Source organism: Paenibacillus apiarius, assembly GCF_017052585.1.
GTDB lineage: Bacteria > Bacillota > Bacilli > Paenibacillales > Paenibacillaceae > Paenibacillus_B > Paenibacillus_B apiarius.
On record NZ_JAFFHZ010000001.1, the window covers coordinates 4952742 to 5183427 of the forward strand.

Genomic DNA, 230686 nt, shown 5'->3' on the forward strand with positions numbered 1-230686 from the left:
CCAAGCTATCAGCATCATCATAAGATGCGATGTCTGGGCGGTAACGAATTCTCCAGCTCTATGCAAGCAACCGCCGTTGTCCATAGTTTAGACTTTGCATAGAGCATCCGGTAAACCTTCCTCGATAATTCATGAGTTCCTCCTTCTTCCAGGTCATATGATTACTTCGATCTATATTTCTTCGTCTGCGCCTCTCATTTTCCTTCTTTCTCTCATAAAGGCGCCTTAACTCTCTTGAACTCTAACACCGTATTCACGCTGCGGGGCTTTCGCCCCTTGGCAATCAGATGTATAATCATGGAAGAGGACTCAGACAACACACGACCCGGCCTAAGATAGGAGCTATCTAAGGCCGGGTCGTGTCGTCAATACAAGAAATGTTATAGGGAAACAGGTTGTCAAAGGATATGTTGAAAGCGATAGATTCAAAATATCCTATAACACCGCACTCACGCATCGGGCTGACGGCTCTCTGTCCTCAGAAGCTATTGGCGAGGATGCGGTTGCTCCGGACAACCATGCACCGACGAAGGTAAGAGGTATTGAAGCCGGTAAGGGGGCTTGAATGAAAGGACGTTATATGAAAGTCCCGAACACAATATATATAATGGGGATACATTGGATGAAATCAGTACAAAGAATAGTATGAGAATGGAGGGCAGTGATGCTCGAAATACAACCAATTTCGTATAAGGATAAGCCAGTCCTGCAGAATTTAATACAACTTTATCGATACGACTCGAGTGAGTTTGATGGTCATGCTCTTTCTCAACACGGTCTATATCAATATAAATATTTGGATCATCAGTGGGCAGATGAATACCGACATCCTTTTTTGATTAAGATCGACGAAGAAATAGCAGGTTTCATCTTGGTAATAACAGGTGTCCCCAAAGAATTTGTTAAATTGAGTACAGCCAATGAGACAAATGTCATTAGTGATTTCTTTATTATGCGGAAGTTCAGAAGAAGGAATTATGGGAAGCAGGCGGCGTTCCGCCTTTTTGACAGATTTTCCTGGTGCATGGGAGATTAGACAAACAGAAACAAATATACAAGCCCATCAGTTTTGGAAAAGAGTAATTGATGAATATACGAAAGGAAATTACATAGAAATGCAACAAGATGACCGATGGCGGGGACCCGTTCAATGTTTTCAGAATGATAGTCATACGTGATGATGAGGAGGGACGGCGTGAACATAAGAACGTTATCGAAAATATCCGCAAAAAAATAAAAGAAAGGGAGTTGTCCATGGATCTTAAAGAAATCAATCAAAAATTAAAAGAAACAAGAGACGAATTACTTGAAATTGTTAATGCATTGAATGGAGATCAATTAAGCAAGCGTAAAGAACCAAACAGTTGGACTATAAGTCAGGTATGTCAACACTTAACAGAAGAATTATATGTCATGGCAATAAAGAAAGGATTAAAGAGTAAAGAAGATTCAGTTATAAAGAATAATCCACAATGGGGATTTTTAGTTGATAGAAGTAATAAGATAGAAGCTCCTGACATTGCTAAACCAGATGATGAATCTTTAGAAGGTAAAGAAATAATTGAGAAACTAAATCATTCAAGAGAGAAGTTAAACGAAGTATTAAACACGGTAGAAGACCCATCACTGCTAAGCAGAAGACATTTTGTACACCCGGTTTTTAAAGAGATGTTCTTAATTGAATGGGTTAGATCGCTGTACTTGCATGAACAAAGACATATTAAACAAATTATTGAAATTAAAGATGGAATTTAAGTAAGGCATTGCATATTCGAAGAAGGCGGATACATCCGATAACACCGTATCTATGCTGCGGGCTTCGCCCTTGGTTCGCAAGATGAGAGTGGTGAAGAAGATGAATCCGCTCACAACCCTACGAGTGGCTAAGTCCGTCGGGTCCAGTAGACTATCCATTCCGGCCTGGACGCGGAGGAAGCATGGCGGCTGCAGGTTCATCGCAGGTATCTGTATGACGACGGCCTCATGCAAGTGATGGAGGGCATAGTTCCGTTTGACGACCCGGACGGGGATCGGGAGGCCGCGCTTCAAACGCTCCGGAATACTGGAACGGGGCCCCTTAGCGCTTCCTCCGGAAACACCTAATGGCAGACCATTTGGGACGACGCTGAAATTCCATATTGATCTATTTGTCGATGGAATCGAGGACACGTTAGAGCCGACATTTGAGGTCATTCGTCATCTGAATCAATCGATAAAGCTAGCAAAAGAGCTGTACAAGATTCCGGTTAAATGAACATCTCCTGTGCCATATTGCATAAACAAAGCTTGAAGGAAAGCGGGAAATGATATGGGGATAGCATGTAAATTGAAATGCGGACATTGCACGTACCGCAGTAATGTGTTTTTAGGTAACGGGTTTAGTTATTGTTATATAAGTTCGCTCTTGCCGGTAATGAAGAAGGAAGAGGATCGACAGCGGGCCGCCTCATTTATCCATGAAGACAGTGCGGTACATACCGCTTGCGATGTGATCTATGTGTGCGAGCAGTGCGGCTATCTTCATAATGACTTGTACTTGAGGATTCGCTCGGATACCGATCAGTTTGAACTGCGTCATGTCTGCCCACGGTGCGCGGAGCCGCTGACGTCTGATCCGTTGAAAGAACTGTACCCGGAAGCAACAGTGCTGGCATGTCCGGAGTGCCGGAAAGAGAAGCTGGAGATTGAGCCTTACATGGATTGGGATTAGTGAAGTTGATGCGCTTGACACAGATTCATATGTTAGGAGCGGGTCGGGATGAAGTTAAGAACGGAATACACCTGTCCATTAGAACTGACGCATGATGTGACGAAGGGAAAATGGAAGCCCATTATTTTATGGCAACTCGGCAAAAATCCGATGTCGCTCTCCCAATTGGAAAAGGACATCCAAGGAATTACGCAGAAGATGCTGCTTGAGCATATTAACGTGGGCTCACCATATCAAGACGTCGAATTGGCCGTATCATGAAAGAGCAAGGCCTAGTTTCGACCTACACCGTGGCTCAATTCAAACCACAAAGAACTCCGTGTAACGAATCAAAACAGGCAAATGAACTGAATCGTCAGTTTCAACAAACAGAAGACAAACGTGTAGTTGTAAGCGACTTAACGTATGTAAAAGTGAAAAGCAGATGGCATTACATCTGTGTATTTGCCGAGCTCTTCAACCGAGAGATCATTGGCTCAAGTGCAGGGCCTAAATATCTTTACAGATAGTGAGAATTAGACTTTCATTTAAGCGGCCCCTGAAATCAAAACCGCGGCAAAATATAACCTTGTATTCAAGTTCCCGGATTCTATGCGTGAGCTTTACCGCTCATTGGAGATATCGCTTGATAGGGGGATTATTTGGCTTAGCTAATAGAAAAACACGCCGCTGTGACTGTGGCGTGTTTCTTGTATCGCTTACGGCAAAATGGCAAATGACCGTACCGGAAATCCAGACGCTTTGTCTGGTTTGGGCACAATGTTAAAAATGATGGCGCCTGTTGCAGGCACTTTATCCAAATTCTTTAATAGCTCGACTTGGTAGGCGTCTTGCTCGAGAACGTAATACTCGGCTAGTAGGGCGCCGTTTTTTTGATAGTCGATGCTTGCGTCCGTATCGAACGTTTCATGGCCGACTGCTTTGATTTTTCTTTCCTGAAATAAGAATTGAAGTGCTGAGAGCGACCAGCCGGGTGCATGGTTATTGCCGTCCGCATCTTTGTTATTAAAAGCTTCTTTATCCGGCCAGCGCTTGCTCCAATCGGTTCGCAGAGCGACGAAGGAACCTTCCTCGATTGTGCCGTGCTCCGCTTCAAATTGCAAAATGTCTTCTACGCTGAGCGAATAGTCATTGTTTTCTTCCGCTTCTTTGGATTTGTCGATAACAACAAGAGGCAGGACCAATTCCTTCAAATCGAGCTCATCCAAATAACGTTTGTTCCGAACAAAATGAATGGGAGCATCCAAATGAGTTCCGTACTGCCCGGCGAACGTAAAGCTTTGCGCAAAAAAACCGTCATCATGGTTGAACAATGTAGTAAACTGGGCATCGGCAAAAGCGGAAAAATGAGGAGAGTCCGGACCGAAAGCATGCGTCAGATCAACCCATTCCTTTTCTTTTAATAGTTGAAACGCTCTGATTAATTCGTTTGCCATCTGACCACCTCATCTTATTTACTTTGTTTACAGATCATTTATATAGAAATGCTTCCTTTGCTGAGTACAGTTATTTTACATGATTTTATATCCGAGTATCAAGATGTGATTTATGAATTTTAGGGTAGGAGGCTCACGCAAAAGAAGCCATCCCCCTAGGGATGGCTTCGGAGCGAAATAAGCAATTACGCTTGGAAAATCTGATCAATCCGCTCGATCTCCTTCGGAGTAAGCCGGACGGACAAGGTCTTCAGGTTGTTCAGCACCTGCTCCGGCCGCTTGGCGCCCGGAATGAGCGCGTCGATAGCGTCCCGGGTCAAATACCAGGCCAGCACGACATGCGCCACTTCGGCCTGCTTCTCCTCCGCAATCTGCCGGACTTGCTCCACCTTCTCCAGATTCGCGGCGAACGCCTCGCCCTGGAACATCGGGCTGCGGGCGCGTCCGTCCGAGAACTGCGAATCCTTCGTATACTTGCCGCCCAGCAAACCTGATGCCAGAGGGAAGTAAGGGATAAACGAAATGCCGTTCTCCACCGCATAAGGAAGAAGATCACGCTCTTTGTCGCGCTTGATCAGGTTGTATTCGTCCTGGATGACGTCGACGTAGCCGTCCTTGTTCGCTTCCCGCAATTGCTCGATGGTGAAGTTGGATACGCCGATCGCCCGAATTTTCCCTTCGTCCTTCAGCTTCTTCAGCGCGCCCACGGCCTCGTCCTTCGGGGTCCGTTCATCTGGAAAGTGAATGTAGAACAAGTCGATGTAGTCAGACTGAAGACGCCGCAGGCTGCTCTCGACGGCGGCCGTCAGGAAGGCGGGAGAGTTATCGAGCTCCACTTTGCCGTCCACGAACTTGTGCGCCCCTTTGGTGGCGATCACGATGTCCGATCGGTTGCTCCTCTCCTTGATCACTTCGCCGATAAGCTGCTCGGAGTGCTCCGGCCCGTAGATGAACGCCGTGTCCAGAAAGTCGATGCCCTGATCGAAGGCCGTACGGACGACCTCCTTGCCTGTCTCATCGTTCAAGTTGGGGTGAATGTTATGTCCCCCGACCGCGTTGGCGCCAAGCCCAATCGGATTAACCCATAAGTCCGTCTTGCCGATGCGCGTCTTCTGCGTCATTCCCCTTCACTCCTTTGTTCGATATGCCTTCAGTATAGCAGTTGCGGATCGCCACTGGCAAACGAAGGAAAAACATATCCATGCATCATTTTGCCAAGTTCGCCATACTTGCGCCCTGTCGTGTGGTATTAAAGATGCGAAGATAGTAACCAAGAGGCCGAGCGGGCAGCAGCTCGAACGGCGCTCCCATCTTCCGGCTATTGCTAACCTTCCTTCTCCTTCCTTTACCATGGTTTAGGGTAGCAGCTTTCCGGAAGATGGCAGACTGGAGTCGCCAGGCTATCGTCTTTCTTCCTTCTACAACAACTTGGGTGATTAGAGGGGCGGCTTTCCTGGCGATGCAGTTCAATGGAAAGGGGTATGCCATTATGCAGAACGACATTTATTTGCGCAGAAGCCGGAAAATAATCGTGGTCCCGGAACAATCAAAGCTTCCGGACGCGCAGTTGGCGACGGCAATGAAAAATATAGCGGCACTCGGCTTCACCTGCTCTCCCGCACTGCTTGCGGCTCTCCGCACACTATCGGAGGTTTCGTTTATCAGGTGGTACAAAGCATTGATCCATAGCTTGCAAAAGTTCGTTGGGGCACATGTTCCATATCGGCCGATGTATCCGAATTTCCCGGAGCAATTCATGGAAGCAAGCGATGCCGAGTTATATTTAAATGCATGGTATCACTATGTGACGAATGAAGTGCCTGAGATGGAGTCGATCAATCAGGAGATATTGCAGGCTAAGGTGAAGCTGGACATGATCGAGCTCGGCAGCGAGGAGGACTTCCGCCAGTTAATGCGTCAGCTGATGAAAGCCAATACTTCCATCTCGGACACGGACAAACAGGAGCTGGAGGGAATGGATAAACCGAAGCAGCCGGATTATGTGGGCCACTGGGCAGAGGCATCGATCCGGAGAGTCATGGACGCGGGAATTATGAGTGGCCGTAACACTGGATTCGCGCCGAATGAACCGAGGTGGCCGTGGTGTTGAAACCTTGAAAGGCACGAAGCCAATCAAGGTCATTTAGACTAAGCATGAATTGATGCCCAATTTTTAAATATCTCCAGTATCTCTCTAAGATTGTTTGGTCCACCGTATCCCTTAAAAGTATTTTCTTCTACAAAACAATGAATCCAATCGTTATTGCTACGTTCTACAATTGTTTTTGTATATTCCTTTTCCTCTAGATTGGTTTCATTTAAACTAATTTCTACAGACCAACCGGGGTTATCCAATGTGGCAATTCTTAGACCATAACTATGCTCCCAGTCGTTATCGCAGTTTTGTAAAAACCAATTCTCCAACCAAATTATTATATCCATTCTTAAATCACCACTTCATAGGGGTTTCTTTCCCGGATTTTCTAGGTTCTCTAACTCCTCCCGGAGTCTTTGGGTCATGGACGTGTGGTTCTCTAACCTTTTGACCAGTTACTTTGTTAAAATGACCATCGCCTTTACCAACACCGTCATATCGTTTTACTTGTTCCCACTTATTTGGGTTATTTGGATTCGTTTGTGGTTTATACGTTGAGTAGTTTGTTACATTTCCATTAGAGTCTCGTTTAAATGTAGTGTGTGCTCCAGCTGCGGAGTTATCAGGTTTTAGATTGTTTGTTCCTCTTCCAACATTACTAATTCCCCCTTTAGACGCCCAGCTAGAGCCTCCACCTCCCCCTGTAGGTGCCGTCATTATCGGTCTTGTGCCGGGCCCTCCGCAATTATGTGTCCATATTTTCAACTCTGTGACGAAATAATTATGTACTCCTTCGACCCGGAAGTTATAAACGGTCGTCCTATCATTCTTGATTTCAATACGGTCAATCGGATACGGATTGCCTTCTGGATTCTGAAGCGGGTCTCCTGTCTTTAGAAACCTTGCCTCTATCCAACCATGGCCGGGCACCCAAAATGGATGCTCCCCGGTTGTCGTTATTGTAATTCCTTTGACAGTAATGTGATACGTCTCATACGCCTGTCTCTGAAATAACTCAACAACTGCATTATATCCTGTTTTTCCTGTAAGTTCATCCTTCGTTAGAACAAAATCACCGATGCGGATTTGTTCTATAGGCTTGAATCCTGTCTTCGTTTGTACAGGCGTGCCGGCAGAGAAGCAATGCAAATTACAATTAGCGATGGATTGCGCAGAAGCAAGAGGAATACTTGTGAATGAAAGGATAAAAAATAACATCAAGGCAATAAATTTTTTCATGTTCTTCTCCTTCTCGTAAAAATAATCAATAGGATACTGCATTCATGATTGGTTACGGAATGTTGTAGTCCATGCACTTCATGTCCATGCTCGGGTTGAGATCAAGCAAACAGACAATAATCATTTCTTTCCCCCCTTATCTCGCGTCACACAGCAAGAATCGTCTATCTACGGTGCTGGATGACAGATGGAAAATATATTGTTAAAAAATGATGTTTTTGAGTATAACAAAAATGGTGATTTATGTATTTAAAGTTTTGTAATAATTACCTAATTGATGGATTTGTATTGTGGAAGTGCTAGAGGATCGAAATTTGAAGCAGATAGAGAAATAGCTTATATTGTAGATCTATCGGTTCACTGATGCAAACAAGAGCCGTAGGGAAAGCATTCTACGGCCTCTTTTATAAATCCCCATTGTAAGCCGGAAGTCGCAATTACGAAGGGGGCGCTGGCGTGAGGGTTTGCTTCGCTGGCTGGATGATGCGTCAGCATCCGAATTCGGGGGAAGTGTTCGATCCTGCAACCGTAGTAGATCGCATTGACAAGACCGCCAACACGCAGATAGCCATTCCAGCAATACTGGATTTGGCGGATCACACCGTGATTTGGTGCGATCTTGCTTTGACCCGTAATCCGAATTTCTATAATAATGTGGAAGGACATCAGACTGGAGTTGTCGCCATGGGCAAAGCGATGACTATGACAGCCAAGCCCAATCTGTATGATTTATTCCGTCTGCATGCGCTGGCGCGCGGACAGCTTGTAGAGCGGGAAGAGGAGGCGCAGATGGTATTTGCCCTTCAGCGCGGGATCACTCCGTTCGATATGGAGGAGATTATGGCGTCGTTCCTGGCTTCGTTCCTGGCTTCGTAGGGGGCAGCAGCGGTTTGTGTGTAACATCTTCGTGGAACGCAGGAAACGGTCGGAGAGATTAGGGGCCGTCCCATTTCTGTCCTTTCTATCATTTACTCCTATTTGTATTTGTGAAAGTCAGCTTCCTGATTTGGATTTTTGTGAGGCCAGATAACTTGAAAATATTTGCTTGTGATATACTGAGAAAGACATGAGACGCGGCTTGGTGCAAACTAGGGAGTATCAAGATATAAAAATGAAATAAAAATGCTGAAAACGGCCAGGTGCGAATGTGAAGCTCACATGAAATCCCGGGGGGATTCGCACTAATTTTCTTGACATATTATCCAATAAAGTTGATGGAAGCTGATTTGTTGAAGTTTATTTCAATCTAATTTGCTCATTTCCTATGAATTTTTAGTAAGAAACTGATTGCTTTGTTATATCTTATGCTATTTTTCGCTGTCGCATCCTATGCGGATGCGTGGATTGAAATACATGAGCCAGACGGCCCAAGAAGTAATGATTGAGGAGTCGCATCCTATGCGGATGCGTGGATTGAAATTCTGATATCTCCCGTAGCACCCCATAGACCAGCACCGTCGCATCCTATGCGGATGCGTGGATTGAAATCGCGTTCAAGCCAGTATGTCGGCGCACCATGCTTGTGTCGCATCCCATGCGGATGGCGTGGATTGAAATTAAATCACAAAGAAATCAAAAAGAGCGTTTTAGCCCATGGACAGGCTTGAAACGCTCTTTTTGTTGTCTAGCAAATTGATGTGCAGTGAGTTCTGTCACAGGCGGCATCATATCAACCAAGCTATGATTCATCTTAGAGAGGTGTTCAAAAAGCCCGCTTTTGATCACGAAGAGATGCGGGAAGGAACTCGGCATCGAATCTTGCATTCACTCTTGAAGCCCGCTGCTCATGTAGTCTTGCCTACATTCCGCTGCTCCTTCTTCGAGTTCTTGCAACTTTCTCGGTGCTGAAAACCGGTTTTTTGAACACGCAATTAAAGTGCAAAAAATTCAACCTGATAAAAATTGAAAGAAAACTGAGCGGAGATCAGGGAAAGAGGTGCGATTCCTCTACAGGCCCTAGCTACTGTGAAGCGGACGAAATCCCATTGATGTCACTGGAACCAATTTCCGGGAAGGCGGGAAAGTAGAATGATGCCAAGTCAGGAGACCTCCTCTGTTCAGCCTTGCAACAACTTCTAAGGGAACAGTTGTCTATTGCAGAGAACCCAGGCACAAGTGTGTTCATTTCATAACACACCTGGATACTGCCTTTTCTTCGTATGGACACGAGACCTTTAGGTTTCGTGTTTTTTTGTTCCCTTTTTAGAGGTTGTAAGTTAACTCGGGAAAGGAGAGGGAAAAATGGATTACATCAAAAATCCCAAGCGGATTGAAGAAAAAAGCTTTGAAATCATACAGGAAATCATTACGGAAACAAGACCTGAATATGCCTTCCGCAATCGGGAAGAGGAGCTGGTCATGAAACGGGCGATTCATACGACGGCGGATTTTGACTATTTGGATAATCTCGTTTTTACGCATGATGCCTTGACGAAAATACGCGAAACGATCCGGCAGGGCGGCATCATTTTTACGGATACGAATATGGCCCTGAGCGGCATGAATAAAAAGCTGCTGGAGCAATACGGCTGCCGCTACCGCTGCTACGTCAATGAGCCGGAAACGGCAGAGGTTGCCCAACAGCAAGGCATCACCCGCTCCATGGCCGGGATTCAGCTTGCCGCCAGAGAGGCAGGGCGGAAATTGTTTGTCATCGGCAATGCGCCTACCGCCGTCTATCAAATTTTAGAGATGGCGGCTGCCGGCGAATTGGATGTAGAAGCCGTCGTCGGTGTGCCGGTTGGATTTGTCGGGGCGGCCGAATCGAAAGAAGCGCTCTATGAAAGCGACATTCCGGCGGTCGTTGCCCGCGGGCGGAAGGGCGGAAGCAATCTGGCGGCGGCCATCATGAACGCCGTGCTGTACGCGATGTAAGAAGAGGTGGCCCGATGGCAGACTATGTGTATTATGAGGGGAAAAAATTGCGCAAAGGCTATACGACAGGCACTTGCGCAGCTGCGGCGGCCAAAGCGGCTGCGGCCATGATCATCAAGCAGGAGAAGATAACCGGAGTTACGATAATCACGCCGAACGGAACATGCTTGCAGCTTCCGGTGGACAAGCAGCAATTTGCTCGGCATACGGCAACGGCCGCCGTTCAAAAAGACGGCGGCGATGATATCGATGCGACGCATGGAATGTGGATTTTTGCGCAGGTCACCTTGAATGCGAACGGGGACATCAGAATCGACGGCGGGCAAGGCGTCGGGCGCGTGACGCAAAAGGGCATTGCGGTCCCGGTCGGGGAAGCGGCCATCAATCCGGTACCGCGCCGAATGATTACTGCGGCCGTACGGGAAGAGATCGGCCCCGATCGAGGGGCGGATATCATCATTTTCGCGCCGGAAGGCGAAGAGCGTGCGGAGCGCACCATGAACAGCCGCCTGGGGATTATCGGCGGGATTTCCATTTTGGGAACGACCGGAATCGTAACTCCGATGTCCGAGGAGGGGTGGAAGCAGTCGCTGTCCATCGAACTCGAAATGAAAAAAGCGCAGGGTTTCCGGAAAGTGATTCTGGTTCCCGGGAATTACGGGGAGCGCTTTGTGGAAGAGCTGCTTGGCATTGACGGTAAATATGTGGTCTCCATGAGCAATTTCGTCGGCTACATGCTCAAAGAAACACAGCGCCTCGCGTTTGAACACGTGCTGATGGTAGGCCATTTCGGCAAATTGATTAAAGTGTCCGCCGGTATTTTCACAACGCACAGCAAAGATGCCGATGCGCGGGCAGAAATTATGGTGGCGAATCTGGCGCTTGCCGGAGCGCCCCTTCCCTTGCTCCAGCGAATTGCGGCCTGCACGACGACGGAAGCCGCCGGAGAAATGATGGTCGCGGAAGGGTATAGCGAGGTTTTTCAGACCATTACGGACAAAGTGAAGAAACGGGCAGAGGAGTTTTTGAAATACAGCAAACCGTTTGTGGGTATCGACGTCATCACGTTTTCAACCGAACGGGGAATGCTGGCTTCCACTTGCGACATCTCAACCATCAGGGAGGCATGGCGATGATTCATATTGTCGGAATTGGCCCGGGAAGCCCGGAGCTGATGACAGGTGCGGGCGCTTTACTCATACAGAAGGCAGACGTGATTGTCGGCTCGAAGCGGCAGCTGGGCGAAATCCCGCAGGACAACCCGGCCGAACGCAAGCTTCTGCCCACGCAGCTCCCGGAGCTGGAAGCATTTTTGCTAGAGAGGATCGGTAAGGACATCGTGCTGCTCGCTTCCGGAGACCCGTTAATATATGGCATCGGAAATTGGGCGCTGCAGAAGTTCCCGCCGGAACAGCTTCAGATTGTACCCGGGATCAGCTCCATCCAATATTTGTGCAGCCGCTGCGGCATTGCCATGAACGACCTGTACATGACGAGCAGTCACGGAAAACAGCCTGATTTCGACTTTCTGCTCGCGCACCCGAAAGTGGCGATGGTCACGGACAGTAAGCTTGGACCGGCGGAAATCGCCCAGGAAATTCTGCGGCGGAAGCTCCACAAAACGCTCGTTATCGGAGAAAATCTCAGCTATCCCGATGAACGGTTGCACCGATTGAAGCCGGAGCAAGTTGCGGCTCGATATGACATGAATGTGGTGGTGATTTTGGATGAGGGATGAAGCCTTTATTCGCGGCAAGACGCCCATGACCAAGGCGGAGGTCCGCGCCGTATCCATTGACAAATTAGCGCTGGATGACACGAGCCGCCGATTTCTCGACGTTGGCGCCGGTACGGGAAGCGTAGCCCTTCAGGTTGCGAAGATGTTTCCCCATGTGTCGGTAACCGCGATCGAACGGAACGAAGAGGCGTTGTCCTTAATCGAACAGAACCGGCGGCAGCTGGCGCTTGACAATGTGGAGATTATGGCGGCAAAGGCTCCCGTCCCGCTGGACAATACCGTGTTAGACGCTATTTTTGTCGGCGGCAGCGGGGGGAAATTAACGGAGATCATCGATTGGAGCCATGCCTTGTTACAGCCGGGCGGCCAGCTTGTGCTCAATTTCATCTTGATGGAAAATGCCCTCGAAGCGGCAGCCTATCTCGAAAAAGGGCCCTGGCATGAAGTCGAGGTGATCCAGATGCAGGTATCGAAGTGGCATGAACTTGGACAAGGGCATTATTTTAAGCCCCAAAATCCGACCTTTATTATCGCTTGCCAAAAAGAGAGGAGCGGGACAGCATGACGAAAGTGCATTTTGTCGGGGCGGGGCCCGGAGATAAAGAACTCATTACATTGCGAGGGTACAACCTCCTGAAAGAGGCGGATGTCGTCATTTATGCCGGTTCGCTGGTGAACCCGGATTTGCTGGAGTACTGCAAAGAAGGCTGCGAAATCTACAACAGCGCCATCATGGATTTGATGGAGATTATCGATTGCATGGAACAGGGAGTGCAGGCCGGGAAGCAAGTCGTCCGCCTCCAGACAGGTGACTTTTCGATCTACGGTTCGATTCGGGAACAAACCGAGGAATTGAAAAAGCGGGATATAGAGTTCACCTGCACGCCTGGGGTAAGTTCATTCCTCGGGGCCGCCTCGCAGCTCGGTGTCGAGTATACCGTGCCGGAAGTGAGCCAAAGCGTGATTATTACGCGCATGGAAGGCAGAACGCCGGTTCCGGAGAGGGAATCGCTGCGATCCTTTGCCGCGCACCGCACCTCGATGGTTATCTTCCTGTCGGTGCAAGCGGTCGAGAACGTGGTGGCAGAGCTTGTGGCAGGCGGTTATTCGGAGGATACGCCGGCGTCCGTCATCTATAAAGCGACCTGGGCGGATGAAAAAAAAGTAACGGGAACCCTGCGGGATATTGCCGCCAAAGTAAGAGAGCAGGGCATCACGAAAACGGCGCTTATTATGGTAGGGGATTTTCTGGGCGAGACATTTTATTATTCCAAGCTGTACGACAAGGATTTCTCGCATGAGTACAGATAAGAATACCGCCATCATTGCGGTCACGGAACACGGCAAAGCGCTTGCAGCCACGATCAAGGCGGCGCTGGCGGCAGATTGCTTTGTTCCAGAAAAGCTGCAATCCGAAGGATTTGCTGCGCTTCAGCCGGATTTTGCAGCCGGGATGCGTCTCCTTTTCCAGCAATATGATGCTCTTGTCTGCATTATGGCTGCGGGAATTGCCGTCAGGACGTTGGCTCCCGCCATCTCGGACAAGCTGTATGATCCGGCGGTGGTCGTGATGGATGAAAAAGGACATCATGCCATCAGTCTATTGTCGGGTCATGTGGGCGGAGCCAATGAATTGAGCCGGAAGCTGGCGGATCTTACGGGGGCAGCAGCCGTTATTACAACGGCAACGGACGTTCAGAAGGTGGCGGCGCTCGATATGATCGTGCCGTCCGTGCCTGCATGGATACCGGACTTTCGCGAGAACTCCAAGCGAATCAACGGGCTGCTGGCCGCCGGGAAAACCGTGTGCCTGTACGAAGAAGTGCCGGTACAGATCGACCGGCGGGGCTTCACACCGGTCACGAATCCGCATGAGCTTCCGGAACAGACAGAAGCATTGGTGTGGGTCACGTATCGGTATCACCTGCCGGAATTGAACGTACACACGGTGAAGATGGTTCCGCAGACACGCGTGCTTGGAGTCGGATGCCGTAAACAAACAGAGCCTGAACAGATGATGCAGGCGTTTACTGAATTTTGCATCCAGCATGATACCGATCCGCATTCCTTTTCCGCCATTGCCAGTATCGATATCAAAAAGAATGAACCGGCGATCAAGCAATTAGCGGAAAAATTGAATTGTCCCTTCATCACGTATACGGCAGTTCAGTTGCGTGAAGTCGCGGACAAATATCCGGTATCCGAGTTCGTCAGACAGACCGTGCAGGTTGGCAACGTAGCGTTATCCGCGGCCGATCTGGCCAGCGGGGGCCGGGTATTGACACCAAGGTTCGCTGCATGCGGGATCACAATGTCCATGGGAGAGAGAACGAAAATGAGCAATGGGGTGATGGCATGATTTATGTTGTAGGAATTGGGCCAGGCGAGAGAGACATGATGACCGGAGAGGCGCTCGCAGCCATTCAAAAAGCGGATGTGATCGTGGGATACATTACGTATATCCGGCTGATTGAAGAACTTATCCAGGATAAAGAAGTGGTCAAAACGGGGATGCGGAAGGAAATCGACCGCTGTCAGGAAGCCGTCGATATTGCGAAAACAGGTAAAACCGTGGCGGTCGTATCCAGCGGAGATGCCGGGATTTACGGCATGGCCGGCCTGATTCTCGAGATTCTGGATAAAGAAAAAGAATCGATCGAAGTCGAGATCGTGGCTGGCGTCACGGCGAGCATCGGCGCGGCGGCAAGACTGGGAGCGCCCCTGATGCATGATTTTTGCCATATCAGCTTAAGTGATTTGATGACGCCTTGGGAGGTCATCGAGAAGCGGGTGAAGCTGGCGGCGGAAGCCGATTTTGTCGTCTGCTTCTATAATCCGAGAAGCAAGGGCCGGTCGAACCATCTGCAGCATGCTTTGGAATTGATGATGGCCTATAAATCGCCTTCCACTCCGGTCGGGATCGTGAAGGACGTCGGCCGCAAAGAAGAACGAAAAATACTGACGACGATGGCGGACATCGACTATGAAGAGGTGGATATGACGACGATGGTTATCGTCGGCAACAAGGAAACCTATGTTTCCAGCGGGCGAATGATCACGCCACGGGGTTATACGCTATGATCCTGATTTTCGGCGGGACCTCGGATAGTCTCGAGATTTGCGATTGGCTGCATGCCCGCGGGCATGATTATATCGTGTCCGTGGCTACGGATTATGGCGAACAGCTGGCGAAGCAGCATGCCGAACATGTCATCTGCCAGCGGCTGGATGAAGCGGGCATGTGCCGGGTGATGCGCGAGAAGGCGGTCTCCCTGGTCATCGATGCGACCCATCCGTTCGCTGTGGAAGTATCCGGGAATGCAATGAACGCCGCCGGCAGCATGAATATTCCTTATGTTCGCTATGAAAGGTCATCCGGAGAGGCAGACCATCTTCATCTTGTCCGTGACATTGATGAAGCATGCCGCGCCGCATCGGCGTTGGGCGATCGGATTTTTCTGACGACCGGAAGCAAAAACTTGCCGGAGTATGTGGCAAAGCTCCCCGAAAAGCATGTGATCGCGAGAGTGCTGCCTGTGGCGGAAGTGATTGCTGCCTGTGAACAGCTCGGTTTGCTGGCCGACCAGATTATCGCGATGAAAGGACCGTTTTCCCAAGCATTGAATCAAGAGCTTTTTCGACAAACCGGCGCGGAAGTGATGATTACGAAGGAAAGCGGGGCCAGGGGCGGCTTTGCCGAGAAAATAGCCGCTTGCCAAGAGCTCGGAATTCCTTGCGTCGTCATTCGGCGGCCGGCGCTGCCTTATCCGAATGTCATTACAGACATCGATGAACTTGAGAAATATGTGTGAAAGAAAGGGGGAAAACCGATGAGCGGCAAGGTTGTTCTTGTCGGAGCCGGACCCGGCGAAGCCGGTCTGTTAACCGTGAAAGCCCTGGAGTTCTTACGACAGGCGGATGTTATCGTCTATGACCGCCTGGTGGATCCAGTGCTTCTGCAGGAACGCAAACAAGACTGCGAACTGATTTACGTGGGCAAAGAGCCTTCTCACCATCCGATTCCGCAGTCGGAAATCGAGCAAATTCTCGTGAAGCAGGCCAAACGGAACAAGTTAGTCATTCGCTTAAAAAGCGGCGACCCTTATGTGTTCGGGCGCGGAGGGGAGGAAGGCGAAGCCCTGCATGCCGCAGGCATTCCCTTTGAAGTCGTCCCCGGCGTCACCTCGGCGATCGGAGGGTTGGCCTATGCCGGCATCCCGGTGACGCATCGGGATTTTGCCTCCAGCTTCCATGTCATAACCGGACATTTGAAGGAAGGCAGCGATCCGCTCGATTGGACAAGTTTAGCCCGGCTGGAGGGCACGCTGATCTTTCTGATGGGGATGACCCAGCTTCCCGCGATCTGTGCGAACTTAATCCAGCATGGACGCCGCCCCGACACGGCCGCAGCCGTTGTCGAATGGGCATCCCGATCCCGCCAGCGGACCGTTACCGGAGACTTAACGACGATTTGCGGCAAGGTGGCGGAAGAAAAAATCGGGGCGCCAGGGTTGATCGTCGTCGGCGATGTGGTCAAGCTGCGGGACAAATTGAACTTTTTCGAGAGAGCACCGCTGTTCCGGAAGCACATTCTCCTTCCGCGCGCGCGTGCCGGGCGAAGCGATCTGGCCGCCAAAATTACGGCGCTAGGCGGAGAGGTTACCCTTTATCCCGGTATTCGGATGGAAAAACTTCATGAGCCGGCTCAAATGAACGCGATCATGGCATCATTGCCAGAGTATGAAGAAATACTGTTTACTTCTGCGGAGGCCGTATCCTTATTCATCGAGGCCTTGCTGGAGTCCGGGAAGGATAACCGCGCGCTGAGCGGGAGCCGGCTGACGGCGATTGGGAAGCAGACGAAGGAGAAGCTGCGTGAATATGGGCTTGCCGCTGACATCCTCGTGACGAGACGTTCGGCGGACATCATCCGTCAAGCCTGCGCCGGGAATTGGCGGCAAGGGACGAAGGTGCTGCTGGCCGGAAGCGAGAAGCATACGGCGCAGTTGGCCGATGAACTGGGCGGAGCTGCCGAGTTCGCCGCTTTGCCGTTGTATCGGGAAGTGTTGGAGGCGGAGCTGCCTTTTGACTTGAGCAAGTTTGATGCCGTCTGCTTTTCCAGTTCCGCTTCGGTAGAGCATCTGCTCTCCGTATTGAGCGCGGAAGAACAAGCCTTGCTCCGCTCGATGAAATTGCTGTCCATCGGCCCTTTGACCAGTCGGACGATACGCGAGCAGGGGCTCAAGGTATATCGCGAGGCGAAAGCGGCGCAGCCGGATTCGCTGATTGCGCTGCTGATTGAAGAAGCCGGGGAGGTTATGCCGACATGAAACAAGCGATACTGGTCGTCAGCTTCGGAACAAGCTATCCGGAGACGCGTGCCAAAACCATCGAAGCTTGTGAAAATAAGATTAGGGAAACGTTTGCAGATTACGATGTATTCCGAGCGTTTACATCCAACAAAATTAGAAAAAAACTGGCGGAGCGCGATGGCCTTCATATTGATACGCCTGCGCAGGCGCTCGAAAAATTGAAAGCGGCCGGATACGCCAAGGTCATTATCCAATCCCTGCATCTCATTAATGGCGAGGAGTTCAAAAAAATCGTATCTCAGGCTCTGCCATACCGTGAGCAATTCGCTCAATTGCTTATCAGCAAGCCTTTGCTGGACAGATATGAAGATTACGGCAAAGCGATACAAGCCGTCAAAGCGCAATCGCCGTTCCTGGCCGAGGATGAAGCGTTGGTTCTGATGGGACATGGCTCGGAGCATCATGCATTCAGCGCATACGCCTGTCTCGACCATATGCTTGCCGACGAGCCTATTTATATGGGCACCGTGGAAGGCTATCCCCCGCTGGAACGTGTCATCGAACAACTCAAGGCAGCGAATGTCCGGAAGGTCCATTTGATGCCGTTCATGCTTGTGGCCGGGGACCATGCGATCCATGATATGGCATCGGACGAAGCGGACTCATGGAAATCGCAATTGATGCAGCAAGGATTCGAAGCAGACGCTTATTTGCAGGGACTTGGCGAGAACCCGCTCATTCAGTCCCAGTTTATCGAGCATATTCGAACGGCGATAGAGAAGGAGATGGTAGCGCATGGCTAAGTTTTATGGCATCGGGACAGGTCCGGGAGATAGCGAGCTATTGACGATGAAAGCCGTTCATACTCTGGAAAAGCTGGATGTGCTCTATACGCCTGAAGCGAAAAAAGGCGGAGCCAGCCTCGCGCTGAAGATCGTTTCTCCTTATTTGCCGGAGAGTCTGACGGTGCAGCAGCGCCATTTTCCAATGACCTACAATCAGGAGGAAAAGGAGCAGGCCTGGGAACGTATCGCGGCGGAGATTAAAGCGGATGTTTTGTCGGGCAAGAATGCCGGATTTATTACGCTGGGAGATCCGATGGTATATAGCACATACAGCTACTTGCTGGAGCTGCTGCGGGCGGAGATAGAGACGGAGACGATTGCGGGGATTTCCTCTTTCTCCTATATGGCCTCGCGTGTCGGCTGGCCGCTTGTCATGGATGAGGAGTCGTTGGCGGTCATTCCGGTCACTTCCGGAGAGGAGGCGGTTAACCAGGCGCTGACCTGCTTTGATACGATTGTATTGATGAAGGCAGCGAGTAATATGCCGCTGGTGCTCCGGCTTCTGGAGCAGCACCAATTGCTGGAGAAGGCGGTGCTTGTCAGTGATGCATCCATGGCTTCCGAAAAGATTACGTACGGGTTGAACCAGCTTCATGGCGATGAAAAGCTTTCCTATTTCTCCACGATTATTGTGAAAACTGATAAACTTCGTTAAGCGTAATGAAATTTCGGCAAAAAAATGAGTAGAGTCGCCATCTCTCTAAATCGTAATAATTACACATAAATAACGCTGAAGGTTGTGAAATGATGAAAGTACCGGCAGACTTCCGCCGCCGCTCCTTCTTTTTTACGGCCATTCTATTGGCGCTGACGGCGGGGCTCGTCTTATCGATTACAGTCGCGGTGATGCTGGGGCCTGTGCCGATAGCGCCTGCAACGGTCTGGAAAATTGCCTTCTCCCATATGCCGGGATTCAATGGATGGATCGAGGAGACATGGGACACGGGACAGGGGCACATCATCTGGGATATTCGTTTTCCGCGCGTGCTGCTTGGCGTCGTCGTCGGAGCGGGGCTGTCCGTTGCCGGTGCCGCCATGCAAGCGCTTATGCGCAATTCCTTGGCTGACCCGTATATACTCGGCGTGTCGTCAGGGGCGTCTGCGGCGGCCACGCTTGTTATTCTGTTCGGCGCGTTCCGCTTCTTCGGCCAATATGCGCTTTCCTTATCCGCCTTTCTCGGTTCGCTTGCCGTGATGGCCATCGTTATGGTTCTGGCTCGCGTGGGGGGCAGGATGGCAACGAGCCGGCTTTTATTGTCGGGAATCGCGGTTTCCATGATGATGTCGGCCATCACCAATTTGATCGTGACGATGGCGCCTCGCGAAGAAGGTATTCGCTCGGCGATGTATTGGATGATGGGAAGCCTGACGGGGGCCAAGTGGGAGTATTTGACGCTCCCGGCCTTGATCGTGATTGCCGGAACGATCTTTTTGCTTGTTCAGTACCGGGCGCTGAACGCCTTGCTGATGGGGGAGGAGGCGGCGCTTACCCTTGGCGTCAATCTCCATGCCTTCCGCAAATGGCTGGTCGTTGTGGTCGCCCTGTTGACGGGAACGATTGTGTCCGTGAGCGGCGCGATCGGCTTTGTCGGCTTGATGATCCCCCATATCGTGCGGCTCATGGTCGGTTCGGATCATCGCCGTGTTCTCCCGGTCAGCCTATTGCTGGGGGCCATCTTCATCGTATGGGCCGATGTGTTGGCGCGGCTTGTGCTGGCGCCCGAGGAATTGCCGATCGGCATTGTCACCGCTTTATGCGGAGGTCCTTTCTTTATATGGCTGTTGCGGCGGAACTCATATTCTTTTGGAGGCGGAAAATGAACGTCGAAGTGAAAGATCTGTCGTTCCGTATTCAGGATAAACGATTGATTGAATCGATATGCTTGGATGTGCGGAAAGGCGAGATGGTCGGCTTGATCGGTCCGAACGGCAGCGGGAAATCGACGCTGCTTAAAAATATATACCGTGTGCTGGAGCCCGATTCGGGCGAGATACTGCTGAACGGACAACGTGTCTCTCGGTTGCCGCAAAAGGAATTGGCCAGACAGTTGGCGGTGGTCGGCCAGGAATCGTCCGCCGCGTTTGATTTTACGGTCCGCGACATCGTGATGATGGGACGCAGTCCGCATAAGAGAATGTTTGAAGCGGATTCGATGGAGGATTACGAGATTGTGGAGCAGGCGCTGACGCGCGTCGGCTTGCTGCATGCCGCGGGCAGCAGCTTCTCCGACTTGTCCGGCGGAGAAAAGCAGCGCGTGCTGATTGCGAGGGCGCTGGCGCAGCAAGCCCGCGTTCTGATCTTGGACGAACCGACCAACCATCTGGATATCCGGTATCAGCTGCAGATGATGGATCTGATAAAGGCGTTGAAGCTGACCTGTCTCGCCGCGCTGCATGATTTGAACATCGCAGCTTGCTACTGCGATCGCATCTATGTGCTGCAAGAAGGCCGGATGGCGGCTTCCGGAAGCCCTGAGCAAGTGATGCGGCCGGATCTGCTGTACGACGTGTTCGGGGTTAGGACGGAGATTGCAATCCATCCGTTGACGGGGAAACCGTCGATTACGTTTTTGCCGGACATGTTCGCCAGCTTATGACAAAGGAAGGGAGGCGAGGCCGATGGCGATGACCCGATGCAGCTACTGCCAATTCATGTATGACGAGTGGTATGGCGATACGCGCAACGGCGTCCCTGCAGGCATCCCGCTCGAGGACTTGGCCGGTACGCTATGCTCCCGCTGCGGTATGCAGGGCATGCGGCATGAATGGCAGCCGAGTCCGAAGTACGAGGGGCAGGAGGCGGAATATTATGACCAGTTTGCCGGAAAAGCGGGGATTGCGTTCTACAGACATTGGCTGGAGCAAGCGGCAGAACTGCCGAGCGTGCTGGAGCTTGGCGTCGGCACCGGACGCCTGGCGGTCGAGCTGGCCAGCCGGGCTGCCTGCTACTGCGGCATCGATTGGAGTCCCCTGATGATTAAGGCTGCGGATTCAAAGCGCAAGCGCATGTTCAAAGAGGAAGCGGAGCAGCGGCTGCAACTGGTGGAAGAGGACGTTCTTACGTTCTGCGCTGCCGGCACCTATACCCATGTACTGTGCCCGGACGGGTTATTGCAGCATTTTACGCAGATGGAGGAGCATATTGCTCTGCTGCGCAATATTCATCGTTGGTTGCAGGCAGGAGGCTGGTTCGCCGTAGATCTGCTCCTGCCTCCAGGAGGCGCCGCTTGGCAGACGCTGGAGCGCAAGCGCGTGCAGCCGCATAAGCTCGTTTATCGCCGGATCGACGGGGCAACCTCATTGTCCCGGCAGATCTTTCATAGCGCGATCGCTTACGAGACTTATATCGACGGTGCCATGGAATCCCGGTACTTGGTTGAACGCGAATATGCGCTGATGACGCCCAAAGAAGCCGTGCTGCTGCTCGCTTCGGAAGGATTTGAAGTGACCCGGATCATCCAGAATTACGGCTTGTCCACGCCGTGGCGAACAGCGCTTCCACCGGGAGTCAACGATAGAGGGATCGATCCGGATGCCGGAGAGACGATAGAGGAGGCGAGCGCGGCAGGGAAGTGTGTGCATCCGCATCGTAAGAATGCGTGGGTGGACGGCGGATATCCGCTGGGCGGCGTGATGCCGGATCTATCGCCCGATGCCTCGGCAACGATGACGTTGATTGCCCGGAAGAAATGACAGATGACGAACGAATAGACGGAGGAAGGATTGTATGAATCGGAGAATGTTCACCAATAGGTTTCTACTGCTAGGGATGACCATGATGCTCGTACTGATGTCGGCATGCGGCAGTCCGGAACAGCCAGATGCGAAGCGCCAGGCGCAAGCTCAGCAGCCGGCAACGCAAGTGTCCGAGAGCAGACCGGTCGAGCTTGAAAATATGGGGGAGAAGCTGAGCTTCCCGGACGCGCCGAAGCGGGTAGTCACGCTGAACCAGCATGCGACCGAAGTGATGCTGGCGCTTGGTCTGGAAGAATCGATGGCAGGAACGGCTTATCTCGACGACAGCATCCTGCCCGAATTCAAGGAGAAATACGACAAGATTCCGGTTCTCGCGGACAAATATCCATCGAAAGAAGTGTTCTTGTCGGTATCTCCCGATTTCGCCTATGCGGGATGGAAGAGCGCATTTGGAGAGAAAGCGCTTGGCTTGCGGGCGGATCTTGCCGATCAGGGCGTGCTGACTTATGTGCAGGAATCATCTAACAAGGCAGCGCCGACGCTGGAGGATGTGTATCAGGACATCTTGAATATCGGGCGAATCTTCCGGGTGGAAGACAAAGCCGAAGCGGTCGTGAACGACATGCGCAAGAAGCTGGAAGACATCCAGGCGCAAATCGGCAGCGTGAGCGAGCCGCTTAACGTATTCGTTTTCGATAGCGGGGAAGACAAGGCGTTTACGGCAGCCAATACGTATTTGACTAGCTTGATTGCCAAGGTTGGCGGTAAAAACATTTTCGACGATATCGATAAAGGATGGGCCGAGGTCAGTTGGGAGGAAGTGGTGAACCGCGACCCGGATGTCATTGTCATTGTCGATTATGGCGACACGACAGCCGAACAGAAGCAAGAGCTGCTCTTGAACAAAGCGCCGCTTGCCGATGTGAAGGCGATTAAAAACAAGCGATTTATCGTGCTGCCTCTCTCGGCGGCTGCGGAGGGCATTCGCGCGCCGATAGCTTTACAGACGCTCGCTGCCGGCTTGTATCCGGATAAAGTGCAGCCATAAAAAGCAACAGGGGGAAGGAGAAAATTCATGGCAACATGGAATTTGGAGGAGACCCGCCATCATCTGCTGATATGCAACGGCGGCAGCTGCATGAAGCAGCAGGCCGATGAAGTGACGCAAGCGATCCGGGATGAAATCGCGGCGCTTGGAGCGAAACAACAGATTCATACGACACGCACCCGCTGCAATGGCCGCTGTACGGACGCCTGTGTCGTCATCGCCTATCCGGAAGGGGTCTGGTATAAGGAGATGACTCCGGAGCGGGGAAGGGAACTGGTGCGCAAGCAGCTCGCAGGCGAGCGGCTGGAGGAGCATATGGTCTATTCGTATGATCGCCGCTTCATCGCTACCGGCCTCTCTGTGGCTGGAAAAGAAAAAGCACCAAGCTAGCCATTGCAATGGCCGAGTCGGATCCATCTTAGGCTATGTTCAGGACGTTGCCGTCTTTATGGGGGATCATGACACGTGACTGTCATAGTCCGCCTCCACAAGCCCAGGAGCAGCTCCTGGGCTGCCGTTTTATATATGGAAATCACATGCGGCCACCGGCATCGCTCTGCTCAAGATCTTTTAATGCAAATCCGATTTTTTGTAAATGTTTAAACTCATACATAAGGGGTTGAATAACATTGTAAGTATTAATGAATCCCTTACAATTTCATCGCATTAAAAAGCCGACTGGTTTTAAAAAAACCAATCGGCAAAACAAGAAATTTTTCTATGTTTTGACACACACTTCTACGTGTTACGAATTTACACTCTCAGCTTTACTCGCCTGTCTTGCGTGTAATTTTTTCATTGCAAATCTTGCTATAGGCTGTGCAATCAACAATTCAATCCAAAATGCTACACCAAAGTTTCTAGGCCAAATATGAAGGAAATTTTCAAAGGGTTCTAAGCTTATTTGTTTCGTACCAACCCAAGTTCCTATAATTGATAGCCAAAGAGATAACACCGTTACATTTAATATAGTATTTAATAATACTCTGGCAATAAATCCATCTGTCTGTCCCACGAATTTTGGCATCAGCTTACCAACGAGCGGTCCCGCAATCAACCTTACTGATAAAATTGCGATTACCCACATAAACGGAATCATTTTTAAACTATCTAAGTAAACTTCTTTACTGAAGCCGAGTTCCAATCCCATAATAATAGGCGCGATAGTGTTTACTGAAATGATTGAAATAATCAATAAAAATATTATCCCTTCTTTTTAACACCATGTTATTATAGCGATATTTGGAAATCTCTTCATAAGTGAACATTTTTATATATGGTTCGATTCATATTTGTAGCGTTTTATCTTTTTAATCAATCCTGCAAGTCAAGTTAACAGGCCTACCATCCATCATGCAACACCATATTCACGCTTCGGGCCGCTCAGCTCTCGGTCCGGCCTGGAGCTGAAGATGATGTTACAACTAACCCTTCAATAACTGTGAATAAAAAAATGCGCCTGGGAATATTTATATTAAGATTGGAGCAAGTTTTTTGTTAACTAAGAGGGGGGAACTGATGAGAAAAGAATTTGTAAAAAGAGAGATTGAAAAAAAACTGGGGGGAAAAGTAGCTTCTGATCTAAAACTTCATAATGTTTATTTGTTAATACATTCTGAGAAGCTGGATATACACTGGCCTATGGCTGCAGGGAAAACAGATGGGGTACTTGCCAATCCGATGCAGCCCTATCATACGGCCAGCGTGGGTAAGACCTTTACTTCTGTAATGCTGGCTATATTAGTGGAAAAAGGGCTCGTCAAGTTTGATGACCCTATTTCTAATTATTTACCTGAAGATATTGTTAAAGATCTTCACATATACAAAGGAAAAGAGTACACGTACGACATTCAGATCAAACATTTATTAAGCAATACGTCGGGGCTGCCCGATTATTTTGAGGATAAACCTAAACGGGGTAAAGGGTTGATGGAAGAGATACTTGAGAATCCCTCGCGTTTTTGGTCACCGCAAGAAACCATACACTGGTCCAAAGCTCACTTACAACCACGCTTTCCTCCTGGGAAAGGTGTTCACTATACTGACACAGGATATAATCTCTTAGGGCTCATTATTGAAACTATTACATCAAAGCCCTACCATGAAGTGCTTCATGACTATATATTTAACCCTCTGCATATGAATTACTCTTATTTATCGCAGTATTCGGAGCCTGCCATTAAAAGCGAACATCCAGTAGCTCATGTATATATGGATGAGTTAAAAATAAACGTAGAAAACTATCGCAGCTTTAGCAGCTTTTATTCTGGCGGGCAAACCGTATGTACATTAGAAGATCTGCTGCTCTTCATGAAAGCTCTGGTACAAAATCAGATTATTCAAAAAGAAACCTTAGACATGATGAAGCAGTGGAACAAAATGTGGATAGGAATGGATTATGGTTATGGACTGATGAGGATGCGATTTCAGCCTTTCAGTCAGAGATATCTTGGATGGGGGCATCTTGGCGCGAGCGGCTCTTCCATGCTTTACTTTCCCAATATGGATGTATATATTATAGGGAGTTTCAATCAGACCGCTTATCGATCAAAAGGCATGAACTTTATATTTTTTAACGTTCTGCGCAAATTAGCAAAGTGTGCAGATTGAATTTGGAGTGCAGGGATAAAGTATCTCTGCACCCTTTTGGTTTGAACGAACGATAAATCGGCACATGTTCTAGCAGCTTCGTTCGCAGGACTCATCTAAAACAACGCTAAAATTGGTATTATAAAATACATATCGGCATCACCCGTTGAAACTCTGCTCTGACCAAGAGACTTCCTTAAGAAAGGCGGTTCGAACATGTATATTGTATCTCAACGGCTGACTCCCGTTCCGTCCGGTTTGATCCGTCAAGTCGAACAAGACATGCGGGTTGCTTTTCCCGATGGCTATAGCTGCTTTCTCCAAGAATACGGCGAAGGCACGTACAGAGGCTGGTTCAATATACAAGCGCCCGACCCTGAAGTATTGCGGCCGTTTGCCGAATATGGTCTGTGGGAGCATGACGAGACAAGCCCGATAACACAAGAACAGATTCGCCAATGCGTGGTCATCGGGACAACGATTGACGGCGATTTTCTCGCTGTGCATCCGCAGGTTGAGGGGATGATGTGGATGCCGAGACATTCTGAGACAATTGGGGTCATACCGTCCAGGGCTGCTTCCTATACGGACACGTTGGACCGAATCTATCAAGAGACGTTCGACGATGACGAGTCTGTGCCGGCTTATTTTGAACCATGGAATGATACGAAAAAACATGCCTTTTTTCTGTTCACTCCCGAGAACGACAGCAGCCTGACCTTGCGTGAACTGGGCACACGCTGCCGGGACTTTTTCACACCGGATCTGCTGATCGAAAATGAAAACATAGGTAAGATCTTCATACGGGAACTGGGTGGCTACATCCGATTGAATTATGCCTACGGCCGGGAAATTGCGGTCTTCTATGAAGAGGAAGCGGCCGCGCGGTTCCGGGAGACAGCCCATTTTCTGCTGCAAAATCATTGCCGAACAGCTCAATGTTGAGCTTACGAGGCCTCAAGGGGGGAAGCGCTTATCTATGATGCATACTGAACTGGAAATCACGAATATGATCTTCCGCACGCTCCGGCACACGTCCATTTACGATGACTCCTATGAGAAAATGGTAACTCAGCCTTTTCAGCGTGACTATTATGGCGATCTTAGCCCTTGCGTGCGGATTGGAGAACACGCGTACGAGCTTGTTATGTATGAAAGAGGCGTGCAGATGTTAAGCAAAACCACGAAACATGTGGATGATGTGATCTATTGGATTTTGGAAGATACCCTGAACACGATCGCCCATGTGAAGCTGCTGCGCAAATATAAGGCGGACAATGTGAATACCCGCTTAACATACACCAAGGATATTGTTAATGAACTGACAACCATGGTCAATCAGGCATTTCATGACATTGGCGGTATCTACGAGGAGTGGCACAAGGCCGGGAGACGGAGTCAGTTGGAATCGAACCGTCCATTGTGAGCGCGGAAAAACACAAGGTATGCTGAATTCCGAAGTGAGGGGGATTGGGACGATCAGTTAGACAGACGCGACGCAGGTGAGCTCGATGAGAACTGGACCATGAACAATGAATTATTAAAAACAGTCGACGTCAAAAATCCGGACGATATGCGCAGAAATCGTAGAAGAGTAGGGGCACTTTTCATTTCATGCAGATGAACGGTCGATGTTGATGTACGATCTGCAATTTTGGCTGTATACGAAGGCGTATCCGCAGACTACCCGGGAGCAATACTTGGCCATATATAAGAAGATGATTGCTTTTGGCGGAGCATTTGGAACGGGAGGCTATGCGCCGGCTTTTATTACCGATTGGTTGGATGCTCGATTGCAGCAAGGCCAGATTGCGGACAGCGACGGCATACTGAACTTTACAGCATCAGCAGCGCAACAATTGATCGGCCGACTGAATGCCGTTGTTGTGACCTGCTGTACATTTGGTGATGATCATGAGCGTAAATATTTGGTATTTTATATAAGTCAGCATGTATGGAGATAGGAGCTGGAAGCCATGAGCAAAGATAGAGAAGAATGGTCAGATTTGGATGATGAGAAAATTGAGGACCCTGCACATTTCCTGCTGCACCGCGGGATGAGAGGGATTTTTGAGGCGGAGGAGGTAGTAGAGGGAGATCGTATCGTTATTCCGGAATGGGAACTCACGATTCGTCCCCATGTGGCAAGATGGACAGATCAGTCCGTTATGCTTCAGTTTCAATTGAGTTCTCCGAAATGGGATCGCGATATATTTGAAACCTCGGCAGGCATTGGCAGCAGCTTAAAAAATGCTCTTGGCATGGCAATCGGCGGCTTTGCCTTTTCGTTAATGGAGGGTATCGCATCAATGGAGCAAGACAGGGAACCTGACCAGCTCCACACGACATACGGGGACACTGTACATCATTGGAAGGTTTATAAAAGTAATATCGTTGGTCTGGGCGAGTCATCAGACGAGATGCGTGAAACCCCATATTGGGAAGCGCTCAAGGATGAGATTGCGAAACGGGTTGGCAACCAGAAGCTTTGTTATATTAAAATCTATGGCGCGAAAAATGGTGACGATATTACCGGCGAATGCCGCATTAATGATATTCCAAGCCCTGAGCTAGGCAATATTGTAGCAGAAATGGTAAGCAAGTGGCAGGTAGATGGCTTTGCGTCACAAAAGCAATTTATTTTCCTGCAGCAGTCTGAGGAGACGTACACACCGTATCCATATGAAGCCGGGCACATTGCCGCTGCTACTCGGACAGCTGTTCACATGTTCATGGAGTGTGACACGCAGGAGCGGTATGACGAATTTCCGGAGCGATTAGCTGAGCGCTTGCAGGATACTAACTTAGCGCAGGAGCTGTATTCTTTTTTGCCTGAAATTTGTGCAGAGCATGCCTTCGAGAAGCTTACGTATACCGAGGAAATGTCGATGCTTAAGGGCGAGGAGTCCTTTCGTATTTACCGGACTCAGCTTGCCAGCTATTATATGATTTATGATGCTTTGTTTGAGGGCTTTCGTACGGAGCAATTTGAGGATGAGGTGTATAAGCAATACATCGGTGTCAGTTCAATATACAGTGTTATTTGCAATGCTAAAGAGCAGGGCGCGGATTTGGTGGAAAATGGCGGTGTGCTGACACTTTCCTTTGCGATGTCAGACCATTATCAGTTTAGATGAACAAGGGATGCGCGCGAATCCATCATGATAGAAACTTCTGTCTTCGGTAATGGCAGGAGTTTTTTTCATGGAAATAAAGGTCGAAGCGGGTATAAAGTTGAGCACGGATAAAGCCGATAAAATCGTAGCATCTCGACGAAGAAGCAAGCATACCGCGGACAAAGGGGGTCAAACGGACAATAGCCCGCTAACCCCCTTTTGTCATATAAACTTATGAAATTAATCCAGCATGCCGCAGCCCTTGGCGGATTCCGCCTTCATCTACGGAAGAGGTGATGTAATCAGCATAAGGCAACAGTTGTGGATGAGAGTTGCCCATCGCGATCCCAAGACCTACTTGCTGGAGCATCTCCATGTCATTGAGTCCGTCGCCAAATGCTACGGCATTCTCTGGAGTCAGGCTCAAGCGCCGCAACATGGCTTCTATTCCGATGGCTTTGGAGCCGCCTTTTATCGTTACGTCCATCGCTTTTGGATGCCAGCGTATCAATCGAAGGTCGTCGAACACATGGTCATACAAATGCTCATCTTGCGCTTCGCAATGGAGGAACGCTTGATAGATATCTGACTTACTCCAGAACTCAGGATCATATCCAGGCTGCTCTACACGAAGGGAATCTATAGATTCCACTACAAATGGATGAGCTTCGGAATTCGCGTAAAACTGCTCATTACCTTCAAACACAAGGGGATGATGGTTGCGGCTTGCATATTCAACAAGCTTCTCTACACTGCCTCGCGGAAGAGGGCGTTGATATAGAGGTTCCCCCTTATAAACTACATAGGCTCCATTTAGGCTAACAAAAGATTCAATATGAAGCAGCTCGGCAAGCGGCTTAAAGAAGTATGGGGCACGTCCCGTTGCGATCACAGGTTCAATCCCGTTTTCTTTAAGCTCAGCGTCGCCTCGATTGTGTCTTGCGGCACTCGTTTCTCATCATTGACAAGTGTGCCGTCGATGTCAAAAAATACAATGTTATAACTCATGTCAGGTCTCTGCTCCAATCTCTGTCTATGTCGGTGCTGTCATGCTTCCAGTGTAACATTGAATTGGGTCTGCAATAAATAGCGTAGTGTGAACAATGTATACCAAAGCCTTTAACGGCTTTATTTAGTATCTATACAGCTATATTCAAAATCAGTACTAACAAATGGATATTTTTATGATATGATAATATTAATCCTCAAATGGAATGACCGCACCCCAGATTTATCAGCAAATAGAGGAGATTCAATCGTTTTTTGAATCTATAGTTTAAAAAAGGGTCTAAAATTGAGCTAGATATTCCTTTCCCCTGAGAACATTTGATTCCTGTTCTCAGGTAGATTTTTTGCTGTTAAGATTGCTGTTTTCAAGTCGTTGGTGAGAAAAGCTTATTGGGGATGATTGCTAATCCAAAACTGGTGGTACCACGTTGTTGTTACGTAGAGCATTTTTCATGTCCAAAAAAAGCAGTACAGCGCAACTAAGGAACTCGAAGGGCGGCTATTCACTGGAAACGGCAAACCAAAGCCACAACCCTTGCAAGTCGTTGGGTTAAGGCCTTGGTTTTTGTGTATGCCCAGGGTTTGGTGGACGATTTCTATAAATAATAGTGAGAGCCCGAGCAGGTAGGAGCGCCTATATCTTTTCTTCAAATACATTAGCATGTAAGGACGGTAAAAATGAGAGACAGACAAACCAAAACAGACGTTATCTTAATTGGTGCCGGAATCATGAGTGCGACTTTGGGGACATTGCTGAAAGAATTAGCACCGGACTGGGAAATTACAGTGTTTGAGAAGCTCGCAAATGCAGGAGAGGAAAGCTCTAACGAATGGAATAATGCGGGAACGGGGCATGCTGCACTGTGCGAGCTTAACTACACCGTCGAAAAACCGGACGGATCCATAGATATTAGCAAAGCTATAAAAATTAATGAACAGTTTCAGGTTTCAAAGCAGTTTTGGGCTTATCTGGCAAGCAGCAATCTGATCCGTAATCCGCAGGATTTTATTATGCCATTGCCTCATATGAGTTTCGTGCAAGGGGAAAAAAATGTAGCGTTTTTGAACAAACGTTTTGAAGCGCTATCAAACAATCCTCTGTTTCAGGGGATGGAATTTTCTGATGACCCGGCAAAGCTGATGGAATGGATTCCGCTTATTATGGAAGGCCGGACATCGAATGAACCTATAGCAGCAACAAAAATCGACTCTGGAACGGATGTCAACTTTGGCGCTTTAACGCGACTATTGCTTGATCACCTAAAGAGTAAAAACGTCGATATCCAATACAAACATAGTGTTGATAACATCAAACGTACTAGCGATGGTTCGTGGGGATTGAAAGTGCGGAATATCGATAGCGGTACCGTCGAGCGCCATACGGCAAAGTTCGTCTTTATCGGAGGCGGGGGAGGAAGCCTTCACTTGCTGCAAAAATCCGGTATTCCAGAAGGAAAAGGTATCGGAGGCTTTCCGGTAAGCGGACTATTTATGGTGTGTAACAATCCGGATATTGTAGAGCAGCATCATGCAAAAGTATATGGGAAAGCTCCGGTCGGTGCTCCTCCAATGTCTGTTCCGCATCTTGATACAAGATATATCGACAACCAAAAATCGTTGCTTTTTGGACCGTTCGCCGGCTTTTCACCAAAGTTTTTAAAAACAGGTTCCCTGTTTGATTTGGTAACTTCCGTAAAACCGCATAATCTCGTAACGATGTTGGCGGCAGGCGCAAAAAACGTTCCATTGACAAGATATCTAATCCAGCAAGTGATGTTATCGAAAGAAAAGCGCATGAAAGATTTACGGGAGTTTGTCCCGAACGCCAAGAGCGAGGATTGGGATTTGGTGGTGGCGGGCCAACGTGTGCAAGTTATCAAAGATACGACTCACGGCGGCAAAGGAACGCTTCAATTCGGTACGGAAGTTATTAGTGCCGCTGACGGCTCGATCGCTGCATTGCTCGGCGCTTCTCCGGGTGCGTCTACCGCCGTTCATGTCATGCTGGAGGTAATCAAACAATGCTTCCCGCAGCATCTAAAAGCGTGGGAACCGAAAATAAAAGAAATGATTCCTTCTTATGGCATGGCGCTAGCGGAAAACCCAGAGCTTATCCACGAAATTCATTCTTTAACAGCGCGGATGCTTGGTCTAAACAGTGAACTGCAACCCGTCATGTAGACAGCACAAAAAATAAAAATGAGTTAAGCGGCCTTCGTCCTGAATTCCATAGGACTGAGGCCGTTTAGCTTTGCCTGCAACCTTTCGTAACTGGGTTAAAGGGCAATTTTCGTAATTAACCATTTTTACGTAGTCATTTAGCTCTAGATTAAGATGTATCAGCATGAAGGGCTGTCCGTATGAGAATGCTGTTGCGGAAGCGACGTTCAAAATTATAAAAACCGAGTTTGAGAATCAAATGACCTTTGACAATCCAGTAGGTATCTATTCAGACGTCTCCTCAAGTGGGAGATCCACGTTTTATAAATTGAACTAAAATCTTGTAATGTATATTATAAATTTAAATAGAATTGATAGTAGGTGATTCATCAGTGAATAATAATTTGCTTCTGATAAAAGAGTTTAGCAAGTTAACTGGCTTATCACGAAAAGCTTTGTATATTTATGATGAACATAATATTTTGAACCCTGTATTTATTCATCCAGATAATGATTATCGATATTATGATAAGAATCAGTTACTAACTGCTAATCGAATAAATTTGTTGAAACAAGCAGGATTCACCTTAAATGAAATCAGTAAAATCATTCATAGAAAGTTATCAGATGATGAAATAAATAACTTGATAGAAGAAAAGCTTCAACTGGAAATGAATAAGATAAAAGAGGCAAATCAAGCAATAAATAAATTGAAAGAGCTGAATCATCCGATTGCGATTTTAAATAATGAAGTCAGTGAAGAGTATCTAGAATCATTGATCGTATATGAGTATGAATTATTACCAAATGAAAATATATGTGTAGCGCTGAATAATTCAGAGGAATTGATTAATGAACTTAATGTTAAAAAAAATGAAAAAATCATCAAATATAAAATGACAGATAATAAAATTCACCCTGTTAGTATCGCCCTTCCATTAGAAAACCAGGAATTGAATCAATCAGGAGTGACAAGATATTTTGGTTTTCAAACGCAAAAGTTTTTCTGTGAAATTGATCCTTATCAAGAAGAGTCGGTATTAAGGATAAATGAAATAATGAAAAATAACGAATTAGAATTATCCGAACCATATATTTATGAACGTATATTAACCCCGGATGATTATCTATATTCCTCCAAGCGCCTTTCGGAATTTATTTTTCCTTCTAAGTGTTAAGTAATTGACCTTACCCTTAGGTTAACCTTTAGACTCTCTTTAAAGGAGGGGTTAACACATGAAGAACAATAATTACGCATTGGTAACAGGAGCTTCTAGAGGAATAGGAAAGGCAATCGCAATTCAACTTGCAAATGATGGGTTCAATTTATTATTACATTATAATCAAAATATTGAAAAAGCCAATCAGGTCAAAGAGGAAATTGAATCAATTGGCAGACAAGCACAGTTCATTCAGGGTGACTTCAATTCCAGTGAAGGAATTAAACAATTTATTGAGAAAACTAAAAAATTGATAATCCAAGATAATAATGTATCACTGCATACAATCGTTCATAATGCTGGACATGCTACATCAAATGGATTTGGAGAAGTGGACTATGATGAGTTCGATCGGCTATTCAATGCAAATGTTAAAGCACCATATTTTATTACACAATCTCTAATCGGACTTTTAGAATCCAATGGCAGGATAATAAACCTATCATCAGGTGTGACACGTATCGCATTTCCTCATATGATGGTATACAGTATGACAAAAGGCGCAATTAATACAATGACATTTACACTGGCAAAGGAATTGGGTGAAAAAGGAATTACAATCAATTCCGTAATGCCTGGAATCATTGATACGGATTCAACTGCTAACTGGCTGCATACAGAAGAAGGTCAAGAAAATGCAAAGAATATGAGTGCTTTAAAACGAGAGGGTCAACCAAAAGAAATTGCAAATGTTGTTTCGTTTCTAGCGAGTGAAAAAGCGAGTTTTATTACTGGTCATAATATGGACGTAACTGGTGGAAGTCATCTGTAATGAGTTTAATATCTCTCATGATGACGTTTTTAAACGGTCCCAATTGATTTTATGTCGAGATCCCTATAAACAATCAGTTCCATTCACAACCCACCTTTAATTGAACCTCAGGCGACTGGCCGTGGCATTAACACTCCTTCTGTAGTTTTCAGATTATTATCTTCTTACATATTGCCAACGCGATTGTTTATGCTATAATAATGTCGAATGGACGCCCATTCACGTCATGCACAATAGAAAAAGTTATAGGCAATGGAAGTTTGGTGCAAATCCAACGCGGTCCCGCCACTGTGATAGGCCGAAGCTCGGTCTTAAGTCAGGTCGTTTGCCTAGTAACTTTGTCTGACCAGTCATTTCGAGGCGAAAGTGGCTGGTTTACAAGTCTAGTGACGTATACCGCCTCACTAGGCTTTTTTTACGTTGCAAGAAGGCAGCCGACACTGCTGTCGGCAAGGCCGGGTGGTCGCCGCCGAACCTATACAATGAAGTAGGGCTAAGCAAACGGGAGGTTCTTCAATGCCGAAGAACAGGTGCACATTGGCGTGCATGTCCCTTTTTTTTTACTTTCTGCCGCTCCCGTGCCGATAACGGCACCCAAGATCGGGTTGACGAGTATCCGGTTACGGTGTACAGTGGTGGTAGACAATTGAATGATTGCGAGTTGCACAATGGCGTGCACCATATCTCATAAGCAAAGAGGCTTTTAAAGGAATCCGTTCTTTTAAAGGCCTCTTTTTTTGTTGCCAACTACTCCTTGGAGGTGCCTTACATGGACAAAATTTCAATGAAAACCGACATTTATCTGGGACAAGGCGCGCTGGATCGCCTGTCGGAATGGCGGAATAAACGGATCTTCATCGTCACGGACCCGTTCATGGTCAAGTCAGGGATGATTAACATGTTGTTCGAACGGCTGCATGAAAGCAACGAACAATACATTTTCAGCAACATCGTGCCCGATCCTCCGGTCGAAATTGTGACAGAGGGCGTGGAAGCGCTTGGATCGTTCCAAGCCGATCTGATGATTGCGATTGGCGGCGGTTCCGCGATCGATGCGGCCAAGGCGATGAAGATTTTCGCCCAGAAAATTTTGGACGAGCGCGATATGCCGTTCGTGGCGATTCCGACAACAAGCGGCACGGGCTCGGAAGTTACTTCGTTCTCCGTCATCAGCGACAAGAAGAAGAACATTAAGTACCCGCTCGTATCCGATGACATGCTGCCGCAAGAAGCCATTTTGGACCCGGAATTGGTCAAGAGCGTGCCGGACTTCATCACCGCCGACACGGGAATGGACGTGCTGACCCACGCGATTGAAGCGTATGTGTCCACCAAAGCGAACGATATTTCCGACGCACTGGCGGAGAAGGCGATCAAGCTGGTCTTTGCCTATTTGCCAAGAGCGTACAAGGATGGGAACGACCTGGAGGCGCGCGAGAAAATGCATAATGCCTCCTGCCTGGCGGGCATGGCGTTCAATATTGCGTCGCTCGGGCTGAACCATGGCATCGCCCATGTGGCCGGAGCCAAGTTCAAGATTGCGCACGGGCGCATGAATTCGCTGCTGCTGCCGCATGTGATTGAATTCAATGCCGATTACAAGCCGGGTTACGGCAAAGAGGAGAGTAATAGGGCGGCGGCCAGATACGCCGAAATCTCCAAGAGCTTGGGGCTGCCGGCTTCCTATGCGAAGAGCGGCGTTCGCAGTCTGGTGCAGGCGATCAAGCAGCTGCAGAAGCAATTGCGCATGCCGCAGACGCTGCAGGACTGCAACGTGGATCAAGCCACGCTGGAAGAGATGGGCGCGGCGATTGCCGAGGGGGCGCTGCATGACGGCTGCACGGCCACGAATCCGCGCGTTCCCGCCGCATCCGATGTCGTTGGAATTTTGAACAAAATGTTTCAATCCTGAGTATCAATTAAATTCCAGCCGTAATGATATTGACAACGTTTGCAGCATCAAATATAGTAAAAGTAACACAAAGGCGTGTTGCATACAAATAAAAGCGAAGAGGCTTCTTAAAAATTCCGTGTGAACTTTTTAAGGGGTCTTTATGTTTTTTTACGGCTATTTCACGGTTTTAGACATGAGATGGGATGAGGGTATGGACCAACAACACAACGAAAAACAACGTGTCATTCAAGAGTACGTGCCTGGTAAACAGGTTACGTTGGCTCATATTATCGCGAATCCCAACCCGGATATTTACAAGAAGCTGGGATTGGGAACCGAGGCGCAGGATGCCATCGGCATTATGACCATTACGCCAAGCGAAGCCTCCATTATTGGGGCGGACATCGCGACCAAGGCGGCCGGCGTGCAGATCGGCTTCGTCGATCGCTTCAGCGGATCGCTCGTGATAACGGGCGATGTATCATCCGTTGAATCGGCCGTGAGTGAAGTGCTGCTTGGCTTGCAGAACATTCTCGGCTTCTCGGCTGCGAAGATTACGAGAACGTAGGGGAAGCGGACATGAAGACAATCATATTCGCCGGAAGCACCGGCTCGGGCAAGACTACGCTGTGCCAATGGCTGCACGGCCAGGAGATTGCCTACAAGAAGACACAGGCCGTGGAGACTTTCGAGCAAGCGATCGATACGCCAGGGGAGTGCATCGAGAACCGTTATTTGTACAAGATGCTGCTTGTCTCCAGCGTCGATGCAGATGTCATCGGGCTTGTGCAAGATTGCACGAGGGAAGAAAGCTATTTTCCGCCGGCCTTTGCGACGGTATTCGCCAAGCCGGTCATTGGAATTGTGACCAAGGTGGAGCTGGCCCGGACGGATGAGGATATCGCGCAAGCGAGATCCTATTTGCAAGCGGCGGGCGCAGAGCGTATTTTCGAGGTCTCGACCATGGAGAACGTGGGAGTGGAAGCGCTTCGGGCTTATTTGGAAGCGTAGGCGACTTTATCATTCGATAGAGGATTCGCAAGATACAAGCAAATATCGACAATGAGGTGCATGACACATGAATGGAAAAATTGTAATAGTCGACGACGAACCTATTACAAGAATGGATATTCGTGAGATGCTGGAAGAGGCGGACTACAACGTAGTAGGCGAAGCTTCTGATGGCTTTGAAGCCATCGAATTATGCAAGAAGCATCTGCCCGACCTGGTCATCCTGGATGTTCAAATGCCCATTCTGGATGGGCTCAAGGCGGGTAAACGAATCATTTCAGAGCAGCTGGCAAGCGGGGTTATTCTCTTGACCGCATTCAGCGATAAACAGACGATTGAAAAAGCATCCTCTATCGGTGCGCTTGGTTATCTGGTGAAGCCGCTCGATGAAAAGTCGTTCATTCCCATGGTGGAAGTGACCATTGCCAAAGGCAAGGAAATACGCAAGCTGGAGCAAAATCTATCCAAGCTGTCGCAGAAGATGGAAGAGCGGAAAGCGGTCGAAAAGGCGAAAGGGATTTTGATGAAGGAAAACGGCTGCACCGAAGAGGAAGCCTATCAAACCCTGCGCAAACTTAGCATGGATCGACGGTGTCCAATGATAGAAATCGCAACAACCATCGTCATTTCCTATGATTGATTTCAAAGAAACGATTGTGCGGCTGTGCAAGCGGCATACGGGACTGGCGGATGCGGATATCGCGCGGCTGACCGAGATAGCCGAGTCATTCGAAATGTCCGAGGTGCCGGATGATGTGTTCATCGACGTTTTGTCCAGCGTGGCGAATGAGGCGATTGTGGTGTACCACCGCCGTCCGGGTGACGGCAAATCGCTGTACCGGCGTCCGGTTGCGGGCGAGAAGGCGCTGCGCGAGAACGAACCCGGCGTCCTGAGAACGTTGGAAACCGGAATCATGTCACAGGGACTCGTCGCCAATACGCAGGAAAATCATCTGGTCAGGCAGACGGTATATCCGATTAAAAATCAAGATGGCGTCATTGCGGTCATCATCTATGAAAAAGATGTGAGCGACAATATTCAAGCCCACTTCAACGTGACGGGGACGCAATACGAGGATGGCGAGATGTCTTCGATGTTGACCGCCATGCTGCGGTTCAAGGATTCGATCATCAATCAACTGGAGGATGCCGTTCTCGTATTCGACAAGCACGGATTTTTGAAGCTGAAAAATAAGAAGGCAGACGCGTACTATCGGAAGCTCGGTTATTTAGAGGATATTCAGGGCTTGCACTATGACAATCTGTCGTTGGATCAGACAATCTTCTCCGATGCGATGAAGGAGTACTCCACGTCTCCTTCCTGTCCATTGACGAGAGATGTGAAGGTGGCCGGCTGCTATTATCAGGTCAAACGGCTGTTTATTGCAGAGCGGGATCTATGCATAGGCGTCATCTTGCATGATGTGACGGAAATCAAGGACAAGGAAGCCGAGATTGTCTCCAAATCGGTGGCCATTCGCGAGATTCACCACCGGGTGAAAAACAATTTGCAGACCGTGGCGTCGCTGCTCCGCATTCAGGCGCGGCAATGTGAAAGCCCGGAAGCCAAAAAATGCTTGAACGACAGTGTCAGCCGGGTGCTCGCCATCGCGGCGACCCACGAGCTGTTATCGACGGAGATCGAGGCGCAGGTGGATTTGCTTGACGTCATTCGGCTCATCGCTGCGAATATCGAACGGTGCTTCGTCGATTGCAAAAATGTCAAAATCGAGATAGCGGCTCCGCAGAGCATTTGCTTGGACAGCGATCGCACCGTCGCGATCGCGCTCATTGTGAGCGAGCTGCTGCATAATAGCTATGAGCATGCGTTCGGTGATTGCTCGAACGGCACGATTACGGTGAACGCGCAGCTGGAAGGCGGGTTGGTCACCGTGGAAGTGGCGGATAACGGCGTCGGCTTTTCCGTGAAGGACTGCTCCCACAAAAGCTTGGGCTTGTCCATTGTCCGCAGCTATGTGAAGGACAAGCTGAAGGGCAAGCTTGCCATTGCGTCCAATGAGGACGGCACGACCGTTACGTTTGTCTTCAAAAAATAAATAATCGGGCTACAAGGATGTAGTTCTGTAAGCAATGAGGCTTAAGGTTAACAATTCCCGCCAATCGGGGGGGGGATATAACTTTAAGCCTTTTTGCGTGCATATATGTGGTATCAAGCGATGGGGGTGAAAGAAGTGAACGAGCAATTGCTAAGCGTTGGCATTGATATGGGAACCTCGACGACCCAACTCGTCCTGTCGAAGCTGCATATTCAGAACCTGGCATCGTCCTTTTCGGTGCCCCGCTTGGTCATTACGGATAAAGAAGTGGTCTACAAGAGCGATATCTGCTTTACGCCCGTTATGGCGGACAATCGGATCGATATGCAGCAGATCCAGTCGTTCGTGCAGGAGCAGTACGAGAAAGCCGGCATCCGTAAGGATGAGATTCAGACAGGCGCGGTCATTATTACGGGCGAAACGGCTCGCAAGGACAATGCAAATGAAGCGGTGCTGTCGTTAAGCGGCTTCGCCGGAGACTTCGTGGTCGCAACTGCTGGCCCGGATCTGGAAAGCATCATTGCCGCTAAAGGCGCGGGCGCCCATACGTATTCCAAGGAGCATTCCACTTCCATTGTCAACATTGACATTGGCGGCGGTACTAGTAATCTGGCGCTGTTCGCTGACGGTGAACTGCTGGATACGGGATGTCTGGATATCGGGGGCCGTCTTATCAAGGTGGACCATAGCACGCATGAAATTACGTATATCGCGCCGAAAATTAAGCAGCTTGCGGAGCAAAGGGGATTGAAGCTGGCCTTGGGACAGACGGTAACACCTTCTGATCTGGAGCCGATTATCGGGGAGATGGTCAAGCTGCTCGAAGAAAGCGTCGGCATCAGGCAGCCTGGCGATTTCTACGACACTATCGTCACGAACAAAGGGCTGAAGCTGGATCGGATAATTCCTTGCATTTCCTTCTCCGGAGGGGTAGCTGACTACATTTATCAAGAAGCTACGGGCGACGTGTTCCAATATGGAGACATCGGCATTTTGCTCGGAAGAGCGATTGCCGCTTCTCCGCTGACGCAGCAAATGATAGTGGCGCGTTCGGCCGAGACCATCCGGGCTACCGTTGTTGGAGCCGGCTCCCATACGACCGAGATCAGCGGGAGCACGATCACTTATACGGAAGAGAGCTTCCCGATCAAGAATATTCCGATTCTGAAGCTTGCCGTAGCGGATGAGTCGGGAAGCAGCGATGTGCTGGCGCAAGCCATTGCCGACAAGCTGAATTGGTTCAAGCTGAACAATGATCTGCAGCGGGTCGCGATCGCATTGGAAGGGAAGAAGAGTCCTAGCTTCCAAGAGGTACAGAAATATGCCCAAGGGTTGTACAAAGGGATGTCGGAGCTGCTGGAGCGCGAGTATCCGCTCATCGTGATTGTCCATCACGATATGGCGAAGGTGCTGGGACAGACGCTATATGCCTTGCTTGGCTACAAGAAGGATGTCGTCTGCATCGACAGTGTATTGGTCGACAACGGCGACTATATCGACATCGGCAAGCCGATTGCGGAAGGCAAGGTATTGCCTGTCGTCATTAAAACGCTCGTATTTCACTAATTGAGTTGCATTTGGAAGGAGGAGCTTTTGTGATTTTAAAAACCAAGCTGTTTGGCCGAGTTTATCAATTCAGCAGCCTAATGGAAGTCATGGCAAAAGCAAACGAGGAAAAATCAGGGGATATGCTGGCCGGACTGGGGGCTACTTCGTCGGAAGAACGCGTGGCGGCCAAAGTGGTACTGTCCCAAATCAAAATGTCAGACTTGCGCAACAATCCGGCGGTTCCTTATGAGGTGGATGAGGTTACCCGCATTATTCAGGATGGGGTAAATGAGCGCATCTACAGTGAGATTCAGAACTGGACGGTTGAGGAGCTGCGGGAGTGGATCTTGAACGAGAACACAACCGAAGCCGACATCAAGCGCGTGTCCCGCGGTCTGACAGCCGAAATGATTGCTGCGGTTGCCAAGATCATGTCCAACCTTGACCTGATGTACGGGGCGAAGAAGATTCGCATTACGGCTACTGCCAACACGACGATCGGCCGTCCGGGCACTTTGTCCGCACGTTTGCAGCCTAATCATCCAACCGATGATCCAGATGGCATTATGGCTTCCCTTATGGAAGGCTTGACCTTCGGTATCGGGGACGCCGTGCTTGGTCTCAATCCGGTTGATGATTCCGTAGAAAGCGTAACGCGCGTTCTGAAGCGGTTCGAGGAGTTCCGCCAAAAGTGGGAAATTCCAACGCAAACTTGCGTACTGGCCCATGTTACGACTCAAATGGAAGCCGTAAAACGCGGCGCTCCGACAGGACTCATCTTCCAATCGATCGCAGGCTCGCAGAAAGGTAATGAAGCATTCGGCTTCAATGCGGCCACGATTGAGGAAGCTCAGCAACTTGTACTGCACCACGGTCAAGTAGCTGGACCAGATGTCATGTATTTCGAAACAGGCCAAGGCTCGGAGTTGTCTTCCGAAGCCCATCACGGGATCGACCAAGTGACGATGGAAGCGCGCTGCTACGGCTTTGCGAAGAAATACAACCCGTTCCTCGTCAATACCGTTGTTGGATTCATTGGTCCAGAGTATTTGTACGATGCGAAGCAAGTGGTTCGCGCCGGCCTGGAAGATCACTTCATGGGCAAGCTTACGGGCATCTCCATGGGATGCGACGCCTGCTACACGAACCATATGAAGGCGGATCAGAACGACTTGGAAAATCTGGCGGTTCTGCTGTCAACGGCGGGCTGCAACTTCTTCATGGGTATCCCGCATGGCGACGATGTCATGCTCAATTATCAAACAACCGGCTACCATGAAACCGCGACGCTGCGTGAGCTGCTCGGCTTGCGTCCGATCCGTGAGTTTGAACAATGGATGGAGAAGATGGGCTTCATTGAAAATGGCAAGCTGACTAAAAAAGCCGGAGACGCGTCAGTGTTTCTCAAGTAGGGGAAGGAGGAAACTCTCATGAACGAAAAAGATCTGAAATCGATGATTGAATCGATTTTGAACGAGATGGTAGGAAACTTGCCGGAGGAAGCAGCCAAGCCTGCCCGCGCCGAGGCGCCTGCCCAGCAGGCGGCGGAGCCGGAGCCGGTTCCGGCAGCGCCTGTGCAGATGGAAATGCCTGCGGAAGAGCAGGAGGACAGCGGCGAATGTCTGGATGATATTACGGAGATCGACCTTCGCAAGCTGCTGCTCGTTCCCGATCCGGAGGATCGGGAAGGGTATATGAAAATGAAGGAAAAGACGCCGGCCCGCCTTGGCGTGTGGCGTGCAGGTCCGCGCTACAAGACGATTACATCGCTGCGATTCCGCGCTGACCATGCTGCTGCCCAGGATGCCGTGTTCTCCTACGTGTCCGAGGAGTTCGTGAAGGAAATGAACCTTGTACCGATTGCAACGATGTGCCGGGACAAGGACGAATACATTACGCGCCCGGACTTGGGACGTCAATTTTCCAAGGAGACAATCGAGTACATCAAGCAGCATACGACCAAGCAGGCCAAAGTGCAGATTATGGTTGGGGACGGCTTAAGCTCGGCTGCGATTGAAGCGAATCTGCGCGATATCGTTCCAGCCATTGCGCAAGGTCTCAAGATGTACGGCTTTGAAGTAGGCAATATATTGTTCGTCAAGCATTGCCGCGTTCCATCGATGGACGTGATTGGCGATGTGACAGAGGCAGATGTAGTTTGTCTTTTGGTCGGCGAGCGTCCAGGACTTGTAACGGCAGAATCCATGAGTGCCTACATCGCTTATAAACCGACTGTAGGTATGCCTGAGGCGAGACGTACCGTTATCTCCAACATTCACTCAGGCGGTACGCCTGCCGTAGAAGCAGGCGCGCATATTGCTGAGCTGATCAAGACGATGATTGATCGCAAAGCATCTGGGATTGATTTGAAACTATAGAGGTAAACCCGAATTTTTGAACACGCAATTACAGAAATCGCAAGGAGGCACGTATGAGAAACGAACCGATTCATGCAACAGTGCTCGGCATGAAGCTCATTTCCAACGTAAGCCTGGATATGGCTAGCAAGCTGGAGCTGATGCCGCACCATAAAAGCTTGGGGATCATTACTGCTGACATTGACGATGTAACTTATGCAGCATTGGACGAAGCGACGAAAGCAGCTGCCGTGGATGTCGTATATGCAAGAAGCATGTATGCCGGATCGGCCAATGCTTCGACGAAGCTGGCAGGCGAGGTCATCGGGATTCTGGCTGGGCCAAGTCCGGAGGAAGTGCGGAGCGGCTTGAACGCCGTCGTTGATTTCATCGCAAGCGGCGCTCATTTCGTTAGCGCCAATGAGGATAACAGCATTACTTATTTCGCCCACTGTGTATCCCGCACAGGCACGTACTTGTCCCAGACTGCGGGCATCAAGGAAGGGGAAGCGCTGGCTTATCTAATCGCTCCTCCGCTCGAAGCGATGTATGCACTTGATGCAGCGCTGAAGGCCGCGGATGTCACGATTGCCGCTTTCTTCGGCCCACCTTCCGAGACCAACTTCGGTGGTGCATTGCTGACGGGAAGTCAATCGGCCTGCAAAGCAGCATGCGATGCGTTTGCGGACGCTGTCCAATTCGTCGCAGATAATCCGACGAGTTATTAAGGTAGCAGCCCATGAGACATAGCGCGTTAGGGTTGGTGGAAGTTAGAGGGTATTTGGGCGCAGTCGCCGCGGCGGATGCCGCATTGAAGGCGGCGAGCGTTACCTGCATCGGCGTAGAGATCATCAAGGGCGGATTGGTTACAGTCAAGCTGGATGGTGATGTCGGGGCCGTGCAAGCTGCCGTTGAAGCGGGAGCGGAAATGGCTACGCAATTGGATGTATTGGTAACTCGCCATGTGATTGCAAGAATGCATGAAGAGACGGCAGCCTTGGTGGCAAGTCCAGTTGATACAGACGGAAGTCAGGGGCAGCTGGAGGAGAGCGAAACCAGAAGTCAGGAGCAGCAGAAAGACACTGCGAAAGTCTCTGAAAAAGCTTCTGATAAAGTCTCTGTCGAGGATACCGCAGAGCGCGCGGTCGGCATTGAAGCGGTCGCAGCGTCCGTTGTTACGGAATCGGCAGCATCTGACGCAAGCGCGAAAGCTGATGTGAAAAAAGCAGCTGAGGCTACTACGACAGAGGCTCTTAGGGCCAAGGAATCGTACGCTGCTGAGACGAAGGAACCTGCCGCTGCGGCAACCAAGGAAGTCGACGAAGTCAAGCCGGCCTCCGGCCAGACGGGTACCGTCCCTGCCGCAGTCAAAGCGGCAGCAACAGCTGAGAAGACGACCAGTGTACAGAAAAACCAGGGCAATGGCGACAATTCGCGTGTGAAGCCAGTGCCTGCACCGGCAGCGAAGCGAAGCAAGAAGACGAAAAAAGCAAGCTCGTAAAAAACGTTGTAGAGAGAAGGAATATTGATGGAAACATTGGATAAAGACCTAAGATCCATTCAAGAAGTCCGTGATCTGATTAAAAAAGCCAAGGAAGCGCAAGCCAAGCTTGCCGTCATGACGCAGGAGCAAATCGACGCAATCGTCAAAGCGGTCGCGGATGCCGGCTTTAAGCATCGCGAGAAGCTTGCGAAGATGGCCAATGAGGAAACAGGCTTTGGCCGTTGGCAGGACAAGATCGTCAAGAATGCATTTGCTTCAAAGCAAGTGTATGAGTCGATCAAGGATATGAAGACGGTCGGCGTTCTGAACGAGGACAAAGTGCACAAAGTGATGGAAGTCGCAGTGCCTGTCGGCGTCATTGCGGGCCTGATTCCTTCCACGAACCCAACATCGACGGTTATCTATAAAGCGCTCATTGCACTTAAGGCTGGGAACAGTATTGTATTCTCCCCGCATCCAAATGCGCTGAAGAGCATTTTGGAAACGGTGAAGGTCATTAGCGAAGCAGCTGTGCAAGCAGGATGTCCGGAGGGTGCCATTGGCGTCATGACGGTTCCGACGATTCAAGGAACGGATCAATTGATGAAGCACAACGATGTTGCCTTGATTCTCGCTACCGGCGGAACGGCGATGGTCAAAGCCGCTTATTCATCCGGTACGCCAGCGATCGGCGTTGGTCCGGGCAATGGCCCTGCCTTCATCGAGAAGAGCGCGAATATTCCGCTTGCAGTCAAACGCATTATGGATTCCAAGACGTTCGACAACGGCACGATTTGCGCATCAGAACAGTCCGTCGTGGTTGAAGCGTGCAGCAAGGATGCGGTTGTGGCTGAATTCAAGAAGCAGGGAGCGTATTTCCTCTCCGCAGAGGAGTCTGCACAGCTTGGCAAATTCATTATGCGGGCCAATGGCACGATGAACCCGCAAATCGTTGGCCGCAGCGTGGATCATATCGCGAAGCTTGCTAACCTGGATATTCCAGCGGGTACACGCGTGCTGATTGCGGAAGAAACTCGCGTTGGACGCAATGTTCCGTATTCACGCGAGAAGCTGGCTCCGATTCTGGCTTTCTATACAGAAGACAGCTGGGAAGCGGCATGCGAGCGCTGCATCGAGATTCTGAATGGAGAGGGTGCCGGCCATACCATGGTCATTCACTCCGAAAATGAAGAGATCGTCCGCCAGTTCGCTTTGAAAAAACCTGTATCCCGCTTGTTGGTCAATACGCCGGGCACACTTGGCGGCATCGGCGCAACGACAGCAATCGCACCGGCGCTCACGCTGGGATGCGGCGCTGTTGGCGGAAGCTCGACATCCGACAACATCAGCCCACTCAATTTGCTCAATATTCGCAGAGTCGCATATGGACTAAGAGAAATGGAAGACTTGGTGGAGCAGGAGCAGCCAGCAGCGCAAGATAAATTGGCAAGCATCGATCTTGGAGACAAAGAACAGTTGATCGGCATGATCGTAGCTCGTATTCTCGAGAAAATGTAAGCTCGTCGTTTCATAGTCTTACAACCAACGTTTATTCAAACATTTATCATAAACAAATTAACTAATTACTAGGAGGAATTTTATCATGGCAAACGCAAACGCATTGGGAATGGTGGAAACAAAAGGTTTGGTAGGTGCAATCGAAGCAGCAGACGCAATGGTGAAAGCAGCTAACGTTACCTTGATCGGCAAAGAGCAAATCGGTGCAGGCCTCGTAACCGTTATGGTTCGCGGCGACGTTGGCGCTGTTAAAGCAGCTACAGATGCTGGCGCAGCAGCAGCAGAGCGAGTTGGCGAATTGTTGTCCGTACATGTGATTCCAAGACCACATTCGGAAGTAGACGCAATCTTGCCTAAGACAAAAACAGTAGAATAATTACGGATTCCGGACAAGCCTAACGATTAGGACGGAAGAAGGGTGCGGGCTTTGGCCCGCATTCCACTTCCCGACTATCGCGATTTACCTTGGCTGTAACGGGCAGGATGATCGCGCAATGAGAAGTAGTTTAACACGCATTCGCACTAGAAGGATGTGAGAACATGGCTGTGATTACGGAAAGCGAACTGCGCAAGCATTTTCGAAATCAGAATTTGAAGGATGTTGCCGTTTATGAGACGGCAGCAGGGACGATTCTGACGCCATCGGCCAAGAGCTTTTTGACCGATCATCAGATTGAGCTTCGATATGTGAAAACTCCTGAACCTGGGGCAGATGCAGATACGGTGGATTCGCCGGTGCCCAAGCAGGAAGTCAAGCTTCAAATCACCAAAAACCTGGATGTTGAACCCGCATCTGAAGGAAAGAAACGGTTTCGTACGCTATATGGCGGATTTTTGGAAACGAAGCCGGAGCATATGACGCATTTGTATGGAAATATGCTTGTATTTAAAGATCATCCCCGGATATTATTCCGCGGCAAGCTGGATTCATTGGAAACGAAATTACTGGAAGCACAAATCAGCTGCTTCAAGCTGAACATGACCAAGCTGGTCGATGATTTGGAAGAAATATTGCAATTCGTGCGGCGAATCGTACGGTGTGAAGTGCTGAATGAAAGCATTGAAGAGTTTCATTTGCTTGGGATGACGGCTAAGGAGCTGCGGGAGCAGTCCCATTTTCCCAAGAAATACTTTGGATTGGAACATTTTCAACCCAGCTATGATATGGGCGAAGCGGTTGTTGTCATAAATGCGTTGCGCACATTGACGAGGGAGACGGAGCTGTTGGCTTACCAAGCCTTCAAAAAAGAACACGGAGAAGCGGAGCGCGAAGATATCATTCGGACGCTGAACCGGCTGTCCTCCTTGTTCTGGATTATCATGTTCCGCATCCGTGTTGGACAGTACAACTGATGAGGTGAGCATAGTGGATAACGAATTGGTAGAAAGCATTATCAATGAAGTGGTCAAGCGAGTGCAGGATGAAGCCTGCATCGAGATTGAAGCATCCGGCAAGCATGTGCATTTGAACCGCGAGGCGATTGATGCATTGTTTGGCGAAGGCTATCAATTGACGAAAGCAAAGGATCTTTCCCAGCCGGGACAATATGCATGCAAAGAGCGCGTTACGCTGATCGGGCCTAAAGGCGCTCTGCATAATGTCGTCGTGCTTGGTCCTGAACGCAAGGAATCGCAGGTAGAGGTGTCGCATACGGATGCAGTCGTGTTGGGAGTACCTGTTCCCGTGAAAGAAAGCGGCAAGCTGGAAGGAACTCCGGGCATCGTGATTGCTTCGGGCAGCAATATGATTCGGTTGGAGCGAGGATTAATCGCAGCTCAGCGGCATATTCACGTGAAGGCGGAAGACGCAGAGAAATACAACGTGAAGAACGGCGAAATCGTACAGGTCAAAGTATACGGCAAGCGACCTCTCATTTTCGACGATGTGCTGGTTCGAGTCAGCTCCAACTATGAAACATATATGCATATCGACTATGACGAGGCTAACGCATGCGGCTTTGCTAAAGGGACGAAGGGGAAAATTTTGAAGAAGAGCATCTAGGTTTAGGAGCGTGAAAAAATGAACATAGAAGCTCTGGATCGGGCTGCGATCATTGAAGCCGTTACGACTGAAGTGATCAAACGGTTGGGGCAGGGACAGACGGACGAACCGGCCGTGCCCAAGAAGCAAGCGGTCCTTTTGACTGTGTCACCGGTACCGGAACTGGAGAGCATGCTGGATCAGCAATATGAGGTGCGTTATTACGACGAATCGCTTAGAGATTGCGATGTGTTGATCATTCCGAAGCTGTGTCTTCAACTGTTGTCCAACCTCGCTAACGGTATAAGCGCAGGCCCGCGTGAACGGTTCGTGCTGACGATGCTGTTGAAGGGGCGGAAGGTTGTTGCCATCGAGGAAGGACTGCTTTATCGCAAATATAAGTCGACAGCACCTGTCCTATTGTACAAGCTGTACGACGAATTTGCGGACAGGCTGAACAGCTACGGCATCCGGGTGGTCAAAGAACAGGAATTGCTTGCGACTTGTATGGAGGATAGCCGGGCTCCGGCGGTTGCTCAGGTTGATAGAAGTATCGAATCTGTTGATGCGCCGCTCCACCCGGAAGTGTTGAATCGTAAAGTCATTACCGAAGCGGAACTGAAAAAATACCGTCTCCAAAACGGGAAAGAGATTGTCATTGATCGGCACAGCATTATAACGCCGCTCGCTCAGGATTATTTGCGCATGCAGCAGATGCAAGTGCACAGAAGATAACGGCGGGGTGAAGCTATGATCGTGGGACAAGTTACGGGAAGCCTATGGGCTACCCGCAAAGACAACAAGCTGAATGGTCTGACCTTCCTGGTGGTCAAGCCGTTATCGTATAACGATGAACCTGTTCAACGCGACTACTTCGTCGCTGCGGATAACGCGGGAGCCGGCATTGGAGATACCGTGCTCGTGACGACTGGAAGCGCTGCCCGAGCATCGTTTGCCAATTCGGATGTGCCTGTTGACGCAGTCATTGTCGGCATCGTCGATTCCATCGAGGTGGCCCATGACTAGTGCGATTGGTGTTGTTGAGCTGCGCAGCATAAGCAAAGGATATGAGACAGCAGACCGCATGCTGAAGACTTCTCCAGTCAACGTGCATCATATGAAGCCGATTTGCCCGGGCAAGTTCCTCATCATGATGAGCGGCGACACCGCAGACGTACAGGCTGCGATGGATGCAGCAAGGGAGGACGCGGGCGAATTCCGAATCAGCGATTTTGAATTGCACGGCGTGCATCCTGACATCGTAGAGGGGTTGAAGCGACCTAATTCTTCTCAGCCTGTCGACGCGCTTGGAATCGTGGAGACATCTACGGTGTCTTCCGGTATTTTTGCATTGAATGAGGCTTTGAAGCAGTGCGATATTCATGTGAAAAAAATGAACCTCGGCATGGCGATTGGCGGCAAGTTCCTCGCCGTGTTCACCGGAAGTGTCAGCGATGTCGAGCAGGGGATGAAGGTGTTCGTATCCTCCATGGATCAAAAGCGGATTGTGCATCATACCGTGATACCTTCCCCGACCGAGGAAATCAAACAACACTTCCGATAGGAAGTTTAAAAAGCCCGCTTTTGATCACGAAGTGACACTGGAAGCAACTCGGCATCGAATCTTGCGTTCACTCTCGAAGTCCGCTGCTCATGTAGTCTCGCCTACACTGCGCTGCTCCTTCTTCGAGTTCACGCAACCTTCTCGGTGCTGAAAACCGGTCTTTTTAAACATGCTGGAAGGAAGTTGAAACAAGCTGGAAGAAAAGCTCGCTTTTGATCACATAATGAAAGAATGGAGGAGCACGTTCGTGGAGATTAATGAAATCATCATATACGGCATGGTTATATTCATGATTCTCGGTGCCATCGACAAGTGCATCGGGTACAAGTTCGGGTTGGGCCACCAATTCGATGAGGGGATTATGGCCATGGGTTCGCTCACGCTGGCCATGGTGGGGATCATCTCCCTATCGCCGGTACTGGCCAAGGTGCTAAGCCCGATTGTCGTTCCATTGTACAGCGCGCTGGGAGCTGACCCTGCCATGTTTGCGACTACGCTGCTAGCAAATGATATGGGCGGATTCTCGCTGGCACAGGAGTTGGCGCAAAATCCGGAAGCGGGCTTGTTCGCGGGTACGATTCTAGGGGCTATGCTTGGACCTACTATTGTATTCATCATTCCGGTTGCGCTTGGCATTATCAAGAAGGAAGATCAGAAGTATTTGGCTACAGGCGTATTGGCTGGTATCGTCACGATTCCACTCGGTTGCTTGATCGGGGGATTGGTGGCTGGCTATTCGCTCTCGATGATTTTGTCTAACTTGGTGCCCATTATTTTATTCGCAGTACTTATCGTACTGGGCTTGTGGAAATTCCCGCAGGGCATGATCAAGGGGTTCACGATCTTTGGACAGTTTATTGTTATCGTAGCGACGCTAGGACTCGCGGTTGGCATTACGCAGCAGCTGACGGATATCACAATCATTCCGGGGCTTGCGCCTATTGAAGAAGGAATTAAAATTGTTGGCGATATTTCCATAGTGTTGGCAGGAGCCTTTGCAATGGTATTCGTCATTACGAAGGTGTTCAACAAGCCGCTCATGAAGCTGGGCAAGATGCTTGGCATGAACGAAGTCGCGGCGGCGGGCTTGGTGGCTACGCTTGCCAACGTCATTCCGATGTTCGGCATGATGAAAGACATGGATGCGCGGGGTAAGGTTATCAACGTGGCCTTTGCCGTGTCCGCTGCATTCGTGTTCGGCGATCACCTCGGCTTTACGGCTGGGGTAGCGAAAGAAATGATTTTCCCGATGATTGTCGGGAAGCTCGTTGGCGGGATTACGGCGATTTTCGTAGCTGTATTTTTGGCGAAGAAAATGGCTCCTGAACCGAAGGAAGGGCAGCAGGAGGCCGCATAAGGCCAGATTGCTATGCAAGCCGCTGCTCTGTAGTCTAATGGCTTTCTCTCCAATATAGGACTCTCTCATAATTGGTGCCTCGCATGCCGAGCAATCGGCTGCGGGGCATATTTTTTTGTGCTTGCTTTTTGCAGCGGCGAATCTCGGCGCGGGCAAGCCTTTGAATTGCGAACACATCTTCCTTAATGTAATCGAACATGAGGCCAACCAATTCAGAAGCGCATTTTTTCGACGGTGACATGGCGGAGCGGAGCTTCCGAACTGCATATGTTCAGTTGTGTGGGTCAAATACCGCCCTTTTCGGCGTTTGAACTGCAAATATGCAGCTTAAAGCGAGGGAATGTTGCTTTTTAATCGAATATGAGAAAATATACTGCACATTTGCATTCTAGCGTGACAAATGACGAGAATAAGGTAATTTCAACTGTACAATTGCAGTTGAAGACGCTGTCCCGCTCCAGAAGCTTTCAGTTCTTCATACGAAGAGTCCGTACAAACTCCAATAAATGAAGGCATCCTTTTTTAAGTGAAAATATAATAGGAATCAGAGATTCTGAGGCGGGCACTTCAAGAGTTGCATTGGAATAATATAGATTCAGAATTAGAATGACGGTAGGTGGCGGTTAGAGCTGAGCGGGATTCCTGCACACTGCGGACTTGGCAGCTTTCTATCGAAGAAAACAATCATTGAGTAAAATCGATAAATAGAACTTGTTCCAGAAGCGTGGTGAAAACGTGAGCCGCACGAGTGAAGCTTGGGCTAGGGCATGGAGGGCAGGCCCGGGGCGGCTTGCTGCTCCCCGAGTGATTGCCCGCCAAAGTCTAACTATAATTATAAGTTCTCTTTAGAATAAATGCGTATAGATATTGTCATAGATAGTAGGCCTATTGCCAGCGCCAGTAAACATGGAAATAAATCTTGAACGATCTTCGGAAAAGGAAGCGTCGTTTGGAAGTTAATATTATTGGTTTGCATTACCTTTATTATGAAGGGAGACACAAACGGTGTTATAAAAATAAAAAACATGAATATATATTTAGATTTTTCATAACCGAAGTAGTATTGAATCGGTATAATTGCCCCAAATATAATAGATAAGATGAATAAGGAAAATCCAAATTCCGAAATGCTCAGCATCTCTATCTTTCCCGAAATAAGCAAGGCAGTAATTGTGTATACGATATAACAGCACACAAAAATGGTCAATAAAAATAAATATTTTGATTTTACTAATGCTTTGCGTGTATAAGGAGTTGCGCATAGGAGCGCAGCACCTTTGTATTTATATTCGAACATCGATACTGAATTGAACAGCAGATACTGAATATAAAGAGTGCTTAGAAAAAATGGAAAAAAACCTCCGCTTATAAAATCAACTTTAAAGGTCATAAAAATGGGAATCGCAAATGAAGCGATAAGCATCACTTTCAGATATCTTTTTGAGAGCAGGAAATCCTTTTTCACTAGATGAAACAACATTTCGATTACCTCCTTACATAGCCCAGCATAATATCTTCAATAGTCGGCTTTTCGATTAGCACATGGTTCATTTGCTGCTTAACGGCATGTTTGTTGTTTGTCAATCCCTCAAAGCCATAATTGGTTTCGCGCAACGTTAAAAATAATTCTCTTGTTTGGTCATTAAGCGCCATTTTTTCTCCTTTTACTAAGCCATGCGAGTCAAGCAATACATCCTTTTCCTCACTCAATATGATTCTGCCCTTATCAATTAAAATCAGGACATCAGCTACTTTCTCAAGGTCAGAGGTAATATGGGAAGAAAAGAACACGCCTTTTCCGCCATTCCCCATAAACTCCAATAATATTTCCATCAATTCACTTCGTACCAGCGGATCAAGTCCGCTTGTTGGTTCATCCATAATCAATATGTCGGCATGATGGGAAAGCGCCAATGCTATGGCGTACTTCATGCGCATGCCTTTGGACAATGTAGAGATTTTCTGATTAAGTGGCAGCCCAAAGCGTTCCATGTACTTATGAAAAACCGATTCTTCCCAATTTGAATAGGCAGGCGCAATAATGCTTTTCATTTCTGCCAATGTCAATTCTTCATAGAAATATCCCTCATCAAATACGATCCCGATATGATTCTTTAGTTCCCGTTCATTCATGTTCATGTCTTTGCCGAAAAATTCAATGCTTCCCGAATCCTTCAGCACCAGCCCAAGGATTGTTTTTATAGTTGTGGTTTTACCGGCCCCATTTACACCAATGAATCCAGTAATGCAACCCTCTAACAAAGAAAAGCTGACATCCTGCAAGCTAAAGGCACCCAAATCTTTTTTTAGTCCCTTAACCTCTAAAATGTTATTCATGTTCGCCCTCCTCAAACAGTAAGCCCATCATTGAAATCAATTCTTCTTTGCTAATCCCGAGCGAACGGGCCGTATTCCAAGCCTCAGTGAGCTTTACTTCGACCATATGCCGCCTTGATTCCAACAGAAGTTCCAGGTTTTCTTTGGCTACAAAGGAGCCTTTGCCTGCTTTGGTTGTAATAAAACCCTCTGACTCGAGCTCGTCGTATACTCTTCGGGTTGTAAGAACGCTCACTCTCAGATCATTGGCTAGTGCCCTGATAGATGGAAGCAGTTCGCCCTCTTTCAATTCCCCATAAAGTATCGCATCCTTTATTTGTTCTTTTATCTGCTGATATATGGGTGAATCGGATGTATTGGAAATAATAATTTTCATTTAACCTCCATCAAAATCACAACTGTGTATTTCCTACATACACATCATATACAGATGCCGCGCCGCTGTCAACAACACAATGATATGAGCTTATATTCCGGCAGACGTACATCTTAGAGGTTTAAACAAGTAATGGAAAGGTCATATTAAAAAAGTAAATGTTGGAATACACCCAGATCTGCAAACGTCTCTTTATATACCATAACCTTGAGCAGGAGTGAACAACAAAAGTGAACACAGTGGTTCCCAAGATCCAGCTTCCTCTGCAAACCGCAAGCTTAATCGCTTCGTTTATGGTGTGGGTATTGATTTCGTCTTTGTTGTCGTACATCAAAACAGATATCCCTCTCACGGCAGGGCAATCGGCCTGGGCATCGGCTGTCCCCGTTATCTTGGGATCCGTTCTGCGTATTCCGGCGGGCTTTCTGGCAAACCGGTTCGGAGCCCGCCTGTTGTTTGCGGTGAGTTTTGCGGCCATGCTCCTTCCCATTGCCTATCTGTCGATAGCCCAGACGTTTCTGGATTTGATCCTCAGCGGCTTTTTTCTCGGAATCGGGGGGGCAACCTTCTCCATCGGGGTAACCTCTTTACCGAAGTACTATCCCAAGGAAAAGCACGGGACGGTCAACGGCATTTACGGCATAGGGAATATGGGGACTGCGATTACGACCTTTGGCGCTCCCCTGCTGGCGAATGCGTTTGGATGGAGAGGGGCGGTCCAGTCGTATTTGGTGCTGGTGTCCGGTGTTGCCCTATTGAACGTGTTCTTGGGAGATCGGCATGAACCGAAGGTCCGTAATTCATGGCGCGAACAGTTCAGACAGGTCTATAAGAACGAAAAGCTGTGGTTTCTAAGCTTGTTCTATTTCATCACATTCGGATCCTTCGTCGCGTTCACGATCTATCTGCCTAACTTCTTCGTTTCTCATTTTCATTTAGAAAAAGTTGACGCAGGCCTGCGCACGGCCGGTTTTATCGTGCTGGCCACTCTGACAAGGCCGGTAGGCGGATTTCTTTCCGATAAACTCAATCCGTTTCTCGTGCTAAAGCTCGTATTTTTAGGGTTGACCGTATCCGGGATCTTGCTTTCCTTTGTCTTAAATATGCCGTTGTTTACCTTGGGATGCTTGACGGTTGCCCTCTGTGCAGGAGTAGGAAGCGGGGCGGTATTCAAGCTGGTTCCTCTTCACTTTTCCAAGCAGGGGGGAATTGTCAACGGCATCGTATCAGCCGCCGGCGGACTCGGTGGATTTTTCCCTCCATTGATTCTAACCCTTCTGTACAGTTGGACCGGCCATTATTCCATCGGCTTTATGGCGCTTTCCGAGTCGGCATTGGCCAGCTTGATCCTCGTCTTTTGGATGTCGTTTCAAGCCAGAATACAAAATTACACACTTACCGAAGCTGATATCCAGCCTCGGCATCCCCCACATACGGAATCCCAACACCGGGATTCACACGGTAAAGGAGGCGAACAGCCATGAAAAAAGGTATGACAGGCACAGGCCCTGCCCTAAGGCACGTAGACAGCCATTCTGCCATTCATGAGGCAGCATTGGAGGAAGCGAAGGAACTGACGGAACTTCTCGAAAGCTGTATAAAAGCCGGCCAACCGGACAAGGCACTCGAGCTCGCCTATCTCATGATAGAGCATTGGGAATCCCGTACCTTGCAGCACGCGCAAAGCGAGGAGGAGGGGCTATACAAAGAAGCTATTGAAATGAAGCCTCACTTGAGGGACGCCGTCCTCGTTCTGACGAGGGATCACAACCTGATGCGGTATCTGGTTAGGGACATTAAGGATCTGCTGGCGAATGCAGGAGCTACCCAAGAAGTGTGCCACCGCTTCCATGCGCTGATTCACATCGACATGCTGCATAACCGGGACGAAGAGACAATGATTGAACAGGAAATAGAAGTATCGGTGAGTGAATATGGAAAGACAAGCTGAACCCGCCTTTTGCCCGGAAATGCTCTTGATCGCTGGCCATGCGAGGCTTTACCGACTGCTGATCTCGGTGTTGCAGGAGCAGCACCTTCATCCCTACGACGTAAAAGCGGGGATGGTTCGCGCACCGGAAGGCGCCACCGTCACTCTGCGGTTCGGCGAGAATTTGGCTCGAATGGCCGACTGTTTCTTCACCTGGGAAGAGATAGAGGCGGAGAGTCCGGGGATCACCGAATTTTTCCGCACTTCGGGAGAAGCCATCCAGAAGTCTCTCATTGATGACTATTTCAAACGGATGAAACCCTAAAAGGCCGGCTTTGATCACGAAGTTATACAAGATGTTAATTCGGCATCGAATCTTGCATTCACTCTCGAAGAGCATATGCTTCGAGTTCTTGCAACCTTCTCGGTGCTGAAAACCGACCTGAACACGGACTAGATAAGCGAAAGGAGAGACGTTATGGAGGTCAACCAGGAAGAGGCTTTTCTCAAGCAGGATCGGGAAGATTTGCTTGCGCTCTTGGCTATCCGTTTTGGAACGGTTCCGGCCGAAACCACGAAAACGATTGAACAAATCCAGGATTTCAACCGGCTGCAGCGCCTGATCCTAGCCGCTTGCAACGTGCCGGAATGGAAAGTGTTTCAGGAGGAACTGCAGGAAGACGAAGGTAGTTACCGGTTGTTGGGCGAGCGCTTTAACCCCTTAGGGAATGACTTTTAAGGAAGGGTGAAGAACGTTGGGCAGCAAGGAAAACAAACTGCTTCAATCCCTTAAGCATCTAAAGCGGGGAGGGCGCATCAATCAAGATTGGACGGAAGAAAGCCCTAGGCCCCGGGATTGGGAAGACCTGTATCGCGGCCGATGGCAGCACGATAAGGTCGTCCGTTCCACTCACGGCGTCAACTGCACGGGTTCCTGCAGCTGGAAGATCTATGTGAAGGACGGAATCATCACCTGGGAAACCCAGCAGACGGACTACCCGACCACGGGCTCGAATTTTCCCGAATACGAACCACGGGGGTGTCCCCGCGGAGCCAGCTTCTCTTGGTATACCTACAGCCCGATCCGGGTGAAGTATCCCTATATACGAAGCGATCTTCTGGAAATGTGGAAAGCAGAACTCAGCCTTGGACACAATCCAGTTGCGGCTTGGGCAAACATTGTCAGCGATCCGCAAAAGCGCAAGCGCTACGTAGACGGAAGAGGCAAGGGCGGATTCGTCCGGGCGGACTGGGACGATGCTACTCGAATGATCGCGGCCGCAGCCATCCATACCATTAAAACCTATGGTCCTGACCGGATCGTAGGTTTCAGCCCGATTCCTGCCATGTCCATGGTAAGCTATGCGGCTGGCACCCGGTTTTTGTCCCTGATCGGGGGAACCATTCTCAGCTTTTATGACTGGTACGCCGACTTGCCTCCAGCATCCCCGCAAATCTGGGGGGAGCAGACGGACGTGCCGGAAAGCGGGGATTGGTACAACACCAAATATTTCATCATTTGGGGAACCAATCTGCCGCAGACGCGGACGCCGGACGCCCACTTTATGGTCGAAGCCCGCTATAACGGAACAAAAGTGGTGGGTGTCAGCCCCGATTACGCGGAATATGAGAAATTTGCGGATATTTGGCTTCCTGCCCGCGTCGGCACGGACGGTGCGCTTGCTATGGCCATGACCCACGTCATTTTGAAGGAATTCTACGTCGACCGGGAAATCCCGTATTTCCAGCAGTACGTCAAAACGTTCACTGATCTTCCGTTCCTCGTCCTTATTAAGGAGGACGGCAGTCTCATTCGCTCTGACCGTTTTCTGCGCGCGTCCGACTTGGGGTATGCAGAAGAATTGGCGGAGTGGAAAACCGTTATATGGGATGCTGCCGAGGCAACACCCTATATCCCGAACGGAAGCCAGGGGTTTCGTTGGGATCGGGGAAACAGGTGGAATTTGGACCTGGAGCGGGAAGAGGGCACAGCCGTTGAACCGCAGTTGACATTTCTTCATGAAGCGGATGAAACGCTGCTGGTCGATTTTCCTTATTTTGCGGAAAAAGAAGGAGAAGTCGTTCGCCGCGGCGTTCCGGTGAAACACCTGAACGGACCGGGCGGTGAAGAACTCAAGGTGGCGACGGTGTTCGATCTCATGATGGCGCATGTCGGCGTCGGCCGGAACCTTCCCGGCGATTACCCGGCGGATTACGACGACCCGAAGCCGTACACGCCGGCCTGGCAGGAAGCAATCACCGGGGTGAAAAAATCTCACGTCATCCAAGTGGCGCGTGAATTTGCGGACAACGCGGCGAGAACCGGAGGCAAGTCCATGATCGCCATGGGCGGGGGGACCAACCACTGGTACCATAGCGACCAGATTTACCGCTGCATTCTGAACTTGGTGCTGCTGACCGGCTCCCAAGGCGTTAACGGCGGAGGCTGGGCTCATTACGTCGGCCAGGAGAAGGTTCGGCCGCTGGAAGGCTGGCAGCAAGTTGCCTTCGCAAACGACTGGACCAAACCGTCCAGGCTAATGAACGGCACGTCCTTCTTTTACTTTGCGACGGAGCAGTTCCGTTACGAAGCTCATGTCAACGAGGAACAGGCAACGCCATGGGGCGGACGCTACAGCAAGATGCATCCGGCCGATGTCAATGCGCTGGCTGCCCGGCTCGGCTGGCTTCCATCGTTTCCCCAGTTCTCCCAAAACTCCATTGATTTGGTGCGGGAAGCCCGGGAGAAGGGCGCGGCCACGGATCAGGAGGCAGCTGCATACATCGCCAAACAGGCGGCGACCGGGGAGATCCAATGGTCCATAGAACATCCCGAAGATCCGCGCAACTTCCCGCGGGTGTTCTTCAATTGGCGTTCCAATCTGCTTGGCGACAGCGGAAAAGGCCACGAATATTTTGCCAAGCACCTGATGGGATCGGAGAATCAAGTGCTGACCGACACCCGGAATTCCTGGCGACCCAAAGATGTCCATACGTACGATGTGCCTCCAGAAGGTAAAACGGACTTGTTCGTCAGCATTGATTTCCGGATGACAAGCTCGGGGCTCTTCTCCGATATCGTGCTGCCTGCCGCGACATGGTATGAGAAGTTTGATTTGAGCAGCACGGACATGCATCCGTACGTGCACCCGTTCAATCCTGCGATTACGCCGCCCTGGCAGGCCAAAAGCGATTGGGACGCTTTCCGGGAAATTGCAAAAGTATTCTCGGAGCTGGCGGAAGAGCACCTGCCTGTCTGCGAGGATGTCGTCATGACCCCCCTGGCCCACGATACGCCACATGAAATCGCTCAGGTTCACGGCAAAATCCGGGATTGGCGCAAAGGCGAGGCGGAAGCGGTACCCGGTAAAACGATGCCCATCTTTCAAATCGTCGAGCGTGATTATCCCAATGTCTACCGGAAAATGACGACTATCGGCCCGAACATCAAGAATGGCTACGGCTCCAAGGGTGTCAAGATACCGGGGGAGCATGTATACGAAGAACTGATAGAGCGGCTCGGTATTTCCCGCAGGGAAGGAGTGGGTCAGGGATATCCCGATTTGTACTCGGACAAGCAGGCGATAGAAGCGATACTGCTCATGTCCGGGGCAACCAACGGCAAGCGGGCCGTCGAAGGGTGGCGTTCCCTGGAGGCCAAGACCGGAAAGAAGCTCGCTGAGATCGCGGAGCCAAGGGAGGAGGACGCCTTCACCCTTGCAGACATCACCGCGCAGCCGCGCACAGCCATTTCGGCTCCTGTCTGGAGCGGATTGGAGAAAGACAACAGGCGGTATTCTCCCTTTACCCTTAATACGGAATACCGCATTCCGTGGAGGACCTTGACCGGCCGGCAAAGCTTTTATCTGGACCACGAGATGATGCTGGACTTCGGGGAGGGGCTGCCGCTCTATCTGCCGCCACTCGCTCATATCCCTTTCCTGAATGGAGAAAAGGAAGTGCCGAATGACGGGAAGTCAATCACCATCCGCTATTTGACCCCTCACCAGAAGTGGGGGATCCATACGATGTTCACCGAAAGCACGCAGATGGTGACGCTTTTCCGAGGCTGGCAGGTCGTGTGGCTCAATGAAAAGGATGCGGCGTCCATCGGCGTCAAAGATAACGACTGGATTGAAATATACAACCGGAACGGTGCCGTCGTCGCCAGGGCTGTCACCACCTACCGCATCCCGCAGGGTATCGTGTACATGTACCATGCCCAAGACCGCACCATGGGCGTGCCGGGGACGGCGATCAATAAGCAGCGGGGCGGCACCCATAACAGTGTCACCCGTGTTTCGGTAAAGCCGACCCATATGATCGGCGGGTACTCGCAGTTGAGCTATGGGTTCAATTACTACGGGCCGACAGGCAACCAGAGAGACACGATTACCATTATCAGACCGCTCAAGGAGGTTGACTGGCTTGAGGATTAAAGCGCAAGTTGCCATGGTGATGCATTTGGACAAATGCATCGGCTGCCACACCTGCTCGGTCACCTGCAAAAATACGTGGACCAATCGGCCCGGTATGGAATATGTCTGGTACAACAATGTGGAAACCCGGCCGGGTCCCGGTTACCCCACGGAGTGGGAAAACACCAACCGCTATAAAGGCGGCTGGGTGCTGAAGAACGGCAGGCTGGCCCTCCGCGCGGGCGGCCCGATCACCAAACTGGCGAGCATTTTCTACAACCCGGACATGGCCACGCTTGACGATTACTATGAGCCGTGGACCTACGATTACGATAACCTGATTCATAGTCCCAAACGAAACCATGTACCGGTCGCCCGGCCGAAATCCATGATTACCGGCGAGTTCATGGACAAGCCGGAGTGGGGACCGAACTGGAACGACGATTTAGCGGGCGGCAGCGAGATTGTTCCAATGGATCCCAACGTGCGGAAGCTTCAGGAGCACATCGCCATGGAGTACGAGAAAACGTTCATGATGTACCTCCCGCGGATTTGCGAGCACTGTCTGAATCCGTCATGCGTTGCGTCGTGCCCGTCCGGGGCTTTATACAAGCGCGAAGAGGACGGCATTGTGCTGGTGGACCAGGAGGCCTGCCGCGGCTGGCGGTTCTGCATGAACGGGTGTCCTTACCATAAAGTCCATTACAACTGGAATTCTCATAAAGCCGAGAAATGCAATTTTTGCTATCCGCGGACGGAGGCCGGTCTGCCTACCATCTGCTCCGAGACGTGTGTCGGCAGACTGCGGTATATCGGCGTCGTGTTCTATGACGCGGACAAAGTGAAATCAGCTGCCTCGGTGGAAAACCCGCAGGATCTGTACGAGTCCCAGCTCTCCGTATTCCTTGATCCCTTCGATCCTGAAGTGATAAAGGAAGCGCACCGGGCCGGCATCAATGATGCTTGGATTGAGGCCGCGCAGCAGTCTCCGGTCTACAAGATGGCCGTAAAGTGGAAGGTTGCGCTGCCGCTGCATCCGGAGTACCGGACGCTGCCGATGGTCTGGTATGTCCCTCCGCTGAGCCCCATCATGAATCACATTGAGGAGGAAGACCTGCAGACGGACCACTATATCCCGGCGGTGGACCAAATGCGCATTCCAATGGTATATCTGGCTTCCCTGCTGTCGGCAGGCGATACGGACGTCATCCGCCGAGTGTTGCTCAAGATGACTGCGATGCGCGTGCATATGCGTAACAGGGCAGTGGGTGGCATGGACGAATTGAAGCTAAGCCGGCTAATCGAAGAAGCGGGACTGTCCGCCCAGGAGATCGAAGATATGGCGCGCCTGTTTGCAGTAGCCAAATACAGCGAGCGGTTCGTCATCCCCACCGGACGGCGGGAGATGGAAGATGATCTCTATTACAAGCAGGGAGCATGCAGCTTGGAAGGCATTGCACCGCAGGAGGGCGTCGTGACACGCCCATTCCGGAAGGAAGTGTAAATCGTGGAAGAACAGCAGCGTTTCATTCTCTTGGCGGTATCGCGAGTCTTGGGATATCCCCATGATGATTTCCCCAATGAACGGGAAGAACTGGCCGCCGCCATTCGCTTGGAAGCGGAGTTGGACGGGATCCGCGAGCGGCTCCTGACGGCAATGGCTCCCCTTTACGAACTAACGTTGAGGGAGCTGCAGGAACAGTATGTGCAGACCTTTGACTGGAAGGAAAATACCGGGCTGTATTTGACAGCTCACGAATGGGGGGACAGCCGGGAGCGAGGGGCCGCGCTCGTTCTGCTTCAGAACATCCTGAATGATGCAGGGTTCGAGCCGGTGGAAGGAGAACTGGCGGACTACCTTCCCGCATTGTACGAACTTCTTGCGGCGGCTCCGGACAACGTGCATCTGAAAGCCTTGAAGCGCCGCCTCGCCGTGGCCACGAAACGGGTGTCGGATCAACTGCCAACCGGCCATCCCTATACGGAGTTGTTCGACCTTCTGGTGCAGAACGTATTTGGGGTTCCTTCCACCGAAGACATTTCGCTCCTTGAGCAGAAGAGGGAAGAGGCAGATTTGGATGAACTTCCCTTTCCTATCCTCTACGGAATGGACGGAACGGCAAGACAAGGCTGCTCCCTGCCAGACTTGAAGATCTGCAAATGAATGGAGGTTCATCAATGGCCGATATTTTCTGGTGGGTTGTTGTCCCATACATTTCGCTGACCGTGATGATCGTGGGGCTGTTGTTCCGCTTCGCGTACCGTCAAGTCAGCTGGACAGCCCCATCTACCGAGCTGTTTGAAAAAAAATGGCTGCGAATCGGTTCGCCGTTGTTTCACTATGGGATCGTGTTTGCTTTCATCGGGCACATCATGGGAGTTCTGATTCCGCGGGGCGTATACGAAGCCATGGGTGTGACGGACGAACTGTACCATTTCTTTGCCATTGCCGGCGGCGGCGTGGCCGGGCTCATGATTGTTGCCGGATTGGGTATCCTGCTGATACGAAAGCTGACGAACCGCCGGTTACGAGCTCAATCTTCCTTTGCCGATTATTTTACAGTCATTCTCGTTCTCGTCGTGTCTGTCCTGGGAACGTACATGACTATCGTTTATAATACGACCGTTGTTGCTTATGAATACCGCACCACCATCGGACCTTGGTTTCGCAGCTTGCTGGCGTTTCAACCTGATTACCAATTGATGCGGGACGTTCCGCCGCTGTTTCAAATCCATGTGATCGCCGCGTTTTTGCTCTTTGCTGCGATCCCTTTTACCATGCTGGTGCACATGTTTTCCTTTCCCGCCCGGTATCCTTTTCGTGCCCCTCAGCAGTACCGGTCGAGGAACCACTATAAACGCAGAACATAAGCATGGTGCTGAAACGGCAGCTAGCACAGGAAAACTACGGATTTTTTCCGGGTAGACTATTTCCGCCTGCGAAAGAGGGAACTCCCTGATTGATTCGGATTCACGGGGGAGCTAAAATGGGAGCTGTGCATTTAATTCAACCTCATGGAGGAATGGAAGCATGGACAGTTCGTACTCGGATATTACGGTGTTACGGTCCAATATTCGATTGAAGCGTATTTATGAACCGCCCGTACCCGAAGACGGATACCGCATTCTGATAGACAGAATATGGCCGCGCGGGGTGTCCAAACAGCAAGCCGCCATCGACGAGTGGATGAAAGAAATCGCCCCAAGCCCCGAGCTGCGCAAGTGGTTCGGCCACCAGCCGGCAAGGTTCGAGGCATTTAGCGAAAGTTATATTCGAGAAATAGAGGAAGACTTCAACCGGAGCACGCTTGCCAATCGGATATGTGAAATATCGCTTGACAGGTCGGTTACGCTGGTCTATGCCGCCAAAGACTCTGTACATAACCATGCTAACGTGCTGCATCGGTGGTTGATTTCCCGATAACGAACATGGGCTGCCCCGTTAACCTTGCCAAGGTTAGGGGCAGCCCGTGTTTGTGCTAGCATTGAATAGCAGCTTCTGATCAACTGCCGTCATCAATTATTGAATATTCAGGGGAGCCATGCAACTAGAGCTCTCCCTCGAGAATCTTTGCCGGGCACACTTCAGGATGCGCAAGGAACTCCCCAAAGCTGCACAGATTCGCATAGTCCCCGTGCTCCTCATCATAATAGCCCACACAGTCAGTTGGATAGAATGTGCTACTAATGAGAATCATTATCACTTATAATGGAAACAGCGGCTGCGGCGGTGATATTGGTCGTGCGCAGCATGAGGGATATTGAGGAAAGGGATTGACACGGTGAGATGAATGTAAAAGATCATATCCTATTGTGGAATCATGCGGTAATTAACGTCATGGATGTTCGTCATATGGCGATGGAGTGCAGGGAGCAAGTGCACGCTTATCGCTTGCCTGCCAGCGCCTTCTTGTTTGCGGCACGCGGCAGCGCGCAAATTTGGCTGAATGGCAATGTGAACATGGTTCGGCGGTTTCACGTATTGCACGGCGGCAAAGGCGCCTGCCTGGACATTGAGGCAAGGGATGGGTTCGAATGTTATCTGATTCTATATAAAGCGGCGTTGCCGCCAAGCAGACATGAGCTGCAGCTTATGCTTGAACATGAAAATCCGTTTCAACAGCAATATGCGTTCACTCCGCAATATCCGGTTATCTTGTTGGACAAGGCAAGGCAGATGCATGACGCATGGAGACGATCGGAGGCATTGGAAAAGCTGCAGGCGAAATCGCTGTTCTATCAATTCGTCTATGAATTGTTATGGCAGATACAGCGGCAGGGCATGGAAACGAGTACCCTGGATTTGTCGGGGCAAGTTGTTCGTTACCTAACGGAGCACTACCGCGAGACGATCACCCTTGAAGCCATGGCGCGGCAGTTGAATTACAGCCCGCAGTATTTATCCAAAAAGTTCAAGGATCAGACGGGGTGCAGCCCGATCCATTTTCTGATTCAACTTAGAATGGAGAGGGCGCAGGAATTACTGCTGACGACGGACGCCACTCTGCAGGAGGTTGCCGCCAGCGTTGGCTATCCCGACCTGTTTTATTTCAACCGGATGTTCAAAAAGCATGCAGGAATGGCTCCCGGACAGTACAAAAATCACAAGTATGCCAACGGCAAGGTACAACATCCTGCAAAAAAATCATTAAAATTCCCCATTGTGAATCGGGTCGCCCAGCGCTATATTTCTAATGATGATGAAAATCATTATCAATATAACGGAGAGGGAGATTTTACGGTGTACAAAAGGTCAAAAGCGTCTATGGCAACTGCCGTGTTGCTTTGCCTCACGCTGCTGCTCAGTGCTTGCGGCACAGGAGGGGCGAATACGAATGAAGCAAACGGGGGGAACAATACGACGAAAGCGCAACAGACAGAAGCAGGACAGCAAGGGGGGGAGAATCAGGCTGAATCGACCCGCCACGGCGCAACCAAAACGGTGTCTACTCCATTTGGAGATGTCGATATACCGGTTAAGCCGCAGCGTATCGTGGCTATAGATTATCTTGGCAGTGTGATTGCTCTGGGGGCGACTCCTGTCGGATCGTCGGAATGGCTGATGGAAAACCCTTATATAAAGGATAAGATAGCTGGAGTCGAGAATGTTGGCGAATCCATAGAAAAAGTAATGGAGTTGGAGCCTGACCTTATTATCACTTTAACAACGAAACAGGAGCAATATGAGAAGTATAGCAAGATCGCGCCTACCGTGAGCGTTCCTTATGATACATTCAACAACGTTCACGAGGAAGTGGCGTATTTCGGAGAACTGCTTGGCTTGCAGGAAGAAGCATCAGCCTGGCTGGAGGAATATGACGCTCGTATAGCCGCTGCCAAAGCGAAGGTGGTTCAAGCAATTCCGCAAGAGTCAACCTTTAGCGTATTAGAAGATCAGGAAAAAACCGTCTACATACTCGGCGGTATTTCAGGCCGGGGAGGACGGGCCATTTACGAGGCGCTTGGCCGCAAGCCGCCGGCGGGAGTCACCGACGAAATCATGCAGAAGAAATATCACCCGTTATCCATGGAAGTGTTGGCTGATTACGCCGGTGACTATATTGTGCTGACGACCGGCACCAAGACGCTGGAAGAATACAAGGCTGATCCGATATGGGGGAAATTAGATGCTGTCCGACAGGGGCGCGTATATGTCTGGGATGAGGCTCGCTCTTGGTTCAGCGATCCGATCGCGTTGTTGTCGCAGACCGAGGAACTGGCGGACTGGCTGACAGCGCAGTCGAAGTATTGACAGCCCGATTACAATCCATCAGTATGCTCAAAGAGCCGCCCAATTAGGGTGGCTCAGCTTATTTCACAGAGGGTTGCCGTTGCACATCGATATGCCGCTTATAATCCAAGTGTAAAAGTAAAGGTTGCGCCGTTATTCTCCTCGCTGACGGCATAAATTGTGCCGCCGAGCCTGTCGATAATAGCTTTGGCTATAGGCAGTCCCAACCCATAACCGCCATTTTCCTGTGTTCTTGCAGGGTCAGCCCTGTAAAAACGGTCAAACACCTTTGACAGATGTTGTTTTGCTATGCCTTTGCCGCTGTTTTTTATTGAAAAGGCGAGCTGATGCCTTGTTTTTTTCAACGTAATATGAATACGGCCTTTTTCCTCCGTATACTTGATAGCGTTATCCACCAGGATCGTAATGACCTGCTTCACTTTTTCGCAGTCGCTTTTTATGATTAGGTTCGGTTCCACTTCTTGCAGCAGCGTAATGTCCTTTTCAAACGCCACCGCTTCCATCGATAAGATCACATCGTTTACCATTTCGCTGATATCAAAAGGTATAATATTCAGTGTGAGATTGGTGTCCTCTGTCTTCGCGAGATATAAAAGATCGTTCACAAGCTTGCCCATTCTATCGGTTTGGTTCTTGATATAATCAAGCCATTTTCTCTGGCTTTGAATCGTGTCTCCCTCATTGGCAAGCAGGGCATCGGAATTGGCATTGATAATGGCAAGCGGCGTCTTCAATTCATGAGAGACATCGGCAATGAATTGTTTTTGCTTCTCCCAGGCTTCGGCAATCGGCGCGATCGACCGGTTGGCGAAGAAAAGACTAATGGCAAATATGACAAAGAGCATAATGAGACCTACCAAAAATAATGTCGTACAAAGCTCCATCAAGGTGTTATAGGACTCCGTTACATCTAAAAATGTAATCTGATAATGTTCTCCGTTCGCATTGATCATGAGCCTCTTTCCGTTTTCATGAGACACAAGCGTGCCGTTCATAGGAGAGATTTGATATTGCCACCGTTTTTCATCGAGAGAGATCATGCTGATCCCCTTTTTCCCACTCCGGACAAGCTCGGCTGCTTTAAAATAAGTTTCCTCCGGCATATCAATATGTGAGATGACTTTCACGATATCTCCATTTGAATTGATAATCATATTGAAAGAAAGGGAAGATTCGGAAGGAGCGATACCGATGACTATCTTCTCTCTTGTGGTGGCGTCCAACAAGTTAAGATAAGCCGCGTTTGGTTTGGAAGATAACAATTCCAATTTATTTTGGTTTTCGGTGTGTATGTTGTTAGACGTCGTCAAATAAATGACGGCAAAGGCGCCAATCATCACAATAGAAATAATGGACATATTCAGCAATAGAAGCCGGTTACGCAGTTGATTAAACATAGATTTTCCCATCTTCTGACGTTTTTAATAGATAGCCTGCACTTCTCACGGTTTGAATCCGAACCTCAGATTTTAAATGGCTTAATTTTTTGCGCAAAAAAGAGATATAGACTTCCACATGGTTATCCTCCGCATCGGTTTGGTAACCCCACAGCTTCTCGATGATGGAATCCTTGGATACAATAATTCCTTGTCGGCTGATCAAAAGCTCTAGCAATTGACTTTCTTTTAAGGTTAGCTTGAAGTTCTTGTTCCCGCAGCCGAGGTGTAAAGAGAATGGATCGAGTTCAATGTCTCCATATTGTAAAATGCTATCGTTGATCGGCACATTTTTTCGGCGTCCCAAGGCACGCAATCGGGCCAGCAGTTCCTCCGACTGAAAAGGCTTTGCCAAATAATCATCCGCTCCGCTGTCAAGACCTTCAACCTTATCTTCGGTTTCGCCCTTGGCGGACAGCAGTATCACCGGAGTTTGGATGCCGTTTTCCCGCAATTCTTTCAGAACTTGGATGCCGTCCATTTTAGGAAGCATAATATCGAGAATGATAATATCATAAATATCGGAAAGGCCGCAGTCTAAGCCGTACTCGCCGTCAAACGCCAAATCAATACTGTAATTTCTTTTTTTCAGGACTTGTTCAATGGCTTCGGCCATATACTTTTCATCTTCAACCATTAATATTCGCACGTGCATCCCCCATTGTGATGTCATAAGCGCCGAACGAATCGGCAATCTGCGGCTTGGAGCGAGCCGCTTGTTGCTGCGACAATATCCGCAACCATAGGGCTTTCTCCCCATCGGTTGCGGATATGTTTTCTGTGCGCTGCTTTAATCGATGTTATTTTATTACAGTCATGCCTTCAGGGGCTTGTTCACTCCAAGTCTGTCCATCGTCCGTAGAGAACAGCTTCTTGCCGTTCTCCACCTTAACCATTACCTTGGTTTTGATTCCATCTTCCAAGTCGCCTTTCATTTTGAACTTGATGTTTCCTTGTTCACCCATGTTGAATGCCGGCATCCCTTCAGGCGCTGTCTCGCTCCAGGTCTGGCCGTCATCCGTAGAGTACAGCTTCTTGCCGTTTTCCGACTTGACCATCACCTTGGTTTTGATTCCATCTTCCAAGTCGCCTTTCATTTTGAACTTGATGTTTCCTTGTTCACCCATGTTGAATGCCGGCATCCCTTCAGGCGCTGTCTCGCTCCAGGTCTGGCCATCATCCGTAGAGAACAGCTTCACGCCGTTTTCCAACTTGACCATAACCTTGCTCTTTATTCCTTCTTCGGAAGCGAATTTATTTTTGATTTTGATGTTCCGGTTGCCCATGTTGAATGCTGGCATATTTGCAGGAGCATTCTCGCTCCAAGTCTGTCCTCCGTCCGTAGAGAAGGTTCTGACTCCATTTTCATGTTTTACTAGCAGAGAATCGGTGGCTCCTTCGGCTGCAAAGGTGGTTGTTCCTGTTCCTAATGTAAGTGCAAGTGCGCCGCACAGGATGGCTGCGCCCGCTTTCTTTTTTGCTGTGTTCATTACGTTAATCATATGATACCTCCATGTTTGATTTTTTGTAGGCAGCTACCTTACGAATTGAATTATAAACACCATACCTTTAACGAACCTTAAACAAAAAGGAATTCTCAAAAAACTTTCCCAAGAATCAATGATCGCAAGAACGCTGTTCTTCCAAATCAAGACGTCCAAGCCCTTGCAAACCGGCCTCCATGTGTTTAAGCCCCTCATCTCAATCCCCTGTCTCCATCAAGGCTCAACCTATTCATGCCCGGCGATAGCTCCATTTTCGATGAAATGCAAGATTATGTGGATTCCAATGTGCAGCCGACATGCGGGATGTTAAGCGAAAAATCGATTATCGGCGAAATGGACGAGCCGAGGTCGTTTTTTGAACCGGAACGTATCGATGCCCAACTGATTTGGTTTAAAAAAGGATATTTGGAATACCGGTTTCCGAATCGAGCGCCGCGAGGCACGACGATTCAACGATTGGAATTGACGATGGAAGTCTGTTCGGAAGCGCCGCTCCATAACTTGGATTGGCCTTCAGATATAACTCTATGGATCAACGGAAAGGAGTTGGGGACCTGGACAAGTCCCGGCGATTTCGGCGGAGAACGCGGGCTGCTTACTCCATATTGGTGGGGCAGCGAAAATACGCAGTACGGACTTCTCAAAACCTGGCGTACGAACGGAGACGGATCGTTTATCGACGGCAGGAAAATTTCGGAGGTTCGCATAAATGATCTGGAAGCGGACGACACGCCTTATATTACCGTTCGTATCGGCGTAAAGCCAGATGCCCAGAACGACGGCGGGAACGCACCTTTTCAATTCGATATTACCAATGAATTAACCTGGGAATCGGAACAAGTTACGGTCCGGGTCGAAGATCCATCCACCGACGAAACGATACCCCGCGGCAAACAATACTGGTTGGAGCAACCGGATTCGATTTGGTATACGCGTACCACCGGAATTTGGCAGACCGTATGGATTGAAGCGGTCCATTCGACGCGGATCGAGACAGTAAAGTACCATCCGAACGTCGATCGGGGAGATGTCACGCTCGAATTTGAAGTGGCAGGCGATTTTAAGGGGAAAATACTAGATATCCATATATCTTTTAAAGGCGAGCTGATCGCTGCGGATCGCATCCAGCTGCAATCTGCATATACGAAGAGAGCGATTGATATATTCAATCATCATATTTTTAGAACGCCCTATCATCATAGCGGCTGGACATGGACGCCGGAAACGCCGAACTTGTTCGACGTTACCTTCGAATTGATACAGGGCGAGGATGTTCTGGATCACGTGCAGTCTTACTTTGGAATGAGAAAAGTTCATACCGAAAACGGCATGGTCTATTTAAACAATAAGCCTTATTACCAAAGGCTGGTCCTCGATCAAGGTTATTGGCCGCAGGGATTATTAACGGCACCGAGCGACGAAGATTTGAAGAGAGATATCGAATTGGCCAAACGAATGGGCTTTAACGGCTGCCGCAAGCATCAAAAGGTGGAGGACCCGCGCTTCTTGTATTGGGCGGACGTATTAGGGTTTATCGTATGGGGAGAATGTGCGGCAGCGCCATCCTTCAACGAACATGCCGTGGCCAGATTGACTAGAGAATGGATTGAAATTGTGGAAAGGGACTATAACCATCCTTCCATAATTGCGTGGGTGCCGCTAAATGAAAGCTGGGGAATTCCGATGGTCCGGAGTTCCGGACAACAGCAGCAGCACAGCTTGGCCATGTATCATTTGCTCCATTCTTTGGATACGACACGGCTCGTCATTTCGAATGACGGTTGGGAGCTGACGAAATCCGATATTTGCGCGATTCATAATTATTCGCATGGGGGGCAGGAGGAAACAGAGAAATACGAGTACTATAAACAATCCCTTGCGTCCAAAGAACAGATTTTGCATTCCCAGTCGGCCAAGCCCCGAATCTATGCCAACGGCTTTGCCCATCAAGGAGAACCGATCCTATTGACGGAGTTCGGGGGAATTGCCTACAACATTGGCGCCGACGAGGGTTGGGGCTATACGTCAGTGAACAATGAACAGGACTTTGTGCGAGAATACCGCAGAGTGGTGGAGGCCGTCTACGCTTCCCGCGTCATCCATGGATTTTGCTATACGCAGCTTACGGACGTGGAGCAGGAGATCAACGGTTTATTAACCTATGATCGGAAGCCGAAGTGCGATCTGAACGAAATCAAGAAAATTCATGACATGTGGAATCAAGAGATTGTCGAACAATAACAGCCGGACGAGAAGGAGCTGCTCAAGACCATGCAAAAGGGATTTCGAACGATAAAAACAGTGACGGCAGACCAAATTCACGTGCGCGATCCATTTGTATTTCCTTGCGAGAAAGAGCGTAAATATTATTTGTTCGGCACCACGTTTGCCGATGGATGCGGAAATGTCGATCCTGTTTTTGAAGTCTATGAAAGCGGCGATTTGCTGCAGTGGACAGGTCCTTATGTTGCGTTTCAACCGCCGAAAGGATTCTGGGGAGTGCGGCATTACTAGGCTCCTGAAGTATTCGCGGTGGATGGGAAATATTATATGTTCGCGACATGTAAAGGCGGTATCGGCGAGCATCGGGGAACCGGCATACTCGTGGCCGATCATCCTGCCGGACCGTATCAACCGCACAGTGACGGCCCTGTTACGCCAAGTGATTGGGAATGCCTGGACGGAACTTACTATGAGGACGGCGAGGGACAGCGCTGGATTGTATTTTGCCACGAATGGACAGAACTCCATGAAGGTAAAATTAAGGCTATTCGCCTCTCGAAAGACTTAAAGTCTTCTTATGGAGAGGCGGTGACGATCCTGAACGCGGCCGATATGGAATGGATTCGTTTGTTCGGAGATCCGCGCATTGAGAAGCAAGGTTATTTGACGGATGCGCCATTTATGTATAACGCCCGCAATGGCGACTTAATTATGCTGTGGTCAAGCTACTCGGTTGCGGATTATGGGGATGAAGGCTTCGGCGGATATACGGTCGCGATTGCGCGTTCCGCTACCGGAATGGTGGAAGGTCCGTGGACCCATGACAAGCAGCTGTTGATGGATCGCAATGCAGGCCACTCCAGTCTGTTCCGCGATTTTACGAACCAGCTATGGATCTGCACGCACTACCCGGATACGCCGCACGGCAACGAAAGAGCATTGTTCGTGAAGGTCACGGAGCTCGAGAACGGATTGAAGCTAGTAAAATAAAAAAATGGTAACCGATCCACCTTCCTTAAGGCAAAGCGTGGTGGATCGGTCTGACTAATTTTGCAAGAAGCATTCTTCGTCAATCATTATTGCGATGGATCGGCTAGTGTTGGATTGAGCTAGGATCTGCTTTTGCTGCAGATCTGCGGGAAGTTAGGAGCACAATCAACATATACAGCAGCGTAACGCATCCCAAAGAGAGGTATGAAAGCTTCAGTCCGATCGAATCCGTTAAGATACTGCTTGAAATCGGCCCCAACATCATACCGATGGAATAGGCTGTATTGTAGATGGCAAAGGTGATGCCGTAGGAAGCAAGCCCGCTTTTTTCTGAGATGTCGGCAAGCTCGGGAAGGCAAGGCGCAAGCACCATTCCCATGCTGACTCCGAGCAGGGCCAGGGAAGCCCCTTGCATCCACATGGAGTCCGGCAGAGCCGCCAGCGGCAGGCTAATGGAGACCATGACAAGTCCTGCCAGCAGGGCTTTCTTATACCCAATATTGCTGGATAGCTTTCCTATCATAGGGGTCGCCAGACCATAGGCTAACGTAGGAATGGCAAAGAGTAATCCAATGTAACCCGGCTCAGCGTTGAATTTCTCTTGCAGATGCAAGGGAAGAGTAGGCTCCAAGACGCTAGGTATGGCCGCGCCGATAATGACGACGCCACTGATCAGCAGAATGCTCCGATTACGAAGCAAACCAAATGGCGATAGGAAATTGCTAGACCTGTTCTCCGGCAGATCGCGCAGCAACACGAGACGAAGGATCCCATCGATAATGGCAAGGGCTGCTGCACACAAGAAAGGAAGCATATAGCCTCCGAGTTGGTATAACCACCCGCCTACCGATGGTCCGAGAAGGATTCCAGCCGCCTGCCCCGATAATGCCAGACCCATAGCTTTTCCCCGCTCTTGAGAAGGGTATAAATCGGCAAGAAGCGCCAACCCAGAAGTCCATGTTACGGCTGCTGCCAGTCCCTGCAAGCCTCTGGCTGTTACGAGCATCCAGAAATCTTCGGCAAAGGCGAACATAAGCGTGGCTGCTGCCAAGCCCAGCAATCCCCAAAGCATGGGGCCGCGTCGTCCGATTCGGTCTGACAGAGCGCCGAAAATAGGGGTGGCGATAAATAAAACAACCGCATAACTTCCGAAAAGTAATCCGATTTCTGTCTGGGAGGCGCCAAGAGAAGTTGCATATTTAGGAAGAATGGGCACCACGAGACCATAAATCAGCATATCAAGAAAAATGGCTAACCAGACAACGAGAAGAGCGGATTTTTGTTTTGATTTAATAATCGTGTTCATACGAGCCTCCTTTATTTCACTTATGATCACTTCTTGCGTGAGTCTGAACCATAAAGGTTAACCCTGTATCCTTTTTCCGATATTCCCTCCTTGCTGGTCAAATTTTTTTCATGCTCGATATTGCAGAAGCGCTCATCACACATGATAGATGTTACATACTAAACGATGTATACTAAACATTTAGTATTGATTGTGTTTGAATTATAACAACAAGGTCAGCCTGTGTAAAGGGGAAATAAAACAAATTAAGACGAAAACAATATATAAGCCCGTACTGGAAATTGACTTTACATACGACGATTTCAGATATACTATTATAGGAGTGCTATAATTTAAAAACTATTTATTTTAATACTGGGCGGAGCGAAGATAATGACGATTGTTATGGTGCTTGGGCTTTTATTAAAATATGGGCCGATGTCTGGCTATGAGATTCAACAAAAGATGCAATCGGCCAAGACAGATAAATGGGCTTATGTGCAACCGGGATCGATCTACCATGCTTTGAGGAAGCTTGATAAAGAGGAATTGGTCAGATTACAAACATTAGAGAAGACGGGAAATCGCTCGAAAGCCATTTATACGATTACTTCAAAAGGAAAGTTAGAGTTTGATAGGATGCTGATTAGTTCCTTTAAGAAGGCTTCCGTTGTCTTTCCTACCGCTTTATATACGGTGCTTACTTTCATGGATGAAGCCCCTAAAGAAGATATCATTAACGCCTTGAGCGTTCAGCAGCAGGAAATTCAAAATATATACGATGAAATGAAGGCAGGACAAAAAGTAAAAGAGGAATATTCCGAAATACCGAAGAATGTGCTCTTCATTTTCAAGAATATTTACGATCAGTGTGAATTGCAATTGAAATTTTTGGAGGAATTAAAACAGGATTTGCGTAGCTGAATAGAAAAAAAACCTTGGCTCCAAGCTGGCACCTGCATTCGACAGGCGCCAGCTTGTTTGACTTTTGGGGACGAATATGAATTTTCAAATGGGTGGGGCATGGATCAGAACGTGGGCTGGTATCCTTGGTCGCTGTGAGCGATCATAATTCCGGTTTCACGTTCTTTGCTGTTTAACGAATCGCAGATCATTAAGTTCATAATCTTGACGAAAGAATATTGACAGAAAAACAACAAATGGTAATATTAACTAGTATATATAGTAAACATAAAATACTAAACATTTTTTATTCAAAATTTAAAAAGGAGGGGTGACAAATTTCTATGTCTAAGCAATATATAACCTAGTTCGGAAGTGAGGGGCATAATTCATAGGGAGGCTAAAAAAGAAGCGCCAAGGAGCTGAGATTGATGCAACAACAAGCAATCAAGCGTTTTGAGAAAACATTCCATGACGAATTGTATTTTTGGTCGCCTTCCGTTGGCTGGGAAATGAAAGAAGGACAGATTCGGATCGAGAGGCTGACTTATTCTGATACCGTCACGGACCTCTTCCCTGCTTTTTATTTTATAACGCAACAAGGAGTTAAGATAACGGATGTAATCAATCGCTTTCCAGATGTGAATCCGGACAAGTTAACTGCATTCATTAAAGACCTGATCAAAAACAAAATTTTGGTTGACAAACTGCTCACGCCGCAGGAGTTGTATTATTCCCAAAGCAAAATATTGCCTAATCCCTATGATGAAGAGACCTTTATTCATCCCGAGAAATACGAAGCATTCAAAAAGAAGCAATTGTCCAGAAGCTATCAGAACGTTGCCGATTATTCGTTGGAACTAATTGACGGTGAACTTCCGGAGGAGATTAGCAGGCGGAAATCCTACAGGAAGTTCGATGAGAACACGAAAATACCGTTCGAAGCATTCTCGCTATTGCTTTCTGCTTTTAAGCAAAACACGAAAAACAACTGTATTAGCTATCATTATGCGACGGCCGGAGGCCTCTACCCGATCGATTTATTCGTATACGTCAAGGATCACCGGGTTGAGAAGGTAAGGGCAGGCTTGTATTACTACAATCCGATCAGCAATGCATTGCAATTGGTGAGCAATACATGCGTCATTACGGATGAAGCGCACTATTTTGCGAATAAAGAGATTTTTAAGTCGTCAGCGATGTCTGTCTTCATGATTTACGATGCGAGTGTAACTATGCCTAAATATGGGGGGATGGGATATTATTTTGCGGGTATTGATGCAGGTATTATGGTTCAACTCCTGACTCAGGTCGCAGAACTGAACCATCTGGGCCTGTGCTCGATTGGGGAGATGAATTTCAGAAAGATTGAAAAATACTTCAAGTTAACCCCGGCGCACGTGCTGATTCATTCGGTTGAGGTCGGCTTAAAGCCAGAAATGAAGGAAAGGGGAAAAACCGAAGGGAAGGTGCATTTTGAATAATCAAGGATATTCCATAACAAAGGAGATGTTAGAAGGACTTGCGATCCATCACTGTTTTGAACAGCAAGTGAACCGGTGTCCGGATCAAATCGCGGTTGTATGTAATGACAAGCATCTGACCTATCGTCAATTAAATGAGAGGGCCAACCAGTTGGCCTCAGTACTTGCGGCAAAAAAGGCTTCTGCCAATACGATTGTTGCGATTATGCTCGAAAGATCCTTGGAAATGATAGTCAGTATACTGGCTGTGCTCAAAGCCGGAGGCTGTTTTCTAACCATAGATATCGAATACCCAACCAATAGAATTCACTATATGTTATCCGATAGCCAAGCAAAGACGATAATCACCACGAAGGAAATCGGGCGGAATATCCGGTTCCAAGGGGAGCACCTCCTGCTGGATGAAGCTAACATCTGGAACCTTCCTAAAGTAAATCCGTGCATCAAGGTTCAAGGAACAGATCTGGCTTACCTCATTTATACATCCGGGACTACCGGTCAACCCAAGGGAGTTTTGCTTGAGCACAAGGGAATAGCAAACCTGAAAGTATTTTGGGAAGAAGCTTTTGGAATTACGCCACAGGACAGAATGGGTCTTTTTGCCAGCATTTCATTCGATGCTTCGGTTTGGGAAATGTTCATGGCATTGCTCAATGGTGCTGCGTTATATGTGTTATCCAAGGAGCTTCTTTCCAATTTGCGAGACTTTCAAGACTATCTCGCGGCACACTCGATTACAGTCATGACTCTGCCTCCTTCCTACGCTATACATTTGGATCCCGCTACGCTCCCCGATCTAAGGTTGTTGATTACGGCAGGTTCCTCACCACCAAGGGATTTTGTGAACAATTGGAACAAGACGGTTGCTTACGTAAATGCTTATGGACCTACGGAAGCAAGCATATGTGCCACCGCCTGGATGGCGCCCCCGCAATGGTGCAGCGGGAATCACATCTCTATTGGCAAGCCCATTCGCAACACACAGGTGTATATTTTGGACGAAAACAAACAGCCAGCGGCATCAGGCGAATTAGGAGAACTATGTATTGGCGGCATTGGATTAGCAAGAGGATATTTGAACCGGCCTGAGCTGACCGCTGAAAAGTTTATTGATAATCCCTTTGTTCCCGGCGAAAAGATGTATTGCACTGGGGATTATGCGAAGTGGTTGCCTGACGGGAATGTGGAGTACCACGGCAGAATGGACCAACAAGTCAAAATAAGAGGCCACCGCATAGAGCTGGGTGAGATTGAAGCGGTTCTCCAAAAATTCAATCCGATCACAGAGGCTGCAGTAATTGTGCAAAAGGATAGGCACGGTGATCCCTCTTTGTCCGCTTATTACGTTGCCAATAAGGAAATCTCTATCTCTTCGCTGCGGTTCTATCTCGAAAAAGACTTGCCCCGTTATATGGTCCCTAATCAATTTTATTGTATAGAGAAAATGCCGTTAACGATAAATGGGAAAGTAGATCATGAACAACTGCTCTTGCCCGAATATAATCAAACCGCCGCACCCGAGTATACAGCCCCCCGCAATCAATTGGAGATGATGCTAGTTGAAATCTGGCAAGAGGTTTTAGGGATAGACGCGATAGGAATTCACGATAATTTTTACCTGCTGGGCGGAGATTCTATAAAGGCTATTCAGATGGCTGCGAAACTATACGAGCGCAAATTAAAGATGGACATCCAAGTTCTGATGATGAATCCGACAATCAGTGCCGTCGCGCCTGTTGTAGAGCCTATCGCAAAAGAATGCTGCCAAGGCATCGTACAAGGCGAAGTGCTTTTGTCCCCCATTCAACATTGGTTCTTTGAGCAACGATTCTCGTCTATGCATCATTGGAACCAGTCCATCCTGTTGTACAATCCCGAGGGATACAACAAAGACATTATACAGATGATTCTTGCGAAATTGATAGAACACCATGATGCGTTACGGATGGTGTATAAATTTGATTATGCTTTACCGATGCAAATAAACCGGGGCATGGAAGAGGGCGTATTAGGTTTTACTGTGTTCGAGGTTCCCCGCCAAGTTGAAGCGGGGACATATATTCATCAAGAGGCCGGGCGATTGCAAAGCCGAATCCGTTTATCCCAAGGACCGCTAGTGCAAGCGGGCCTGTTTCAAACGACGGAAGGCGACCATCTATTTCTGGCGATACATCATCTGGTTGCAGATGGCGTTTCATTCCGTATTTTGTTGGAAGATCTGTCCCGAGCGTACGATCAGGCTATCCGCGGGGAAGCGGTGGTTCTCCCCAACAAAACGGACTCTTATCAGACTTGGACAGCCAGCCTTATCGAATATTCGGCTTCCCGCGAATTCCTAAAGGAGATTCCATACTGGAAGGAAATCGAGCGTAAAACGCTATTGACTCGCTTGCCCAAAGACAAACCAGCTAACGCGCATACACAGAAAAACAAACGTATTGCAAAAGTGGAATTAACCAAAAAACAAACACAGAAGCTGCTTAAGGATGTTCACTGGGCTTACCGCACGGATATGAACGACATTCTTCTGACTGCGCTCGGTCTGTCCATTCACAATTGGACAGGGCAACATCAGGTGTTATTGAATTTAGAGTCTCATGGCCGCCACGATATGATCAAAGGACTTCACATTTCCAGAACGGTCGGGTGGTTCACCTCGCAATATCCTGTACTGTTAGACATGTCCCATACGGACGATGTATCTCATCAAATCAAAGTGATTAAAGAAGATCTTCGAAAAATTCCGAATAAGGGGATCGGATACGAAATGTTGAAGTACTTAACCCCTCCAGAGCATCTTTCAGACCTCTCTTTTTCGCTGGATCCGGAGATTTGCTTTAATTATCTGGGGCAGTTGGACGATGAGATGAGTTCCAGGGGATTCGCCCCGTCACCGTACAGCAATGGCGCCTCGTTAGGAGCTGACGGCGAGGGAAATATCGGGCAAGAGAATGAAATTTATTTTCCCCTCATCTTTACGGGCTATATACAAAATGGCCAGCTTTATTTCACCATCTCTTATAACGAACATCAGTACTCTCGGGAAAGTATGGACCATTTAGCCAGCCAGTACAGGCAGCAGCTGCTGAATATAATTGAACATTGCGAGCAAAAAAAGATGTCAGAGCGAACTCCCAGCGACTTCAGCTGCACGCACTTGGATATGAAGGAAATCGATAAGGTGTATGCACTGTTAGAGCAGTCATTCAACAAGTTAAAAATCAAATAAAGGGTGAAGATGATGACGTTTCAAAAGGAACTTGTAGAAGATATGTATATTCTTTCCCCAACGCAGGAAGGGATGCTATTTCATTCACTCGAAGACGGAAATTCAAGCGCTTACTTTGTACAGATCGTGACCCCCGTTTATGGAGAACTGGATGCTGCATTGATGATTGAAAGCTTTGAAAGGCTTGTTCAGCGGCATGACGTGTTTAGAACCACTTTTTTGTATGACAACTTAAAGCAACCGCTTCAAATTGTGCTAATTGAAAGGCCTGCCAGCATTGTCATCGAAAAATTGGACGATTCAAACGATGAAATGAAGCATGAACGTATAGGCCAATTTCTTCAGAAGGACAGGGAGGCGGGATTTCATCTGACAACAGATCCCCTTATTCGGCTGGCTCTGCTGCAGACTGCCGGCAGTGAATGGGTCATTGTGCTTAGTTTTCATCACATCCTGATGGATGGGTGGTGTTCGGATCTGGTATTCAACGAGTTATTCCATATGTATGCTTCTTTAAAGGAGAGGATTGCTGTTGAATTGCCTCCCCCCGCACCGTATAGCCAATATATCAAATGGCTGGAGAATCAGGACAAAGAAGCGGCGGGCCGCTATTGGAAAACCTGCCTGGATCGTTGCGAACAATCAGCCAGATTGCCATGGTTGAAAAAGAAGGAAACATCCTTACCCTATACACCCATGGAGTACAGCTTTTCATTCGGCAGAGAGGCGACCGGACAGCTGGCATGGATAGCCAAACAAAATCAGGTTACATTGAACGCGATATTTCAAGCGATATGGGGATTGATTTTACAGAAATATAACGATCAGACCGATGTTGTATTTGGTTCCGTTGTAACAGCAAGACCCGCTGCGATACGGGGAATGGAGCAAATGATAGGTTTATTTATCAATACTCTGCCTGTCCGGGTGCAGACTCAAGCGAACCAGTCCTTCCAGTCACTTATGCGTCAAATGCACGAACAGACGGTGAAATCTTATGAATTCGCTTACTTTCCTTTATCCCGTATTCAAAGAGAAGCAGTTGGAGGATCGCAAATATTCGATCATATCCTTGTATTTGACCATCATCCGGTTGAGCAGCAGTGGGAACAGATCTCAACTGGACTAGGATTACAGGTTGGGGAACAGAAGGTGATTGAGCATACGAACTATGATGTCAGTATTACGGCTGCTCTGAAAAATGATGAGTTGACAGTAACATTCATATACAATTCCAACGTTATCCACGAAAAAGAAATCAAACGAATATCAACTCATATTGTCAATGTTGCCAATTGCGTCAGAGACGATATATCCATACCGGTTCGTAAGATTTCCTTGACATCCTCTGCGGAAATACAAGGCCTGTTACGATCAAATATGACGAAAACAAACCACACTAAAGATCAAACGATTGCCGATTTGTTTGAAAAACAAGTCTGTGAGACCCCGAAACATACGGCACTGATTTTTGCAGGCCAGACCCTAACATATGAAAAATTGAATAGGAAGGCGAACCAGCTTGCCCATCTTCTTCAGGGAAAGGGAGCAGAGCCGGATTGCCTTGTAGGCTTAATGGCGGAAAGATCTATGGAGATGGTGATCGGCATTATAGGGATACTGAAATCCAATGGCGCTTATGTCCCCATGGATCCTGACAATCCCGTTCATCGGCTTCGCATGATACTGGATGACTCCAAAGTTCCTATAGTTTTGGTCCAACGTTCCGCTTTGCCGAAGTTGAAGGAAGTATTGCAGCACACCGAAGGCAAGGAAGAAATCGAATATTGCGTGATTGAAGATGCGTTGCGGGAGACGAAGCCGGATATGCTCGTAAATCCAGTGCGCACATGCGCCCCCCATCATTTGGGTTATGTGATGTATACCTCCGGTTCAACGGGAAGGCCAAAGGGAATTTTAACGCAACAGAATAATATTATCAGGGTTGTCAAAGATACCAATTATATTACAATCAATCCGGAAGATACGCTCTTGCAATTATCCAGCTTTTCTTTTGACGGATCTGCTTTTGATATATTCGGTCCCCTGCTGAACGGGGCTGCACTGGTGCTGGTTCGCCAGGAAGCGCTTCTTGAGATGAATATGCTGCTTCAGATCATAGCGGATGAAGAAGTATCCGTGTTCTTCACTACGACAGCCCTTTTTAATACACTCGTTGATGTGGATATGAAGAGCCTTGCGAAGGTTCGCAAGGTGCTTTTCGGCGGAGAACGCGTTTCCCTGCTGCATGTAAAAAAAGCGTTCGAGTATATGGGGAAGGGCAAAATCTTGCATATGTACGGGCCCACCGAAAGTACCGTATATGCAGCCTATCATGAAGTCAATGCAATAGACGAATCCTTAGGGACGGTTCCCATTGGCGTGCCTCTTTCCAATACCGAAATTTTAATCTTAAGCAAAGAGAACCATTTGCAGCCTGTCGGAGTGATTGGCGAATTATGCATAGCGGGGGACGGATTAGCAAGAGGCTACTTAAATAATGAAGTTCTTACGCAAGAGAAGTTTGCTGCGCATCCATTTAATCCGGAAGAGCGAATGTATAGAACCGGTGACCTGGCCAGATGGCTAGAGGATGGAACCATTGAATTTGTGGGCAGGGCGGATCATCAAGTGAAGCTGAGGGGATTCCGGATTGAACTGGGGGAGATCGAGTACAGGCTGCTAAGTCATGAGGCTGTTAAAGAAGCGGTTGTAGTAGATTGCCAGGATCCAAGCGGCGGGAAAACATTGTGCGCCTATTACGTGGCTCATCGAAACATAAGCAGTGCAGAGCTCAGGGAGAGATTATCTGAAAGTTTACCGTACTACATGATTCCATCTTATTTTGTGCGGATGGAAGCCTGGCCTTTAAACTCGAACGGCAAGGTGGAGAAAAAGCGGCTCCCATTACCGGATTGGAACGCGGATCACGGCAATGGGTTCGAACCCCCACATGGCGAACTGGAAGAGCAACTGGCGGAAGTGTGGCAGGACGTACTCGGCATCGGAAATATTGGGATATTTGATAATTACTATGAACTTGGAGGAGACTCCATCAAAGCCATTCAGATTTGCGCCCGGCTCCGAGATCATCAACTGAACTTGAGCGTGACCGATTTACTGAAAAACCCCACGATCAAAGAGTTGAAACGGCGCATTCGCTTGTTGAACCCAAATAAGGAAAATGAGCTGAGTGATTCGGATTATTCAGGGATATCCATCGATGAGCTTTCAGACTTGGAGGAGGATCTAAGAGCTTCCATAGATCAGGGGTAGATACACTATTCAGGAACAAATCGGAGGGTGAAGATACACATGAGCACGAAACCATTCATTAAAAAAGTATATCCGTTAACACCAATGCAAGAAGGCATGTTGTACCATTCGTTGGCTGAGAATAATAATAACACGTTCTTTATCCAGCTCTCTTTTAAGGCCGAGGGGATACTGGAGAGCCATTTGCTAAGTCAAAGCTTGCGGCAATTGATTCAAAGACATGAAGTGTTTCGTACGGTTTTTAACTACGACAAAGCGAAACAGCCTATTCAAGTTGTTCTGGAAGAGAGAAATAATGAAATCTATTATAGAGACATTGCCCATTATCGCAAAGAAGAGCAAACAGAACTATTGAATGCGTTTACAGAACAGGATAGGAATAAAGGCTTTGACCTGACCAAGGAGTCTCTGCTGCGTTTGGCTGTATTTAGGCTGGGGGAGAGGGCGTATGAATTTATTTTTAGCTTTCATCATATCATTATTGACGGCTGGTGTTTGAGCACCGTGGTGAAGCAATTCTTTACAATCTATCAAGGATTGGAAAGAAACCGGCCTCTCGTATTGGATGAGGTTCCGCCATTCAGCGCGTACATCAAATGGTTGGAAGCTAAAGACAAAGAACAAGCGGGACTCTATTGGAGAAAGTATATCGAAGGAATCGAGCAGCAAACAAATTTGCCGTGGACAAGACATTCTGTTCAGCAAGGTTATGTGTTGGACAAAGTGCAGTTTATGATTCCTAAAGCCGATACGGAAAGATTAACGCACATTGCAAGGGATAACAGAGTTACCTTGAGTACGCTGGTTCACGCCATCTGGGGCATTGTGCTCCAGCGTTATAATTATTCCGACGACGTTGTATTCGGCACGGTTGTGTCGGGCCGAAATGCGGATGTTGCGGGAATTGAAAAGATGGTTGGCCTCTTTATTAATACCAATCCTGTGCGGGTAACCTTGCGTCATGGAATGAAGTTCGATGAACTTGTCAAGGAATTGCACTGTTCTATGCTGGAGTCCGAGGAGCACAGCCATTATCCGCTATCGGCCATCCAAGCGGATTCCCAATGGGGCAGGCAGTTCATCAATCATATCGTTGGGTTCGAGAACGTTCCTTTAGATATTGATTTACTTGGGGAAGAAGACCTTTCAGGTATTCGAATTTATGATTTTGAACTTTCCGATCAAACCAACTTTGACTTCAATTTAGTTGTCATTCCATCCGATGAACTCTCGGTGTCTATAAAGTTCAATGCTCTGGCCTACAAGAGAAATGACATGGAGACCGTTGCCGGTCACATTCAGCAATTGGTGCGAGCTGTTATTGACAACCCGACTGCTGAAATTGATCGGCTGGAGCTCATTGCTCCGGAAGAGAAGAATCAATTGCTGCATGCATGCAATGAAAGGCTCGCCAGGAACCATCCTTTCCAACCCGTTCATGAGCTGATTGCCGAACAAGTCAGGAAAACCCCTAACCAGACAGCGGTTGTATATCAAGATAAAAAGGTTACTTATCAAGAACTGGATCATGTAGCGGAAAAGATCTCGGAGAGGCTCATACAATGGGGTGTAAAGCGCGGTGAGATTGTCGCCCTGTCCCTGAGCCCGTCGATTGGCATGATAGCCGCAATATTGGGTGTGTGTAAGTCAGGAGCAGCTTTTTTGCCTATCGATATGAATTACCCTGATCAAAGGATCGAGTATCTGCTCAAAGACAGTGGAGCCTCCATATTCATCTGTCAAAAAGAAATGTCCGATCGAATTGATTTTGGTGGCATCGTCATGGACATCCTTGATATCCAGCCGGTTTCCATGGAGGGGATGAAAGCAGGGAGCGGAGAACGCATTAGGAATCACCCGGACAATCTGGCGTATGTGGTCTATACTTCAGGTTCGACCGGACAGCCCAAAGGGGTCATGATCGAACACAAGGCTTTGTTGAATTTATGCAGGTGGCACATCGACAGATTCGAAGTCACGGCCTCCGATCGGGCAACGAAATATGCGGGATTTGGTTTTGACGCTTCTGTGTGGGAGGTATTCCCTTATCTCGCGTGCGGGGCTTCCCTCTATATTATAGATGAAGAGCTTAAATATGATGTGGAGAAGGTCAATCATTTTTTTGAAGACAAAGGAATTACAATCAGCTTTTTGCCCACTCCATTTTGCGAGCAATTCATCAAACTTGAGAATCATTCCTTGCGATTGCTGCTAACAGGAGGAGACAAGCTGAAGCAGTTCACGAAGCAAACTTATGAGATTATCAATAACTACGGTCCCTCGGAAAATACGGTAGTAACCACATGCTATACGGTTATGGAGGAAAGCGTTAACATTCCGATTGGCAAACCCATAAGCAATACGCAGGTTTATATTTTGAAGCATAATCAGCTTCAACCCATAGGCGTCGCCGGAGAATTATGCATAAGCGGAGAAAGCTTGTCCAAAGGATATCTCAACCATGAAGAACTTACGAGGGAGAAGTTTGTAAAAAACCCGTTTGTTCCTGGAGAAAGAATGTACAGAACGGGAGATTTGGCAAGATGGCTTCCGGACGGCAATATGGAGTTCATTGGAAGAATAGACCAGCAGGTAATGATCAGAGGGTTCCGGATTGAGCTTGGCGAGATAGAGAACCAATTGTTGAAGAAGGCTGGCGTAAAAGAAGCAGTTGTCATCGATAGAGCAGACGAATCGGGCGCCAAATATTTATGCGCCTACGTAGTTACCGAGGAACCGCTCGCCATACAGGCAATGAAGGAGCATTTATCAAAAGAGCTGCCTGATTATATGATACCGGCATTCTTCATTCCAATCGAGAAAATGCCTGTAACGCCTAACGGCAAGGTGGATAGGAAAGCACTGCCTGAGCCGGATAGAACAACTCTCGAAGCAATCGTATACGAAGCGCCGCGGAATGAGATTGAGGCCAACATGGCGTTCGTATGGCAGAACATCTTGGGAGTTCAACATATAGGAATCAACGATAATTTCTTTCAACTAGGCGGGGACTCCATCAAGGCCATTCAAGTGTCATCACACCTTAAAAAGCATAGCATTCATATCGAGATTAAAGATCTGTTTAACCATCCTTCCATTAAACGATTATCCAATTGTGCCAAGAACGTTTTCAATACGAAAGCATTTCAGGGGCTCGTAGAAGGTGAAACTCCGCTTACTCCAATACAACGATGGTTTTTTGAGCATCAATTGACAGATATCCATCACTGGAATCAGTCTGTGATGTTGGTTAATAAGAAGAGATTTGATGTTCAGGCGCTTAGACAAGCAATCGACAAAATGCTGGAACATCATGACGCGCTCCGAATGGTGTACTCGATTCAGAACGGCCGAGTCATTCAAACGAACAGAGGCTGGATACCCGATCTGTTTGAACTTGATGTATTTGATTTCATCAATGATACAAATATTGAGGCTAAAATTGAAGCGGCCGCGCAAACCATTCAGACAGGAATGGATTTGGCTTCCGGACCGTTAGTAAAGGCAGGTTTGTTTCAAACGCGGGGTGGGGACCATGTGCTGCTCGCCATCCATCATTTGGTGATTGATGGTGTGTCATGGCGCATCTTGCTTGAAGATCTGGCAATGGCCTATGAGCAGGTTGTTTCTGGTGAAATGGTCAAGCTGCCAAGGAAAACCTCTTCCTACAAGAAATGGGCAGAATGCTTGAAGGAATATGCGAACAGCGAAGACCTGCTCCAAGAGCACGAATATTGGAGCAAGCTTGGTGAGAGCCAGTGGCGCAGGCTTCCCAAGGAGAAGGCCGCTGCTTCCAACCGAGTGAAAGATGCTCAGAATGTTAAGTTGAAACTTCCGGCATGCGCGACGGAAAGACTGTTGCGCCAAACCAATCGGGCTTATAACACTGAAATCAATGACATTCTATTGACGGCGCTTGGAACGGCATTAACGCAGTGGCTTGGTAGCGGGCGGATTCTGATTGGTGTGGAAGGCCACGGGCGCGAGGGGATCTTCAAGGATCTGGACGTAAACCGAACCGTAGGCTGGTTTACATCGCTATATCCGGTCATGCTTAGCCTGCCTCTAACAGACGATATGGGGCGACAGATTATGGCGGTCAAAAAGACATTGCGAGCCATTCCGAACAAGGGTATCGGGTATGGGGTCATTCAATATTTGACTGCGCAGAACAACAAAGAGTGTCTGAAGAGCGAGTTGAATCCAGAGATTACTTTTAACTATTTGGGTCAATTTGATCCGGTTCATGACCTATTCTCCTTCTCAAACCTGTCAAGCGGTCAAATGTTGAGCCCGGAGGCCGAGAGGGCGCATGCAATAGATATTACAGGCGTCGTGATCAATGGCGAACTGCAGCTCTCGTTCCTATATAACGGCCTTGAATTGCATGAAGAAACCATAGTTAAGCTGTCACGGGATTTCAAACGGAATTTATTGCGCATCATTGAGCATTGTGTCCGAGAGATCCCGGCAGGGGAGGCGTCAATTGATAAGGAGCAACAGCAAGAAATACCCCAATCGGTGTATCCGCCTGCGCTCTCCGATCCGGAACGTAGAAATGAACCTTTCCCCCTTACGGATATTCAAATGGCATATTGGTTAGGAAGAAATAAAGAGTTTGACATCGGCGGTGTATCCACACACGCTTATACCGAAGTGGAAACGGCCATAGACATGCGCCGCTTTAATGATAGTTTGAATAAAGTCATTCGTCGCCATCCCATGTTGCGGGCTATCTTTCTGCCTAACGGAGAACAGCATGTTCTTGACGATGTGCCGGATTATACAATCGAAATTACGGATATCCGCCATTTAGGAGAAAAATTGCGGGAGGAATGCATTGAAGCCGGGCGCAGACGAATGTCTCACCATGTTTTCCAGACGAATCAATGGCCGTTGTTTGAATTTACCGCTTATCAGACGGAAGATGACCAATATCTCCTTTGTATAAGCCGTGACTTGCTTATTGCTGATGCCGCCAGCATGGACATTATGGGGCAGGATTTAATGAAATATTATGAAAATCCTGATGCAGAGTTGCCTGAACTGGAGTTTACATTCCGGGATTATGTTCTGGCGTACAAGCAGCTTAAGACCTCGAATACCTATGAGGCTGACAAAGAGTACTGGCAACAGCAGCTGGAACACTTTCCTTCAGCACCTCAGCTTCCGGTTAAAAAGCTGGCGGCGGAAGTGGCTCAACCCCAATTCAAACGTGTAGAAAAAACGTATTCGATGGAAGACTGGAAGCAACTTAAAAGCATTTCCTTCCAACATGGGGTAACGCCAGCCACTTTGTTTTTAACCATTTATGCGCGAATCTTGTCCCTTTGGAGCAACCAGCCGGAATTAGCCATCAACTTAACCGTGTATAATCGTTACCCGTTTCATAAAGACACGGATAAGATCATTGGTGATTTTACATCGAACCTGCTGTTGGGTGTCAGCTTGCATGCAAGCCACTCATTCTGGGATCAGGCCAAGGAGGTGCAAAGAGGGCTGCTGGACGCATTGGAGCACAGACATTATGAAGGAGTTGAATTCATCAGGGATATTGCCAGGCACAAGGGGGTGGATTACGGCAAAGCCATCATGCCTATTGTATTTACCGCCGTGCTTAACGATAATCCTGCGAATGCCGAACCCGGCTTTGAGCAATTAGGCAATTTAAAAACAGGAATCTCCCAAACTTCTCAGGTATATATCGATTTTCAAGCGACTATTTTGTCCGATGAGCTGTGGCTGTTCTGGGACTATGTCGATCAATTGTTCGATGCTGAAGTTGTGCAGGAGATGTTTGCGCAGTTTACTGTCGTTGTAGACGCCATCCTAACTGCAGGGAAACCGATTGACCCGCAAATTGCAGAGTCAGATGAAGCGTTGATCGAAGCCTTCAATCAGACGGACGAGGAGATTGCGTATACGACCCTGCACGGCATGTTCGCCAAGCAAGTGAAGCGGGTGCCGGACGGAATCGCGGTCATTTGCGGCGATGCCAGCATGACCTATCGCGAATTGAACGAGCGTTCCAATCAGATCGCTCATTACCTACAGGAACAAGGCGTAGGCAGAAATGACTTTGTCGGAGTGCGGGCAGAGCGCCAAGTCGGGACTATCGTCAACATCCTCGGGATATTAAAAGCGGGAGCGGCCTATGTGCCGATTGATCCGGAGTACCCCGAAGACCGGATAAGCTACATGGCAGAGAACAGCAGCTGCAAGATGGTCATGGATCCGGGTTGGTATGAATCCTGGCATACCGCAAGCTGTCCGACAGCAGATCCGGAGGATATTCATCAGCCGCAGGACGTGGCGTATGTGGTCTATACTTCGGGCAGTACAGGAAGGCCGAAGGGGGTCGTCATTTCCCATGGAGCGGCCGCGAATACGATTCAGGACATCAACAACAAGCACGCCGTGGACGAAACGGATCGAATCATCGGCTTATCCTCCATGTGCTTTGATTTGTCGGTGTATGATATTTTCGGCGCCCTCGGAGCCGGGGCTGCCTTGGTGATGGTGCAGGATCAGCGGGAAGTAGCCGGCCTGTGGGCGACCGTTGAGAAAGAAGGAATAACGATATGGAACTCCGTACCGGCCATCATGGAAATGCTGGCGGATAACATCGGGAAGGATTCGATCCACTGCAAGATGAAGGCGGTATTGCTGAGCGGCGATTGGATTCCGTTGCATCTGGCCGGCAAAGTCAGACGTCACTTCCCCCATGCGCAAATCATCAGCTTGGGCGGGGCAACGGAAGCGTCCATCTGGTCCATCTACTATCCAATCGGGGAGTTGGCGGAAGGGATGTCCTCGATACCGTATGGGATGCCGCTGGCAAATCAACAGATCTATGTGTTGAACTATGAATTGAAGCATTGTCCGGTGGGCGTGCAGGGAGAGCTGTACATTGGCGGCATCGGTCTGGCCGAAGGGTATTTGAATGACGGGGAGAAGACGCGGAGCGCCTTCATTATGCACCCGGAACTGGGCAGAATTTACCGGACCGGTGATTATGGCATATTGCACCGGGCGGGCTACATTGAATTCCTTGGGCGCAAGGACCAGCAGGTCAAGATACGCGGCTACAGGGTCGAGCTGGGCGAGATTGAACGAAGACTGGTTGAACATGACTTTGTGGGCAGCGCCGTCGTTGTGGACTGCCGTGACCCAAGGGGAAAAACCGCCCTGTGCGCCTATTATGTAAGCGGCGATGAAGAATTGACGGCAGAGGAGCTGCGCATCTACTTGCTGCGTGAGCTGCCGGAATACATGGTGCCTGCTTATTTTATCGAGCTGCCGGAGCTGCCGCTGACCGCAAATGGAAAGGTGGACCGGAAATCACTTCCTGAACCAGATGCGGAGGCTGGCGGCCGCTCCTTGTATGAAGCGCCGCGCAACGAGACGGAAACCAAGCTTGCGGGAATCTGGGAGGAGGCGCTGGGAGTTGAGAGAGTCGGCATACACGATAATTTCTTTGAATTGGGAGGCAACTCGATTCAGATGGTGCAGATCCGCACGCGGATCGGCAAGGAGCTGGGGAGCGATGTTAGTCTGCGGGATTTCCTGCAAAATAACACGATCGCTAGACTGGGAGAACGGATAGCGGCAGGCAGCCAAGCGCAAACGGTCAAATATCCGGAGCTAGTGCCGGATCCTGCCCGCATGTATGAACCGTTCCCTCTCACGGATGTCCAGATGGCCTATCTGATAGGAAGAGAGGACCATTTTGAGCTGGGCGGCGTTTCCACCCATGCTTATCTGGAGCTAGAGACGCATTTGGACATGGGCCGGTTTAATGAGGCTTTGCTGAAAGTAATTGACCGCCATTCCATGCTCCGGACGATCGTGCTGCCAACCGGGCAACAAAGAGTTCTGGAGCATGTTCCGAACTATAGGATTGAGATTGCAGATATTTCTCACTTGGACGCGATGGCACAAGAACAATGCATTGCCAGAGAGCGGGAACGAATGTCGCATTATGTATTCCCGTCGGATCAATGGCCATTGTTTGAATATAAGGCATATAAGCTGTCTGAAGGACTGCATTATTTATTCATCGGTTATGACATGCTGATAACAGACGGAGCCAGCTTTCAGCTTATTCATAAAGAAGTGATGAGCTATTATAATCAACCTGATCGGCTGCTGCCGGAACTCCCTGTCACATTTCGCGACTATATGATGTCATACACCGATTTTCAGAATTCGGAGAGTTATGCCAAGGATAAGCAGTATTGGTTGAACAAACTGGAAGATTTTCCGGAAGCTCCGGCTCTTCTTTATGCAACGAAGCCTGAGAATATAATAAAGCCCCATTTTTACAGAAAAACGAATCATCTGAACGAGGACGTATATAAGAAGCTGAAAAAGAAAGCAAGAGAATATAATGTCACTCCTTCGGCGGTGCTATGCACCGCATTTGCCAAGGTCTTATCTTATTGGAGCAATCAGGAGCGAATCGCGCTCAACTGCACCGTTTTCAACCGGTTTCCGTTCCATGAGGATGTATATAGCCTGATTGGCGATTTCACATCGGTTATGCTGCTTGATATTCAGATATCGCCGGAGGCATCGTTCTGGGGGAATGCGGAAACGGTTCAGGATGTGATGATGGAAGCTCTTGAGCATAGACACTATGACGGAGTTAAGTTCATACGGGACATTGCCCGCTATAACAATTTGAGCGGCAACAAGGCGATTATGCCGATCGTATTTACCAGTATGCTGCTGGATGCGAATGCGGATTCGCAGGAAGAACAGCACCAGATGGGGGAAGTCAAGATGGCTCTTTCCCAGACCTCTCAAGTAATTATAGATTATCAAGTGCTAGAGGCAGACGGGGGCTTAACCATCACTTGGGACTATGTTAAGGAATTATTTGATCCTGGCGTAATCGAAGTAATGTTCACCGAATACTTCACCATGCTTGATCAGGTGTTAGGCACTGAGTCTGCCTATGTGATGAGCGGCAGAGATGAAGACAGGGCGCTGGCCGGAGAGTACAATGACACAGATGAGGATATCCGGGTTACGACACTCCATACACTGTTTGCAGAACAAGCTAAGCGTATGTCGAATGAAATAGCCGTAATAAGTGAGGAAGGTCAAATAACCTATGGTGAGCTGAATAAACGCTCTAATCAAATTGCGCATTTCTTGAACGAACAGGGAATAGGCCGACATGATTGTGTTGGCGTGCTGGCTTACAGGCACATTGAAACCATCGTTAATATCATGGGAATATTAAAAGCCGGAGCGGCTTATGTGCCGATAGATCCGGAATACCCGGAAGATAGAAGAGCCTACATGCTCGACAACAGCAACAGCAAGCTTCTGGCTGACACTGATCTGTATGTGAAGGAAAAAGTGGAATTCTGCTCAACTGAAAATAGTAACACGGATGATCATCCGGAGGACGTAGCATATGTCATCTATACCTCTGGGAGCACAGGCAGACCTAAGGGTGTTGTGATTACCCACGGAGCCGCTGCCAATACGATCCGGGACATGAATAATAAATTCGCAGTGGGCAAGGGAGACCGGATTCTGAATTTATCATCTATGTGCTTTGATTTATCGGTGTATGATATTTTCGGTGCCCTTAGTTCCGGCGCGGCGCTCGTGATGATTAAGGATCAGCGGGATCTTGCCGCTATCGGCAAGATCGTGGAGGACAAAGGAATCACCATTTGGAACTCGGTGCCTGCGATTATGGATTTGCTGCTGGACCATATTCTTGGCGAGCATGTTGAAGAAGAACATCTGTATTATTGGTCCGCTGCGCATATGCAGACGAATGACACGACGATTAGAGTGAAGAACAGTACTCTGCGGCTGGTATTGCTAAGCGGAGACTGGATACCGTTGAAACTGCCGAATAGAATAAGCAACTATTTCATGAACGCGAATGTTATCAGTTTGGGCGGTGCAACGGAAGCATCTATTTGGTCTGTCTACTATCCGATTCATGAACAGGAACTGGAACGCGAGATGGCATCTGTACCGTACGGAATGCCGTTGGCTAATCAGAAGTTGTATGTATTGAATTATGAGCTCAAGCTTTGCCCAATTGGCGTAGAAGGAGAATTGTATATTGGAGGCGCAGGTCTTGCCAAGGAGTATCTCAATGATAAGGCAAAGACTCAGAAGGCATTTATCGTGCATCCCGAATACGGCAGGCTATACCGAACGGGAGACTGTGGTGTTCTGCATAGTGGGGGTTACATTGAATTCACGGGACGGAAAGATCAGCAAGTGAAGATTAGCGGATACCGGGTGGAGCTTGGAGAAATTGAGCACCAGTTGCTTCATCAGGAAGGGATTAAGGAAGCAGTCGTTGTCGACAAAAAGGACAGTAAAAATAAGAAGTTCCTTTGTGCTTATCTGGCAACCGATCAGCCGATTAACACGGAAAGCCTCAAAAAGGAGCTCGCTAAGGTTTTGCCAAGCTATATGATCCCCTCCTATTATATGCGAATTGATAAAGTGCCTCTGACACCTAACGGCAAGGTAAACCGAAAAGCTCTGCCTGATCCGGATGAAAGTGTCATCCCATTCACAGAGTACGCGGCTCCTAATCCTGGGTTAGAGCAGATGTTTGTTGATGTTTGGCATGAAATTCTGGACGTCGAAAAAATTGGTGTCACCGATAATCTGTTTGATCTTGGGGTTGACTCAACAAGCATCATTAAATTTGTTGCCAAAACCACAGAGCACAACGTGAAAATTTCTATCCAGCAAATATTTCTGACCCCAACCATTAGACAAACGGTTCAAGCCATTTCGGACAAGGATAGCGCAACGGCTGATTTCTCTAATGAGAGAATACGGTTAAGCCCTATCCATCATTCGGACAAAAACATCTTCTGCTTCCCGCCAATTGTAGCATTAGGTGTGGTGTACCAGCGTCTATCGGAGATTATAGACAACTATGCATTCTATAGCTTCAATTTTATTGAATCTGACAACAGAATTCAGGCGTACATCCAGTTGATCAAAGAGATTCAACCGCGGGGACCATACACATTTCTGGGGATCTCAGCCGGGGGCAACCTCGCGTTCGAGTTGACGAAGGAGCTGGAGAAACAAGGCGACAGGGTTGCGGATCTGATTCTGATGGACTCCTTCTTTATCCAAGAAGCCGGCCAGGAACGGTCTAATGAAGAGGAAAGCCGCCGATATGCGTATGAAACGGTAGATTATATGCTGGAACAATATCCTCAGCTGCAAAGTGAAGGCGAGTATTTCCGGAATCATATCGGACATAAAATTCAAAGCTACTATGTGTATTTGGATGAGTTGATTAATTCTGGCCGAATTGCAGCCAACATCAGCGTGATTAAGTCGCCTTCGAGCAAAAGCAAGCATGTGCACGGGGATATTCATAGGTGGAAACATTGTACTACGGCCAGGTTTGCATCCTACGCCGGCTATGGCGATCACGAAAAGATGCTGGACCATGGTTTTGTTGAAGAAAATGCCGTTCTTATTCAAAAGATACTGAACGACAATGCTTTACTCCTGTAGCTGGATGAAAACAAAGAGAAACCCTCGTCTTGAAAAAAACAAGGGTTCTCGACAAGCTGAGGAGCGAACTTCAAGTTCGCTCCTTTGACTTATAACTCGCATTTCAAACTTATTCTGAATTCAGGATAATCTTGTCTTTTAGAAGATATATAGATATAATCATTGGGGTTTGTTGTTATACATAGATTCTATTGAGAGGGGAATATTGGTGAAAGCTAGCAGATGGAATATGCTTAAGCGCAGCGTGGCCAGCGGGTTAGTTGCCTTGATCGCTATGCTCGGATTCGTCATACCGGCACAAGCGAATGAAGTGCCTGCCGCCGTTCCGCAGATTAGTCCGTGGTCGATGAAAGTTCTGAATGAAGGGGAGAAGTACGGCATTTTCCCGCTTGCGTGGTACTATGACGGAACTTTTCAGCAGCCGATTACACAAGACAAGTTTGAAGCTTTAATTGAAGCTACTTCAGCCAAATTGGATGCGCTCGAATTAAAGAAAAAAAGGAATGCCGTTGTACCGACGGGAACAAAGGAAATTACGAGAGAAACGGTAGTGAATGCTGTGTACGGCGTGTTGGCCCAGTATGAATTGCCTGAATCGCTAGAAATGGATAAGTACGAGCCAATCGCGTTCTTGCAGAAGAAAGGCATTGTCAACGGAACGGACAAAGGGCTTGAGCTTGATAAGCCGAGCACCGTGGAGCAAGCGGCTGTAATCGCAAGTCGTCTTGTTGAATACACATATGACGCTGTTGGAGGCGGAGCAAAGGGGCTTTTCTGGAAAGCAACGAAAGGGCAAAATACGCTCTACTTGTTAGGTGCGATTCACTTGGGTATTCCTGATATGTATCCAATGCAAAAAAATGTAAGAGACGCATTTCAACAGTCCGATGCATTGTGGGTAGAAGTGAATTTGCAAGGCAACAAAGATATGGTGTATTTTCTTGAGTCGATGGCGTACAGCGACGGCACGGCATTGAAAGATCATGTTTCTACAGAAACATACGAAAAGCTGCATAAGGTTCTGGAGCAACTGAAATTGCCTTTGGATACCTTTGACGCTTTCAAGCCTTGGGCAATCTCGAACAATCTCGTGCTGTCCAATATGACAGGCTCTTCTGAAGAAATGGCTCAGGCAGCAGCATTAGGCGTCGATATGTACTTTACGAGTTCGGCATTGTTAACTGGAAAGCCGATTCATGAGTTAGAAGGACTCAAGTTCCAAGCTGACCTCTTCAACAATGTGCCGATTACAGTTCAAGAAAAAGAATTAAACGATGCGTTGGATCAGATCCTGACGCCGACAGGAAAGCCTGATGATGCGCTTGAGCAGTTTAAGCAATGGCAGCAGCTATGGACCAAAGCTGAACTGGACCAATTCACTCAATCCTTCACGGGTTCGGAGGAAATGGTGAAGAGCGATTCAGCCCAAAGATTGTTCGGGGAACGGGACAAAAATATGACGAAGAAGCTGATGGAACTATTGGATAAAGAAGGTTCTTCCACCCACTTTGTTGTCGTCGGAGCAGGGCACTTCGTTATCAAAGATATGATTATCGATCAGTTAAAAGCGAAAGGCTACGACGTTGAGTTCGTAAAATAAAAGAATACGGCCATGAGAGGGCTAATCCGCACGTTATGAACAATGACGCAGGGTTAGCCTTTTTGCTTCGCACAACGCACAGAAAGGAACGAATGCCGCATGCCAAGCAAGATCGTGAGTGAGACGCTCGGTTGTTCGCCCATACGTATCATGATGAAGTTGCTGGATTGGTGCTGATCGATGCCTGGCCCGAAGATGATGAGCGGGAGATAGCGCCGATACTTGTTGATAATGATAACTATTATCAACTATAATAAAAATGGTTGCCCATTGATGTACTGGCGGATCAAGACTGCCGAGGAGTTGATTGAACATAATGCGGTTACGCGAACAACTTGTACTGTGGAATCAGGCATCCATTAAGGTGATGGATATTCGTCATATCACAATGAGAGCAAACGAGGAACTTCGCTCATATCCATTGCCAGCCAGCAGTTTCTTTTATACCGTGAACGGCAGCGCGAACATACAGTTGGATGACGTGATGCACCAGGCCAACCCATTTTATATCGTACATGGCGGAAAAGGCTGCTGCGTAGACATTTTTCCGACGGAAGAGGCTTTCGAATACTATCTTCTATACTATAAAGCGTCAATTTCTCCTCATGTCCACCAGAGATTCGGCAAGATGCTGGAGCGAAGCAATCCGTTTCTTATCCAGTATGGATTTGCGCCGGGTCATCCTATTTCATTGCTGCGCAGTGTACAGCTCATGCATAAGGAGTGGGAGGAGAACGGGGAGCTGGAACAGTTCCACGTGAAGGCGCTGTTCCATCAATTTGTATACGAGCTGCTATGGCAAATTCACAGCCAGCATATACCGACACGAAAGGCTGATGTGGTGGCACAAGCAATCCAATATGTGCATAGGCATTATGCTGACCTCATTACGATGGAGAAGCTTGCAGCAATGCTGGACAGCAGTCCGCGCCATCTATCCAGGTTGTTCAAGCAGCATACTGGCAGCAGCCCCGTGGATTACGTCATTCAGATTCGCATGGACAAGGCGAGGGAATTGCTCCTTTCAACAGGAGCGAACTTGCAGGAGATCGCAGAAAGCGTCGGGTATTCAGACAGCTATTATTTTGCGAAAATGTTCAAAAAACACGTGGGAGTCGCGCCAATCCGTTATCGCACGGAGAACAGAGGAAAGTCATGTCCGAATGTGCCATCGGCTGTGGCTCGATATAACATTGTGCAGCAGACAAGCCGCTATTATAGTGAATATGAGAATCATTATCACTATAAATCAGGGGGAAACCTATCTATGCATGACAGTCGAACATCTTCTGTGGCGGTCACTCTATTGCTCTGCCTTACTCTATTGCTTAGCGCTTGCTCGACAGGAACGACAGGGAGCACATCCTTGAACGGAAGCGCACAGTCCAAACAAGCAGCATCGAATCACACTTCGGATACACCAGTTGCCGGCAACGCAGATAACAAGCAATCAACAGGGACAGCAGAACAGCCCAAAACCAAAATTGTGTCCACCGTCAAAGGCGATGTAGAAGTGCCGGTTAATCCGAAGCGGGTTGTCGTCTTATATTTGCTTGGTGATGTGCTTGCTTTTGGCGTGGATCCTGTGGGTATCTCAGACGTGTATAAAGGGGCAGCATTTGAAAGTGAATTGGCAGGCATTCAATCATTGGGTGAATGGTTCCAGCCAAGTCCCGAGGCAGTGCTTGCGCTTAACCCAGACTTAATTATCGTTCCTTCCGAAGAAACCTATGCAATGCTCAATCAGATTGCACCTACGGTTTATTTGCCCTATGAGCAAATGTCTTTAGAAGAACGCTTGAAGAAGCTCGGAGAAGCCTTGGGCAAGGAAGGCGGGCAGTCACAGGCTTTGCTGGACAACTTCTACGCAAAGGTGGTACAGAGTAAGCAGAAGCTGAAGGAAGCCGGCATATTGGACAAGACGGTATCCATTATGGAAGGCGGCGCGGGCAACATGGGTGTCATCTCCAGCAAGCAATATGGTCGTGGGTCACAGATAATATATGAATACTTGGGGATGAAGGCTCCGGCAATTGTTCAGAAGGAAATAGACAAGAACGGTGAGAAACCAGCGACTCTGCTTCCTGCCTCTATGGAAGTATTGCATGGATTTTCCGGAGATTACATATTCCGCTCCGCGTATGAAGGAATGGAGGATCTTTCCGACAATAAAATTTGGAACAGCATGCTGGCTGTGAAGGAAGGCCGACTTATCGACATAAGCTTCGGACTGTCCTACTATAATGACATTTATTCACTAGATAAGCAGCTAGATTACATTGTGAACAGTTTGCTGGAAACTGCTAAGGCTAAATAACAATCGGATATCGAGAGTAGGGCATCTGTCTTGTGCAGGTGCCCTTCACGCATTTCTGGCATATCGCAGGAGAAGAATGCATGGGGAATTGAAATTCGGAGGCGAGAGAGGAGATGATGCGTTGAACGTCAATGAACATATCTGGCTATGGAACCACGCGTCGATTCATGTGCTTGACGTCCGCCATGTCATGATGGAGCTTGGGGAGCAGCTGCATGTTCGTGCGTTATTCCTCCAATTTGTATACGAGCTGCTATGGCAAATGGATAGGCAAGGCATTACAACCGTGAAGCCGGATCTGATTACACAAGCTATACGTTATATACATGATAAGTTCCCTGAATCGTTATCATTGGATTCGATTGCTCAAGCGTTGAACTACAACGTTCATTATTTTTCCAGAAAATTCAAACGGCAAATGGGACAAAGCCCAATTGCTTACTTGATTCAGGTTAGGATGGAACATGCGCAGAATTTGCTGCTGAATACGAATGCGACGCTGCAGGAAATTGCGGAACGAGTAGGATACACAGACTTGTATTACTTCATCCGGATTTTCAAGAAGCATGCGGGGCTATCCCCAGGGAAATATAGGGATTCTATGTTGAATATGAAAAAGGCTCCGGATCGTCCATTCAGCAGGTTCAGAACCTCCATTGTGAAGCGAAGTCCTCAGCGATATAGTATGGATGTGTGTGAGAATCATTATCAATACTATAAAGAAGGAGATCTACCAATGCATAGACGGACCAAATTAACAATGGCGGCGACGGCATTCCTGTGCTTGGCTTTATTGCTGAGCGCCTGCTCCAGTGGGGCGACACCAACACAAGGAAGTGCTGTGAGTGGGGGAGAGACATTGCCGGCGCCAACTGCAAGCAGCTCCCAATCGGCAGACGATCAGACAAGCTCTTTAACTGCAACGAGATTATACAAGGATAGTGGAGGGCATGAGATAGACATCCCGAAGAATCCGCAGCGCATCGTATTGCAAGGCAATCCGATCGGCGATTTGCTGGCACTTGGCATACAACCGGTCGGGATTGATCGTCGGTTTATTGAAGGTTCGGTATACAAGGATAAGGAGCATACACCAGCAGAGGATATCGGCTATCCAACGAATATGGAAACCGTTCTTTCCCTGGATCCAGACTTGACCATGCTATCCTATATTTTAGACAAGGAATATGAGGAAGCGTCCAAGATTTCTCCGGTCGTCGTGTTCGACGGGGCTTTGCCTATGAAGGAGCGCTTTCCCGTCATTGCGGATATAGTGGGGAAGAAAACGGAAGCAGAACAACTGCTAGCGAACTACAATCACAAGGCTGAAGCGATGTGGAACAATTTGCGGGACAGCGGTAAGATAGCCGATGGTGAGACGGCCGTTATACTTCAGTATTTTTGGAATCGCTCGATGTATGTGATGAAGACAGGTGGACTTGCTGAACTGCTTTATCAGCCTGCCGGGTTCGCGATGGATGCGAAGGTGAAGACGTTAGAGCCCAATAGCGGTCCCTATATTGAGGTGGCTGAGGAAGCCATGCACGAAACACTGATCGGAGATCATCTTTTTGTACTGTACACGGGCGATAAAGGGGCTAAGAAGTCATTTGACGAATTAGTGAAGTCTCCATTGTGGAAATCACTCCCTGCAGTAAAGAACGGCAACGTTCATTTTATGGAGGACAAATGGAATTATAATGACATGATGACGAGCGGCATGCTGCTGGATGAATTCCCTAAGGTGATATCTCCGTAAGTCAAGAAGCGACCAAATCTCTGAGATGTTCAAGAGATAGTCAAACCTATTATCCGCTCCGGGATATTACCAAGGCTTTTGGCTTGCAGATGAAATTTCGCAATTCACGAGCCAATGATGCCACTTACGGATTTCCGGAAATCGAAATCTACTAGCCTTCAGCTAATGGAGGTTGAGAGAGGCTCCGCAAAAGGTCAGAAGGACAGCTGTAAGCCGTCTTTCTGAGCTTCTTGCAGAGATTATTGGTCAGCGGCAGCAGGGGAGCTACAGCGAAATCAGATCCCGGGACAGCTTGTTCAGCCGCTCGCAGCCATTGTCCGTGATTAACACCATATCCTCGATCATGATCGAGCCGATACCGTAGCCGTAGTACGGTGTTTCCAGGCAGATGACCATGCCCGGGAGAAAGACGGTATCCTCCGATGGACTCAGGAACGGAGCTTCCTCGGCCGCGAGACTCAGTCCTGCGCTGTGCCCCAGATGGCCCCGATTGTAATTCGGGAGTCCCGAGCGGCGGATCAAAGCCATCACTTCATCGAACGCGCGCTTCATCGGCAGGCCTGGTTCGATTAGCTCCAGCAGCCGATCGTGTCCGGCCCGCAGCGCGCCGTATATGCGCTTCACCGTGTCCGAAGGAGAGCCGAGCACGAAGGTGCGGGCAATGTCCGAACCGTAACCGGCCACATCGACGCCGACATCGAATTTGATCAAGTCGCCCGGCTGTCCCGGACGCGTATCGAAAATATGCGCAGGGGCGAAATGCGCGCCGACGGAAATCATGTGGAAGCGGGATGACGATCCGTCCGCATGGGTCAGCAAAGCGCGCCGGAAATGGTCGGCAATCTCGGCGGCCGAGCTGCCAGTCCGGATTCCCTTTATCGTTTCGGTGATGCCAATTTCGGCGTAAGCGCAGCTCTTGCGCAACTGCTCGATTTCCCAAGGCGTCTTGCGTGCGCGCAGCTCGGTCAGTAACGCGCTCGCTTCCGTCAGCTCAAGACCCGGTATAGCTTCGCGCAACGCATTCACGGCCGGATATCGCATCGAGCTCAGCTCCACAGCCGCCTTGCCGCTGCTAATTCCGTGTTCAGCCAGCACCTGCCGGAGGAGCCCGAACATCCCCTGCACTTGATGGTTTACAGGCCGCCGCCCCTCGTACTTGGCGCCGCGCAGCCCAAGCGGATCGTCTACGTCGACCCAGGTCGGATACGTTCGCAGCTCGCATTGAGGCAAATCTTCCTGTACGCCCGCGGCCTCAAACTCATTCATAATGATGACTGTGCGGCGGGTCGGGTCGCGAAACATAACAGCCAGCGCAACTTCGCTCATGCGCAATGTATACATGAACGTGCTGGGGTGGCCGGACAAGTAGTAGAAATTTTCGCAGCTCGATGCCACAAGAACTTCTACATTTTCCTTCTCCATGATCGCTCGCGCCCGCTCCGCGACATTCTTCAAATGCTCTGCTTTGCCGTGAACCACACTGTCAACTCCTTCGAATCTTTCTCGTTATTCCGTTTCCGGTTCGCTCGCGAGCTGCCGCAAAAACTTGCGGGCCCGCTCCGTCTGCGGCTGAACGAAAAATCGGTCAGGCGAACCTTCTTCCTGAATTTTTCCGTCGCTCATAAAAATAACCCGATTCGCCACTTCCCGCGCAAACTTCATCTCGTGGGTGACGACGATCATCGTCATACCTTCCGTGGCAAGCTGCTTCATGACCGACAGCACTTCTCCCGTCAATTCGGGGTCCAGTGCGGATGTTGGCTCGTCGAACAGCATCATTTGCGGCTGCATGGCGAGAGCCCGGGCAATGGCTACCCGCTGCTGCTGGCCGCCGGACAGCCGGGAAGGATATTCATTCTTTTTGTTTAACAGCCCCACTTTTGCGAGCAGAGACTCTCCGGTTTCGACCGCCTGCGCTTTGCTCATCTTTTTTACAATCGTGGGAGCCATAATGACGTTCTCCAAGGCGGTCATATGCGGAAACAGATTAAAAGACTGGAACACCATGCCGGTTAACGTCCGGATGTGCCGTACCGCCTCCTTCTTAGCTGGTGCGCCCATCGAGGCGTTCCATGTTGCATCGCCCACCCGGATCGACCCTTCGTCAGGCGCCTCCAGACCGTTCAAGCAGCGCAGCAGCGTGCTTTTGCCGGAACCGCTCGGTCCGACCAAGACCACGATTTCTCCGGAACGAATATGCAGATCGATATCGCGGAACACGACCAGATCGCCGAAGCTCTTGCCAAGTTTGTTTACCTCAATCATGTCATTCACACGCCCTTAATATGCTTTTGACAACCGCGTTTCGATACGGTTCAGAATCGAAGAGAAGAACACGCTCATAATCCAATACATGAGCGCAATGGCCACATAAAAAGGCATGGCGATATAATACTGCGCAATTAGCAGTTGCGCGGAGCGCAGCAGCTCGGTAACGGTAACGACGGACACGAGCGACGTCTCCTTCAGCATCCCGATAAACGTATTGCCGAGCGGCGGAATCGCCACGCGGGCCGCCTGCGGCAGCACGACCCGCCGCATCGTCTGCCACGGCGTCAATCCTAGGGATAGAGCGGCTTCCGTCTGCCCATTGGATACGGATAATATCGCGCCGCGGAAGGTTTCGGACAAGTATGCGCTGATGTTGACGCTAAGTGAAATAAAGGCCGCAGTGAGCGGCCCAAGCGTAATCCCGAAATCGGGCAGTCCGTAATAAATAATGAAGATTTGCACCAGGATTGGTGTTCCCCGAACGATGGAAACGTAACCTTTGGCCAAATTACGGACGAACCAATTTCCTTTCAAGCGGGCAATGGCGACGATCATCCCGATGAGGAGTCCGAAGAACATGGAAACGATGGTGATCAAGAGTGTGTAATACGCGCCCGTCAATAGAAATTGTAAGTTTTGTGTAACGAGTTCCATTTCCTGTACCCTCCCGGTTCGTATGGATTAAAAGTTCGGATCCACGCCAAACCATTTTTGGAAAATCTCTTTAAATGTGCCGTCGGATTTCATCTCGGCGAGCGCTTTATTGATTGCATCGAGCAGCTCCGGATTGTTTTGGCGGATCGCGATTCCGGCGAAATCCTCTTTAATCGGATCTCCGACCGCCTTGACGGCGAAGTGATTTTTCTCGATTAGAGGCTTGATGGCGAATACGTTATTAATGGTCGCATCGATGCGGCCGACGTTCAAATCTTGCAGGGACGTGATGACATCGTTATACGTGGCGATTTCGAACGTGCCGACTTCCGGCATCGCGACGTCACGCAAATATTTCTCATCGTTCGTGCCGAGCCCGACGCCAATCTTTTTGTCTTTGAAATCTTCAAGTTTCTCGATCGTCGTATTGTCGCTTTTGACGAGGACATTCACGGCGTTTTTCACGTAAGGCGTCGAGAAATCCATCTTTTGCTTGCGATCCTCCGTAATCGTTACTTGGCTTACAAGCGCATCGTATTTATCCTTCTGCAGCCCTTCGATCAGCCCGGAGAATTCGCCGGTGATGAATTCCACTTCCACACCCAAACGCTTCGCCACTGCTTTAGCGACATCCGCATCGAAGCCGTCGACTTCGCGCTTGTCGTTCAGGAAGTTGTATGGGGCATAGGTGCCCATTAGCCCGACTCTGATTTTTCCGGCTTTCTTGATTTGCTCAAGCGAGTTGGCGGCGTTCGCATCCGGTGCTGGCTTGCTTCCGCATCCAACGAGCGCAATGGCTAAAACAGTTAGCAGTGAAGCAGCTTTCATGAATTTTTTGAATTTGACTGACATGTTGGTTTCCTCCTAAGGGATCTATTTTAGTGGATTATCCGAGTAACCCCCGGAATTCGAACTTGGCGGTTTCTTCAGCTATTTCCGATGGCGAATAGACTGACTTATAATCAACCTCGTGCATCGGTCCGAACAACCATTTGGACAGCACGCCGGTAATTAAACAGACAAGAATGTTGGCACGAAGCGCCAGATCGTTCGTACGGGGCAGCATCTCCAGCTCCATAGCCCGCTGAATATTGCTTTTGAACGCTTCTTCGAACGCAATCCAGGTTTGCGAGACGGCTTCCCGAACCGGCGGGTCGGCGCCTTGGCCTTTAATGAGCAGCAGAGCCATCAGACTTCGGTTCCGGTCGGCGAATAGGAACAAATCTGTGAGCAGTCGAGCGGACGAGCTTACCATATCGTCAATCGTGCCTGTGTGTTTGCGGTAGCCTTGCGCAATCACCTTAATCAGCTTCTCCTTGCCGTCTTCGATTAACTTCAGCACAAGCTGCTCTTTGCTTTGGAAATACCAGTAGAACGTTCCTTGCGATACTCCTGCGGCTTTGACCACATCGGAAATTTTGGTGCTGTGATATCCTTTGCAGGCAATTATATTTAGCGCGGCGTCCATCAGTTGCTGACGACGATCCTGATCTTGTTTTGGTATGGCAGGCAGCTCCCATCGCCCCTCTCCACTTAACTGACGAGTCAGTTAATATTAATTCCGATGGGAATACTATATTTAAAAGTTAACCTCGTGTCAAGCAAAATCATTATGGCGTTGGACAATCTGCAGCAGCCATTATCTTAAATGAACGCAATGAAATCTTATTGATCAAAGGGCCATCGCAGAGGCTGGGAGATGCCGGGCGGTCAACTGACAACAACAGAGGAAGCGCTGGAAGTTGGATATTATTCGATAGAGGATGCTAAATCTTAATGTTGATTTTTGACCAAAAGAAAACCGCCCTGATGAAAAGGCGGTAAATTGAAAACTATGATTACTATCCGCCTTCCTGGTGCATCATTGATGAGATGATCGAGGGAGCAGGCGGAGAGTATATGCAATTGTCCGAGGACGGATACGTTGAGCTGTCAATGGAGGCAATCATTGCCGCCAATCCGGAAAAAATCATTCTCACGCAATTTCAGGAACCCGATAACGAAGTCATAAAGGACAAGCTGCTTGCGAACGAAAAGTTGAAAAATGTCGATGCCATAAAAACAGGGAATGTTATGATGGCCGACTATACAAATGCAATTCGAGGCAGTCTTCAACTCGCCGATCTTTATGAAAAGGTAGCGGCGTTTATTCATCCGGAATTATTCCCGGGAAAGTAAATAGGTTGCCACAAAAATAACATGGTGCCGTAAAAGGCCTGCGATAACGACCGCTTCTTGCATTTCCCTTGCCCTCCAAGATTTTTCGCCGTTCCCGCGCTCTTGGTTGTCATTGAGAATTATTATCATCTATAATGGTTATTGAAACAGCTGGAATTGAAGCGGAGAGGGTTGACTGGACACGATGATCGAGAATGACCATATATTGCTGTGGAATCATGCTTCCATCAAGGTGATGGATGTGCGCCATACGCTGATGAGAACGGGTGAAGCCCTGCATTCTTACCGGCTGCCGGCCAGTATGTTCCTGCTCGCGACGCGCGGCGGCGCACATGTGCAGCTCGACGGCACGGAATATATCATAGAGCGATGTCAAGTGATGCATAGCGGCAAGGGGGCTCATCTGGACATTTTCCTGATCGAAGAAGAATTTGAATACTATATGATTTTTTATAAAGCATCGATTCCGCTTCCAAGTCGTCAGGAAGTGATGAACGTATTGGAGAGAAGCAGTCCGTTTCATATGCAATACCGTTTTTCGCCGCACCAACCGATTTCACTTTTTTACAAAGTGAAGGCAATGGATCGAGAGTGGAGAAAGTCAGGCTCCCTGGAGCGATTCCAGGTGAAATCGTTGTTTTATCAATTCGTCCATACTATTTTGCAGCAGCTTTATGGACAAGGGATTGAGATGAAAGAGCCGGATCTTGCTGCTCAAGCGATCTTGTACATTCAGGAGCATTATTCGGAAACGATCACGTTGGAGTCGCTTGCAGAAAGCCTCAACTACAGTGTGCCGCATTTATCGGCTTTGTTCAAAAAAAGAACGGGATACAGCCCGATCGATTATTTGATTCAGATACGGATCGACAGGGCGGCAAGCTTGCTGGTGGAAACGGATGCGACCTTGCGTGAAATTGCTGAAGGCGTGGGGTATAGGGATCCTTATTATTTTAGCCGTCTATTCAAAAAGTACAGGGGAGTATCGCCTGACCGCTTTAGAATCAGGGAATCGAGGCGGCGCACAGGAGAAGATAGTCCCTCCAACTCTATTGGATCCTCCATTGCTGGCCGAAGGTTTCAGCGTTATATTGATGATGATAATCGTTATCAATATAAGAGGGTGGGAGATATACCGATGTACAGACAATCCAAATCAACCGCTGCAGCAACATTATTTCTTTGTTTGGCTTTGCTGCTCAGCGCATGCTCTGGCGGCGCTTCAAGCACGGGCGCGGCTGCTGGAGGGAACCAAGGGCCGGCAGGTTCAGTGTCGGCGCCACTGAGTCCGGCCCAAGCGAATAACGGCCAAAATTCCGATAACCTGCAAACCAAAGTGGTATCGACGATGAACGGTGATGTAAAAATCCCGGTTCATCCCCAGCGCATTGTTGCGGATCAGTATTTAGGCAGCTTGATTGCGCTCGGCATTACTCCGATCGGAACGCCCGGATTGCACCGGAAAAACCCGTATTTCGCCGAAGCCCTTCAAAATGTGGCGGATATTGGCGATGAGAATGGCAATTTGGAGAAGGTGCTCGATTTGCAGCCGGATCTGATCGTGACCGGGGTGACACCCGATAAGAGCAGATATGAGCAATTATCCCAAATCGCTCCTACTGTTTCTATTCCCTATGGCGAATTGAAGAACGCGCATGAAGAGTTGACCTACTTCGGCAAGCTGCTGGGTAAAGAAAAGGAAGCGGAAGCCTGGCTGGCCGAATACGACCGCCGTATTGCCGCCGCACGGGAAAGCGCGCGCACAGCAGTACCGTCCGACGCGACGTTTTCGATCTTTGAGCTGACGAGCAAGGCAACCTATGTGTACGGCGACAATTTCGGACGGGGGGGACAGGCTGTATACCAGGCGCTGGGCTTCAAACCGCCTGCCCATATTGCGGCGGAAATTTTGGAAAAGCAGTGGGCCGAGTTGTCCAATGAGTTATTGCCGCAATATGCCGGCGACTATATCATCCTGACGTCTAACGACCGCACCTTGGAAGATATTAAAGCCGACCCGATCTGGGCTACGCTTGATGCGGTCAAAAACAATCGTGTGTACGTATGGAAAGAGGAGCGTTCCTGGTACTTTGATCCGATTGCCGTGCTGTCGCAAACGGAGGAAATCGCGGCTTGGCTGGCGGGGCAGCATTAAAGGCGGCCATACTTGAAGCTGCGTTAGCAAGGACGAGCACACATATACTCGTACGGCAACATTTGCGGGCTTCAGCCTGGCAGACAGCTTCTCCTCACTCCGGTTGAAAGGGGAAAAAACCGAAAAATCAGTGTTCCTGGGCATTCACATAAACACCTTCCTCTAGTCGATAATACAATGTCTCAAAACCAAGAGGAGGTTTATCATGGCGAATGTTAAAGTAAGCCAGCGATTCCAAAGATTATGCAACCAATTTGCCGCGATTTTAGGTGGGGAACATCAAGTTGTTCCAGGACCCGTTTGTTTTGTCAACCGGGCCAGAAGAGTGAATGCGACCATTTTAGGAAGACGCACAACTTCACCTTTGGTTGGTCATCAACTTTTCTCATTCGAATCCCTTGATACGCAGGGACGCGCGCTCTGCTTAGGTGAAACCGCGGTATTTCAAAACCAGGCTAACCGATTAATTCGCAATTTGCAAAGAAATGGTATCACGGTAACGGCCCTTCACAATCACTGGCTGAATGAGAGACCTCGATTAATGTACATTCACTGGGAGTCCATTGACAACCCAATCGCATTTGCCAGGAAAACGAAAGCGTCCATTGCCTTCTTGGGCTAACCATAACCCTAAACGAAGGGGTGCTTGGTAGGAAAAACGGTTTTGCGAAAGCTTAACCATGTTGAGGCATTCCCCACGAAGTAAAGCAAGCTTTTGCAGCTTATTCCAATTACTTTGTGGGGACCCCTGCATCTACCAATGCTTTGAACCAGGATGTCAATTACATAAAGGGAATAGATGGAAGTTAGACGTCCCAACATGCCTGCTCCGCAACCGAATCATTCTTCTTCCGATTCCATGCTTCGCAAGCGAGGGGCTTTTTTTCGTAATTGCCTGGCAATCGTATAACCAATGAGGAACGCAGCGGCTGAAGTGTTGCCGTCTACCGTAAATGGAATGATCGGAGCATCGGCAACGATTAAATCTTTCACCCCGTGTACCTTTCCTAAGCGATCGACGACTCCGCCTTTATTTAATGGGGCCATCCGGAGAAAGCTTTGTTGGTGATGATTATGATCGAAATTGTCCTGAATAAACTTCTCTAGCTTTAAGTCGTCATCGATAACATCAAGCGTTGAAACAGAATCCCTAATCGGTTCATCTTTATCGTTATTTATCACCCGCCTCCAGAACAAGCACAGACGTATTTTTATTATCCGTAAGAGTCTTTGCGATGACGGCACCTGCCGGACCTGTGCCAATAACAATGTAATCAAAGGTTAATTCCCTTTTCATCCAAGCTCTCCTTTTTAAAATAGACTACTGTAGGATATTACTTTGATCTGTCCGGTGTGCCTATTTCATCGTCCTTTTCGATTCGCTCTAAAAGGACAATGCGCCGTTTCGGGAAAGGTTTTCACGAATGATGGTTAGGAACTCTTTCACAAAGGGTTCGGGTTTTTCGTGTTTACGCGTACATAATGCAATCGTGTTGATGGGGACCAGCTCATCGACATAAACTTTGGCAAGCTCTCCTCGCTCAACAAATTCACAGGCTGCCAAAGATGAGATGAAGCTTGCTCCGTAACCGGAAGCTACCGCATGAATCGTCTCGGTTAGTCCGCTAAATTGAAGGGCTACTTGAGGGGGTTCAACCATGTTAGTCTTACACAGTGCGAATAACCTTTCTCTAGTCGCGCTTCCTTCCTCCCTCATAATAAAAGGCTCCGTCATCATTTGATTAAAGGTGATATGCTGATTCGCATACTTGTGGCCAGGGGCCACCACAAACCAAACTTCGTCTTTGCTGAGCTCCTCCCATTCGACTTCTTCCGGATAAAATGCTGGTTCACCTCCACATATGGCGATATCTGCAGCATAATTCACCAGTTGATCAAGAACGTCCTTTGAATTAGCTGTTGTAATCGTTACCTCGATTTCTGCATGATTCGTTTTGAATTTGGCGGCCCATCTGGGAATAAGAATGCTCGTTGCCAAATACGTTCCAACCACACGTAATTTACCATTTTTATGATTTCGATAATCCTCAATGATAGACTCGATTTGATTTTCCACAGTAAATAATCTTTTCGCCGGATTTATTAGTTTTTGTCCAACAGAAGTAAGGGCTACTCCCCTTCCTTTGGGCTCGAACAAGACAACATTTAATTCTTTCTCGAATTTCTTGATCTGGGCAGTAATGGCCGGTTGGCTTATGTTAAGTTTGCTCGCTGCTTGGGTAACGCTTCCCGTCACTGCAACCGTGTAAAATATTTTGAGAGCATGTAAATTCATAAAGGGGCACTCCCTTTTATATAATTTTTAATTATAGATTCCGTTTAAAATATATTATTATTATATATTTTTCAATAGTATACTTTAGACAATAACTTGTGTAAATATGGAGGGCAACACGATGACTGAGACTATTTTATATTTGACCAGACATGGACAGACGGAGTGGAATGTAGAGCAGAGAATGCAGGGACATAAGGATTCGCCGCTTACAAGCTTAGGAGTTCTTCAAGCAGAATGGTTGCAACAGAGATTAAAGCCAATCCATTTCGATGCCGTATATTCAAGCTCCAGCCTGCGGGCATTGAGAACAGCTCAGATTGCAGCAGGGAGTAACCATGTAACGATCAAGCCCATCGATGAGTTAAAGGAAATAAATATGGGACTGTGGGAGGGACAGTGTATCGACTTCATACAGAAGCATTACGCTCAAGAGTACTTTGATTTTTTCAATCAGCCTCATTTGTACAAGCCAACAGGTTCAGGAGAAACATATACAGAGTTGATAAACAGAGTAATACCCGCCATAGACAGCATCTTATCAGAACATAAGGGACAAAAGGTGCTGATTGTTACTCACAGATTAACCTTAAAGACAATCATGGGCTATTATGGAAATAAAGAATTAAATGAACTTTCAACCTTACCGGATATTGAATCGACTAGTCTTAGCAGAATTTCAGTGAAGGAGAATGTTCCATCGATTGAAATGTACGGGGATACGTCTCATTATCAGATGGCGGAGGTAAGAGCATGGTCGGGCAAGTGATCGATTCTGAATGAGGGGGGCTTGGGATGGATTCGGACGCCTTCTTCGGTACGGATTTGCATGGCAATCAGTTAGTGATGGGCTTTTTGAACGCAACGCTCGGCAGTGATGGTTCGGAGTTCAGTGCCATCGGTATTTGGGGCCATTATATTTATGTGAATCAGAAAGAAGGTGTCGTCATCGTCAAGACAAGCACCGATCCAGACTTTCTGGCTAATGAGCACGAAACGATGATTGCCTTCCGAGCCATTGCTGATGCGGTGAAGTAATTCAAACGGCAGTTTTATTTAAGCTTAGCTATGGCGGATCGAGTTGCTCCGACAAGCGAATCAGCTTCTTCATCCCGGCGCTTAGCTGGTGTTCATTGATGTAGGAGTAGCTTAAGCGAATCCATGATTTTGCCTCTTTGGACGGGTCGCAGATGGAGCCGGGGACAAACGAGATCGATTGCTCGATGCTCTTGGCAAGAAGCATATCCATGGAAATGGAAGCCGGCAATTTGACCCAGAGGTTAAGTCCCCCGGCGGGGCTGTCCCATGTCCAGTTGGTGCCAGAGAGCTCCTCTTCCATAATCGATTTGCGAACGTTTAACGCGATCCGGAGCTTTTTAATATGCTGCTGCAGGCGCTTGGACATGAAGTAATGCAGGAAAATCTTCTGGTTGAGCAACGGGGTGCCATTATCCGCCAGCGACTTGACTGTAAAGAGATGTTTCATCAACGAAGGCTGAGAGCAGACAGCTGCGATCCGCAATCCGGGCGCAACGTATTTGCTGAAGCTGCGGATATATACGACATAGCCTTCCGTACCATACGCAAACAGAGGCGGAGGAGGCTCCCGGTCAAAATAGATATCACGGAACGGGTCATCCTCCAAGAGAAAACAGCGATACCGCTCGGCAAGCTCCACCAGTTGTTTCCGCTGTTCTGCCGGAACGGTGTACCCCGTTGGATTGTGGAAGGTTGGATTGAGATAAAAGAAACGCGGCTTGAATTGCTTCATATACGATTCAACCTGTTCCAAATCATAGCCGTATGGGTGTATGTCGACAGGAATAATCTGTGCGCCCTGCTGCCTGAAAATATCAATCGCGGCGCTATAGGTCGGCCGCTCCAGTAACACGGCATCCATTGGCTGCACAAGCATGCGCGCGAGTATATCGATGGCTTGTTGGGAGCCCGATGTAATCAAGATGTCATCCGCAGATAGATGAAACTGGAGCTTATTCGTGAAAAAACGGGAAAGCGTCTCCCGCAGCTCCTCATCTCCTTGAATGGTCGAATAGGTGCTGAGCACCTTGGGATACCGATCGAATATCTCTTTGGCGTATTCGGAGAAGTAGCGATTCGGCAAAAGATTGGGGTCTATCAGCGAATAGGAAAACTGATAGGCAGCCGGCACCCGATGAATCTCCGACAGGTGACTCTTCTGCACGTAGGACGACACGATTGGATAATCCAGATCATCGAATGGCATCGTCATGCCGGGATGAACATAATAACCGGATTTATCTTTTACATACACTTTCTTCTCGTCCTTAAGTTGTTGATAGGCTTTAAATACGGTCAAACGGTGGACATTAAGCTCCTCTGCGAGCATGCGCACGGAGGGGAGCTTATCATGCTCTTGCCATTCTCCGCGCTGGACGCGATTCCAGATGTATTCGTATACTTGTTTACACTTATCCATAGCCGGATGCCCCTTTCCTATAACTGGCCAAAACTGTTCTGTTCCAACCCAACTGTTCTATTATCGCCTTATTATAATGATGACAAGGAGGCGTTACAATGGTCATCGTGAATTATGTGATAATGTGCATGGTATTTGGAACAACTTTTTTGGCGATTAAGATAGGGGTTGACGCGGGGGCCCCTCCCTTTTTCTCGGCCGGCGTCCGATTCGTTCTGGCAGGTCTGCTGCTCTTTATTTGGATGGTCTGGAAAAAGAGAGCGAGCGTATCTTTGCTATTGCATAAGGAGATGTGGCTCACAGGCATTGGCCTCACCTTTGGAACGTTTGCGATGCTGTATTGGGCGGAGCAATACGTAAATTCAGGGACGGCAGCGATACTTTCGGCGACGGGGCCGATTATGATTCTGCTGCTGCAGGCGGCCGTCCTCCGCGAACGGGTAGCGGGCAAAGCGATGTTTGGGTGCTTGATCGGTTTTGCGGGAGTGATTCTATTGGTCTTGCCTCAGGTATCGATTAAGGCGGGCATGTTTTGGTTGCTGGGGTGTATGGCGATTTTGATCGGGCAATTATTTTATTCCGCCGGGGCCTTGTATTCAAAAAAAGTCATCCAACGCTTTGCAGATACTTCGCCCGTTGCTTTAAATGCGGCTCAAATGATGTATGGGGGTGCCATGCTGATTGTCCTATCCATGTTTACGGAACGTGTTCATATGGATTCGATGCTTACTCCCGAAGCAATCGGTTCCCTTTTGTATTTAATCGTGATGGGTTCCATGGTGGGCCATACCATTTTTTATTGGCTCGTAGCCAAAACGAACCCGCTCTTTCCCTCGACTTGGCTCTATATCTCACCGGTAATTGCGATGGTGATGGGAAAGATCCTGTATAACGAAGCCGTATCCTCGTTCACGGCAGCAGGCGCAGTTGCGACGATTCTGGGCATTGTGTTCGTAAATACGAAATCACGGAGGCCTGCAGTGAAAAAGGCATATATCGAGGGCATTCAGGAATGACGGAGATAACGAGGCATCAATAAGGCAACAAGGGAATCGCACCGGTGTGCCGCGCTGATTGGATCGCGCTCTTGCCAAGTTAGAGCGAAATACAGCGCGGCTCCAGCCTTATTCTTATATACGGAATTTCCTAGTCCTCCGGTGTGCGGTCGAGGAATAGGCGAGTCACTTCCGTATACTCGCCTTGTTCGATATCTTTCCCGGTTGCCTTTTCTTCGAGCGGATCGTGCCCATTCATACTAGGCGCAATCGTTGGTTCTTCCTTGTGTTTCTGCTTTTTGCTATCCATTCTCATCCACGCTCCTTACTGTTAGATTTCCGAAAGGCCGGGAAATTATACCGGACATCTCGGCGAATCCGTGCACTGGCGTGAAATAAGCAAGGAAAAACTTCATCCCCCATCATCTGCAATTTATAAATTTCACGCTTGACATTGTAGTGTACTACAGGCTTTATCCTCTATGTATCATAACTAACCGTCCTTCAATTAGAGGACTGGGCTCAAGAGGAGGACCTGCAACATGAGAACGTTAGAGATTATTGTGATTCTGATGAGCTTGGCTGCCGCAGGAGTCATGATCTTTGGAAAAAGAGAAAGGCGTCTAGATGCAGCTTTGTTAACGTTGCTGGCATTCGTCGTACTTCTGCACGGATTGATTGATCATTTCCGCATTCAGATGGTGCCGGCATACGTGGTGACGTTGTCGCTCTTTATCGTTTTAGTCCGAAGACTGGTCAAGCCTCAGAGTCAAGCTCGTATCCAATCGCGATTCAAAAAAGGGGTTTTATCCATATTGGTGTTGGCCGTCGCTTTTGCATCAATCTATATGACTCATTTGCTCCCTGCATTTTCAATGCCTGAGCCGACAGGCAAATATGCGATTGGCACGATATCCCGGCAATTGACGGATGAGACTCGGGAAGAAACACTGACTGCCCAGCAAGGGGACAAGCGGGAGTTAATGGTTAATGTCTGGTATCCTGTCGATCCCGGCATGGCCAAGCAGAAGCCTAGAGAGCATTACCCGTCGGAGCTGGGGGAAGCCATTAGCCTCGTGTTCGGCATACCTAAGCAATTGTTCAGTCATGTAACCACGATTCCAACGCATGCGGTCCAAGGAGCAGAGCTGTCAGCGGCTGAAGCAAGCTATCCAGTGCTGCTGTTCTCTCCCGGGGTCCGGTCCACTCGTTTCCAGAGCATGACCGCTATAGAGGAATTGGTTAGTCATGGTTATATTGTAGCGGGCATCGATCATCCTTACACGTCCGCGAAGGTCTCCTTTCCTGATGGCCGGACTGCTGTCTATCAGGCGGGTCCGGAAGTGCCGACGTCGACGCCGGCGGAGGTGTATGAGAGCAACATTGTCGGGGTCGGCATTCGCGCGGCGGATGCCAGGTTCGTGTTGGACACGCTCACGGAGTGGAATAAACAGGACCCGAACCGCTTGTTCGAAGGCAAATTGGATCTGGAGCGGGTCGGAATATTCGGCCATTCCTACGGCGGCGCAACGACGGCTGAGACTTTGGCCACGGACGTGCGTTTCAAAGCTGGCGTCAGTCTAGAGGGCGGATTCTGGGGGAATGTCGCTCATGCCGCTTTGCAGCAACCGTTTATGTATATCATGTCCGGCATCACAGCCGAGAGCTTGAATCCGGCAGCGACCAAAAAGGATAAAGTGTTCTATGAGGAATTTGCCGGAGATCTGGACTCCGTCATGAAGAAGAGCCAAAGCGATACGTACTATTTGACGGTTGATAAATTTTTTCACCAAAGCTTTACGGATATAGCGCTTATGTCACCGTCTATTTTTGCTGAAAATATGGACCCTGTGCATAATGTCGATATTACGAGGACATATGTAAGAGCATTTTTCGATCGATATTTAAAAGGGGAACAGCAGCCGCTTCTGGATGGGGCCTCGCCTGAATTCCCGGAGGTAACGTTCGATAAGGTGTATACGAAGAAGCGATTGTAAGCAACATACCGAGCCCGGACTGATTCAGCAAATGGAATCGGTCCGGGTTCATTTTCAATACGGCCGAACTATCAGTGCTATATCTCGCCAAGCTTTGCAACACTCCGCATTTTTCTCGTTTTTATTTAGAATAAACAGGATTGCCTATTGTAATTTATAAATAGCTGCATTAGAGTGTGGTGATTGGAAAATTGTTCAAAGATTATCTGACAGGTTAGTACAGCTATGAGAAGAGAGCGTGTGAGCTGCAAATGTGCAGTTATTTTTGCGAAATCCCGGCTATTTCGTCCTTTGAACTGCAAATGTACAGTTGAAATCGATTCATTTACCATTATTTGTTAGATTGTGCCAGGGTGAAATGCACTTTTGCAGTCCAGCACCCTAAATAGAGAGTGATAGGTCAAAACAAATGTACATTTGCATTTGGAGCGGGTGTCCATGCATGCAAAGCGCTGATTGCATCGTAAAAACAGGAAGTTTATATTCAAGAAAGGGGGGGTTAGGTGGAAGTAAACTATGGAAAATCGTTGAAGGAATATACCTCGAATTATCCGGTTACGTTCTACTTAATTGCGATAAACACATGTGTCCTTGTAATATCCATATTATTAGATTTCATATATGAAAGTAGAGTGTTAAAAAGTCTACTCGGCATCAATACGAATGAATTTGAGCCTTGGAGGTTTGTTTCGTACGCATTTGTACATAATGGACTACAGCATTATCTCTCCAACCATTTTTTCTTTCTGATTATGGGGCCGCCTTTAGAAATAGCATTAGGAAAAATAAGATATGTGCTGTTTATCATTACTTCTATTTTATCAACCTCAGTTATTGTTTATATATTTGATTCTGCTGAGGGGGTTGTGGGTGCATCAGGGATTGGTTTTGGAATGATGGCCATATTTATCTATCTTTTCGTGTTCGTCAAGCATGTCATGAGCAAGCGTTTGAAAATAGTAGTTCTTGCATGGACGATTATCGCTTGGATAACGACATTTACGATAGCAGGAACAAGCATAAGCGGACACGTTGGCGGTTTTGTGGGGGGAGCTTTATTCAGCCTGATTGCGTTAAACAAAGAAAAGATTGTAGGAAATTGGAACCGGAAACGATAAAAATGCGGGCATATCCATTTCGTCGCTTACGGGGCGGTCTCCATTGCCAAGCTCGCGATTTTTTCGTTTTTATAAACGAGCCGCTCGTCTCACTATAAAGAAACAGAGCGGCAGCAGTTACGGCTTGTCCCATTTTATAACCCCAACGAGAAGTTGATGTTATCCGCGCATTCCGGGAAATCAATCAGCGGGTTGCGGTTACCTTGCGCTTCATAGATGGCTTGGTTGCGGTGTTTCTCATGCAGCGTTACGGGATGAGCATGATGCCAAGTCAACAGCAGCTCCCAGTTTACCTTGCTCACCATGTCGTTCTTGATTTTTCCCGGATAACGAAGCAGGAAATACAAGACGGCTCTTGCCGCTTCTCCTTTACTGCTTTCAGGTTCAAATTTACTACTTCCGCCTCTTTTTCCGCACTTGGTTCGTATCGTTTCCGTATACGCTTCCGGATTGTAATCGGCAAAGTCATAGTAGGGGATGTTCCCGCGAAAGCTGTTGCATTCCGATTCGCAGACGAACAAATGGTGCAAGTCTCCGACCATGGGGCTTAGCCTGTTGAACCAGGATTGAGGAACAACATGCTCGATGTTAAACTGGAATCTTTCTTCAAGCATGTGCAGCAGCTCTTCTTCGTCCACGAATTCGGAGCGGGACAAGGATGTAAATAATTTTGTCTTCTGCTGTTCGAATCGATGGTCCTCCCGAATTAATCGCTCCGCATCCAGATCTTTGCCTGAATAAAGGCTTCGGAGCGCTCCGTTTTCCCGCAAATCGATCCATGAATACAGCTCTGATCGACTTCGGCGATACGATAATATCGTGGTATGCGTATTAAGCAGTAAACGGTGGAGAGTTTGATAGAGCTCCGAACCATTACTTGCTTGAAGATTGACGGAGCGATAATAATCAACCATCGCCACCCTGTCTTTGTCTTCATTATAGTAGGGCCGTTCAAGCTCCAAATTGCCGCGATTCAACTGCAGTCTGAGCAAAGTACGTTCCAGCGTGCTTTCATCCAAGTATTGAACCGGGAAATTGATACGTTCCGTTTCTTCTTCATTGCCATCTTTATAAATGACCCGCAGGACAAGTGGCGCATGATCGGAAATGTTTCTCACGAAATGTTGCAAGCTCCGATCAAGCCTGACGATGGCCGCATCATCGTCTTCGATCGCGCCCACATGAACTTTCATGTCTTTGCTGACGACGATATGATCGATCAAGGAATGCCACGGTTCTTTCAAATACGAAATATGGCCGGCAGCTGCATCATCCCGGGTTAGCGTGACAAGGGACCGAGAATTCATAAGATGTGACAGTGAGTCGCTGTCTGCATCGTCATTCAGATCTCCGCCCAGGACAATGGGAAGATTTTTGAAGACCCGATCTTGTTTCAAATCCTCAATAATAACCGACAGAACTTGGGCTGCAAGCTTTCGTTGTTTTTGGCTGCGCTCATCGCGCATAGCTTTAAGGTGACAAACAATCATCAAAAACTGTACGTTTTGTCCTTCCTCTTTGATGGTGCACATGGCAAAAAGCGGTTCCCTTTGATTGGGAAAAGCGGGCCGATTCTCAATCGTCGAACGAAGCAGGCTGCTATATTTTTGGTTTATGTCGCTCCGAAGCTCCACTTTCGTCGTAGAGGTATCGAAGACAACCGCCAAATCTTGCGCGCCTTGCGTTTCCAAATAAACATAATCCATCTTCGCGCCATGCTCTTCTTCAAGAGCAACCATTAGCCGCTGCAAAGCGCCTTTCTCAACTTCGACCAAGCCCAATGCGTCCATGGATAAATCGTAGATTACTTTGGCGACATCATTGATTCTCTGCTCGTTCACGGCATTGTTAAAGTGCTCTATATTCCAAAAGCCAATGTCGGCAAAGCGCTTATCGCCTTTGAAGGTCGGAACCTCGATTTCAGCAGCGTCTCTTGGTGTGTCAACAAGACCTTTTACATCGTAAAAGCCCAAGTATGGAGATGTATCCTCCAGCGTTCGTACCACTCGGGCAGCACCTTCATCTCCGGCGACAGCCAACGATATCAATTTACTTACAATCGCGGAGATACGGATTCCTTCGTTCACGGTTGAGCCTTCTTTGGCGAATCCGGCATGGTGCAGCGCCACTAATTGCCAATCGTTGTTGAATACGGCGGAACCGGACGATCCTCTTTCGGTATCTGTCGAGTAATGAATCACTTTGTCGTATACATAGATTACCGTGTTATCCTGCAGGGCGACTTCTTTTTTTCTGCCTCTTGGATGTTGAATAATATTAACATATTCGCCGCGAGTGATGGTCGTAGGGTTTCGTAACAGTTTGATCGGCGTTACCTGCTCGATTCCGGTCGTCTCGCATGCTACAATCGTAAAGTCCAATTCCTCAAATGGAGAAGTTATAAACAACTCGGCTGGTTTTAATTTCACCTCGATGGCTTGTTTATTTTCTTCATAATCGAATTCGACGAAGCTATTCTCAGCCGTATCGGCATCTTCCAGAACGTGATGGTTCGTCATCACCATTCCCTTGCCAATCATAAAACCGGTGCCGACTCCGGATGGCGTTACAAACCGGCATACGGCTTTCGCCATTTCCAACCCTTTACTCAGAAATTCAATCGGGAGCAAATTATTCTCCCTAATGATTTTTTCGAGAATCAAATTTTCCGTTTCTCTTCTCAATTCTTCATTGTTTTCCCATTCATGTTCATTAGGCGATATATGCAAGATGGAAGCCGCTCTGCGTTTCACTAAATCGCGGAAATCGTCAGGCGCCAGCGGAGACACGTTGGGCAACGCATATTGATCGCCAATGAGAGAGATTGGTTTGTCCGGTAAAATCAACTGTGCTCTCCTCCTTGATGCTCTGGCTGAGCAGCCCGCAGCATGCACACTATTGCTTCATCTTGGTTCATGGGTTAACACCTTCCTAATGTGATTTCTTTCTCCAGTTTATTGATTCCAATTTCCATAATTTTATATGCAAAATAAAATAATAATCCCTTCCGCTGGAACCGGGAGTCTTCAAGTTGAATTCTGCACATCTCCACCATGAGTGCTGGATACTTACACCGACATGTCCTATATTGATTATATTCGCTGCAGTTTCAATAACAGACAGATAACTATAATCCGGGGTGATTCGAAAAATGAGTATTAGCACTAAGAACGCTGGCTGCTATGTGTAGACTTCAACAGTGATGAATTCCGTGACGGGATTATCGTAACCTCTGCGCATATGGCGAAAGGTTTGGAGTTTGACCAAGTCATTGTGCCGTTTGCCGATGCATCAGCCTATCAGACGGAGTTAGACCAAAGCTTGCTGTATTGCGTGCACCCGAGCCATGCACAAATTGAATGTAACATATTCTGGCAAGATAACTCGTTTTTTGCACCATGAAGTGAACTCGAAGTAAACTTCTTTATATTTCAAAATAACCTAGGGGAGCGATTTACATGAATTCAAATGAAATCGTTGACAGCTTTCTCCACTTCCTAGACGTGCCAAAACGCGAAAATGATATTGGCTTTTTGAATGATCTGATTCAAAGTCATCAAGTAAAGGTTAGATGGGAAAACCTGACGAAAATATTGGACTATGAGCGCGGTTACGCAACTGGCGATTTTATGCCGCCGATTGAAACCTATTTTGACCGCATCATGAATTACGGGTATGGCGGCACTTGCTGGACGATATCGAGAGGCTGTTATTGGCTGCTGAAGCAGTTGGGCTTTGATGTTCATTATTTGTATATGGACCCTGGCCATTTGTGTTTGCGCGTAGATTTAGATAGGCCTTATTATGTCGATCTTGGTTTTGGCGCTCCGTTGTATCAAGCCTATCCGCTGTATGAATCGTTCGTCGCCATCGACAACAGGGAAACGTTCGAATATATCGTCTCAACAGATAGCATCAAGATCATCCGAAATCCAGGTCCGAGCAAAACCCTGAATACGAACCCAGTCCTTATGGAAGAGATGCTGCCCATCATAAAGAGTTCTAACCAATGGAATTCTTCTTTTGCGCTTAAAGAGATCATGATTTTCGGACATGTCGAGAATATCCCTACTTCATTAACCAACTATACTTTAAAACAATACTTTCCTGCCCATAAAAGTGAACAAGAACTGAGTTCAGAAGAGTTGGAATATTGGATAACCGAGCGGTTCCATATGGATTATGGGTTGTTTAAGGAAGCTCTTGACATATTCCAGAAGTATAGGAAGCACTGAGGAAGGCTGCGTAACGGGAAAGATTGAAAGATTAGGCATGATTGAAGTATAAATCATTCTCTGTACCATTTGAATTAAAAACAGCCTTCATCCAAAGTCGGGATAAAGGCTGTTTGAACCCTATATATATGAGGTGCATTGTATCTAAGAATTATCTATATTTGGTCGTCTAACCTTTTTTTGTGTCATTCTCCATACGTCAAAATTATGATTTCACAAGCAGCAGCTTAACACCTGCGGCAGCAGGGAAAGATTTCGTCATGAACAAGCCATGGTAGATGGTTACGTTCATGCCGGGTTTCAGTTCATCCATGGTTAGGCGTTTTCCTTGTTCCGTCATTATGACGACATGATCGTTCAAGAGGTACATGATGTCGTCTATGGCAGTTGTGCTGTTGTCATGACTGATTTTCATCGACATGCTGCCGTTGCTCGCTTCCGATCCTTTGAGCAACTCCGCAATCGTGCCGTCGGTATGACTGTACTTGGCTTTTACAACGATACGATCAGCGGTAACCGTGCCTGGGAATGTGACCATCATGCGCGGTCCATGATCGATCGTCAACTCGGCGCCTTCCTTGATGGAATCAAGTGCCACAGCTTGTCCATTCGCATTCACGATAGCGGTCTGATCGGTCACCTTCACTGCCATGTAACGCTCTCCGCGCATATATATCGCATTGTCGTTCACTTTCTCCACAATTCCGTTCAGCGTAAGATGATGTGCAGGATCGTCCGCAGTTACGGCAATGAATTTGGCTTTCCCGCTATTTAGTATTCGAGCCTCGGTTAGAAGCGGGGCATACTCGGCTGTAATTTTTAATCCTTTACCTATCAAGATAGAGCTTCCGAGGGCTGTACGCTTGGTTGCGGCATCCCTGATGCGCGTGTCTTTGTCGATGATTAAGCTCGTCTTCGCGCCGGAATCGGATGTCACTGTCACGACGCGGCCGTTCGGATCGTCTTTCATTTCGGTAATGATTCCGGTAACAGAGCGTACGTCTAGCCGTTGCGCAGCCGAATTGGGGACGGCAGCATTCTCCTGAACAAGCTGAGCTTGAGCCGGCATGGATAGTTGGGCGCCCAATGCGGATGCGAGTATGACGAGGGCGATGCTCTTAGCTGCAATTTTTGAATTCATGATGTGTACCTCCCGTTTTATCTATGTAGATAAGCTTATCTTGTAATCATAAACGATCGGTAACTCCAAGATGTTGCATAGTCATGCAAAAAATAATTGGAGCAGTCTCGGATAGTGATATTCTGCACCGGTCTGGGGACAGATAAAATAACAAAAAGCGGGACGGAACAGAAAATAGCGCCTGTTTAGTCCCGTTTTCATCCTTTTCACTTTAAGTCGCTTGTTCCCTTAAGATTCGTTTCATCACTTTGCCTAAGCTATTTTTCGGCAGAGCATCAGTGAACCTAATTTGCGGGACCTTATAGCTGGCAAACCTTTGCTTGCAGTAATGATGCACCTCATCCTCTGAAAGCATACTCCCCGTTTCTTTCACAATATAGGCGCGCGGGATTTCTCCTAAAACGTCATCTGGAACAGCAACTACGGCTGCTTCCAGTACGTGCGGAATTTGCATAATAACGTCTTCTACTTGATCGGGATATATATTTCTTCCACCAGATATAATGACATCTTTGTATCGTCCCAGCACATATAAGAAACCATCCTCATCTAATTTGCCGCTATCGCCGGTATGCAGCCATCCTTCTCTCAGCACCTTGCTCGTGGCTTCGGGATTCTTCCAATAGCCTTTGAAGACGTAGGGGCTTTTTACAACGATTTCGCCGATCTCTCCTGCCGGCAGATCTTCTCCTTTTTCAGGATGGACGATTTTACATTCCACATTCGGCATTGGCATTCCAGCCGAGTCGGCTCTATCGATCCCCATTTCGGGAGAATAGTGGCTAATTCCGAGCCCTTCTGTGCAGCCATATCCGGCTGACATGGTAATTCCCAGCTCGTGATACTGCAGGATTAGAGTCGAAGGCACTTTGGTGCCGCCTACGCTGGCTATTTTCAGTGACGTCGTTTTTCGCCGGCTGCTTTTAAACTCTTGCAACATATAGGTATACATATGCGGAAAAGCAAACATTCTCGTGATTTTTTCCTTCTCTATCATTCCCCAAATGGTTGCTGGATCGGATTCGGTTAAAAAGACGAGTGTAGTCCCAGAGATAATGCTGTATATCATGTTAAAAACAGAACTTAAATGATAGAGATGATGTACGGCAAGGAACCTTTCATTACTATTGGCAGAGGGATAAGAAAAAACTTCTTTAAAGGATTCTGAAAAGCCGCGATGGATAAGCTCGCAAGCTTTTGGATTTCCAGTGGTTCCAGAAGTAAACATGAAAAATGCCGTATCGCTCTCGCTGACGGTAACAGAGGGTTCCGTAACAGGATAGCGGCCCATAAAGATTTCATCAAAAGGAGTTGAAGTCGCCATACCTTCTCCAGCCAGTATGAGAAAGGGGAGAGGCTGCTTATTGGGAAGGGCTGCTTCGAATTCTTTGTCATAGAAGAGAACTTTGGGCTGGCAGTGCTTTGTGATTCCTTCTAACTCATGGGAGGTATATAGATGATTCAACGGAACAACGATCGCTCCTATGGTCAAGGCTGCCATCATGATAGTTGGGTAAGGATGATTGTTTTTGCACAAAATCGCAACCCGATCGCCTTTTTCTACGCCCAATTCCAGTAAATAGTGTGACAATTGATTTACTCTTTCTAAATAGGCGCGGAACGAATAGCGAGTATGGCCACCTACCAGAGCTTCCGCATCAGGGGTCTGCTCAGCGCGAATTTTGAGTGCTTCTTGTAATGCATGCATAAGAATAACCTCATTTCCTCTTAATTTCACTTTTATCAATTGGAATGTAGGGTTCAAAATGTTGGTATTTCTATATTTTACCATTTGGAAGATAGAATGTAAACGATAGGATGGTTTATGCATTTGCATGTAATATAACAAAAGGTATATAGGAACGTATGATCCTTTTCTGGAGGGTCATTTTTTATGGTCGAAACAAGAACAAATGTTCTATGTTTGAGGTTGTTTTCAGACCTCTTAGAGGCACTTTAATACTATGAGAAAACGAGAAAGTAGGGGTGATTACATGCTTTCAGAAAAACAAAGATGGCGATTTCAAGATTATTGCAATATTAATAAGTCTGTGTTTTCAAATCGGGTTGTAAAAGACTTTTTTCGAAAAGATGACCACATCCTGCTGCTATTATTTGCACTTGATGGCGACCACGCAAGTCAGAGTAAATTAAATGAAAAGTTTCGCAAACATTTCTTCCGGATTAGATTCATTACGTTCATTGTTTCAACTATTAAATATTGCACCCTTGATCAGTTGCGGTTGTATCAAAAAAACGATATGCGATATCAACTTATTTTCGATCGTCCTGCTTCGGAGGAAGGGGACGCCACACCGCTTGGAGAACTGCTGCTAGGCAGTCAATGCACCAATCCAAGCGAGCCACCCACCTCAGATCCTGCGGAATTTCAATCATCCCTTATTAATGAGTGTCTGGCAAATGCATTTTCGAAGTTGTCTCCAAAACAACAAGTAATCACTACGCTAGGCTATTCAATGTGTTATAAAGATAATGAAATCGCACAAATACTTGGTGTTTCACAACAAGCAGTATGTAAAACCCGAAATCTTGCCTTGCAGAAGCTGCGGGTCGCCCTGCCAGAGAGGAGGTAATCTTATTGGACTCTCAACCGCTTGCCATGGAAGATGAATTATTCGATCTGGTAGTAAAAGCACAAAGTGGTGACGATGAGGCCGTATACCAGATTATCGCAGCCTTTTTACCCGTTATCCGCTCCGCTCGTAGTAGAATTAAAGCAGACCGACGAGATGATTTAGAGCAGAGCATTGTAGAAACACTTATTAGAAAGATAATATCCTACGATTTAACCCATGCACCGGACTTTTCTGCGTTTTGTCGTCAGCTACATGAATCCCAAGACACCGGCAATTACAAACAATTCTAATCGGGAATGGAGAGAAACGTGAAGCAGATTGGGCACCGATTGCTTCTTTCTCTCCTTATTTGCATAAGCACTTTTCTAAGTGTTTGATCGAATGGCTCCTATTCTCGATCGAGTACTTGGAAAAGTGCTTTCTTGCTTAGGTGATCTCAAATGAAGCGATGGTTTACTTCCATGGCGGTGAATGGTAGCCTTATACTGGAATTGGGGAATCGTACTAATTTATGCGATTTCAAACTATACTGATCTAGGTCAGATAGCAAGAAGTAAATAAGGTGAGGGAGTGTGATGATTTGAATCCCCCTAACATGCGGTCAGTTGCGATTGGAGCCTTTTTGGCAGCCGTTATCTTGTTTATGATTGATGGTTGGTTTGTCCGGTATGATCAATGGTATGACGGAATTGGCTTGTTATCGACTTTCATCTTTCCGCCAATAGGCATTATAGCTGCAAGTATTGCATTAAAAAAAACAGGTTCCATGAAAGACAAAATTCTCATACTGCTTAATGCTATTGGCTTTTTTCTCTTTTTTATATGGATGTTTTTTGGGACGTTATTTTTCGGTCCTTAATTGTGAATGGATATAAAAATGACCCAGCGACGAACTGGGTCATTTTTTATATTATGATTGCCGTACATTACGTGATATGATCAACGGTTAAGCACAAAAACCTGCTACCTGTGCCGCAATGAAGTAAGCTCTAACCATAAACGCTTTCCAACCCGGAATGCCATTTGTACATTCGATAACGTCTATATCACACTGGCAGTTGAAGTAGCCTTCTCTTTCATAACACTTGTCATGAACCATGCAGCAAGCATCCAGATCATCGATTGGATCGCTAGGACCGCTACATCCAGGGCCACACCAGTTGCCATGCACAAAGCAATTATCTTGAGTGATAAATCTATCGTCATCATGATTAGCTTCAAGCACTATCGTTTCATTAATTAACTTTACTTCACCATTATCGACCTCAAATTGCTGCTCCTTATTGTCTTTTACGACAACTCCAGTTACTTTCTCAATAGCATTTGGAATCTTTAGATGATTAAAATGACTATACCAGATAAAAACATCATTACCAAGAGAGACTTCAGATACGGTTCCTGATTCCGTTTCCGTTTGCAATTGAATTGATTTTGTTACATCGAAGCTGTCTCTTTGTATAAAACCCCGTTCAGAAAAGTACTCAATGATCAATTGGGCCTCTTCGTTCGCGATTAGCTTGTTAGCTACATATTTTTTTTCTGCCTCACTTAATTCTCTTTGATAAAATGGACTGTTCATAAACACCCATCCTCCTTGAATAAAAAAAGTATGCGGATTAAACCCTGCAGTAATTTAATCCTGAAGAATGTCAGCATGCAGGCAACATCCTTATCATATAAAGAGTATGGCAGACTCGATTTTACAACCTATCTCAGCGATAAAATGAGCTTCAGCAGGCAGAACCAAAATAAAAAGAAAAAGGGTTGTATGAACAAGCCTTTCGTTCACTATTATTATGTATCGTGCAATTTGAGGAGGGGTATTATGGAAGAATTGCGTAATTGGAGAGACAGGCATCGCACCATTAAAATAGAGCTATTACATGTAAGCAAACGAATTGAAGGCGCCGATCCTGAGGATAGGCTGTTTTACCAAGAAATTTGTGAAAAGTACGGATACCATTTAAAAAGAATAGAGGCCGACTGCTATAAAAAAACGGGCGTCCAAATGCGAGGGGAGTGATAAGCTGGTGGGCTATGTAGCGGTGGATATCGGCGCTTCAAGCGGCCGATTGATACTGGGAGAAATCATCAACGATAAGTTGGAAATCAGAGAAATACATCGATTTTCCAACGGCTTTACGCTTCAAGACGGGATTTGCCATTGGGATATGGACTATTTATTGCATGAAATGTTAACAGGCTTAGAAATGGTTAAATCAAGCGGATGCATCAGCTGTACCGTCGGTATCGATACATGGGCGGTTGACTATGTGTTAGTAGATCAGGATGGAAAACGTTTGCAAGAAGCTGTTTCCTACCGCGATGCAAGAACGGAGCATACGCTAGAGAAACTGACCCAACATATTTCCAAAGAACACCTGTATCAAAAAACAGGGATTCAGTTTCTGCCATTTAATACGCTCTGCCAGTTGTATGAAGAAGATAAGCAGAAGCTGGAACAAGCCAAATCCATTTTAATGATCCCCGATTATTTAGGTTACTGTCTGACCGGAGTCGCCGTTGCGGAAATAACGAATGCTTCGACAACGCAGCTGCTCAATTTCCAAAGCCGAACTTTTGACGAAGAACTGCTCGATTTGCTTTCCATAGGGAGAGAGAAATGGGGAGAGCTGACGGAGCCGGGACAAGAGCTTGGAATGCTGAGAAAAGATTGGTTCGCCTCATACGATCTTCCGGATTGCAAAATGATGATAGTGGCGACGCATGATACGGCTTCAGCGGTAATCGGCACGCCCGGTATAGGAGATAATTGGGCTTATTTAAGCAGCGGAACGTGGTCGTTGTTAGGGATAGAAAGTGATGCGCCGATTGTGAATGAGAGGGCCCTCCGCAACAATTACTCGAATGAGTGGGGGGCTTTCCACACTACGCGGTTCCTGAAAAATATGATTGGGATGTGGCTCATTCAAGAACTGAGGAACCAATTAGAGGGGGATTATTCTTACACGCGGCTCGTGGAAGAAGCCCAGAAGGTCAAAGCCTTTGCGCAATATGTTAATTTCAACGATGAACGTTTCCTGAACCCGGACAACATGATGGAAGAAATTCAGAACTATTGCAGGGAGACCAATCAGCAAGTACCTGTAACGGCGGGCGAATTCGCCAATTGCATTTACAATAATCTCGCCATCTTGTATGCGATTGCGCTTGAGGAATTGGAGGAGATTACGGGCAGAAGAATAGACCGGCTGCATATCGTCGGCGGAGGAGCTCGCAATGAATGGCTCAATCAATTAACCGCTGACGTAAGCGGAACAGCGGTATACGCGGGCCCGGCGGAAGCGGCGGCGATTGGAAACTTGATCATGCAGATGATTGCAACGAAGGAAGTCGCGGACTTGGCCGAAGCGCGTCAGCTTGTAAGGAACTCATTTGATATTAAGGAGTATCTGCCGGGTAAAATGGATCGGGCGTCCATCATTCATAACTATAAGGAGGCGGTACCGCAATGAACGCACAACTGGAAAGAGATTATGAAGCGGCCAAAGCATTATATGCGAAGCACGGAGTGGATCCGGACAAAGCGCTGGATAAGCTCAAGGACATCAAGATTTCAATGCACTGCTGGCAGGGCGATGACGTACAGGGCTTTATGAACAAAGATCGGAAATTAACAGGAGGAATTTCGGTTACAGGCAATTATCCGGGCGCGGCAAGAACTCCTGAAGAGCTGCGGCAAGATGTGGAGAAGGCGTATTCCTTGATACCGGGTAGACATAAATTGAACCTGCACGCGATATATGCGGATACGGATGAGAAAATTGATTACGATGACATCGAGCCCCGTCATTATGCGAAATGGATCGAGTGGGCGAAAGAACAGGGATTAGGGCTTGATTTTAACCCGACTTGCTTCTCGCACCCCAAATCGGACGATGGATTTACGTTAAGTCATCCCGATAAAGAAATTCGTGATTTTTGGATCAATCACTGTAAGCGCGCCCGTAAAATAGGAGAAGCCTTCGGCAGAGAAACGGGGCAACCGTGCGTGACAAATATATGGATACCGGACGGATATAAAGATGCGCCGGTGGATCGCCTCGCTCCGAGAAAGCGCTTGGAACAATCTTTAGATGCCATTTTTCAAGAAGATATAGATCCGAAATATAACCTGGACGCGGTTGAAAGCAAGCTGTTTGGCATCGGTTCCGAAAGTTACGTTGTTGGCTCCCATGAATTTTACATGGGTTACGGGCTCACGCGCAACAAACTGATTTGCCTGGACGCCGGTCATTTCCATCCGACGGAAACGGTCTCGAACAAACTATCCGCCCTATCTTTGTTCAGCGAAGGCATGCTGCTGCATGTCAGCCGCCCCGTGCGCTGGGACAGCGACCATGTTGTTGTGCTGGATGATGAATTGCTGGAGATTGCGCGCGAATTGGTAATGAACGATTTGCTGGGCAAAACCCATATCGGACTTGATTTCTTCGATGCCAGCATCAACCGCGTCGCCGCTTGGGTGATCGGCACGCGCAATATGCTGAAAGCATTGCTGCGCGCATTGTTGGAACCGGCGGATCAACTGAAGCAAATTGAATTGGCAGGCGACTTTACGACACGATTGGCTCTAAGAGAAGAGTTGAAATGTTACCCCTTCGGCGCCGTATGGGATTATTATTGCGCCTCTCAAGGCGTGCCTGTTCGCGAAGAATGGCTGCAAGACGTGAAAGATTATGAGCGGGAGGTACAACTACAGAGAGGTTAGCGCCAATGTTCTGTGAACGAATCATAGTTCAAATTTAAGCCTATTCAGAAATCTCTTTGCGAGCTGTGAAGCGTGCTTCTCTTCCGGCAGCACCCATCCATAATATATGGGCGCGGTATTGGGCGACTCCAGCTCTAAAGGGATAATATGCGATCCATCGCCTTTAAACGAATAATCCAGTCCGATGGTAAGCGCCAGTCCTTCTTTGACCGCATTTTGGATAGCCTCTGTATTGTTGCTGACAAAAAGAATATCGACGTCCCCATATGTTGAAATAAACTGTGTCATGAATTCGCGAATGTGCTCATCATCATACAAAACCAACGTTTGCCCAACTAATTTTTCCGGTGTTATCTTTTTCTCAAGCAAAAGAGGCGACTGTTTATTTACTCCCACAACGATTTTTCCTTCCAACAGCCGTTCAAAGGATAGAGTTTGATGTTTCTCTATTAGATTTTTGGACAAAGCGATTAACCCGATATCAATTTTGTCGTGCTTCATTAGATCTAATATTTCCTGCGGCCCTTTTTCGAATATTTCGATTTTGACATTGGGAAAATCTCGTTTGAAATGTGATACAACGCCCACCAGCAAATGCATGGGTCCGGGTATGGTGGCGATTCTTAATTGTCCGCTTAACGCATTGCTATAGGACTGGGCTTCTTCTCTTAGTTCATTGATCTTCATTAATACTTCACTGGCTCTGCTGATGATGGCCTTGCCCTCCGGCGTCGGGACTGCTCCCAAGCCGCGCGAGCGGTTGAATAAACTTAATCCTAATTCCGATTCGATTAAGGATATCGATTGGCTAATAGCCGAGAGGGTCACATGGGAATTTTGCGCAGCCTTCGTCAGCGACCCGGTTTTTGCCACTTCAACGATGTATTCCAATTGTTCAAGATTCATCTGTTTACACCTCATATTAAGTATTTCTTAACTATAATTTAATATATATAAATTTAAGTAAATAGTAAGCGGTGCTACAATAAGAACATAAAACAATATTCAATGTCAATGATTATGCTCACTGCGGAACAAAAAACGAGGAATCAGGTAAAGGAGGAACAAGAAATGGCGAATAAAAGAGTGGCCGTCATTACGGGTGGGGCCAGCGGGATCGGAAGACATACGGCGATTAAATTTGCGGGTAAAGGCGATCAAGTCGTTGTCGCCGATTTCAACGAAGAAGCGGGAAAAGAAACGGTCGAGTTGATTAAAGCCGCGGGCGGGGAAGCGATCTTCGTCAAGACGGATGTATCCAAGCTTGAAGATGTGGAAGCTTTAGTGGACAAAGCGGTCGAAACCTTTGGCAGAATCGACGTCATGTTCAATAATGCCGGCATTGGACGAGTAACGCCAGTTCTGGACCAAAACTTGAATGATTATCACAGCGTAATTAATGTGAATCAGCACGGAGTGGCCTATGGAATTATTGCAGCCGGGCGCAAAATGAGAGAGTTGGGCATTAAAGGCGTCATTATCAACACAGCGTCCGTGTTTGGATTTTTGGCGTCACCCGGAACTTTTGCCTACCATGCAACCAAAGGGGCCGTTATTATGATGACCAAATCAGCGGCGCTGGAGTTAATTGCCTATGGTATTCGCGTCGTGGCAGTCGCGCCAGGAGCGGTAGATACGCCAATTATTCAAGGATACAAGGATAATGGCCTAGTAGATGCGATGAAAGCCAAGGTTATGGGCAACAAACTGACTCTGCCTGAACAAGTGGCGGATACCGTTTATTTGGTCTCACTGGATGAAGCTAGCGCAATCAATGGCAGCGTTGTGATGGCTGATGAAGGATATGCCTCTTTCAAGTAATGAATACTTATGATCTACAGTTGCATCATCAAAATGACATGCTGACGGGAAACCGCACGGCATGTCATTTTTGCCTATTGAGAAAAACAGGAACAGGATTTATAATGTTTTTAATGACTATTAATAGAATTATTGGTCAATAAAAAAGGGGCGGGATGAATGCCTAAGATCGTCAGTGAACGCGAAAAAGAGATGGTGAGAGCAGCCATGCATGTAAAAGGAATTGAGCTTATTCGCAAAAAAGGTATGAAGCGGGTCACGGTTGAGGAAATCACAATTGCGGCTAATATCGGTAAAGGCTCCTTTTACTCTTACTATAACTCCAAAGAAGAACTGCTCTATACGATCATAAAAAAGTGTGAGAACAATATGTTCGAAAGAGTGGAAGCCATTTTGTCCGAAAAAGCAGAAGTAAAGGAAAAATTAATAAAGGCATTAAAGGAAATCTATCTGGCGGAGGATAGCATTGTTTTTTACGTTTCTCCATCGGATATTGAGTATCTGCTTCGCAAGCTTCCTGCTGCAGCTGCGGACTGGGAAGCAAGGAAATCAAACGACTATTTCAGCAGGACTTTATCGCTTTGCGGCATTGATGAATCTGATTGCGATTTGGAGGTGCTTGCCTATTTAATGAATGCGCTCCATTTTGTTGGGGCGGCCGATACTCCTTCTGGGGAGGAAGGAAAAAAGAAGGCCTTGGATATTCTCGTCCATTCCATTGCCGGTTACATGGCGGGAGGAGTACAACAATGAGAGGATGTGGAAGCGATCATTGCGTTGATGATTGTGGGCGGAATATTTATGTTAATCGCTGGTCTGGCTCTGCTGGTTCAGTTCAAGAAGCAGAAGACTGCGAGCCGTATTCGGATGGCTCTCGGGCATAATGGTATGGATTGCAGAGAATATGTAACCATTGGCGGCATTTCACAATATCTGCATCATCGTGGCACGGACGTTGACCATCCAGTGCTGCTGTTTTTACACGGCGGCCCCGGTTCGCCTATGCTGCCGTTTGCCCAAGAGTTCCAGATTCCGTGGGAGAAGCGCGTGACGGTCGTTCATTGGGATCAAAGAAGCAGCGGTAAAACCTACTTCAATAATTGTCCGAAACAAGTTGGTCCGACAACGACCGTTGAGCAGGCGATTCAGGATACCTATGAAGTCGTGGAATATTTAAAATGTAAATATAACAAACAGAAGATTATCATTATGGGACATTCATGGGGCTCGGTGCTGGGCAGCCTGTTTGTCAAACAATATCCGGAGCTCGTGCAGGCCTATATTGGCGTTGGACAGGTAATAAATATGATTGACAATGAACGTATTGGCTATGAAAAAGCACTGGAATCGGCGAAAGCAGCAGGCAACGAAAAAGATTATCAGGCCCTGCTCCGTTTGGAAACTTACCCGCCGCTCGAATTCAGTAATGACATGCTCAAAAAGCTTGCAAGGGTTCGAAGATATCAAAGCAAATATAATTTAGCGGCTGGAGCTACATTCGATTTAGTGGTAAGCGGGCTCTGTTCACCGTTCTATACACTCAAAGATGTGAGCTCCCTTTTCCGCACTGGAGCTGGCAGTGACGGACAGCGTCATATCATGAAATATTTGATGGAATCGTTCGATCTGCCATCACTCGGCACAGAATATGAAATACCTGTATTTTATATCCAGGGTGAACGAGACTGGCAAACGCCCTATCCATTAGCAAAAGAATTTTTTCCGAAAATAACAGCGCCGCTCAAGCTATTTTATTCTATTCCAGATGCGGGACACATTCCGATGATAGACCAGAAGGAGAAGTTCAATGAGGCGTTATTTGATATTTTGGAACGAATAGAATACTTGGCTTGATTCCAAGCGATAGTCGTGCGGTTTAGACGCCTATAAGGGTAGAATTTCGCAAAAACAACTGCACAAACGCAGTTCATCGGTTCTATTCTTCCTTATCCAAATCGAAAAGCAATTCATTCTGTAATGAGTGGAGGGATTCGTGGTGGAAACGAATAGATGCAGACTAAGTAAACTACAAGAATGTGATTATGACGATGTTAAAAAACTTTATATGAATGAAGAGGTGCGGAAATTCCTCGGAGGAACGATTGCCGATGAAAAAACATTCAAAGCAAAATTTTTCGATGTGTTAGAAAACTCCAATAGGGGCTCATTGGATTGGGTTATTAGAGCGAAAAGCAATGATGAATTTATCGGATTGATAACGTTAGATAGGCATCATGATGGCATGAACACCGAAGTTTCTTACCAGCTGTTGCCCAACTGGTGGGGGGATGGATATGCCACCGAAGTGATTAGTCAAATCATCCGTTACGCATTTCAGGAAATGGGATTACCAAAAGTAATAGCGGAGACTCAAACAGCAAACAAATCTTCCTGTAAGCTTCTAGAGAGAGTAGGGATGAAACTAGAGCAAACGGTACAAAGGTATGGTGCTGAACAAGCGATATATGGTATTGAGCTGTCCGATGTCAGAGTTAGGTGACGAGCTTCCCGCTGGTTCTTTTCAAGCACTGGGGATAACGGGGTGTGTTATGTCTCGTCATCCCGCAATGCAAGACGGTTGCCGTGGATGTATAACCAGACGGGACCTAATCCAGATACATATGATTACCTGCAGGACATCTAAACGTTAGGGAATATTGGCTTATAAGTTGCCCGAGAAGTTAAACCTTAAAGGTGGGGATGTTATGCTGTCAAGAAAAGAAGAACAGAGCCTAAGCAAGTTGATGAGCAAAATACTTCGTCACACCCCTCACGAATTCGGCTTATCCTTAGATCATCACGGATATTGCAGGATTGAAGATTTACTTCATGCTATCCGAAGTGAAAAAAGATGGATCAGTGTGGAACAAGAGGATATTCAATTAGTCGTGAACAATTGCGATAAACAACGTTACGAGATTATGGGCGAACATATTCGCGCTAAATACGGTCATAGCTCTGAGCGTTTGAACTATAAAGCTTTGAAGCCTCCCGAAGTCTTATATCATGGGACGAACAGTAAAGCGGCGGACCGTATATTTGCCGAAGGGATCAAACCTATGGGCAGAAAGTATGTTCATTTATCAGAAAAGCTGGACTTCGCTATCATTGCCGGTAAAAGAAGAGGCGAGTTAGTGATCATTCAGGTTGATACGAGCAAGGCGTTGCTGGATGGAGTCGAATTTTATTTTGCTGAAAACGGGGTGTGGTTAGCCGATTATGTGTCGCCCAAATATTTGGCGTTATATGAGTAGTTTGTTACTGTTATTCAACTATTGATCCCCGTTAGTTCAATTATCAATACCAATTCAGGTTCATTTCGTACTTTTCCAATCGGAATTATTCTCAGTTGATGAAAAAAAGAAGGAGCAGTATCCGCTCCTTCTTTAGCTAAAATAGGTTACCATATAAATGCAAAGGTACGTGACTGACTTATTTGTGATTTACAAATCGGGCTCCTGCTTTGAAAGCTCTTGAAGCCTCCCGCTTATCTGTTCTACCATTGGCGCCGGCGCTTTCTTAGTTGAACCCGTATCGAACGGAGGCTGAAGATCATATTCCAAAATCAACTGGACTCCTTTGCTCATATCTTCCCCCAATTCCCATGCTACTATTTGGAGTGCCATTTCGATACCGGAGGAGACACCGGCTGCTGTTACGATTTTGCCATGGCGAACCACTCTTTCATCTGTTGGAAGGGCTCCAAGAGAATGGAGCAGGTCGAAGGAGCTCCAATGACTGGTAGCCTTGGCTCCATTCAACAAGCCTGCGGCGCTCAAGATCAGAGAGCCGGTACAAACCGAAGTAGTCCATTTCGTGGTCTTATGTAATTGGCGAATCCAATTCAGAGTTTCTTCGTCATTCATCGGAGTTATATAATTAGGCGGACTGCAGCCAGGAACGACAAGAATATCAGCTGAAGTAACTTCAGAAAAGCTGTAATCAGCATGCAAACAACCCATTTTTGAATCCAGTTTAATTAACCCTTTTTTCTTGGCAACAAATTTCACGTTACATTTCATTGTAGCAGCAAATACTTCATATGGACCAATTGTATCTAATGCCGTGATTCCATCATAAAGCATGATTGCGATATCCATAATCATCGCTCCCTTAAGGGGAACATTACTTATTTGTTTTTTGGAGGATATTTTTTGGATAATATTATAATTGCACTAAAACCTATAAGTAATAAGCCACCTATAAGTGTATAGTTAGTAATTGACCAAATATAGCTTGGAACAAGAATTAATAAAGTATCCATATTTCTTCCAGCCTTCTCGGCAAAGTTCAAATAGATGATAATTTTCTCTACTCCGCTTAATGCCATAAGAAAGATACCAAATAAAATAATTGCTAATGGCAACTTCCATCCACTCCTTTTGAATGAAATGAATATAGGATCGAGCATTTGCTCAATCCTATATTATCAAATTAGTTTATATTGCAAACTCTCCATCAGCATGACCCTCTGAACATACTACTGCTGGAGAGCCTGCCCATACATCTTTTTTAGTGCCCATAGTTTGACATCCTGTCACCGGATAACACCCCATATAAGTAATATCCCCTTTAGTAAAATTATATCTAGGGGCAAAAGTTAAATATCCTGTTCTATTTACTTTTACATAAAGAATATAAGTAAGACTTGATGAAGATGACTCTGACCATGAAAAAGAAGTATTTGCTTTAATGTATGATTTATCTCCTGCTGTTAATCCTGCGCTCCAAGTTACAGTAGATGTGATCGTTTCCCCCTTTGAAATCGGGCAAGGCTGAGCGGAACCAGTGCAATTTAAATTTGCACTAGCTCTGCGAGGAGTCATAATTCAGACCATTTTTGCTTTTCGGAGTAACTTGACATGTCCACAACATTTAATGGGGTGATAATTTCTTTGTCATCGTTGTTATTGTAAAGGCTACTTTCAGAGAATATCTGTGCGGCTAAAATGCGGGCTTTCTTCAAATTGTCCATATACTTTTCCAGTGGTACTGGTGTGCCATCAGCCTTAAATGCTTCATAGTATTTTACATTATCTTTTTCATCAACCAGAGGATGCCCTATTCTGGGCATCCTTTCCATTTGTACGCTTGTCCGTCCTTTAGTGGACCACTGTCAATAGATTGGACACATAGAATCGAGAGAATTACGAAGCGGGGCGGTACATACGTTCGTACTTATTGGGTGTAAAATACTCGATGGGAGAATGGATTCGTTTTCCTCTTCCAGATCACGAATCCGCTTCTGAAGATCACGCATGGCCTTGTCCGGTTTTACTTGCCCACTACCGGGAAACGCTTGAGTGCCGTCCTCCAATATTGAGTTTAGCACCACCACCATTCGAGTTCTCAGAACGGTAGTACGCAGTTGATTTTCAAGTTCAGTTAATAGGCCGTCAACGAACCGTCAGCCCTTCGCTAGGCTCAATTGCCATGTCACCCCGAATTTGTCTGCAACCCAGCCAAACTTCTCACTGAATGGATAAGCGCCCAAAGGCATCAATACAGAGCCATCTTGAGACAGCTTCGCAAATACCCGGTCAATCTCTTCTTCCGTATCGCATGTTACATACAATGACATTGCCGGAGTAAATGTGAAGTCATGCTTGATGTTGCTATCGATGCACATGAACACTTGTCCATGCAATGAAAATGCGGCATGCAGCACGCTCCCCTCGGCACCTGCTTCGTTTGCGCCATAACGCTGAATGCTGATGATCTCCGATTGGTCGAATAATGAGATGTAAAAATTCATTGCCTCCTCAGCCTGTCCATCGAACATCAAAAACGTAGTAATTTTTTGATTCCTATTACTCACTTCATACCAGCTCCTTTTATTAGCATGCAGACGGGATTAACGACGAAACATATGTTCTTGTTCGAATTATCTGTGAACGGAAACGGATTGTCAACGGTTATTATTTTATCTTTGCACACAAAAATATTCCATTTGATGCAAAGGGTTTTGCGATTGGGGCGCCTCAATTGGGGGAAGGCCTATTATATGTCGGCACTACTATTGTGTTATCAATGGGGCTTACATATACTTTTGTTAGCACACCTCATATTGCCGTTCCGAAGGAGGGAGATACGGCATGGAACGTTTCGAAGATGAACCGGGATACAAATACGCATTCGGCGCCGTTCTTTACCGCGGAGAACAGGTTGCCGTGAAGTGCGCAAGGTGCGGCGGGCTGGCCTATATTTTTCAGGGGGAGCATGGGAATGAGGTAAAGTGCACTGCTTGCTTTTACCACGAGAAGGAGCCTGAATCATACCGGTATTCGGCCAGCGGAGTGTGCGAAGCCTGCGAGAGATGGTTTAACGAGGACATGACGGACAAGAAGCAGCTTACGCAGAAGGTCATCCATATCCATTGTCCCCATTGCTCTGCCATGAATCAGGTTCCGCTGCGCAAAACTCGAAGAAATAGGGGCTATTATTACGAAATTCGCCGTGAACGCGACCCTGTATTTAAGCTGGAGCTATACTACCTTGATTACTTCCGCGGCAAACCGGTATGGGCTGTGAACCGGGCCCATCTGAATTATCTCATCGCCTACATATCGGCGGATCTGCGCGAGAAGCCGGGCAACGGCATGAAGCGGACGGCTTCGCATACGCTGCCGAAATATATGAAAGAAGCGAAAAACAGAGGAGCGATGATCAAGACGCTGCGCAGACTGCAGCATAAGAATGAATGACTGCAAAAGGAGGAATATGATGAAAAATGGCTTTAGAGCAGGGTTCATTATATTTATCATAAGCGTGCTGCTCATTCCTGCCTATTTTATTAGCCGGACGTTCGGCGTATTTCAAGATGAGGTCGTGTTAACCAAATACGCGCTCGCTTTTGAGGCAGACGGCCAAAAATATGCGGTCTGGCCTCTCATTAACAGCTTTGCCGCCATGGACAAGCGGGGGGATGACCGGCAGCATCTATGGATAAAGCGTATGTGAAAGAGATAATAGCCGCAGGCATGACCCGTTCAAGCGCGGGGGGCGGCCGCGGTGACGTAATTGATCGTTACCTGAACATTACGAAGCTATTCAAGGATAAGTTAGGCATCAGCGTGAAGCTGGATGTGGACCAGCAAGCCAAAATCGTTGCGATTTCCATGGAAAGATGAAAGGGAGTGCACATATGACGGATCATAATCAACTTAGACAGGGACCTGCTTACCTAGAAGGGGTAGCCCTGCTGGAGAAGCCGGAAGCATGGGCGGAACAGGAATGGACGGGCAAGCTGCAGACCGGGGAAGGCCATGCGCGATTTTATTTGTTTTATTACGGGGAATTGATGGACGATCTGATTGCGGCGACCGAATTCGCGCCTCAACTGATTGTTGCGGAGGATGCCGTCACCGGCAAGCGGTACGTGCTGTTCGACGGCTGCAAGCACGGGTACGATGCCATGCTGTGCGACACTTATTAGACGAGCAGCGGAACAAGCGGGCGCCGTTGCTGCCGTATGTCGATGCCGACGGTGAAGATACGTTCGAGATTCGCATAACCGTGTATTACAATGTCGATTGGGATGAGGAATTCTCTGCCGATGTTGACGAGCATGGGAAGATTGAACTGATAAACGGGGAACGCTGCGACTTTACGGAGGCAAAGCGAAACGGATTTGATGCGCTGAGCATTGCCGTTGTGAACACACGTGGACTGGAAACGGAAATTGCCCAGGAAGAGCTGGCTTGACGGAGATGCGGCGGAACACGAACAATTGGACGAGAAATGAGATTGACACAGCCGTCAAAGCACTCGGCAGCTTGCGGGAGGGACAGAGTGAGAGCATGATTTACGCGATTGATCCGTACATAGGAGCGAATGGGTACCGGTTTGGCATGACGCAGGCGAAAGTAAAGAAGGCGGGCGGTGTGCCGTCACAAACAAGCGAGGACCTGATCATGAAGCAAGTGGCGATACATGTGGTAGTCCATGGGAAATCCTGTGGCAAAATCTGGGTTGATGATCGCGCTAACGATGGCGGCATTTACCCGGACGAATACTTCGGGAATACGAATCGTCTGCATTTTCTGGACTGGTATGAATTATGGCTCGACTTGACGTTGGAGGAACTAGCCGAGTCCTCACCGGCGGGATGGGGACCCTGGCTTTGATAATCCGGATCGGGCACAATTAACTCCGGATTGGGTATGGGAATGCCCGATCAATCCCATTAAACCTATCAACTGGTGATAATAATTCTCACTGGTTGATTTTTTTTATTTTATGGGAAAGAGGTCATCTTCGATGAAACACACTTCATTGCGCTCCATGCTCTTCATATTGCTTGTCGCTATGTTCACCCTGAATGGATGCGGCAGCGCTCAATCAAGCTCTAACCAGAGCGCATCTTCCGGTTCGGGGCAAGGAGCGGAAACACTGGCGGACAAAGGCTCTTCATCCGGCAGCACCGCTCCGGATAGCGAATATCCGAAAACGGTAGTCCATGCCAAGGGGAGGACCGTCATCCCGAAGAAGCCGGTCAAAATGGTCACAACTTCGTTTGTTGGCGCCGATCATATGTTTGAGTTGGGGCTTGCGCCATATGCAACCGGAGCCTTGGAGCATATGAAAGGCCAAAAAGACATTTCTTGCTTTGGCGGATGCGATCGGAGAAACAGATGCTGCCCAAAAATATGTGGAGCACTTTGAACATCGTTTGGCAGAGGTGCGTTCGTTGCTGAAGGAGAAGGGATATGCCGGGAAAACGGCAACATTCGTTTCAACCACGCAGAAAGGATATTTTGTATACAGCGATAAGTCGGTAAGCACGTATTACGACGATTTGGGCTTCACGACAAACACGCAAGTGAATCTCGATCAGGAGGTGAGTCTGGAGGGATTGAGCAAGATTGACGCTGATGATTTTCGAACTCGGCCACGCCCGTTTTGTATCCGCTTGCATAAACCTCCATGAGGATAATATGTATAAATATACTAATAAACATGATTCCGATCCATTTTAAGGAGGGTTATGATGAGTGCGACAGGGACGAACCCGGCCATAGATCCGGTGTCAAAGAAGAAAAGAAGCGGATGGCGCGTCGTGTGGATAACGGCGCTTATTCTCGCGCTATTGCTCGGCAGCGTAAGCGGTATCGCCTATTGGATTGCGCGGAGCAGTCTTCCGGTCATTGAAGGAAAGCTGGAGTTGGAGGGGCTGCAGCAGCCGGTGTCGGTCTGGCGTGATGGGAACGGCGTGCCGCACATTGAGGCCCGGAGCGAGCGAGATTTGTTTGTGGCGCAAGGGTATGTGACAGCCCAAGACCGGCTGTTTCAAATGGATATGACGAGACGCTTAGGTTCGGGACAGCTTAGTGAGATCATGGGGGAAAAAACCTTGGAGCGCGACAAGCTTTTCCGGGCATTCGGTCTGCGGCGTGCGGCGGAAGCTTCGCTGGCGATTTATTCCGCCGAAGCAAAGAATGTGCTGGAATGGTATGCCCAAGGCGTCAACCAGTACATTCATCAAGCGCAATCTTCGGGAGCGCTTCCAGTCGAGTTTCGCCTGCTGGGCTACAATCCGTCCGAATGGGAGCCGGTTGATTCGCTGGTGATTGGCAAATATATGGCCTATGATCTGGGAGGACATTGGACAGGGCAGGCATTCCGTTATCAGCTTGCACAGCGGGTGTCGCCGGAGATGGCGTTGGAGTTGTTCCCCTCGTACCCCGATGGGGGAGCGCTCATCATTGAGGCGTTGAAGGATCATCCTATTGACCTGAAAGCGATGCTTGCGGCAGCCGTAATCCCCGATCCGCTCAACGGCAGCAATAACTGGGTCGTTTCCGGGGAGAAATCAGCCTCCGGAAAGCCCATGCTCGCAAACGATCCGCATCTGAAACTGGGCACGCCGTCCATTTGGTATGAAACGCATCTTCAAGCGGCGGATCTCAATGTAAGCGGCGTTGTTTTCGCAGGCATTCCAGGCATTATTCTGGGGCATAATCAGCATTTGGCATGGGGCGTCACGAATTTGAACCCGGATGTGCAGGATCTGTACATCGAGAAGCGCAACCCGGACAATCCGAATGAGTTTGAATATATGGGCAAGTGGGAGCAGGCGAAGCTCTATCATGAAGAAATAAAGGTGAAGGGCAAGCCAGCGGTTTCTTATCAGGTAACCGTTACAAGGCATGGTCCGATCATTTCCGAATTTGCTCAGGACAACCAGCAAGATCTGGCGCTTGCGCTGCGATGGACCGCATTGGAGCCTACCAAGGAGCTCGAAGCGTTTCAGCGGTTTGGCAAAACACGCAATTGGGAGGCGTTTAAAGAAGCGCTCACTTATTTTGAGGCCCCTGCGCAAAACTTTGTCTTTGCCTCCAATGACGGGACCATAGCTTACCGGGCCAACGGCAAAATCCCTATCCGCAAGAATGGGGACAGCCAAGTCCCCGTTCCGGGGTGGACTGACGAATATGAGTGGACCGGATACATTCCGTGGGACGAACTGCCGACCACCGTTAATCCGCCCACAGGATATATTGCAACCGCCAATAACAAGGTCATCGATGACAGCTACCCTTATTACATTACGAACACCTGGACGGAGCCGTACCGGGAAGCCCGTATTCGGCAAGTGCTGGAAAGCAAGGACCTCTTGCAGGTGGAAGATCTGCAGAAGCTCCAATTCGACCGCCACAATCTGCTGGCGGAGGAATTCTTGGAGGGGCTGTTGGCGGCGCTTCGTGACAATGATTCCCTCCGTTCGGTCGACCAAGCGGCCGCAGAGCTGCTTCAGGCTTGGAACAAGGATGATGATGCGGAGCAGGGAGCGCCGCTCGTTTTTGCTTTTTGGATGAGACAGCTGGAAGAAGTCATATTTAAGCCTGAAGTGACCGATGATTTGATGAAATTATTTGAAAACAGGGAGAGTGTACGGAACGATCTGCTTCGCAAAGCGTTTGCCGGAAAACCGACGCCGTGGATTGACGGAAAAGGCGGGATCGAAAAAATAGCGCTGCGCTCTTTCCAGCTTGCCGTGGATCAAGCGGTTTCCCTGCAAGGGAACGCCCCGGCCAAGTGGCAGTGGGGCCGCTTCCACCAAGTTGCATTCGCCCATCCGCTCGGCGCCGTTAAGCCGCTTGACTTGTTGTTCAATGCCAAGGCTGTCGGCATGGGCGGCAGCAAGGTTACGGTCGGCATGGCGGGCTGGGATGCGAACACGGGGGAAGTGAATCTGGGAGGCGCTTGGCGCACCGTGATCGATCTCGCCGATCCGCTTAAGTCGTTCAATGTCGTGGCGCCCGGACAATCGGGGCAGCTATTGAGCCCTTGGTATAACGACCAAGTCGGCGCTTGGACAACAGGCAAATATCACGAGACCAGCATGGACCCGGCCGCTTACCGGGCCGCGGGGCATCACTTGGAACTGGTTCCGGCTGCGGGCAGCCATTGAATATGCAAGATGAGCATCGCCTTCTTCCGTAGTACGGTTGAAATGATTAGAGAGACCCAGTACAATGACATCAAGTGATAATCATTCTCGCTGCATCAGGAAGAAGGTGAGAGTTTGGCTAGAGATGTATTAATTACGGATATCCACGATTATTTTGAGCGGTTCACCGAATTGGTCAATGGGCAAGTCCATCACCATCATGGCGCTTGGGAACAACAGCTCGCCATTCCTGAGCATATCGGCAAGGGGAGCGTTGGCCGGGTGCGGATTCGTCCGGGTATGGAAATTATCATTTCGGATATTACGTTCGAGCAAGATATGAAGCTTCGCATTCAGGAAGCCTGCCGGCTATTCGAACTGAGCTATTGCGTAAGCGGAGAAATTTATTGTGAATGGGACGGCAAGGAAAGCCATACGGATAAACGGACAGGCAACGTGCTTTTTTTGGAAGATGTTCAGGTGTATGAGGAGAAGAAGGCAGGTCTGCGAACTCAATTGCTGGAAATCCGCTTATCTCCGGGCGAGTTGTTCCGTTATGCCGCAGATGCAGCGGAAAAGCATAAAATGGAAACGTGGCTGCAGCGCCATAAAGGGAGCATCGACCGTTATCCGGATTCCCCGGCCATCCAAAGATGCGTCTCCGAACTGATGCATTGCACTTATAAGGGGCCGATGAAGCGATTATATATGGAGAGCAAAGCAATGGAATTTATCGCGTTGTTTGGCGAAATAGAAGGCCTCGATGTTGTGGGCGGCAATTGCTTTTTGCGCCGTGATGATATTGAACAGCTGAACATGGCCAGACAATTGGTCCTGAACCATTTTGAGAAGCCGTTGTCCATCCGGGAGTTGTCCAGGCTGGCCGGGCTTAATGAATTCAAGCTGAAGAAAGGATTCCGCGAGCTGTTCGGAATGACGATTTTCGAGCTGGTGCGCAAAAAAAGGATGGAACAAGCGTTGTGGCATATGGAAGCGGAGCGGATGAACGTGGGGGAAACCGCCGTTGCTGTCGGCTACAGCAACGTGAGCAATTTTACGGCAACCTTTCGAAAGCATTACGGCTGCAACCCCAGTGAATATGTCAAACGGATTGGCCAGCTGGATATGAAGCGAAATATGGCGCAAGACGATAGTCAATGATGCGGAAACCCTTCAAACATGTCAAATGTTTGAAGGGTTTTTTATTGCTCTCCTTCCATAGGGAAAAAAACTTCCTCTGCAGGTAGCACGAAATTCTGATGTGAATGATAATCATTATTATTCAGATCCGCAGCCTGACTTCGAATCGGGCTAGTCGGAATTAACCCGATGTGAGGAGCTTATTCATGAATTGCGCAGCAGCCCGAATTTTTAATTTTAGATGAGCCAACCAATCACTTGGATATTAAATATCAGCTGCAAATTTTGTCCATTGTCAAAGCTTTAAAAGTGGGCACTTTGGCTGCGCTGCACGATCTATCCCTTGCCGCCATGTATTGCGATATTTTATATGTCGTCAAAGACGGAACGGTAGTGGCAAGCGGAATTCCCGATGAAGTGTTGACGAAAGAGCTTGTCAAGCGAGTCTATGAGATTGATTGCGAGATATATGCAAATCCTGTAACCGGCGGAATGGCAATCGCCTATATCCCGACGGAATATAGCAGAGCGGCAGCCAGCCTGTAATTGAGCGTTTCACAAATGTACTATGCAAGGAGGAAATGCAATGTCCAATCATCTATCCGCTGCACTATCAACCGGCGGGAAGGCGGAACAACAGGTAGATCCGCGCCGTTGGTATGCGCTTGCGGTTATTCTGCTCCCGACATTACTTATTTCATTGAACACCTATATGATTCAGGTTGCACTTCCGTCTATGCAGAACAGCTTGCACGCCAGCTTCTCCGAAGCGCAGCTTATTGTCACCGGCTTTTCACTCGGTCTGGCTGTGGCGCTGATTGTGAGCGGGAAGCTTGGGGATATGTACGGAAGAAAACGGATGCTGCTTATCGGGGTGAGCGGGTTTACGGTCATGGCAGCGCTCGGCGGCTTGACCTCGGATCCGGCGCTCCTCATTGCCATTCGCATCGTGCAAGGTCTGGCCGCGGCGCTTATCCAACCTCAGGTGCTGTCCACGATGCAGGTCACCTTTCCGCCGCGGGAGAAGGCGTTCGCTTTCGGCATTTACGGCGCGATGATCGGGTTTGGATTCGCTTTTGGCCTCATCCTCGGGGGAATTCTCGTCAATTGGAATCTGTTCGATCTCGGTTGGCGGACGATCTTCTTTTTCAATGTGCCGTTCGGCATTCTTGTGCTGCTGTTATTGCCGATTATACCCGAGTCGCGCGGGACGCGGGCGCAAAGTATCGATTGGGCGGGGACAGTCTTACTGATGAGCGGATTGTTTCTGCTTGTTTATCCGCTATCGGAGGGGCAAAAGCAGGGCTGGCCGATTTGGACCTGGCTCTGTCTAATATCGGCCCTCCCGGTTCTGCTAGCTTTTATCGCGGTAGAAATTCGAAAACGGAAGCGGGATGCTTTCCCGCTGGTCGACCTGTCTATTTTCACACATCGTTCTTTTAGCGTAGGCATGGCGACAGTTATTGTGATCTATCTCAGCATGTTCTCCTTCTTCTTTATTTTGAGTTATTATTTGCAATTCGGTTTGCATTATAAGGTTCAATATACAAGTCTCATCTTCCTCCCTCTGGGTGCAGGTTTCTTCCTGACTTCCTTGGTATCGTCTCGTATCGTCGGGAGATGGGGGATGGTTGTGCTGAAAATAGGCGCTCTTGCGGTGGGGGGCTGCAGTATATTACTGATTGGGTCGCTCTATATCGATGCGACGGATCTGCTGCATGTCCGAAATATATTGATATTGCTGCTATATGGTGTCGGTCTGGGCATGGTCACTACGCCGCTTGTCAACGTCGTTCTCAGTACAGTGCCTATGAAGGATGCCGGGACGGGTTCGGGCTTGTTCACTACCTTTATGTATTTGGCAAATTCGTTAGGGGTAGCGATCATCGGTATTTTGTTCTCCGCCTCGCTGGGGCAATCTCTTATCGAAGCGGAGCTGTCGGATTATGCAAGGGCCTTTTCCGTTTCTTTGGCGGCAAGCGGGGGAATGGCTTTCGCAGCATTCGTGTGTCTTTGTTTCTTGCCCGACCGCAACAGGCGAAGGGGTGAAGAATGAGGTCCCGGACGAATATAAAGCGCTGGTTCAAGTTCTAGATGAACAGAGCGGGACCGCAAGCAACGCAGAGTGAAAGCAGCAAAAGCTAATAGCCTTTGCCGGCAGGTGTTCACCCAAATTGAACGGGCAGGGCAGTGAATCCCCGCATGATGAAAGTGGGCTGCCATTTCAGCCGATCGGGCGCGACCGCCAGCTTCATGTTAGACAATCGTCTGAGCAGCGTGTCAATGGCAATCCGCCCTTCCATGCGGGCGAGGGGCGCTCCCAAGCAATGATGGATTCCCGTTCCGAACGCAATATGGTGGTTGTTGCCGCGAGTGATGTCCAAACGCTCCGGGTGCAAGAAATATTCGGGATCGCGATTGGCTGACGCAAGCGCGATCAGCACGACATCGCCTTTGGCAATTGTCTTGCCGCCCCATTCAAAGTCTTCTCCAACCCAGCGGTTGGTCGCGAATTCGACAGGGCCCATGAAGCGGAGCAATTCTTCGATTGCCGAATGAATCAAGGCAGGGTTGCCTCGAAGCGCTTCCAGCTGGTCCCGGTGCTGCAATAGCGCGAACGTGCCATTGCCAATCAAGTTTACGGTCGTTTCATGCCCGGCTACGATTAACAGAAATATCATCGATACAAGTTCGTGTTCAGAAAGCTTGCTGCCTTCGGATTCCGCTTGCGTGAGCAAAGATAACAAATCTTCCTGCGGATCCAAGCGGCATCTCTGGATTAATACCTTGATATAAGAAGTGAATTCATCTATTTCAGATGTAATTTGTTTATATTTCTCCGGATAATTGAAGGCTGAGACCATGGCGTGGGACCATGTGCGGAACTGATCCCGTTCTTCGTTAGGCAGTCCCAGCATGTCGCATATAACGATGAGAGGGAGAGGATACGCGTAATCTCGTATTAGCTCCATGGACCCTTGAGTTTCTACCTGGTCAATGAGCCAATCTGAGATTTCTTGAACGCGTCCGCGCATGTTTTCAATCATTCGGGGAGTGAATGCCTTTTGCACCAAGGAGCGCAAGCGGGTATGATCCGGCGGGTCGGAGTTGAGCATGTGACGGAACAGCAGGTCCATTCTGCTCGCAGGCACGCCCGTTTCTTCAGGACCTACGAACTGAAACAGATTTTTTTTCAAACGCTCGTTTTTGAGAGCGGATGCGGCGTCTTCGTAGCGCGACACGATCCAGGCCGTGTTGCCGTTCGGCATGACCGTTTTGTGTACCGGATCTTGCATCCGAAGCTGTTCATACAAAGAATAGGCCTTATCTTTAAAATCGGATGAAAAAGGGTTGACAGGCAAAAACGTTGAATTTTTCGTCATCTGTGTGTGCCTCCTATTAAGCATGATAACAGAGCGTGTCATTTTAGACCTTATATGTAATGATTATTATAGTATGAGAAAACATAGAACCTTCTGTTCCACATCATGAGGAGGGGATAATTGATAACTCCTCTCGACAAACAAGCTGATCGATGCTGTGCTCAGGACATTCATTTCAGCCGAAGGAAAATCTGCTGCGGGCGGTGGGAATAAACGAAAAAAACATTAAATTTTGTAATCCGCATACGTTATTTGTATATAGGAAGAAGAGCTGTTTCCTTTACAAAGGAAAAGGGCATCCACGAAACATGATAACTCCCTGTCTTCTTTGTAAAGAACAAGGCAGCTTTTAAAAAGGAGGGATCGATAGGAGAGAGGAAGCAAGTGAAGCTGGAAATCTGCAATGATATGTATATTCGTTAAGGTGGTGTAAACACAGTGAAAAAGCGAGTTTCTGTGAAGAAAAATGCTTTAATAGCCTCGGTTGCCGCTTTGCCTATCGCTGCAATGGTATTCTCTTCAGTCGTCTCGGCAGCTTATTTCAACGGCGGTAGATCCTCGGGGTCGTTTTCTGCCTATTATCATTCGTCCGTCTCTTCTTATGGATATGGCAATCATTACGACACGGCGCGCACCAACTGGAATGGAATTTCCTCGAAGGCAAAGGTGTCCAAAACGACCTCAACCAGCGGCGATCCTGATAGATACTATGTTGGAACTACGGGAAGCAGCACGTTGCTCGGTCAGATCGTTCCTTATAAAATCTCCGGAGGCACTTATGTAGAGGCATCGCCTAACGACCAATGGGCTTATTCCACGGCTACCATCTATGATAATACGATGAAAAGCTTTAATATGACGAGCAGCCAGATCGTGTCCAATGCAACCCATGAAATTGGCCATACGGTAAGCTTGGCTCATACGAGTCCAAGTTCATCCAGCCCTTCGGTCATGAAACAAGGCATTCAAGACATCGGCCCTCAAACCTACGACAAAAACGAATTAAAATCAAAATGGGGCAACTAAAACGATATTCTTTTAGATGAAGGGAGACTGGCGGAATAATGCGACGAAAAATAAACGCAGGTTTGCTTGTTGCCGCAGCCGCGCTGCTTCTGATGACGGGATGGAGCGATATGAGCGGTTCACATTCACAACCATTCAAAACCATCTCGATTCATGCCAACTTTGTCAGCTTTGAGAACGCCGATCAGTTGGATTCCTTTGCGGACTTGATTGTAATTGGCACGGCGGTGCAGCGTTTCGAAGATCGCAGCCCTGTGTCTACTCACTTTGATGACGGCACATTGCAGGATTTCTACACATTAACGGATATTAGCATCGATAGAGTGCTCAAAGGTCCGGGACAAATCATGCAAGAAGATGCGCCATTAACCATTATCGAACCACTGGCCTATTTGGATATCGAAAATGAGAAGACGAAACTGACACGCGAGAATTACATTGAATTGCACGAAGGGGACAGGAGCGTTATTTTTCTGAAAAAGAACACATTTGGGCAGTATGCTATCATTAATCAAAACTTAGGGAAGTTCAGTCTGAACGAAACCCCCGAATTTCAAGTGACGGCCGACAGTGAAGAGGCAGCGGAGTATGCTGTTTTGCGGGAAGACGTCTTTGAAAAATACGGATTGAATTAAAGAATGATGCGATTCGCCCCTTGAGTTGTTAAAGAGCTAAAAAGCATATTCAGATATTACACGCCCTGACCTATGATAAAAGCTATCTAAGGTCGGGTTTTTTCCGTATACGAATGCCAGCGCGGCATTCCAAACGATTGTTGTCTTGCTGTCCAACATTTTTATGATAAAGTGGTTGACTTTTGACTTTGTTGTAACTACAATAGTTACATCAAGGCAGGATGCAATTCTCTATAGCAGAGAGTGCTTATTTTTTATCATTGTTGTAACTGATGTTATTACAACAAGAAGATGAACAAATAAAACGTATATTGGAGGAACCTAATATGTCCACAACTACAACCAATCTTAAAGATGCCATCATCAATCGCCGTTCTATCCGCAAGGTGAAAAAAAGTGAATCCATTACTAGAGAGAGAATGAATGAAGTGTTAAAAACCGCATTGCATGCGCCATCCTCTTTCAATATGCAAAGCGCAAGAATGGTCGTCTTAATGGATGCGGAGCATGAGAAGTTTTGGGATATCGTAAAAGAAACGCTTCGCGCCCGTGTTCCGGCTGAAAATTTTGCGGCAACTGCCGAAAGATTGCAAGGATTCCGTGATGGAGCGGGGACGATTTTATTCTTCGAGAATCAAGATACCGTCCAACAAATGCAAGAGAAGGCTCCTATGTACAAAGATCAATTTCCATTTTGGTCTCATCAGGGAAGCGCAATGCTGCAGTATGCGGTATGGATGTCTTTAACGGCAGAAGGAATTGGGGCGTCCTTGCAGCATTACAATCCGATCGTGGACGAAGAAGTGAAGAGCGTTTGGAATATTCCGCAAGGATGGAGCTTGGTGGCGCAAATGCCATATGGTGAGCCTAACGAGCAACCGGGCGAGAGAACATTTTTGCCATTTGAGGATGTAGTGAAGTTTTATTAATATCGATATGGAAGCATGGAGTGGAAAAATGAATCAACGAACGAATCTGGACATTGTACGCAGCACGTATGAAGGACCGTCTTCTGACAACGCGCGTCATTTGCTCGAAGCTTTGTCGGAACAGGTCGTATGGACCGAGGCCGCAGGTTTTCCATATGGGGGGACCTATATCGGTCCGGAAGCGATTATGGCGCATGTATTCAGCCGCTTGGCTTCCGAATGGATTAATTACAAAGCAAGCGTGCGATCCTATCATGAAGTAAAAGACAAAGGCATCATTATTGCTGAAGGTGTCTATTCGGGAACGTACAAAAAGACGGGCAAAGCATTTGAGGCAGATTTTGTGCACGTATGGGAACTTGATAATGGAAAAATCATAAAATTCAAACAATATGTAGATAGTCATGTTGTTCAAAATGCAATGGCAATCTAAGAAGCTATCTACTGAAGAAGCAGAGCATTTCCGCCAGTCAATGGCCGGGAAGGCTCTGTTTGTTTTTGGCATTGCGAAGAGGTGGAGAGTGAGAGAGGTTTATAACAAAGAGCCGCTCGTTCCCATAAAGGATTAGAGCGGTCTCTATTCATGCAGTCGGAACTTAGTTGTTATCCTCATCGTCCTCATCGTCGTCGTCGTCGTTGTCTTCTTCTTCATCCACTTCATCGTTGGAAGAAGACTCGTCGCCCCCGTCTTCTTCTTCATCCTCGTCTCCATCTTCTTGTTCTTCAAGGCTGATCTGATATTTCTGACCGTTAATCAGTTCCAATTTCAGTTCTTCAACTTCGTCCCAATTTACAGTGGAAATCCATTCATTGTAGGAAGATTCATTTTCGACCTCTTCACCGCTCTCGAGCAAATCCGCGTAGTTGTACTTGGAAGTGGTGCCGTTTTCGTATTCGACATCGATCTCGTCAATCTCATCTAATCCGTACTTGGATAGCTCAGCCTTGAATTTATCTAATTTTGACAACGCCATCAGTTCCTCTCTGTTAGAAAATAGAAACCATTCAAGTTTCATTCTATATTATGTTTACAGCATTCACATGATTGGACGAATGAATGACACTAATCGTGGATGTTGCTGCCGCGCGGACTGCAGAGGATGAAGTACAGAAGTATATTTCCCCTATTGTCCCACAATCGCCCTTACTAATAGTTAACAAGAATCATATTTTAATGCAACTCGACGAAAAGCAAGGAGCGAACCTATATGAAGGGATTGATTCTTTGTGCAGGCAAAGGCACCAGGCTCCAACCTTTTTCGAATACAACATCCAAAGTTCTGCTTCCAGTAGCCAATAAACCGCTTTTATTCTATAGCATTGAGAAGCTGCTAGACCTGGGCATCAAGGAGATTGGCATCGTTATCCAAAGGGCGCATGATACCCTGTTCCGTAAAAGTATAGGGAATGGAGAGAAATGGGGGGTATCCATAACCTACCTCTATCAGGCAAAGGCGCTTGGAATAGCAGATGCGGTCAAGCAAGCAGAAGCGTTCATTGGTTCTGACAGCTTTATTCTCTTGCTTGGCGACAACTTGATTAGCCAGACGTTGGAAGACTTGCGGGATTCGATTCTGCTAGAACAACATGATGGAGCGTTGTTGTTAGGAAAGGTTCAGAAGCCGCAGGATTACGGAGTTGCGGAGATCAAGGAACATCGCATCATTGGGTTAGAGGAGAAGCCAGCCCAGCCGAAATCCAATCTCGCCATTATGGGAGCATATGCATTTACTTCTAAAATCTTTGAAGCTGTACACGCTATCACTCCATCGAAAAGGGGAGAGTACGAGATAACGGACGCTATTCAATGGCTAATTAAAGCGAATTACGATATATCCTATCATATTACCTATCAATCTCATACAGATGTCGGCACGATAGATCGATGGCTTGAAGCTAATCGGTGGATGCTTCAGCAATTAGCCGATAAAGGCGCCCTCGCAATGGAGGCGGCAAGCAATATCAACAAGTTAAGTTCTCCGGTTCTAATAGATAACGCAAGCCAGTTGGTTAAATGTGAGATCGGACTTTATACCACGATAGGTCCCCGCGTGAGCTTAGAAAACTGCCGGATTGAAGATTCGATTCTTCTTGAAGGCGTAACCCTCAAGAATATGAGTTTGAAAGGCGCGATCGTCAGTCGCGATTATATCGTACAACCCGTTCGGGAGGCGAATTTATGAACACGTTAGTTGCGGGTGTTGGTTATGTAGGGACGACTACTGCGCTGTTATTAGCCGAATTAGGATGGAAGGTAATTGGTTTTGACACAGATAACACCAAGATTACGGCCCTCTCGAATGGGACCTTGCCATTTTATGAGCCTGGCTTGGACACGCTGCTTCATACCCATTTAAATCATGGACATATTCGTTTTCTGGATGAGCCGGTGCAGGCGATTCGTGAATCGCAGGTCATTTTCATCTGTGTAGGCACCCCGTCTCTAGGAGACGGAAGTGCGGATATGCAATATATCCGCAGTATAGCCGAGACGATCGGAAATCATATGCAGGAATATAAGCTGATCGTGTTGAAAAGCACCGTTCCGGTCGGGACGCAGAAGCAGGTTGTGCAATGGATCTCAAAAGCTCAGGTGAGTCCTATTCCGTTTGATGTCGTATCTAACCCGGAATTTTTTAGGGAAGGAAGCGCGGTATATGATGCGTTTCATCCTGACCGTATCGTGATTGGCAGCGACTCTGATGCAGCCGCACAGCAAGTGAAAATGATGTATCGGGATATCGATAGTCCTTATGTGGTGACGAAGCCTACGACCGCTGAGATGATTAAGTATGCGGCAAACGCTTTCCTGGCAGCCAAAATATCGTATATGAACGAGTTAGCCAGATTATGCGATCAGATCGGCGTATCTATTTCCGACATTGCAGTAGGCATAGGATATGATCCGCGTATCGGCGAGTCATTCCTCCAAGCAGGCATCGGATACGGAGGCTCCTGCTTCCCTAAGGATGTGAAGTCCCTCCTGCGTATCGGCAAGGATTATGGAACGAGCTTAAGTCTGCTGGAGCAAGTCGTGCGCATCAATGATACTCAGTATCAATATTTTATCGAACAGATGTTGCGTCATCTTGGAATGCCTGACGGCAAAATAATCGCGGTGCTTGGATTAGCATTTAAGCCGGGAACGGACGATCTTAGAGAGGCTCCTTCGCTGAAGATAATCTCACACCTGCTGCAGTTAGGGGCCGTAATCCATGTTCATGATCCAGTGGCCACACTGCCGGAACAGCTGTCACTTAAGGATGTCGTACAGTTCGAATCAATTAAGGACACTGTGAGTCAGGCGGATGCGGTTGTCATCTGTACAGAATGGCCGGAGTACGTTACCGCGAATTGGTCTGAGTTGAATCAATGGATGAGCAATGCGGCGGTGTTTGATGGCAGAAATGTGCTTGACGGCGAGCGGATGAAGGCGTGGGGCTATGATTATTATGGAATCGGGAACGGGTGAAGAGTATGGCTAAAATCATAGTTACCGGAGCAGCCGGTTTCATCGGTTCCCATTTGTGCGAGGAACTAAGGCAACCACGCTGCCGCTATCACCATACGGTGTCACCAAATTGACATGTGAACATCTCTGCCGCGTTTATAGCGAGAACGACGAAATTCCTGTTGTCATCTTGCGCTTCTTCACCGTATATGGACCGAGGCAGAGGCCGGATATGGCATTCCATCGTTTTATTAAACAAATGCTCGATCGAGAAGCGATTACGTTATAAGGTGACGGTACGCAAAGCAGAGACTTCACATATATTGACGACTGTGTGCGTGCTGTTGCTGCCGCAGGTTCCGCTGCAGGAATTATAGGGGAAACGATTAATATCGGCGGCAAAGAGCGAGCCTCGCTCAACGAATGCATCGCTCTGCTTGAACGATTATTCCGTCGCAAGGCCAAGGTGAAGGTTATCGGAGACACCTGCGGAGAACCTAGGAGCACATGGGCGGACATCACAAAGGCCGAGCAGTTGCTTGGCTATGCGCCTGTTGTGGATTTAAAGACAGGTCTTGCGCGAGAAATGCAGGATGTTAAGAATTTATACCGGTAATGTATGACGCAAGATGCCCGGATGCAGCCTCGGCAATGCTTGTTACTGCCGAATTGTATAGAGAAAAGAATAAGCCCTTAGGAGGTTCCCAATTGGAGCGATAAGGGCTCATCTTGCTGTTTTAGCTCGAACCCCACACGGACAAAATCTCCTGAGCTACCCGATCCCAGTTGAAGCGTTGCTCGGTTAACCGTCTGCCGCGCAGGCCCATTTGCCGGGCATTATCCGTATTCGACAGCAATTGGTTCAGCTTCTCCGCATACTCTAGAGGGTTGTCAGGGTCAGTGATCAGCAGACCGTTATCGTTCATGATAACTTCCGGATTGCCTCCCCGGGCCGTTGTAATGAAAGGAAGCCCTGCGGCCATCGCTTCGTAATGCACCCGCGCAAGCGGTTCATCCCATATCGAGGTGCATACGAATACGTCTGCGGCGCAGAACCAACGGTGCACATCATGGGCTTCAACGAATCCGGTAGTGACAACCGGCAAGGGGGCCCTTTCAGCTAGAGCCCGCACGTAAGCTATATAGTCGCTGACTCGATTATCGCTGTACCAAGCGCCTCCGACTACGACCAGCACAGCATCGGAATGCTTCAAGTGAGACATGGCTCGGACCAAGACGTGAGGTCCTTTGTTCCGAGACAGGCGGCCTACAAACAAGATCACTTTTTTGGATTCCAACTGATGCTGCGCGCGCAAGGTCTGCCGCTCTTGGAGAGCCGATTGCGATTCCATCCATGGGGCGAAGCGATTGAGGTCAACGCCGGAATAGATCGTTCTGAGCTTTGGTTCGGCTTGCGGATAATAGCGCAGAATCTCACGGCCGATGAAGTTGCTAATCGTAACAATTCGTTCAACGTTCGCTATGACCGTTTCCGCTTCCTCTTGATGAATCTTAGCTGGGTGAAACATATCATTGTGCATGCTCAGCACGATTCGGGAGTGCGGGGATAAGCTGCGGACGAGAAGAACCATGCGTGGCCGATTAAAGATATGAATCAGGTCGTAATGTTCCGTTCTCTGATTCAAAAATTGAACGACGCCTTCGGCGTATTTATCGAACAGTCCATCCGAGGACACCCTGACGTATCGAATGCCGTTCACATTCTCGTCTGCCGGCAGGTCAGGATCGGATCGACCGAGTATCGTCAAGCGGTGATGGCCGCTGACCTGCTGCGCGACGCCGCCTATATAAGTCTGGATTGCACCGCCTCTTATATTGGGAACCGGGAGCTTCTCGGTGCATATCATGAGTACGTTCATACTTGCAGTCTCCTCCTCTCGTTAAGCGGTCTTCCTTGAGACCCGTCTTGTCTTCTGCTTCGGAGCCAATTGGTGAGAGGTAGGGCGTTTGGAGAGGATACGCTTGCTTGGCTTGTAAGCTCTGGTTGTTCTGCTCTTGGCAGAGGTTCGTTTCTTGTTAACGCCCACCTTTGTCCTTCTTTTAGATGCGCCGCTCTTCTTCGATGACCTAAAACGGCGGGATGCGGTGATGGTACGGCTGGCTGTTCTGCGTCGTTTCCTCTTCGCATTAGAACCTGAGCTGGAAGGATGGAGAGATACAGGCTGCTTAGGGGCTAATGTGATTGCATGAACAGGAAGTGCTGCCCTCCCCTGAGAAGCTACTGGTTTTGCTGGAGCGGAAGGAGGGGCAACAGGGACAGCAGGAGCAGCAGGAGCAACAGGAGCAACAGGAGCAAAAGGAGCAACAGGAGCAACAGGAGCAACAGGAGCAGCAGAAGCAACAGGAGCAGCAAGGGCAGCAGTGGCAGCAGAGACAGCAGGGGCAGGATCCATAGATAGAGACTGAGCTGCTGCTGGCTCGTTATAAGGAATCAACTCAGCAGACAATGGGTCCGATGCGTCAGATTGAGAAGAGAATGCAGGAACAGGAGGAGCTATAGCTGTATAATCGAAGAATGGAGATGGATCGGTGCGAACAAAGCTTCTGTCGCTGTCCAGTTCTGGAGTCGCAAGATTCCATTGCTCGGGAACATATTGCGGTTCGTAAGTGCCGACAGGGTATTTCTCCTTGTCTGCGTATAGCTCTTGGAGAACTTGCCACTTTGTAGCTTCTGTCGCTAGCACACGCTGTAGGATTGGCGTTATTTCAAGGTTAAGAAAGTTGACAGGCTCGAATACCATTTCTTTGACATGCTTATAAAATTCATTCGGAAATGCCATGTCGATCCACAGGACTTCGAACATTTGTTGGTCAATTGGGTTGCCGCGATTATAAGCCTCGATCATGCCGCGAATCCAAGTAATGTCCCAAGCGCCCATGTCATCCATCGTGCTCGTCATAATCTTGCGAAGATCGCGGAACGGCAGATCATAGGCGACGCCGTCCAAATCGATAACCCATATCCCTCCGGGTCCCATCTGACCGTTAGACCAGCCATAATCTTGGTGGGCAAGTCCCCAATGCGGTTCTCCCATAGCGACCATGCTCGCATACTCCGAAGCCTGCAAGCGGTCTAACGCTTCTCGTGCTTGACGTTCAAATTCGTCTACCACCTGCAGCAGGAGCTGGCTGCCGGCTGTTTCCTTGTAAGCTTCTCCTATATCCCGGAACCAACCGATCTTGGCGATTATCTTCTGATAGTATTTCACCCAACCATGCAGCCGCGAGGATTTGGCCGCGCCTTCAGGCGGACGATACCCTTTGGTCCACAGGTGGAACTCCCCTAGTCCTTGGCAAAGTTGAGAGGCGCCCTCAAGATCGATCTTGGATACGGGCGCAAGCGTATCGATCCACTCGGTTACAATCCAGCTCTTCCCGCCGGCCTCCACATACAAGCGATTATCAATGGTTGGAATAAGAGCGGGGACTCTGGCTCCCTGCTGCACCAAATATTGTTGAGCGCCTATACTGAATAAGCTCCTCTGAGGATGACGGTGGAGCACCTTGATGCTTCGCGGCCCCTTGTCCGTGTCGATTCTCCAGATCGCGCCGCCTTTGTCCGGCTTGGATGTGATAAGAACCATATTGGACACCTTCATGTCATACAGTTCCAATACTTGCCGTCCCAATGCTTCAAGCTCGGGAGGAACGTACTGCTCTAGCACCGTGCCTGGTGAAACGGTATTGATCAGGTGATCCCAAGGACCGATTTGATACTGTTCCAAATCATTACCTCCTATCCTGCGTTTCTAACCGCAATAAGCATCTTACTGTTTCGCGTTGATAGCTTTATGTTAGACTTCCATCAACTTGCCGGCTGTATAGCCGCCTCCTGTGATAATGACATATAGACGCAGTACGAAGCGGCAAGAATGGAGTTAGGGGGGCTCTGGTGGAAGAGGCGTGACTCGCAGGTGAGGAGCGAGAAGATGCATGTTTGGTTGTGAGCGTTGCCGGCCGATTCTGTTGCTGCACGAGTTCACATCCTTTCCACAGACGTAAATCTTTATTTATATACATATGTCATAAGAAAATGGATGAAATGTACAATCGTGGATATCACTAAAAATGATGTAATTCCATGTTTATCTTCTGGCGTTCTATCATTGTTGTAACTATAAAGGTTATTTCGAGGCGATAAAATTGATGAAGGCATAAGTAGAAGGAGTGGAGCCGGCGAACTGCATTTGTGCAGTTGTTGGGCGATATACCGCCCGTTCTGGCGTTCGAACTGCAAATGTGCAGTTCAAAGCGAGGGGGTTACCATTATTTATGCAATTATGCGAAAATGAACTGCACGATTCAGATTGTTTCCATTATACTTATCATAACTAGGTTCGTTAGACGTCAACTCAATCCTATTGCATTATCAATTTAGAGGAGGGTTTACTCTGTCCAGTGATAGGTTATGTGGAAGTCATTTATTGCGATTCAGGAGAACGAACGGGGATGATATGGAATTCGTGCTGCATACCGAGCGGGATCCGGATAATCGGAAATTCATTATGTTATGGACCGTGGAGCAGCACCTAGAGGCAATAGGATGCAAGGATAAATTGCATATGATCATAGAGACTCGTGATGGCATAACAGTAGGTTACATGATACTCGCAGGCTTGGAAAATGAACATCAATGCATGGAATTGCTGCGCATTACCATCGCCGACAAAGGGAAGGGATATGGCAAAGAATCGATACGCTTGGCGCAACAGCTAGTATTTGAAAAGCTGCATGCACATAGACTGTGGCTTGATGTGATGGAGCACAATTATAGGGCAAAAGTTGTGTACGAGCAGGCGGGATTTGTCGTTGAGGGGAAGCTGCGGGAATGTATAAAGCGCGATGATGGCTATGAATCCCTAATTATAATGGGGATGCTTGCACAAGATTATGTTACTGTAAAATATGATTGATTGAACCGGTCATCATGAGTAAGTGAAAGATTCACTCCCATGGAAAGGAATTGGTTTTATGATAATTGAAAAGGCGACGAGTCTCGATCTAGAAAGCATCTGTCAAATCGATAGTAGCGTTATCGGGAATGACAGCAGGAAAGAGTATCTATCGGAATCCATTGAAAAAGAAACGTGCATTATCGCGAGAATGGATGGTAATCCAGTTGGCTTTGCCGTGTTTAATACTTCGTTCTATGATAATTGCTTCATCTGGTTAGTAATCGTACATCCTCAGTTCAGAAGGAAAGGCATTGCAAGCGGGCTTATACAGTATGTCGAAAAAAACTGCCCAACATCTAAATTATTCACATCAACGAATGAATCCAACGTAACGATGCAAAAGGTCTGCGAGGCACTTGGGTTTGCCAGAAGCGGCGTCATCGAGAATCTTGATGATGGTGACCCAGAAATAGTGTTCTACAAATCAATAGGTTAAGTTGTGAATCAATCATTCACCCTGGCTGTCAGGGCTTTTTTATGGAGGCATAATGAGTAATATACTATCAATGAATTACATCATTGCGGCAGAGTTAATTAAGGAGAAAATGAAATAAACACCTGCATAAAGCTTGAGAACTATCGCCAGATTCTGCTTCACCTCTTGGTCTTCTGACCGGATTGGTCCTCATTTGTTATCTCAAGGTATCTACTTTCGTTTATTCCCGGCTCTTTTTGCGTTGTGAAATGAGTATTGAATCTCCGGTTATAGGAGGTTTTATACTTATTTTCAGTTCCAAGAGTCAGGGAACGAGAAGGCATCAAGAAAAGTGAACAGGGAGGCTTTTTCAGATGAGGACTCTTGAAATGTTAGTAATCATCGTCAATGTTCTATTGCTCGGCTGGTTGATGTTCTCTCGCAACAAGTCGTTGCGGGGGCTGCTAGATGAGTGCCGATGACACGGTGAAAGGCGCAGCGAAGACGAGCGACGCGGACATTGCTGCCCTGGGTACGAATAGAGAAGAAATCACAAAGTTTTATGATGAAATGTTTGCACGATATGAGCCAGTAACAGCAGGCGGAAATTACTGGATGACGCTTAAACACAATAAACATATGAGCTTTTCCGATATGTATCTGATTTCACCTGTGTTTGTAAGGATGGAAGGGGTGGATGTACGAAGTGTACATCGGCTTATTAACGAATACTCGCTTGATTTCTTTAATCACTATTTAAAGCAAAAGCCATTTGAGAAAATCGAACAGAATATCGGTGAGCATCCAGAATTCACTCTGGAGAGAGGTTGAAATCAATTGAAGCAATACTAATGAAAAAAAGAGGGCACTCCTTTGATGGGAGTACCCTTGAATTTCGTTGAAACGCTCCCCTTTGATGGCGACCAAAATCATTTATCCCCATAAAACACTTTGGATTGAAGCACATCCAGCGCCCGATTAATATCCTTCAGATCTTCTACGGAAGCATCCTTGATCCGTTCGAGGAAGCGTTCACCTATCCGTTGAAAAGCCTCGTTCATCATGGCTTGTCCTAATTCAGACAGCCGAATCAGCTGCTTGCGTCGGTCATCTGCAACCTCGAATTTTTCGCATAGATTTTTTTCGGTTAATTTCTTGAGCTCACGGCTCGTGTTCGGCATGGAAATATGCTTACAGTCGCTAATTTGGCTCAAGGTAACGGGTTGGCTAACCGCAATATACTCCAAAATACTATATTGAACGGGTGTAATATCCTCCGGTTTGATATCTTTGGTTAATTCGTGCGTCACTTCATGTACGGACGTCGTAAAGGTCACAAATTTTTGAAAAAACGCTTCTTTATTCACAGGGCTCACCTCTTATTGAAAATAATAACAAACTAATTATCAATATACAATTATCATTTGACAACTAAAAAGGAGTGTGATACTTTTTTATTATCAAATGATAAGTAATGGGGGCGGAGAAATGAAGGTCTTGGCTATATATACGCATCCGAATCATAAGAGTCTAAGCTACGCATTTTTGCAAAAAGTTATCCAAGGGAGCCGCGAGAACAGGCATATCACAAAGATGCAGGTGCTTGATTTATATGAGGAGGGATTTGATCCGGTTCTGGTGTTTAATGAGAATAAACGGAGAAGGGATATGCACATCGATCCAAAGCTGGAGAAGTATCGTGAACAAATTCGTGAGGCTGATAAAATCGTGTTTGTGTATCCCATTTGGTGGGGGCGGCCGCCCGCGATGCTCTTGGGTTATATCGATCAAATTTTTGCTTCTAATTTTGCATACATGGACAAGGGAGGCATGTTGCCAGAAGGGCTGTTAAAAGGGAAGTCGGTGGTTTGTGTATCTACCATGCAGGGGCCTGCGCTCTATCCATTATTTTGGTTGGGTAATGCCCATAAAATACTTATGAGGAAAGCTTTGTTTCAATATGTAGGCATCAGAAAGGTGAAGTTTTTTGAATTTGGGAGCATGGAAAGTCCAAAGGGCAAGCATGACAAGAAATTAAATCAGGTCTATCAATATTTTAAATCCGTAGCCCGTTAACACGCGGATCTGTATACGAATAGTTGAGGGCGACTAGCCCTCGCTATTCTGTATTGTCATCTACATATGTTCGAGCTTCCACTGGATTCCTTGTAGCAGTAAAGTGTTTCCTTTAGAAAATAAGCGGAATTTGGGGCTTAAGATGGAACATAGCGTATTGAAACGTTCGATTCGTTCCGTTCTGGAATGTTGTGCATATTCGGCAAAGTAGCGAAAAAACTCTTCTTTGTTGATAGACTGCTCTGAGTATTGAGTTCGTTTTTCGGGATTTATTACCCGTGTCTTTACCAAATCATAGATATAACGCAACGAATCCCCTTCGTGTTCCTTCGCTTGACGCAAAATCGATATCATATTCATAAGCGTACTAGCCTGTGCCTCCAAGGATTCAATCTGCCAGTCGAGTGCTTTATCGACTGGTATGTCTCCGGATATGATCGGGCTTATTTCATCAATTCCACAATCCAGATAACGCAGGGTTGTAATAAGCTCTAAGCGCCATATATCTTCCGGCGTGTATAACCGATGCCCTCCCTCGGTATAGCTTGTTGGCTTAAGTAAACCGATCTCGTCATAGTAGCGGACGGTTTTTACGGTGGATCCGATCAGCGCAGCGGCTTCCCCAATCGAGTATGTTCTGTCTTGTGTTGTGGAATCAGACACATGCTCTATCTTGTTTGTCAATCTTGCTCTTTGAATGCAAACCATTACACCTCCTGTAGCTGGAGAATCAATAACACTGTTTCAATCAAGGCAGCGTATTGTTTTATTTTTCTTCTGTTGCGGGGGGAGCGTATGTTCGTTATAATAGATGAAAATGGAAATGTTAAGGAGCATACATAGGAATGTGAATACGGGCGGGCATTTCGCAGCGCTTGAAGATTCTCGGCTTGTGGCCAGCAAGATTTATGACTTTTTTGCAGAGCTATAATTACCGGATAGCAATGAGAGAAGGGGAGAGGAAATGACCATACATGATGATGCCGTGAACGCTGCGCTAGACTATGAAATTGAACAGCAAGACGAGGAGCAGGATGAATCTGGATTTGCAGATGTGTACGTCATCCAATTGCTGTACAAGGACAAGCCGCAGGTGTCCCGGGAGGCGTTGTACGAAAAAATGCAGCAATACACCGGAGAGGTCCAATTGGCGAAGGAAGATACGGCAGCAGAGGAGCCGCAACAATCTCTGGCGGTGTGGGAGGCCAATGGGGACAATCCGGAGGAAACAGGCGATGTCATGCTCTTTTTCCATATGAATCTTATGGTGTCGTATCAAGATGGAGAGATGCCGGCCCAGACCTGCATCATGACGTCGGATACAACGGTGGAAGCCGAGTCATTCGAGACGGCGCTGCAGCAGGCGTGGCATTGGCCGGAGGCGAGAGCAGCCGTTGCGGGCTGCGGCCATTCCCTGCTGTTGACGGATTTCTGCGCGCGCGGCTTGGATTACAAAGAGCGGCTGCAGATGATTAGCGGTGCGCTGCGCGCCTTGGTGGAGACGGCGCCCTGTGAAGCCATTTATTTTCAGGCCAGCGACAATATCGTTCACCCGCAAGCTTATGTGGAGGCGCTTAACGCGGGGCAGCGTTTGTACGGGGCGATGAATGTCCGCTTTTACAACGTGGCGGGAAGAGATGAAATGCTTATGGACACATGCGGTCTGGCCGCTCTCGGCTTGCCGGATGTGCAGTGTCATTTTCGTAATATGGAGCCGAATGCAGTGGCTTCCTGGATCGGAGATATCGCTTATTACCTGTTCGAGCAGGGTGACATCATTCAAGACGGAGAAACCGTCGGCTCGGACGAGCTGCGCTGGCTCTGCGAGCATCAGTATGCATTGGCGGCCCCGAGACGATACGTGCTCGATCTGAATCCGGGGCCGGAGCATTATGCAGGCGTTCAGCACCACGGGCAGGACGAACGTTCCGAATGATATGAAAGGATAAAGAAGCTGCAAATGAGACGCGATGCTCTCATTTGCAGCTTCTGCTGTACATGCCGTCTAACCGCTTCATACCCATTTACTACTGCATATATTCCAATGGACTGTCTGTCGCAAGCCACAAATCTAGGCTTGGCGGTTGCGTTGCCGAATCTTATATACGCACTTTCTATCCCCTTGCGACAAACACTCCGGGCGGGAAATATCCGCGTCCAACAAAGACTCAAACAGCTGCAGCTCGCAAGTGCAGGCATGGTTATACGGGGTGGCGATGTGCGAGATCGGACAATTATGCTCCGTAAAAACAAACTCGTCCTCGCTGTTTTTTTCCCATTCGACCATGTAGCCATTTTCGTTTTGAATGCCGGCAAGCAAAGAAACCCTCTCATGCAAGCTCTTTTCTGCCATCGCTCCCGCATACTTTTTGTATAATTTTTCTTGGCGGCGTTCGAACAATCGCTCTACCATCATTTCTCCTGATTCCTGCGCCAATTCATCAAGGAGATCGAGGGCAAGGGCGTGATAGTTATGCGGAAACAGGATGCCGGCACGCTCTGTCAGACGGAATAGGGCAGAGGGTCTGCCCATCGGCTGCCGTACCGTTCTCGACTCAATAAAACCATCGCGTTCCAGAGCGTCGAGATGGCGGCGGACTGCCATGGAAGTAATGTTGAGCTGCTCCGTCAGTTGTTTGGCGCTAAGCTCGTCATTCGTTTTCAACAAAAATAATATCGTCTCGCGGGTCGACATCTCTTCTTGGTGCAATGCAGTTCACCGCCTTGTTAGTAACGTCAGTTAGCGGCCGCCCGTTAAAGAGAGGCACATTGCTCAGAGCAATAACCATGATGCATGCTGTCGCATTCCTCGCAACAAATATGCTGCCGGTGACAAGCATCATTGGCGCAATTCATGTAACGATCGGAAGGTTTGCCGCAATGATGGCAACGTCCGACGATGATAGCTTCATCCGTATGGTTAATCGGCACGGATATCCGTTCATCGAATACGTAGCATTTGCCATCGAACAGTCTTCCTTTTGTGTCGGGATCTTTGCCGTAAGTTACGATACCGCCATCCAGCTGGTATACTTCCTGAAAACCCTCCTTCAGCAAAAAGCCGCTTAACTTCTCACAGCGGATTCCTCCCGTGCAATAAGTGAGAATTGGCTTGTCTTTATGTTCGCTCATAGATTCCCGTATCCATTGCGGGAATTCCCGAAAGCTCTCCACATCCGGCCGAATCGAATTGCGGAAATGGCCGAGATCATATTCATAACCGGTCCGGCCATCCAGCACGATGACATCGTCGCGCTGCAGCTGCTCATAAAATTGCTTGGGATTCAGCTTTTTGCCGCTTAGGGTATTGGGATCAAGATCCTTATCGTCAACACGGAAGGTAACCAGCTCTTTTTTGTAGCGCACGAACATTTTTTTGAAGGCGTGTCCATCCGCTTCGTCTATTTTAAACACGATGTCGGCAAAGAGAGGGTTCTGGCGTAAATCATGCATATATTGCTCTGTCTGTTCAACGGTGCCGGACAGCGTTCCGTTGATTCCTTCATCGGCGATCAATATTCGGCCTTTAATTCCGAGGTTCTTGCAATAATCCAAATGCTCCTGCGCAAATTGCTGGGCATCGGGAATGTTGACGTATTTATAAAAAAGCAGAATGGAGTAAGCAGATTGTTTGTTCATATCATTCACCCGGTTCATCATAGATTAGATTTAATAACTTATAGAATGCATCAGACTTAATAAACTTTTATTTATAAAAAGTATTGTAACATAACATGAAGTTCGTTTACACCTCTTCAACTATTTCCTGCTAAACGCTGACCAGATAGGGAACGGACGCGGACGTGGAAGAGAGTACAGCGCGTCTTGACGGAACGGCTCCTCTTTCATCCTTGATGCTTTTATCGCCGATCATTACTTGATATACTATAAGAAAGATATTTTTAAAGGAGACAACTTCGTGATTCATTCGTCTTTCTTTGCCTTATATGATGAGTAAAGGACGGTCTTGAGCATGAATTGCCGCTCCTTTTTTTTGTACAACCGAATGTTGGCCAATGAAAAGGCGGCGGCGTAATGGCGTAATTAAGGGGGGAGACATATGTCGGGTTTATATGAAACGGATGGGAACGACGTGCTCTTGCTTCCGCTCGGAGATCGTGCGATCATCGTTGATTGGGGCGGCAGCATCCACCCGTACACCCATGCCATGATCCGCGCTTTATGTTCGCAATTGGAGCGCAACCCGGTTCCGGGCATCGTGGAGGCTGTGCCGGCGTATACGACGGTTACTATTTTCTACGAGCCGATGGCATTGCGGGATCCGGTCACGGGTGAGCAATGGTCTCGCCGTGGCGGCAAGGGGATGCGCTCCCCTTTTGAGATCATCAAGGGGATCGTCAGCCGGATGGTGAAGAGTCTGGAAGCGGCGGAAGCGGGCCGATCGAGAATCGTGGAAATACCAGTGTGCTATGGCGGGGAATTTGGGCCTGATTTGCACGATGTTGCAGCGCACACCGGGTTGAGCACAGAGGAAGTCATTGAGATTCACTCGAGTCAGGATTACTTGGTATATATGATCGGATTCGCCCCGGGCTTTCCTTATCTCGGCGGCATGCCGGAGCGGATCGCCGTTCCCAGACGCAGCTCTCCAAGGCAAATCATTGACCCGGGTTCGGTCGGCATAGGCGGCAAGCAGACGGGAGTCTATCCGATTGCCACGCCCGGGGGATGGCAGTTGATCGGAAGAACCCCATTGAAGCTGTTCCGTCCCGATTATGCTGCGCCGAGCTTGCTCCAAATGGGCGACATCGTCCGCTTCCGGCCGATCGGCTCCGAACAATATGCCGCGTGGGAAGAGGATGTCATATGAGTCTATATATCTTAAAGCCGGGTCTTCTAACTACGATTCAAGATCAAGGAAGGTACGGGTATCAGCAGCAGGGGGTCATTGCCAGCGGAGCCATGGACTCTTTCGCCCTTCGCGCAGCGAATGTGCTGGCAGGCAATGAGCAGGGAGCAGCCGCATTGGAAATCACGCTGCGAGGACCATCCATCCGTTTCGAGGCTGATGCGCTTATCGCCATATGCGGAGGCAATCTAGCGCCATGTATAGGGGCACAGAAGGTTCCGTTATGGAGATCGGTCCTCGTTAGAGCGGGAGAGGCGCTCGAATTCGGTCCCTGCCTATCGGGCGCGCGCACTTATTTAGCCGTAGCGGGAGGAATCGATGTTCCTCTGGTGCTGGGGAGCCGCAGCACTTATTTGCGTGCGGGGTTAGGAGGATTCCAAGGCAGAGCGCTGCAGGCCGGGGATGTGCTCCGCTGCGGTGCTGCTTCCGGCCGTGCGGCGGCATACATGAGGAATCATCTGGGGGCGCTGGAGTCAGAGCCCTTTGCGGCTGCGTCTTGGTTTATCGGTTTTTCATCCCGTCCCTTATATGCGCAAGATCCGGTAATCCGCTTTGTGGAAGGCCGTGACTTCAGACATTTTACCGAAGAGAGCAAGAGGGCTTTTGTCAGCCGGCCATTCCGTGTCACACCACAATCAGACCGGATGGGCTTCCGCTTGGAGGGAGCGGATCTCCGATTGAAAGCGCCTTGTGAACCGATCTCCGCAGCGGTGTCGTTCGGTACGGTGCAAGTCCCTCCGGAAGGGAACCCGATCGTATTAATGGCGGATCGGCAGACGATAGGAGGTTATCCGAAGATAGCGCAGGTGGCAAGTGTCGATCTTCCCATGCTGGCCCAAGTGAAGCCGGGGGAACGCATACAGTTTGCCGAAATATCGTTGGAGCGCGCGGAGGAACTGTATGTGGAAGCGGAGCTGTCATTTGCTCAGATGGAAAAAGCGATCGGACTTTATCTCATGAAAGAGAGGGGCGTTTAAATGTATACGGTCGATCTGAACTGTGATATGGGGGAAAGCTTTGGCGCCTATACGTTGGGGAACGATGAGGCCATTCTCGATATGGTCACGTCTATTAACATTGCTTGTGGTTTTCATGCCGGAGATCCGCGCACCATGAGAAGCACGGTAAATATGGCTTTGGAGAAGCAAGTGGCTGTCGGCGCGCATCCCGGACTGCCGGATCTGGCAGGCTTTGGGCGCCGTAACATGGATATTACGCCACAAGAAGCATACGACATGACGGTATATCAAATCGGCGCCTTGGACGGGTTCATTCGGGCCGAAGGCTGCAGCATGCAGCATGTCAAGCCGCATGGCGCGCTATATAACATGGCCGCGCAGAACGGCAAGCTAGCCCAAGCGATTGCCGAAGCCGTATATAAGGTGAATCCCGAGCTGGTTCTGTTCGGTCTCTCGGGCAGTGAATTGATTCGTGCCGGAATCCGGGCAGGGCTGAAGACGGCCAGCGAAGTGTTCGCCGACCGGACCTACTGCCGCGATGGAAGCCTTACCCCGAGAAGCGAACGGGATGCATTGATTACCGACCCGGCGCAGGCAGTGGCGCAGATTATCCAGATGGTGAAAGAGGGAACCGTACGTTCGCGAGAGAATATGGAGATTAAGCTTAAGGCAGAGACCATATGCATACATGGAGATGGAGCGCATGCGCTGCACTTTGCCGCGCGCATCCGTGACATGCTTCTATCTGAGGGAGTCCAGCTTAAAGCTGTGCGCGATCGTAAACCTGATTGAAATTCCAATGATATCATTATTTAGATATATACAGATCGGAGAGACTGCCATGGAGTGGGAAACAGTCTACAAGAACTATCTGACATCGCTTACAGCGGTTGCGTACCGCATGCTTGGTTCCTTGGCCGACGCGGAAGATATCGTGCAGGATGTGTTCATCGAGGTGAAGCAGCGCGACATGGAAGAGGTCCGCAATATGAAAGCCTACTTGACCAAAGCGGTAACCAATCGTTGCATCAGCTTCATGACATCGGCCCGTAAAAGGAGGGAAGTGTATGTTGGTCCGTGGCTGCCCGAGCCTCTGATCAATCTGACAGAACAGGATCCGATGGAGGTGGCGGTGAAGCATGAATCCATTTCGTACGCGGTTCTCGTCCTGCTTGAACAATTGAACGCCGTCGAAAGGGCCGTGTTCATTTTAAGGGAAACGCTTGCTTATAGTTACAGTGAGATCGCTCGGATATTAGATAAGTCAGAAGAGAATTGCCGTAAAGTTTACAGCCGCGTCAACAAGAAGCTGCGTCAAGAACTGCCTGCGGCTTCTCCCCATACGGAAAAAGAAGAAGCGCTCATCCAAGCCTTCATACTTGCATCCAAAACAGGCGATTTCGCTGACGTAATTCGCATGGTTACCGATGACGCCCTGCTCATTATGGATGGCGGCGGCAAAGTTCGCTGCGCTTTACGTCCGATTATAGGCAGGCAGCGCATCATGGCGCTATTGAATGGAATTGTGCCGAGAGGGTATTTCGAAGGGGGGCTTCTCCCTGTCGAAGTTAACGGCCAGAGAGGAATGGTGCTTGTCAGAAATGGCAGTCCGGTTCTCGCGATATGCTTTGGCTGGGGCGCGAAGCCGGGAGAGCAGGAGCGTCTCGTACGCATGTTTTTCATATCGAATCCTGACAAGCTCGAACGCATTGAGCCTCTTAAAGTTTGGTAAGAATTTCAGGCCCATTGTCGGTAATGGCAACGGTATGCTCATATTGGACACAAATCGAGCGGTCGACCGTTCGCGCCGTCCAGCCGTCACTCTCCACATAAGCTCGCCAGTCGCCAAGCGTGAACATCGGTTCGATCGCGAGCACCAGGCCATTTTTTAATTGGGGCCCCATCCCTTGTCTGCCATAGTGGGGAACAGCCGGCTCCTCCCACAGATCCTTGCCGATCCCATGGCCCGTAAATTGTCTGACATTGCCGTATCCGTGGCGTTCCGCATACGAATCAATTGCATACCCGATATCTCCGACGCGGTTGCCGGCAACAGCCTGTTCAATTCCAAGAAGCATGCTTTGATGACAGTCCTTCATCAGCTGCGCGATGTCCGCGGACACGGTACCGACGGCATACGTCCAGCCAGAATCGCCATGGTAACCGTTGTAGAACGCTCCGAGATCAAGGGTGACGACATCTCCATCCTGCAACGGCACATCATCCGGAAACCCATGGCAAATGACATCGTTTTTTGCCACGCAGATAGAGGCAGTGAACCCATGATGTCCTTTGAAGCTGGGGACTGCTCCTCTTGCGCGAATATGTTTTTCCACCATTTGATCGATGGCAACCGTCGTTATGCCGGGCTTAATCATGTCTGCTATTAACGCATGACACTCAGCCACGATTCGGCCTGCCTCCCTCATGATTCCAATTTCCTGATCGGATTTCAAGATCATCATCGTATTTCCTCCAGCTTCATTGCATTCTTTTTTTGCACATAGTTATAGCGGTTGCGGCATTTCGCACTGCAGAACTTGTTTACTTTGGCCCGCTGATAAGGAATAAACCAGCCGTGACATTGGATGCAGCGCTGCAGCTCCAACTGCTCCGTCTCCATAGCCTCAAGCAAACTCAGGATGGCTTCCATATAAATTCGTCTCCATTGATGCGGCGGATCTACGAACTCGGTATGAAGCAGAAAGGGAGGGGCGCCGCCGCCCTTGTCGGGATGACCGCTTGAAGCACGGGCAGACAAAGTTGCAGGCGGGGTAATGCTTAATTTAAGACGAACTGCATGATAATGTTGAAAGGCGTCATTGATTCGTTGCACGGTATCGGCAGTTAATGCCTGTTTGGCTTGAACGGATTGTGCAAGCAGCAGCAATAGACTTTGCAGCTCTTGTTCCAGACTGCTTGTTCCTATCTGCTTGTCATGCTCTGGCATCTGATTGAGTACGCTTAGAAAAAAATTCGGACGAGACAGGACGGGACTCAATACTGGCATCTCCTCACGGTTTCATCTTTTTCAATGGATTGATGTGGTTAATCCATTTATAACAGAACGTGATCATGAAGTCAAATTTCGATAAAGGTAAGCCGGTTTCGTCTCTTGCCTCATTCTCCCCTTTATTCAGAATGGCAGATTTTCTTTGTCATACGAACCAATTTCGCGAGCATAAGGCGTATGCCGTTACGCAAATCATGGCATGACGCGGCTGATTACAATGCAGTTAACCAGCATCGTCTTGGACACGCTCACTCCTGAAGGAAGGGGAGAATGGAGCAAAGGGGCTAATGAAGCGAATTATCGTCAATCCGATCGCGCTATTGCACAATACATGATTTTGTTGATCGAGTTTGATGTCACAAATTCAGCACTCATTTTGTCAAATAGGTGAAAGGTAAGCGATGAGAAGTCATCTCTTGCTTTATCAATGCCAATACCCGAGGAGGAATTGTACATGGACACGAGATTTAAAATGGAAGAGGTAAACCCTAAAGGCTATGCGGGGATGATCGAACTAGAGAAGGCCCAAATGTCTGCCGGCATCGATAAGCGAATGAAGGAACTAATCAAAATCCGTGCCTCCCAAATCAATGGCTGTGCATTTTGCATCGACATGCATACGAAGGACGCGCGCAAGCTAGGCGAAACGGAGCAGCGCATTTACGCGCTTAACGCATGGCGTGAAACGCCCTTCTTCACTCCGGAAGAGCGGGCCGTGCTGGCTTTAACGGAAGCAGTCACCTTAATAACCGAAGGTCATGTGCCTGATGAGGTATACAAGGAGGCGCGCCGTTATTTCGATGAAAAGGCAACCGCAGAAATCATTATGGCTATCGCTACCATCAATGCATGGAACCGAATTGCCATCTCGTCAAGAAAAATGCCTGCCTGTAAATAGAATAACGGTAAGGCAAGAATCGCCGCTTTGCATGAAGGGTAACTTAACTTTTTTATAACCCTTTATGTTTCATGGTAAGTTAAGATGAAAAACACAAAGAGCCAGGACAAACGCAGCCATAAGCTGCAAGCTCTCTCTTTATAGGGGGGGCTTTTTGTGTTTACATTCATCGATCAGTCGGAGGTTTCATGAGAAAAAAATATGTGAAAATCAGTCTAGCGGTTTTGTTGTCATTTGCGATTATTGCAATAGGCTATACGATTTACATTTATCGTGCTATGGAAAAAACGGCGGAAGTCATGCAGATTACGTTTGATGAGGCGGGAAAGATAAAATGGATAAAATCAATCATGCTTATGCATATGGCGGAGCTGAAATGATGAAAAAAACGGTCGAACGCTTTTTGAATCATTCGATCGATTACGTCATTCAGACAAACATGGAGGGGTTAACTCAGCTTGTTGATGTTTTCGGAGGAATCGAAGTGGTTAATGGCTTTGCCTTTGACCAAATGGATCAATACGGAAGAAAGAAACATCATTACGACAAAGGGCAGATTCAATTGGACGGGGAGAGGGCGCTGCACTATACCAGAATGAGGAAATCGGACCCTAAAGGAGATTTGGGGCGAAATGAACGCCAGCGGCAGGTTCTAACCATTTTACTGCAAAAAACGGCATCGTTATCTTCTGTATTTAAGGTCGAAGAAATATTGAACATCATGGGAGAAAATGTTAAAACAAATCTCTCTTTTGATGAAATGAAATCCTTTTTCCTGCAGTTCAAAAAAGACTGGAACGACTATCAGATTGGATCGCTGGAGATAACAGGCTCCAACCAAATGATTCATGGCATTTATTATTATCACGTATCTGAGGAAGAGCGCGAGCGTGTTTCCGCCCAATTGAAGGAACATGAGTCTACGCAAGCAAGAGACGGTGTTTAGGAAATCGTTGCGAAGCGGATGATTGATCGAACTCATGCCGGCCCGTAATTACTTCTAGAGGAAAGCAGTATCTGAATTCCTTACAATCATCGCTGTCGATCAGCGCGGGTTGCTGCGCTCCCCATAGAGTTGAAAAAAGGGTATTGTTACTAATAACAAGGCCGGAGCCATCTGAAGCTGTCCTCATATAATATTGAAACCTATCTTATTTCTGCTCCCTTTTGCTAGAATGATAAGTTTTAATAAACCATTTTGAGAAGGAGGACAGGCCGATGAACGCATTACCCGGCAATTATGTTATCGCCATCGAACGAGCGATAAGAAGAGTCAGCTTTGTCGATACAGATACGTTAACAGTAGCTCAACAAATCAGTATCGATGGCGACATTATGGATGTAGCGATTACGAGCGATTTTAATAAAGCGGTTATAAGCGCCTTTTTGACTCAGCAGCTGTTTGAGGTCGATTTGCGAACGGATCCTCCATCCGTCGTCCATACTTTCCAATCGCCCACCGCGCTGGAAGACGTGGCTCTCAGTGCCGATAACCGCTTTGCCGTAAGCGTGGACGGAACTTCCGTCGGGCAGCTGAATATGGTGTCATACCGTCTTGGGCACGGAGACGGCAGCTGGATCCCTGCGGATGCGCAAGCGGTGGCGATCTCCCCCGACTTGAGCGGGCGAATCTTGACTGCCCGCTATGATGCAGGCAGGGTGCGGCTGTATTTCATCGACAACGCGGGCATGCTTACGGATACGGGGAGCGAAGTGATGGCAGGCGACACGCCGCTCAACCTTGCCTACACGCCCGACGGCCGATTTTGCTTTGTGGCCAACTTCTTCGCCGATGAAATTGTCGTGCTGTATACCGGAAACCCCGCTTATTTCGGAGAAACGAGCCGAGCGCCAGTCATCGGGCACCCGCAGACTATCGTTGTATCCAAAAATGGACAGCGAGTTTACGTTCTGACCACGCAGGAGGTCGCTAGCTTCGAGTTCGATCCGGTGGCCCAGAGATTGCTCCTGACGGGGCGTTTCAATCATAACCTGAATATTGTCAGCTATTTCGGCGTAGAACGTATGACGCTGGATGCCACGGAGACGAAGCTAATCATCTCTGGTCAAAACCAGCTTGCCGCCTTCGACCTCACAGGCACTCTCTTGGGGATCGTGCCGGGCGTGCAGTCCGATGGAGGAGTGGCTGCCGGACAAACAAGCAACCGCCTGCCTCTCGACACTTGATTAGCGGTTTCTCTTTCTGGTAAACTTCGGTCGATACCCCGCTCCCCCTGTGCAGTCTCGATATTACGCCGGATAGCCGATGAACTCGGACGAGACCCTGCTGTATATTTTGACTTTTGTGCCCCGGTACTCGAGAAGACTGGTAGCTTTTACGACAACCGGAGAACAACTATATGGTCCAACCGGAGACTTTGCCCCCGGAGTCGCCATCTGTAAACCCATGTAACGGTGAGTTCCCGAGCGACTGAGGTTTATCCAATTACATTTCCATTAAAATGAACGTGCCCTTGACGCTTCCCGCCGGAAGGTTAAGGGCTTTTCCGGTCAATCCATATCATAAGATTAAATAAACAAGCCTACTTCCAAGATAGAGCACACTTTATGTATGATATAAAAAAACCCCCAAATGATTGAGGGCGCGTGAACTTAAAAGATCCGCCGCCGTCTCCGCGGCGTCTCCAACAATACAATGGCCAAAAGATCGAAGAGCACCAGAGGCAATATAAATGGAACGAATGAAGTATGCACCTTTTTGGCGTGCTTCACCGAATTAACTTTTAAATATACTTTTTTCTGATCTACTTTCACAATCGTGCCCGTATATACATTTCCGTTCTTGGCTGTTACTCGAACGAATTTGTTCAAGTACTTCACGCTTTTCTTGTAATGGGATACAGAAGGCATGGAACGATCCTCCTTTACGCTTTTTATTGGTTATGTTATGTGTGTCATCAGCGAAGAGTGCGGGCTTCAAAAATTAAGATTTATGGAGGAGAATGAACATGAATATGCGATATGCAGAAGAGCCGCCCATTCCTAACCATATTTACTGCCTGTATGAGGTATTTGCTATGGCGATATTTCACAATATGAAACGGTCCGGAAAGCGGTTGCAGGGAATGGAATGAGATCAGTGACGACAAGCTGCATTTTGTGGTCATGCTCTCGATGTATGAAGGCAAATACATATTAATCAGACACCAAGACAGAGCATTATGGGAATACCAGGCGGCCGGAGAGAGCCTGGGGAAGAGATTCTCCATACAGCAGGCAGGGAACTGTATGAAGAGACGGGGGGGACAAGCCAGTGAATGATGCAGAACAGCTCAAGCAATTTTTTCATTCGCAAGCAGACCTGTTGGAGGAATTGAAGCTAGTGGAAAGCTTGAACTTGCCTGAATGCTATATTGCGGCAGGATATGTTCGCAACCGGATTTGGGATATGCTGCACGGATACGAGATGTCCGAGCTGAATGACATCGATGTCGTCTATTACAATGTGGAGGATATTACAGAAGCAACGGACATCCTTTTCGAGAACCAATTGATCGAGGTGACGGGAAATGAAAAATGGTCAGTTAAAAATCAGGCGCGGATGCATCTGAGAAATAATAACGCGCCTTATAAGTCTACCGATGATGCTTTACGCTACTGGCCCGAGACCGCGACGGCTGTAGGAGTGAGATGGCGTGCTAATGAGATTGAGATTTGCAGGCCTTATGGCTTGGAGGATTTATTTCAGATGCATGTCAGAAGGTGTCCGTTATTTGAAGACGTACATTTTTTCAGAGAACGTGTTCATGCAAAGAGATGGCTGGAAAGATGGCCGTTATTGAAATTAATAGAATCCTAAAATTATAGGCTCAGCTTCGAACACTACGAAATAAGTGACAAAGCATGGAATTATTATTAGAAAAACACTTAAAAAAGGCACTCACACATATTAGTCATATCTAAAATGTAAGTGCCTTTTACCATTAGCCGGCAGGATGATTTTTGATTGACGCAGCTCATCTAATGCTGAACGACTCAAATGAGTCGTATTTCCATTTCCTGATACTGTGGCCGGTTAAAATCTTTCCCACTTTGCTTATCAATGAAGATATACCGCTCATCAATTTCAAGTTTGCGAAATTTCTTAATCTGCCGGTCTGGGTTTTGATCTTTAGCCGAAACGCGCGCATACTCCAGTCGTGTCATAAAGTATGTATGCTTTCTGACAGTAGCCAGAGATTGTAAAGATTTGTACATAAACTAATGGAAGGGTATTTTACAATCCTTTTTGATAATATTGGGTCATCACTTCTTCAGGAACCATGCTTCCACCCGTCCCCCAAATAATATGTGTACCCTTACTCATTTTTTTCGTTAAATTATGCTTCAGTAAATAATCGATTCCCTCTTTACATAATTTAATTGGTCCTATCATGCCTGCTAGTGCGGAAGGTTCTAAATGAATCCCCTCTGTATCGACTAGTTCCTTTAGCAACTTATACAACTGTTCATCGCTAACCGTATAATTACCGCTTAAAAAAGGTTCTATAGTTTTACCCACAAATCCAGATGCCTTTCCTACCGCAAGTCCATCCGCGTCTGTTACATTGTCAATACCAACATCTTGTACAGAAATTTTATCATGAAGTCCAGTCATTAAACCAAGTAACATACATGGAGAGTGGGTAGGTTCTGCAAAGAAACAGTGAACATAGTCTTGATACAATAACTTCAAACCAAAAGCTATGCCTCCAGGACCACCACCTACCCCACATGGAAGGTAAACAAACAAAGGATGATTTTCATCTATTGTTATCTCTAATCCTTCTAATTGTTTTTTCAATCGAGACGCTGCCACTGCGTATCCTAAAAATAGGTCGTGAGAATTTTCATCATCCACAAAATAACATGTAGGGTCCCCATCTGCTTGGATTCGACCTTCTTCTACTGCTTTACTATAATCAGCTTCATATTCAATAACTTTAACATTTTTGTTTCGAAGCAAATTTTTTTTCCAGTGTTTTGCATCAGCTGACATATGAACAGTCACATTAAAACCTAACTTTGCACTCATGATGCCTATACTAAGTCCTAAATTTCCAGTCGAGCCTACTGCGATTGAATATTGTGAGAAGAATGTTCGAAACCTATCACTATCTAAAATCGAATAGTCATCTTGAATTGTTAACAATTGATGTTGAAAAGCTAACTCTTCTGCATGTTTGAGAACTTCATAAATCCCTCCTCTTGCTTTTATAGATCCTGATATAGGAAGGTGACTATCACACTTTAGCAATAATTCGCCTAATATAGGTTGTTGATAATCCTGTTCTAAGGATTGTTTCATGGAAGGTATTCCTACTAAGGGAGATTCTATGATACCATTCATCTTTTTGGTTTCTGGGAAAACCTTGGCGATATATGGAGCAAAACGTTTCAGCCTTTCCTCTGCATCCTTTACATCCTCTTGAGTAAGGGGGGATTTTTTAATTCCTGTTTGGAATTTTTCGATAGCAGGATTGATCCAAAATACTTCCTCCATCGAAATGATCTTGTTTAGTAAAGGGTATTGGTCTTTGCACATTCGTATATCTTTGCTCTCAATCTCCTTCATTTGTCTGATCCTCCTCATTTTCTTGTATCAAGTTGTGCAATGAATTATAATTAAATGAATTTAAATACAGTTTAACACACAATGACCTTTGTGTTAATTTGAATTTACTTTATTTAAATTAAATTTAACATTCCATTAAGGAGTATTCGATTATGGGAAATATAGACATTGGTAAGAAAGTTGAAAAATATAGAAAAGCTAAAGGATTGAGTAGTAGAGAGTTAGCAAAATTAGCTGAAATTACACCTTCAATGTTAAGCCAAATTGAACGAGGTTTGGCGAATCCTTCTATTCAAACCCTAAAGGTCTTGGCTAAAACCCTTGATGTTCCAACTTTTAGTTTTTTACTTGAAGAAACAAATACGGATGATTTAATTGTACGATCCAGCAAACGTAAGAAAATGATCATTGATAATTTGTCTTATGAGTTATTGTCACCTGATTTTACGGGTAATCTGGCAACGGCGATAATGAATGTTCCTCCGAATACTTCTTCATCAGAGAAACTTCTAGAACATAGAGGAGAGGAAGTAGCATTTATTTTAGAAGGAAAAATTAGGGTGTACTTGGATGAAGAAGAATATCTATTAGAAGCTGGTGATAGTGTGAAAATACCAGCAAATTTAAAACATAAATGGGAAAACAATTTTAGTCAAAATGCAGTTGTATTATTTTCAGTTACCCCACCCGCGTTTTAATGTAGATAAATGTAAAATATTATTCCACAATCGGGCGCGATTGTGGAATAATTAAATCCCAATTTCTCATTTATATGACTGGAAATTGGGGTTTTTTCGATCTTCTTGAAATTGAGATAGTGAGCAGAATTACTCTTGTTATAGTGAATCCCATATTTATCATGCAGTATCCTTATATCCCAACGATCTTGTTTTCATCTTCAATGTTCACAGACTTTTCACTTATGAGGAGGTTTCCACTAACTCTATAATAACAAGGGTAAAAGAAAGGATGATGGAAATTGCCAACAACTAAGAGAGAAGATTTTTATTTTGGGTTGATGATGTGCTTTGGAATGGTCGTAATCATGACGCTTTATAATTTAATTAGAAATGGCTTGATTGGCACGGTATCTCTGAAAGGTATACTTTTTCAATTTATTCTAGGCTTTATTATTGCTTTCTTATTGGAATTATTTATTGTGGGTCCGGTTGCTAAGAAAATTGCTTTATCATTACCATATGACAAATCTAGGAAGGTATTTGTAATTCTATCTATTTCATTTTTTTATGTGATTGGAATGGTTCTCTTTATGTCTCTTTATGGATTGGGGGCTGCTTACTTTTCTAACAGCTTGATTGGAGAATCATTACTTGAAAGTTACTTTTCGATAGTTTTTAAAAATTTTATTTTTGCTTTCCCTCTACAACTTATAATTATGGGACCGCTTGTGCGGTATTTATTTATTAAATTCGTTAAAGATAACAGAATTACGGCATCTTTAAGCTAAAATATATTCAACTAAAGGAGATCGATAGTTACACAAACCGAAGCCAGTCTAATGTAGTGTAGTGCTTTAGAAAAGGTAAATGAGCCCATCACCGTTGTTCGGAAGCAACTTAATTTCCAATTCCAAAGAGGATGGGCCATAATGGTACTGATAAAGACCGTGTAGGATTAACATTTATGTTCCTATCATCGGCGAGTTCTTCTGCTTGGTGTTCGTAAAGCTATAGTGTCCCGTTAATTAAATAGAACACAGTGCAATCCTCTCATAGTAAGTGTATCTAAAATAAAGTAAATCGTCTTATGAGATAAGATTACTTTGAACATTCCATGGCGGTCGGCTTACGAAACTTTCATGGATGAGGTGTCGCATTTAGCTTGACAATCCGTCATTTTGCGAACGAATCCACCATCCACTTTGAGAATTTTTCTTTTTCTTCAAATTGCGGATAATGAGCGGATTGGCCGTACGTTATAAATTCCTTTTTATTTGCATCGATCTGATCAAAGTATATTTTGGCTGATTTCATGGAAGTCATGTAGTCGTATTGTCCCATTATAAAATACACCGGTAAATCTAGTTCTGTGATGATCGTAGGCAGAGGTTTTTTGAATGCTTGCCCTATTAAAATTTCTTGTACATAGGATACGCCACGGCTATAACGGATGCGATCTAATAAGTTATACTCCGGTCCGAACAATAAACCATTATCCATGTCCGCATTAGCATCGATCAGTCTTGCGGCACCGCCATATTTTCGAACATAATGGCGTGGAGTTAACATATCGCCGCTTTGAACTTTTTCAGTTAACCCTTGCAAATACTCGACGTCGGTTGTATTACCGCTCAATTTTGCTTGATCAATCGTGAAATTCAAACCATCCAATTCGCTTTCTAAGGTATTGGACATCTGTCCAATGCCGATATAGGCTTCATATTTTTCAGGAGCTTGTTGCGCAGCCTGCATGCCAATATATGTTCCAAAGGAATGGCCGACTAGTATGACCTTCTTTTGGTTGAAACGAGTGGATATGTAATCCGTCACAGCCAATAAATCTTTCACTAACAGATCTGTCGAAAGGTTGGAATAATCTTCTCCGAAGTGATAAGATTTCCCGCTAGCTCTTTGGTCGTAACGGACAATCGTGAAATTCTTCTCCAATAGGTCTTGGTATTTGGTTACATAGGGTATTTCCGAAACACCTGGACCCCCGTGTACAAAAATTACAATAGGATTGTTCTTATCCTGACCTCGTATCATCAATTCATGACCGGTGCCATTCATTTCGACTTGCTCGAGTACGCTTATGCTGTTTACGCCGTCTATTTTGGGAGTCCATGTGGGGAAAATCAATGCTACCCCAACAAGTAAAATAATAGTTGCTCCCAAATAAAGCAGAACTTTTCTTACCTTTTTGATAGTCTCATCTCCCTAGTCTTGTATGAATGAATATGGAATAACATCGTCCTGCATTGAAATCTATGACGCAAAAGATCATTTGATCAGTTTGAGCCGCGCTCTCGTATATATAAAATAATTGTAATCGAGGAAAGATTTTTGGGGAGACGTACAAACGTCGGGATTTTTACTAGACCCGGGACGGGGAAGGAGAGTCAAAATCAATTCCAGCGGTACACCCACCTATTAGTAACTTTATATTCCTCATTTGGCGTCTATTTTGCTGACCCGTATTCTCCTTGGCAACGAGGCAGAAGCCGGCTGAGACGATTTGAATGGAGCATACGGTTCATTATTTTTCAAGCATGAGTATAATACTTGGGCGATCTTCCCACAAACATGACCAATGGCTTTTCTCTTTGCCATTTTCCGCTCAACTAAGCATTGGCAGTAGTCGAGGAAACGCCTCAATAACTACGCAAAAAAACCTGCCATTTCGACAGGTTGAATAATCGATAAGTATGCAGTGCCCAAAACATGGAGCGCCTCATTTCTGTTAAAGAAGTCCAAGAGGTCGTTTCCTTCTGGCTCCAAACCTATTCTGGGCGGTTGTTCCCTTAGAGGTCACTGCACAATGTATATATACGCCTATTAGCGGCGAGCTGTGTTTAATCTATAATATTCGAATTTGATCATTAATTCTTCCCTTGCTTAGTCCTCCGTGATAACATATTACGGATTCAATGTTAAGATCCAGATATTTTTTCAACGAGAGTCGAGCTTCCTCTATATCGAGTGTTGTTGGCTCATGAATTCCTCCAAGTATTCCGTTTACACTATACATCGAATCCCCAGCAATGAGAGTTTTACTTCTTCTCAAATATAGGCTGATATGACCGGGAGTGTGCCCAGGAGTGTGGATGATTCGAATTCCGCCGCAAAACGCAAGTTCCTGGCCATCGATTAAGGTATTGTCCACCCTACCCTTGGGGGGATTTTTTATTTGTCCGTCTTTTAGAAGAGGTAGTTCTCCTTGAATATAAGGTTTATCCAGTTCGTGTGCGTAGACCTGAACTTTACTGCCACACTCCCGCAAAATCTCAGGTAGACTTCCTATATGATCTATATCCTGATGTGTCAAAATCACAATTTTTACCTTGTCGAGTGACACTCCGACCTTCTTCATAGCCATTCTTAAATCTTCTATTTGTCCTGGGAATCCGGTGTCTATTAACACGGCCATTTCTTGATCCCACAAAAGGGTTGGGTTGATTGTATTCCCGTGAAAGTCCAGCTCAAGCATGTGAACTCCATTCGAAATTTCCACGTTTTTCAGCTCCTTTATATGCATAGCTATTAAACATCACGGTATAAGTTTTATGAAATGCAAACTTATTTTTATACGTAAAAATATATTATTACGAAACCTATTTATATGTCAATAAATTACATTCACCCAACCGCAATCCAAACAAACCAAACAAAATTGCAAAATGTTTATCCTGCCCCGTGCTCATGCTGGCACACGACCATGGATTTGATCATGTGGTGCCCGCAGACGGGTATCCTGAGTACACCTTATATCGCATTATGGAATGTCCGGATATAACGGTCTGGATTGAAACGGTTCCCGTTCAACATATAGCGAGCTGTCATACATAAGCAAAGAAGCTGTTCAACGATGATTGAACGGCTTCTTATTTTCATATAATATTATTATAATGATAATCATTATCAATAAAATGGAGGGGGATATGACATCCCAAAAGCGACGGAACGGAGTGAGATTTATTGAACACGACAGACTTTCATTATAACTTCAATACCTTTTTCGATGAACTGGCATTGCAGCGGCAGCATGCGGGACGCACCGAGCATCTGCCATTCCATTCGCGAATCGGCGAAGGGATGATCCGCCGCTTTGTGCCTCGCTTCGATATGGAAGTGGTCATATCCGATTATCGGCTGCATCGGGACCGCGCAATCAGCCTTCCTTCCGGTACGGCCATGGTGGAATTGAGCTATTGCTTGCAAGGCACGAGACGGGCCCATCTGGCAGGGACTTGGCACGAAACCGCCTCTGACAGCTGCACGCTGCAATTTATGGATGATGTGGATGCGCGCTTCGAAATGAATGGAGACGAAGCGTATGTCATGCTCGGCATCGGCATCCCCGTACCGACCTTTCATCACTTCATGGAGGAAGGGAACGGCGCGCGCTCGATCAGCTTTGATCACATTCTCGGCGGAGAGTCTTTCCGCATGTTCCGGGAGACGATCGAGCCGTCTGCCTCGGTTATCGTCAAACAAATCATACAATCCGCCAATACGGCGAATACCCGGAATCTGGAGCTGGAGTGCAAGGTGCTGGAACTATTGTCTTTGGCGTTCCGCTCATTCCTGTTCGAAGGAAAGGCGGAATCGTCGAGGCTGTCGCGCACCGATGTGGAGAGAATTAAGCAGGCCCGGGATATTATGCTGGCGAATATGTCGGAGCCGCCCTCTCTCCTCGAGCTGTCCCGGATGATCGGCATGAACGACTATAAATTGAAGGTTGGCTTTAAAGAAATGTACGGAACGACCGTATTCGGTTATTTGCGCGGCAAACGGTTGGAGAAGGCTTGCCTCTTGCTGCAGCAAGGGGAAGTCAATGTGAATGAAGCCAGCTGCGCTGTCGGGTACTCGAATCCGAGCTACTTCGCGGAAGCATTCCGAGATAAGTATGGCATTAATCCTGGCGAGCTCGTCCGGCGTTGACCGGCGGGATTCGCCGTACTTACATGTCCGGATGCAGACTGAACCGGGAGTGCAATTGCCAGATAAGTTCCCTGCGGCTTGTAACGCCTGTTTTGCTAAATATCGATTTCAAATGGTCCTGTACCGTATAGGCAGAAATATGAAGCGATCGGGCAATCTCGGCAGTGGACAAGCCTCTTGCGACCAGCATGACAATTTCTTTCTCGCGCACCGTCAATCCATATGCTTCCGCAATGAGCGGCAGGATGTCGGATGCGGTGGCGGGTTCGAACCAGACGGCCAGTTGGATGGAGGCATCCGAGCCCTGCAGCTTGCTGGCGCGAATCGTGACGAATGGCCCGTCGGGCATCCGAATGCACACCTTTGCCAATGAGGAGGTGCGCCCGGGGACGGCTGCCGACTCCGAAAGCGCGCGGGAACAGACCGCCCGCACCGGCCGCGGCAGGGTCAGGTGCTCGATTCGTTCCCACTGCCGCAGCAGGGAGAGCCAATGCTCGGCCGTTGCATTGGAAGAGATAGGGCGCAGCTGCTCGGTGAGAATTAATATCCCCGGTTCCGCTGCCTTCCATTTTTCTTCTTCGTCCGGCACCGTCAAGCTTGCCTTACGCATAAATCTGGCCATGGACGGGACGAGGGAAGAGAGGAATGCACGCTCTGTCTTATCGAATAACGGATGCTCATGATCACGGTATAACGTTAAATAACCCCAGCAAGCCCCTTCGCATACTAATGCGGCCCTCAGTTCATCCATGAAGCCGGCGGGGAGCAAAATATCCCGGTACCGCGCGCTTCGCTCCAACCGGCCTTCCGTCGCTTCGCTTAATGTTGCGACGGGGTCGGACGCCTGTGCCAATGTATGATAAGCATTAAAATCTTCGGCCTTGCGCATATATTCGTACTCGAACAGTCTGTGGTGAATCGTTTCTACTCCTTCTTCGGTGACGGCCCCTGTCGACAGCAAGGTGTGCGGGTCCACAGCGGTGCAGCAGGCTGCCGTGAAGGGCACCGCCTCGCGCAAATGCCGCAGCAACTCTATTCTATAATGATGTGAAGCAGGAGAACTCTCTGCAAGAGCTAACAGCTTCTGCTTGATTGCATTCATTTTCGCATTCATCTTCGCATCCATGTCGTATACGTATCTCCTCGGTTGCATTCTCTCGTTCATCGCTTCACAATCCCAGCTTTGTGGGATGGTGCTTCTGCCCTATATCGGTATAATTGAGAATAATTCTTACTGTCAGTGTACAGCATGCGTGGGCAGTTGGAAAGATAAAACGACAGGAGCGATGATGATGAATAACCCGCAATCTCCGATGAGCTGGGATGATCCAAACGCATATCGGTATGCCACCTGCATGCTTGTGCTTCATTTCGTTCAGGGCTTGCCGCAGAAGCGGGAGCTGCTCCGCCGTATCGCCGGGCATCTTAGCCCGGGAGCGCCGCTATTTCTGGCCTCGCTGAACGGCAATCCGCATACGCAGGAATTCGCCGTACAGATGAGGGCATGGAAAAGCCACATGCTTGAGCATGGCATCCCCCTTCAGGAATGGGAGCAATTCGCAGCCTCGATCGGTCAGGGCAGCGATCCGGTTCCCGCATCCGCGGTGGCGGAACTGCTGGCGGAAGCGGGCTTCACGCAAGCGACGCATTATTTTGGCTCCTATTTAATCGACGGATGGTTTGCCGTAAAAGCATAATAAAGGATGGGACAGCGATGAAGGACAACATTGTAGTAGTAGGCGGGTATGGACATGTGGGGAAGATGATCTGCAAGGAATTGGGCGATCTGCATCCTGGCAAGGTGTATGCGGCAGGCCGCAATTTCGAACGCGCAGAGCAGTTCTGCCAGTCAACCTCCGGTAAAGTCAAGCCTTTGCAGTTGAACGCCCAAGGGGCAGCCGATCCGAACTTGCTGGCACGTGCCAAGCTCGTAATGATGTGCCTGGATCAGACGGACACCGCTTTCGTCAGCTCCTGCTTCCACAGCGGCACGCATTATATAGATGTGTCAGCGAACCGTTCCTTTCTCGAGCAGGTGGAACACAGGCGCAAAGAAGCCGCGGCGAACGGCGCCACGGCCATACTGAGCGTTGGCCTTGCGCCAGGCTTGACCAATCTGATGGCGCTGCAAGCGCAGCGGTTGATGGATGAGACGAAGTCAATCGATATATCCATCATGCTTGGCATGGGGGATCAGCATGGCCAAGCCGCCATCGAATGGACGGTAGATAACCTGAATACGAGCTTCGAAGTCATCGAGGATGGCTGCCCAATAACGGTCGCCGGCTTCACGGACGGGAAGCAGATAGACTTTGGAGCCGAGTGGGGACGCAGAACCGCTTACCGGTTTAATTTTTCGGATCAACAGACGCTTCCCCGTACGCTAGGCGTGCCGACCGTATCGACGCGACTCTGCTTCGACTCTGCCGCAGTGACCGCTTTGCTCGCCGGGGCAAGGGCGGCGAACATGTTCCGCTTACTGAAAACAGGATGGATTCGCCGCGCGGTCGTCCGCTGTTTCGGCATGATGCGCATCGGCGAGGAGGCTTTTGCCGTCAAAGTGGATGCCCGGGGCAGCAAATCAGGGGAGGAGGCATGGGCCGAGTGCTTCCTGCACGGAAAAAATGAAGCCCAAATGACAGCCAAAGTGGCTGTATTTGCAGCCAATGCCGTATTGACTTCCCAGCTCCCGCATGGCGTATACCACATCGAACAGCTATTTGGACCGGAGAGTCTTCAGGCTGTGACGCAAGGAATGGCTGCTTTTGAGATGCGACTGAATTCCGGCACAGTATAGTCGCTGATTCCACGTGAATTTTGGCACTATGAGGGAGAGTCCGGCTGTCCCTTATTCCTACCGTGTTTACGACGCGCACAGAATGGTGGTCAAATTTTTTTGATAAATAAAGAATCAGGGTGACGTCAGTACCATTCGCTCCATTGCGGCAAAAAATGCGCGTTTGCCAAACAGAGCTCCTCCGAGAAACGATATTCGAAGGAGCTCCGGCTGTTGTCTGCCGTCTTTATTCACTAGTGTTCAATTCTTTCTTGAGCTGGCTAATCCGGCTCGCGCTGACGCCCAGCAATCGGGCCAGCTCCTTCTGGTTGGCATCAGGATAATCCTGCACCGCTTGCTGCAGCCGGCGCTTCATTTCCGGCGCTTTTGTATTTTTGCGTGTTGATTGCGGCATTTCTTGAGGGGGCGGGGTGACTTCCTTATGCGAATTGGAAGCGGGCTTCAAATCTGTGAGACAGGACTGGCAGACGAATTGATCCTTGTAGTAAATCACGCTGTCAAGTCCGCGGCAGAAGGTGCATTCCGTAGACTTGTATTTTCGTATTACAATTACATTGTCCTCACCGATGAAAAACTCTACGGGGTCGCCGATTTCAATATTGCGCGTCATCCGGATTTCAGCCGGAATGACGATCCTGCCAAGCATATCCAACGCTCGAATCATGCCAGTATTTTTTTTCATCTTCGTTTCCCCACATTCACCATAGATTTAACCTTATTATACCAATTCTTCCGCAAGAATGAAAACTAGAAAATAGATTCTCCCGGTAACCAGCGACGGACTCCGCCAACAGGTAGATGAGCGATCGGATGAATAGTAAGATGGGTTCCTAAGAATGCATGTCGCCTGTTGAGAAGGAGAGAAAGGAATGAAGTACAAGTTTGCCATTATGTTTATGATTGTCTTATGCGGCATGATCTCAATTGCGACCTTTAATCCCATCATCGGCCCGCTGTCCCGCACGTTGGGGCTGAGCGAGATTCAATCGGGAGTGTTGGTGTCGGTGTCGGGCATTTGTTGGCTCTTGGGAGGTTTTTATTGGGAGAAGAAGATATTTATGAGCCGTAAAAAAATGCTCGTGTCAATTATGCTTATTTATGTGGTTACGCTGGCCGGCTTTGGTCTGCCGCAGCTCGACATCTGCGCTCTCGCCCAACGACGAGCGAATTCGTCTGTACTTCTTGATTGGCTTGGCGCTGTCCTTCGCCCTCAACATCGTTCAGGTGACGATCGGCTTCTATGTGCAGGATCGGATGAATTATGATCCACAGCGCGCGACACAGCTTATCGGGGCGGGACTGGCCATTTCCGGCGTGATGGTGGTCGCATCGCAAATCGTGATCAGCAAATACTTGAGATGGCAGCCGAAACGACTGGTGACTGCCGGTTTAACGTGCGTTGGTTTAGGGCTTCTCGGCTTGTTGACGCTTATTCAATATTCTTTTGTTGGCTTTACGGTCCTGGGAATCGGAATCGGCTTTACGATGCTCGGTTATAGCGCAGGGGCTTCGTTGGCGGTGCGCGATCATGAGCAGCGAAGCGTCGCATCGTACATCGCATCGGTTCAAGGGGGCGGAGCGTTCCTCGGGCCGCTTGCCGGAACGATGCTATATACGGCCCACGTGATGTTTCCATACATGTTCTGCGTGATTATGTTGAGCATGCTGATTGTATGGGTGCTAAGAAAAAGCAAAAACCTTTAGAATCCATGTGACGATGGAGCTCAAGCTGTTCAATAATGATTGAACAGCTTCTTGTTTTCATATAGAATGTACAAGTGAGAATCATTATCAACTCAAGGTGGTAAGCATGCGCGAACAACACATACAGCCGATTATCCGGCGTTCTACATTTTATACGATGACGGATATCCGTTACCATGTTCAGCCTCCGGACTCTGAATCAGGCACGCAAGTGGCTGACGACTATTCGATTGTGGCCATTACAGCGGGAGAAGGGCGTTTGACTATTGATGGCGATTGTTACCGCGTGGAACGCGGGAAAGGGTTCATCCTCGCCCCAGGAATGAGATTGTCCATCATGCAAGATAGCGAGGCTGCGCTTGAATACTATCGTGTGGCCTTTGAGATTCTGCGAACCTTCGGGGCGGAAGGCGGCGAATTGCATAGCGTGAGCAATAAGGAAGCTCCGGCATTTCCGTGCGCGGGAGAGGTGGAACTTTATCCTTTCTCTTGGTATATCGATCTTCTAGAGTCTATCTATCGTTTCCGGTATGAGAGTGATGAGCGGGGCTCCTTGCAAAACTTTGTCCGGTTTCAGGAGTTGGTCGCGCATATAGTAGGAAATAATGTGGGGGCCGCGGATCGGACGGATACGCGCTCGGCGGTTGCGCTATCGATCGAGCGGTTGCGCCACCGTTTCCGGGAACAGATGACCGTAAATCAGATGGCTGCAGAAGCGAAGGTGGGCCGTTGGCAATATACGCGCCTGTTCAAAGAACTAACCGGTTCGATTCCGCTCGATTATCTCAATGAGCTCCGGATGAATCGAGCCAAAGAGCTGCTGTTGAGCACGGAAGAACGGCTGCATGACATTGCGATCAGCGTGGGCTTCAGCAACGAGTATTATTTTAACCGCCGCTTTACGCGGACAGTTGGCATTACGCCCACCAGGTACAGACGCATGCATGGCGGCGATATCCGGGTCGTCTCCCCGTATTTGGAGGACTTTGTGTTGGCGCTCGGCATTACGCCTGTCGTTCAATGCTGTCATGCCATATGGGGCAAGCAGGATTATCTCGGTCTGGACGAAACTCCCGTGTTTGATGTCTCCGCTGGGCGCTATGAGTTGCTGTCACAGTACGAACCAGACATTATCATGATCGATGGGGGAGCGGATCGCGCGAACTTCGAGCCGTATGCGCCGACCTATCAGTTGGCGGGCGTTAGCGAGGATTGGCGCTCTTCGTTCAGAACGATGGCTGATTGGTTCGGGAAGGCTGATAGAGCGGAGGATGTAATCGCCCAGTATGAGTGTGAGGCCGCGGCGGCGAGGAAGATCTTGAACCGGACTGCCAAAGGGCAATCGGTTGCGGTTCTGCGGATTAATGCGAAAGGCTTCACACTATATGGCGGAGCCGAGATGGGGTTTACAGGTCCCGTGCTGTACGGTTCGTTGGGACTGACGCCGCACCCGCTCGTGCGGCAGCTGACCCAGGGAATGAGAAGGGCTGAACTGCCGCTCGAATGGCTGCATCGGTTGGATGCCGATCATCTGTTCATAACGTTCGAGAAGCAGGAATCATCCATAGACGGAGAGGAAAGAAAGCTGTTGGACCACCCATTATGGCGGATGCTGCCTGCGGTACGGAATCGGTGCGTGTACGAGGTTGACTTTTTGACGTGGATGAATTATGGTGTCATTTCGCATCGTAAAAAAATCGGTGATGTGCTGCGGGCGCTCGCATGACGCTCCGGCTTGGGTTTGTGCAAGAAAAGAATGAAGATTGTCCATTGTCGTTATGGGAGGTTATAGACTACAATTTCATAGGAAAATGAGAATTGGTATCATGTGCAATGAAATGTGTGCTCCTGACGGTTAAAGACTCTGCTCATTTTACATGATGAAATATAGAAAAGAGGGATTGTTTTTGTTAAGGCGCTTTTTCGCTTATTACCGTCCATATAGAAGCTTGTTCATTCTCGACTTCTCTTGCGCGGTCATTGCCGCGCTGCTGGAGCTCGGCTTCCCGCTAGCTGTCAACAAGGTGGTTGACAAGCTGCTGCCGACGGGGAATTGGAAGTGGATTGTATGGGCATGTCTCGGTTTGCTGGCTATTTATCTTATCAATATGTTACTGCACTTTGTCGTTACGTACTGGGGTCATATGCTTGGCATCAACATAGAAACCGACATGCGCAAAAAAATGTTCGACCATCTGCAAAAACTGTCGTTCCGTTTCTTCGACAATACAAAGACCGGGCAGCTTATGTCCCGAATTTCCAACGATTTGCTGGAAATCGGCGAGGTGGCGCATCATGGGCCCGAAGATTTGTTCATTGCCGTCATGACGCTGCTCGGCGCATTCGGACTGATGCTCGGCATCAATTGGAAGCTGGCCGTGCTGACGTTTATCGTCGTTCCGTTCCTGCTCTGGCTGGCGCTGTACTTCAACCGGAAGATGATGGGCGCCTTCCGGCGGATGATGTCCGATCTGGCCGACGTCAACGCCAGGGTCGAAGACAGCATTGGCGGCATCCGCGTCGTGCAAGCATTTGCCAACGAAGAATATGAGAAGAATTTGTTCGCGAAAAACAACGGACGCTTCCGGATGACGAAGCTGCTCTCCTATAAAATCATGGCATGGAGCACCTCGATCAGCTACATCTTAATGCGGATCGTGACGGTGTTCGTGCTGTTATGCGGGACATGGTTCGTCATTGAGGGCGAATTGAGCTATGGCGAGTTTCTTGCCTTCATCCTGCTGACGAACGTGTTCCTCGGCCCGATTCAGAAGATTAACACGGTCATCGAGAGTTATCCGAAAGGCATCGCCGGCTTTAAGCGCTATATCGAAATTCTCGACACGGATCCGGATGTGGCCGAAGCGCCTGATGCAATAGCGGTAGATCATTTGCGCGGCGACATTCAGCTCCAGGATGTGTCGTTCGGCTATGAACAGGGGAAGCCTGTCTTGAATAATATCCGCTTGAACATTCGAGCAGGGGAGACGGTGGCGTTTGTCGGACCGTCAGGAGCGGGGAAGACGACCTTGTGCAGTCTGCTGCCGCGCTTCTACGACGTGAATGAAGGCAGCATTTCGGTCGACGGCATCGATGTTCGCGAGTTCAAGCTGGCCTCGCTGCGCAAGCAGATCGGCATCGTGCAGCAGGATGTGTTCCTGTTCTCCGGCACGATTCGGGAAAATATCGCGTACGGAAAGCTGGACGCTAGCGATGATGAGATATGGGAAGCGGCAAGGCGGGCGCGGCTCGCCGAGTTCATCCAGTCGCAGCCGGATGGCCTGAAGACGATTATCGGCGATCGGGGCGTAAAGCTGTCGGGCGGACAGAAGCAGCGGCTTGCCATCGCGCGGATGTTCTTGAAAAACCCGCCAATCCTCATTCTCGACGAAGCGACATCGGCGCTCGATACCGAGACGGAAGCGGCGATTCAGCAATCGCTGGCTGAGTTGTCCGAAGGGCGCACGACTCTCGTCATCGCGCACCGGCTGGCAACAATTCGCAATGCGGACCGTATCGTCGTCGTGACGGAGCAGGGCATTGCCGAGCAGGGGGCGCATGAGGAGTTGTTGGCCGTTGGCGGCATGTACAGCCGGTTGCACCGGGCGCAGTTCGGCGCTTAGACTGTCAGCAGCCCTAGTAGTAATACAACGAAAAAGAGAAAAATTGTTAGGTATAGAGTTAAAACAGCGCTGAAAGGGCGCTGTTTTTTTATTATCAAACCAAAAACGTTAACAAAATCTTAAAAATTGGAATTTATTATAAATCATACCAATGCCCTATATACATCAATCCATTGCTAGAATATAATTCGTTTGGTAATATATTGCTTTTTTGAGGAGGGTGTCCCGCTTCCGCGCCATGCGTCAATATTCAATAGGATAAAATTGACTCAATATCCTTATTGTGATAGTTTATATCATTATAGTTTACCTTCTGCGAAGTCGTTTGTCGTTTGCTTCCCGCAAGAGTAATAGGTTGAAATCTTTCTCGTTCATAACTTCGGATATAAGGAGAGAGTTTTATGACTACAGTGAATTGCATGTGTGAAGACCTGCACTATCCATTGGGTGCCTTTAGTCGTTTCGTGGTAAATGATCTTCCTCCCCTGAATAAGACGGGCTCCCCGGCTGACCTCTTAAGGCTCGGCATTTCTCTTCTTCCAGATGATAATCAGCAGCTCATCGATTTCGTATATCACCGTCCTTACAATGAAAAGGTACTGGCAATGGGAGATTTGGGGATCTTCCTCGTTTCGTGTTTGAAGCGAGGGATTCTTGCTTCTGAACTACGCAAAGTGTACTCCATTTTAGATCTTTTTTCCTTGGCTACCGGTTTAATTCCACGGGATACCTATGCTTCGTATATTGCATACAACCCTGCCGATTCTCTGCGAACGTTTACTGGGGATGCCAGTGAAGTCGCTTTTATCACCCGGCACCAGCAATCGGAACTAGCGCTTAAGCCAGCGGTTGAGGAATTGCTGAAGCTTCAGTTTGAGCCATATATGCCGGAACGCTTGGACATTCTTAGTGCCGTAAGAGCGGCGATGAGGCAGGTGCGCAAGGAAAATGCCGAGGTACACAAAGGGGTGGAGCCGGTCTTTTTTATTACCTTTTTCAGAGATTATTTCTTTCCCATTGAAGTGAATGGGACGAGCTACAATGCGCCTAGCGGCGTGCACATTGCGGGTGTGATCCTAACCGATCTCATTACGGGTACTGCAGATGATGCCTATATTGAAACGACTCATGATCTTTTGCCATATTTGGAGCCATGTGAGCAATTCCGCATCAAAAATGCGATGGCTGCCCCTTCCTTAAAGCAAATCTATTCCGCCGATTTGAAATCTGGGAGAGATAGTTCTTCCGAACTCAACCTTCTTGTCGATATTTACGACGAAATCATCAAATTTCGTAATGTTCATCAGGGACTAGTCAGCAGATATATCCGCAATCAAGATGCTTCCGTTGCCCGAGGTACGGGAGGATTTGCGTTTGATACCTTTTTACAGGAGAGAATTGACGTCGTCGCTCAAGCCAAGCGCACCGTTTCGGATGAGATAGAACCTCGGAGGTGATTCCGCCAGCATGGAACCAACTGTGAAGGTCCGATCTGAATCATGAAAGAAGTAATGGGTTATACGTCCCTTACCATGCCGAACTGCTATTGACATCCCCAGCACCCCGACCAGGTTGTGCAGAGTCTTTCCAAGGGCGCCCTTACACACTTAATTTAAATAGGGAGAAGGATTAACATGTCAAATAACAGAAAAGAATCACAATTAACCATGAAAAATACTTGGACATTGACAGAAGCGCAGCGAAGAGTATGGTATATGGAACTGCTCAATCCCAATACGACCGTTGCCACTTTGAACAGTTTGCTCACCTTGCAGGGAACGATTATCGAAGAGAAGATCATAGAGGGCATACAGATGCTGGCTTCCCGGCACGATTCCCTTCGGGCGCGCTTAAAACAGATGGATGGTCAGGAGCCGCAAATTTATGTTGTTCCTTTCGAACCGTTCCATGTTGATGCGATTGATGTGAGAGAGGAAGGATCCGAAGCATGGCAAGAGATCGTCGATTTGCGTTCGCGCCAGCCCTTCACTCTATTTGATTCGCCATTGTTTGAATTTACGTTGTTCCGGACTGGAGAGCTGGAGGCCCAATTGTTTTTGAAAATTCACCACGTGATTGCTGACGGTTATTCCTTGAACCTGCTAGGCAACGAAATCATTCAAACTTATATGTCCTTGTTACGCAATGAGGAGCTTCCGATGGAACCAGCGCCCTCTTTTACAGAACTGCTTGCTAGTGAGGACAGCTATCTTGCATCTTCCCGCTTCCTCAAAGATAAGGCATACTGGGACAAAGAATTCAGTTCACTGCCGCCAATCACAAGTTTGGTTTTTTCCGAACGCGCAGCCCAGACTGTCACCAGCGCAGCCGCTTACAGCCAATACCAGCTTCCCTCATCCGCATGCAAAGACATTCACCAATTCTGCGAAAAACATCAAGTCTCTGCCTTCAATTTGTTTGTAACGGCTCTATGCCTGTATCTCGCGCGAATTTGCGGAGAAGAAGAAGTTGTGCTGGGAACCATGTATGCCAACAGAACGTCCGTTGAGCAGAAATCGATGGTGGGCATGCTCGTCAGCACAACGCCTTTTCGCTTGCGCGTGGATGCTTCTTTGTCTTTCGCCGATCTCTTAAAGCAGGTGAAAATGAAGCAGGGCGAACTGATTCGGCATCAGAAATATCCTTACAATCGAATCATTCCGGAGCTCCGCGAGCAATTTGGTTTTACGGGATCCTTGCTGCCCATTTTTTTTAATTATCATCCGTTGGCATGGGACACTTTTCCGGAAGATGCTCCCATACAATATGAAACGCTGCCTCTCGGAAATGGTCATCAGGATAATGAATTAACGGTACATATCCGTGAAAATGTAAAAACCGGTGAGATGGCCATTCAAATCGATTATTTGACCGATTTGTTCGCAGCGGAAGACATGGACCGCCTGTTTGCCAGATTGATGCATGTTCTTCGGGAAGGAATGGCCGCGCCTATGCAGGCGGCAGAACAATTGAATGTTGTGCCGCCGGAAGAACGCCGCGAGATCCTTCAAGCCTTTAGCATGGGACAAAATATCGAGCAGCAGCCTGACGGTCTGCTGCACGAGCTGTTCGAGGAACAGGCTGCGAAGACGCCGGAACGGATGGCTGTTCTATCGGGACTGGACGGATCGTCACTGACCTACGGCCAATTGAATGAACGCGCGAACAAGCTGGCCCGTACCCTGAGCAATCTGGGGATTGGGATGGGCCAACCCGTGGCGATTCTCGGGGAACGGTCGCCGAGAATCGTAACGGCCGTTCTTGCTGTCCTTAAGGCGGGAGGGGCCTTCGTACCCTTGGATCACTCTTTGCCTTCCGACCGGCTGGCTTATATGTTGGCGGATAGCGGAGCCAGCATTTTGTTGACGGTTGATTCTATTGGCTTTGCTCTGCCTGATGGATGCACGGTCATAGACTTGAGGCAGGAGGAATGCTATGCCGATGATGCCTCGAATTTACACCTTCACTGCCGCCCGGATCAGCTTGCTTATCTCATTTATACGTCAGGGACAACGGGAACACCGAAAGGAGTTATGGTGGAACACCATAGCTGGATGCAGACGGCTTGGGCATGGCGTCAAGAGTACAAGCTGGAAGAGATGGAGGTCCGGCTTCTGCAACTGGCCAGCTTCTCATTTGACGTATTTGCCGGCGATCTGGCCAGAACACTGCTGAATGGGGGAGTGATGGTCTTCTGCCCGGATGAGGTCCGGCTCCAACTGCCCCGGCTTCATCAGATGATTGTCGAATACGGCATTACGCTGTTGGAGTCGACGCCTGCTCTGCTGGTGCCGCTCATGGACTACATTTACGAACACCGCGTGAGCACCGGACGGCTGGAACTGCTCATCCTGGGCTCGGACCGTCTTGCGGCTGAAGACTTCCGGCGGCTGTACCGGCGGTTTGGCTCCGGCATGCGTATCCTCAATAGCTACGGGGTGACGGAGGCATGCATCGATGCGTCTTACTATGAAGTGGAACAGGGGAGTCAGCCGCCTAAGGAAGGGAATGTGCCGATTGGCAGGCCGCTTCCCCATGTCAAGCTGTATGTGCTGGGCCGGGGCGGAACCCTGCAGCCGGTAGGCGTGCCCGGAGAACTGTGTATCGGAGGAGAAGGAGTAGCCAGGGGCTACCTGAATAGGCCGGAGATGTCGAGCGAGCGCTTTGCCGAAGATCCTTATGCGGCTGGCGGACGGATCTACCGCACGGGAGACCAAGCCTGCTGGCTGCCGGATGGAAATTTGCAATTTCTCGGCCGGATGGACGATCAACTCAGTATCCGCGGATACCGGGTCGAGCCGGGAGAGATTGAAGCGCAATTGTTGCAGTTCGTGGGCATCCGTGAGGCAGTGGTTGCCGTAATGCCCGATGTGCAGGGAGATTCTGTGCTTTGTGCATATTACACGGGCGAGGCCGCATTGGAGATCGCGGAAATGCGGGCATCCCTGTCTTCGATGCTGCCAGACTACATGATGCCATCCGTATATATGAAGCTGGAGCGGCTTCCCTTGACGCCGAATGGCAAAGTGGACCGTAAAGCTTTGCCGAAACCCGATACGCTTGCATCCCGCAAAGAATACATTCGTCCAACCACAGACGCCGAGCAGAAAATGGCGTTACTGTGGCAAGAGGTCCTGAATAAGGACTCCGTGGGACTCCATGACAATTTCTTTGAGCTCGGGGGCCATTCGCTTAAAGCGATGACGCTGCTGACGCGCATACATCAGGAGTTCCAGTCCGAGATCGGCTTGCGCGACATCTTTCAGACAACGAACCTGAAGACACTGACCCAAGCAGTCACTTCGGCAGCCGGACGCGCCTATGAGGCTCTCCTTCCGGCATCGGAGCAGGCTTATTATCCGCTGTCGTCGGCGCAAAAGCGGTTGTATCTGCTGCAGCAGCTGGATGAGGCAGGTCTTAGTTACAATATGCCGGCCGTGTTCCAACTGGAAGGACCATTGGATAAGGCGCGTCTCGAAGCGGCATTGCAGGCGCTGATTACCCGTCATGAAGCGCTGCGCACCTCGTTTACGGTCGCGGGCGGCGAGCCGATGCAGCAGGTCCACCGCCAGGTCTCTTTTTCCGTCTCCCGCGAGGAAGCGGAAGAAGGGCAAGCGGATAAGCAGATCCGGGCATTCATCCGCCCGTTTGATCTCGGCGTGGCTCCGCTGCTGCGCACGAAGGTGATTCAACTCGGGGATGAACGCCATCTGCTCTTGTTCGATATGCATCATATTATCTCGGACGGAATTTCCGTTCAAATCCTAACGGAAGAAATGGCCGCCTTGTATGCCGGAGAAGAACTGAACCCGCTGCGGCTGCAATATAAAGACTATGCGGTATGGCAGCAGGAATACAGGCAGTCGCAGGCCTATGCGAAGCAGGAAGCGTATTGGCTTAAGGAACTGGCCGGCGATCTGCCGGTGCTGAATCTGCCGGCTGATTACCCGCGCCCTGCGATGCGCAGCATCGAGGGTGGCCGGGCGGACTTCGAACTGGAAGGCGAGTTGGCGGAGCGTGTCCGCAAGTTGGCACAGGAGAGCGGCAGTACGGTGTACATGGTGCTGCTGGCCGTATATAGCACGCTGCTGTCGCGCCTTAGCGGGCAGGAGGAGCTCATCATCGGAACGCCGGTGGCGGGCCGGCCGCACGCCGATCTGGAAGGTATGCTCGGGATGTTCGTGAATACATTGGCGCTGCGCATGCATCCGGCAAGAAAGAAAAGCTTTGCAGCCTACTTGCAGGAAGTGAAGCAGACGGCGCTCGGAGCATTCGAGCACGGGGACTATCCGTTCGAGGAGCTGGTGGAACAGGTCGTGCGCCAGCGCGATACGAGCCGCAATCCGCTTTTCGACGCGATGCTCGTGCTGCAAAATACCGAACAGGCGGCGTTAGAGTTTCCGGGTCTAAGTCTTTCTTCCTATCCATTTGACTATATTGCGTCTAAGTTCGATTTGACGCTCACCGTTATGGAGCAGGCCGAGGGCTTTTCCTTTAGTTGGGAATATGCCGCAGCCTTGTTCAGTCGCGACACGATAGAGCGGTGGACCGGCTGCTTCCTGGAGCTCCTGCGCCAAGCCGTAGAATCTCCGGACTCTCGATTGGGTGAGTATATCTTGGTAACCGGTCAGGAAAGAAAATTATTGCTTGAACAATTGGCCGGAACGAAGGCAGATTATCGCCCTGAGGCAACGGTGCTCACTCTGTTCGAGGAGCAGGTTGCCCGCACTCCTGATCTGCCGGCGGTTATTTTTGGAGACGAGGAGCTAAGTTACCGTGAACTGAACGAGCGGGCGGAGCAGCTGGGAGCTGTGCTTCGCGCGCAAGGAGTAGGGGGAGAGAAGATTGCCGCCGTCATGATCCACCGATCTTGCGAAATGGCGGTGGGCATCCTGGCCGTCTTGAAGGCAGGAGGAGCCTACCTCCCGATTGATCCGGCATTCCCGATGGAACGGATTCGTTATATGCTGAGCGACAGTCATCCCCAAGTTCTGCTGACTTCGATCAAGCATCGGCCTCTGGCGGCGGAGGTAGCCAATCACATTCCCGTCCTTTACTTCGAAGGCATCGCGCGCCAAGAAATGGCGGCTGAGAGCCTGAAAAGAACCGCCGCGCCCGCGGATTTGGCATACGTTATTTATACATCAGGCACTACGGGGGCCTCGAAGGGCGTTATGATCGAACATGGGAGCCTTGCCAATACCATTCAATGGAAAGCGAACCGCTACCGGTTTAGCGACGGTGACAAGGCGTTGATGTTGAATCCTTTTATTTTCGACTCATTCGTGACTCACTTTTTTGGACCTCTCGTGTCGGGAGCAGCGGTTGTCTTGTTGAACGATCAAGACAGCAAAGATCCGTCGGCTATTCGCGAGGCTATAGTGAAGCGCCGAATTACCCATATGCAGAGTCCGCCGAGCTTCTATTCGGCCTTGCTGGAGAGCATGAATCCCGATGATTGGCAGACGGTGCGCAGCGCGGTACTGGCTGGCGAAGCCGTTGGAATGGCGCTAATCCGCCGTTTGAAGACGATGAATCCCGACATGGAACTGATGAATGAGTACGGCCCGACCGAAAATACCGTGGTGACGACGGCGATTGAGCTCGTTGAAGAGGAAGCTGTTACAATCGGACGGCCGATCCCCAATACACGGGTATATATTCTTACCTCTCAAGGGCTGCTCACTCCGCTCGGCGTACCGGGCGAGCTGTGCATTGCCGGTTCCGGTGTGGCGCGCGGTTATATCAACCGGCCGCAGTTAACGGCAGACAAGTTCACCTCCGATCCGTTCGTGCCGGGCGAACGAATGTATCGAACCGGAGACTGGGCCCGCTGGTTGCCGAATGGAACTTTGGAATATTTGGGAAGAATCGATCATCAGGTCAAAATTCGCGGCAACCGGATCGAGCTAGGAGAGATTGAGGCCCATCTATTGACGCTTCCCGGCATTAGAGAGGCAGCCGTTACGGTTGTGGAAGAAGCGGACAGCCTCAGTCTGTGCGCTTACTTTGTAGCAGACCGGGATAATCCGGTAAAAGAGCTGCGGACGGCGCTTGGCAAAACGCTGCCGTCTTATATGATTCCCGCTTATTTTATTCCGATGGAGCAGATGCCTCTAACAGCCAACGGCAAATTGAACCGACGGGCACTGCCTTTGCCGGACGGACATTTAGAGAAAGAGAGCAGCTACATCGCCCCGCGGAATCTTGCCGAACAGGAGATGGCAGAGGTGTGGCAGGAGGTGCTTGGCGTCCGTCCGTTAGGCGTGCGGGATGATTTTTTTGAACGAGGCGGACATTCGTTGAAAGGGGCCGTCTTGGTTTCGCGCATCCAAAAGCGATTGCAGGCCGACATCACGCTTCGGGATCTCTTCCGGTATCCGACCGTGGAGACATTGACCGAAGTGATAGCTTCTCGGAAGAATAAAGCATTTCGGGAGCTTGAACCGGCTGATTCCCGGGAACATTATCCGCTTACCTCTGCACAGAAGCGAATGTATGTGCTCCAGCAGCTTGAGGGAGCGGAGCTCAGTTACAACATGCCTGCCGTTCTTCGAATGGAAGGCATGCTGAACCGGATGCTTTTGGAAGCGTCCCTGCAGCGGCTGGTCGATCGTCATGAATCGCTGCGCACTTCCTTTACCATGGCAGACGGAGAGCCGGTGCAGAGAATAGATGATAAAGTAAAGCTTGCAATTGACTACTGTGAAGCGGAAGAAGAGCAGCTTCATTCGATGATCGCAGAATTCATACATCCATTCGATCTCAGTCAGGCGCCGCTGCTGCGCGTGAAAATTGTCCGTGCGGCGAGCAACCTTCACTATGTTCTGTTGGACATGCACCATATTATCTCCGATGGCGTGTCGATGGACATTTTCGTGAAGGAGTTTACGAACCTGTATGCCGGGAAAGAACTGGCCCCGCTGAAGCTGCAGTACAAAGACTATGCGGTGTGGCAGCAGGAATACGTGCTCAGCGATGCTTACCGGGAGCAGGAGAAATATTGGCTCGATCATGTAGCAGGCGAGCTTCCGGTCTTGCAGCTGCCGACCGATTTCGCGCGTCCCGCCCTGCGCAGTTTTGCAGGCGATCGGGTTGATTTCAAGCTGGGAAGAACACTGTCGGAAGCTGTGCAGCAACTGGCGCTGGACAAAGGGGTCACCGTATATATGGTGTTCTTGGCTGCGTACAGTACATTGCTGTCCCGTCTGTCCGGCCATGAGGAGATTATTGTCGGTTCGCCGGTAGCGGGGCGTCCGCATGCGGATCTGTCGGACATGATGGGAATGTTTGTCAACACGCTGGCTTTGCGCACGTTCCCTTCCGGACGAAAATCCTTTGCCGAATACCTAGAGGAAATCAAGCAAACGGCATTGGATGCTTTTGAGCATGGAGACTACCCTTTCGAGGAACTGGTCGACCGTGTTGTCAGCCAGCGGGACATGAGCCGGAATCCGCTGTTCGATGCGGTATTCGTGCTCCAAAACGCGGAAAACTCGCAGTTGGATCTCCCTGGCTTGAAGGTCGAGTCTTGTCCATTTGCCGATACGCAGGCCAAGTTTGACCTCACCTTGATGATAACCGAGAGTGCGGAGGGCTATCACGGCTCGCTGGAGTTCGCTACCGCCTTGTTCACGCGGGAAACCATCGAACGGTGGGCCGGCCATTTGACCGAACTGCTGGATCATGTGGCTTCTGAACCGGATGCGATCCTTGCCGAAACCAGATTAATAAGCGGGGCCGAACAGCTTAGCCAGTTGATGACATACAGCGGTTTGCCTGTCCCAGGCCTGCCTCGAACGACGATTCATCAGCGTTTCGAAGAAATGGCTTGTCTCTATCCGGATCGGACGGCCATCGTGTGTGGCGATCGGCATCTCACTTATGCGGAGTTACAGCTTGAAGCGAGTCATGTGGCCGGCAGACTGCAGAGGGAAGGAATGCGGCCGCGGGCAGCCGTTGCCATTTTGGCGGAGCGCTCGATCGAATTTATCGCGGCGGTCCTGGGAATTCTGCAGGCGGGCGGAGCCTATGTGCCGCTGGATCCGGAAGCGCCCGAGGAGCGACACCTGTATATACTGGGCGACTGCGGCGCGGAGTTCCTGTTGGCTGTGCAGAAGTTCAAAGTGCCGGCGTCTTACCCGGGGACGGTCATTAGGCTTGACGACGGAACTCTTCTAGATGAAGCGTTAGAGGCGCTGGAGCGCGAAGAAGCGCAGGAATGCGGTTCCGATGATCCGGCTTATATCCTGTATACCTCAGGCACCACGGGAAGACCTAAAGGAGTGCTGGTGACGCATGGAAATGTAATCAACTTGGTGAACAACAACGGATATGTGCCGTTCCATGCCAATCACCGCTTCGCTCAGACCGGTTCGGTAAGCTTTGATGCGGCTACGTTCGAAATATTCGGAGCCCTTCTGCATGGAGGGTCCTTGCATCCGGTGGAGAAAGACGTGCTGCTGGACGCGCGCCGGATGGGTCAATTTCTCACGGAGAACGGCATTACGGTCATGTTCTTGACGACATCGCTCTTTCATCATCTGGCCGATGAGGATGCGGGCCTGTTTGCCGGTGTAGAGCATTTGATTATGGGCGGAGAGGTTCTGTCGCCGAAGCACGCTTACGCAGTGAGGGACGCATGTCCGGGACTGACGATCTGGAACGGCTACGGTCCTACCGAAAACACGACTTTCTCGACTTCATTCGCGGTCAAGGAAACAAACGGCAAAAACAGCATCCCGATTGGCCGGCCGCTCGATGGAACGACAGCCTACGTGCTGAGCGCTCAGGGACAGCTGCTTCCGGTCGGTGTGCCCGGGGAATTGTGCCTTGGGGGCGCCGGGGTAGCCGCCGGCTACTGGAATCTGCCTGAGCTTACGCTGGAAAAGTTCAAGCCGGATCCCTTTATTGAAGGCGGGAGGATGTATAAAACAGGAGATTTAGCCCGCTGGCTGCCGGATGGAACGCTTGAATATTGGGGGAGAATCGATCAGCAGGTCAAAATTCGGGGCTATCGGATTGAACTCGGCGAGATCGAAGCGCGCCTGCAGCTTCATGCGGACATTCGCCAAGCGGTTGTAGTGACTTGGACAGAACGGCCGGGAAGCGAGGTTCTGTGCGCTTATTATGTGGGCGGCAAGCGTCTGGAACCGGTCGAATTGAGAAATCACCTGAGCATCGCTTTACCTGAATATATGGTTCCTGCATATTTCGTCCATCTGCCGGAATTGCCGCTTACGAGAAATGGCAAGCTGGATCGGATGGCGCTGCCTGAGCCTAAAGAAGACATGACAGCGGCTTCCCAATATATAGCTCCTCGAACAGCCACTGAAGCCCAGCTTGCTGAGCTCTGGCAGGAGGTATTGCACGTCTCTCAAGTAGGGATCCGTGACAACTTCTTTGAACTCGGAGGCCATTCTCTGAGAGCCATGATATTAGTATCACGTATACATCAGGCGATGAGCATACATATTGCCATCAGGGACGTATTCCGGTTCCCGACCGTTGAAGCCATGGCGCTGACCGTGGATGGGAGAGCTGCAGACGTGTATGAAGGCCTGCAACCTGCCGTGCAGCGGGAATACTACCCCCTGTCCTCCGCACAGAGGAGACTATATATTCTGCAGCAGCTCGAAGGAGCGGAGCGAAGCTACAATATGCCCGCAGCGATGCTCCTCGAGGGACAATTGGACCTTGCAAGATTGGAATTTGCCTTGAAGGAACTGGCAGCACGCCATGAAGTCCTTCGAACCCGCTTTGAGCTCGTAAATGGCGAACCCGTGCAGAAAATTTGCCCGGAGGTTGATTTTGCGCTGTCTTTCCGCGATGCCGGGGAGGTTCAGCTTGAAGAGATCATCCAGGATTTCATTCGTCCTTTCGATCTAAGCCAAGCGCCGCTTCTGCGCATCCAATTGGTAAAGCTGATGGATGTACGGCATCTGTTGTTGTTTGATATGCATCATATCATTTCAGACGGCACATCCATGGGAATTTTCATTAAGGAAATGACATGGCTGTATATGGGCGAGAGTTTGCCGCCGCTGTCCCTTCAATATAAGGATTATGCAGTGTGGCAGAACACAAATGAACATTCCGTGGAGTACAACCGCCACAAAGAATACTGGATGGAACAGCTTGGCGGAGAACTTCCAATCCTCTCCTTGCCGTTTGATTTTACTCGTCCGCTGGTGCAAAGCTTTGAAGGAAGCCACCTGGATTTCATCATTGATGCAGAGTTGACCGGTAAATTGCGCAAGCTCGCCCAGAACACTGGGACTACCTTATTCATGGTGCTGCTTTCAGCATATAGCTTGTTTCTGGCAAGAATATCCGGACAGGATGATATCATTGTCGGAACGCCTGTTGCAGGTCGTCCTCATGCCGATCTGACCAATCTTTTGGGTATGTTCGTGAACACATTGGCCATCCGATCGATGCCGTCCGGGGAGAAAACATTTGCGGATTATCTTGAAGAAGTCAAACAAATTTCCATCGCAGCGTTTGAACACGCGGATTATCCGTTTGAAGAACTCGTCGAGCAGGTGATCCAGCACCGGGATATCAGCCGCAACCCGATCTTTGACGTCCTGTTCGCTTTGCAGAACATGGAACAATCCGAGCTGCAGATGCAGGATGTTGAGGTATCTCCCTATGAACTGGAGAATCCCACTTCGAAATTCGACTTGTCCTTGTTAATCAGCGAACGGGGAGATCAGCTTCATTGCAGCCTGGAGTACGCCACAGCTCTGTTTGAACTTGGCACCATAGAACGTTGGCAAGAAAGTTTCATCCAATTGCTGCGGCATGCGGTTGCTGAACCGGGGATTGCGCTCGGCAAAGCAAATTTGCTGAGTGAACAAGAACGGAATACGCTGGCAACATGGCATGACGGACCTGCCATGGAGCTGCCAAATACAACGCTGCATCAGTTATTCAGAGAACAGGCGGTAAAGACTCCGGACGGCATAGCTTTGGTATTTGGTGAAACAACGCTGACTTATCGTGAGTTGGATCAGCTATCTGATCAAGTCTCGCTTGCTTTGCAGCATCGGAATATAGGCATCGGCAGCATTGTCGGCATCATGGCACGCCGATCTCCATATATGATTATCAGTTTGCTGGGAATTCTTAAAGCAGGGGCAGCCTTGCTTCCTGTGGATCCGTCTTATCCCGCGGACCGGATTGCTTATATGCTTGAGGATTCTCAGGTATCATGCCTGCTCGTCGATTCAGCTCCGATGGACAAGCGCCTTGCGTATGACGGAGAAACGCTGCTCGTCAGCGATATGCTTGCCGTGAACCATGATGTCGGGGTTCCCCGCGAACCGCATGAAGTCACGTTGAACGAAGAGAACGGCCTGCCTGTATATGTCATTTATACTTCAGGAACTACTGGCAATCCCAAAGGAGTCATTCTGAAGCACAGCAACCTTATCAACCTTGTGCTTTATCAGCATAACCATACCTCCATACCCTTTCACAAGAGCGTGCTTCAGTATGCTTCCTACAGCTTTGATGCCAGCTATCAGGAGATTTTCACTACGCTGCTTGCGGGCGGGACGCTCCATGTGGTCGATGAGGAGATGCGTCAGGATCCCTTTGCGCTTTTCCGTTATATCGAGGATCAGGGGATCGAGACGATTTGGCTGCCTACTTCTTTTGTAAAGTTCGTGTGGAATGACCCTGCCTACGAGCCTGTGTGGCCTAACAGCGTGCGTCACATGATAACAGCAGGCGAGGCTCTGGTCGTCGGAAAGTCACTGCAGCGTTATTTGCGCGAGCGGGGGGTGACTCTCCATAATCACTACGGACCTTCAGAGACGCATGTTGCGACTACGTATACGCTCATACCGAAGGACATCATGACCGAGCTTCCTCCAATCGGCAGACCTATCAGCAACTCTTCGATTTATATTTTGGATCCGCTGGGTTGCCCGCAACCGATAGGTGTCGCAGGCGAATTGTACATCGGGGGAGCGTGTGTCGGCGAAGGTTATTTGAACCAGCCTGAACGAACTCGCGAGAAGTTCGTCCCCAATCCGTTCTCTCCCGGCGAACGGATGTACAGGACAGGGGATTTGGCCCGCTGGCTGGCAGATGGGAACATCGAGTATATGGGCCGTATGGATCATCAAGTGAAGATAAGGGGATACAGGATTGAGCTGGGCGAGATCGAAACTCGGCTTCTCGGGGTGAAAGGGATTCGGGAAGCGGCCGTTCTCGTTCTTCGGGACGAGTACGGTAATAATGAGCTGTGCGCCTATATCGCAGGTGAACGCGAGTTTGCGTTTGTTGAACTGCGGGGGGCTCTAGGGACGGTAATGCCGGACTATATGATACCTTCATACTTCGTCCAGCTCGGCCAACTGCCTGTAACACAGAATGGAAAAGTGGACCGCCGGGCGCTGCCGAAGCCGGACGGAGCCAGAGCAGGCAAAAGATATGAGGCTCCGCGAACAAATATGGAAGCCCAGCTCGCGCTGTTGTGGCAGGATGTGCTGGGTGTAGGGCGCGTAGGCATCCATGACAACTTCTTCGAGTTAGGCGGCCATTCTTTGAGGGCGATGACCCTTGCGTCGCGTATTCACCAGACTCTGGATGTGGAAGTTCCATTGCGGCTGTTATTCCAGGCGCCTACGATCGAAGGCTTGGCAGCGGCTCTGGAAGCTGTAACTTGTCAAGCGTATGAAGCGCTGCTGCCTGTGGAGAAGCAGGCGTATTATCCGCTGTCCTCCGCTCAAAAACGGCTGTACTTGCTTCAGCAATTGGAGGGTGCGGGACTCAGCTACAATATGCCGGTGGCGCTGCAGCTCGAAGGAACGCTGGATAAGGTTCGGCTGGAAGCCGCGCTGCAGGCGCTAATCGGCCGCCATGAGTCGCTGCGCACTTCGTTCATCGTCATGGATGGCGAGCCGGTGCAGCAGGTGGAGGAGGATCCGGCCTTCCGTGTGTTCTATGAGGAGTCGGAGGAAGAGGAAGCCGACAATCGAATCCGGGCATTCATCCGCCCGTTCGAACTCGGCCAAGCCCCGCTGCTGCGCACGTCCGTCGTACGTCTCGGCGAAGAGCGGCACCTGCTGCTGTTCGATATGCATCATATTATCTCGGACGGCATGTCGATGAACATTTTTATCGAAGAATTTATGAAGCTGTACGCCGGCGAAGAATTAGAGCCGCTGCGGCTGCAGTACAAAGACTATGCCGTATGGCAGCGGGAATATACTCAGATGCCGGCGTACCACGAGCTGGAAGCTTACTGGCTGGAACAGTTTGCGGGCGAATTGCCGGTGCTGAGCCTGCCGGCCGATTATCCGCGCCGGGTAGTGCGCAGTTTTGAAGGCGGCCAGGTGGACTTCGAACTGGACAGCGAACTGGCGGCGGCGGTGCGCGAGTTGGCCCGCGCGAGCGGCGCTACGGTGTACATGGTGCTGCTGGCAGTATATAGCACGCTGCTGTCGCATCTTAGCGGGCAGGAGGAGCTTATCGTCGGTTCGCCGGTGGCGGGGCGGCCGCACGCCGATCTGGAAGGTATGCTCGGGATGTTCGTGAATACATTGGCGCTGCGCATGTATCCGGCAAGAAAGAAAAGCTTTGATGCCTATTTGCAGGAAGTGAAGCAGACGGCGCTCGGAGCCTTCGAGCACGAGGACTATCCGTTCGAGGAGCTGGTGGAACAGGTCGTGCGCCGGCGCGACACGAGCCGCAATCCGCTTTTCGACGCGATGCTCGTGCTGCAGAACACGGAGCAGGTGAAGCTGGAGCTCCCCGGCGTGCGCCTATCTTCCTATCCGTTCGACTACAGCGCGGCCAAATTCGATCTGACGCTATCGGTGAGCGAACACGAGAATGGGATGAACTGCTCGCTCGAATACGGTGCCCTGCTGTTTGAACGCGAGACGATCGAACGATGGGCGAATCACTTTACAGAGCTTCTGCGACAGGTTACCAGCAATCCGCAGGTAATGCTGGGTAGCGTCAGCTTGCTGGCGGCTGCCGAACAAGAGCGGCTATTGGTCCAGTTCAACGACACGAAAGTGACGATTCCTGAAGAGGCAAGCATCCCTTCCCTGTTCGAACTGCAGGCGGCGAAGACACCGGATCTTCCGGCAGTCGTGTGCGCAGAGCGGCGTCTGACCTACCGGGAGCTGGAGGAACAGGCCAACCGTATCGCGCAATGGCTGCGGGCGCACGGCGTGACGGCGGAAGAGCGTGTAGGCGTTCTGATGAACCGTTCGCCGCAGCTCATCGCCGGGCTTCTGGGTATCTTGAAAGCCGGTGCGGCCTATGTGCCGATCGACTCCCTTCTGCCTGAGGAGCGCATGGAGGGGATGATCCGGGATGCAGGAATGCAGGTTATGCTGACGGATTCGGCTCAGCTTGGGATTGTGGCAGGCCTGCAGGAGACAGCGCTGGGCCATGTATTGTGTCTGGACGATGCGGTGACGGATGGAGCGGATAGAGCGGCTGGGCAGCCGGAGCTAGCAGACACGGCAAGCCTCGGCGGCCATACTATCTCGTTCTCCTTCGCCAAGGAGCTCGCAGGATATTCTTCCGAGCCTGTTGGCGTCGAGGTAGAGCCATCCGGCAGTGCGTATGTCATCTATACCTCCGGAACGACCGGCACGCCGAAAGGAGTAGTCGTGGAGCACCGGAACGTGGTGAATTTCATCTCGGGGATGATTCGCGAGCTTCCTTTCGGGACGCATGCTTCGATGCTGTGCGTAACGACGGTATCCTTCGACATCTTCGCCACGGAGAGCTGGGTGCCGCTCAGCTGCGGCATGCAGATCGTCCTCGCAAGCGAGGAAGCGCAGCAGGATCCGGTCGTGCTGGCGGAACTGTTGGCTCAGCACCCGGTGCAGATGATGCAGACGACGCCTTCGCGGCTCATGCTGCTGCTCGGCGATGCGCGGAGCGCGGCGCAGCTGCGGAACATGGAGACGCTGCTGGTCGGCGGGGAAGCTTTCCCTTCCACCCTGTATGGGCAGCTGAGGGAACATACGGATGCGGAACTGTACAACATGTACGGGCCGACGGAAACGACCGTCTGGTCCACGTTTGACCGTCTGGAAGGGGAAGAACGGATCGGCATCGGACGGCCGATGGCGAACACGCAGGTGTATGTGGTGAACGACGCGCTGCAGCCGCAGCCCGTTGGCGTAGCCGGTGAACTGTGTATCGGCGGCGCGGGGGTCGCCCGCGGATATTGGGCGCGTCCGCAACTGACGGCTGAGAAATTTGTGGACAGCCCGTTTGTTTCCGGGGAGCGGCTGTACCGGACCGGCGATTTGGCGCGCTGGCTGCCTGACGGCCGGCTGGAGCATCTGGGTCGGATCGACCATCAGGTGAAAATCCGGGGGCACCGGGTTGAACTGGGCGAGATCGAGGCCGGGCTGCTGCACATTCCGGGCGTAAGCGAAGCCGTCGTGACTGCCGCGGAAATGGATGAGCAGACGCAGGAATTGCGCGCTTATGTGACAGGCGAGCGTCCGCTTGCGGCAGCCGAGCTGCGTGCCGCCCTGGCCGTATCGCTGCCGTCGTACATGCTGCCGGCGCATTTCATGCAGCTGGAAGAGCTGCCCCTGACGCCGAATGGCAAGGTGGACCGCCGGGCGCTGCCGCAGCCTTCGGGAAGCGGAATAGCTGCTGGATATACAGCGCCGCGAACCGAAGCAGAGGCGAAGCTGGCGCTAATGTGGCAGGAGGTGCTGGGCGCCTCGCGCGTAGGCATCCACGACAACTTCTTCGAGCTGGGCGGCCATTCCCTGAAGGCGATGACGCTCGTATCGATGATTCACCAGGCGCTGGGAGTAGAGCTGCCGCTGAGGCAGCTGTTCCTCTCGCCGACGGTTGAAGGGCTGGCGGCTGCGATGAACGCAGCGGATGGGAGCACGGGGTATAAAGCGTTGGCCCCGGCAGGCGAGCGGGCGCATTACCCGCTGTCCTCGGCCCAAAAACGGCTGTACGTCCTGCAGCAGCTGGAGGGAGCCGAGCTGAGCTACAACATGCCGGTGGCGCTGCGGCTCGAAGGAGCGCTGGATCGGGCACGGCTGGAAGCGGCGCTGCAAGCCCTCATCGCCCGCCATGAAGCGCTGCGCACTTCGTTTGCCGTCGTGGACGGCGAACCGGTGCAGCGGGTACAAGAGGAGTGGACCTTCTGCGTGTCCTATGAGGAAGCGGAGGAAGGGGAAGCCGAGGAGTTAATCCGGGCATTCCTCCGCCCGTTTGACCTTAGCGAGGCTCCGTTGCTGCGTACAACCGTCGTGCGTCTCGGAGAAGCGCTGCACTTGCTGCTATTCGATATGCACCATATTATCTCGGACGGCACGTCGATCGGCATTTTGGTAGATGAATTTGTGAAGCTGTACGCGGGCGAAGCGTTGGAGCCGCTGCAGCTGCAGTACAAAGATTATGCGGTATGGCAGCGGGAACACTATGCCGACAGCCGGGCGTACGAGCAGTTGGAAGCGTACTGGATGGACCAGTTTGCGGGCGAACTGCCGGTGCTGAGCCTGCCGGCCGATCATCCGCGTCCGGCCGTACGCAGCTTCGAGGGCGGCCGGGTGGACGTTGAGCTGGACGGAGAGCTTGCGGCGGCCGTGCGCGAGCTGGCCCGCACGAGCGGCGCTACGGTGTATATGGTGCTGCTAGCCGCCTACAGCACGCTGCTGGCGCGGCTTGGCGGGCAAGAAGAAGTCATTGTCGGTTCGCCGGTGGCGGGCCGGCCGCAGGCGGAGCTTGAAGGCATACTGGGGATGTTCGTGAACACCTTGGCGCTGCGCACGTACCCGGCCGGGGAGAAGAGCTTTGCCGCCTATCTGCAGGAAGTGAAGCAGACGGCGCTTGGCGCCTTCGAGCACGGGGACTATCCGTTCGAGGAACTGGTGGAACGAGTGGTGCGGCAGCGCGACACGAGCCGCAATCCGATCTTCGATGCGATGCTCGTGCTGCAGAACATGAATCAGGCGGAGCTTAAGCTCCCCGATCTCCAGTTGACTCCGTATCTTATGAAGAACACGATAGCCAAATTTGACTTGACGCTGATCGTAGCCGAGCAGCGGGAGGGATTTTCCTGCAGTTGGGAATATTCATCCGCTTTATTTACAGAAGAGACCATCAGACGTTGGGCGGAACATTTTACAGAACTTCTGCGCCATGTATCGAGACAGCCTGAAGCGGCGTTGGGCGCAGTCTCTCTGCTGACAGCGGCGCAGGAGCGCCAATTGATGCAGGAGTTTAATCCGGCCCGGATAGATCCTGTCAGCAGCAAGACAATACTCGAGTTATTCGAAGAACAAGCGCTGCTGCACCCGGACCGTACGGCAGTCGTTTTCGACAACCATGAAATGAGTTATGCCGAACTGAATGATCGTGCCAGCCGTCTTGCTCAGACACTGAAGCAGCGTGGCGCAGGACCCGAGGACATCGTCGGCGTTCTTGTGACCCGTTCCGCTTGGATGGTTGTGGCTGTATTGGCGGTCTGGAAATCGGGCGGTGCCTATTTGCCGCTGGATGCCGATTATCCAGCCGAACGGATTGCGTATATGCTCGAAGAAAGCGGGGCCCGCCTGCTTCTGACAGAGCGGAAGTGCGGCGAGGAATGGGGGGCGGCCTATGACGTTTTATACTTGGAAGACGATGCCGCTGCAGTTACGGAAGGTATTTCACTGCAACTGCCTGAGCCCCGTCATTTGGCCTATGTTATTTTCACATCGGGCACGACGGGCAAACCGAAGGGTGTTATGATCGAACATGGACATTTAATAGAAAGAATTTTTGCATGGAACCAAGCTTATGGTCTGAACTCACAGGAAGTCCGGCTGCTGCAGATGGCCAGTTTCTCCTTCGATGTGTTTGTCGAAGACATCGCCCGGACGCTTCCTTTCGGAGGGACGATGGTCATTTGTCCAAGCGAGCTGCGTCTGCAGCCCGCGGCCGTAGCGGGATTGATCCGCACGCATGCGGTTACGCTGCTCAACTCGACACCGTCCTTAGTGATGTCCATTATGAAATACATCGATGAGCGGCAGGTGGATATACCGTTTTTGCGGCTGCTGATTTTGGGCGGCGATCGTTGTCTCAATCCTGATTTTCACTGGCTGCTTGAACGGTTCGGACAGAGGATGCGGATTATCAACTGCTACGGGGTAACCGAAGCGACCGTTGACTCTTCCTTCTATGAGTGGACAGGGGCCCCGGAACAGTATCCGTTAACACCGTCGGGGCACGTACCCATCGGATGGCCGTTTCAAAATGTGAGGCTTTATGTCGTGGATCCTCAATATGGCAAGCTGCAGCCGGTCGGAGTATATGGAGAGCTGTTTATCGGCGGTGCAGGCGTAGGACGCGGATATGTGAACAGACCTCGGCTGTCCGAGGAAAGATTTATTCCAAGTTCCTTTATGGAAGGAGAACGGCTGTATAAAACCGGGGATCTGGTACGCTGGTTGCCAGATGGCAGTCTTGAATTTGCCGGACGCAATGACCACCAAGTAAAAATTCGCGGATACCGGATCGAACTGGGAGAGATTGAACAGCACCTTGCCGAGCTTGAAGGGGTTACGGACTCGGCGGTCGCCGCTTGCGAGCTGGAGCAGGGAGACCTTGAATTGTGCGCCTATGTGGTCATGAGCGAAGAAACGGAGGTTTCATCCCTGCGTAAGGCCCTGTCAGCACGGCTTCCGGGATTCATGGTTCCATCGCGCTTCATCCAACTGGAAGAGCTTCCGCTGACGCCGAACGGCAAGGTGGACCGCCGGGCGCTGCCGCAGCCTTCGGGAAGCGGAGCGGCAGCCGGATATACAGCGCCGCGAACCGAAACAGAGGCGAAGCTGGCGCAGTTGTGGCAGGAGGTGCTGGGCGCCTCGCGCGTAGGCATCCACGATAACTTCTTCGAGCTGGGCGGCCATTCCTTGAAGGCGATGACGCTCGTATCGCGGATTCATCAGGCGCTGGACGTGGAGCTGCCGCTGAGTCAGCTGTTCCTTTCGCCGACGGTCGAAGGGCTGGCGGCTGCGCTGGACGCGGCGGGTGGCAGCATGGCGTATAAAGCGTTGGTCCCGGCAGACGAGCGGGCGCATTATCCGCTGTCCTCGGCCCAAAAACGGCTGTATGTCCTGCAGCAGCTGGAGGGCGCAGGGCTGAGCTACAACATGCCGGTGGCGCTGCGGCTCGAAGGAGCGCTGGATCGGGCGCGGCTGGAAGCGGCGCTGCAAGCGCTCATCGCCCGTCATGAAGCGCTGCGCACTTCGTTCGCCGTAGTGGACGGCGAACCGGTGCAGCGGGTGCAGGAGGAGTGGACCTTCTGCGTGTCCTATGAGGAAGCGGAGGAAGGGGAAGCCGAGGAGCGTACTCGTGCATTCCTCCGCCCGTTTGACCTTGACGAGGCCCCGCTGCTGCGTACAACCGTCGTGCGTCTCGGAGAAGCGCGGCACTTGCTGCTGTTCGATATGCACCATATTATCTCGGATGGCACGTCGATCAGCATTTTAGTAGACGAATTTGTGAAGCTGTACGCGGGCGAAGCGTTAGAGCCGCTGCAGCTGCAGTACAAAGATTATGCGGTATGGCAGCGGGAACACTATGCCGACAGCCGGGCATACGAGCAGTTGGAAGCGTACTGGATGGACCAGTTTGCGGGCGAACTGCCGGTGCTGAGCCTGCCGGCCGATCATCCGCGTCCGGCCGTACGCAGCTTCGAGGGCGGCCGGGTGGACGTTGAGCTGGACGGCGAGCTTGCGGCGGCCGTGTATGAACTGGCCCGCACGAGCGGCGCTACGGTGTACATGGTGCTGCTAGCCGCCTACAGCACGCTGCTGGCGCGGCTTGGCGGGCAAGAAGAAGTCATTGTAGGTTCGCCGGTGGCGGGACGGCCGCAGGCGGAGCTTGAAGGCATGCTGGGGATGTTCGTGAACACCTTGGCGCTGCGGACCTACCCGGCCGGGGAGAAGAGCTTTGCCGCCTATTTGCAGGAAGTGAAGCAGATGGCGCTTGGCGCCTTCGAGCACGGGGACTATCCATTCGAGGAACTGGTGGAACGGGTGGCGCGGCAGCGCGACACGAGCCGCAACCCGATCTTCGATGCGATGCTTGTGCTGCAGAACATGGATCAGGCGGAGCTTGAGCTCCCCGAGCTTCAGCTCACCTCGTATCCGTTCGATTCCAACGTGGCCAAGTTCGATCTGACGCTGTCGGTGAGCGAACAGGAGAACGGCATGCGCTGCTCGTGGGAATTCGCTGCCGTGTTATTTGAACGGGCGACGATAGAGCGTTGGGCCGGTCACTTTGCGGAGCTTCTGCGCCAGATTACCCGGGATCCGCAGGTGACGCTGGGAAGCGTCAGCTTGCTGACGGCTGCGGAACAGGAACAATTGTTGACGCAATTCCATGAGTTGGGGCAGTTCAATGATAGCGGGACAACCGCCGCGTTGCTGCGGGACATGACGCTGCACGCGCTGTTCGAGCAGCAGGCGGCGAAGACGCCGGAGCGGTTGGCCGTTGTATGCGGCGACGATTCCCTGACCTACCGGGAACTGAACGAACGGGCGAATCGGCTTGCCAGAGTCGTGCTCCGCTACGGCGCCGGGCCCGAAAGCCTTGTTGCGGTTCAGTGCGAACGTTCCGTGGATATGGCTATTGCGCTGCTCGCCGTACTCAAGGCTGGAGCTGCCTATCTGCCGATATCGCCGCAAGAGCCGGCAGAGCGGGTGCAGTTCCTGCTGGAGGACAGCGGCGCGACCGTACTGCTGTCTGCCTCGGCACAGGAGGCTTCCTGTCCGGTGCTAGGCTTGGATGATGGCCGAATCGAGCTGGAATCGCCGGAAAATTTGGCGGGCTATGCGAAACCAAATAATCTGGCGTATGTGATCTATACCTCCGGAACTTCCGGTCAGCCGAAAGGCGTCATGGTGGAGCATGGAAGCATCGTTCATACGCTTCAGTGGAAGGCAGAAGCCTACGACTTCGACGGCGGACGGGTGCTGCATGCCAGCCCGTTCATATTCGATGCGTTCATCACGCACTTCTTTGGCCCCCTCGTTGCGGGCGCCACCGTCGTGATGCTGCGCGATGAAGAGCTCAAAGATCCGGAGGTCATTATCCGCACGCTCGTCGAGCAGAAGATTACCCACGCGCAATTCCCAACGGGTCTGCTCGCGGCGCTGCTGGAGATGACCCGGCAGGAACAGCTGGCCACCGTCCGGAGCGTGGTCACCGGCGGGGAAAAAATCAGTGCGGCGCTGATTGAAAAGATGCTTGTTTACAGCCAGATTGAGTTTGTCAGCGAGTATGGACCGACGGAAAACAGCGTGGTGACGACCGCTTTGCCGGTGACCGATCCGGGTCAGTCTCATACGCTCGGCAGGTCCATTGGCCAGACGAAAGTTCATGTGCTGGCAGCGGATGGACAACTGCAGCCGATCGGCGTCCCGGGCGAGCTGTGCATCAGCGGCCCGGGATTGGCCCGGGGGTATCTGAATCAGCCGGAGCTGACGGCCGAACGGTTCGTCGCCAGTCCGTTCGCGCCAGATGAGCGGCTCTATCGGACCGGGGACTTGGCGCGCTGGCTGCCGGATGGCAATCTCGAATATATGGGCCGGATGGACGGACAAGTGAAGATCCGGGGGTACCGGATCGAACCGGGCGAGATCGAAGCCCAGCTGCTGCAGTTGACCGGGGTAAGCAAAGCCGTCGTGGCCGCGCTGCCGGATGCTTCAGGCAGTCTCCAGCTGTGTGCCTATGTTGTTGGCGGCGAGTTGGATTTTCCTCAGCTGCGCAGCTTGCTGTCCTCTGCGCTGCCGGCGTATATGGTTCCGGCTTCCTTCGTGAAGCTGGACCAATTGCCGCTGACTGCCAACGGCAAAATCGATTTCAAAGCGTTGCCGAAGCCGGATGCAGCTCTGGCCCATGCGCCGTATGCCGCTCCCCGCACGCCGGTGGAGCAGGCGCTGGTGACGGTATGGCAGCAGGTGCTCGGTGTGCCGCAGGTCGGCATTCATGACAGCTTCTTCGACCTGGGAGGCGACTCGATCAAGGCGATTCAAGCAGCGTCCCGGCTGCTGCCGGCCGGTTATAAGCTGGACATGAAGGATCTGTTCCGTTATCCGGCTGCGGCCCAGCTCAGCGCTCATATCGCCCCGGTTAGCCGTATTGCGGAACAGGGGGAGATTAACGGACCGGTGCCGCTCACGCCGATTCAGCACTGGTTTGCCGAGCGGGATCTGGCCGATGCGCATCACTTCAACCAAGCCGTGATGCTGTACCGGGAAGAACGGTTTGACGTGCAAGCGCTGCGCCTGGCGATGAAGCGGATCACGATTCATCACGACGCGCTGCGCATGGTGTTTGTGCCTTCAGCAGATGGGGGTTATGCCGCTTGGAACCGGGCCGTGAATGAAGGGGACCTGTACGGATTGGAAGTATTCGACTTGCGGGAAGAGCAGGCGTGGAGCCGGTTAGTCGAAGCGAAGGCTCGCGAGCTGCAGGCAGGTATCTCCTTAGATACAGGTCCGCTCGTGCAGCTGGGTTTATTCCAGTGCGGTGACGGCGATCATCTGCTCATCGTCATTCACCATCTCGTCATTGATGGCGTCTCTTGGCGGATCTTGCTGGAAGACCTCGCTGCAGCGTACGAACAGGCCGCGCAAGGGCAGGACATCCGGCTGCCGCAGAAAACCGATTCGTTCCAAGTCTGGTCACAGCAGCTGGCAGCTTATGCCTCAAGCCAGGCTATGGAGGCGGAACGTGAATATTGGAGCCAGATGGCGAGTCGGGAACAAGTGCCATTACCTAAGGATAACGATCAGGGCGGAGACACGGTCGAAAACAGCGCAATGTTGACGCTGCAATGGTCCCGGCGCGAGACGCAGCGGCTGTTAACCGAAGCGCACCGGGCATATGGGACAGAGATTAACGATCTGCTGCTGACCGCGCTTGGGATGGCGATTCAGGAGTGGACCGGAAGCGAGCAGGTGGCCGTCATGCTGGAAGGGCACGGCAGGGAATCCATCCTGCCGAATGTGGACGTCAGCCGGACGGTAGGCTGGTTCACGAGTGCATATCCGGTCATGCTGGATATGAAAGCGAACCTGGATCTGCCGCGGCGCATCAAGCTGGTCAAGGAAACGCTGCGAAGCATCCCGCACAAAGGCGTTGGTTACGGTATTTTGCGCTATTTGGCTTCGCCTAATATTCAAGCGGCCGCACCTGAAATAACGTTTAACTATTTGGGGCAGTTCGACCAGGATTTGCAGCGCAGCGCGCTTCAGATCTCGCCGCTTGCGTCCGGGGATGCGGTAAGCCGCAGGCAAAAAAGGGCGGCCACGCTCGATTTCAGCGGCATGATTGCCGGAGGAGCGTTGAGCCTGAACCTGAGCTACAGCATGGAGCAGTACCGCAAGAAAACCATGCAGCAGTTGGTCAAGCGACTAAAGCATCATTTGCAGGAAGTGATTCGTCACTGCGTGGCGAAAGAAAGCGCGGAACTGACGCCAAGCGATGTGCTGCAGCAGGGCATGACGATTGAGGAGCTGGAAGCGCTGGTTGAGCGGAATCGGATTGTCGGGGACGTCGAGAATGTATATGCCTTGACGCCTATGCAGCAGGGGATGCTGTTCCATAGCCGCCTGGATCCTCAGTCGGGCGCTTACGTGAACCAAATGCTCATTTCGCTGCAGGGAAAACTAGATCCAACCGCGTTGGAACGCAGCTGGAATATGGTCATCCAGCGGCATGCGGTATTGCGGACGAGTGTCGACAGCGGTTGGCGGGATCAGCCGCTGCAAGTAGTCTATCGTAGCCGTAGCTTGAGGATTGCCTATTCAGACATATCGATGAAGAGTACGGCGGAGCAGGAGCTGGAATTGGCCTTCCTCAAGGAAGAAGACCGTAAAAAAGGCTTTGCGGTAGAGTCGGACAGCTTGATGCGTGTGGCGGTCGTGCGTACGGGGCCAGAGACGCACCAACTGTTGTGGAGCTTCCACCATATTCTCATGGATGGATGGTGTCTGCCGCTGGTGGTCAAGGAAGTCCTCGAGGTATACACGGCCTTGTGCAAGGAAGAGGAGCCGCAATTGCCGCGCGTGGGCGAGTATAGCGAGTATATTCGCTGGCTGGCCGAGCAGGACGGGCAAGCGGCCTCGAACTATTGGGCGGACATGCTTGCGGGCTTCGAACAAGCGGCCGAGCTTCCAAGACGGCAGCGCCAAACACAGGGATATGAAGCAAGGCGCGTGACCTGCTCACTGGATCGGAAGCGGACCGAACGGATCAGCCAAGCAGCGCGAGAGCAGGGAGTGACGGTGAATACCTTGCTGCAGACGGCATGGGGACTGCTGCTGCACAAATACAGCGGGACAGACGATGCGGTATTCGGCAGCGTGGTGTCTGGCAGACCGGCGAGCCTTCCTGGCGTGGAGGGGATGATCGGGCTGTTCATCAATACGATTCCGATTCGGGTGAAGTGCGAGGCTGGAGAAACGGTAGCCCGCGTGCTGCAGCAGATCCAAGAGCAAGCGCTGGCGTCCCAAGCCTGCGACTATTATCCGCTGCATGAAATCCAGGCCCAAAGCGCAAGGCACCGGGAGTTGTTCAACCACATTCTGGTGTTCGAAAACTACCCGGTGGAGGAGCAAGCAGATTCACTGGAAGATGCGGCGGGACTAAAGATTACCGGAGTTCAAGCGGAAGAACGGACCAACTATGACTTGAATGTGATGATTTTGCCCGGGGAAGAGATGACGCTTCATTTTGACTACAATGCCCAGGTGTATGAACGAGATGGAATGGAGCGTCTGCAAAGGCATCTGCTGCAAATCGTGGAGCAGATTGCAGCGGACTCGAACATTCCGGTGCAGGAGCTGGAACTGCTGACAACGGACGAGAGAGAGCAGTTACTCGTGCAATTCAACGATACGGTAGCGGAAATTCCAAGGGGAGCGTCCGTGCATTCCTTGTTCGAGCAGCAGGCGGCGAAAACGCCGGATCGTCCGGCGGTCGTGTGCGCAGAACAGCGGCTGACCTACCGGGAGCTGGAGGAACAGGCCAACCGTATCGCCCAATGGCTGCGGGCGCACGGCGTGACGGCGGAAGAGCGTGTAGGCGTCCTGATGAACCGTTCGCCGCAGCTCATCGCCGGGCTGCTGGGGATTCTGAAAGCCGGTGCCGCTTACGTGCCGATGGACCCCCTTCTGCCTGTGGAGCGCATCGAGGGGATGATCCGGGATGCAGGAATGCAGGTTATGCTGGCGGATTCGGCTCAGCTTGGGATTGTGGCAGGCCTGCAGGAGACAGCACTGGGCCATGTATTGTGTCTGGACGATGCGTTGACGGATGGAGCGGATAGAGCGGCTGGGCAGCCGGAGCAAGCAGACACGGCAAGCCTCGGCGGCCATACTATCTCGTTCTCCTTCGCCAAGGAGCTCGCAGGATATTCTTCCGAGCCTGTTGGCGTCGAGGTAGAGCCATCCGGCAGTGCGTATGTCATCTACACCTCCGGAACGACCGGCACGCCGAAAGGAGTAGTCGTGGAGCACCGGAACGTGGTGAATTTCATCTCGGGGATGATTCGCGAGCTTCCTTTCGGGACGCATGCTTCGATGCTGTGCGTAACGACGGTATCCTTCGACATCTTCGCCACGGAGAGCTGGGTGCCGCTCAGCTGCGGCATGCAGATCGTCCTCGCAAGCGAGGAAGCGCAGCAGGATCCGGTCGTGCTGGCGGAACTGTTGGCTCAGCACCCGGTGCAGATGATGCAGACGACGCCTTCGCGGCTCATGCTGCTGCTCGGCGATGCGCGGAGCGCGGCGCAGCTGCGGAACATGGAGATGCTGCTGGTCGGCGGGGAAGCCTTCCCTTCCACCCTCTATGGGCAGCTGAGGGAACATACGGATGCGGCGCTGTACAACATGTACGGGCCGACGGAAACGACCGTCTGGTCCACGTTCGACCGCCTGGAAGGGGAAGAACGGATCGGCATCGGACGGCCGATGGCGAACACGCAGGTGTATGTGGTGAACGACGCGCTGCAGCCGCAGCCCGTTGGCGTAGCCGGTGAACTGTGCATCGGCGGCGCGGGGGTCGCCCGCGGATATTGGGCGCGTCCGCAGCTGACGGCCGAGAAATTTGTGGACAGCCCGTTTGTTTCCGGGGAGCGGCTGTACCGGACCGGCGATTTGGCGCGCTGGCTGCCGGACGGCCGGCTGGAGCATCTGGGGCGGATCGACCATCAGGTAAAGATCCGGGGGTACCGGATTGAACTCGGTGAAATCGAAGCCCGGTTGCTCCACATTCCGGGTGTAAGCGAAGCCGTCGTGACTGCAGCAGAAATGGGTGCGCAAACGCAGGAATTGTGCGCTTATGTGACAGGCGAGCGTCCGCTTGCGGCGGCCGAGCTGCGTGCCGCCCTGACTGCCTCGCTGCCGTCGTACATGCTGCCGACGCACTTCATGCAGCTGGAAGAACTGCCGCTGACGCCGAACGGCAAGGTGGACCGCCGGGCGCTGCCGCAGCCTTCGGGAAGCGGAGCGGCAGCCGGATATACAGCGCCGCGAACCGAAGCAGAGGCGAAGCTGGCGCTAATGTGGCAGGAGGTGCTGGGCGCCTCGCGCGTAGGCATCCACGACAACTTCTTCGAGCTGGGCGGCCATTCCTTGAAGGCGATGACGCTCGTATCGCGGATTCACCAGGCGCTGGGAGTAGAGCTGCCGCTGAGGCAGCTGTTCCTCTCGCCGACGGTTGAAGGGCTGGCGGCTGCGCTGGACGCGGCGGGTGGCAGCATGGCGTATAAAGCGTTGTCCCCGGCAGGCGAGCGGGCGTATTACCCGTTGTCCTCGGCCCAAAAACGGCTGTACGTCCTGCAGCAGCTGGAAGGAGCCGAGCTGAGCTACAACATGCCGGTGGCGCTGCAGCTGGAAGGAGCGCTGGATCGGGCGCGGCTGGAAGCGGCGCTGCAAGCGCTCATCGCCCGTCATGAATCGCTGCGCACTTCGTTTGCCGTTGTGGACGACGAGCCGGTACAACGGGTGGCGGAGCAGGTGATATTCGAAGTTTCTTATGAGGAAGCGGAGGAAGGGGAAGCCGAGGAGCGCATTCGTGCATTCCTCCGTCCGTTTGACCTTGACGAGGCCCCGCTGCTGCGTACAACCGTCGTGCGTCTCGGAGAAGCGCGGCACTTGCTGCTGTTCGATATGCACCATATTGTCTCGGACGGCACGTCGATCAGCATTTTAGTAGACGAATTTGTGAAGCTGTATGCGGGCGAAGCGTTAGAGCCGCTGCAGCTGCAGTACAAAGATTATGCAGTATGGCAGCGGGAACACTACGCCGACAGCCGGGCATACGAGCAGTTGGAAGCGTACTGGATGGACCAGTTTGCGGGCGAACTGCCGGTGCTGAGCCTGCCGGCCGATCATCCGCGTCCGGCCGTACGCAGCTTCGAGGGCGGCCGGGTGGACGTTGAGCTGGACGGCGAGCTTGCGGCGGCCGTGCGTGAGCTGGCCCGCACGAGCGGCGCTACGGTGTATATGGTGCTGCTGGCCGCCTACAGCACGCTGCTGGCGCGGCTTGGCGGGCAAGAAGAAGTCATTGTCGGTTCGCCGGTGGCGGGACGGCCGCAGGCAGAGCTGGAGGGCATGCTGGGGATGTTCGTAAACACATTGGCACTGCGGACCTACCCGGCCGGGGAGAAGAGCTTTGCTGCCTATTTGCAGGAAGTGAAGCAGATGGCGCTTGGCGCCTTCGAGCACGGGGGCTATCCATTCGAGGAACTGGTGGAACGGGTGGCGCGGCAGCGCGACACGAGCCGCAACCCGATCTTCGATGCGATGCTTGTGCTGCAGAACATGGATCAGGCGGAGCTTGAGCTCCCCGAGCTTCAGCTCACCTCGTATCCGTTCGATTCCAACGTGGCCAAGTTCGATCTGACGCTGTCGGTGAGCGAACAGGAGAACGGCATGCGCTGCTCGTGGGAATTCGCTGCCGTGTTATTTGAACGGGCGACGATAGAGCGTTGGGCCGGTCACTTTGCGGAGCTTCTGCGCCAGATTACCCGGGATCCGCAGGTGACGCTGGGAAGCGTCAGCTTGCTGACGGCTGCGGAACAGGCTCGATTGGCGCAGTTCAACGACACCGGCGGTGCAGAGGCGCCGCGGGACACCACGCTGCACGCGCTGTTCGAGCAGCAGGCGGCGAAGACGCCGGAGCGCTTGAGCGTTGTATGCGGCGACGATGCCCTGACCTACCGGGAGCTGAACGAACGGGCGAACCGGCTTGCCAGAGCCGTCCTCCGGTACGGCGCCGGGCCCGAAAGCCTTGTTGCAGTGCAGTGCGAGCGATCTGTGGATATGGCGATTGCGCTGCTCGCCGTGCTCAAGGCCGGAGCTGCCTATCTGCCGATATCGCCGCAGGAGCCGGCAGAGCGGTTGCAGTTCCTGCTGGAGGACAGCGGCGCGACCTTGCTGCTGTCTTCCACGGCACAGGAGGCTGCCTGCCCGGTGATGCGCTTGGATAATGATTGTATCCGTTCGGAAACGCCGGAAGATCTCGCGAGCTCTGTAAATCCCAAACACCTGGCGTATGTGATCTACACCTCCGGAACCTCGGGTCAGCCGAAAGGCGTTATGGTGGAGCATCGCAGCATCGTTCATACGCTTCAGTGGAAAACAGCGGCCTACGACTTCGACGGCGGGCGGGTGCTGCATGCCAGCCCGTTCGTGTTCGATGCGTTCATCACGCACTTCTTTGGCCCCCTCGCTGCGGGCGCCACCGTCGTGATGCTGCGCGATGAAGAGCTAAGCGATCCGGCGGCCATTATCCGCACGCTTGCCGAGCAGAAGATTACCCACGCGCAGTTCTCGACGGGTCTGCTCGCGGCACTGCTGGAGATGACCCGGCCGGAACAGCTGGCCACCGTCCGGAGCGTGGTCACCGGCGGGGAGAAAATCAGCGCGGCGCTAATCGAAAAGATGCTGGCTCACCGTCAGATCGAGTTTGTCAGCGAATATGGACCAACGGAGAACAGCGTGGTGACGACCGCTTTGCCGGTGACCGATACGGGGCAGTCTCATACGCTCGGCAGGTCCATTGGCCAAACGAAAGTTCATGTGCTGGCAGCGGATGGACAACTGCAGCCGATCGGCGTACCGGGCGAGCTGTGCATCAGCGGCCCGGGATTGGCCCGGGGGTATCTGAATCAGCCGGAGCTGACGGCCGAACGGTTCGTCGCCAGTCCGTTCGCGCCAGATGAGCGGCTCTATCGGACCGGGGACTTGGCGCGCTGGCTGCCGGATGGCAATCTCGAGTATATGGGCCGGATAGACGGACAAGTGAAGATCCGGGGGTACCGGATCGAACCGGGCGAGATCGAAGCACAGCTGCTGCAGTTGACCGGGGTAAGCAAAGCCGTCGTGGCCGCGCTGCCGGATGCTTCGGGCAGTCTCCAGCTGTGTGCCTATGTCGCCCCCGGCGAGCTGGATCTTCCTGATCTGCGCAGCTTGCTGTCCTCTGTGCTGCCGGCGTATATGGTTCCGTCCTCCTTCGTGAAGCTGGACCAATTGCCGCTGACTGCCAACGGCAAAATCGATTTCAAAGCGTTGCCGAAGCCGGATGCAGCTCTGGCCCATGCGCCGTATGCCGCTCCCCGCACGCCGGTGGAGCAGGCGCTGGTGACGGTATGGCAGCAGGTGCTCGGTGTGCCGCAGGTCGGCATTCATGACAGCTTCTTCGACCTGGGAGGCGACTCGATCAAGGCGATTCAAGCAGCGTCCCGGCTGCTGCCGGCCGGTTATAAGCTGGACATGAAGGATCTGTTCCGTTATCCGGCTGCGGCCCAGCTCAGCGCTCATATCGCCCCGGTTAGCCGTATTGCGGAACAGGGGGAGATTAACGGACCGGTGCCGCTCACGCCGATTCAGCACTGGTTTGCCGAGCGGGATCTGGCCGATGCGCATCACTTCAACCAAGCCGTGATGCTGTACCGGGAAGAACGGTTTGACGTGCAAGCGCTGCGCCTGGCGATGAAGCGGATCACGATTCATCACGACGCGCTGCGCATGGTGTTTGTGCCTTCAGCAGATGGGGGTTATGCCGCTTGGAACCGGGCCGTGAATGAAGGGGACCTGTACGGATTGGAAGTATTCGACTTGCGGGAAGAGCAGGCGTGGAGCCGGTTAGTCGAAGCGAAGGCTCGCGAGCTGCAGGCAGGTATCTCCTTAGATACAGGTCCGCTCGTGCAGCTGGGTTTATTCCAGTGCGGTGACGGCGATCATCTGCTCATCGTCATTCACCATCTCGTCATTGATGGCGTCTCCTGGCGGATCTTGCTGGAGGACCTCGCTGCAGCGTACGAACAGGCCGCGCAAGGGCAGGACATCCGGCTGCCGCAGAAAACCGATTCGTTCCAAGCTTGGGCGCAGCAGCTGGCAGCTTATGCCTCAAGCCCGGCTATGGAGACCGAACGTGGGTATTGGAAGCAACTGGCGAATGTTAGGCTAACACCATTACCGAAGGATAACGATCAGGGCGGAGACACGGTCGAAAACAGCGCAATGTTGACGCTGCAATGGTCCCGGCGCGAGACGCAGCGGCTGTTAACCGAAGCGCACCGGGCATATGGGACAGAGATTAACGATCTGCTGCTGACCGCGCTTGGGATGGCGATTCAGGAGTGGACCGGAAGCGAGCAGGTGGCCGTCATGCTGGAAGGGCACGGCAGGGAATCCATCCTGCCGGATGTGGATGTCAGCCGGACGGTAGGCTGGTTCACGAGTGCGTACCCGGTCATGCTTGACATGAAGTCGGACTTGGACCTGCCGCGGCGCATCAAGCTGGTCAAGGAAACGCTGCGGAGCATCCCGCACAAAGGCATCGGCTACGGCATTTTGCGTTATCTGGCCTCGTCGCGTGAGGACGGTATCCGGACGTTGGCACCTGAAATTTCGTTTAACTATTTGGGGCAGTTCGACCAGGATTTGCAGCGCAGCTCGCTTCAGATCTCGCCGCTTGCGTCTGGGGATGCGGTAAGCCGCAGGCAAAAAAGGGCGGCCACGCTCGATTTCAGCGGCATGATTGCCGGAGGAACGTTGAGCCTGAATCTGAGCTACAGCGCCGAGCAGTACCGCAAGAAAACCATGCGGCAGTTGGCCCAGCGGCTGAAGCATCATTTGCAGGAAGTGATTCGTCACTGCGTGGCGAAAGAAAGGGCAGAGCTGACGCCAAGCGATCTGCTGCATCAGGGGATGACGCTTGAGGAGCTGGAAGCGCTGGTTGAGCGTACTCGGCCTCTTGGGGACATCGAGAACGTATATGCCCTGACGCCAATGCAGCAGGGGATGCTGTTCCATAGCCGCCTGGATCCTCAGTCGGGCGCTTACGTGAACCAAATGCACATTTCGCTGCAGGGAAGGCTGAATCTAGCCGCGTTTGAACGCAGCTGGAATACGGTCATTCAGCGGCATGCGGTACTGCGTACGAGCGTAGACAGCGGTTGGCGGGACCAGCCGCTGCAGGTGGTCTTCCGCCGCCGCACCTTGAGGATTGCCTATGCGGATCTGTCGATGAAGAGCACAGCCGAGCAGGAACTGGAACTGGCCTTCATCATGGATGAAGACCGTAAAAAGGGCTTTGTGTTGGAGTCGGCCAGCCTAATGCGCGTGAAGGTGGTACGTACGGGGCAAGAGACGAACCAGCTGCTGTGGAGTTTCCACCATATTCTGATGGATGGATGGTGCCTGCCGCTGGTGGTCAAGGAAGTTCTGGAAGTATACACGGCCTTGTGCAAGGAAGAGGAGCCGCAATTGCCGCGCGTGAGCGAGTACAGCGAGTATATTCGCTGGTTGGCCGAGCAGGATGGGCAAGCGGCGTCGAACTATTGGGCGGACATGCTTGCGGGCTTCGAACAAGCGGCCGAGCTCCCGAGACGGCAGCGCCAAGCACAGGGATATGAAGCGATGCGTGTGACCTGCTCGCTGGACCGGAAGCGGACCGAACGGATCAGCCAAGCAGCGCGAGAGCAGGGAGTGACGGTGAATACCTTGCTGCAGACGGCATGGGGACTGCTGCTGCACAAATACAGCGGGACAGACGATGCGGTATTCGGCAGCGTGGTGTCTGGCAGACCGGCGAGCCTTCCTGGCGTGGAGGGGATGATCGGGCTGTTCATCAATACGATTCCGATTCGGGTGAAGTGCGAGGCTGGAGAAACGGTAGCCCGCGTGCTGCAGCAGATCCAAGAGCAAGCGCTGGCGTCCCAAGCCTGCGACTATTATCCGCTGCATGAAATCCAGGCCCAAAGCGCAAGGCACCGGGAGCTGTTCAACCACATCCTGGTGTTCGAGAACTACCCGGTGGAGGAGCAAGCGGGTTCACTGGGAGATACGGCCGGACTGAAGATTACCGGAGTTCAAGCGGAAGAACGGACCAACTATGATTTGAATGTGATGATTTTGCCCGGAGAAGAGATGACCCTCCATTTTGACTACAATGCGCAGGTGTATGAACGAGATGGGATGGAGCGTCTGCAAAGGCATCTGATGCGAATCGTGGAGCAGATCGCAGCGGATTCGAACATTCCGGTGCAAGAGCTGGAACTGCTGACAACAGCCGAGAGAGAGCAGCTGCTCGTGCAGTTCAACGATACGAAGGTTATGACTCCTGAAGAGGCAAGCATCCCTTCCCTGTTCGAGCAGCAGGCGGCGAAAACGCCGAATCATCCGGCAGTCGTGTGCGCAGAACAGCGTCTGACCTACCAGGAGCTGGAGGAACAGACCAACCGTATCGCGCAATGGCTGCTGGCGCACGGCGTGACGGCGGAAGAGCGTGTAGGCGTCCTGATGAACCGTTCGCCGCAGCTCATCGCCGGGCTGCTGGGGATTTTGAAAGCCGGTGCCGCTTATGTGCCGATCGATCCAATTCTGCCTAAGGAGCGTATGGAGGCGATGATCCGGGATTCCGGGATGCAGGTAATGCTGACGGATGCTGCATATGTGGATACATTATCCGACTTCAAAGAGACATCGCTGTGTCATGCATTATGTGTCGACGACCATGAATCGCTGTCCGGGTATTCTTCCGAGCCTGTTGGCGTGGAGATAAAGCCTTCCGGCAGCGCATATGTCATCTATACCTCCGGGACGACCGGCACGCCGAAAGGGGTAGTCGTGGAGCACCGGAACGTAGTCAATTTCATCTCAGGAATGATCCGCGAGCTTCCGTTCGGGACGCATGATTCGATGCTGTGCATCACGACGGTGTCCTTCGACATCTTCGCCGCGGAGAGCTGGGTACCGCTCAGCTGCGGCATGCAGATCGTCCTCGCAAGCGAAGAAGCGCAGCAGGATCCGGCCGTGCTGGCGGAACTGTTGGCTCAACACCCGGTGCAGATGGCGCAGATGACGCCTTCGCGTCTCATGCTGCTGCTCGGCGATGCGCGGAGTGCGGCGCAGCTGCGGAACATGGAGACGCTGCTGGTCGGAGGGGAAGCCTTCCCTTCCACCCTGTATAAACAGCTGAGGGAACATACAGATGCGGAATTGTACAACATGTACGGGCCGACGGAAACGACCGTCTGGTCCACATTCGACCGCTTAGAAGGGGACGAACGGATTGCCATCGGACGTCCGATGGCGAACACGCAGGTGTATGTGGTGAATGAGTCGCTGCAGCCGCAGCCGATTGGCGTGGCAGGCGAGCTGTGCATCGGCGGCGCTGGGGTCGCCCGCGGATATTGGGCGCGTCCGCAGCTGACGGCCGAGAAATTTGTGGACAGCCCGTTTGTTTCCGGGGAGCGGCTGTACCGGACCGGCGATTTGGCGCGCTGGCTACCTGACGGCCGGCTGGAGCATCTGGGGCGGATCGACCATCAGGTAAAGATCCGGGGGTACCGGATTGAACTCGGTGAAATCGAAGCCCGGCTGCTGCACATTCCGGGTGTAAGCGAAGCCGTCGTGACTGCCGCGGAAATGGATGACCATACGCACGAATTGCGCGCTTATGTGACAGGCGATCGTCTGCTTGCGGCGGCCGAGCTGCGTGCCGCCTTGGCCGCATCGCTGCCGTCGTACATGATGCCGGCGCATTTCATGCAGCTGGAAGAACTGCCGCTGACACCGAACGGCAAGGTGGATCGCCGGGCACTGCCGAAGCCGTCGGGAAGCGGAGCGGCAGCCGGATATACAGCGCCGCGAACCGATGTAGAGGCGAAGCTGGCGCTGTTGTGGCAGGAGGTGCTGGGCGCCTCGCGCGTAGGCATCCACGATAACTTCTTCGAGCTGGGCGGCCATTCCTTGAAGGCGATGACGCTCGTATCGAAGATTCATCAGGCACTGGGAGTAGAGCTGCCGCTAAGACAGCTGTTCCTCTCGCCGACGGTCGAAGGGCTAACGGCTGCGCTGAACGCTGCGGGCGACAGCGCGGCGTATAAAGCGTTGGCCCCGGCAGGCAAACGGGCGCATTACCCGTTGTCTTCGGCCCAAAAACGGCTGTATTTCCTGCAGCAGCTAGAGGGAGCCGAGCTAAGCTACAACATGCCGGTGGCTCTGCGGCTTGAAGGAAAACTGGATCGGGCACGGCTGGAAGCGGCGCTGCAAGCGCTCATCGCCCGGCATGAATCGCTGCGCACTTCGTTTGCCGTCGTGGATGGCGAGCCGGTGCAGCAGGTACAGGACGAATGGAGCTTTTCTGTGTCTTATGAGGAAGCGGAGGAAAGGGAAGTCGAGGAGCTCATCCAGGCATTCCTCCGGCCGTTTGACCTAAGCAAGGCGCCGCTGCTGCGTGCAACCGTCTTGCGTCTCGGTGAAATGCAGCACTTGTTCTTAATGGATATGCACCATATCATTTCGGACGGCACATCAATGAACATTTTGGTAGCCGAGTTTGTGAAGCTGTACGCGGGCGAAGCGCTGGAGCCGCTGCCGCTGCAGTACAAAGACTATGCGGTATGGCAGCAGGAATACGTGCTTAGCGATGCTTACCGGGAGCAGGAGAAATATTGGCTCGATCATGTGGCAGGCGAGCTGCCGGTATTGCAGCTGCCAACCGATTTCGTGCGCCCCGCCTTGCGCAGTTTTGCAGGCGACCGGGTTGATTTCAAGCTGGGAAGAACATTGTCTCAAGCTGTGCAGCAACTGGCGCTGGACAAAGGTGTCACCGTCTATATGGTGTTCTTGGCCGCGTACAGTACACTGCTGTCCCGTCTCTCCGGCGACGAGGAGGTTATTGTCGGCTCGCCGGTAGCCGGACGTCCGCATGCGGATCTGTCAGACATGATGGGGATGTTTGTCAACACGCTGGCCTTGCGCACATTCCCTTCCGGACAAAAAGCTTTTGCCGAATACCTTGAGGAAATCAAGCAAACAGCGCTCAATGCCTTTGAGCATGGAGACTATCCTTTCGAGGAACTGGTCGACCGCGTTGTCACCCAGCGGGACATGAGCCGCAATCCGCTCTTCGATGCGGTATTCGCGCTTCAAAACGCAGGGAACTCGCAGCTGGATCTCCCTGATTTGAAAGTCGAGTCTTGTCCGTTTGCCGATGCGCAGGCCAAGTTTGACCTCACCTTGATGATATCCGAGAGTGCGGAGGGCTATCACGGCTCGCTGGAGTTCGCTACAGCCTTGTTCAAGCGGGAAACGATCGAACGGTGGGCGGGGCATTTGACGGAACTGCTGGATCATGTGACGTCTGAACCGGATACGACCCTTGCCGAAGCCAGATTAATGAGCGGAGCCGCCCAGCTCAGCCAGCTGATGACATACAGCGGCTTGCCTGTCCAAAACAAGCTGCGGACGACGATTCATCGACGTTTCGAGGAAATAGCCGCTCTCTATCCGGATCGAACGGCCATCCTGTGCGGCGATCGGCATCTCACTTACGCGGAGCTGCAGCTTCAAGCGAGCCTGGTAGCCGCCAGGCTGCTGAGGGAAGGGATGCGGCCGCGGGCAGCCGTTGCCATTCTGGCGGAACGCTCGATCGAATTCGTCGTTGCGGTTCTGGGAATTCTGCAGGCGGGCGGAGTCTATGTGCCGCTGGCTCCGGACGCACCCGAGGAGCGCCAACTCTATATATTGGGCGACTGCAGCGCGGAGTTCCTGTTGGCTGTTCAAAGGCTCAAGGTTCCGGCGTCATACCCAGGGACGGCCATCATGCTTGATGACGGAGCTCTTGTAAATGAAGCGATAGAGGCGTTGGAACGTGGAGAAGAGCGTGACTGCAGTTGCGATGATCCGGCTTATATCCTGTACACTTCGGGCACCACGGGAAGACCTAAAGGAGTGCTGGTGACGCATGGAAATGTAATCAACCTGGTGAACAACGATGGATACGTGCCGTTCCATGCCAATCACCGCTTCGCGCAGACCGGTTCGGTAAGCTTTGATGCGGCTACGTTCGAAATATTCGGAGCCCTTCTGCATGGAGGATCCTTGCATCCGGTCGAGAAAGACGTGCTGCTGGACGCGCGCCGGATGGGGGCGTTTTTGACGGAGCACGGGATTACGGTCATGTTCTTGACGACATCGCTTTTCCATCATCTGGCCGATGAGGATGCGGGCCTGTTTGCCGGCGCAGAGCATCTGATTATGGGCGGAGAGGTTCTGTCGCCGAAGCATGCTTACGCCGTGAAGGAGGCCTGTCCGGGACTTGCGATCTGGAACGGTTACGGCCCTACCGAAAACACGACCTTCTCGACTGCATTCGCAATCGAGGAAACCAATAACAAAAATAACATCCCAATCGGCCGGCCGATCGACGGAACGACAGCCTACGTGCTGAGTGCTCAGGGACAGCTGCTTCCGGTCGGCGTGCCCGGGGAATTGTGCCTTGGGGGCGCCGGGGTAGCCGCCGGCTACTGGAATCTGCCTGAGCTTACGCTGGAAAAGTTCAAGCCGGATCCCTTTATTGAAGGCGGGAGGATGTATAAAACAGGAGATTTAGCCCGCTGGCTGCCGGATGGAACGCTTGAATATTGGGGGAGAATCGATCAGCAGGTCAAAATTCGGGGCTATCGGATTGAACTCGGCGAGATCGAAGCGCGCCTGCAGCTTCATGCGGACATTCGCCAAGCGGCTGTAGTGACTTGGACAGAACGGCCGGGAAGCGAGGTTTTGTGCGCTTATTATGTCGGCGGCAAGCGCCTGGAACCGGTCGAATTGAAAAATCACCTGAGCATTGCTTTACCCGAATATATGGTTCCTGCGTATTTCGTACATTTGTCGGAACTGCCGCTTACGAGAAATGGCAAGCTGGATCGTGACGCGTTGCCGGAGCCGGAAGGGTACGTATCGGGAACCGAGTTCTCAGCACCCCGAACTTTAACGGAAGTCAGGCTTGCACTGTTGTGGCAAGAGGTGTTAGGGGTTGCTCGGGTAGGTCTGAATGACAATTTCTTTGAACTCGGCGGCCATTCCTTACGAGCGATGACGCTGGTTTCGCAGATTCACCAAAAGCTGAATGCGCAAATCAAGCTGCACGATGTGTTTCAGTCACCTACACTCGAACGGATGAGCCAAGTGGTCGAATCAGCGGCGGGATCGCCGTATGAAGGCTTGCTTCCCGCGCCGAATCAGGATTGCTATCCTTTGTCCTCTGCCCAAAAGCGGATGTATGTGCTGCAGCAGCTTCAAGGTGAGGAACAGACCTACAACATGCCGAACATCTTCCGGTTGGAAGGAGCATTGGACCGGGAGCGCATAAATGAAGCGCTTCAGGGCTTGATTAGGCGGCATGAGGTGCTGCGTACGTCTTTTGAGATGGTGGAAGGCAGCCCCGTTCAAATCATACATGATGCGGTGGAATTCGCCATTTCTTATACGGAGACGGACGAAGGGAATGCGGGCCAAGCGATCCGCGAGTTCTACTTCCCGTTCGATCTCACCTGCGCTCCGCTGCTGCGCGCGGGACTGATACGCTTGCAAGAGGAGCACCATCTGCTGCTGTTCGACATGCATCACATTATTTCGGATGGCGTATCGATGAATGTATTGATCAAGGAGTTCGGGAAGCTGTATGCGGGGGAGTCCTTGCCGCCCCTGCGACTGCAATATAAAGATTACAGCACCTGGCAAAGCCGCTATGTGACGACGGAAGATTATAAAAAACAGGAAGCGTATTGGCTGGATCAATATGCCGGAGAACATCCGGTGTTGGACTTGCCGCTCGATTACCCAAGATCACCGGTTCGCAGTTTTGCCGGAGGCAGGGTGCACCTGGAATTGGACTCCCGTCTGACTGAAGAAATCACCAAGCTGGCGCAGCATACGGGGACTACCTTGTATATGGTGCTGTTGGCGGCGTACAGCACGCTGCTGTCGCGGCTTAGCGGCCAGGACGATATCATTATCGGCTCGCCAGCCGCCGGCAGACCGCATGCAGACCTTACAGATATGCTGGGCATGTTCGTCAATACACTGGCACTGCGTACAAACCCGGCCGGAGAAAAACAATTTCTCGGCTATTTATTGGAAGTAAAGGAGAGCGCACTCGATGCGTTTGTCTATCAAAACTATCCTTTCGAAGATTTGGTGGAGAAGATCGTCAGCCGCCGGGACATGAGCCGCAGCCCTCTCTTTGACGTCATGCTCGTTCTGCAAAATACAGAGCAGCAGCAAATGGAGGTGGAACATGTCCGGTTGTCTGCTTATCCGTATGAAGAGCACGCGGCGAAGTTCGATCTCACGCTAACCGTCAGCGAGCACGGGAAAGGTATGAACTTCACTTTCGGATACGCTGCAGACTTGTTTGCCCGCACAACGATAGAAAGCTGGGCCGCCTATTTCAAAGTGCTCCTGGAGTCGGTTGTCTCGGATCCACAGCAGCGGCTCGCGGATCTGCCTTTGCTGAACGAAGAGGAACGGCAGCGGATGCATGCCTATTCGCAAGGCGCATTTCTGGATATTAGTGCCGGGCGTACTCTGGATCGATGGTACGCGGAGCAGGTTGTCAGAACGCCCGATCGGTACGCCGTCCTCTCCGGGGAGAGACGGTTGACTTATAGGGAGTTGGACGAGCAGGCAGGCTGCCTCGCCGAATTGTTAAGAGACAGAGGCGTTGGCCCAGACCGGATCGTCGGGCTCTTCATACCGCCATCGCCGGAAATGATCGTCGCGATGCTCGCGATATGGAAAGCGGGAGGCGCCTATCTTCCGATCGATCCCGACACGGATGCGGATCGGATGACATACATGCTGGAGAATTCGGAAGCTGCCCTGCTGCTGACGATGAGCGAGTGGGAGACCCGTCTGCATCTTCCGGTTGAATGTCTTAGTCTGGATCGGCTTCCCGCAAGATCGGCGGATGTCGGTGCGGGCCGCGTGGAACCAAGCCACAGCTTAGACAATTTGGCTTACGTGATTTATACATCGGGAAGCACCGGGAAGCCCAAGGGCGTCAAAATCATGCATCGAAATGCGGCGGCCTATGCGGAATGGTTTATCGAAGAAGCCGCCATTGGGGAGGAGGACCGCACGGCGCTTGTTTCCTCCTTCGCCTTTGACCTCGGATATACGGCCGTATTTTCAGCTATATTGTCCGGGGCGGCGCTGCACTTGCCGGACAAAGAAATTTACATGGATCCGGAATGCCTGCTGGAGTTCCTTATCCGGGAAAGAATCACTTATGTCAAGATGACGCCGTCCCTGCTTGGCCTTCTCGTGAGAAGTCCGGGCTTTGCCGAACATGCCGGCAGCGACAGTCTCCGGTTGGTCGTGCTCGGCGGCGAACCAATCATCTGCGCAGATGTGGAGCTTTACTTTTCCAAGTATGAGCGTTCCCAAGTGATGCAGCATTATGGACCGACGGAGACAACGATTGGGTCCATTGCGATGAAGATGGATCATGAACGGTTCCGCGTCTTCCAGAGCCGGCCGGTATTAGGGCGGCCGATAGCGGGAGAGCAGGTCTATATCGTAGACTCTGCAGCGAGGCCGGTTCCAACGGGCGTCGTAGGGGAGATCGCAATTGGCGGATACGGAGTGAGCCGGGGCTATGTGAACCTGCCTGATGAGACGGCGGAGAAATTCACGAGCCACCCGTTTGCTCCCAACCAGCGGTTGTATCTGACGAGAGACCGCGGCCGCTTTCTGGCGGATGGGACCATAGAGTACTTGGGCCGCACCGATCATCAAGTGAAGATCCGGGGTTACCGGGTTGAACTGGGAGAGATCGAGGCGCGGTTGAGGCAAATCGGCAAGATCGTGGACGCGGCCGTTCTGGCCATACCGGATGCCAAGGGTGTACTGGATCTGTGCGCTTTCGTAGCAGTCGAGGGGCAAATGGACCTGACAGCCTTGCGGGAACATTTGCGTTCGCAACTGCCGGCCTATATGCTCCCGGCCCGCTTCCAGCAGCTTGAGAAGCTGCCGTTGACGGCCAACGGCAAGGTGGACCGCACGGCACTTGCAAAGCAGCAGATAACGATGCCTGTTCAAGCAAGTTATACGGCTCCAAGGAATGCGATGGAACAAGCACTCGCTGGCCTATGGCAGGAGGTGCTGGGCATGGAGCGCATCGGCATTGAGGATAATTTCTTCGACATGGGCGGGCAATCGTTGAAGCTGATTCAGGTGATCGGCGAGATTCGGCGAAAATTGAACTTGGACATCTCCCTTCGCGACGCTTTTGCCTATACGACGGTGTCGGAATTGGCGCAATATTTTGAGGCCCGGGGAAGCAAGCATGAAGACAGTGAATTATCCGTGTGGAATCCGGACAACGGAGTATCCTTGTTCTGCTTCCCGCCGATTGTAGGGTATGGGCAAGTGTTCATGAGAATGGCGGAGGAGCTGCAAGAGGTTGCCGCGATTTACGCATTCGACTTTATCGAAGCGGAAGACGTGATCCGGCATTATACGAACAGAATCCAGACTCTGCAGCCTCAAGGAACACTTCATCTGCTGGGTTACTCGGCAGGAGGAAATCTGGCGTTCGAAGTGGCGAAGCAACTGGAGAGCGAAGGGCGGGAAGTGGCTCATCTCATTTTACTGGATTCCTATCCGAGAAAGACCGCGATCCAAACCGCGGACCAGGAAGCGTATGCCGAGTCGCTGCAAGAGGAAATCTCGCGCTTTATCGCCCATGCGCCCGATGTGGAT

General features: G+C 49.7%; 175 protein-coding genes, 10 pseudogenes and 2 riboswitches (1 of these 187 running past the window's edge). Of the genes and pseudogenes, 135 read left to right on the forward strand and 50 right to left on the reverse strand.

Annotated elements, in window-relative coordinates; genetic code table 11:
- Positions 1-664 precede the first annotated feature (664 nt).
- The 6 genes and pseudogenes from JSQ80_RS22035 to JSQ80_RS22060 all read left to right on the forward strand — a co-directional run.
- On the forward strand, positions 665-1036 hold the full coding sequence (locus tag JSQ80_RS22035) for a GNAT family N-acetyltransferase (protein ID WP_240463751.1): 372 nt from the start codon (positions 665-667) through the stop codon (positions 1034-1036).
- Between the two features lie 218 nt (positions 1037-1254).
- On the forward strand, positions 1255-1755 hold the full coding sequence (locus JSQ80_RS22040; RefSeq protein WP_206096695.1) for a DinB family protein: 501 nt from the start codon (positions 1255-1257) through the stop codon (positions 1753-1755).
- 256 nt (positions 1756-2011) lie between these two features.
- Positions 2012-2254 carry a hypothetical protein gene (locus JSQ80_RS22045; protein ID WP_206096696.1) on the forward strand — a complete coding sequence of 81 codons (243 nt, stop codon included), beginning with the start codon at positions 2012-2014 and terminating at the stop codon, positions 2252-2254.
- A gap of 150 nt (positions 2255-2404) precedes the next feature.
- Positions 2405-2710 carry a hypothetical protein gene (locus JSQ80_RS22050; protein ID WP_240463752.1) on the forward strand — a complete coding sequence of 102 codons (306 nt, stop codon included), beginning with the start codon at positions 2405-2407 and terminating at the stop codon, positions 2708-2710.
- A 48-nt stretch (positions 2711-2758) separates the two neighbouring features.
- Complete coding sequence (locus JSQ80_RS29570) at positions 2759-2971, forward strand: winged helix-turn-helix transcriptional regulator (protein WP_206096698.1); 213 nt, start codon at positions 2759-2761, stop codon at positions 2969-2971.
- Positions 2929-3201: pseudogene (locus tag JSQ80_RS22060) on the forward strand (IS3-like element IS655 family transposase); the annotation flags it as partial. The gene JSQ80_RS29570 and the pseudogene JSQ80_RS22060, both read left to right, overlap by 43 nt.
- Positions 3202-3408: 207 nt before the next feature.
- Here JSQ80_RS22060 and JSQ80_RS22065 read toward each other — a convergent pair.
- A complete protein-coding gene (locus tag JSQ80_RS22065; protein WP_206096699.1) occupies positions 3409-4146 on the reverse strand; it encodes a cyclase family protein in 738 nt (245 codons plus the stop codon).
- Positions 4147-4331: 185 nt separating this feature from the next.
- Positions 4332-5267, reverse strand: a complete 936-nt coding sequence (locus tag JSQ80_RS22070) for an aldo/keto reductase (protein WP_206096700.1) — start codon at positions 5265-5267, stop codon at positions 4332-4334.
- A gap of 257 nt (positions 5268-5524) precedes the next feature.
- Between JSQ80_RS22070 and JSQ80_RS22075 the strand changes: the two genes are divergently transcribed.
- Complete coding sequence (locus JSQ80_RS22075; protein WP_240463753.1) at positions 5525-6256, forward strand: hypothetical protein; 732 nt, start codon at positions 5525-5527, stop codon at positions 6254-6256.
- A 38-nt stretch (positions 6257-6294) separates the two neighbouring features.
- Here JSQ80_RS22075 and JSQ80_RS22085 read toward each other — a convergent pair whose 3' ends face one another.
- Both JSQ80_RS22085 and JSQ80_RS22090 read right to left on the reverse strand, forming a co-directional pair.
- A complete protein-coding gene (locus JSQ80_RS22085) occupies positions 6295-6588 on the reverse strand; it encodes an immunity 53 family protein (protein WP_206096701.1) in 294 nt (97 codons plus the stop codon).
- Between the two features lie 7 nt (positions 6589-6595).
- A complete protein-coding gene (locus tag JSQ80_RS22090; RefSeq protein ID WP_206096702.1) occupies positions 6596-7480 on the reverse strand; it encodes a polymorphic toxin-type HINT domain-containing protein in 885 nt (294 codons plus the stop codon).
- A 465-nt stretch (positions 7481-7945) separates the two neighbouring features.
- On the opposite strand from JSQ80_RS22090, the pseudogene JSQ80_RS22095 reads away from it, so the two are divergent.
- The 17 genes and pseudogenes from JSQ80_RS22095 to JSQ80_RS22175 form a co-directional block, all read left to right on the forward strand.
- Positions 7946-8356 (forward strand): annotated as a pseudogene (locus JSQ80_RS22095) (cytoplasmic protein); the annotation flags it as partial.
- Positions 8357-9406: 1050 nt separating this feature from the next.
- Positions 9407-9530, forward strand: a riboswitch (cobalamin riboswitch).
- A gap of 191 nt (positions 9531-9721) precedes the next feature.
- The gene (locus JSQ80_RS22100) at positions 9722-10354 is read left to right on the forward strand and encodes a cobalt-precorrin-8 methylmutase (RefSeq protein ID WP_206096703.1); all 633 of its coding nucleotides are present in this window, start codon (positions 9722-9724) and stop codon (positions 10352-10354) included.
- A 14-nt stretch (positions 10355-10368) separates the two neighbouring features.
- On the forward strand, positions 10369-11490 hold the full coding sequence (gene cbiD, locus JSQ80_RS22105; protein ID WP_206096704.1) for a cobalt-precorrin-5B (C(1))-methyltransferase CbiD: 1122 nt from the start codon (positions 10369-10371) through the stop codon (positions 11488-11490).
- Positions 11487-12092, forward strand: a complete 606-nt coding sequence (locus JSQ80_RS22110; RefSeq protein WP_206096705.1) for a cobalt-precorrin-7 (C(5))-methyltransferase — start codon at positions 11487-11489, stop codon at positions 12090-12092. The genes cbiD and JSQ80_RS22110 overlap by 4 nt, the downstream gene beginning before the upstream one ends.
- Positions 12082-12657: a decarboxylating cobalt-precorrin-6B (C(15))-methyltransferase gene (locus JSQ80_RS22115; protein ID WP_206096706.1), complete on the forward strand. Its 576-nt coding sequence runs from the start codon at positions 12082-12084 to the stop codon at positions 12655-12657. The genes JSQ80_RS22110 and JSQ80_RS22115 overlap by 11 nt, the downstream gene beginning before the upstream one ends.
- A complete protein-coding gene (locus JSQ80_RS22120; RefSeq protein ID WP_206096707.1) occupies positions 12654-13403 on the forward strand; it encodes a cobalt-precorrin-4 methyltransferase in 750 nt (249 codons plus the stop codon). Before JSQ80_RS22115 ends, JSQ80_RS22120 begins: the two co-directional genes overlap by 4 nt.
- A complete protein-coding gene (locus tag JSQ80_RS22125) occupies positions 13390-14451 on the forward strand; it encodes a cobalt-precorrin 5A hydrolase (RefSeq protein ID WP_206096708.1) in 1062 nt (353 codons plus the stop codon). Before JSQ80_RS22120 ends, JSQ80_RS22125 begins: the two co-directional genes overlap by 14 nt.
- The gene (gene cobJ, locus JSQ80_RS22130) at positions 14448-15173 is read left to right on the forward strand and encodes a precorrin-3B C(17)-methyltransferase (RefSeq protein ID WP_206096709.1); all 726 of its coding nucleotides are present in this window, start codon (positions 14448-14450) and stop codon (positions 15171-15173) included. The genes JSQ80_RS22125 and cobJ overlap by 4 nt, the downstream gene beginning before the upstream one ends.
- On the forward strand, positions 15170-15904 hold the full coding sequence (cobK, locus tag JSQ80_RS22135; protein ID WP_206096710.1) for a precorrin-6A reductase: 735 nt from the start codon (positions 15170-15172) through the stop codon (positions 15902-15904). The genes cobJ and cobK overlap by 4 nt, the downstream gene beginning before the upstream one ends.
- A gap of 18 nt (positions 15905-15922) precedes the next feature.
- Entirely contained in the window at positions 15923-17422 is a 1500-nt protein-coding gene (gene cobA, locus JSQ80_RS22140) for a uroporphyrinogen-III C-methyltransferase (protein WP_206096711.1), read from the forward strand.
- Positions 17419-18207, forward strand: a complete 789-nt coding sequence (locus JSQ80_RS22145; RefSeq protein WP_206096712.1) for a sirohydrochlorin cobaltochelatase — start codon at positions 17419-17421, stop codon at positions 18205-18207. The genes cobA and JSQ80_RS22145 overlap by 4 nt, the downstream gene beginning before the upstream one ends.
- On the forward strand, positions 18200-18904 hold the full coding sequence (locus JSQ80_RS22150; protein WP_087432092.1) for a cobalt-factor II C(20)-methyltransferase: 705 nt from the start codon (positions 18200-18202) through the stop codon (positions 18902-18904). The genes JSQ80_RS22145 and JSQ80_RS22150 overlap by 8 nt, the downstream gene beginning before the upstream one ends.
- 89 nt (positions 18905-18993) lie before the next feature.
- Positions 18994-20070 carry a FecCD family ABC transporter permease gene (locus tag JSQ80_RS22155; RefSeq protein ID WP_206096713.1) on the forward strand — a complete coding sequence of 359 codons (1077 nt, stop codon included), beginning with the start codon at positions 18994-18996 and terminating at the stop codon, positions 20068-20070.
- Positions 20067-20846 (forward strand): ABC transporter ATP-binding protein, encoded by a 780-nt coding sequence (locus JSQ80_RS22160; RefSeq protein ID WP_087432094.1) that lies wholly within the window; start codon positions 20067-20069, stop codon positions 20844-20846. Before JSQ80_RS22155 ends, JSQ80_RS22160 begins: the two co-directional genes overlap by 4 nt.
- Before the next feature lie 22 nt (positions 20847-20868).
- The gene (locus JSQ80_RS22165; protein ID WP_206096714.1) at positions 20869-21942 is read left to right on the forward strand and encodes a methyltransferase domain-containing protein; all 1074 of its coding nucleotides are present in this window, start codon (positions 20869-20871) and stop codon (positions 21940-21942) included.
- Between the two features lie 34 nt (positions 21943-21976).
- Entirely contained in the window at positions 21977-22993 is a 1017-nt protein-coding gene (locus JSQ80_RS22170) for an ABC transporter substrate-binding protein (protein ID WP_240463754.1), read from the forward strand.
- Positions 22994-23020: 27 nt separating this feature from the next.
- Complete coding sequence (locus JSQ80_RS22175) at positions 23021-23383, forward strand: (2Fe-2S) ferredoxin domain-containing protein (RefSeq protein WP_019419678.1); 363 nt, start codon at positions 23021-23023, stop codon at positions 23381-23383.
- A gap of 355 nt (positions 23384-23738) precedes the next feature.
- On the opposite strand, the gene JSQ80_RS22180 is transcribed toward JSQ80_RS22175, so the two are convergent.
- Positions 23739-24200: a DUF2798 domain-containing protein gene (locus JSQ80_RS22180; protein WP_206097691.1), complete on the reverse strand. Its 462-nt coding sequence runs from the start codon at positions 24198-24200 to the stop codon at positions 23739-23741.
- Positions 24201-24511: 311 nt separating this feature from the next.
- Between JSQ80_RS22180 and JSQ80_RS22185 the strand changes: the two genes are divergently transcribed.
- The 5 genes from JSQ80_RS22185 (at position 24512) to JSQ80_RS22205 (ending at position 28719) form a co-directional block, all read left to right on the forward strand.
- Complete coding sequence (locus tag JSQ80_RS22185; RefSeq protein WP_206096715.1) at positions 24512-25603, forward strand: serine hydrolase domain-containing protein; 1092 nt, start codon at positions 24512-24514, stop codon at positions 25601-25603.
- A gap of 195 nt (positions 25604-25798) precedes the next feature.
- Positions 25799-26527, forward strand: coding sequence for an SMI1/KNR4 family protein (locus tag JSQ80_RS22190; RefSeq protein WP_206096716.1), 729 nt, complete (start codon positions 25799-25801; stop codon positions 26525-26527).
- A gap of 34 nt (positions 26528-26561) precedes the next feature.
- Positions 26562-27008: an Imm63 family immunity protein gene (locus JSQ80_RS22195; protein WP_087432219.1), complete on the forward strand. Its 447-nt coding sequence runs from the start codon at positions 26562-26564 to the stop codon at positions 27006-27008.
- A gap of 205 nt (positions 27009-27213) precedes the next feature.
- Positions 27214-27546 carry a hypothetical protein gene (locus JSQ80_RS29220; protein WP_240463756.1) on the forward strand — a complete coding sequence of 111 codons (333 nt, stop codon included), beginning with the start codon at positions 27214-27216 and terminating at the stop codon, positions 27544-27546.
- Between the two features lie 12 nt (positions 27547-27558).
- Entirely contained in the window at positions 27559-28719 is a 1161-nt protein-coding gene (locus tag JSQ80_RS22205) for a DUF6348 family protein (protein WP_206096717.1), read from the forward strand.
- A 211-nt stretch (positions 28720-28930) separates the two neighbouring features.
- Here the strand turns inward: JSQ80_RS22205 and JSQ80_RS22210 are convergent.
- A pseudogene (locus JSQ80_RS22210) lies at positions 28931-29706 on the reverse strand (Cof-type HAD-IIB family hydrolase).
- A 678-nt stretch (positions 29707-30384) separates the two neighbouring features.
- On the opposite strand from JSQ80_RS22210, the gene JSQ80_RS22215 reads away from it, so the two are divergent.
- The 21 genes from JSQ80_RS22215 to eutH all read left to right on the forward strand — a co-directional run bounded on the left by JSQ80_RS22215 (position 30385) and on the right by eutH (position 50628).
- Positions 30385-31887, forward strand: a complete 1503-nt coding sequence (locus JSQ80_RS22215; RefSeq protein WP_206096718.1) for a malate:quinone oxidoreductase — start codon at positions 30385-30387, stop codon at positions 31885-31887.
- Positions 31888-32258: 371 nt separating this feature from the next.
- Positions 32259-33044 carry a MerR family transcriptional regulator gene (locus tag JSQ80_RS22220; protein WP_206096719.1) on the forward strand — a complete coding sequence of 262 codons (786 nt, stop codon included), beginning with the start codon at positions 32259-32261 and terminating at the stop codon, positions 33042-33044.
- Positions 33045-33102: 58 nt separating this feature from the next.
- Positions 33103-33858 carry an SDR family NAD(P)-dependent oxidoreductase gene (locus tag JSQ80_RS22225; protein ID WP_206096720.1) on the forward strand — a complete coding sequence of 252 codons (756 nt, stop codon included), beginning with the start codon at positions 33103-33105 and terminating at the stop codon, positions 33856-33858.
- Positions 33859-34086: 228 nt separating this feature from the next.
- Positions 34087-34237: riboswitch (adenosylcobalamin (AdoCbl) riboswitch) on the forward strand.
- 390 nt (positions 34238-34627) lie between these two features.
- Positions 34628-35770: a 1-propanol dehydrogenase PduQ gene (locus JSQ80_RS22230; RefSeq protein ID WP_206096721.1), complete on the forward strand. Its 1143-nt coding sequence runs from the start codon at positions 34628-34630 to the stop codon at positions 35768-35770.
- Positions 35771-35963: 193 nt separating this feature from the next.
- Entirely contained in the window at positions 35964-36320 is a 357-nt protein-coding gene (locus JSQ80_RS22235) for a BMC domain-containing protein (RefSeq protein ID WP_206096722.1), read from the forward strand.
- Between the two features lie 11 nt (positions 36321-36331).
- Positions 36332-36763 (forward strand): EutP/PduV family microcompartment system protein, encoded by a 432-nt coding sequence (locus JSQ80_RS22240; protein WP_206096723.1) that lies wholly within the window; start codon positions 36332-36334, stop codon positions 36761-36763.
- A 67-nt stretch (positions 36764-36830) separates the two neighbouring features.
- Entirely contained in the window at positions 36831-37403 is a 573-nt protein-coding gene (locus JSQ80_RS22245; protein WP_087432108.1) for an ANTAR domain-containing response regulator, read from the forward strand.
- Positions 37396-38820 (forward strand): sensor histidine kinase, encoded by a 1425-nt coding sequence (locus JSQ80_RS22250; RefSeq protein WP_206096724.1) that lies wholly within the window; start codon positions 37396-37398, stop codon positions 38818-38820. Before JSQ80_RS22245 ends, JSQ80_RS22250 begins: the two co-directional genes overlap by 8 nt.
- A 135-nt stretch (positions 38821-38955) precedes the next feature.
- Positions 38956-40386, forward strand: a complete 1431-nt coding sequence (gene eutA, locus JSQ80_RS22255) for an ethanolamine ammonia-lyase reactivating factor EutA (RefSeq protein WP_206097692.1) — start codon at positions 38956-38958, stop codon at positions 40384-40386.
- Positions 40387-40415: 29 nt separating this feature from the next.
- Positions 40416-41780, forward strand: a complete 1365-nt coding sequence (locus JSQ80_RS22260; protein WP_087432110.1) for an ethanolamine ammonia-lyase subunit EutB — start codon at positions 40416-40418, stop codon at positions 41778-41780.
- A 168-nt stretch (positions 41781-41948) separates the two neighbouring features.
- Positions 41949-42746 carry an ethanolamine ammonia-lyase subunit EutC gene (eutC, locus tag JSQ80_RS22265; RefSeq protein WP_418888908.1) on the forward strand — a complete coding sequence of 266 codons (798 nt, stop codon included), beginning with the start codon at positions 41949-41951 and terminating at the stop codon, positions 42744-42746.
- A gap of 53 nt (positions 42747-42799) precedes the next feature.
- Positions 42800-43453: an ethanolamine utilization microcompartment protein EutL gene (gene eutL / locus JSQ80_RS22270; RefSeq protein ID WP_087432112.1), complete on the forward strand. Its 654-nt coding sequence runs from the start codon at positions 42800-42802 to the stop codon at positions 43451-43453.
- Between the two features lie 11 nt (positions 43454-43464).
- A complete protein-coding gene (locus JSQ80_RS30065; protein ID WP_206096726.1) occupies positions 43465-44226 on the forward strand; it encodes a BMC domain-containing protein in 762 nt (253 codons plus the stop codon).
- Positions 44227-44253: 27 nt separating this feature from the next.
- Positions 44254-45726, forward strand: coding sequence for an acetaldehyde dehydrogenase (acetylating) (locus tag JSQ80_RS22280; protein WP_206096727.1), 1473 nt, complete (start codon positions 44254-44256; stop codon positions 45724-45726).
- A gap of 85 nt (positions 45727-45811) precedes the next feature.
- Positions 45812-46102 (forward strand): BMC domain-containing protein, encoded by a 291-nt coding sequence (locus tag JSQ80_RS22285; RefSeq protein ID WP_005549798.1) that lies wholly within the window; start codon positions 45812-45814, stop codon positions 46100-46102.
- A 164-nt stretch (positions 46103-46266) separates the two neighbouring features.
- A complete protein-coding gene (locus JSQ80_RS22290) occupies positions 46267-47079 on the forward strand; it encodes a cobalamin adenosyltransferase (protein WP_206096728.1) in 813 nt (270 codons plus the stop codon).
- A 13-nt stretch (positions 47080-47092) separates the two neighbouring features.
- Positions 47093-47728: an ethanolamine utilization phosphate acetyltransferase EutD gene (eutD, locus tag JSQ80_RS22295; RefSeq protein WP_087432116.1), complete on the forward strand. Its 636-nt coding sequence runs from the start codon at positions 47093-47095 to the stop codon at positions 47726-47728.
- Positions 47729-47746: 18 nt separating this feature from the next.
- On the forward strand, positions 47747-48442 hold the full coding sequence (locus JSQ80_RS22300) for an ethanolamine utilization protein (RefSeq protein ID WP_206096729.1): 696 nt from the start codon (positions 47747-47749) through the stop codon (positions 48440-48442).
- Between the two features lie 15 nt (positions 48443-48457).
- Positions 48458-48733 carry a EutN/CcmL family microcompartment protein gene (locus JSQ80_RS22305; RefSeq protein ID WP_019420793.1) on the forward strand — a complete coding sequence of 92 codons (276 nt, stop codon included), beginning with the start codon at positions 48458-48460 and terminating at the stop codon, positions 48731-48733.
- The gene (locus JSQ80_RS22310; RefSeq protein WP_087432118.1) at positions 48726-49271 is read left to right on the forward strand and encodes a BMC domain-containing protein; all 546 of its coding nucleotides are present in this window, start codon (positions 48726-48728) and stop codon (positions 49269-49271) included. The genes JSQ80_RS22305 and JSQ80_RS22310 overlap by 8 nt, the downstream gene beginning before the upstream one ends.
- 247 nt (positions 49272-49518) lie before the next feature.
- Positions 49519-50628 carry an ethanolamine utilization protein EutH gene (gene eutH / locus JSQ80_RS22315; RefSeq protein WP_206096730.1) on the forward strand — a complete coding sequence of 370 codons (1110 nt, stop codon included), beginning with the start codon at positions 49519-49521 and terminating at the stop codon, positions 50626-50628.
- An 832-nt stretch (positions 50629-51460) separates the two neighbouring features.
- On the opposite strand, the gene JSQ80_RS22320 is transcribed toward eutH, so the two are convergent.
- The 3 genes from JSQ80_RS22320 to JSQ80_RS22330 are packed head-to-tail and all read right to left on the reverse strand — an operon-like array spanning position 51461 to position 53341.
- Complete coding sequence (locus tag JSQ80_RS22320) at positions 51461-52108, reverse strand: ABC-2 transporter permease (protein ID WP_206096731.1); 648 nt, start codon at positions 52106-52108, stop codon at positions 51461-51463.
- Positions 52109-52113: 5 nt separating this feature from the next.
- Positions 52114-52965: an ABC transporter ATP-binding protein gene (locus tag JSQ80_RS22325; protein ID WP_206096732.1), complete on the reverse strand. Its 852-nt coding sequence runs from the start codon at positions 52963-52965 to the stop codon at positions 52114-52116.
- Positions 52958-53341 (reverse strand): GntR family transcriptional regulator, encoded by a 384-nt coding sequence (locus JSQ80_RS22330; RefSeq protein WP_087432122.1) that lies wholly within the window; start codon positions 53339-53341, stop codon positions 52958-52960. Before JSQ80_RS22330 ends, JSQ80_RS22325 begins: the two co-directional genes overlap by 8 nt.
- A gap of 230 nt (positions 53342-53571) precedes the next feature.
- Here JSQ80_RS22330 and JSQ80_RS22335 point away from each other — a divergent pair, with 230 nt between their 5' ends.
- From JSQ80_RS22335 to JSQ80_RS22380, 10 genes are all read left to right on the forward strand, one after another.
- A complete protein-coding gene (locus tag JSQ80_RS22335; RefSeq protein ID WP_336245799.1) occupies positions 53572-54825 on the forward strand; it encodes a nitrate/nitrite transporter in 1254 nt (417 codons plus the stop codon).
- Entirely contained in the window at positions 54822-55292 is a 471-nt protein-coding gene (locus tag JSQ80_RS22340) for a hemerythrin domain-containing protein (protein ID WP_240463759.1), read from the forward strand. Before JSQ80_RS22335 ends, JSQ80_RS22340 begins: the two co-directional genes overlap by 4 nt.
- Positions 55276-55596 (forward strand): hypothetical protein, encoded by a 321-nt coding sequence (locus JSQ80_RS22345; RefSeq protein ID WP_206096733.1) that lies wholly within the window; start codon positions 55276-55278, stop codon positions 55594-55596. Before JSQ80_RS22340 ends, JSQ80_RS22345 begins: the two co-directional genes overlap by 17 nt.
- 153 nt (positions 55597-55749) lie before the next feature.
- A complete protein-coding gene (locus JSQ80_RS22350; protein ID WP_087432124.1) occupies positions 55750-56010 on the forward strand; it encodes a hypothetical protein in 261 nt (86 codons plus the stop codon).
- 16 nt (positions 56011-56026) lie between these two features.
- Positions 56027-59710 (forward strand): nitrate reductase subunit alpha, encoded by a 3684-nt coding sequence (locus JSQ80_RS22355; protein WP_206096734.1) that lies wholly within the window; start codon positions 56027-56029, stop codon positions 59708-59710.
- A complete protein-coding gene (gene narH / locus JSQ80_RS22360; RefSeq protein ID WP_206096735.1) occupies positions 59700-61193 on the forward strand; it encodes a nitrate reductase subunit beta in 1494 nt (497 codons plus the stop codon). The genes JSQ80_RS22355 and narH overlap by 11 nt, the downstream gene beginning before the upstream one ends.
- Positions 61194-61196: 3 nt before the next feature.
- Positions 61197-61853 (forward strand): nitrate reductase molybdenum cofactor assembly chaperone, encoded by a 657-nt coding sequence (gene narJ, locus JSQ80_RS22365; RefSeq protein WP_087432127.1) that lies wholly within the window; start codon positions 61197-61199, stop codon positions 61851-61853.
- 14 nt (positions 61854-61867) lie between these two features.
- A complete protein-coding gene (gene narI / locus JSQ80_RS22370) occupies positions 61868-62560 on the forward strand; it encodes a respiratory nitrate reductase subunit gamma (protein WP_087432128.1) in 693 nt (230 codons plus the stop codon).
- 160 nt (positions 62561-62720) lie between these two features.
- Complete coding sequence (locus JSQ80_RS22375; RefSeq protein WP_206096736.1) at positions 62721-63113, forward strand: DUF488 domain-containing protein; 393 nt, start codon at positions 62721-62723, stop codon at positions 63111-63113.
- Between the two features lie 363 nt (positions 63114-63476).
- Positions 63477-65441: an AraC family transcriptional regulator gene (locus tag JSQ80_RS22380; RefSeq protein WP_206096737.1), complete on the forward strand. Its 1965-nt coding sequence runs from the start codon at positions 63477-63479 to the stop codon at positions 65439-65441.
- Between the two features lie 98 nt (positions 65442-65539).
- Here the strand turns inward: JSQ80_RS22380 and JSQ80_RS22385 are convergent, their stop codons facing one another.
- From JSQ80_RS22385 to JSQ80_RS22395, 3 genes are all read right to left on the reverse strand, one after another.
- Positions 65540-66838 (reverse strand): sensor histidine kinase, encoded by a 1299-nt coding sequence (locus JSQ80_RS22385; protein ID WP_206096738.1) that lies wholly within the window; start codon positions 66836-66838, stop codon positions 65540-65542.
- A complete protein-coding gene (locus JSQ80_RS22390; protein ID WP_206096739.1) occupies positions 66831-67526 on the reverse strand; it encodes a response regulator in 696 nt (231 codons plus the stop codon). The genes JSQ80_RS22385 and JSQ80_RS22390 overlap by 8 nt, the downstream gene beginning before the upstream one ends.
- Before the next feature lie 151 nt (positions 67527-67677).
- Positions 67678-68379, reverse strand: coding sequence for a WD40/YVTN/BNR-like repeat-containing protein (locus tag JSQ80_RS22395; protein ID WP_206096740.1), 702 nt, complete (start codon positions 68377-68379; stop codon positions 67678-67680).
- A gap of 234 nt (positions 68380-68613) precedes the next feature.
- On the opposite strand from JSQ80_RS22395, the gene JSQ80_RS22405 reads away from it, so the two are divergent.
- From JSQ80_RS22405 to JSQ80_RS22410, 3 genes and pseudogenes are all read left to right on the forward strand, one after another.
- Positions 68614-70623, forward strand: coding sequence for a glycoside hydrolase family 2 protein (locus tag JSQ80_RS22405; protein ID WP_240463761.1), 2010 nt, complete (start codon positions 68614-68616; stop codon positions 70621-70623).
- Between the two features lie 30 nt (positions 70624-70653).
- A complete protein-coding gene (locus JSQ80_RS29225; RefSeq protein ID WP_240463762.1) occupies positions 70654-70896 on the forward strand; it encodes a glycoside hydrolase family protein in 243 nt (80 codons plus the stop codon).
- 12 nt (positions 70897-70908) lie between these two features.
- Positions 70909-71595, forward strand: a pseudogene (locus tag JSQ80_RS22410) (family 43 glycosylhydrolase); the annotation flags it as partial.
- 103 nt (positions 71596-71698) lie between these two features.
- On the opposite strand, the gene JSQ80_RS22415 reads toward JSQ80_RS22410, so the two are convergent.
- A complete protein-coding gene (locus JSQ80_RS22415; RefSeq protein WP_206096741.1) occupies positions 71699-72901 on the reverse strand; it encodes an MFS transporter in 1203 nt (400 codons plus the stop codon).
- Positions 72902-73273: 372 nt separating this feature from the next.
- Between JSQ80_RS22415 and JSQ80_RS22420 the strand changes: the two genes are divergently transcribed.
- The 8 genes from JSQ80_RS22420 to JSQ80_RS22455 all read left to right on the forward strand — a co-directional run bounded on the left by JSQ80_RS22420 (position 73274) and on the right by JSQ80_RS22455 (position 98977).
- On the forward strand, positions 73274-73804 hold the full coding sequence (locus JSQ80_RS22420; RefSeq protein WP_206096742.1) for a PadR family transcriptional regulator: 531 nt from the start codon (positions 73274-73276) through the stop codon (positions 73802-73804).
- Positions 73805-74214: 410 nt separating this feature from the next.
- On the forward strand, positions 74215-75267 hold the full coding sequence (locus JSQ80_RS22425; RefSeq protein ID WP_206096743.1) for a SagB/ThcOx family dehydrogenase: 1053 nt from the start codon (positions 74215-74217) through the stop codon (positions 75265-75267).
- Entirely contained in the window at positions 75260-78496 is a 3237-nt protein-coding gene (locus JSQ80_RS22430) for an amino acid adenylation domain-containing protein (protein WP_240463764.1), read from the forward strand. Before JSQ80_RS22425 ends, JSQ80_RS22430 begins: the two co-directional genes overlap by 8 nt.
- A gap of 42 nt (positions 78497-78538) precedes the next feature.
- Positions 78539-81772: a non-ribosomal peptide synthetase gene (locus tag JSQ80_RS22435; protein ID WP_272491198.1), complete on the forward strand. Its 3234-nt coding sequence runs from the start codon at positions 78539-78541 to the stop codon at positions 81770-81772.
- Positions 81773-81811: 39 nt separating this feature from the next.
- Entirely contained in the window at positions 81812-93301 is an 11490-nt protein-coding gene (locus tag JSQ80_RS22440) for a non-ribosomal peptide synthetase (protein WP_206096745.1), read from the forward strand.
- Between the two features lie 208 nt (positions 93302-93509).
- Positions 93510-94901: a TraB/GumN family protein gene (locus tag JSQ80_RS22445; protein ID WP_336245800.1), complete on the forward strand. Its 1392-nt coding sequence runs from the start codon at positions 93510-93512 to the stop codon at positions 94899-94901.
- Between the two features lie 316 nt (positions 94902-95217).
- Positions 95218-97218 carry an AraC family transcriptional regulator gene (locus JSQ80_RS22450; protein WP_206096746.1) on the forward strand — a complete coding sequence of 667 codons (2001 nt, stop codon included), beginning with the start codon at positions 95218-95220 and terminating at the stop codon, positions 97216-97218.
- 121 nt (positions 97219-97339) lie between these two features.
- Positions 97340-98977, forward strand: a complete 1638-nt coding sequence (locus JSQ80_RS22455) for a helix-turn-helix domain-containing protein (RefSeq protein ID WP_240463765.1) — start codon at positions 97340-97342, stop codon at positions 98975-98977.
- A 264-nt stretch (positions 98978-99241) separates the two neighbouring features.
- Here the strand turns inward: JSQ80_RS22455 and JSQ80_RS22460 are convergent, their stop codons facing one another.
- The 5 genes from JSQ80_RS22460 to JSQ80_RS22480 are packed head-to-tail and all read right to left on the reverse strand — an operon-like array spanning position 99242 to position 103370.
- Positions 99242-100456, reverse strand: a complete 1215-nt coding sequence (locus tag JSQ80_RS22460; RefSeq protein ID WP_206096748.1) for a M24 family metallopeptidase — start codon at positions 100454-100456, stop codon at positions 99242-99244.
- 27 nt (positions 100457-100483) lie between these two features.
- Positions 100484-101242, reverse strand: a complete 759-nt coding sequence (locus JSQ80_RS22465) for an amino acid ABC transporter ATP-binding protein (protein ID WP_206096749.1) — start codon at positions 101240-101242, stop codon at positions 100484-100486.
- Between the two features lie 15 nt (positions 101243-101257).
- Positions 101258-101902 (reverse strand): amino acid ABC transporter permease, encoded by a 645-nt coding sequence (locus tag JSQ80_RS22470; RefSeq protein ID WP_206096750.1) that lies wholly within the window; start codon positions 101900-101902, stop codon positions 101258-101260.
- A gap of 27 nt (positions 101903-101929) precedes the next feature.
- Positions 101930-102754 (reverse strand): transporter substrate-binding domain-containing protein, encoded by an 825-nt coding sequence (locus JSQ80_RS22475; RefSeq protein WP_206096751.1) that lies wholly within the window; start codon positions 102752-102754, stop codon positions 101930-101932.
- Between the two features lie 34 nt (positions 102755-102788).
- Positions 102789-103370: a TetR/AcrR family transcriptional regulator gene (locus JSQ80_RS22480; RefSeq protein ID WP_206096752.1), complete on the reverse strand. Its 582-nt coding sequence runs from the start codon at positions 103368-103370 to the stop codon at positions 102789-102791.
- Between the two features lie 356 nt (positions 103371-103726).
- Between JSQ80_RS22480 and JSQ80_RS22485 the strand changes: the two genes are divergently transcribed.
- The 3 genes from JSQ80_RS22485 (at position 103727) to JSQ80_RS22495 (ending at position 106857) form a co-directional block, all read left to right on the forward strand.
- A complete protein-coding gene (locus tag JSQ80_RS22485) occupies positions 103727-104080 on the forward strand; it encodes an ABC transporter substrate-binding protein (RefSeq protein WP_336245852.1) in 354 nt (117 codons plus the stop codon).
- Between the two features lie 184 nt (positions 104081-104264).
- Positions 104265-106235, forward strand: coding sequence for an AraC family transcriptional regulator (locus JSQ80_RS22490; protein ID WP_206096754.1), 1971 nt, complete (start codon positions 104265-104267; stop codon positions 106233-106235).
- A gap of 205 nt (positions 106236-106440) precedes the next feature.
- A complete protein-coding gene (locus JSQ80_RS22495; RefSeq protein ID WP_087432145.1) occupies positions 106441-106857 on the forward strand; it encodes a DUF1259 domain-containing protein in 417 nt (138 codons plus the stop codon).
- Positions 106858-107075: 218 nt separating this feature from the next.
- Here JSQ80_RS22495 and JSQ80_RS22500 read toward each other — a convergent pair.
- The 3 genes and pseudogenes from JSQ80_RS22500 to JSQ80_RS22510 form a co-directional block, all read right to left on the reverse strand.
- Positions 107076-107372: pseudogene (locus JSQ80_RS22500) on the reverse strand (GMC oxidoreductase); the annotation flags it as partial.
- Between the two features lie 34 nt (positions 107373-107406).
- Positions 107407-107532 carry an NAD(P)-binding protein gene (locus tag JSQ80_RS22505; RefSeq protein ID WP_206096755.1) on the reverse strand — a complete coding sequence of 42 codons (126 nt, stop codon included), beginning with the start codon at positions 107530-107532 and terminating at the stop codon, positions 107407-107409.
- A gap of 87 nt (positions 107533-107619) precedes the next feature.
- Positions 107620-108531 carry a LysR family transcriptional regulator gene (locus JSQ80_RS22510; RefSeq protein WP_206096756.1) on the reverse strand — a complete coding sequence of 304 codons (912 nt, stop codon included), beginning with the start codon at positions 108529-108531 and terminating at the stop codon, positions 107620-107622.
- 121 nt (positions 108532-108652) lie between these two features.
- Here JSQ80_RS22510 and JSQ80_RS22515 point away from each other — a divergent pair, with 121 nt between their 5' ends.
- A complete protein-coding gene (locus JSQ80_RS22515) occupies positions 108653-109300 on the forward strand; it encodes a histidine phosphatase family protein (protein WP_206096757.1) in 648 nt (215 codons plus the stop codon).
- 26 nt (positions 109301-109326) lie between these two features.
- A complete protein-coding gene (locus JSQ80_RS22520; protein WP_206096758.1) occupies positions 109327-109569 on the forward strand; it encodes a hypothetical protein in 243 nt (80 codons plus the stop codon).
- 28 nt (positions 109570-109597) lie between these two features.
- Here the strand turns inward: JSQ80_RS22520 and JSQ80_RS22525 are convergent, their stop codons facing one another.
- Positions 109598-110989, reverse strand: coding sequence for an aminotransferase-like domain-containing protein (locus tag JSQ80_RS22525; protein WP_206096759.1), 1392 nt, complete (start codon positions 110987-110989; stop codon positions 109598-109600).
- Positions 110990-111087: 98 nt separating this feature from the next.
- On the opposite strand from JSQ80_RS22525, the gene JSQ80_RS22530 reads away from it, so the two are divergent.
- A complete protein-coding gene (locus tag JSQ80_RS22530; protein ID WP_206096760.1) occupies positions 111088-112005 on the forward strand; it encodes a DMT family transporter in 918 nt (305 codons plus the stop codon).
- A gap of 130 nt (positions 112006-112135) precedes the next feature.
- Here the strand turns inward: JSQ80_RS22530 and JSQ80_RS22535 are convergent, their stop codons facing one another.
- A complete protein-coding gene (locus JSQ80_RS22535; protein WP_206096761.1) occupies positions 112136-112294 on the reverse strand; it encodes a hypothetical protein in 159 nt (52 codons plus the stop codon).
- A 232-nt stretch (positions 112295-112526) separates the two neighbouring features.
- On the opposite strand from JSQ80_RS22535, the gene JSQ80_RS22540 reads away from it, so the two are divergent.
- Positions 112527-113981 (forward strand): alpha/beta hydrolase family protein, encoded by a 1455-nt coding sequence (locus JSQ80_RS22540; RefSeq protein WP_206096762.1) that lies wholly within the window; start codon positions 112527-112529, stop codon positions 113979-113981.
- A 503-nt stretch (positions 113982-114484) separates the two neighbouring features.
- The gene (locus JSQ80_RS22545) at positions 114485-115099 is read left to right on the forward strand and encodes a rhomboid family intramembrane serine protease (protein ID WP_206096763.1); all 615 of its coding nucleotides are present in this window, start codon (positions 114485-114487) and stop codon (positions 115097-115099) included.
- Between the two features lie 134 nt (positions 115100-115233).
- Here JSQ80_RS22545 and JSQ80_RS22550 read toward each other — a convergent pair whose 3' ends face one another.
- A complete protein-coding gene (locus JSQ80_RS22550) occupies positions 115234-117945 on the reverse strand; it encodes an endonuclease (protein ID WP_206096764.1) in 2712 nt (903 codons plus the stop codon).
- Positions 117946-118557: 612 nt separating this feature from the next.
- Here JSQ80_RS22550 and JSQ80_RS22555 point away from each other — a divergent pair.
- A complete protein-coding gene (locus JSQ80_RS22555) occupies positions 118558-119334 on the forward strand; it encodes an arylamine N-acetyltransferase (RefSeq protein WP_206096765.1) in 777 nt (258 codons plus the stop codon).
- Positions 119335-119539: 205 nt separating this feature from the next.
- Here the strand turns inward: JSQ80_RS22555 and JSQ80_RS22560 are convergent, their stop codons facing one another.
- Both JSQ80_RS22560 and JSQ80_RS22565 read right to left on the reverse strand, forming a co-directional pair.
- The gene (locus JSQ80_RS22560) at positions 119540-120475 is read right to left on the reverse strand and encodes a hypothetical protein (RefSeq protein ID WP_206096766.1); all 936 of its coding nucleotides are present in this window, start codon (positions 120473-120475) and stop codon (positions 119540-119542) included.
- 211 nt (positions 120476-120686) lie between these two features.
- The gene (locus JSQ80_RS22565) at positions 120687-122183 is read right to left on the reverse strand and encodes a class I adenylate-forming enzyme family protein (RefSeq protein ID WP_206096767.1); all 1497 of its coding nucleotides are present in this window, start codon (positions 122181-122183) and stop codon (positions 120687-120689) included.
- A gap of 286 nt (positions 122184-122469) precedes the next feature.
- Between JSQ80_RS22565 and JSQ80_RS22570 the strand changes: the two genes are divergently transcribed.
- The 3 genes from JSQ80_RS22570 (at position 122470) to JSQ80_RS22580 (ending at position 123931) form a co-directional block, all read left to right on the forward strand.
- Positions 122470-123069, forward strand: a complete 600-nt coding sequence (locus JSQ80_RS22570) for a sigma-70 family RNA polymerase sigma factor (protein ID WP_206096768.1) — start codon at positions 122470-122472, stop codon at positions 123067-123069.
- Positions 123070-123074: 5 nt separating this feature from the next.
- Entirely contained in the window at positions 123075-123362 is a 288-nt protein-coding gene (locus tag JSQ80_RS22575; RefSeq protein WP_206096769.1) for a helix-turn-helix domain-containing protein, read from the forward strand.
- Between the two features lie 290 nt (positions 123363-123652).
- Positions 123653-123931 carry a hypothetical protein gene (locus JSQ80_RS22580; RefSeq protein WP_206096770.1) on the forward strand — a complete coding sequence of 93 codons (279 nt, stop codon included), beginning with the start codon at positions 123653-123655 and terminating at the stop codon, positions 123929-123931.
- Positions 123932-124018: 87 nt separating this feature from the next.
- On the opposite strand, the gene JSQ80_RS29805 is transcribed toward JSQ80_RS22580, so the two are convergent.
- Positions 124019-124651, reverse strand: a complete 633-nt coding sequence (locus JSQ80_RS29805; RefSeq protein ID WP_206096771.1) for a hypothetical protein — start codon at positions 124649-124651, stop codon at positions 124019-124021.
- 246 nt (positions 124652-124897) lie between these two features.
- Between JSQ80_RS29805 and JSQ80_RS22590 the strand changes: the two genes are divergently transcribed.
- Genes JSQ80_RS22590 through rhaA form a run of 3 tightly spaced genes read left to right on the forward strand, consistent with a single transcriptional unit; the run spans position 124898 to position 127804 of the window.
- Complete coding sequence (locus tag JSQ80_RS22590; RefSeq protein WP_206096772.1) at positions 124898-125095, forward strand: hypothetical protein; 198 nt, start codon at positions 124898-124900, stop codon at positions 125093-125095.
- 7 nt (positions 125096-125102) lie between these two features.
- Positions 125103-126548: a rhamnulokinase gene (gene rhaB / locus JSQ80_RS22595; RefSeq protein ID WP_206096773.1), complete on the forward strand. Its 1446-nt coding sequence runs from the start codon at positions 125103-125105 to the stop codon at positions 126546-126548.
- Positions 126545-127804, forward strand: a complete 1260-nt coding sequence (gene rhaA / locus JSQ80_RS22600; RefSeq protein WP_087432166.1) for an L-rhamnose isomerase — start codon at positions 126545-126547, stop codon at positions 127802-127804. Before rhaB ends, rhaA begins: the two co-directional genes overlap by 4 nt.
- 21 nt (positions 127805-127825) lie before the next feature.
- Here rhaA and JSQ80_RS22605 read toward each other — a convergent pair whose 3' ends face one another.
- Complete coding sequence (locus JSQ80_RS22605; RefSeq protein ID WP_206096774.1) at positions 127826-128710, reverse strand: LysR family transcriptional regulator; 885 nt, start codon at positions 128708-128710, stop codon at positions 127826-127828.
- A 165-nt stretch (positions 128711-128875) separates the two neighbouring features.
- Here JSQ80_RS22605 and JSQ80_RS22610 point away from each other — a divergent pair, with 165 nt between their 5' ends.
- From JSQ80_RS22610 to JSQ80_RS22630, 5 genes are all read left to right on the forward strand, one after another.
- The gene (locus JSQ80_RS22610; RefSeq protein ID WP_087432168.1) at positions 128876-129625 is read left to right on the forward strand and encodes an SDR family NAD(P)-dependent oxidoreductase; all 750 of its coding nucleotides are present in this window, start codon (positions 128876-128878) and stop codon (positions 129623-129625) included.
- 159 nt (positions 129626-129784) lie between these two features.
- Positions 129785-130378 (forward strand): TetR/AcrR family transcriptional regulator, encoded by a 594-nt coding sequence (locus JSQ80_RS22615; RefSeq protein ID WP_206096775.1) that lies wholly within the window; start codon positions 129785-129787, stop codon positions 130376-130378.
- A 6-nt stretch (positions 130379-130384) separates the two neighbouring features.
- On the forward strand, positions 130385-131479 hold the full coding sequence (locus tag JSQ80_RS22620) for an alpha/beta fold hydrolase (protein WP_336245801.1): 1095 nt from the start codon (positions 130385-130387) through the stop codon (positions 131477-131479).
- Positions 131480-131621: 142 nt separating this feature from the next.
- The gene (locus JSQ80_RS22625; protein WP_336245802.1) at positions 131622-132125 is read left to right on the forward strand and encodes a GNAT family N-acetyltransferase; all 504 of its coding nucleotides are present in this window, start codon (positions 131622-131624) and stop codon (positions 132123-132125) included.
- A 205-nt stretch (positions 132126-132330) separates the two neighbouring features.
- The gene (locus tag JSQ80_RS22630; protein ID WP_206096777.1) at positions 132331-132879 is read left to right on the forward strand and encodes an RNA 2'-phosphotransferase; all 549 of its coding nucleotides are present in this window, start codon (positions 132331-132333) and stop codon (positions 132877-132879) included.
- A gap of 189 nt (positions 132880-133068) precedes the next feature.
- Here the strand turns inward: JSQ80_RS22630 and JSQ80_RS22635 are convergent, their stop codons facing one another.
- The 5 genes from JSQ80_RS22635 to JSQ80_RS22655 form a co-directional block, all read right to left on the reverse strand.
- Positions 133069-133725 (reverse strand): DJ-1/PfpI family protein, encoded by a 657-nt coding sequence (locus JSQ80_RS22635; RefSeq protein WP_206096778.1) that lies wholly within the window; start codon positions 133723-133725, stop codon positions 133069-133071.
- A gap of 29 nt (positions 133726-133754) precedes the next feature.
- Positions 133755-133991: a hypothetical protein gene (locus JSQ80_RS22640; RefSeq protein WP_206096779.1), complete on the reverse strand. Its 237-nt coding sequence runs from the start codon at positions 133989-133991 to the stop codon at positions 133755-133757.
- 73 nt (positions 133992-134064) lie between these two features.
- A complete protein-coding gene (locus tag JSQ80_RS22645; RefSeq protein ID WP_206096780.1) occupies positions 134065-134451 on the reverse strand; it encodes a DUF6060 domain-containing protein in 387 nt (128 codons plus the stop codon).
- Positions 134448-134708 carry a hypothetical protein gene (locus tag JSQ80_RS22650; RefSeq protein WP_206096781.1) on the reverse strand — a complete coding sequence of 87 codons (261 nt, stop codon included), beginning with the start codon at positions 134706-134708 and terminating at the stop codon, positions 134448-134450. Before JSQ80_RS22650 ends, JSQ80_RS22645 begins: the two co-directional genes overlap by 4 nt.
- Before the next feature lie 324 nt (positions 134709-135032).
- Positions 135033-135443 carry a VOC family protein gene (locus JSQ80_RS22655; RefSeq protein ID WP_206096782.1) on the reverse strand — a complete coding sequence of 137 codons (411 nt, stop codon included), beginning with the start codon at positions 135441-135443 and terminating at the stop codon, positions 135033-135035.
- Positions 135444-135720: 277 nt separating this feature from the next.
- Here JSQ80_RS22655 and JSQ80_RS22660 point away from each other — a divergent pair, with 277 nt between their 5' ends.
- The 10 genes and pseudogenes from JSQ80_RS22660 to JSQ80_RS22705 all read left to right on the forward strand — a co-directional run bounded on the left by JSQ80_RS22660 (position 135721) and on the right by JSQ80_RS22705 (position 144213).
- Positions 135721-136329 carry a hypothetical protein gene (locus JSQ80_RS22660; protein ID WP_087432175.1) on the forward strand — a complete coding sequence of 203 codons (609 nt, stop codon included), beginning with the start codon at positions 135721-135723 and terminating at the stop codon, positions 136327-136329.
- Positions 136330-136345: 16 nt separating this feature from the next.
- On the forward strand, positions 136346-136585 hold the full coding sequence (locus JSQ80_RS29810; RefSeq protein ID WP_336245803.1) for a hypothetical protein: 240 nt from the start codon (positions 136346-136348) through the stop codon (positions 136583-136585).
- A complete protein-coding gene (locus JSQ80_RS29815) occupies positions 136582-136755 on the forward strand; it encodes a hypothetical protein (RefSeq protein WP_336245804.1) in 174 nt (57 codons plus the stop codon). The genes JSQ80_RS29810 and JSQ80_RS29815 overlap by 4 nt, the downstream gene beginning before the upstream one ends.
- Before the next feature lie 14 nt (positions 136756-136769).
- Positions 136770-137329: pseudogene (locus JSQ80_RS22670) on the forward strand (hypothetical protein).
- 218 nt (positions 137330-137547) lie between these two features.
- A pseudogene (locus JSQ80_RS29235) lies at positions 137548-137751 on the forward strand (SMI1/KNR4 family protein); the annotation flags it as partial.
- Between the two features lie 133 nt (positions 137752-137884).
- Positions 137885-138289: a hypothetical protein gene (locus JSQ80_RS22680; protein ID WP_206096784.1), complete on the forward strand. Its 405-nt coding sequence runs from the start codon at positions 137885-137887 to the stop codon at positions 138287-138289.
- Between the two features lie 322 nt (positions 138290-138611).
- Positions 138612-141038 carry a penicillin acylase family protein gene (locus JSQ80_RS22690; protein ID WP_240463767.1) on the forward strand — a complete coding sequence of 809 codons (2427 nt, stop codon included), beginning with the start codon at positions 138612-138614 and terminating at the stop codon, positions 141036-141038.
- A 114-nt stretch (positions 141039-141152) separates the two neighbouring features.
- Positions 141153-142178: a helix-turn-helix transcriptional regulator gene (locus tag JSQ80_RS22695; protein ID WP_206096786.1), complete on the forward strand. Its 1026-nt coding sequence runs from the start codon at positions 141153-141155 to the stop codon at positions 142176-142178.
- Between the two features lie 189 nt (positions 142179-142367).
- Positions 142368-142703 (forward strand): annotated as a pseudogene (locus tag JSQ80_RS22700) (ATP-binding cassette domain-containing protein); the annotation flags it as partial.
- A 40-nt stretch (positions 142704-142743) separates the two neighbouring features.
- Positions 142744-144213 (forward strand): MFS transporter, encoded by a 1470-nt coding sequence (locus JSQ80_RS22705; RefSeq protein WP_206096788.1) that lies wholly within the window; start codon positions 142744-142746, stop codon positions 144211-144213.
- A 109-nt stretch (positions 144214-144322) separates the two neighbouring features.
- Here JSQ80_RS22705 and JSQ80_RS22710 read toward each other — a convergent pair whose 3' ends face one another.
- Positions 144323-145540: a cytochrome P450 family protein gene (locus JSQ80_RS22710; protein ID WP_206096789.1), complete on the reverse strand. Its 1218-nt coding sequence runs from the start codon at positions 145538-145540 to the stop codon at positions 144323-144325.
- A 438-nt stretch (positions 145541-145978) separates the two neighbouring features.
- On the opposite strand from JSQ80_RS22710, the gene JSQ80_RS22715 reads away from it, so the two are divergent.
- The 4 genes from JSQ80_RS22715 to JSQ80_RS22730 all read left to right on the forward strand — a co-directional run bounded on the left by JSQ80_RS22715 (position 145979) and on the right by JSQ80_RS22730 (position 148563).
- Entirely contained in the window at positions 145979-146566 is a 588-nt protein-coding gene (locus JSQ80_RS22715; protein ID WP_206096790.1) for a hypothetical protein, read from the forward strand.
- A 38-nt stretch (positions 146567-146604) separates the two neighbouring features.
- On the forward strand, positions 146605-147201 hold the full coding sequence (locus tag JSQ80_RS22720; RefSeq protein WP_206096791.1) for a hypothetical protein: 597 nt from the start codon (positions 146605-146607) through the stop codon (positions 147199-147201).
- A 326-nt stretch (positions 147202-147527) separates the two neighbouring features.
- Positions 147528-148130 (forward strand): nitroreductase family protein, encoded by a 603-nt coding sequence (locus tag JSQ80_RS22725; RefSeq protein ID WP_087432186.1) that lies wholly within the window; start codon positions 147528-147530, stop codon positions 148128-148130.
- Between the two features lie 28 nt (positions 148131-148158).
- Positions 148159-148563: a nuclear transport factor 2 family protein gene (locus JSQ80_RS22730; protein WP_206096792.1), complete on the forward strand. Its 405-nt coding sequence runs from the start codon at positions 148159-148161 to the stop codon at positions 148561-148563.
- Positions 148564-148726: 163 nt separating this feature from the next.
- Here JSQ80_RS22730 and JSQ80_RS22735 read toward each other — a convergent pair whose 3' ends face one another.
- The gene (locus JSQ80_RS22735; RefSeq protein ID WP_206096793.1) at positions 148727-149098 is read right to left on the reverse strand and encodes a hypothetical protein; all 372 of its coding nucleotides are present in this window, start codon (positions 149096-149098) and stop codon (positions 148727-148729) included.
- Positions 149099-149338: 240 nt separating this feature from the next.
- On the opposite strand from JSQ80_RS22735, the gene JSQ80_RS22740 reads away from it, so the two are divergent.
- From JSQ80_RS22740 to JSQ80_RS22750, 4 genes and pseudogenes are all read left to right on the forward strand, one after another.
- Positions 149339-150313: a sugar phosphate nucleotidyltransferase gene (locus tag JSQ80_RS22740; RefSeq protein WP_206096794.1), complete on the forward strand. Its 975-nt coding sequence runs from the start codon at positions 149339-149341 to the stop codon at positions 150311-150313.
- On the forward strand, positions 150310-151602 hold the full coding sequence (locus tag JSQ80_RS22745; protein WP_206096795.1) for a UDP-glucose dehydrogenase family protein: 1293 nt from the start codon (positions 150310-150312) through the stop codon (positions 151600-151602). The genes JSQ80_RS22740 and JSQ80_RS22745 overlap by 4 nt, the downstream gene beginning before the upstream one ends.
- A gap of 5 nt (positions 151603-151607) precedes the next feature.
- Positions 151608-151715, forward strand: a complete 108-nt coding sequence (locus tag JSQ80_RS30070; RefSeq protein ID WP_418888880.1) for an NAD-dependent epimerase/dehydratase family protein — start codon at positions 151608-151610, stop codon at positions 151713-151715.
- A pseudogene (locus JSQ80_RS22750) lies at positions 151685-152197 on the forward strand (NAD-dependent epimerase/dehydratase family protein); the annotation flags it as partial. The gene JSQ80_RS30070 and the pseudogene JSQ80_RS22750, both read left to right, overlap by 31 nt.
- 121 nt (positions 152198-152318) lie before the next feature.
- Here the strand turns inward: JSQ80_RS22750 and JSQ80_RS22755 are convergent.
- Together JSQ80_RS22755 and JSQ80_RS22760 are read right to left on the reverse strand one after the other, a co-directional pair.
- A complete protein-coding gene (locus JSQ80_RS22755) occupies positions 152319-153461 on the reverse strand; it encodes a glycosyltransferase family 4 protein (RefSeq protein WP_206096796.1) in 1143 nt (380 codons plus the stop codon).
- Between the two features lie 21 nt (positions 153462-153482).
- Complete coding sequence (locus tag JSQ80_RS22760) at positions 153483-155327, reverse strand: CotS family spore coat protein (protein WP_206096797.1); 1845 nt, start codon at positions 155325-155327, stop codon at positions 153483-153485.
- Between the two features lie 699 nt (positions 155328-156026).
- Here JSQ80_RS22760 and JSQ80_RS22765 point away from each other — a divergent pair.
- The 3 genes from JSQ80_RS22765 to JSQ80_RS22775 all read left to right on the forward strand — a co-directional run bounded on the left by JSQ80_RS22765 (position 156027) and on the right by JSQ80_RS22775 (position 157803).
- Positions 156027-156515 (forward strand): GNAT family N-acetyltransferase, encoded by a 489-nt coding sequence (locus JSQ80_RS22765; protein WP_240463768.1) that lies wholly within the window; start codon positions 156027-156029, stop codon positions 156513-156515.
- A 58-nt stretch (positions 156516-156573) separates the two neighbouring features.
- A complete protein-coding gene (locus JSQ80_RS22770; protein WP_206096798.1) occupies positions 156574-156993 on the forward strand; it encodes a GNAT family N-acetyltransferase in 420 nt (139 codons plus the stop codon).
- A gap of 447 nt (positions 156994-157440) precedes the next feature.
- A complete protein-coding gene (locus JSQ80_RS22775) occupies positions 157441-157803 on the forward strand; it encodes a hypothetical protein (RefSeq protein WP_206096799.1) in 363 nt (120 codons plus the stop codon).
- Positions 157804-157901: 98 nt separating this feature from the next.
- On the opposite strand, the gene JSQ80_RS22780 is transcribed toward JSQ80_RS22775, so the two are convergent.
- On the reverse strand, positions 157902-158339 hold the full coding sequence (locus JSQ80_RS22780) for a MarR family winged helix-turn-helix transcriptional regulator (RefSeq protein WP_087432196.1): 438 nt from the start codon (positions 158337-158339) through the stop codon (positions 157902-157904).
- Positions 158340-158460: 121 nt separating this feature from the next.
- Here JSQ80_RS22780 and JSQ80_RS22785 point away from each other — a divergent pair, with 121 nt between their 5' ends.
- Complete coding sequence (locus JSQ80_RS22785; RefSeq protein WP_206096800.1) at positions 158461-159048, forward strand: NAD(P)H-dependent oxidoreductase; 588 nt, start codon at positions 158461-158463, stop codon at positions 159046-159048.
- 60 nt (positions 159049-159108) lie between these two features.
- Here the strand turns inward: JSQ80_RS22785 and JSQ80_RS22790 are convergent, their stop codons facing one another.
- The gene (locus tag JSQ80_RS22790) at positions 159109-159756 is read right to left on the reverse strand and encodes a MerR family transcriptional regulator (protein ID WP_240463769.1); all 648 of its coding nucleotides are present in this window, start codon (positions 159754-159756) and stop codon (positions 159109-159111) included.
- A gap of 256 nt (positions 159757-160012) precedes the next feature.
- On the opposite strand from JSQ80_RS22790, the gene JSQ80_RS22795 reads away from it, so the two are divergent.
- Complete coding sequence (locus JSQ80_RS22795; protein ID WP_206096801.1) at positions 160013-160984, forward strand: DUF4261 domain-containing protein; 972 nt, start codon at positions 160013-160015, stop codon at positions 160982-160984.
- Positions 160985-161119: 135 nt separating this feature from the next.
- Here the strand turns inward: JSQ80_RS22795 and JSQ80_RS22800 are convergent, their stop codons facing one another.
- Both JSQ80_RS22800 and trhO read right to left on the reverse strand, forming a co-directional pair.
- Positions 161120-161758 carry a helix-turn-helix transcriptional regulator gene (locus tag JSQ80_RS22800; RefSeq protein ID WP_418888881.1) on the reverse strand — a complete coding sequence of 213 codons (639 nt, stop codon included), beginning with the start codon at positions 161756-161758 and terminating at the stop codon, positions 161120-161122.
- Between the two features lie 44 nt (positions 161759-161802).
- Positions 161803-162687 (reverse strand): oxygen-dependent tRNA uridine(34) hydroxylase TrhO, encoded by an 885-nt coding sequence (trhO, locus tag JSQ80_RS22805; RefSeq protein ID WP_206096802.1) that lies wholly within the window; start codon positions 162685-162687, stop codon positions 161803-161805.
- Positions 162688-163108: 421 nt separating this feature from the next.
- On the opposite strand from trhO, the gene pxpB reads away from it, so the two are divergent.
- Genes pxpB through JSQ80_RS22825 form a run of 4 tightly spaced genes read left to right on the forward strand, consistent with a single transcriptional unit; the run spans position 163109 to position 166609 of the window.
- On the forward strand, positions 163109-163879 hold the full coding sequence (gene pxpB / locus JSQ80_RS22810; RefSeq protein WP_206096803.1) for a 5-oxoprolinase subunit PxpB: 771 nt from the start codon (positions 163109-163111) through the stop codon (positions 163877-163879).
- The gene (locus JSQ80_RS22815) at positions 163876-164895 is read left to right on the forward strand and encodes a 5-oxoprolinase subunit C family protein (protein WP_206096804.1); all 1020 of its coding nucleotides are present in this window, start codon (positions 163876-163878) and stop codon (positions 164893-164895) included. Before pxpB ends, JSQ80_RS22815 begins: the two co-directional genes overlap by 4 nt.
- Complete coding sequence (locus JSQ80_RS22820) at positions 164896-165669, forward strand: LamB/YcsF family protein (RefSeq protein ID WP_206096805.1); 774 nt, start codon at positions 164896-164898, stop codon at positions 165667-165669.
- Positions 165670-165718: 49 nt separating this feature from the next.
- Positions 165719-166609 carry an RNA polymerase sigma-70 factor gene (locus tag JSQ80_RS22825; RefSeq protein WP_206096806.1) on the forward strand — a complete coding sequence of 297 codons (891 nt, stop codon included), beginning with the start codon at positions 165719-165721 and terminating at the stop codon, positions 166607-166609.
- On the opposite strand, the gene map is transcribed toward JSQ80_RS22825, so the two are convergent.
- Together map and JSQ80_RS22835 are read right to left on the reverse strand one after the other, a co-directional pair.
- The gene (gene map / locus JSQ80_RS22830; protein WP_206096807.1) at positions 166596-167342 is read right to left on the reverse strand and encodes a type I methionyl aminopeptidase; all 747 of its coding nucleotides are present in this window, start codon (positions 167340-167342) and stop codon (positions 166596-166598) included. The genes JSQ80_RS22825 and map overlap by 14 nt on opposite strands.
- Positions 167339-167878, reverse strand: coding sequence for a hypothetical protein (locus JSQ80_RS22835; RefSeq protein ID WP_206096808.1), 540 nt, complete (start codon positions 167876-167878; stop codon positions 167339-167341). Before JSQ80_RS22835 ends, map begins: the two co-directional genes overlap by 4 nt.
- A 466-nt stretch (positions 167879-168344) precedes the next feature.
- Between JSQ80_RS22835 and JSQ80_RS22840 the strand changes: the two genes are divergently transcribed.
- The 4 genes from JSQ80_RS22840 (at position 168345) to JSQ80_RS22855 (ending at position 170975) form a co-directional block, all read left to right on the forward strand.
- Entirely contained in the window at positions 168345-168788 is a 444-nt protein-coding gene (locus tag JSQ80_RS22840; RefSeq protein WP_206096809.1) for a carboxymuconolactone decarboxylase family protein, read from the forward strand.
- Positions 168789-168976: 188 nt separating this feature from the next.
- Positions 168977-169168, forward strand: coding sequence for a hypothetical protein (locus tag JSQ80_RS22845; RefSeq protein WP_206096810.1), 192 nt, complete (start codon positions 168977-168979; stop codon positions 169166-169168).
- The gene (locus JSQ80_RS22850; RefSeq protein WP_240463770.1) at positions 169165-169734 is read left to right on the forward strand and encodes an LCP family glycopolymer transferase; all 570 of its coding nucleotides are present in this window, start codon (positions 169165-169167) and stop codon (positions 169732-169734) included. The genes JSQ80_RS22845 and JSQ80_RS22850 overlap by 4 nt, the downstream gene beginning before the upstream one ends.
- Before the next feature lie 272 nt (positions 169735-170006).
- The gene (locus JSQ80_RS22855; RefSeq protein ID WP_206096812.1) at positions 170007-170975 is read left to right on the forward strand and encodes a lactonase family protein; all 969 of its coding nucleotides are present in this window, start codon (positions 170007-170009) and stop codon (positions 170973-170975) included.
- Between the two features lie 426 nt (positions 170976-171401).
- Here the strand turns inward: JSQ80_RS22855 and JSQ80_RS22860 are convergent, their stop codons facing one another.
- Complete coding sequence (locus JSQ80_RS22860) at positions 171402-171659, reverse strand: hypothetical protein (RefSeq protein WP_087432205.1); 258 nt, start codon at positions 171657-171659, stop codon at positions 171402-171404.
- Between the two features lie 311 nt (positions 171660-171970).
- Here JSQ80_RS22860 and JSQ80_RS22865 point away from each other — a divergent pair, with 311 nt between their 5' ends.
- Both JSQ80_RS22865 and JSQ80_RS22870 read left to right on the forward strand, forming a co-directional pair.
- Positions 171971-172066, forward strand: coding sequence for an NUDIX domain-containing protein (locus JSQ80_RS22865; protein ID WP_140397830.1), 96 nt, complete (start codon positions 171971-171973; stop codon positions 172064-172066).
- Positions 172063-172608, forward strand: a complete 546-nt coding sequence (locus tag JSQ80_RS22870) for a nucleotidyltransferase family protein (protein ID WP_206096813.1) — start codon at positions 172063-172065, stop codon at positions 172606-172608. Before JSQ80_RS22865 ends, JSQ80_RS22870 begins: the two co-directional genes overlap by 4 nt.
- Before the next feature lie 191 nt (positions 172609-172799).
- Here JSQ80_RS22870 and JSQ80_RS22875 read toward each other — a convergent pair.
- Together JSQ80_RS22875 and JSQ80_RS22880 are read right to left on the reverse strand one after the other, a co-directional pair.
- Positions 172800-172955: pseudogene (locus JSQ80_RS22875) on the reverse strand (recombinase family protein); the annotation flags it as partial.
- Positions 172956-173025: 70 nt separating this feature from the next.
- On the reverse strand, positions 173026-174363 hold the full coding sequence (locus tag JSQ80_RS22880; RefSeq protein ID WP_206096814.1) for a D-serine ammonia-lyase: 1338 nt from the start codon (positions 174361-174363) through the stop codon (positions 173026-173028).
- 152 nt (positions 174364-174515) lie between these two features.
- Between JSQ80_RS22880 and JSQ80_RS22885 the strand changes: the two genes are divergently transcribed.
- Positions 174516-175061, forward strand: a complete 546-nt coding sequence (locus JSQ80_RS22885) for a helix-turn-helix domain-containing protein (RefSeq protein WP_206096815.1) — start codon at positions 174516-174518, stop codon at positions 175059-175061.
- Between the two features lie 281 nt (positions 175062-175342).
- The gene (locus JSQ80_RS22890; protein ID WP_206096816.1) at positions 175343-175831 is read left to right on the forward strand and encodes a DUF2798 domain-containing protein; all 489 of its coding nucleotides are present in this window, start codon (positions 175343-175345) and stop codon (positions 175829-175831) included.
- A gap of 385 nt (positions 175832-176216) precedes the next feature.
- Here the strand turns inward: JSQ80_RS22890 and JSQ80_RS22895 are convergent, their stop codons facing one another.
- Both JSQ80_RS22895 and JSQ80_RS22900 read right to left on the reverse strand, forming a co-directional pair.
- Complete coding sequence (locus JSQ80_RS22895) at positions 176217-177248, reverse strand: alpha/beta fold hydrolase (protein WP_206097701.1); 1032 nt, start codon at positions 177246-177248, stop codon at positions 176217-176219.
- 652 nt (positions 177249-177900) lie between these two features.
- Positions 177901-178554, reverse strand: coding sequence for an MBL fold metallo-hydrolase (locus tag JSQ80_RS22900; RefSeq protein ID WP_206096817.1), 654 nt, complete (start codon positions 178552-178554; stop codon positions 177901-177903).
- A 464-nt stretch (positions 178555-179018) separates the two neighbouring features.
- Between JSQ80_RS22900 and JSQ80_RS22905 the strand changes: the two genes are divergently transcribed.
- Positions 179019-179984 carry a helix-turn-helix transcriptional regulator gene (locus JSQ80_RS22905; protein WP_206096818.1) on the forward strand — a complete coding sequence of 322 codons (966 nt, stop codon included), beginning with the start codon at positions 179019-179021 and terminating at the stop codon, positions 179982-179984.
- 19 nt (positions 179985-180003) lie between these two features.
- On the opposite strand, the gene JSQ80_RS22910 is transcribed toward JSQ80_RS22905, so the two are convergent.
- On the reverse strand, positions 180004-181098 hold the full coding sequence (locus tag JSQ80_RS22910) for a helix-turn-helix transcriptional regulator (RefSeq protein WP_206097702.1): 1095 nt from the start codon (positions 181096-181098) through the stop codon (positions 180004-180006).
- Between the two features lie 172 nt (positions 181099-181270).
- On the opposite strand from JSQ80_RS22910, the gene JSQ80_RS22915 reads away from it, so the two are divergent.
- Together JSQ80_RS22915 and JSQ80_RS22920 are read left to right on the forward strand one after the other, a co-directional pair.
- The gene (locus JSQ80_RS22915) at positions 181271-181681 is read left to right on the forward strand and encodes a class I SAM-dependent methyltransferase (protein WP_206096819.1); all 411 of its coding nucleotides are present in this window, start codon (positions 181271-181273) and stop codon (positions 181679-181681) included.
- A 17-nt stretch (positions 181682-181698) separates the two neighbouring features.
- Positions 181699-182781, forward strand: a complete 1083-nt coding sequence (locus tag JSQ80_RS22920; protein WP_206096820.1) for a saccharopine dehydrogenase family protein — start codon at positions 181699-181701, stop codon at positions 182779-182781.
- 226 nt (positions 182782-183007) lie between these two features.
- Here JSQ80_RS22920 and JSQ80_RS22925 read toward each other — a convergent pair whose 3' ends face one another.
- Complete coding sequence (locus JSQ80_RS22925; protein WP_087432213.1) at positions 183008-183463, reverse strand: AbrB/MazE/SpoVT family DNA-binding domain-containing protein; 456 nt, start codon at positions 183461-183463, stop codon at positions 183008-183010.
- 187 nt (positions 183464-183650) lie between these two features.
- Here JSQ80_RS22925 and JSQ80_RS29240 point away from each other — a divergent pair, with 187 nt between their 5' ends.
- The 6 genes from JSQ80_RS29240 to JSQ80_RS22950 all read left to right on the forward strand — a co-directional run.
- Entirely contained in the window at positions 183651-184046 is a 396-nt protein-coding gene (locus tag JSQ80_RS29240) for a hypothetical protein (RefSeq protein ID WP_240463773.1), read from the forward strand.
- Positions 184006-184485, forward strand: coding sequence for an MFS transporter (locus tag JSQ80_RS29245; RefSeq protein ID WP_336245853.1), 480 nt, complete (start codon positions 184006-184008; stop codon positions 184483-184485). Before JSQ80_RS29240 ends, JSQ80_RS29245 begins: the two co-directional genes overlap by 41 nt.
- Before the next feature lie 106 nt (positions 184486-184591).
- On the forward strand, positions 184592-186211 hold the full coding sequence (locus JSQ80_RS22935; protein WP_206096821.1) for an AraC family transcriptional regulator: 1620 nt from the start codon (positions 184592-184594) through the stop codon (positions 186209-186211).
- Between the two features lie 181 nt (positions 186212-186392).
- Positions 186393-188108, forward strand: a complete 1716-nt coding sequence (locus JSQ80_RS22940) for an ABC transporter ATP-binding protein (RefSeq protein WP_206096822.1) — start codon at positions 186393-186395, stop codon at positions 188106-188108.
- A 401-nt stretch (positions 188109-188509) separates the two neighbouring features.
- Complete coding sequence (locus JSQ80_RS22945; protein ID WP_206096823.1) at positions 188510-189565, forward strand: monodechloroaminopyrrolnitrin synthase PrnB family protein; 1056 nt, start codon at positions 188510-188512, stop codon at positions 189563-189565.
- A 177-nt stretch (positions 189566-189742) separates the two neighbouring features.
- A protein-coding gene (locus JSQ80_RS22950; protein ID WP_206096824.1) for a non-ribosomal peptide synthase/polyketide synthase crosses the window boundary here: on the forward strand, positions 189743-230686 show its 5' portion. Its footprint extends 264 nt past the window's final position; only the first 40944 of its 41208 coding nucleotides appear in the window; its start codon is at positions 189743-189745; its stop codon lies beyond the right edge, outside the window.

What these genes read in the sequence shown, in the direction of transcription:
- JSQ80_RS22920 (WP_206096820.1), top strand. Translation starts at nt 181,699, where the DNA reads ATGAAGGACAACATTGTAGTAGTAGGCGGGTATGGACATGTGGGGAAG.
- JSQ80_RS22195 (WP_087432219.1), top strand. Translation starts at nt 26,562, where the DNA reads ATGATGCATACTGAACTGGAAATCACGAATATGATCTTCCGCACGCTC.
- JSQ80_RS22330 (WP_087432122.1), bottom strand. Translation starts at nt 53,341, where the DNA reads ATGAAAATTATTATTTCCAATACATCCGATTCACCCATATATCAGCAG.
- JSQ80_RS22480 (WP_206096752.1), bottom strand. Translation starts at nt 103,370, where the DNA reads ATGGACGCCGCGCTAAATATAATTGCCTGCAAAGGATATCACAGCACC.
- JSQ80_RS22650 (WP_206096781.1), bottom strand. Translation starts at nt 134,708, where the DNA reads ATGGAAAGGATGCCCAGAATAGGGCATCCTCTGGTTGATGAAAAAGAT.
- JSQ80_RS22820 (WP_206096805.1), top strand. Translation starts at nt 164,896, where the DNA reads ATGTATACGGTCGATCTGAACTGTGATATGGGGGAAAGCTTTGGCGCC.
- JSQ80_RS22525 (WP_206096759.1), bottom strand. Translation starts at nt 110,989, where the DNA reads ATGGATAAGTGTAAACAAGTATACGAATACATCTGGAATCGCGTCCAG.
- JSQ80_RS22475 (WP_206096751.1), bottom strand. Translation starts at nt 102,754, where the DNA reads ATGTCAGTCAAATTCAAAAAATTCATGAAAGCTGCTTCACTGCTAACT.
- JSQ80_RS22040 (WP_206096695.1), top strand. Translation starts at nt 1,255, where the DNA reads ATGGATCTTAAAGAAATCAATCAAAAATTAAAAGAAACAAGAGACGAA.
- JSQ80_RS22420 (WP_206096742.1), top strand. Translation starts at nt 73,274, where the DNA reads ATGACGATTGTTATGGTGCTTGGGCTTTTATTAAAATATGGGCCGATG.
- JSQ80_RS22925 (WP_087432213.1), bottom strand. Translation starts at nt 183,463, where the DNA reads ATGAAAAAAAATACTGGCATGATTCGAGCGTTGGATATGCTTGGCAGG.
- JSQ80_RS22495 (WP_087432145.1), top strand. Translation starts at nt 106,441, where the DNA reads ATGGCGAATGTTAAAGTAAGCCAGCGATTCCAAAGATTATGCAACCAA.
- JSQ80_RS22615 (WP_206096775.1), top strand. Translation starts at nt 129,785, where the DNA reads ATGCCTAAGATCGTCAGTGAACGCGAAAAAGAGATGGTGAGAGCAGCC.
- eutL (WP_087432112.1), top strand. Translation starts at nt 42,800, where the DNA reads ATGAGAAACGAACCGATTCATGCAACAGTGCTCGGCATGAAGCTCATT.
- JSQ80_RS22250 (WP_206096724.1), top strand. Translation starts at nt 37,396, where the DNA reads ATGATTGATTTCAAAGAAACGATTGTGCGGCTGTGCAAGCGGCATACG.
- JSQ80_RS22785 (WP_206096800.1), top strand. Translation starts at nt 158,461, where the DNA reads ATGAAGGTCTTGGCTATATATACGCATCCGAATCATAAGAGTCTAAGC.
- JSQ80_RS22725 (WP_087432186.1), top strand. Translation starts at nt 147,528, where the DNA reads ATGTCCACAACTACAACCAATCTTAAAGATGCCATCATCAATCGCCGT.
- JSQ80_RS22880 (WP_206096814.1), bottom strand. Translation starts at nt 174,363, where the DNA reads ATGAAGGAGATTGAGAGCAAAGATATACGAATGTGCAAAGACCAATAC.
- JSQ80_RS22125 (WP_206096708.1), top strand. Translation starts at nt 13,390, where the DNA reads ATGAGTACAGATAAGAATACCGCCATCATTGCGGTCACGGAACACGGC.
- JSQ80_RS22215 (WP_206096718.1), top strand. Translation starts at nt 30,385, where the DNA reads ATGAGAGACAGACAAACCAAAACAGACGTTATCTTAATTGGTGCCGGA.
- JSQ80_RS22730 (WP_206096792.1), top strand. Translation starts at nt 148,159, where the DNA reads ATGAATCAACGAACGAATCTGGACATTGTACGCAGCACGTATGAAGGA.
- JSQ80_RS22325 (WP_206096732.1), bottom strand. Translation starts at nt 52,965, where the DNA reads ATGAATAACATTTTAGAGGTTAAGGGACTAAAAAAAGATTTGGGTGCC.
- JSQ80_RS22090 (WP_206096702.1), bottom strand. Translation starts at nt 7,480, where the DNA reads ATGAAAAAATTTATTGCCTTGATGTTATTTTTTATCCTTTCATTCACA.
- JSQ80_RS22705 (WP_206096788.1), top strand. Translation starts at nt 142,744, where the DNA reads ATGTCCAATCATCTATCCGCTGCACTATCAACCGGCGGGAAGGCGGAA.
- JSQ80_RS22745 (WP_206096795.1), top strand. Translation starts at nt 150,310, where the DNA reads ATGAACACGTTAGTTGCGGGTGTTGGTTATGTAGGGACGACTACTGCG.
- JSQ80_RS22530 (WP_206096760.1), top strand. Translation starts at nt 111,088, where the DNA reads ATGGTCATCGTGAATTATGTGATAATGTGCATGGTATTTGGAACAACT.
- JSQ80_RS22840 (WP_206096809.1), top strand. Translation starts at nt 168,345, where the DNA reads ATGGACACGAGATTTAAAATGGAAGAGGTAAACCCTAAAGGCTATGCG.
- JSQ80_RS22755 (WP_206096796.1), bottom strand. Translation starts at nt 153,461, where the DNA reads ATGAACGTACTCATGATATGCACCGAGAAGCTCCCGGTTCCCAATATA.
- JSQ80_RS22945 (WP_206096823.1), top strand. Translation starts at nt 188,510, where the DNA reads ATGACTACAGTGAATTGCATGTGTGAAGACCTGCACTATCCATTGGGT.
- JSQ80_RS22155 (WP_206096713.1), top strand. Translation starts at nt 18,994, where the DNA reads ATGATGAAAGTACCGGCAGACTTCCGCCGCCGCTCCTTCTTTTTTACG.
- cobA (WP_206096711.1), top strand. Translation starts at nt 15,923, where the DNA reads ATGAGCGGCAAGGTTGTTCTTGTCGGAGCCGGACCCGGCGAAGCCGGT.
- JSQ80_RS22710 (WP_206096789.1), bottom strand. Translation starts at nt 145,540, where the DNA reads ATGACGAAAAATTCAACGTTTTTGCCTGTCAACCCTTTTTCATCCGAT.
- JSQ80_RS22350 (WP_087432124.1), top strand. Translation starts at nt 55,750, where the DNA reads ATGGAGGTCAACCAGGAAGAGGCTTTTCTCAAGCAGGATCGGGAAGAT.
- JSQ80_RS30070 (WP_418888880.1), top strand. Translation starts at nt 151,608, where the DNA reads ATGGCTAAAATCATAGTTACCGGAGCAGCCGGTTTCATCGGTTCCCAT.
- JSQ80_RS22630 (WP_206096777.1), top strand. Translation starts at nt 132,331, where the DNA reads ATGCTGTCAAGAAAAGAAGAACAGAGCCTAAGCAAGTTGATGAGCAAA.
- JSQ80_RS22795 (WP_206096801.1), top strand. Translation starts at nt 160,013, where the DNA reads ATGACCATACATGATGATGCCGTGAACGCTGCGCTAGACTATGAAATT.
- JSQ80_RS22440 (WP_206096745.1), top strand. Translation starts at nt 81,812, where the DNA reads ATGAGCACGAAACCATTCATTAAAAAAGTATATCCGTTAACACCAATG.
- JSQ80_RS22490 (WP_206096754.1), top strand. Translation starts at nt 104,265, where the DNA reads ATGATCGAGAATGACCATATATTGCTGTGGAATCATGCTTCCATCAAG.
- JSQ80_RS22770 (WP_206096798.1), top strand. Translation starts at nt 156,574, where the DNA reads ATGATAATTGAAAAGGCGACGAGTCTCGATCTAGAAAGCATCTGTCAA.
- rhaA (WP_087432166.1), top strand. Translation starts at nt 126,545, where the DNA reads ATGAACGCACAACTGGAAAGAGATTATGAAGCGGCCAAAGCATTATAT.
- JSQ80_RS22515 (WP_206096757.1), top strand. Translation starts at nt 108,653, where the DNA reads ATGACTGAGACTATTTTATATTTGACCAGACATGGACAGACGGAGTGG.
- JSQ80_RS22415 (WP_206096741.1), bottom strand. Translation starts at nt 72,901, where the DNA reads ATGAACACGATTATTAAATCAAAACAAAAATCCGCTCTTCTCGTTGTC.
- JSQ80_RS22815 (WP_206096804.1), top strand. Translation starts at nt 163,876, where the DNA reads ATGAGTCTATATATCTTAAAGCCGGGTCTTCTAACTACGATTCAAGAT.
- JSQ80_RS22645 (WP_206096780.1), bottom strand. Translation starts at nt 134,451, where the DNA reads ATGACTCCTCGCAGAGCTAGTGCAAATTTAAATTGCACTGGTTCCGCT.
- cobJ (WP_206096709.1), top strand. Translation starts at nt 14,448, where the DNA reads ATGATTTATGTTGTAGGAATTGGGCCAGGCGAGAGAGACATGATGACC.
- JSQ80_RS22535 (WP_206096761.1), bottom strand. Translation starts at nt 112,294, where the DNA reads ATGGATAGCAAAAAGCAGAAACACAAGGAAGAACCAACGATTGCGCCT.
- JSQ80_RS22740 (WP_206096794.1), top strand. Translation starts at nt 149,339, where the DNA reads ATGAAGGGATTGATTCTTTGTGCAGGCAAAGGCACCAGGCTCCAACCT.
- JSQ80_RS22435 (WP_272491198.1), top strand. Translation starts at nt 78,539, where the DNA reads ATGTATATTCTTTCCCCAACGCAGGAAGGGATGCTATTTCATTCACTC.
- JSQ80_RS22100 (WP_206096703.1), top strand. Translation starts at nt 9,722, where the DNA reads ATGGATTACATCAAAAATCCCAAGCGGATTGAAGAAAAAAGCTTTGAA.
- JSQ80_RS22230 (WP_206096721.1), top strand. Translation starts at nt 34,628, where the DNA reads ATGGACAAAATTTCAATGAAAACCGACATTTATCTGGGACAAGGCGCG.
- JSQ80_RS22065 (WP_206096699.1), bottom strand. Translation starts at nt 4,146, where the DNA reads ATGGCAAACGAATTAATCAGAGCGTTTCAACTATTAAAAGAAAAGGAA.
- JSQ80_RS22175 (WP_019419678.1), top strand. Translation starts at nt 23,021, where the DNA reads ATGGCAACATGGAATTTGGAGGAGACCCGCCATCATCTGCTGATATGC.
- JSQ80_RS22470 (WP_206096750.1), bottom strand. Translation starts at nt 101,902, where the DNA reads ATGGAACTCGTTACACAAAACTTACAATTTCTATTGACGGGCGCGTAT.
- JSQ80_RS22425 (WP_206096743.1), top strand. Translation starts at nt 74,215, where the DNA reads ATGCAACAACAAGCAATCAAGCGTTTTGAGAAAACATTCCATGACGAA.
- JSQ80_RS22855 (WP_206096812.1), top strand. Translation starts at nt 170,007, where the DNA reads ATGAACGCATTACCCGGCAATTATGTTATCGCCATCGAACGAGCGATA.
- JSQ80_RS22290 (WP_206096728.1), top strand. Translation starts at nt 46,267, where the DNA reads ATGGCTGTGATTACGGAAAGCGAACTGCGCAAGCATTTTCGAAATCAG.
- JSQ80_RS22340 (WP_240463759.1), top strand. Translation starts at nt 54,822, where the DNA reads ATGAAAAAAGGTATGACAGGCACAGGCCCTGCCCTAAGGCACGTAGAC.
- JSQ80_RS29810 (WP_336245803.1), top strand. Translation starts at nt 136,346, where the DNA reads ATGATGAAAAATGGCTTTAGAGCAGGGTTCATTATATTTATCATAAGC.
- JSQ80_RS22635 (WP_206096778.1), bottom strand. Translation starts at nt 133,725, where the DNA reads ATGGATATCGCAATCATGCTTTATGATGGAATCACGGCATTAGATACA.
- JSQ80_RS22035 (WP_240463751.1), top strand. Translation starts at nt 665, where the DNA reads ATGCTCGAAATACAACCAATTTCGTATAAGGATAAGCCAGTCCTGCAG.
- JSQ80_RS22565 (WP_206096767.1), bottom strand. Translation starts at nt 122,183, where the DNA reads ATGCATGCATTACAAGAAGCACTCAAAATTCGCGCTGAGCAGACCCCT.
- JSQ80_RS22555 (WP_206096765.1), top strand. Translation starts at nt 118,558, where the DNA reads ATGAATTCAAATGAAATCGTTGACAGCTTTCTCCACTTCCTAGACGTG.
- JSQ80_RS30065 (WP_206096726.1), top strand. Translation starts at nt 43,465, where the DNA reads ATGAGACATAGCGCGTTAGGGTTGGTGGAAGTTAGAGGGTATTTGGGC.
- JSQ80_RS22285 (WP_005549798.1), top strand. Translation starts at nt 45,812, where the DNA reads ATGGCAAACGCAAACGCATTGGGAATGGTGGAAACAAAAGGTTTGGTA.
- JSQ80_RS22915 (WP_206096819.1), top strand. Translation starts at nt 181,271, where the DNA reads ATGATGATGAATAACCCGCAATCTCCGATGAGCTGGGATGATCCAAAC.
- JSQ80_RS22935 (WP_206096821.1), top strand. Translation starts at nt 184,592, where the DNA reads ATGCGCGAACAACACATACAGCCGATTATCCGGCGTTCTACATTTTAT.
- JSQ80_RS22305 (WP_019420793.1), top strand. Translation starts at nt 48,458, where the DNA reads ATGATCGTGGGACAAGTTACGGGAAGCCTATGGGCTACCCGCAAAGAC.
- JSQ80_RS22280 (WP_206096727.1), top strand. Translation starts at nt 44,254, where the DNA reads ATGGAAACATTGGATAAAGACCTAAGATCCATTCAAGAAGTCCGTGAT.
- JSQ80_RS22775 (WP_206096799.1), top strand. Translation starts at nt 157,441, where the DNA reads ATGAGTGCCGATGACACGGTGAAAGGCGCAGCGAAGACGAGCGACGCG.
- narI (WP_087432128.1), top strand. Translation starts at nt 61,868, where the DNA reads ATGGCCGATATTTTCTGGTGGGTTGTTGTCCCATACATTTCGCTGACC.
- JSQ80_RS22070 (WP_206096700.1), bottom strand. Translation starts at nt 5,267, where the DNA reads ATGACGCAGAAGACGCGCATCGGCAAGACGGACTTATGGGTTAATCCG.
- JSQ80_RS22505 (WP_206096755.1), bottom strand. Translation starts at nt 107,532, where the DNA reads ATGAAAAGGGAATTAACCTTTGATTACATTGTTATTGGCACAGGTCCG.
- JSQ80_RS22885 (WP_206096815.1), top strand. Translation starts at nt 174,516, where the DNA reads ATGGGAAATATAGACATTGGTAAGAAAGTTGAAAAATATAGAAAAGCT.
- pxpB (WP_206096803.1), top strand. Translation starts at nt 163,109, where the DNA reads ATGTCGGGTTTATATGAAACGGATGGGAACGACGTGCTCTTGCTTCCG.
- JSQ80_RS22510 (WP_206096756.1), bottom strand. Translation starts at nt 108,531, where the DNA reads ATGAATTTACATGCTCTCAAAATATTTTACACGGTTGCAGTGACGGGA.
- JSQ80_RS22860 (WP_087432205.1), bottom strand. Translation starts at nt 171,659, where the DNA reads ATGCCTTCTGTATCCCATTACAAGAAAAGCGTGAAGTACTTGAACAAA.
- JSQ80_RS29805 (WP_206096771.1), bottom strand. Translation starts at nt 124,651, where the DNA reads ATGAACAGTCCATTTTATCAAAGAGAATTAAGTGAGGCAGAAAAAAAA.
- JSQ80_RS22345 (WP_206096733.1), top strand. Translation starts at nt 55,276, where the DNA reads ATGGAAAGACAAGCTGAACCCGCCTTTTGCCCGGAAATGCTCTTGATC.
- JSQ80_RS22605 (WP_206096774.1), bottom strand. Translation starts at nt 128,710, where the DNA reads ATGAATCTTGAACAATTGGAATACATCGTTGAAGTGGCAAAAACCGGG.
- JSQ80_RS22590 (WP_206096772.1), top strand. Translation starts at nt 124,898, where the DNA reads ATGGAAGAATTGCGTAATTGGAGAGACAGGCATCGCACCATTAAAATA.
- JSQ80_RS22405 (WP_240463761.1), top strand. Translation starts at nt 68,614, where the DNA reads ATGCCCGGCGATAGCTCCATTTTCGATGAAATGCAAGATTATGTGGAT.
- JSQ80_RS22170 (WP_240463754.1), top strand. Translation starts at nt 21,977, where the DNA reads ATGAATCGGAGAATGTTCACCAATAGGTTTCTACTGCTAGGGATGACC.
- cobK (WP_206096710.1), top strand. Translation starts at nt 15,170, where the DNA reads ATGATCCTGATTTTCGGCGGGACCTCGGATAGTCTCGAGATTTGCGAT.
- JSQ80_RS22085 (WP_206096701.1), bottom strand. Translation starts at nt 6,588, where the DNA reads ATGGATATAATAATTTGGTTGGAGAATTGGTTTTTACAAAACTGCGAT.
- JSQ80_RS22610 (WP_087432168.1), top strand. Translation starts at nt 128,876, where the DNA reads ATGGCGAATAAAAGAGTGGCCGTCATTACGGGTGGGGCCAGCGGGATC.
- JSQ80_RS22380 (WP_206096737.1), top strand. Translation starts at nt 63,477, where the DNA reads ATGAATGTAAAAGATCATATCCTATTGTGGAATCATGCGGTAATTAAC.
- JSQ80_RS29220 (WP_240463756.1), top strand. Translation starts at nt 27,214, where the DNA reads ATGTTGATGTACGATCTGCAATTTTGGCTGTATACGAAGGCGTATCCG.
- JSQ80_RS22720 (WP_206096791.1), top strand. Translation starts at nt 146,605, where the DNA reads ATGCGACGAAAAATAAACGCAGGTTTGCTTGTTGCCGCAGCCGCGCTG.
- JSQ80_RS22225 (WP_206096720.1), top strand. Translation starts at nt 33,103, where the DNA reads ATGAAGAACAATAATTACGCATTGGTAACAGGAGCTTCTAGAGGAATA.
- cbiD (WP_206096704.1), top strand. Translation starts at nt 10,369, where the DNA reads ATGGCAGACTATGTGTATTATGAGGGGAAAAAATTGCGCAAAGGCTAT.
- JSQ80_RS22570 (WP_206096768.1), top strand. Translation starts at nt 122,470, where the DNA reads ATGCTTTCAGAAAAACAAAGATGGCGATTTCAAGATTATTGCAATATT.
- JSQ80_RS22845 (WP_206096810.1), top strand. Translation starts at nt 168,977, where the DNA reads ATGAGAAAAAAATATGTGAAAATCAGTCTAGCGGTTTTGTTGTCATTT.
- JSQ80_RS22245 (WP_087432108.1), top strand. Translation starts at nt 36,831, where the DNA reads ATGAATGGAAAAATTGTAATAGTCGACGACGAACCTATTACAAGAATG.
- eutC (WP_418888908.1), top strand. Translation starts at nt 41,949, where the DNA reads ATGGAAATGCCTGCGGAAGAGCAGGAGGACAGCGGCGAATGTCTGGAT.
- JSQ80_RS22790 (WP_240463769.1), bottom strand. Translation starts at nt 159,756, where the DNA reads ATGGTTTGCATTCAAAGAGCAAGATTGACAAACAAGATAGAGCATGTG.
- JSQ80_RS22120 (WP_206096707.1), top strand. Translation starts at nt 12,654, where the DNA reads ATGACGAAAGTGCATTTTGTCGGGGCGGGGCCCGGAGATAAAGAACTC.
- JSQ80_RS22165 (WP_206096714.1), top strand. Translation starts at nt 20,869, where the DNA reads ATGGCGATGACCCGATGCAGCTACTGCCAATTCATGTATGACGAGTGG.
- JSQ80_RS22115 (WP_206096706.1), top strand. Translation starts at nt 12,082, where the DNA reads ATGAGGGATGAAGCCTTTATTCGCGGCAAGACGCCCATGACCAAGGCG.
- JSQ80_RS29240 (WP_240463773.1), top strand. Translation starts at nt 183,651, where the DNA reads ATGAAGTACAAGTTTGCCATTATGTTTATGATTGTCTTATGCGGCATG.
- JSQ80_RS22690 (WP_240463767.1), top strand. Translation starts at nt 138,612, where the DNA reads ATGATGAGTGCGACAGGGACGAACCCGGCCATAGATCCGGTGTCAAAG.
- JSQ80_RS22680 (WP_206096784.1), top strand. Translation starts at nt 137,885, where the DNA reads ATGAAACACACTTCATTGCGCTCCATGCTCTTCATATTGCTTGTCGCT.
- JSQ80_RS22660 (WP_087432175.1), top strand. Translation starts at nt 135,721, where the DNA reads ATGGAACGTTTCGAAGATGAACCGGGATACAAATACGCATTCGGCGCC.
- JSQ80_RS22310 (WP_087432118.1), top strand. Translation starts at nt 48,726, where the DNA reads ATGACTAGTGCGATTGGTGTTGTTGAGCTGCGCAGCATAAGCAAAGGA.
- JSQ80_RS22205 (WP_206096717.1), top strand. Translation starts at nt 27,559, where the DNA reads ATGAGCAAAGATAGAGAAGAATGGTCAGATTTGGATGATGAGAAAATT.
- JSQ80_RS29570 (WP_206096698.1), top strand. Translation starts at nt 2,759, where the DNA reads ATGAAGTTAAGAACGGAATACACCTGTCCATTAGAACTGACGCATGAT.
- JSQ80_RS22240 (WP_206096723.1), top strand. Translation starts at nt 36,332, where the DNA reads ATGAAGACAATCATATTCGCCGGAAGCACCGGCTCGGGCAAGACTACG.
- JSQ80_RS22865 (WP_140397830.1), top strand. Translation starts at nt 171,971, where the DNA reads ATGGGAATACCAGGCGGCCGGAGAGAGCCTGGGGAAGAGATTCTCCAT.
- JSQ80_RS22520 (WP_206096758.1), top strand. Translation starts at nt 109,327, where the DNA reads ATGGATTCGGACGCCTTCTTCGGTACGGATTTGCATGGCAATCAGTTA.
- JSQ80_RS22160 (WP_087432094.1), top strand. Translation starts at nt 20,067, where the DNA reads ATGAACGTCGAAGTGAAAGATCTGTCGTTCCGTATTCAGGATAAACGA.
- JSQ80_RS22540 (WP_206096762.1), top strand. Translation starts at nt 112,527, where the DNA reads ATGAGAACGTTAGAGATTATTGTGATTCTGATGAGCTTGGCTGCCGCA.
- JSQ80_RS22560 (WP_206096766.1), bottom strand. Translation starts at nt 120,475, where the DNA reads ATGAATTCAAAAATTGCAGCTAAGAGCATCGCCCTCGTCATACTCGCA.
- JSQ80_RS22300 (WP_206096729.1), top strand. Translation starts at nt 47,747, where the DNA reads ATGAACATAGAAGCTCTGGATCGGGCTGCGATCATTGAAGCCGTTACG.
- JSQ80_RS22150 (WP_087432092.1), top strand. Translation starts at nt 18,200, where the DNA reads ATGGCTAAGTTTTATGGCATCGGGACAGGTCCGGGAGATAGCGAGCTA.
- JSQ80_RS22385 (WP_206096738.1), bottom strand. Translation starts at nt 66,838, where the DNA reads ATGTTTAATCAACTGCGTAACCGGCTTCTATTGCTGAATATGTCCATT.
- JSQ80_RS22395 (WP_206096740.1), bottom strand. Translation starts at nt 68,379, where the DNA reads ATGATTAACGTAATGAACACAGCAAAAAAGAAAGCGGGCGCAGCCATC.
- trhO (WP_206096802.1), bottom strand. Translation starts at nt 162,687, where the DNA reads ATGAACAAACAATCTGCTTACTCCATTCTGCTTTTTTATAAATACGTC.
- JSQ80_RS22450 (WP_206096746.1), top strand. Translation starts at nt 95,218, where the DNA reads ATGCGGTTACGCGAACAACTTGTACTGTGGAATCAGGCATCCATTAAG.
- JSQ80_RS22110 (WP_206096705.1), top strand. Translation starts at nt 11,487, where the DNA reads ATGATTCATATTGTCGGAATTGGCCCGGGAAGCCCGGAGCTGATGACA.
- JSQ80_RS22145 (WP_206096712.1), top strand. Translation starts at nt 17,419, where the DNA reads ATGAAACAAGCGATACTGGTCGTCAGCTTCGGAACAAGCTATCCGGAG.
- JSQ80_RS22910 (WP_206097702.1), bottom strand. Translation starts at nt 181,098, where the DNA reads ATGAATGCGAAAATGAATGCAATCAAGCAGAAGCTGTTAGCTCTTGCA.
- JSQ80_RS22375 (WP_206096736.1), top strand. Translation starts at nt 62,721, where the DNA reads ATGGACAGTTCGTACTCGGATATTACGGTGTTACGGTCCAATATTCGA.
- JSQ80_RS22185 (WP_206096715.1), top strand. Translation starts at nt 24,512, where the DNA reads ATGAGAAAAGAATTTGTAAAAAGAGAGATTGAAAAAAAACTGGGGGGA.
- JSQ80_RS29225 (WP_240463762.1), top strand. Translation starts at nt 70,654, where the DNA reads ATGCAAAAGGGATTTCGAACGATAAAAACAGTGACGGCAGACCAAATT.
- JSQ80_RS22850 (WP_240463770.1), top strand. Translation starts at nt 169,165, where the DNA reads ATGATGAAAAAAACGGTCGAACGCTTTTTGAATCATTCGATCGATTAC.
- JSQ80_RS22320 (WP_206096731.1), bottom strand. Translation starts at nt 52,108, where the DNA reads ATGTTGTTTCATCTAGTGAAAAAGGATTTCCTGCTCTCAAAAAGATAT.
- map (WP_206096807.1), bottom strand. Translation starts at nt 167,342, where the DNA reads ATGATGATCTTGAAATCCGATCAGGAAATTGGAATCATGAGGGAGGCA.
- JSQ80_RS22465 (WP_206096749.1), bottom strand. Translation starts at nt 101,242, where the DNA reads ATGATTGAGGTAAACAAACTTGGCAAGAGCTTCGGCGATCTGGTCGTG.
- JSQ80_RS22825 (WP_206096806.1), top strand. Translation starts at nt 165,719, where the DNA reads ATGGAGTGGGAAACAGTCTACAAGAACTATCTGACATCGCTTACAGCG.
- JSQ80_RS22075 (WP_240463753.1), top strand. Translation starts at nt 5,525, where the DNA reads ATGGCAGACTGGAGTCGCCAGGCTATCGTCTTTCTTCCTTCTACAACA.
- JSQ80_RS22235 (WP_206096722.1), top strand. Translation starts at nt 35,964, where the DNA reads ATGGACCAACAACACAACGAAAAACAACGTGTCATTCAAGAGTACGTG.
- JSQ80_RS22190 (WP_206096716.1), top strand. Translation starts at nt 25,799, where the DNA reads ATGTATATTGTATCTCAACGGCTGACTCCCGTTCCGTCCGGTTTGATC.